212 protein-coding genes, 6 tRNA genes and 1 pseudogene (1 of these 219 cut by a window edge) are annotated in these 230,686 nt (G+C 59.5%); 132 read left to right on the top strand and 87 right to left on the bottom strand.

Annotated elements, in window-relative coordinates:
- Positions 1–121: 121 nt before the first annotated feature.
- The gene (rlmJ, locus tag HB633_RS13735) at positions 122–967 is read right to left on the bottom strand and encodes a 23S rRNA (adenine(2030)-N(6))-methyltransferase RlmJ (protein WP_213778618.1); all 846 of its coding nucleotides are present in this window, start codon (positions 965–967) and stop codon (positions 122–124) included.
- 140 nt (positions 968–1,107) lie between these two features.
- Positions 1,108–2,079: an aldo/keto reductase gene (locus HB633_RS13730; RefSeq protein ID WP_213778617.1), complete on the bottom strand. Its 972-nt coding sequence runs from the start codon at positions 2,077–2,079 to the stop codon at positions 1,108–1,110.
- 324 nt (positions 2,080–2,403) lie between these two features.
- On the opposite strand from HB633_RS13730, the gene HB633_RS13725 reads away from it, so the two are divergent.
- On the top strand, positions 2,404–3,600 hold the full coding sequence (locus HB633_RS13725) for a patatin-like phospholipase family protein (RefSeq protein ID WP_213778652.1): 1,197 nt from the start codon (positions 2,404–2,406) through the stop codon (positions 3,598–3,600).
- Positions 3,601–3,669: 69 nt separating this feature from the next.
- Here the strand turns inward: HB633_RS13725 and HB633_RS13720 are convergent, their stop codons facing one another.
- Positions 3,670–4,869 carry an amino acid aminotransferase gene (locus HB633_RS13720; RefSeq protein ID WP_213778616.1) on the bottom strand — a complete coding sequence of 400 codons (1,200 nt, stop codon included), beginning with the start codon at positions 4,867–4,869 and terminating at the stop codon, positions 3,670–3,672.
- 456 nt (positions 4,870–5,325) lie between these two features.
- On the opposite strand from HB633_RS13720, the gene uvrB reads away from it, so the two are divergent.
- The 6 genes from uvrB to HB633_RS13690 all read left to right on the top strand — a co-directional run bounded on the left by uvrB (position 5,326) and on the right by HB633_RS13690 (position 11,402).
- Positions 5,326–7,407, top strand: a complete 2,082-nt coding sequence (gene uvrB / locus HB633_RS13715) for an excinuclease ABC subunit UvrB (RefSeq protein WP_213778615.1) — start codon at positions 5,326–5,328, stop codon at positions 7,405–7,407.
- Between the two features lie 285 nt (positions 7,408–7,692).
- On the top strand, positions 7,693–8,241 hold the full coding sequence (locus HB633_RS13710) for an iron transporter (protein WP_213778614.1): 549 nt from the start codon (positions 7,693–7,695) through the stop codon (positions 8,239–8,241).
- A gap of 75 nt (positions 8,242–8,316) precedes the next feature.
- The gene (locus tag HB633_RS13705; RefSeq protein ID WP_213778613.1) at positions 8,317–8,664 is read left to right on the top strand and encodes a cupredoxin domain-containing protein; all 348 of its coding nucleotides are present in this window, start codon (positions 8,317–8,319) and stop codon (positions 8,662–8,664) included.
- Positions 8,665–8,699: 35 nt separating this feature from the next.
- The gene (locus tag HB633_RS13700; protein WP_213778612.1) at positions 8,700–9,545 is read left to right on the top strand and encodes an FTR1 family protein; all 846 of its coding nucleotides are present in this window, start codon (positions 8,700–8,702) and stop codon (positions 9,543–9,545) included.
- Complete coding sequence (locus tag HB633_RS13695; protein WP_213778611.1) at positions 9,542–10,951, top strand: 4Fe-4S binding protein; 1,410 nt, start codon at positions 9,542–9,544, stop codon at positions 10,949–10,951. The genes HB633_RS13700 and HB633_RS13695 overlap by 4 nt, the downstream gene beginning before the upstream one ends.
- A 37-nt stretch (positions 10,952–10,988) precedes the next feature.
- Complete coding sequence (locus HB633_RS13690; protein ID WP_213778610.1) at positions 10,989–11,402, top strand: heme-binding protein; 414 nt, start codon at positions 10,989–10,991, stop codon at positions 11,400–11,402.
- Positions 11,403–11,654: 252 nt separating this feature from the next.
- Here the strand turns inward: HB633_RS13690 and HB633_RS13685 are convergent, their stop codons facing one another.
- The 4 genes from HB633_RS13685 to HB633_RS13670 form a co-directional block, all read right to left on the bottom strand.
- A complete protein-coding gene (locus tag HB633_RS13685; protein ID WP_213778609.1) occupies positions 11,655–11,912 on the bottom strand; it encodes a hemin uptake protein HemP in 258 nt (85 codons plus the stop codon).
- A gap of 130 nt (positions 11,913–12,042) precedes the next feature.
- Positions 12,043–12,537, bottom strand: coding sequence for an SRPBCC family protein (locus tag HB633_RS13680; RefSeq protein ID WP_213778608.1), 495 nt, complete (start codon positions 12,535–12,537; stop codon positions 12,043–12,045).
- A gap of 48 nt (positions 12,538–12,585) precedes the next feature.
- Positions 12,586–12,999 (bottom strand): OsmC family protein, encoded by a 414-nt coding sequence (locus tag HB633_RS13675; RefSeq protein ID WP_056364324.1) that lies wholly within the window; start codon positions 12,997–12,999, stop codon positions 12,586–12,588.
- Between the two features lie 141 nt (positions 13,000–13,140).
- On the bottom strand, positions 13,141–14,013 hold the full coding sequence (locus HB633_RS13670; protein ID WP_213778607.1) for a pirin family protein: 873 nt from the start codon (positions 14,011–14,013) through the stop codon (positions 13,141–13,143).
- Positions 14,014–14,177: 164 nt separating this feature from the next.
- On the opposite strand from HB633_RS13670, the gene HB633_RS13665 reads away from it, so the two are divergent.
- Positions 14,178–15,140 carry a LysR family transcriptional regulator gene (locus HB633_RS13665; protein WP_213778606.1) on the top strand — a complete coding sequence of 321 codons (963 nt, stop codon included), beginning with the start codon at positions 14,178–14,180 and terminating at the stop codon, positions 15,138–15,140.
- A 333-nt stretch (positions 15,141–15,473) separates the two neighbouring features.
- Here the strand turns inward: HB633_RS13665 and HB633_RS13660 are convergent, their stop codons facing one another.
- The 9 genes from HB633_RS13660 to HB633_RS13620 form a co-directional block, all read right to left on the bottom strand.
- Positions 15,474–15,899 carry a biopolymer transporter ExbD gene (locus HB633_RS13660; RefSeq protein WP_060819173.1) on the bottom strand — a complete coding sequence of 142 codons (426 nt, stop codon included), beginning with the start codon at positions 15,897–15,899 and terminating at the stop codon, positions 15,474–15,476.
- A gap of 12 nt (positions 15,900–15,911) precedes the next feature.
- Positions 15,912–16,685 (bottom strand): MotA/TolQ/ExbB proton channel family protein, encoded by a 774-nt coding sequence (locus HB633_RS13655; protein WP_213778605.1) that lies wholly within the window; start codon positions 16,683–16,685, stop codon positions 15,912–15,914.
- A 62-nt stretch (positions 16,686–16,747) separates the two neighbouring features.
- A complete protein-coding gene (locus HB633_RS13650) occupies positions 16,748–17,506 on the bottom strand; it encodes an energy transducer TonB (protein WP_213778604.1) in 759 nt (252 codons plus the stop codon).
- Between the two features lie 314 nt (positions 17,507–17,820).
- Complete coding sequence (locus HB633_RS13645) at positions 17,821–18,057, bottom strand: (2Fe-2S)-binding protein (RefSeq protein ID WP_213778603.1); 237 nt, start codon at positions 18,055–18,057, stop codon at positions 17,821–17,823.
- Positions 18,058–18,312: 255 nt separating this feature from the next.
- Positions 18,313–19,185: a glutamate racemase gene (gene murI / locus HB633_RS13640; RefSeq protein ID WP_213778602.1), complete on the bottom strand. Its 873-nt coding sequence runs from the start codon at positions 19,183–19,185 to the stop codon at positions 18,313–18,315.
- Positions 19,186–19,198: 13 nt separating this feature from the next.
- On the bottom strand, positions 19,199–19,675 hold the full coding sequence (bfr, locus tag HB633_RS13635; RefSeq protein ID WP_213778601.1) for a bacterioferritin: 477 nt from the start codon (positions 19,673–19,675) through the stop codon (positions 19,199–19,201).
- Positions 19,676–19,899: 224 nt separating this feature from the next.
- Positions 19,900–21,423 (bottom strand): fumarate hydratase, encoded by a 1,524-nt coding sequence (locus HB633_RS13630; protein WP_213778600.1) that lies wholly within the window; start codon positions 21,421–21,423, stop codon positions 19,900–19,902.
- A 100-nt stretch (positions 21,424–21,523) separates the two neighbouring features.
- A complete protein-coding gene (locus tag HB633_RS13625; protein WP_213778599.1) occupies positions 21,524–22,111 on the bottom strand; it encodes a TIGR00645 family protein in 588 nt (195 codons plus the stop codon).
- A gap of 150 nt (positions 22,112–22,261) precedes the next feature.
- Positions 22,262–23,173 (bottom strand): DMT family transporter, encoded by a 912-nt coding sequence (locus HB633_RS13620; RefSeq protein ID WP_213778598.1) that lies wholly within the window; start codon positions 23,171–23,173, stop codon positions 22,262–22,264.
- A 420-nt stretch (positions 23,174–23,593) separates the two neighbouring features.
- Between HB633_RS13620 and acs the strand changes: the two genes are divergently transcribed.
- The 3 genes from acs (at position 23,594) to HB633_RS13605 (ending at position 28,041) form a co-directional block, all read left to right on the top strand.
- The gene (gene acs, locus HB633_RS13615) at positions 23,594–25,576 is read left to right on the top strand and encodes an acetate--CoA ligase (RefSeq protein WP_213778597.1); all 1,983 of its coding nucleotides are present in this window, start codon (positions 23,594–23,596) and stop codon (positions 25,574–25,576) included.
- A 126-nt stretch (positions 25,577–25,702) separates the two neighbouring features.
- Positions 25,703–26,026, top strand: a complete 324-nt coding sequence (locus HB633_RS13610) for a DUF4212 domain-containing protein (RefSeq protein WP_213778596.1) — start codon at positions 25,703–25,705, stop codon at positions 26,024–26,026.
- On the top strand, positions 26,023–28,041 hold the full coding sequence (locus HB633_RS13605; RefSeq protein ID WP_213778595.1) for a sodium:solute symporter family protein: 2,019 nt from the start codon (positions 26,023–26,025) through the stop codon (positions 28,039–28,041). The genes HB633_RS13610 and HB633_RS13605 overlap by 4 nt, the downstream gene beginning before the upstream one ends.
- An 83-nt stretch (positions 28,042–28,124) precedes the next feature.
- Here HB633_RS13605 and HB633_RS13600 read toward each other — a convergent pair.
- Positions 28,125–28,214: transfer RNA gene (locus HB633_RS13600), tRNA-Ser, on the bottom strand.
- A 211-nt stretch (positions 28,215–28,425) separates the two neighbouring features.
- Between HB633_RS13600 and HB633_RS13595 the strand changes: the two genes are divergently transcribed.
- Together HB633_RS13595 and HB633_RS13590 are read left to right on the top strand one after the other, a co-directional pair.
- Positions 28,426–28,704, top strand: a complete 279-nt coding sequence (locus tag HB633_RS13595) for a type II toxin-antitoxin system RelE/ParE family toxin (RefSeq protein WP_213778594.1) — start codon at positions 28,426–28,428, stop codon at positions 28,702–28,704.
- 11 nt (positions 28,705–28,715) lie between these two features.
- Entirely contained in the window at positions 28,716–29,018 is a 303-nt protein-coding gene (locus tag HB633_RS13590; RefSeq protein ID WP_213778593.1) for a HigA family addiction module antitoxin, read from the top strand.
- 165 nt (positions 29,019–29,183) lie between these two features.
- Here HB633_RS13590 and HB633_RS13585 read toward each other — a convergent pair whose 3' ends face one another.
- Positions 29,184–31,358: a malate synthase G gene (locus HB633_RS13585; protein WP_213778592.1), complete on the bottom strand. Its 2,175-nt coding sequence runs from the start codon at positions 31,356–31,358 to the stop codon at positions 29,184–29,186.
- Between the two features lie 261 nt (positions 31,359–31,619).
- Between HB633_RS13585 and HB633_RS13580 the strand changes: the two genes are divergently transcribed.
- The 16 genes from HB633_RS13580 (at position 31,620) to HB633_RS13505 (ending at position 44,469) form a co-directional block, all read left to right on the top strand.
- Complete coding sequence (locus HB633_RS13580; protein WP_213778591.1) at positions 31,620–32,324, top strand: glutathione binding-like protein; 705 nt, start codon at positions 31,620–31,622, stop codon at positions 32,322–32,324.
- Positions 32,325–32,584: 260 nt separating this feature from the next.
- The gene (gene napE, locus HB633_RS13575) at positions 32,585–32,743 is read left to right on the top strand and encodes a periplasmic nitrate reductase, NapE protein (protein WP_213778590.1); all 159 of its coding nucleotides are present in this window, start codon (positions 32,585–32,587) and stop codon (positions 32,741–32,743) included.
- Between the two features lie 50 nt (positions 32,744–32,793).
- Complete coding sequence (locus tag HB633_RS13570) at positions 32,794–33,129, top strand: chaperone NapD (RefSeq protein WP_213778589.1); 336 nt, start codon at positions 32,794–32,796, stop codon at positions 33,127–33,129.
- Positions 33,101–35,602 (top strand): periplasmic nitrate reductase subunit alpha, encoded by a 2,502-nt coding sequence (gene napA, locus HB633_RS13565; RefSeq protein WP_213778588.1) that lies wholly within the window; start codon positions 33,101–33,103, stop codon positions 35,600–35,602. Before HB633_RS13570 ends, napA begins: the two co-directional genes overlap by 29 nt.
- A gap of 10 nt (positions 35,603–35,612) precedes the next feature.
- Positions 35,613–36,110 carry a nitrate reductase cytochrome c-type subunit gene (locus HB633_RS13560; protein WP_213778587.1) on the top strand — a complete coding sequence of 166 codons (498 nt, stop codon included), beginning with the start codon at positions 35,613–35,615 and terminating at the stop codon, positions 36,108–36,110.
- A gap of 9 nt (positions 36,111–36,119) precedes the next feature.
- The gene (locus HB633_RS13555; protein ID WP_213778586.1) at positions 36,120–36,734 is read left to right on the top strand and encodes a NapC/NirT family cytochrome c; all 615 of its coding nucleotides are present in this window, start codon (positions 36,120–36,122) and stop codon (positions 36,732–36,734) included.
- A gap of 22 nt (positions 36,735–36,756) precedes the next feature.
- Complete coding sequence (ccmA, locus tag HB633_RS13550; RefSeq protein WP_213778585.1) at positions 36,757–37,440, top strand: cytochrome c biogenesis heme-transporting ATPase CcmA; 684 nt, start codon at positions 36,757–36,759, stop codon at positions 37,438–37,440.
- Positions 37,428–38,096 carry a heme exporter protein CcmB gene (ccmB, locus tag HB633_RS13545; RefSeq protein WP_213778584.1) on the top strand — a complete coding sequence of 223 codons (669 nt, stop codon included), beginning with the start codon at positions 37,428–37,430 and terminating at the stop codon, positions 38,094–38,096. Before ccmA ends, ccmB begins: the two co-directional genes overlap by 13 nt.
- 16 nt (positions 38,097–38,112) lie before the next feature.
- Positions 38,113–38,829, top strand: coding sequence for a heme ABC transporter permease CcmC (gene ccmC, locus HB633_RS13540; RefSeq protein WP_213778583.1), 717 nt, complete (start codon positions 38,113–38,115; stop codon positions 38,827–38,829).
- A gap of 23 nt (positions 38,830–38,852) precedes the next feature.
- Positions 38,853–39,032 (top strand): heme exporter protein CcmD, encoded by a 180-nt coding sequence (gene ccmD, locus HB633_RS30865; protein ID WP_213778582.1) that lies wholly within the window; start codon positions 38,853–38,855, stop codon positions 39,030–39,032.
- Positions 39,029–39,490, top strand: coding sequence for a cytochrome c maturation protein CcmE (gene ccmE / locus HB633_RS13530; protein ID WP_213778581.1), 462 nt, complete (start codon positions 39,029–39,031; stop codon positions 39,488–39,490). Before ccmD ends, ccmE begins: the two co-directional genes overlap by 4 nt.
- Positions 39,487–41,523, top strand: coding sequence for a heme lyase CcmF/NrfE family subunit (locus HB633_RS13525; RefSeq protein ID WP_213778580.1), 2,037 nt, complete (start codon positions 39,487–39,489; stop codon positions 41,521–41,523). The genes ccmE and HB633_RS13525 overlap by 4 nt, the downstream gene beginning before the upstream one ends.
- Positions 41,524–42,063, top strand: a complete 540-nt coding sequence (locus tag HB633_RS13520; RefSeq protein ID WP_213778579.1) for a DsbE family thiol:disulfide interchange protein — start codon at positions 41,524–41,526, stop codon at positions 42,061–42,063.
- Complete coding sequence (locus HB633_RS13515; RefSeq protein ID WP_213778578.1) at positions 42,056–42,520, top strand: cytochrome c-type biogenesis protein; 465 nt, start codon at positions 42,056–42,058, stop codon at positions 42,518–42,520. The genes HB633_RS13520 and HB633_RS13515 overlap by 8 nt, the downstream gene beginning before the upstream one ends.
- Positions 42,517–43,695 (top strand): c-type cytochrome biogenesis protein CcmI, encoded by a 1,179-nt coding sequence (ccmI, locus tag HB633_RS13510; RefSeq protein WP_213778577.1) that lies wholly within the window; start codon positions 42,517–42,519, stop codon positions 43,693–43,695. The genes HB633_RS13515 and ccmI overlap by 4 nt, the downstream gene beginning before the upstream one ends.
- Before the next feature lie 51 nt (positions 43,696–43,746).
- Positions 43,747–44,469, top strand: a complete 723-nt coding sequence (locus HB633_RS13505) for a ribonuclease HI family protein (protein WP_213778576.1) — start codon at positions 43,747–43,749, stop codon at positions 44,467–44,469.
- On the opposite strand, the gene HB633_RS13500 is transcribed toward HB633_RS13505, so the two are convergent.
- Positions 44,409–45,140 carry an SDR family oxidoreductase gene (locus tag HB633_RS13500; RefSeq protein WP_213778575.1) on the bottom strand — a complete coding sequence of 244 codons (732 nt, stop codon included), beginning with the start codon at positions 45,138–45,140 and terminating at the stop codon, positions 44,409–44,411. The two genes, HB633_RS13505 and HB633_RS13500, sit on opposite strands and share 61 nt — an antisense overlap.
- 325 nt (positions 45,141–45,465) lie before the next feature.
- Here HB633_RS13500 and HB633_RS13495 point away from each other — a divergent pair, with 325 nt between their 5' ends.
- A complete protein-coding gene (locus HB633_RS13495) occupies positions 45,466–46,998 on the top strand; it encodes an oligopeptide:H+ symporter (RefSeq protein WP_213778574.1) in 1,533 nt (510 codons plus the stop codon).
- Between the two features lie 78 nt (positions 46,999–47,076).
- Positions 47,077–47,153: transfer RNA gene (locus HB633_RS13490), tRNA-Met, on the top strand.
- A gap of 301 nt (positions 47,154–47,454) precedes the next feature.
- On the opposite strand, the gene rpsU is transcribed toward HB633_RS13490, so the two are convergent.
- From rpsU to HB633_RS13470, 4 genes are all read right to left on the bottom strand, one after another.
- A complete protein-coding gene (gene rpsU, locus HB633_RS13485; RefSeq protein WP_006999077.1) occupies positions 47,455–47,667 on the bottom strand; it encodes a 30S ribosomal protein S21 in 213 nt (70 codons plus the stop codon).
- A 188-nt stretch (positions 47,668–47,855) separates the two neighbouring features.
- Complete coding sequence (locus HB633_RS13480) at positions 47,856–48,188, bottom strand: 2Fe-2S iron-sulfur cluster-binding protein (RefSeq protein ID WP_213778573.1); 333 nt, start codon at positions 48,186–48,188, stop codon at positions 47,856–47,858.
- A gap of 8 nt (positions 48,189–48,196) precedes the next feature.
- The gene (locus tag HB633_RS13475; RefSeq protein WP_213778572.1) at positions 48,197–48,790 is read right to left on the bottom strand and encodes a YigZ family protein; all 594 of its coding nucleotides are present in this window, start codon (positions 48,788–48,790) and stop codon (positions 48,197–48,199) included.
- Positions 48,791–48,853: 63 nt separating this feature from the next.
- Positions 48,854–49,405 (bottom strand): GNAT family N-acetyltransferase, encoded by a 552-nt coding sequence (locus tag HB633_RS13470; protein ID WP_213778571.1) that lies wholly within the window; start codon positions 49,403–49,405, stop codon positions 48,854–48,856.
- A gap of 385 nt (positions 49,406–49,790) precedes the next feature.
- Between HB633_RS13470 and HB633_RS13465 the strand changes: the two genes are divergently transcribed.
- The 10 genes from HB633_RS13465 to astE all read left to right on the top strand — a co-directional run bounded on the left by HB633_RS13465 (position 49,791) and on the right by astE (position 60,390).
- Entirely contained in the window at positions 49,791–50,681 is an 891-nt protein-coding gene (locus tag HB633_RS13465; protein ID WP_346730307.1) for an EAL domain-containing protein, read from the top strand.
- Between the two features lie 36 nt (positions 50,682–50,717).
- A complete protein-coding gene (locus tag HB633_RS13460; protein ID WP_255580909.1) occupies positions 50,718–51,143 on the top strand; it encodes a hypothetical protein in 426 nt (141 codons plus the stop codon).
- A gap of 210 nt (positions 51,144–51,353) precedes the next feature.
- Positions 51,354–52,097, top strand: coding sequence for an ATP-binding cassette domain-containing protein (locus tag HB633_RS13455; protein ID WP_162244447.1), 744 nt, complete (start codon positions 51,354–51,356; stop codon positions 52,095–52,097).
- Positions 52,098–52,161: 64 nt separating this feature from the next.
- A complete protein-coding gene (locus tag HB633_RS13450) occupies positions 52,162–53,079 on the top strand; it encodes a GlxA family transcriptional regulator (protein ID WP_213778650.1) in 918 nt (305 codons plus the stop codon).
- Positions 53,080–53,193: 114 nt separating this feature from the next.
- Positions 53,194–54,405: an aspartate aminotransferase family protein gene (locus tag HB633_RS13445; RefSeq protein WP_213778570.1), complete on the top strand. Its 1,212-nt coding sequence runs from the start codon at positions 53,194–53,196 to the stop codon at positions 54,403–54,405.
- A 44-nt stretch (positions 54,406–54,449) separates the two neighbouring features.
- Positions 54,450–55,505 carry an arginine/ornithine succinyltransferase subunit alpha gene (gene aruF / locus HB633_RS13440; RefSeq protein ID WP_213778569.1) on the top strand — a complete coding sequence of 352 codons (1,056 nt, stop codon included), beginning with the start codon at positions 54,450–54,452 and terminating at the stop codon, positions 55,503–55,505.
- Complete coding sequence (astA, locus tag HB633_RS13435) at positions 55,502–56,539, top strand: arginine N-succinyltransferase (RefSeq protein ID WP_213778568.1); 1,038 nt, start codon at positions 55,502–55,504, stop codon at positions 56,537–56,539. Before aruF ends, astA begins: the two co-directional genes overlap by 4 nt.
- Positions 56,540–56,549: 10 nt before the next feature.
- Positions 56,550–58,025 carry a succinylglutamate-semialdehyde dehydrogenase gene (gene astD / locus HB633_RS13430; RefSeq protein ID WP_213778567.1) on the top strand — a complete coding sequence of 492 codons (1,476 nt, stop codon included), beginning with the start codon at positions 56,550–56,552 and terminating at the stop codon, positions 58,023–58,025.
- A 9-nt stretch (positions 58,026–58,034) separates the two neighbouring features.
- Complete coding sequence (astB, locus tag HB633_RS13425; RefSeq protein WP_213778566.1) at positions 58,035–59,378, top strand: N-succinylarginine dihydrolase; 1,344 nt, start codon at positions 58,035–58,037, stop codon at positions 59,376–59,378.
- On the top strand, positions 59,362–60,390 hold the full coding sequence (gene astE, locus HB633_RS13420; protein WP_213778565.1) for a succinylglutamate desuccinylase: 1,029 nt from the start codon (positions 59,362–59,364) through the stop codon (positions 60,388–60,390). The genes astB and astE overlap by 17 nt, the downstream gene beginning before the upstream one ends.
- A 6-nt stretch (positions 60,391–60,396) precedes the next feature.
- Here the strand turns inward: astE and HB633_RS13415 are convergent, their stop codons facing one another.
- The 4 genes from HB633_RS13415 to HB633_RS13400 are packed head-to-tail and all read right to left on the bottom strand — an operon-like array spanning position 60,397 to position 65,106.
- Entirely contained in the window at positions 60,397–61,260 is an 864-nt protein-coding gene (locus HB633_RS13415; RefSeq protein WP_213778564.1) for an HlyD family secretion protein, read from the bottom strand.
- A gap of 21 nt (positions 61,261–61,281) precedes the next feature.
- Positions 61,282–61,482: a DUF1656 domain-containing protein gene (locus HB633_RS13410; protein ID WP_213778563.1), complete on the bottom strand. Its 201-nt coding sequence runs from the start codon at positions 61,480–61,482 to the stop codon at positions 61,282–61,284.
- Positions 61,472–63,607: an FUSC family protein gene (locus tag HB633_RS13405; RefSeq protein ID WP_213778562.1), complete on the bottom strand. Its 2,136-nt coding sequence runs from the start codon at positions 63,605–63,607 to the stop codon at positions 61,472–61,474. The genes HB633_RS13410 and HB633_RS13405 overlap by 11 nt, the downstream gene beginning before the upstream one ends.
- Before the next feature lie 2 nt (positions 63,608–63,609).
- Positions 63,610–65,106, bottom strand: a complete 1,497-nt coding sequence (locus tag HB633_RS13400) for an efflux transporter outer membrane subunit (protein ID WP_213778561.1) — start codon at positions 65,104–65,106, stop codon at positions 63,610–63,612.
- Between the two features lie 173 nt (positions 65,107–65,279).
- Here HB633_RS13400 and HB633_RS13395 point away from each other — a divergent pair, with 173 nt between their 5' ends.
- Positions 65,280–66,218, top strand: a complete 939-nt coding sequence (locus HB633_RS13395; RefSeq protein ID WP_213778560.1) for a LysR family transcriptional regulator — start codon at positions 65,280–65,282, stop codon at positions 66,216–66,218.
- 164 nt (positions 66,219–66,382) lie between these two features.
- Positions 66,383–66,544 (top strand): hypothetical protein, encoded by a 162-nt coding sequence (locus HB633_RS13390; protein WP_162916060.1) that lies wholly within the window; start codon positions 66,383–66,385, stop codon positions 66,542–66,544.
- Between the two features lie 184 nt (positions 66,545–66,728).
- Here HB633_RS13390 and HB633_RS13385 read toward each other — a convergent pair whose 3' ends face one another.
- The 4 genes from HB633_RS13385 to wrbA all read right to left on the bottom strand — a co-directional run bounded on the left by HB633_RS13385 (position 66,729) and on the right by wrbA (position 70,135).
- The gene (locus HB633_RS13385) at positions 66,729–67,532 is read right to left on the bottom strand and encodes a metallophosphoesterase (RefSeq protein WP_213778559.1); all 804 of its coding nucleotides are present in this window, start codon (positions 67,530–67,532) and stop codon (positions 66,729–66,731) included.
- A 22-nt stretch (positions 67,533–67,554) separates the two neighbouring features.
- On the bottom strand, positions 67,555–69,003 hold the full coding sequence (locus tag HB633_RS13380; protein WP_213778558.1) for an FAD-binding oxidoreductase: 1,449 nt from the start codon (positions 69,001–69,003) through the stop codon (positions 67,555–67,557).
- A 122-nt stretch (positions 69,004–69,125) separates the two neighbouring features.
- Positions 69,126–69,533, bottom strand: a complete 408-nt coding sequence (locus tag HB633_RS13375) for a DUF2069 domain-containing protein (protein ID WP_213778557.1) — start codon at positions 69,531–69,533, stop codon at positions 69,126–69,128.
- Positions 69,533–70,135 (bottom strand): NAD(P)H:quinone oxidoreductase, encoded by a 603-nt coding sequence (gene wrbA / locus HB633_RS13370; RefSeq protein ID WP_213778556.1) that lies wholly within the window; start codon positions 70,133–70,135, stop codon positions 69,533–69,535. Before wrbA ends, HB633_RS13375 begins: the two co-directional genes overlap by 1 nt.
- Before the next feature lie 117 nt (positions 70,136–70,252).
- Between wrbA and HB633_RS13365 the strand changes: the two genes are divergently transcribed.
- A complete protein-coding gene (locus HB633_RS13365) occupies positions 70,253–71,560 on the top strand; it encodes a YihY family inner membrane protein (RefSeq protein WP_213778555.1) in 1,308 nt (435 codons plus the stop codon).
- Between the two features lie 7 nt (positions 71,561–71,567).
- Here the strand turns inward: HB633_RS13365 and HB633_RS13360 are convergent, their stop codons facing one another.
- The 3 genes from HB633_RS13360 to HB633_RS13350 all read right to left on the bottom strand — a co-directional run bounded on the left by HB633_RS13360 (position 71,568) and on the right by HB633_RS13350 (position 74,190).
- Positions 71,568–71,888, bottom strand: coding sequence for an Mpo1-like protein (locus HB633_RS13360; protein ID WP_213778554.1), 321 nt, complete (start codon positions 71,886–71,888; stop codon positions 71,568–71,570).
- 182 nt (positions 71,889–72,070) lie between these two features.
- On the bottom strand, positions 72,071–72,892 hold the full coding sequence (locus tag HB633_RS13355; protein ID WP_213778553.1) for an alpha/beta hydrolase: 822 nt from the start codon (positions 72,890–72,892) through the stop codon (positions 72,071–72,073).
- The gene (locus tag HB633_RS13350; RefSeq protein ID WP_213778552.1) at positions 72,889–74,190 is read right to left on the bottom strand and encodes an O-acetylhomoserine aminocarboxypropyltransferase; all 1,302 of its coding nucleotides are present in this window, start codon (positions 74,188–74,190) and stop codon (positions 72,889–72,891) included. The genes HB633_RS13355 and HB633_RS13350 overlap by 4 nt, the downstream gene beginning before the upstream one ends.
- Before the next feature lie 253 nt (positions 74,191–74,443).
- Here HB633_RS13350 and HB633_RS13345 point away from each other — a divergent pair, with 253 nt between their 5' ends.
- From HB633_RS13345 to aroC, 3 genes are all read left to right on the top strand, one after another.
- Positions 74,444–74,896, top strand: coding sequence for a CBS domain-containing protein (locus HB633_RS13345; RefSeq protein ID WP_056364222.1), 453 nt, complete (start codon positions 74,444–74,446; stop codon positions 74,894–74,896).
- 158 nt (positions 74,897–75,054) lie between these two features.
- Entirely contained in the window at positions 75,055–76,989 is a 1,935-nt protein-coding gene (locus tag HB633_RS13340) for an MFS transporter (protein WP_213778551.1), read from the top strand.
- A gap of 82 nt (positions 76,990–77,071) precedes the next feature.
- Positions 77,072–78,175: a chorismate synthase gene (gene aroC / locus HB633_RS13335; RefSeq protein WP_213778550.1), complete on the top strand. Its 1,104-nt coding sequence runs from the start codon at positions 77,072–77,074 to the stop codon at positions 78,173–78,175.
- Between the two features lie 60 nt (positions 78,176–78,235).
- Here aroC and HB633_RS13330 read toward each other — a convergent pair whose 3' ends face one another.
- Positions 78,236–79,909, bottom strand: coding sequence for an electron transfer flavoprotein-ubiquinone oxidoreductase (locus HB633_RS13330; protein WP_213778549.1), 1,674 nt, complete (start codon positions 79,907–79,909; stop codon positions 78,236–78,238).
- A gap of 236 nt (positions 79,910–80,145) precedes the next feature.
- Between HB633_RS13330 and HB633_RS13325 the strand changes: the two genes are divergently transcribed.
- Positions 80,146–80,919, top strand: a complete 774-nt coding sequence (locus HB633_RS13325; protein WP_056364217.1) for an SDR family oxidoreductase — start codon at positions 80,146–80,148, stop codon at positions 80,917–80,919.
- Positions 80,916–81,377, top strand: coding sequence for a thioesterase family protein (locus HB633_RS13320; RefSeq protein ID WP_213778548.1), 462 nt, complete (start codon positions 80,916–80,918; stop codon positions 81,375–81,377). Before HB633_RS13325 ends, HB633_RS13320 begins: the two co-directional genes overlap by 4 nt.
- On the opposite strand, the gene HB633_RS13315 is transcribed toward HB633_RS13320, so the two are convergent.
- Positions 81,378–81,923, bottom strand: coding sequence for a LuxR C-terminal-related transcriptional regulator (locus HB633_RS13315; RefSeq protein WP_213778547.1), 546 nt, complete (start codon positions 81,921–81,923; stop codon positions 81,378–81,380).
- Between the two features lie 191 nt (positions 81,924–82,114).
- Between HB633_RS13315 and HB633_RS13310 the strand changes: the two genes are divergently transcribed.
- The 14 genes from HB633_RS13310 to HB633_RS13245 all read left to right on the top strand — a co-directional run bounded on the left by HB633_RS13310 (position 82,115) and on the right by HB633_RS13245 (position 95,730).
- Positions 82,115–82,819: a CoA transferase subunit A gene (locus HB633_RS13310; protein WP_056364211.1), complete on the top strand. Its 705-nt coding sequence runs from the start codon at positions 82,115–82,117 to the stop codon at positions 82,817–82,819.
- Positions 82,820–82,821: 2 nt separating this feature from the next.
- The gene (locus HB633_RS13305; protein WP_213778546.1) at positions 82,822–83,463 is read left to right on the top strand and encodes a CoA transferase subunit B; all 642 of its coding nucleotides are present in this window, start codon (positions 82,822–82,824) and stop codon (positions 83,461–83,463) included.
- A 252-nt stretch (positions 83,464–83,715) separates the two neighbouring features.
- The gene (locus HB633_RS13300; RefSeq protein WP_213778545.1) at positions 83,716–84,633 is read left to right on the top strand and encodes an alpha/beta hydrolase; all 918 of its coding nucleotides are present in this window, start codon (positions 83,716–83,718) and stop codon (positions 84,631–84,633) included.
- A gap of 49 nt (positions 84,634–84,682) precedes the next feature.
- Positions 84,683–85,048 carry a RidA family protein gene (locus HB633_RS13295; RefSeq protein ID WP_213778544.1) on the top strand — a complete coding sequence of 122 codons (366 nt, stop codon included), beginning with the start codon at positions 84,683–84,685 and terminating at the stop codon, positions 85,046–85,048.
- A gap of 32 nt (positions 85,049–85,080) precedes the next feature.
- Positions 85,081–87,315: a bifunctional (p)ppGpp synthetase/guanosine-3',5'-bis(diphosphate) 3'-pyrophosphohydrolase gene (locus HB633_RS13290; RefSeq protein WP_213778543.1), complete on the top strand. Its 2,235-nt coding sequence runs from the start codon at positions 85,081–85,083 to the stop codon at positions 87,313–87,315.
- Positions 87,316–87,464: 149 nt separating this feature from the next.
- Positions 87,465–87,541 (top strand) — tRNA-Val (locus HB633_RS13285).
- 275 nt (positions 87,542–87,816) lie between these two features.
- Positions 87,817–89,724, top strand: coding sequence for a threonine--tRNA ligase (gene thrS, locus HB633_RS13280; RefSeq protein ID WP_213778649.1), 1,908 nt, complete (start codon positions 87,817–87,819; stop codon positions 89,722–89,724).
- 50 nt (positions 89,725–89,774) lie between these two features.
- The gene (gene infC, locus HB633_RS13275; protein WP_075359824.1) at positions 89,775–90,299 is read left to right on the top strand and encodes a translation initiation factor IF-3; all 525 of its coding nucleotides are present in this window, start codon (positions 89,775–89,777) and stop codon (positions 90,297–90,299) included.
- 209 nt (positions 90,300–90,508) lie between these two features.
- Complete coding sequence (gene rpmI / locus HB633_RS13270) at positions 90,509–90,706, top strand: 50S ribosomal protein L35 (RefSeq protein ID WP_158934330.1); 198 nt, start codon at positions 90,509–90,511, stop codon at positions 90,704–90,706.
- Positions 90,707–90,735: 29 nt separating this feature from the next.
- Positions 90,736–91,095 (top strand): 50S ribosomal protein L20, encoded by a 360-nt coding sequence (gene rplT, locus HB633_RS13265; protein ID WP_007585475.1) that lies wholly within the window; start codon positions 90,736–90,738, stop codon positions 91,093–91,095.
- A 179-nt stretch (positions 91,096–91,274) separates the two neighbouring features.
- Positions 91,275–92,288 carry a phenylalanine--tRNA ligase subunit alpha gene (pheS, locus tag HB633_RS13260; protein WP_213778542.1) on the top strand — a complete coding sequence of 338 codons (1,014 nt, stop codon included), beginning with the start codon at positions 91,275–91,277 and terminating at the stop codon, positions 92,286–92,288.
- Positions 92,289–92,362: 74 nt separating this feature from the next.
- A complete protein-coding gene (gene pheT / locus HB633_RS13255; protein WP_213778541.1) occupies positions 92,363–94,795 on the top strand; it encodes a phenylalanine--tRNA ligase subunit beta in 2,433 nt (810 codons plus the stop codon).
- 47 nt (positions 94,796–94,842) lie between these two features.
- Complete coding sequence (locus HB633_RS13250; RefSeq protein ID WP_056364192.1) at positions 94,843–95,253, top strand: integration host factor subunit alpha; 411 nt, start codon at positions 94,843–94,845, stop codon at positions 95,251–95,253.
- A gap of 87 nt (positions 95,254–95,340) precedes the next feature.
- On the top strand, positions 95,341–95,730 hold the full coding sequence (locus tag HB633_RS13245) for a MerR family transcriptional regulator (RefSeq protein ID WP_213778540.1): 390 nt from the start codon (positions 95,341–95,343) through the stop codon (positions 95,728–95,730).
- A 123-nt stretch (positions 95,731–95,853) separates the two neighbouring features.
- On the opposite strand, the gene HB633_RS30860 is transcribed toward HB633_RS13245, so the two are convergent.
- On the bottom strand, positions 95,854–96,318 hold the full coding sequence (locus HB633_RS30860; protein WP_255580908.1) for a hypothetical protein: 465 nt from the start codon (positions 96,316–96,318) through the stop codon (positions 95,854–95,856).
- 295 nt (positions 96,319–96,613) lie between these two features.
- Here HB633_RS30860 and HB633_RS13235 point away from each other — a divergent pair, with 295 nt between their 5' ends.
- The 3 genes from HB633_RS13235 (at position 96,614) to HB633_RS13225 (ending at position 99,241) form a co-directional block, all read left to right on the top strand.
- A complete protein-coding gene (locus HB633_RS13235) occupies positions 96,614–97,084 on the top strand; it encodes a VOC family protein (protein ID WP_213778539.1) in 471 nt (156 codons plus the stop codon).
- Positions 97,085–97,318: 234 nt separating this feature from the next.
- Entirely contained in the window at positions 97,319–98,797 is a 1,479-nt protein-coding gene (locus tag HB633_RS13230; RefSeq protein WP_213778538.1) for an MFS transporter, read from the top strand.
- 117 nt (positions 98,798–98,914) lie between these two features.
- Entirely contained in the window at positions 98,915–99,241 is a 327-nt protein-coding gene (locus HB633_RS13225) for an NIPSNAP family protein (protein WP_213778537.1), read from the top strand.
- Between the two features lie 62 nt (positions 99,242–99,303).
- On the opposite strand, the gene HB633_RS13220 is transcribed toward HB633_RS13225, so the two are convergent.
- Complete coding sequence (locus HB633_RS13220; protein WP_213778536.1) at positions 99,304–99,678, bottom strand: hypothetical protein; 375 nt, start codon at positions 99,676–99,678, stop codon at positions 99,304–99,306.
- 414 nt (positions 99,679–100,092) lie between these two features.
- Here HB633_RS13220 and HB633_RS13215 point away from each other — a divergent pair, with 414 nt between their 5' ends.
- From HB633_RS13215 to HB633_RS13205, 3 genes are all read left to right on the top strand, one after another.
- Entirely contained in the window at positions 100,093–101,448 is a 1,356-nt protein-coding gene (locus HB633_RS13215; protein WP_213778535.1) for a site-specific integrase, read from the top strand.
- Positions 101,449–101,460: 12 nt separating this feature from the next.
- Positions 101,461–101,772 carry a hypothetical protein gene (locus HB633_RS13210; protein WP_213778534.1) on the top strand — a complete coding sequence of 104 codons (312 nt, stop codon included), beginning with the start codon at positions 101,461–101,463 and terminating at the stop codon, positions 101,770–101,772.
- A gap of 62 nt (positions 101,773–101,834) precedes the next feature.
- Complete coding sequence (locus tag HB633_RS13205; protein ID WP_213778533.1) at positions 101,835–102,602, top strand: hypothetical protein; 768 nt, start codon at positions 101,835–101,837, stop codon at positions 102,600–102,602.
- A 38-nt stretch (positions 102,603–102,640) separates the two neighbouring features.
- Here HB633_RS13205 and HB633_RS13200 read toward each other — a convergent pair whose 3' ends face one another.
- The gene (locus tag HB633_RS13200; RefSeq protein ID WP_213778532.1) at positions 102,641–103,201 is read right to left on the bottom strand and encodes a hypothetical protein; all 561 of its coding nucleotides are present in this window, start codon (positions 103,199–103,201) and stop codon (positions 102,641–102,643) included.
- Between the two features lie 150 nt (positions 103,202–103,351).
- On the opposite strand from HB633_RS13200, the gene HB633_RS13195 reads away from it, so the two are divergent.
- Positions 103,352–103,666: a hypothetical protein gene (locus HB633_RS13195; RefSeq protein ID WP_213778531.1), complete on the top strand. Its 315-nt coding sequence runs from the start codon at positions 103,352–103,354 to the stop codon at positions 103,664–103,666.
- A gap of 53 nt (positions 103,667–103,719) precedes the next feature.
- Here the strand turns inward: HB633_RS13195 and HB633_RS13190 are convergent, their stop codons facing one another.
- Positions 103,720–104,655, bottom strand: a complete 936-nt coding sequence (locus HB633_RS13190) for a GIY-YIG nuclease family protein (protein ID WP_213778530.1) — start codon at positions 104,653–104,655, stop codon at positions 103,720–103,722.
- 91 nt (positions 104,656–104,746) lie between these two features.
- The gene (locus HB633_RS13185) at positions 104,747–105,331 is read right to left on the bottom strand and encodes a recombinase family protein (protein WP_213778529.1); all 585 of its coding nucleotides are present in this window, start codon (positions 105,329–105,331) and stop codon (positions 104,747–104,749) included.
- Positions 105,332–105,546: 215 nt separating this feature from the next.
- Here HB633_RS13185 and HB633_RS13180 point away from each other — a divergent pair, with 215 nt between their 5' ends.
- From HB633_RS13180 to HB633_RS13150, 7 genes are all read left to right on the top strand, one after another.
- Complete coding sequence (locus HB633_RS13180; RefSeq protein ID WP_213778528.1) at positions 105,547–105,786, top strand: hypothetical protein; 240 nt, start codon at positions 105,547–105,549, stop codon at positions 105,784–105,786.
- Positions 105,783–106,148, top strand: coding sequence for a hypothetical protein (locus HB633_RS13175; RefSeq protein WP_213778527.1), 366 nt, complete (start codon positions 105,783–105,785; stop codon positions 106,146–106,148). The genes HB633_RS13180 and HB633_RS13175 overlap by 4 nt, the downstream gene beginning before the upstream one ends.
- Complete coding sequence (locus HB633_RS13170; protein ID WP_213778526.1) at positions 106,145–106,471, top strand: hypothetical protein; 327 nt, start codon at positions 106,145–106,147, stop codon at positions 106,469–106,471. The genes HB633_RS13175 and HB633_RS13170 overlap by 4 nt, the downstream gene beginning before the upstream one ends.
- Positions 106,468–107,025 carry a hypothetical protein gene (locus HB633_RS13165; protein WP_213778525.1) on the top strand — a complete coding sequence of 186 codons (558 nt, stop codon included), beginning with the start codon at positions 106,468–106,470 and terminating at the stop codon, positions 107,023–107,025. The genes HB633_RS13170 and HB633_RS13165 overlap by 4 nt, the downstream gene beginning before the upstream one ends.
- Positions 107,026–107,079: 54 nt before the next feature.
- The gene (locus tag HB633_RS13160; RefSeq protein ID WP_213778524.1) at positions 107,080–107,256 is read left to right on the top strand and encodes a hypothetical protein; all 177 of its coding nucleotides are present in this window, start codon (positions 107,080–107,082) and stop codon (positions 107,254–107,256) included.
- Positions 107,249–107,557 (top strand): hypothetical protein, encoded by a 309-nt coding sequence (locus HB633_RS13155; RefSeq protein WP_213778523.1) that lies wholly within the window; start codon positions 107,249–107,251, stop codon positions 107,555–107,557. Before HB633_RS13160 ends, HB633_RS13155 begins: the two co-directional genes overlap by 8 nt.
- A 494-nt stretch (positions 107,558–108,051) precedes the next feature.
- Positions 108,052–108,294: a hypothetical protein gene (locus HB633_RS13150; protein ID WP_213778522.1), complete on the top strand. Its 243-nt coding sequence runs from the start codon at positions 108,052–108,054 to the stop codon at positions 108,292–108,294.
- A 193-nt stretch (positions 108,295–108,487) separates the two neighbouring features.
- On the opposite strand, the gene HB633_RS13145 is transcribed toward HB633_RS13150, so the two are convergent.
- Positions 108,488–108,835: a hypothetical protein gene (locus HB633_RS13145; protein WP_213778521.1), complete on the bottom strand. Its 348-nt coding sequence runs from the start codon at positions 108,833–108,835 to the stop codon at positions 108,488–108,490.
- Positions 108,836–110,593: 1,758 nt separating this feature from the next.
- Here HB633_RS13145 and HB633_RS13140 point away from each other — a divergent pair.
- Positions 110,594–112,756 carry an AAA family ATPase gene (locus HB633_RS13140; RefSeq protein ID WP_213778520.1) on the top strand — a complete coding sequence of 721 codons (2,163 nt, stop codon included), beginning with the start codon at positions 110,594–110,596 and terminating at the stop codon, positions 112,754–112,756.
- Between the two features lie 352 nt (positions 112,757–113,108).
- On the opposite strand, the gene HB633_RS13135 is transcribed toward HB633_RS13140, so the two are convergent.
- The 8 genes from HB633_RS13135 to HB633_RS13100 form a co-directional block, all read right to left on the bottom strand.
- On the bottom strand, positions 113,109–113,726 hold the full coding sequence (locus HB633_RS13135) for a hypothetical protein (protein WP_213778519.1): 618 nt from the start codon (positions 113,724–113,726) through the stop codon (positions 113,109–113,111).
- A gap of 73 nt (positions 113,727–113,799) precedes the next feature.
- Positions 113,800–114,129, bottom strand: a complete 330-nt coding sequence (locus HB633_RS13130) for a hypothetical protein (RefSeq protein WP_213778518.1) — start codon at positions 114,127–114,129, stop codon at positions 113,800–113,802.
- Entirely contained in the window at positions 114,126–114,755 is a 630-nt protein-coding gene (locus HB633_RS13125; protein WP_213778517.1) for a DUF6680 family protein, read from the bottom strand. Before HB633_RS13125 ends, HB633_RS13130 begins: the two co-directional genes overlap by 4 nt.
- Before the next feature lie 163 nt (positions 114,756–114,918).
- A tRNA-Pro gene (locus HB633_RS13120) sits at positions 114,919–114,995 on the bottom strand.
- Positions 114,996–115,136: 141 nt separating this feature from the next.
- Positions 115,137–115,514 carry a hypothetical protein gene (locus HB633_RS13115; RefSeq protein WP_213778516.1) on the bottom strand — a complete coding sequence of 126 codons (378 nt, stop codon included), beginning with the start codon at positions 115,512–115,514 and terminating at the stop codon, positions 115,137–115,139.
- Positions 115,515–115,621: 107 nt separating this feature from the next.
- Positions 115,622–116,557 (bottom strand): LysR family transcriptional regulator, encoded by a 936-nt coding sequence (locus tag HB633_RS13110; RefSeq protein WP_213778515.1) that lies wholly within the window; start codon positions 116,555–116,557, stop codon positions 115,622–115,624.
- A gap of 33 nt (positions 116,558–116,590) precedes the next feature.
- Positions 116,591–117,580 carry a LysR family transcriptional regulator gene (locus HB633_RS13105; RefSeq protein WP_213778514.1) on the bottom strand — a complete coding sequence of 330 codons (990 nt, stop codon included), beginning with the start codon at positions 117,578–117,580 and terminating at the stop codon, positions 116,591–116,593.
- A 3-nt stretch (positions 117,581–117,583) separates the two neighbouring features.
- The gene (locus tag HB633_RS13100) at positions 117,584–118,399 is read right to left on the bottom strand and encodes an IclR family transcriptional regulator C-terminal domain-containing protein (protein ID WP_213778513.1); all 816 of its coding nucleotides are present in this window, start codon (positions 118,397–118,399) and stop codon (positions 117,584–117,586) included.
- A gap of 167 nt (positions 118,400–118,566) precedes the next feature.
- On the opposite strand from HB633_RS13100, the gene HB633_RS13095 reads away from it, so the two are divergent.
- The 9 genes from HB633_RS13095 to HB633_RS13055 all read left to right on the top strand — a co-directional run bounded on the left by HB633_RS13095 (position 118,567) and on the right by HB633_RS13055 (position 129,807).
- Positions 118,567–119,259: a 3-oxoacid CoA-transferase subunit A gene (locus HB633_RS13095; protein WP_213778512.1), complete on the top strand. Its 693-nt coding sequence runs from the start codon at positions 118,567–118,569 to the stop codon at positions 119,257–119,259.
- A gap of 15 nt (positions 119,260–119,274) precedes the next feature.
- Positions 119,275–119,946, top strand: a complete 672-nt coding sequence (locus tag HB633_RS13090) for a 3-oxoacid CoA-transferase subunit B (RefSeq protein WP_213778511.1) — start codon at positions 119,275–119,277, stop codon at positions 119,944–119,946.
- A gap of 21 nt (positions 119,947–119,967) precedes the next feature.
- Positions 119,968–121,170, top strand: a complete 1,203-nt coding sequence (gene pcaF / locus HB633_RS13085; protein ID WP_213778510.1) for a 3-oxoadipyl-CoA thiolase — start codon at positions 119,968–119,970, stop codon at positions 121,168–121,170.
- Positions 121,170–122,561, top strand: coding sequence for a 3-carboxy-cis,cis-muconate cycloisomerase (locus HB633_RS13080; protein ID WP_213778509.1), 1,392 nt, complete (start codon positions 121,170–121,172; stop codon positions 122,559–122,561). The genes pcaF and HB633_RS13080 overlap by 1 nt, the downstream gene beginning before the upstream one ends.
- On the top strand, positions 122,561–123,349 hold the full coding sequence (pcaD, locus tag HB633_RS13075) for a 3-oxoadipate enol-lactonase (protein ID WP_213778508.1): 789 nt from the start codon (positions 122,561–122,563) through the stop codon (positions 123,347–123,349). Before HB633_RS13080 ends, pcaD begins: the two co-directional genes overlap by 1 nt.
- Before the next feature lies 1 nt (position 123,350).
- On the top strand, positions 123,351–123,737 hold the full coding sequence (gene pcaC, locus HB633_RS13070) for a 4-carboxymuconolactone decarboxylase (RefSeq protein ID WP_213778507.1): 387 nt from the start codon (positions 123,351–123,353) through the stop codon (positions 123,735–123,737).
- A gap of 54 nt (positions 123,738–123,791) precedes the next feature.
- On the top strand, positions 123,792–125,144 hold the full coding sequence (locus HB633_RS13065) for an aromatic acid/H+ symport family MFS transporter (RefSeq protein WP_213778506.1): 1,353 nt from the start codon (positions 123,792–123,794) through the stop codon (positions 125,142–125,144).
- A 654-nt stretch (positions 125,145–125,798) separates the two neighbouring features.
- Positions 125,799–128,606 (top strand): YadA-like family protein, encoded by a 2,808-nt coding sequence (locus HB633_RS13060; RefSeq protein ID WP_213778505.1) that lies wholly within the window; start codon positions 125,799–125,801, stop codon positions 128,604–128,606.
- 112 nt (positions 128,607–128,718) lie between these two features.
- Positions 128,719–129,807, top strand: a complete 1,089-nt coding sequence (locus HB633_RS13055) for an OmpA family protein (protein WP_213778504.1) — start codon at positions 128,719–128,721, stop codon at positions 129,805–129,807.
- 49 nt (positions 129,808–129,856) lie between these two features.
- Here HB633_RS13055 and HB633_RS13050 read toward each other — a convergent pair whose 3' ends face one another.
- On the bottom strand, positions 129,857–131,194 hold the full coding sequence (locus HB633_RS13050; protein WP_213778503.1) for a DUF3443 domain-containing protein: 1,338 nt from the start codon (positions 131,192–131,194) through the stop codon (positions 129,857–129,859).
- Positions 131,195–131,203: 9 nt separating this feature from the next.
- Positions 131,204–131,686: a DUF2844 domain-containing protein gene (locus HB633_RS13045; RefSeq protein WP_213778502.1), complete on the bottom strand. Its 483-nt coding sequence runs from the start codon at positions 131,684–131,686 to the stop codon at positions 131,204–131,206.
- Positions 131,687–132,194: 508 nt separating this feature from the next.
- On the opposite strand from HB633_RS13045, the gene bamC reads away from it, so the two are divergent.
- Positions 132,195–133,403 carry an outer membrane protein assembly factor BamC gene (gene bamC, locus HB633_RS13040; protein ID WP_213778501.1) on the top strand — a complete coding sequence of 403 codons (1,209 nt, stop codon included), beginning with the start codon at positions 132,195–132,197 and terminating at the stop codon, positions 133,401–133,403.
- A 549-nt stretch (positions 133,404–133,952) separates the two neighbouring features.
- On the top strand, positions 133,953–134,240 hold the full coding sequence (locus HB633_RS13035; RefSeq protein ID WP_213778500.1) for a putative quinol monooxygenase: 288 nt from the start codon (positions 133,953–133,955) through the stop codon (positions 134,238–134,240).
- A gap of 60 nt (positions 134,241–134,300) precedes the next feature.
- Here the strand turns inward: HB633_RS13035 and HB633_RS13030 are convergent, their stop codons facing one another.
- From HB633_RS13030 to HB633_RS13020, 3 genes are all read right to left on the bottom strand, one after another.
- On the bottom strand, positions 134,301–134,564 hold the full coding sequence (locus HB633_RS13030; RefSeq protein ID WP_031358965.1) for a hypothetical protein: 264 nt from the start codon (positions 134,562–134,564) through the stop codon (positions 134,301–134,303).
- A gap of 206 nt (positions 134,565–134,770) precedes the next feature.
- Positions 134,771–135,028, bottom strand: a complete 258-nt coding sequence (locus HB633_RS13025) for a hypothetical protein (protein WP_213778499.1) — start codon at positions 135,026–135,028, stop codon at positions 134,771–134,773.
- Positions 135,029–135,279: 251 nt separating this feature from the next.
- A complete protein-coding gene (locus HB633_RS13020; RefSeq protein WP_255580907.1) occupies positions 135,280–136,068 on the bottom strand; it encodes a YdcF family protein in 789 nt (262 codons plus the stop codon).
- Between the two features lie 243 nt (positions 136,069–136,311).
- Here HB633_RS13020 and HB633_RS30855 point away from each other — a divergent pair, with 243 nt between their 5' ends.
- The gene (locus HB633_RS30855; protein ID WP_255580906.1) at positions 136,312–136,626 is read left to right on the top strand and encodes a hypothetical protein; all 315 of its coding nucleotides are present in this window, start codon (positions 136,312–136,314) and stop codon (positions 136,624–136,626) included.
- 312 nt (positions 136,627–136,938) lie between these two features.
- On the opposite strand, the gene HB633_RS13015 is transcribed toward HB633_RS30855, so the two are convergent.
- Entirely contained in the window at positions 136,939–137,199 is a 261-nt protein-coding gene (locus HB633_RS13015; protein WP_213778498.1) for a hypothetical protein, read from the bottom strand.
- A gap of 417 nt (positions 137,200–137,616) precedes the next feature.
- Positions 137,617–138,003 (bottom strand): annotated as a pseudogene (locus HB633_RS13010) (transposase); the annotation flags it as partial.
- 411 nt (positions 138,004–138,414) lie between these two features.
- Between HB633_RS13010 and HB633_RS13005 the strand changes: the two are divergent.
- The 9 genes from HB633_RS13005 to truB all read left to right on the top strand — a co-directional run bounded on the left by HB633_RS13005 (position 138,415) and on the right by truB (position 151,091).
- A complete protein-coding gene (locus tag HB633_RS13005) occupies positions 138,415–139,329 on the top strand; it encodes a LysR family transcriptional regulator (RefSeq protein ID WP_213778497.1) in 915 nt (304 codons plus the stop codon).
- 110 nt (positions 139,330–139,439) lie between these two features.
- Positions 139,440–140,693, top strand: a complete 1,254-nt coding sequence (locus tag HB633_RS13000; protein WP_213778496.1) for a pyridoxal phosphate-dependent aminotransferase — start codon at positions 139,440–139,442, stop codon at positions 140,691–140,693.
- A 453-nt stretch (positions 140,694–141,146) separates the two neighbouring features.
- On the top strand, positions 141,147–142,163 hold the full coding sequence (scpB, locus tag HB633_RS30850) for an SMC-Scp complex subunit ScpB (protein ID WP_255580905.1): 1,017 nt from the start codon (positions 141,147–141,149) through the stop codon (positions 142,161–142,163).
- Between the two features lie 114 nt (positions 142,164–142,277).
- Positions 142,278–144,224: a 23S rRNA pseudouridine(2605) synthase RluB gene (gene rluB, locus HB633_RS12990; RefSeq protein ID WP_213778495.1), complete on the top strand. Its 1,947-nt coding sequence runs from the start codon at positions 142,278–142,280 to the stop codon at positions 144,222–144,224.
- A gap of 426 nt (positions 144,225–144,650) precedes the next feature.
- Entirely contained in the window at positions 144,651–145,112 is a 462-nt protein-coding gene (gene rimP, locus HB633_RS12985) for a ribosome maturation factor RimP (RefSeq protein ID WP_056364635.1), read from the top strand.
- Positions 145,109–146,584: a transcription termination factor NusA gene (gene nusA, locus HB633_RS12980; protein WP_213778494.1), complete on the top strand. Its 1,476-nt coding sequence runs from the start codon at positions 145,109–145,111 to the stop codon at positions 146,582–146,584. The genes rimP and nusA overlap by 4 nt, the downstream gene beginning before the upstream one ends.
- A 93-nt stretch (positions 146,585–146,677) precedes the next feature.
- Positions 146,678–149,665, top strand: a complete 2,988-nt coding sequence (gene infB, locus HB633_RS12975) for a translation initiation factor IF-2 (protein WP_213778493.1) — start codon at positions 146,678–146,680, stop codon at positions 149,663–149,665.
- Positions 149,666–149,762: 97 nt separating this feature from the next.
- Positions 149,763–150,158 (top strand): 30S ribosome-binding factor RbfA, encoded by a 396-nt coding sequence (gene rbfA / locus HB633_RS12970; RefSeq protein WP_062000891.1) that lies wholly within the window; start codon positions 149,763–149,765, stop codon positions 150,156–150,158.
- Between the two features lie 3 nt (positions 150,159–150,161).
- Complete coding sequence (gene truB, locus HB633_RS12965; protein WP_213778492.1) at positions 150,162–151,091, top strand: tRNA pseudouridine(55) synthase TruB; 930 nt, start codon at positions 150,162–150,164, stop codon at positions 151,089–151,091.
- A gap of 47 nt (positions 151,092–151,138) precedes the next feature.
- Here truB and HB633_RS12960 read toward each other — a convergent pair whose 3' ends face one another.
- The 4 genes from HB633_RS12960 to HB633_RS12945 all read right to left on the bottom strand — a co-directional run bounded on the left by HB633_RS12960 (position 151,139) and on the right by HB633_RS12945 (position 156,227).
- Positions 151,139–152,698, bottom strand: coding sequence for a DHA2 family efflux MFS transporter permease subunit (locus tag HB633_RS12960; RefSeq protein ID WP_213778491.1), 1,560 nt, complete (start codon positions 152,696–152,698; stop codon positions 151,139–151,141).
- A 31-nt stretch (positions 152,699–152,729) separates the two neighbouring features.
- A complete protein-coding gene (locus HB633_RS12955; RefSeq protein WP_213778490.1) occupies positions 152,730–153,989 on the bottom strand; it encodes an efflux RND transporter periplasmic adaptor subunit in 1,260 nt (419 codons plus the stop codon).
- A 56-nt stretch (positions 153,990–154,045) separates the two neighbouring features.
- Positions 154,046–155,572 (bottom strand): efflux transporter outer membrane subunit, encoded by a 1,527-nt coding sequence (locus HB633_RS12950; protein ID WP_213778489.1) that lies wholly within the window; start codon positions 155,570–155,572, stop codon positions 154,046–154,048.
- A gap of 133 nt (positions 155,573–155,705) precedes the next feature.
- On the bottom strand, positions 155,706–156,227 hold the full coding sequence (locus HB633_RS12945) for a MarR family transcriptional regulator (protein WP_213778488.1): 522 nt from the start codon (positions 156,225–156,227) through the stop codon (positions 155,706–155,708).
- Between the two features lie 397 nt (positions 156,228–156,624).
- Here HB633_RS12945 and typA point away from each other — a divergent pair, with 397 nt between their 5' ends.
- The 6 genes from typA to HB633_RS12915 all read left to right on the top strand — a co-directional run bounded on the left by typA (position 156,625) and on the right by HB633_RS12915 (position 166,493).
- Complete coding sequence (gene typA / locus HB633_RS12940) at positions 156,625–158,451, top strand: translational GTPase TypA (protein ID WP_213778487.1); 1,827 nt, start codon at positions 156,625–156,627, stop codon at positions 158,449–158,451.
- 301 nt (positions 158,452–158,752) lie between these two features.
- The gene (locus tag HB633_RS12935; RefSeq protein ID WP_213778486.1) at positions 158,753–161,611 is read left to right on the top strand and encodes a 2-oxoglutarate dehydrogenase E1 component; all 2,859 of its coding nucleotides are present in this window, start codon (positions 158,753–158,755) and stop codon (positions 161,609–161,611) included.
- 207 nt (positions 161,612–161,818) lie between these two features.
- A complete protein-coding gene (gene odhB / locus HB633_RS12930; protein WP_213778485.1) occupies positions 161,819–163,117 on the top strand; it encodes a 2-oxoglutarate dehydrogenase complex dihydrolipoyllysine-residue succinyltransferase in 1,299 nt (432 codons plus the stop codon).
- A 105-nt stretch (positions 163,118–163,222) separates the two neighbouring features.
- The gene (gene lpdA, locus HB633_RS12925) at positions 163,223–164,653 is read left to right on the top strand and encodes a dihydrolipoyl dehydrogenase (protein WP_213778484.1); all 1,431 of its coding nucleotides are present in this window, start codon (positions 163,223–163,225) and stop codon (positions 164,651–164,653) included.
- A 102-nt stretch (positions 164,654–164,755) separates the two neighbouring features.
- On the top strand, positions 164,756–165,853 hold the full coding sequence (gene zapE / locus HB633_RS12920) for a cell division protein ZapE (RefSeq protein ID WP_213778483.1): 1,098 nt from the start codon (positions 164,756–164,758) through the stop codon (positions 165,851–165,853).
- Positions 165,854–166,016: 163 nt separating this feature from the next.
- Positions 166,017–166,493 (top strand): transposase, encoded by a 477-nt coding sequence (locus HB633_RS12915; RefSeq protein ID WP_213778482.1) that lies wholly within the window; start codon positions 166,017–166,019, stop codon positions 166,491–166,493.
- A gap of 58 nt (positions 166,494–166,551) precedes the next feature.
- Here the strand turns inward: HB633_RS12915 and HB633_RS12910 are convergent, their stop codons facing one another.
- From HB633_RS12910 to HB633_RS12900, 3 genes are all read right to left on the bottom strand, one after another.
- Complete coding sequence (locus HB633_RS12910; protein ID WP_213778481.1) at positions 166,552–167,025, bottom strand: DUF2147 domain-containing protein; 474 nt, start codon at positions 167,023–167,025, stop codon at positions 166,552–166,554.
- A gap of 151 nt (positions 167,026–167,176) precedes the next feature.
- A complete protein-coding gene (locus tag HB633_RS12905) occupies positions 167,177–168,880 on the bottom strand; it encodes a POTRA domain-containing protein (RefSeq protein WP_213778480.1) in 1,704 nt (567 codons plus the stop codon).
- Positions 168,881–169,320: 440 nt separating this feature from the next.
- Positions 169,321–171,174: a collagen-like triple helix repeat-containing protein gene (locus HB633_RS12900; RefSeq protein ID WP_255580903.1), complete on the bottom strand. Its 1,854-nt coding sequence runs from the start codon at positions 171,172–171,174 to the stop codon at positions 169,321–169,323.
- Between the two features lie 788 nt (positions 171,175–171,962).
- On the opposite strand from HB633_RS12900, the gene HB633_RS12895 reads away from it, so the two are divergent.
- From HB633_RS12895 to HB633_RS12835, 13 genes are all read left to right on the top strand, one after another.
- The gene (locus HB633_RS12895) at positions 171,963–172,130 is read left to right on the top strand and encodes a Flp family type IVb pilin (RefSeq protein WP_213778479.1); all 168 of its coding nucleotides are present in this window, start codon (positions 171,963–171,965) and stop codon (positions 172,128–172,130) included.
- A gap of 227 nt (positions 172,131–172,357) precedes the next feature.
- Entirely contained in the window at positions 172,358–172,882 is a 525-nt protein-coding gene (locus HB633_RS12890; RefSeq protein WP_346730306.1) for an A24 family peptidase, read from the top strand.
- Positions 172,879–173,358 carry a TadE family protein gene (locus HB633_RS12885; protein WP_213778478.1) on the top strand — a complete coding sequence of 160 codons (480 nt, stop codon included), beginning with the start codon at positions 172,879–172,881 and terminating at the stop codon, positions 173,356–173,358. Before HB633_RS12890 ends, HB633_RS12885 begins: the two co-directional genes overlap by 4 nt.
- 30 nt (positions 173,359–173,388) lie before the next feature.
- Positions 173,389–174,348, top strand: a complete 960-nt coding sequence (gene cpaB, locus HB633_RS12880) for a Flp pilus assembly protein CpaB (RefSeq protein ID WP_213778477.1) — start codon at positions 173,389–173,391, stop codon at positions 174,346–174,348.
- Positions 174,349–174,557: 209 nt separating this feature from the next.
- Positions 174,558–175,976: a type II and III secretion system protein family protein gene (locus HB633_RS12875; protein WP_213778644.1), complete on the top strand. Its 1,419-nt coding sequence runs from the start codon at positions 174,558–174,560 to the stop codon at positions 175,974–175,976.
- Positions 175,977–176,021: 45 nt separating this feature from the next.
- Positions 176,022–177,338, top strand: a complete 1,317-nt coding sequence (locus HB633_RS12870; RefSeq protein ID WP_255580902.1) for a fimbrial protein — start codon at positions 176,022–176,024, stop codon at positions 177,336–177,338.
- A gap of 3 nt (positions 177,339–177,341) precedes the next feature.
- Complete coding sequence (locus HB633_RS12865) at positions 177,342–178,709, top strand: CpaF family protein (RefSeq protein WP_213778476.1); 1,368 nt, start codon at positions 177,342–177,344, stop codon at positions 178,707–178,709.
- Positions 178,702–179,703 carry a type II secretion system F family protein gene (locus HB633_RS12860; RefSeq protein WP_213778475.1) on the top strand — a complete coding sequence of 334 codons (1,002 nt, stop codon included), beginning with the start codon at positions 178,702–178,704 and terminating at the stop codon, positions 179,701–179,703. The genes HB633_RS12865 and HB633_RS12860 overlap by 8 nt, the downstream gene beginning before the upstream one ends.
- Position 179,704: 1 nt before the next feature.
- Positions 179,705–180,709, top strand: a complete 1,005-nt coding sequence (locus HB633_RS12855; protein WP_213778474.1) for a type II secretion system F family protein — start codon at positions 179,705–179,707, stop codon at positions 180,707–180,709.
- A 29-nt stretch (positions 180,710–180,738) separates the two neighbouring features.
- On the top strand, positions 180,739–181,647 hold the full coding sequence (locus HB633_RS12850; RefSeq protein ID WP_213778473.1) for a pilus assembly protein: 909 nt from the start codon (positions 180,739–180,741) through the stop codon (positions 181,645–181,647).
- A gap of 10 nt (positions 181,648–181,657) precedes the next feature.
- Positions 181,658–182,071 carry a DUF3613 domain-containing protein gene (locus tag HB633_RS12845; protein WP_213778472.1) on the top strand — a complete coding sequence of 138 codons (414 nt, stop codon included), beginning with the start codon at positions 181,658–181,660 and terminating at the stop codon, positions 182,069–182,071.
- A 1-nt stretch (position 182,072) separates the two neighbouring features.
- On the top strand, positions 182,073–183,842 hold the full coding sequence (locus HB633_RS12840; RefSeq protein ID WP_213778471.1) for a TadG family pilus assembly protein: 1,770 nt from the start codon (positions 182,073–182,075) through the stop codon (positions 183,840–183,842).
- A 77-nt stretch (positions 183,843–183,919) separates the two neighbouring features.
- Positions 183,920–185,311, top strand: a complete 1,392-nt coding sequence (locus HB633_RS12835) for a sigma-54 dependent transcriptional regulator (protein ID WP_213778470.1) — start codon at positions 183,920–183,922, stop codon at positions 185,309–185,311.
- Positions 185,312–185,320: 9 nt separating this feature from the next.
- Here HB633_RS12835 and surE read toward each other — a convergent pair whose 3' ends face one another.
- The 10 genes from surE to HB633_RS12785 form a co-directional block, all read right to left on the bottom strand.
- Positions 185,321–186,124 carry a 5'/3'-nucleotidase SurE gene (gene surE, locus HB633_RS12830; protein ID WP_213778469.1) on the bottom strand — a complete coding sequence of 268 codons (804 nt, stop codon included), beginning with the start codon at positions 186,122–186,124 and terminating at the stop codon, positions 185,321–185,323.
- A gap of 82 nt (positions 186,125–186,206) precedes the next feature.
- Entirely contained in the window at positions 186,207–186,446 is a 240-nt protein-coding gene (locus tag HB633_RS12825; RefSeq protein WP_213778468.1) for a hypothetical protein, read from the bottom strand.
- Positions 186,447–186,609: 163 nt separating this feature from the next.
- Entirely contained in the window at positions 186,610–187,653 is a 1,044-nt protein-coding gene (locus HB633_RS12820; protein ID WP_255580901.1) for a DUF1571 domain-containing protein, read from the bottom strand.
- A gap of 176 nt (positions 187,654–187,829) precedes the next feature.
- Positions 187,830–189,137, bottom strand: coding sequence for an acetyl-CoA C-acetyltransferase (locus HB633_RS12815; protein ID WP_213778467.1), 1,308 nt, complete (start codon positions 189,135–189,137; stop codon positions 187,830–187,832).
- Positions 189,134–190,042 (bottom strand): MaoC/PaaZ C-terminal domain-containing protein, encoded by a 909-nt coding sequence (locus HB633_RS12810; protein ID WP_255580900.1) that lies wholly within the window; start codon positions 190,040–190,042, stop codon positions 189,134–189,136. The genes HB633_RS12815 and HB633_RS12810 overlap by 4 nt, the downstream gene beginning before the upstream one ends.
- A 2-nt stretch (positions 190,043–190,044) precedes the next feature.
- Positions 190,045–191,475, bottom strand: coding sequence for a 3-oxoacyl-ACP reductase (locus HB633_RS12805; RefSeq protein ID WP_213778465.1), 1,431 nt, complete (start codon positions 191,473–191,475; stop codon positions 190,045–190,047).
- 37 nt (positions 191,476–191,512) lie between these two features.
- Entirely contained in the window at positions 191,513–194,017 is a 2,505-nt protein-coding gene (locus tag HB633_RS12800) for an acyl-CoA dehydrogenase (protein ID WP_213778464.1), read from the bottom strand.
- A 102-nt stretch (positions 194,018–194,119) separates the two neighbouring features.
- Entirely contained in the window at positions 194,120–194,863 is a 744-nt protein-coding gene (locus tag HB633_RS12795) for a TetR/AcrR family transcriptional regulator (protein WP_346730305.1), read from the bottom strand.
- 176 nt (positions 194,864–195,039) lie between these two features.
- Positions 195,040–196,266, bottom strand: coding sequence for an MFS transporter (locus HB633_RS12790; protein ID WP_213778463.1), 1,227 nt, complete (start codon positions 196,264–196,266; stop codon positions 195,040–195,042).
- Between the two features lie 269 nt (positions 196,267–196,535).
- A complete protein-coding gene (locus tag HB633_RS12785) occupies positions 196,536–198,317 on the bottom strand; it encodes a chloride channel protein (protein WP_213778462.1) in 1,782 nt (593 codons plus the stop codon).
- Positions 198,318–198,901: 584 nt separating this feature from the next.
- Here HB633_RS12785 and HB633_RS12780 point away from each other — a divergent pair.
- A complete protein-coding gene (locus HB633_RS12780; protein WP_213778461.1) occupies positions 198,902–200,083 on the top strand; it encodes an HPP family protein in 1,182 nt (393 codons plus the stop codon).
- Positions 200,084–200,141: 58 nt separating this feature from the next.
- Entirely contained in the window at positions 200,142–200,555 is a 414-nt protein-coding gene (locus tag HB633_RS12775; RefSeq protein ID WP_213778460.1) for a helix-turn-helix domain-containing protein, read from the top strand.
- Positions 200,556–200,560: 5 nt separating this feature from the next.
- Here HB633_RS12775 and HB633_RS12770 read toward each other — a convergent pair whose 3' ends face one another.
- On the bottom strand, positions 200,561–201,091 hold the full coding sequence (locus HB633_RS12770) for an Lrp/AsnC family transcriptional regulator (protein ID WP_213778459.1): 531 nt from the start codon (positions 201,089–201,091) through the stop codon (positions 200,561–200,563).
- Between the two features lie 152 nt (positions 201,092–201,243).
- Between HB633_RS12770 and mdeB the strand changes: the two genes are divergently transcribed.
- Positions 201,244–203,964 carry an alpha-ketoglutarate dehydrogenase gene (gene mdeB, locus HB633_RS12765; RefSeq protein WP_213778458.1) on the top strand — a complete coding sequence of 907 codons (2,721 nt, stop codon included), beginning with the start codon at positions 201,244–201,246 and terminating at the stop codon, positions 203,962–203,964.
- Positions 203,965–203,982: 18 nt separating this feature from the next.
- Here mdeB and HB633_RS12760 read toward each other — a convergent pair whose 3' ends face one another.
- Complete coding sequence (locus HB633_RS12760; protein WP_346730310.1) at positions 203,983–204,441, bottom strand: septal ring lytic transglycosylase RlpA family protein; 459 nt, start codon at positions 204,439–204,441, stop codon at positions 203,983–203,985.
- Between the two features lie 322 nt (positions 204,442–204,763).
- Positions 204,764–205,513 (bottom strand): sulfite exporter TauE/SafE family protein, encoded by a 750-nt coding sequence (locus tag HB633_RS12755; protein WP_213778456.1) that lies wholly within the window; start codon positions 205,511–205,513, stop codon positions 204,764–204,766.
- Between the two features lie 121 nt (positions 205,514–205,634).
- On the opposite strand from HB633_RS12755, the gene HB633_RS12750 reads away from it, so the two are divergent.
- Positions 205,635–206,537 carry a LysR substrate-binding domain-containing protein gene (locus HB633_RS12750; RefSeq protein ID WP_213778455.1) on the top strand — a complete coding sequence of 301 codons (903 nt, stop codon included), beginning with the start codon at positions 205,635–205,637 and terminating at the stop codon, positions 206,535–206,537.
- Here the strand turns inward: HB633_RS12750 and HB633_RS12745 are convergent.
- The gene (locus HB633_RS12745; RefSeq protein ID WP_213778454.1) at positions 206,516–207,613 is read right to left on the bottom strand and encodes a DNA alkylation repair protein; all 1,098 of its coding nucleotides are present in this window, start codon (positions 207,611–207,613) and stop codon (positions 206,516–206,518) included. The genes HB633_RS12750 and HB633_RS12745 overlap by 22 nt on opposite strands.
- A gap of 328 nt (positions 207,614–207,941) precedes the next feature.
- Here HB633_RS12745 and HB633_RS12740 point away from each other — a divergent pair, with 328 nt between their 5' ends.
- Positions 207,942–209,483, top strand: a complete 1,542-nt coding sequence (locus HB633_RS12740) for a methyl-accepting chemotaxis protein (protein WP_213778453.1) — start codon at positions 207,942–207,944, stop codon at positions 209,481–209,483.
- A gap of 20 nt (positions 209,484–209,503) precedes the next feature.
- Here the strand turns inward: HB633_RS12740 and HB633_RS12735 are convergent, their stop codons facing one another.
- The 4 genes from HB633_RS12735 to HB633_RS12720 form a co-directional block, all read right to left on the bottom strand.
- A complete protein-coding gene (locus HB633_RS12735) occupies positions 209,504–210,190 on the bottom strand; it encodes a cation diffusion facilitator family transporter (RefSeq protein ID WP_255580898.1) in 687 nt (228 codons plus the stop codon).
- Positions 210,191–210,360: 170 nt separating this feature from the next.
- A tRNA-Leu gene (locus tag HB633_RS12730) sits at positions 210,361–210,445 on the bottom strand.
- Positions 210,446–210,537: 92 nt separating this feature from the next.
- Positions 210,538–211,605 (bottom strand): alanine racemase, encoded by a 1,068-nt coding sequence (alr, locus tag HB633_RS12725; protein ID WP_213778451.1) that lies wholly within the window; start codon positions 211,603–211,605, stop codon positions 210,538–210,540.
- Between the two features lie 335 nt (positions 211,606–211,940).
- Positions 211,941–212,025, bottom strand: a tRNA-Leu gene (locus tag HB633_RS12720).
- A gap of 319 nt (positions 212,026–212,344) precedes the next feature.
- Here HB633_RS12720 and rnr point away from each other — a divergent pair.
- From rnr to HB633_RS12680, 8 genes are all read left to right on the top strand, one after another.
- The gene (gene rnr, locus HB633_RS12715) at positions 212,345–214,852 is read left to right on the top strand and encodes a ribonuclease R (protein ID WP_213778450.1); all 2,508 of its coding nucleotides are present in this window, start codon (positions 212,345–212,347) and stop codon (positions 214,850–214,852) included.
- A 124-nt stretch (positions 214,853–214,976) separates the two neighbouring features.
- Positions 214,977–215,720, top strand: a complete 744-nt coding sequence (rlmB, locus tag HB633_RS12710) for a 23S rRNA (guanosine(2251)-2'-O)-methyltransferase RlmB (protein WP_056364043.1) — start codon at positions 214,977–214,979, stop codon at positions 215,718–215,720.
- Between the two features lie 118 nt (positions 215,721–215,838).
- Positions 215,839–217,233: an ATP-binding protein gene (locus tag HB633_RS12705; RefSeq protein WP_213778449.1), complete on the top strand. Its 1,395-nt coding sequence runs from the start codon at positions 215,839–215,841 to the stop codon at positions 217,231–217,233.
- Positions 217,226–217,804 (top strand): HNH endonuclease, encoded by a 579-nt coding sequence (locus HB633_RS12700; protein ID WP_213778448.1) that lies wholly within the window; start codon positions 217,226–217,228, stop codon positions 217,802–217,804. Before HB633_RS12705 ends, HB633_RS12700 begins: the two co-directional genes overlap by 8 nt.
- A gap of 138 nt (positions 217,805–217,942) precedes the next feature.
- Positions 217,943–218,764 carry an N-acetylmuramoyl-L-alanine amidase gene (locus tag HB633_RS12695; protein ID WP_213778447.1) on the top strand — a complete coding sequence of 274 codons (822 nt, stop codon included), beginning with the start codon at positions 217,943–217,945 and terminating at the stop codon, positions 218,762–218,764.
- A gap of 15 nt (positions 218,765–218,779) precedes the next feature.
- Complete coding sequence (locus HB633_RS12690; RefSeq protein WP_213778446.1) at positions 218,780–219,172, top strand: SirB2 family protein; 393 nt, start codon at positions 218,780–218,782, stop codon at positions 219,170–219,172.
- Between the two features lie 45 nt (positions 219,173–219,217).
- Positions 219,218–219,913, top strand: a complete 696-nt coding sequence (gene rpiA / locus HB633_RS12685) for a ribose-5-phosphate isomerase RpiA (protein ID WP_213778445.1) — start codon at positions 219,218–219,220, stop codon at positions 219,911–219,913.
- A 304-nt stretch (positions 219,914–220,217) separates the two neighbouring features.
- Positions 220,218–220,454, top strand: coding sequence for a hypothetical protein (locus HB633_RS12680; protein WP_213778444.1), 237 nt, complete (start codon positions 220,218–220,220; stop codon positions 220,452–220,454).
- 78 nt (positions 220,455–220,532) lie between these two features.
- Here the strand turns inward: HB633_RS12680 and HB633_RS12675 are convergent, their stop codons facing one another.
- Entirely contained in the window at positions 220,533–221,912 is a 1,380-nt protein-coding gene (locus HB633_RS12675; protein ID WP_213778443.1) for a glycosyltransferase family 4 protein, read from the bottom strand.
- A 207-nt stretch (positions 221,913–222,119) separates the two neighbouring features.
- Here HB633_RS12675 and HB633_RS12670 point away from each other — a divergent pair, with 207 nt between their 5' ends.
- Positions 222,120–223,292 (top strand): glycosyltransferase family 4 protein, encoded by a 1,173-nt coding sequence (locus tag HB633_RS12670; protein WP_213778442.1) that lies wholly within the window; start codon positions 222,120–222,122, stop codon positions 223,290–223,292.
- 913 nt (positions 223,293–224,205) lie between these two features.
- Here HB633_RS12670 and HB633_RS12665 read toward each other — a convergent pair.
- The 4 genes from HB633_RS12665 to HB633_RS12650 form a co-directional block, all read right to left on the bottom strand.
- Complete coding sequence (locus HB633_RS12665) at positions 224,206–226,602, bottom strand: polysaccharide biosynthesis tyrosine autokinase (protein ID WP_213778441.1); 2,397 nt, start codon at positions 226,600–226,602, stop codon at positions 224,206–224,208.
- A gap of 32 nt (positions 226,603–226,634) precedes the next feature.
- Complete coding sequence (locus HB633_RS12660) at positions 226,635–227,921, bottom strand: polysaccharide biosynthesis/export family protein (protein WP_213778440.1); 1,287 nt, start codon at positions 227,919–227,921, stop codon at positions 226,635–226,637.
- Between the two features lie 757 nt (positions 227,922–228,678).
- Positions 228,679–229,416: a Crp/Fnr family transcriptional regulator gene (locus tag HB633_RS12655; RefSeq protein WP_056364021.1), complete on the bottom strand. Its 738-nt coding sequence runs from the start codon at positions 229,414–229,416 to the stop codon at positions 228,679–228,681.
- A gap of 545 nt (positions 229,417–229,961) precedes the next feature.
- Positions 229,962–230,686, bottom strand: partial view of a glycoside hydrolase family 2 protein gene (locus HB633_RS12650; RefSeq protein ID WP_255580897.1) — the 3' portion only. 1,873 nt of this gene lie beyond the right edge of the window; only the last 725 of its 2,598 coding nucleotides appear in the window; the start codon falls outside the window, past its right edge; its stop codon occupies positions 229,962–229,964.

Below are 230,686 nucleotides of genomic sequence, written 5' to 3'. Positions count from 1 at the left end.
ACCGACCCCTCGACCGTCTCAAGAACCGTCGGAGTCAAGCCGAAGACGTCGGCTCGTTCGTCCGATCCGCATACGGCGACGGGTTCCGTCACATCCGCGCAGTAGGGGCCTTGGGCGTTGCTCAGTCGCCGCGATGCTCCAGTTTGAAGGAGGCTTTACTGTCCTGGCCGAGTGCATCGACTAGATAAGGGAGTGCCTCTTTCAACTCCCCGACAAGCGTGTACGGCGGATTCACGACAAACATACCGCTACCGAACAAGCCGAAGCCATCAACCGGCGGCTTGCTCACGGTCAATGAAACGTGAAGCCAGTTCTTCGGCTGAACGCGCTTTAGCTGATCGGCAAAACGCTGCGACTCCAGGCGTGTCACCTGCGGATACCAGACTGCGTAAGTTCCCGTCGCGAAGCGTTTCAAGCTTTCCTCAAGGCAATTCAGCGTACGCGCGTAGTCGCGCTTATCCTCGTAAGACGGATCGATCAGCACCAGCGCCCGGCGGGGTGGAGGCGGCAAAAGCTTGAGAATGCCGTCGAAGCCATCGCCTTCGAAAAGCATCGCGCGGCGGCCGGCATCACGAAAATTGTGACGTAACACATCGATTTCCGTTGAATGGAGCTCGAACAAGCGCATCCGGTCTTGTTCGCGCATGGTCCGCCACGCAAGGTAGGGCGAGCCGGGGTAAAACTGCAGCGTGCCGTCTGCATTGAGCGCTTTGACTTCCTTGACGTAATCCTTGAGCAAACCAGGCAGGTCCCGCTTGCCCCATAGCTTGGCTACGCCCGTTTCATACTCGCCCGTTTTGGTCGCGTAACCATCGGCAAGCGAATACACACCGGCGCCGGCGTGGGTATCGATATACCAGAACGCCTTGTCCTTCTGGCCAAGGTATTGCAGCAACTGCACGACGACCGCGTGTTTCAGCACGTCTGCGTGATTGCCTGCGTGGAAGGCGTGTCGGTAACTAAGCATGGCGATGAATGAGCGGAGACGAGAAACAAGAAGGAGCGGCGCAAAGCCAGCCAGATGAAAAACAGTCGCCGACATGAGTGCGTTTACACGTCGGCAGGGCAGTTATTGTATCCGACCCGCATCCTGTCTCCCGTCGTGCCTCAGACGAACGCGTCGCCAACGATCTCCTCGATGCGCGCTTTGATCTCGGGTGTGATTTTTTTCACGACGTCGATCGCTTTCATGTTTTCGTGAATTTGTTCGACGCGCGACGCGCCTGTAATGACCGTGCTGACATGCGGATTCAACAAGATCCAGGCGAGGGACAGTTGCGCAAGCGAGCAGCCGAGCTGGTCAGAAACCTCGGCGAGTCTTCCAACAATATTGTTCGTGCTCTTGTCCGTGAGCTTCTTCGATAACCACTCGTAACCCTGGAGTCGCGCGCGGCTGTCGGCGGGAACGCCATCTCGATATTTCCCGCTCAGTAATCCTGATGCAAGCGGGCTCCACGTTGTGAGACCCAATCCGATGTCCTCATAGAGCCGCGCGTACTCTTTTTCAACGCGCGTTCGATGCAGCAGGTTGTACTCTGGCTGTTCCATCACGGGCTTGTGCAAATGATGCCGATCGGCAATGTCATAGGCGCTGCGAATCTCATCGGCGCTCCACTCGGACGTGCCCCAGTACAAGGCCTTGCCGCGCGCGATGATGTCGCTCATTGCCCATACCGTCTCTTCTATTGGCGTATAGGGATCCGGCCGATGGCAGAAAACGAGATCGACGTAATCGAGTTGCAGACGTGCCAGCGATCCGTCGATGGCGTTATGCAGGTATTTGCGATTGAGCGTTTGATGCTGGTTCGTACCTTCATTAAGGCCGAAGAAAAATTTCGTGGACACCACATAACTGACGCGCGGCCAGGCAAGTTCCTTCAATGCACGGCCCATGATTTCTTCCGACGCACCTTTGGAATAGACCTCGGCGTTATCGAAGAAATTGACACCGTGGTCGCGCGCTGCAGCGAGCGATTCGCGCGCAGCGCGGTGATCGACTTGGGTGCCGTAGGTGACCCACGAGCCAATCGACAATTCGCTGACCTGCAATCCAGAACGTCCAAGCCGACGATAGTTCATATGCGATATCTCCAGTTTCGGGTTTTTAATACAGCAAGTTGCGTCTCAAAGCTTAATCGGTTTTTGAGATTAACGCGGCAACGGGCATCTTCCCGGTTCAAAGCGTACGGCGGCGCAGCGGCGTCGAAAAGCTGGCCGAATGGGATATGAGGTGTGGAGAAGGTTGATCGACGCGGCTTTGCGTGGTCTCATTGCTCTCGAGTGATCGGGCATCAGCGCTTCGGCGTGTTACGCGTCAAAGGAGTTTCAATGGCAGACCGGACGGAAAGTGTTGGCGGGCGTGCGAAGTCGAAACGCGCGAAGGTAACGAGCGAGCCTCGCAAGATGACATTGCTCGGTGTCGGGGACTTGCCTGAAGCCACGGCATCAAGCGGAGCGATCAAGTTGCCGCCATACGAAACGATTGCGTTGATGTTGCAAGGAGGCGGGGCGCTCGGCGCTTATCAAGGCGGCGTTTATCAAGGCTTGAACGAAGCGGGTATTCATCCGAACTGGATCGCGGGGATCTCGATTGGCGCGCTGAATACGGCGATCATCGCGGGTAATGCGCCGCAGGACCGCGTGCCACGGTTGCTCGAGTTTTGGGAAACAATCTGCCAGCCGGCTTTCATGCCGCCACTACCGGCGTTCGTCGAGCACGCATTTTTCAATTCGACCGATGAAATCCGCAAAGCCTTCACTGCCATGCAGGCGGCGAGCGCGCTGGTGGAGGGGCAGAAGGGATTTTTCATCCCGCGATTTCCGCCGCCGTCTCCGTTGGCCGCGGGCGATCCCGGCACCGCCAGTTACTACGACACGCGGCCATTGAAGGCGACGCTCGAAGGCCTTTGCGATTTCGACCGGATCAATTCGCGGGAAACGCGAGTGTCGGTGGGAGCGGTGAACGTGGCAACGGGAAACTTCGCGTATTTTGACAACACGCGCATGAAGCTGCGTGCAGAGCATTTCATGGCGTCGGGCGCTTTACCGCCGGGCTTCGCCGCGGTCGAGATCGACGGCGAATACTTCTGGGATGGCGGACTCATGTCGAATACGCCGTTATACGAGATTGCCCAAGCAACGCCGCGTCGTGACACGCTCGCGTTCCAGGTCGACTTATGGAGCGCGAAAGGTCCGGTACCGGACAGCATTGTGGATGTGATGGGGCGAGTGAAGGACGTCCAGTTTTCGAGCCGTACAAGACTGGTTACGGACACCATGCAGCGTTCACAACGATTCCGGAACGTCTTGAGGGAAGTGCTGGAGAAAGTGCCGGTAGACGTTCGTAACAGCGACCCATGGTGCAAGGCGGCCGAGGAGCTGGCGTGCTCGAAGCGCTACAACGTGATCCACCTCATCTACCGGCACAAGGAATTCGAAGGGCATTACAAGGACTATCAATTCGGGTTGTCAACCATGCGGGAGCATTGGGAAAGCGGATTAACCGACATTCGCGGCACACTCGATCATCACGATTGGCTGGATATGCCTAAGAACGATTCCGGTTTTGTCACGCACGATATTCATCGCGACGGGCGCTGACACAACCGGTGGGCCCCAAAAAAACAGCGCCCTCAAGGAGCGCTGTTTCCGGGAACCGCAAAAACAAACTTACTTCAGTACGGTCGCAATGGCATTCGCTACAACTTCGAGGTTGCGCGTATTGAGCGCGGCAACGCAGATCCGGCCCGTGCCGACGGCGTAGATGCCGAACTCTTCACGCAAGCGGTCAACTTGCGGCGCGGTCAGGCCCGAGTACGAGAACATGCCGCGCTGCTTGTTGACGAAGCTGAAGTCGCGTTCGACGCCTGCTGCCTTTATTTGCTCGACCAGGCCATTGCGCATGGCGCGGATGCGGTCGCGCATTTCGCCGAGTTCCTGTTCCCAAGTCGCGCGCAGTTCCGGCGATGCCAGCACGGCTGCGACTACCGAACCACCATGCGTGGGCGGGTTCGAATAGTTGGTACGGATCACGCGCTTGAGTTGCGACAGCACGCGGCCAGCTTCTTCCTTGCCGCTCGTGATGATCGACAGCGCGCCGACGCGCTCGCCGTAGAGCGAGAACGACTTTGAAAACGAAGACGACACGAAGATGTTGATGTCGGCCTTGGCAAACAGGCGCACAGCGGCCGCGTCGGCGTCGATGTTTTCGCCGAAGCCTTGATACGCGATATCGAGGAACGGCACGAGCGAGCGCGCCTTGACCGTCGCCACGACTTGTTCCCACTGCGCCGGGGTCAGGTCGACGCCGGTCGGGTTGTGGCAGCACGCGTGCAGCACGACAACCGTACCAGCCGGGTAGCTGTTGAACGCTTCGAGCATGGCATCGAACTTCACGCCGTGCGTGCCAGCATCGTAGTACGGGTAGTTCAGGACTTCGAAACCGGCATATTCGAACAGCGCGCGATGGTTTTCCCAGCTCGGGTCGCTGATAGCGACCTTGCCCGCCGGATTCAGGCGCTTCAGGAAGTCAGCGCCGAGCTTCAGCGCACCCGTTCCGCCGAGCGCCTGAGCCGTGATCACGCGGCCATCGGCGATCAGCGAGGAGTCGTTGCCGAGCAGCAGTTTTTGCACGGCGGCGTCATACGCGGCGATGCCTTCCATGGGGAGGTAACCGCGCGGTGCGGCCAGTTCGACGCGTGCTTTTTCGGCCTCGCGGACGGCGCGCAGAAGCGGAATCTTGCCTTCTTCGTTGAAATACACGCCGACGCCGAGATTCACCTTGGTGCTGCGCGGATCGGCATTGAAGGCTTCGTTCAGACCCAGGATCGGATCACGGGGGGCAAGCTCGACGGCTGAGAAAAGGGACATGATTTATCGACGGTAGTGGAAAGGCATGCACGGGCGTTCGGGATGGAATTCGCGGCAAGCTGTGCTTCGACCGCGCCGTTAGGAGCCAACAAAAAACTCCTTCCCATCGATGAAAACCCCAGTTCGGCATTGTAACGAATTGAGCGGCGCTTTTCGGCCCGGCGAAGCTGAAGAACTGGGAGAATTTGCGTTTTTACATGACGGATTTTGCGGTTTTCTCAAGAAACGAAGCCGCAGCAGCGCGAGTTACCGATTTCACAAGCGGATGCTTTCATCCATCAAAACAAACACTTGCGTTTTGACGCGGACGCCTCAACTGCAAAATATTGGGCGAATGCGAGGAAACCGGCGCGCGTCGCCCGGATCGATCCGACAAACCCTGATCGGCCGTCAAGCTTGCTCCATCGTGAACCGCTAGAATGGATGTTTGCTCTCGGCCAAAGGCACCGCTTCCTCATGTCCGATACCCCGCTAATTGAAGCCGCAGAAACGCTCGACGAATCGAAGTTTGTCACCTTCGAAGGCTCGCCGTTCCAGCTTTATCAACCGTATCCGCCCGCGGGCGATCAGCCGACGGCGATTGCCACGCTTGTTGAGGGGATCGAGGACGGCCTGTCGTTTCAGACGCTGCTTGGCGTGACAGGCTCGGGCAAGACCTTCACCATGGCGAATGTCATCGCGCGCATGGGCCGTCCGGCGATCGTGTTTGCGCCCAATAAAACGCTCGCCGCGCAGTTGTACGCGGAGTTTCGCGAGTTTTTCCCGCGCAACGCCGTCGAGTATTTCGTTTCCTACTACGATTATTACCAGCCGGAAGCCTACGTACCGCAACGCGATTTGTTCATCGAAAAGGACTCGTCGATCAACGAGCATATCGAGCAAATGCGGCTCTCCGCCACGAAAAGCCTGCTTGAGCGGCGCGACGTGGTGATCGTGGCGACGGTGTCGGCCATCTACGGTATCGGTAATCCGTCGGAATACCACAAGATGATTCTGACGCTACGCACGGGCGACAAGCTGGGCCAGCGCGACATCATTGCCCGGCTGATTGCGATGCAATACAACCGGAACGAAGCGGATTTTTCACGCGGCAGCTTTCGCGTGCGCGGCGATACCATCGATATTTTCCCGGCCGAACACGCCGAAATGGCGGTGCGGGTGGAGCTTTTCGACGACGAAATCGAGTCGATGCAGCTGTTCGATCCGCTCACCGGCCGGGTGCGCAACAAGATTCCGCGTTTTACCGTTTATCCGTCGTCCCATTACGTGACGCCGCGCGACACGGTCATGCGGGCAATCGAGACGATCAAGGCGGAATTGCGCGAGCGTCTCGAGTTTTTCCACAAGGACGGCAAGCTGGTCGAAGCTCAACGGCTCGAGCAGCGCACGCGTTTCGACCTTGAGATGCTGCAGGAACTCGGTTTCTGCAAAGGCATCGAGAACTATTCGCGGCATTTCTCGGGCGCGGCGCCAGGCGAACCGCCGCCGACGCTCGTCGATTATTTGCCACCCGACGCGCTCATGCTGCTCGACGAGTCGCACGTGCTGATCGGCCAGTTGAACGGCATGTACAACGGCGACCGCGCGCGCAAGGAGAATCTGGTCGACTACGGCTTCCGGATGCCATCGGCGCTGGACAACCGGCCGCTCAAGTTCAACGAGTTCGAGCGCAAGATGCGCCAGGCGGTTTTCGTCTCGGCGACACCGGCTGATTACGAAAACAGGACGTCAGGACAGGTCGCCGAACAACTCGTCCGCCCGACGGGTCTGGTCGATCCTGAAATTGAAGTACGTCCGGCGCGCTCGCAAGTGGACGACGTTCTTGGCGAGATCAATGCGCGCGTGAAAGTGCACGAACGCGTGCTGGTCACGGTGCTGACCAAGCGCATGGCCGAGCAGCTTACTGAATTCCTGGCGGATCACGGCGTAAAGGTGCGTTATCTGCACAGCGACATCGATACAGTCGAGCGCGTTGAAATCATCCGCGACCTGCGTCTGGGATCTTTCGACGTGCTTGTCGGGATCAATCTGTTGCGAGAAGGGCTGGATATCCCTGAGGTATCGCTGGTCGCAATTCTCGACGCCGACAAGGAAGGTTTCCTTCGCGCCGAGCGTTCTCTGATCCAGACGATCGGCCGGGCTGCCCGGAACGTGAACGGCAAGGCGATCCTATACGGCGACAACATCACGGATTCGATGAAGCGCGCTATCGGCGAAACCGAGCGGCGGCGTACGAAGCAGATCGCGCATAACCTCGCGATGGGCATTACGCCGCGGGGCGTGACGAAGCGGATCAAGGACATCATCGATGGCGTGTATAACGTCGACGACGCCCGCGCCGAGCTGAAGGAAGCGCAGACGCGCGCGAAGTTCGAAGACATGTCTGAAAAGCAGATATCGAAGGAAATCAAGCGGCTCGAAAAACAGATGATGGATCACGCGAAAAATCTCGAATTCGAGAAAGCGGCGCAGACGCGCGACCAACTGTCGCTGTTGCGGCAGCGTGTTTTCGGCGCGAATGTAGGCGACCATCTTTGAGCCCTTCGTAGCGGCGACGACCAGGACGGCGGGCTTTGGAGCCCGCTGTTTTTATGTGCGGGAGCCGGTCATAGGACGGGCCAAAACCCTTGTCCGTACAAGGCTTTGTTCGCTGCGTCGAATTGTTCGTCCTTTGGATCGGTGCTAAACTTCCTAATCATTGAGAATGGTTCGTATTAACTTTCGGATCGCATTCTCATTCTGGATTTTTAGGGCCAACGTTGGGTGTTGGCGAAACAACGGTGTCGAATCAACGCATTGATCAATAACAAGAAGGAGTTACGGATGAAGGTTGCAACTTTGGTACGCGGCTCGGTGGCTGCGGTCGCTCTTGCGGCAATGGTCTCGGCATCGGCTGCGGAATATCCGATCGGCAAGCAGAACATCCAGAACGGCATCGAAGTCGGCGCCGTTTATTTGCAGCCGATCACGATGGAACCAGAAGGCATGATGCGCAAGGCATCGGATTCGGATATTCACCTCGAAGCCGACATCCACGCCGTCAAGAACAATCCGACGGGCTTTGCGGAAGGCGACTGGATGCCTTATCTCCAGGTCACGTATGAGTTGACCAAGGTCGGCACGACACAAAGCATCAAGGGCGACCTGATGGCCATGGTTGCGAGCGACGGTCCTCATTACGGCGACAACGTGAAGCTTTTCGGCCCGGGCAAATATCATCTGAAACTCAACATCGCGCCGCCGATGCAAACCGGCCACATGGCGTTCGGCCGCCACGTCGACAAGGAAACGGGCGTGGGTCCGTGGTTCAAGCCGTACACGATCGAGTATGACTTCCCGTTCGCCGGCATCGGCAAGAAGGGTGGTTACTAAAGCGGTCGCTTAGTTGGACTCAGGCGTCCGGCCAGACTTGTGCAGTTTGCCGGACACCGCAGCCAGGAAGGATGCATGGAACGTAAATACAGATTGATCGCGGCGTCGCTGGCGATCACTGCAGGTTGGTTTGCCAGCGCTGCATCGGCGCAAGCTGCCGACCTCCCGACATTCAAGCTCGAACTGAATGACGGCAAGCTGAATCCCGCGCGTATCGAAGTGCCGGCGGGCGTGCGCTTCAAGATCGAAGTGCACAACGTGGGCAAGGGCGCGGCCGAGTTCGAGAGTATTCAGTTGCGCAAGGAAAAAGTGCTCGCCCCGGGCGCCGATTCTTTCGTGGTGATTGCGCCGCTGGACAAGGGCGAATACAAGTTCTTCGACGATTTCCACCAGTCGGCGCAAGGCGTCATTGTTGCGAAGTAGTGGTTGTATCGGCTAGTTAAGCGGGAGAGAAGGTAATGGGTCAGGTTCTTTTCATCGTGTGGCGGGAAAGTGTCGAGGCGCTGCTGGTCGTCGGCATCCTGTACGCATGGCTGAAAAATGGCGACGCCGATGCGCGTCGCGGCATCCCGTATTTGTGGGCCGGCGTGGCGATCGGCTTGCTGGCCGCCGTGGCGCTGGGTGCGGCGCTCGTGGGCTTCACCGAAGTACTGTCCGGCGATGCGCAGGATTATTTCCAGACCGGTATGGTGCTCGTGGCATGTGTGCTGATCGTGCAAATGGTGCTGTGGATGAAGCACCACGGGCGGTCGATGAAGCGCGACATGGAAGCATCGCTGCAAAAGAGCAAGCAGGACGCAAACTGGTGGGGCGTGACGCTGCTCGTCGCGCTCGCCATTGCACGTGAAGGCAGCGAGACGGTGATTTTCCTTTACGGCCTGGGTTTCGGCCAGTCGGGACACGTCGATTCAGCGCAGTATCTCGCTGTCGTGATCGGCCTTGGACTTGCGTTTCTCACGTTCTACCTGCTGCAACTCGGCGGCAAGATTTTCTCGTGGCGCCTGTTTTTCCGCGTCACCGAGATCATGTTGCTGTTCCTTGCAGCCGGCTTGTTCGAGACCGGCGTGGACAAGCTGATCGACAAGGAAATCCTGCCTGTCGTCGTGAATCAGGTCTGGAATTCGTCGTGGCTTCTCGATGACTCCAGCACGTTCGGCTCCCTCGTCGCGACGCTTACGGGATACCGCGCGCATCCGGCCGGCATGAACCTGATTGCGTACGCCGTGTACTGGGCCGTCATCTTCCTTCTGCTGCGCCGCTCGAAGAACCGCATGGCGCAAAAATCGGTGAGACGTCCAGCATGAGCGATGTATTGAATCGGCCCGGCCGGCTGCAACAAGCCGGGCAATGGATGCAACAGCACGGCAGCATAATCCGCGGAATCCAGTGGGTTGTGGTGCTGTTCTATGCCTTCCTGATTCTGGTTCCTGCAGTGATGCCATTGCCCGACAACACGGCGCATATCTGGAACAACCTGACGGTTGCCGCCCAGTTTGTGTTCTGGGGCATCTGGTGGCCGTTCGTCTTGTTGTCCATGGTGATGCTCGGCCGCGTCTGGTGCGGCGTGTTGTGTCCCGAAGGCGCGCTGACTGAGTTTGCAAGCAAGTTCGGGCGCGGCTGGGCGATCCCGCGCTGGTTGCGCTGGGGCGGCTGGCCGTTCGTGGCGTTTGGCATTACGACCATCTACGGCCAGATGGTCAGCGTTTATCAATATCCGAAAGCCGTCCTGCTGGTGCTGGGCGGATCGACGGTCGGCGCAATGATCATCGGCGTGTTGTACGGGCGCGAGAAGCGCGTCTGGTGCAAATACCTGTGTCCGGTGAACGGCGTGTTCTCGTTGCTGGCGCGGCTCGCGCCGTTCCATTACAAGGTCAACGAGGACGCATGGCGCAAGTCGTATAAAGAAGGCGAGCATGGGCACAGGGTGATTCCGGTCAACTGTGCGCCGCTCGTGCCGCTGCGGGCCATGAAGGGCGCATCGGACTGTCATATGTGCGGACGTTGCAGCGGGCATCGCGATGCGATTTCGCTGACGTGGCGCTCACCTTCGTCCGAGATCGTCAAGCTCGGCGATAAACAAGCCAACCCGTGGGACACGGCACTGGTTTTATATGGTTTGCTGGGGATCGCGATCGGCGCATTCCACTGGACCGTGAGTCCGTGGTTTGTCCAGCTGAAGCAGATCTTCGCGAGCTGGCTGATCGATCACAACATTCTCTGGCCGCTCGATACCAACGCGCCATGGTTCCTCTTCACGCATTACCCCGAGCAGAACGACGTTTTTTCGTGGCTCGACGGCAGCATGGTGATTGGTTATATCGTCGTGACCGGACTGGTTTATGGCACCGTGCTGCTCGGCTTGCTTGCAGCTGGTACGCGGACCCTTGGCCGCTTCGAGTTCAAGAGATTGCATCATCTGACCCAGGCGCTGATTCCTGTAGCGGGCGTGGGCGTGTTTCTGGGTTTGTCGGCGACTACGGTTTCGCTGTTGCGCGCCGAGCACGTGCCGCTCTGGTGGGTCACTGACATGCGCCTGGGTTTGCTCGGTGTCGCGAACCTCTGGAGTGCGTGGCTGGCGTGGCGAGTCATTGGACGGTACGTGCCCGGTCGCGTGATGTCGCGTGGCGTGGCCGCGATGCTGTGGTTTATTGTTGCATTGGCTGTTGTCGATAGCGCCTGGTACCTGATGTTCTGGGGCTTCTCGCGGTAACCTTGTGGGTATTCGCAAATCCAACCTGGAGGTGACCATGAGAACAAAACCCGCATTGACCGACGAAGACGTAAAGATCATCGCAGCCGCCGCCGAGGCGCATGCGCTCGCGAACAAATGGAATGTGACAATTGCCATTGTCGATGATGGCGGGCATTTGCTGCATCTACATCGGCTTGATGGTGCCGGCGCGAGCACGGCTGAGATGGCAACCGGCAAGGCGCGCACGGCGGCAGTCGGACGCCGTGAAACGAAGCTCTACGAAGACATGATCAAGCAGGGCCGCGTTGCATTCCTGAGCGCGCCAATGACCGCAATGCTCGAAGGCGGCGTGCCGATCATGGTGGGCGCGGACATCGTCGGGGCAGTCGGCGTTTCCGGCGTGAAGTCGGATCAGGATGCGGCCGTGGCGAAGGCGGGTATCGCGTCGCTGGGTATCGAAAACGTCTGATCTGCAGCCTCGTTCAGATAACAAAAAAGCACGTTTTCATCGAGAAAACGTGCTTTTTGCTTTGTTGGTGGTGCTTATACAAGCACTCGCTGGGGACCAAAAAAAAGCGGCTTCGCTGGCTATCGACGACTGGCTGGTGTTTGCACGAAGGGGTCTAAATTCTCGCGTGCAAGCCGTCATGGCTGGCTATTGCCAAACACCTCTCGAAGAGGTGGTCCCCACAATACCTGGTACTGAAATTCGGTTTGCGTATTACTTCGTGAGAATCAGCTTGCCCAGGCGCGTGGCGCGCAACTGATACGTCTCACCGTTATGCATGATGCTGATGTGACTCTGACCTTGCAGCAGCGTGTCGCTACGCAGTGTGCGTTCGGCGCTCTCCGTGGAAACAGCCGAAGCCGGACGCGCCGTAGTCACGACTGCAGTACGCGGCCGCGCGATGGTCGCCGCAGCGGAACGCTCAACCGGGCGGCGCAGCCGAAGCGTGTTGGAGCGCAGGATGTCGGTCATGTCGAGAAGTCCGTTCGTTGAGTCGATGGAGTAATCTTAATGATAACCATTCTTATTTGCAACAACGATGTCTTCATCGATTTTACATTTCGATAGTCAACGGCTTTCTGTCGAAACGCAGTTCCGGATCTTAATGCAGCGGGCCCTGTAACTTGTTGCCATGCGCGAACTGGCGAATCAGCCTGACGGTGTCGATATCCGCTTCCCTGTACGCTGACTTCACGATTTCCTGCGTCTGCAGTGCGTCGGGGCTGGCGTTCGGATCATCGGCGACGGGCAGGGTGGTCGCGTAGGTGAAGCGCAGGAATAGCTGAAGCTCGTCCGGCTGTTCGATCGCCATGGTCAGCGACCCGCCCACATGTTCGGCGGTTGGCAGAATGTCGTAGCGCACGCTGCTTTCGGGGATCAAGGTCACGCGGTCGCGCACGCGCGCCTGGCCGTAGTGCAATTCGCGCTCGATCACGTCGCCGTCGCGCGACAGGATCGCGCAGCGATCCAGGCCGATCACGAACAGTTGCGGCTGTTCTACGCGCAGCACAAGCCCTTGCCAGACCTGTTCGCGCGTCATGGCTTCCACAAACGGGTTGAGCGGGTCGTTGATCTGGATGAGGTGTTCGAAATTCAAAACGACGTTTTCCTTGAGGTGATCGTTAAGGGTGTTGATCGCGCGCGTTCAAGCGGGCGTGAGCCCGGAGTTGATCGCGATCGAACCAGACAGGATCTTGTGCACAGGGCAGGCATTCGCGATTTGCAAAAGACGTTCCCGTTGCGTGTCATCCAGTTCGCCCGTCAGCTTGATCTGACGGTCTATCACCGTGGCTTCCGGCGGCGTGGATTGATAGGTGAGCGTGACGTGAACGGCTTCCAGCGGCCAGCCCTTGTGTTTCGCGTACATCTTGAGCGTGATCGACGTGCACGCACCCAGGCTCGACAGCAACAGGCCATGCGGAGTCGGGCCGGTATCGGCGCCGCCATGTGACGCGGGTTCATCGCCGAGCCATTCATGCTTGCCGTCGCTCAAGGCGACCTGAAAATCCTCGGCGCCGATGCTGGCGCTGACAACCGGCGACACAAACTTTTCGGACATGCGGTACTCCGTGTGAGTGGGACGGGCGGTACGTAAAAGTGCAGACGGCGCAGACGATAAAGCGGCGCGGCACGAAGGACTATTGTGACGCAAATAGTGTCCTTCGTGCCGCGCCGGTGAAACAGACGCCTGGTGGGCCGGTCAGTGATTGATCGCGCCCATCCGGCCTGCCTGATAGTCCACAACGGCCTGGCGGATCTCGTCTTCCGTGTTCATCACGAAAGGACCGTAGCGCACGACCGGCTCCTTCAGCGGCACGCCGCCGAGCAGCAGCAATTCGAGGGGTTCGTCGCCGGCGGTGAAGGTGACGGTTTCGCCGTCGTCCGCGAAAACGATCATCTGCCGCGCCTTGACCGGCTGTTTATCGGCGCCGTAAAAGCCGTCGCCCGACAACGCATAACCGAACACGCGAAAATCCTTCGGCACCGGCTGCACGACAGATGCCCCAGGTTGCAGCGAGAAATGCTGATACAGAATCGGCGTGCGGGTTTCAATAGCCGCCTTCACGCCCAGCGCTTCGCCCGCGATGACCTTCACGCGCACGCGCCCGTCGTCGCTCACACCAACCGGAATGCTCGCCGATGAAATCTCCTGATAATGCGGCGGAATCATCTTGTCGCGCTTTGGCAGATTCACCCAAAGCTGCAGCCCATGTACACGGCCGCCGGTGCGAGTGAATTCCGGATCGGGCATTTCGCTATGAACCACGCCGGAACCGGCGGTCATCCATTGCACATCGCCTTCGCGCAACGTGCCCGAATGTCCGGCCGAGTCCTTGTGGCCGAACTGGCCTTCGAGCACATACGTGACGGTCTCGAACCCGCGATGCGGATGGTCAGGCGCGCCTTTGGCCTCGCCGGGTGCGTAATCGACAGGTCCCAATTCGTCGAGAAGCAGAAACGGATCGAAGTCCATCAACAGCCGCGTGGGAAACGGCCGATGCACGACAAAACCGCCGCCCTCCACCGTGCGGAGCGCCGGAATGGTGCGTTCGATACTGCGTGTGGTGTCCATTTTCGTCCTCGCCTCAGTCGATCCGGATAGGGCGCCAAGTCAGCGATTAGCGCCAAATTTAAAACATGGAGCTATTATATGGACCGTATTCCGGAGAAAAAGCCGTCCATCCGCAATGGATTGTCCCACCACTGAAACAACCGCTACATCAATCCCGCGCCCGAATGAAACCTGACTCGCACGACCTCAACGATCTGATGTATTTCTCGTACGTAGTCGAACACGGCGGGTTTTCTGCGGCTGAGCGCGTGCTGGGCATTTCGAAATCACGTTTGTCGCGGCGGGTCTCGGAGCTGGAAACGTCGCTCGGCGTACGGCTGATGCAGCGGTCCACTCGCAAGCTTGCACTGACCGAAGCCGGGCAACTTTTCTACCAGCATTGCAAGGGCATGCTCGCCGAGGCCCAAGCGGCCGTCGATGTCGTCCATAGCCTTCGGGATTCGCCGCGCGGCAGTGTGCGGGTGAGCGTGCCCGTCACGATCGCGCAGACGTTTTTATCGGAGGTAATTCCGGTTTTCCTGCATCGATACCCCGAGGTCCGCGTGGTCATGAGCGTGACGAATCGCGTGATCGATCTGTTCGAAGATCCCGTCGATGTCGCCCTGCGCGTGCGTTCCGAGCCGCCGGTCAATTCCACGATCGTCGCGCGGCCGTTGTGGCGCACGGAGCAAATGCTGGTCGCGGCGCCGTCGCTGCTCAAACCCAATGCGCCGCCGCTTGCGCCCTCGGAACTGGCTCAATTCGATACCATCGACGTCCCCTCGAGCGACGGTCGCCACGTATTCCGGATGATTGCCCCCGATGGCACACGCCACGAGTTCGAACACGAACCGCGCCTGGTCACAGCAGACTTGGGCATGATCCGCGAGGCTGTGCTGCGCGGCGTGGGCATCGCGGCGTTGCCGGAGATGTTGTACGGTGCGGCGCTGCGCACTGGCCAGATGTCGCCCGTCATGCCTGGCTGGACTTTCCCTACGCCGCAGTTGTATGCGGTGTTTTTATCGCGGCAGGGCATGGTCCCTGCGATTCGCGCTTTTGTAGATTTTCTGGTCGAGTCAATCAATGACGGCGATCGCTTCCCGGGAGAATGTCCTCTCCCGGTTGAGCGCACTCACGAAACAGTGTGACTAAACTAGGTGTGGCTGCAAGTTTCTGACATTGAAGCGTGCGCTTGCGATGCAGAGATTCAATCGGTATGCGCTTGAACGAGTTGTACCTCGGCGCTATATTGAAATCTCTTCGCTAAGGAGCTGCTTATGCGAAAACTCACGGCCACTTTTATAGTAGGCCTGATAGGGCTAATCGCGCTGTCCGTGTCGAGCACGGCTGTCGCATGTGGCGATGCCGCGGGATCGGGATACTCGGCCCCAAAGTAACCGCTAGCCCGAATGTGCCGAGCGCACACAAAAAAAGGCCTTCATCATTGTGATGAAGGCCTTTTACTTTGGTGCGTCCGAAGCTTACTTCGCGCCGGCCTTTGGCTCGGTCACAAAGCCAATCTTCGATAACCCGCCGCCTTGCGCGGCTGACATCACGTCGGCGACGCGTTCATACGGCACCTTGCGATCCGCGCGCAAACGCAACTCCGGCTGCGGCGTCTGCTTCGACGCATCGGCTATGCGAGCCTGCAGGGCGTTATCGTCGACTTTCTGGTCGTTCCAGAGCACCGTGCCGTCCGCTTCCACGGCCACGTCCACGTGTGCCGGCTTGGTGTCCTGCGGCTGGCTGCTTGCCTTCGGCAAATCGATTTTCACCGCGTGATTGATGGCGGGAATCGTGACGAGAAAGATGATCAGCAGAACCAACATGACGTCGACGAGCGGCGTCATGTTGATCTCGCTCATCATGCCGTCATCTTCGTCGCTGGAAAAAGGGCTCATGGCCATGACGACGTCCCCTTAGCTCACGCGCGATGCAGGCTTGACACCCGACGCCGTGCTTGCAGCCTGATGCGTGGCGAGGCGCAAACCGTCGCCTCGCTTGCTCGATGCCAGCTTCGTACCCGTCACGAAGAACGCGTGCAGGCCGTGCGCAAAGCGGTTCAGCTTCGTCACGATAGCCTTGTTCCAGCGCGTCAGCGCGTTATAGCCGAGCACTGCCGGAATCGCGACGAACAGGCCGAACGCCGTCATGATCAGCGATTCGCCGACCGGTCCCGCGACCTGATCGATAGACGTCTGTCCCGTCGCGCCGATGGTCAGCAGCGCGTGATAAATCCCCCACACCGTACCGAACAAGCCGACGAACGGCGCGGTACTGCCAATCGATGCCAGCACGGCAAGACCCGCTTGCATGCGGCCGACGCCTTCGTCCATGGTGTCTTTCAGGCAGCGCGTGATCCAGTCCGACACATCCATGCGGTCGTGCAGATGCGGTTGCGTCTGATGATGGTGATCGGCAGCGTCCTGGCCCGAAAGGGCGAGCGCGAGGAACGGGTTGTCCTGGGTTTTGGCCGAATGATTGCTGAGCTTCTTGATGCCATCGGCGAAATCGTCGGAATGCCAGAACGCCTGCTCGGCGTTCTTGGTCAAGCGCTTCAGGCGCAGCACATTCAGGCCCTTCACCACGATCACGGTCCACGACAGCACCGACATGATCGCCAGCGCGAGCGCGATGCCTCGCGTTACGAAATCCCCTTGCGCCCAGACGTGGGCCAAACCATAGCTTTGCATTGCAGTTCCTGTAGATATCTAAAAATTAGGTCGGATTCTGTGTTCTTGGCGGCGTGCGTGCTCTAGTCGTTCAGCCCGAAGACGAACGGCTGGGAATAGGCGGCGCGGATCGCCTCGCCATTTTCCTTGTACGGCTTGCAGGCGCTTGAGCGCATGGCGTCAAGTGCGGCGTCATCGAGCCTCGACGAACCGCTGCTCTTCTTCAGTTCGATGTTCTCGATCTTTCCCGTCAGCCCGACGACGAACTTCACCACCGCCGTACCTGATTCGCCCCGACGCCGCGAGAGCGCGGGATATTCCGGCATTGCGATGTTGCATTCGAGATGGGCGACGTCCTTTGGCGCGTTGAGCGACATCGTTGGACGGCCGATCGCCGGCGCGGCAGCCGGCGGGGCTGCAGGGGCCGGCGGCGCGGGCGGAGCAGGCGCTGCTTCAGGCGCGGCGGCCGCAATCGTCGATGGCGCCGTGGTTTCCGGCAGCGGCGTCGGCGCGGCCTTCACGTGCGGCTGCACGGTGGGCTTGAGCTTGGGCGTCGGCTTCGGTGGAACCGGTTTCGGCGGCGGAGGAACGGGCGTCGATTGAATGGCTGCGGGCGCGGCAACGGGTTGCGGCGGCGCGGCGCTGATCAGTTCGGCGGTGATCGTCTTCGATTCGATGGGCCGCGGCGGCGGCTCGTTGCGCATCGTGAGCGCGACTGCTAGCAAACCGATGTGGATTCCCACCACGGCAACGCCTGCCGCAATGACGCGCGGGTTGATGGACGAATTGTCCGGCGCGCCGGAGCCGAACGCGTTGCCCGGCGAGAGAGAGGGAGACGGCATATCAGCGTGGTTGCACGGTTGCGAAGCCGTACGAACAGCGAAAGCCCATGCAGCATGTGAGACTGGAGGACTTCATTTTCGGAAGATGAGCAGAGAAATAAACAGCGTGGCCACAAAACCGATCAGCAGTTCCATCGTTCCCTCCTTGATTGGGGGTTGGCGTGCTGGCTTGATGTGACCTGGCTTGCGAGCGGAAAACGTAAAACTTCGGTGTTGCACATGATCCACTCGTACGGCGTGAGGCCGGGCGTCGTGGCGCTTGTTGAAGATCGTAGGGCTCAGGAGTTGCGCATCGCGCAGGACCTGAAGCGCTCTTAAGCAGCTTTGCGTTCGTAAAACGTCAATGGCACGGCCTGATGCTGGTCGCCGCGCACACCGCAATGCGACGCGCATCCGCTTTGCAGCATGACGTCGCGTACGCTTTCTTCACATTTGCCGCAGCACATTGCGACACCCAGTTCGAATTGCAGTTCATCAAAAGTAGAAGCGCCGTCGGCAATGGAAGCGCGAATCTTTCTGTCCGATACTGACTTGCAAACACAGACGATCATGTGGCAACCACGATAGCTAACGTTAATGCGAATTATTATCATTCCTTATGCGGAGGTTGGCAATAGGGGACGTTGGTTTTTTTGGACGTTGCTTGCGGGGAAATAAGGGCCGGGTCGGAGAGGCCCGTTGGACAATGCCACGTCGTTCGGACAATGCGATGAAACCGCATCCCCGGGAGGGTTTTATTTGGCCAGATACGGTGAATCTCAGCCATTTTTCACGGCTGTGCGTCCATAGGACGCATTGGGGAGCAATCAGGCCGCGCCGGATTCGAGCGCTCGCGTACGGCGCGACGGAATGTCGACACGCTCAACGTCGATATCGAGCCCCAGCAGCGATGCCACCAGTTTTTGCTGCATCCGGCCATCGTTGGTCGAGCAAAAGCGCGGTGAATGTGCGTCGTGCGAAGGCGCAGCCCGCATGCCATGCAGATCCAGTTGCCGTTCGAGTTGCCGCGCGATCGCAACGCTCGTGTCGATCAACGCAAGGCGGTCGCCCGCGATGGAGCGGATGGCTTTATCGAGAAAAGGGTAGTGGGTGCAGCCGAGCACGAGCGTGTCGGCGTTGGCGTCGAGCATCGGTTGCACGTAGCTTCTCAGCAACTCGATCAGCTCAGGAGAATCAATGTCGCACCGTTCCACCGCCTGGACGAGCCCGTGTCCCGGCTGAAGGATGAAACGGCAATCGGTTGAATAGCGTTCGGCCAGCGCCTGAAAGCGTGCACTGCGCAAGGTGACAGCGGTGGCCAGCACCCCGGCCACGCGCGTTTGCGACATCAGCGCGGCGGGCTTGATGCCCGGTTCGACGCCGATCATGGGAATGGGCAAGCGCTCGCGCGCCTGGGCGATGGACTGCGCCGTCGCCGTATTGCAGGCGACAACGAGCGCCTTCGCGCCTTGCGCAATCAACCATTCGCCGATCGCGAGCGTCCGGTCGGCGATAAAGTCGTCATCGCGTTCACCGTACGGGGCGTACAGCGAATCCGCGACGTAGATCAGTCGTTCGTCCGGCAAGGCCGCGCGCACGGCGCGCAGCACGGACAAACCGCCGAGGCCCGAATCGAAAATGCCAACGGGCGAGTTCACGCCGGTCGCCTGCGAAGAAGAACGAATTGCGTCGAGAGGCATTGCGGCTGTTGAATTACTCGTTTTCGCCCATCATGGTTTGCTGATAGTTCTGGATGCCAACCTTCGCAACCAGATCGATCTGCGTTTCCAGCCAGTCGATATGTTCTTCCGTGTCATCGAGAATCTTCGTGAAGATCTCGCGCGAGATGAAATCGCGAACCGATTCGCAATAAGCGATGGCTTCCTTGCACGTGCTTTGCGAAATCTGTTCCAGCTTCAAATCGCACTGGAGGATCTCGAGGGTTTCTTCACCGATCAACAGCTTGTGCAGGTCTTGCAGGTTCGGCAGGCCGTCGAGCATGAAAATACGCTGGATCAGCCAGTCGGCGTGCTTCATCTCGCCGATCGACTCGTCGTATTCGTGCTTGCCGAGCTTCTCCAGGCCCCAGTGCTTGTACATGCGGGCGTGCAGGAAGTACTGGTTGATCGCCGTCAGTTCGTTCTTCAACTGCAGGTTCAGATATTCGATCGCTTTTACGTCGCCTTTCATCGTGGTTCCTTGTGGGGCGTTATAGCTTTTTAAACATAACTGCTTGAGTTTAAAAAGCCAATATGAAAATGGTGTTTTTCCCGCTATTCGCGGGGTATCACGGTTATTCGCGAAGTGAAATGAGAATGACAACAGTTCTCTTCAGAACGTGCTCAAAATGCAAGAGCCGGGCACAAGGCCCGGCTCTTATCGCTTCGGATTACTGGGGTAGGAGTTTAAACCCTCTACGCCGTCGCAACTGGAATTTTACCGATTTTTGCCTGCCATTCTTTCGGCCCCGTCTGATGCACAGACGTCCCGGTTGAGTCGACAGCGACCGTGACCGGCATATCCTGCACATCGAACTCATAGATGGCTTCCATGCCGAGGTCTTCGAACGCGACGACCTTCGCGCCGCGAATCGCCTTCGATACCAGATAGGCCGCGCCGCCCACCGCCATCATGTACGCAGCCTTGTGCTTCTTGATCGCCTCGATGGCCGTCGGGCCGCGCTCGGCCTTTCCGATCATCGAGATCAGGCCGGTCTGCGACAACATCATGTCGGTGAACTTGTCCATGCGCGTCGCGGTTGTCGGACCCGCCGGACCGACGACTTCTTCACGCACCGGATCGACCGGGCCGACGTAGTAGATCACGCGGTTCGTGAAGTCGACAGGGAGCTTTTCGCCCTTGGCGAGCATATCGGCGATACGTTTATGTGCGGCGTCGCGGCCCGTCAGCATCTTGCCCGAGAGCAGCAGCGTCTGGCCCGGCTTCCACGCGGCGACCTGTTCTTTCGTCAGCGTGTTCAGGTCCACGCGCTGGCTCGTTTCCGTGTTCGCGACCCATTCGACTTTCGGCCATGCATCGAGTGACGGCGCTTCGAGTTTCGCGACGCCCGAGCCATCGAGCGTGAAATGCGCATGACGTGTTGCCGCGCAGTTCGGAATGATCGCGATGGGTTTCGATGCAGCGTGCGTCGGCGCGGCCATGATCTTCACGTCGAGCACGGTCGCGAGGCCGCCAAGACCTTGCGCGCCGATACCCAGCGCGTTCACCTTCTCGTGCAGCTCGACACGCAACTCTTCGATCCAATCCTGCGGTCCGCGCGCGATGACATCCTGAATGTCGATGGCGTCCATCAGCGATTCCTTCGCCATGACCATCGCTTTCTCGGCGGTGCCGCCAATGCCGATTCCCAGCATGCCGGGCGGGCACCAGCCGGCGCCCATCAATGGCACGGTTTTCAGCACCCAGTCCACGATGGAATCCGACGGGTTCAGCATCGCGAACTTCGTCTTGTTTTCCGAGCCGCCGCCTTTGGCCGCGATCTGGACATCGACCTTGTCGCCGGGGACGATCTCGTAGTGGATCACGGCCGGCGTGTTGTCCTTCGTGTTCTTGCGCGCGCCTTCTGGCGGGCTCACGATGGACGCGCGCAGCACGTTGTCCGGATTCAGGTAACCGCGACGCACGCCTTCGTTGATCATGTCGGTGACGCCCATGGTCGCGCCGTCCCAGCGCACGTCCATGCCGACCTTCACGAACACCGTGACGATGCCCGTGTCCTGGCAGATCGGCCGATGGCCTTCCGCGCACATGCGGCTGTTCGTCAGGATCTGCGCGATCGCGTCCTTCGCGGCCGGACTCTCTTCGAGTTCGTACGCGCGGCCGAGCGCCTGGATGTAGTCGAGCGGATGGTAAAAGCTGATGTGCTGCAGCGAATCCGCGATGCTCTGAATCAGATCTTCCTGCTTGATGATGGTCATGGCTTGAACGTGTGGGGACGGGCTTATAAGAAACTTTATCGTGACGTTGAGGTACTTTCAGCGGCGCCTTTAATGGCGCTCGATCGTGTTGCTACAAAATTTATTCGTGCGCCGGCGCGGGTGCTGCCGGCTTTTCGTGGAAGTGTTCCGGATGCGTGTGGGTGGTCAGCCGGTCGACCCACGCCATGATCAGCGCGGACGCCAGGAACGCGACGTGAATCAGCACTTGCCACATCACCGCGTGTTCCGAGTACTGGTCCGGGTTGATGAACGTCTTCAGCAAGTGGATAGACGAAATGCTGATCAGCGCCATGGAAAGCTTCACCTTCAGCACGCCGGCATTCACGTGATCGAGCCACTCGGGCTGGTCCGGATGACCTTCCACGCCGAGCCGTGACACAAACGTCTCGTAGCCGCCCACGATCACCATGATCAACAGGTTCGAGATCATCACCACATCGATCAGGCCGAGCACGACCAGCATGATGTTGGTTTCGTCGAGCGTCGTCATGTGCGTGACGAGGTGCCAGACTTCTTTCAGGAACAGCACCACGTAGACCGCTTGCGCGACGATCAGGCCCAGATACAACGGAACCTGGAGCCATCGGCTCATGAAAATGACGACGGGAAGCGGTTTCATCGGACGCCGGGGAGAGCGGGTGCCGGGGATGTTCGGGGATGCGGACATGAGCGGTGCCGGGTCGGTGGATGAAATGATCTGATCAGTGAAGACGACGGGCTGGAGCGCAAAACGACCGAGCCCGCCAAATTCTGAGAAAGTCCGACATTGTAGCGCGATGAAGTGACCGGTCTGCGGGACAACCCTAGTTGCTGCGTATCAGGAAGTCATCGGCGGCGTGGTTTTTGTTTTCACGCTTGCGAGCACGATTCCCGCGACCACGCAGGCCAGCGCAATCCCGTGTGCGACAGTCGGACGTTCGCCCAAAAAAACGATGCCGTAAAGCGCCGCCGCTATCGGCAGCAGCCCGGAAAATACGCCGGCGAGACTGCCATCGACGTGACGGATGCCTTTCATCCACAGCCAGAACGAAAAAATGCTCGCCGATAACCCGTACCACAGCACAAGGCTCCAGACACTGAGACTGACGCTCGCGTAATCAAAGCTGACGAGCGCTGAAAAGCCGAGCGGCAGCATCAGCAGAAAACCGAAGAAATGGGTGTACGCGCAGATATCGATGGCCGGAAGCGTCTGCGTCAGCCGCCGCGACAGGATCACGTAGAACGATTCGCAGCACACGGCGCCGAGCACCATCAGGTTGCCGATAAACGAGCTGTCCGAGTGCGCGCGTCCCGCTTCGTGCGCGCCGCCCGTGCTTTGTGCGACGTTGATCACGACCACGCCGACGATCGCAAGCGCGATGGAAATCAGCGCCCGGCCGTTCGGACGTTCCTTGAGGAACAACCACGAGAACAACGCGACGACCGCCGGGATCGTGCTGGTGATGACGCCTGCCGCCACGGCGCTCGTGCGCTGCACGCCGTTGAGCATGAGCAGCGTGAACATGAAGGTCCCGAAGAGCGCTTGCAGGAACAGGTTCGCCCATTCGCCGCGCTGAACCTTTCGCATCTTCGATGGACGCAGCAGCGGCCAGAGCACGGCCATCGCGATCACGAAGCGCAGCAGCGCGAACAGCGAGACGGGGATGAAAGCGACAATCGACTTGCCGACGCCGACATTGCTGCCGACCAGCAGCATGGCCGCGATGAGGTAGAGCGCGTAACGATTCAAGCTGGAATCCGGACGACGAGTTCAGTTAACATGCTTATTGCCATGAGACGGCGAGCCGTGCCGCGCATGGGTCTGGCAGCGGCTGCTCGCAAAGGGCATCATTGTATTGGCGCGCGGTGAGGCACGCATTGTAAAAGTGCGGGCGAATACGTGTATACCCCGTGGGTTCCATGTGCGCAGCGTAAGTAGCGGGTAAGGCGCGCAGCTTATCTTCGCGAGTGAAGTGTACGAGGCGGCGCGAACGCGCATGCTGCGCCGCATCGAAAGCATCGGGCAGGCAGCGATCAGGTTGCCGGGATGTAAGACACGGCATCACGCTTCTCACCGCGTATGTTGTCTGCGCCTGAACAAACATAGCGGCTTTGGAGCCATGCTCGGAAGCCGCGGATTCCAGATTCACCATCAAAGAAGGGGTTGTCGATGTCCGCGATTGAATCCGTACTCCAGGAACGCCGTATTTTCCCGCCATCGGCCAAAGCGTCCGAAGGCGCCTCGATCTCCGGCATGGACGCGTACAAGGCCTTGACGTCCGAAGCCGAACGCGATTACGAAGGTTTCTGGGCGCGGCTCGCGCGCGAAACACTTAGCTGGCACAAGCCGTTCACAACGGTCCTGGATGAATCGAATCCGCCGTTCTACAAGTGGTTCGAGGACGGCGAGATCAATGCGTCGTACAACTGTATCGACCGGCATGTTGAGGCGGGCAACGGCGAGAAGCGCGCGATCATCTTCGAAGCAGATGACGGCACCGTCACCAACGTCACGTATCAAGACCTGCTCCAGCGCGTAAGCCGCTTTGCGAACGCACTGAAAAAACGCGGCGTGAAGAAGGGCGACCGCGTGGTGATCTACATGCCGATGTCGATCGAGGGCGTGGTCGCCATGCAGGCTTGCGCGCGCATCGGCGCCACGCATTCGGTGGTGTTCGGCGGGTTTTCATCGAAGTCGCTCAATGAACGGCTCGTAGACGTGGGCGCGGTCGCGCTCATTACCGCCGACGAACAAATGCGCGGCGGCAAGGCGCTCCCGCTGAAAAATATCGCCGATGAAGCAATCGCCGCCGGCGGCTGCGAAGCGGTGAAGAGCGTGATCGTGTACAAGCGCACGGGCGGCAAGACGCAATGGCACGAAGGCCGCGACCTTTGGATGCACGAACTCGTCGAGCATGAGTCCGACACGTGCGAGCCGGAATGGGTCAGCGCCGAACATCCGTTGTTCATCCTGTACACGTCGGGTTCAACGGGCAAACCGAAGGGCGTGCAGCACAGCACCGGCGGTTTCCTGCTGTGGGCCGCGCAAACCATGAAGTGGACCTTCGACGCGAAGCCCGACGACATTTTCTGGTGCACGGCGGACATCGGCTGGATCACGGGGCATAGTTACATTGCGTACGGCCCGACCGCGATCGGCGCGACCCAGATCGTCTTCGAAGGCGTGCCCACGTACCCGAATGCCGGGCGCTTCTGGGACATGATCGCGAGACACAAGGTCACCATCTTCTATACCGCGCCGACCGCGATCCGTTCGCTCATCAAGGCCGCGGAAGCTGATTCGAAAATCCATCCGAAGAGCTTCGATCTGTCCACGCTGCGCATTCTCGGCACCGTCGGCGAGCCGATCAATCCGGAAGCGTGGATGTGGTATCACGAGAACGTGGGCGGCGGCAAATGTCCTATCGTCGATACCTGGTGGCAGACCGAAACCGGCGGTCACATGATCACGCCGCTGCCGGGCGCGACGCCGCTCGTGCCGGGTTCATGCACGTTGCCGTTGCCGGGCATCATGGCGGCCGTCGTCGATGAAACCGGTCAGGACGTGCCGAACGGGCAGGGCGGCATTCTGGTGATCAAGCGGCCGTGGCCATCGGCGTTGCGCACGGTGTGGGGCGATCCGGATCGCTTCAAGAAGAGCTACTTCCCGGAGGAACTTGGCGGCAAGCTGTACCTCGCCGGCGACGGCGCCGTGCGCGACAAGGAGACCGGCTACTTCACCATCATGGGCCGTATCGATGACGTGCTGAACGTGTCGGGACATCGGCTGGGGACCATGGAGATCGAGTCCGCGCTGGTGTCGAATCCGATCGTGGCGGAAGCGGCCGTGGTGGGCCGTCCCGACGATACAACCGGCGAAGCGGTCTGCGCGTTTGTCGTCTTGAAGCGCTCGCGTCCGGAAGGCGACGAAGCCAAGAAGATCGCGAACGAACTGCGCGCATGGGTCGCGAAGGAGATCGGTCCGATTGCGAAACCGAAGGACATCCGGTTTGGCGAAAACCTCCCGAAAACGCGTTCGGGCAAGATCATGCGGCGCTTGTTGCGGTCATTGGCAAAGGACGAGGAAATCACGCAGGACGTCTCCACCCTGGAAAACCCCGCCATCCTCGATCAACTCGGCGAAGCGCATTAAATTCTTCGAGTAGTATCTGGCCGGCGCACAACGGCTCCCTTTTTCAGGGAGCCGTTTTTATATCGAGTGCGCACGAACAATGTCGATCCCGATTGCCGCTTTGCAAAGCATTTGGTAGATAAGCACATGTCCTCTACGCCGCCGTCCTTGAATTCGCCAGAGCCGCCGCCCGTGACGGCGGAGATGGCGCGCGCGCATCAGGTGTATTGGCGGACGAACCTCGCGTTGATATCGGTGCTGATGTTGATTGGCTTTGCGGTCTCGTTCGGCGTCCCGCTTTTCGCTTCGCGCCTGGCAAACATTCGGTTTGCCGGCTTCCCGCTGCCGTTCTACTTCGGCGCGCAAGGGGCGATCCTCGTCTATGTAGCGCTGATCGTCGTGTATATCGTGCTGATGCAACTCGCCGATGCGCGCCTTCAGCGTACGCTCGCGGCCATGACCGTTCGATGAAGCTCAACCATCGCCTGATCCGCGCCTACGCGCTTTACACGCTCGGCTTCTTCGCGTTCATCTATGTGATGACGAGGATCGAACGCGTGACCGGGCCAGGCATGTGGATTGGCTACGTGTTTCTGTTCGTGCCGATCGCCGTGTATGCGGTGATCGGGTTGTTGTCGCGGACATCCGATCTGGTCGAATATTACGTCGCGGGACGGCGCGTGCCGTCCGCGTTCAACGGCATGGCCACCGCTGCGGACTGGTTGTCGGCGGCGTCGTTCATTGGCTTGGCCGGGTCCATCTATGCAACCGGTTACGACGGCCTTGCCTACATGATGGGCTGGACCGGTGGCTATTGTCTCGTCGCGTTCCTACTCGCGCCTTACGTGCGCAAGCTCGCGCGCTACACCATCCCCGACTTTCTCGGCACGCGCTTTTCCAGCAACCTCGTGCGCGGCATCGCGGCCTTTGCGGCCATCCTGTGTTCGTTCGTTTATCTCGTCGCGCAGATCCAGGGGATCGGGCTGATTGCGTCGCGGTTTATCGGTATCGATTTCGCGATCGGGATCTTTTGCGGGCTCGCCGGCATTCTCGTGTGCTCGTTTCTTGGAGGCATGCGCGCCGTCACGTGGACGCAAGTCGCGCAGTACATCATCCTGATCAGCGCGATGCTGATTCCCGTTTCGATGATCGCGCATCGCGAAGGGCTTGGGTGGCTGCCGCAACTTTCATATGGGCACTTGCTTGAGCGCGTGGAAGCACTCGAACGTGATGTGGCGGGTTCGCCCGAAGAGGCGCAGGTTCGCGATGGATACAGGCGCCAGGCGCAGCAGATCCAGGCGCAAATCGATCAGTTGCCGGCATCGTTCCACACGGAGCAGGCGCGCCTTACCGATGAGATAGCCGACCTGCGCCGGCACAACGGTCCTCTGCGCCATATCAGTGAACGCGAGCATGAGCTGGCGTCATTTCCAAAAGACGCTGCCGAGGCCGGCATTCGATGGGCACGCGATCGCGACGCCATGCTGGAACGGGCCGCGCCCCCGGTTCCAATGGCCCGGGCGTTCCCCCCATCCGACGATGAAAACGCCCAGTTGCACAGGCGGAATTTCTTGTCCTTGTTGCTGTGTTTGTCGCTTGGAACGGCGAGCTTGCCGCATATCCTGACGCGCTATAACACGACGACTTCGGTGGCATCGGCGCGACGTTCGGTCGGCTGGACGCTGTTTTTTGTCGCGCTGTTCTATGTAACCGTTCCAGTGCTCGCGGTGCTGATCAAGTACGAAATGCTGACGGGCATTGTCGGGCACAAGTTCGCGGATCTGCCGACGTGGGTCATGCAATGGCGCAAGGTCGAGCCGTATCTGATTCGTATCAGCGATGTGAACGGCGATGGCATCGTGCGCTGGGCCGGCATTCAGATGCAGCCGGATATGGTGGTGCTCGCGGCGCCCGAGATCGCGGGCTTGCCTTACGTGATGTCGGGGTTGATTGCGGCGGGGGCGCTGGCCGCGGCGCTATCAACCGCCGATGGTCTGCTGCTGACGATTGCGAACGCGCTTTCGCACGACGTGTATTACTGCATGGTCGATAAAAACGCGAGCAGCCAGAGGAGGGTGACGATATCGAAGATATTGTTGTTGGGCGTTGCGCTGTTTGCCTCTTATGTGGCGTCGCTCAATACCGGAAATATCTTGTTTCTGGTGGGCGCGGCGTTTTCGCTGGCGGCGTCGAGCTTGTTTCCGGTGCTGGTGCTGGGCGTGTTCTGGAAGAGGACGACGAAGCTCGGCGCGGTTTGCGGGATGCTGGCGGGTCTGGGGGTTTGTGTTTATTACATCGTTTCGACTTATCCGTATTTCACGCAGATCACGGGGTTTTCCGGCGCAAGGTGGTTCGGGATCGAGTCGATCAGTTCAGGGGTGTTTGGCGTGCCGGCGGGGTTCTTGGTAGCTGTGGTGGTAAGTTTGTTCGACCGGAAACCGGACGCCTATACGCGGGCGCTGGTGGACTACATTCGGCATCCGTGAAGGCCGGTGGAACGTAAAAAAACCCGCGTCGGCGCGAGGCTCGATGCGGGTTTTGGTGCTGCTCAACTATGTGAAACGTATTCTGGCGGAGAGACGGGGATTCGAACCCCGGTTAGGTTTGACCCTAAACACGCTTTCCAGGCGTGCGACTTAAACCGCTCATCCATCTCTCCAGCAAGTCGCGGATTATAGCAAACTCGGGAGATCGTGCCAGCCCCTTGTGGTGCTGTTGGGAGACATGGTGCATGAAGCCGTTAAAACTGTTGTTGCTGTTGCGGCGCGGTGACAGCTAACCCGGCCGCGCCGGGTTCCCACAGTACCGAGCTATACAGCGCGCTACGATTTCAAATTGCGCGCTGTAACCCGATGGGTTACAATCAAGCGATGATCAAATCGTTCAAACACAAAGGGCTCGAGCGCTTTTTTAAGACGGGTAATCAGGCGGGAATACAGGCGATCCATGGAAAACGTCTTCGTCTGGTGTTGGCCCTGTTGAACAACGCCGTTGAAATTGACGATATTGATGCCCCTGCGCTCAGGCTACATCCCTTGAAAAGCGATCTTGCCGGATTCTGGGCTGTGACCGTCCAGGCAAACTGGCGAGTCATTTTTCAGTTCGAGAACGGCGACGCGTACATAGTCGATTACGTCGACTATCACTAACCGAGAACATCATGCGCATGTATAACCCGCCGCATCCCGGCGAAATTCTTTCCGAGCTTTGGCTTGAGTCGCTAGAACTGTCTATCACGTACGCAGCCGAAGGCCTCGATGTGTCGCGCAAGACATTGTCCGAGATCGTGAACGGACGAGCCGCAATAAGTCCTGAGATGGCGATGCGACTTGAGATTGCGTTTGGCAAGAGCGCGGAATCGTGGTTAGCTCATCAGGCCGCGTTCGACCTTTGGCAGGTTGACCAGAATAAGGCCTCGCTGCATGTTCAGAAATTGAAGCGCGATCGCGCTGACATGCAGTAAATCGGCTGACCTAACGCGCTTTACGTTTGGGTCGCGTTGATAAAGGCAGGGGAAAGGCTTCTCCTCGACCCATGTCTTTTTTTTGCCATCTCAATACGTGGCACGGAGCCCGCTGAATTTGCGCGTTTTACAAGCGCCCATCCAGCGAGCATCGCCCAACGCCGCTTATCCCTGCGCCTTAACCTCCAGCCGGAACTTATGCAACAACGGTTCCGTATACCCACTCGGCTGCGCGCGCCCCTCGAACACCAGTGCCTTGGCCGCCTTGAACGCCAGCGATGTCTCGAAGTGCCCGGCCATCGGCTGGTAGTGCGGATCATTGGCGTTCTGCGCATCCACGACCTTCGCCATGCGCTCGAACGTCTCGTTCACCAACGCCTCCGACACAACCCCGTGATACAGCCAGTTGGCAATATGCTGACTCGAAATGCGCAGCGTCGCGCGATCTTCCATCAGGCCGATATCGTGAATATCCGGCACCTTTGAACATCCCACGCCCTGATCGACCCAACGCACCACGTAACCCAGGATCCCCTGGGCGTTGTTCTCGATCTCCTGGCGAATCTCGGCATCGGACCACTCGGCCTTTTCAACGACAGGAATCGTCAGCAGCCCATCCAGCAACGCGTCACGCGCACTGTCGTAACCGGTCTTTTCGAGCTCTTGCTGCACGGCCTGGACATCGACCTGATGGTAATGCAGCGCGTGCAGCGTAGCAGCCGTCGGCGATGGCACCCACGCGGTGTTCGCGCCGGCCTTCGGATGCGCGATTTTTTGTTCGAGCATCGCGTGCATCAGGTCGGGCATCGCCCACATGCCCTTGCCAATTTGCGCGCGCCCGCGCAGTCCCGAACTCAAGCCCGCGAGCACGTTATTGCGCTCATAAGCCGTGATCCACGCTGACGATTTCATGTCGCCTTTTCGCATCATGGGACCGGCTTCCATGGCGCTGTGCATTTCGTCGCCGGTGCGATCGAGGAAACCCGTGTTGATGAACGCGACCCGAGCCGATGCCGCCGCAATGCACGCCTGCAGGTTGACGCTCGTGCGCCGTTCCTCGTCCATGATGCCCATCTTGATGGTGTGACGCGGCAAGCCGAGCAGATCTTCGACGCGGCCAAACAGCTCATCGGAGAAAGCGACTTCAGCCGGTCCGTGCATCTTCGGCTTGACGATGTAGATCGATCCGGTGCGCGAATTGAGCTTGTTTTTCAGGTCGTGCACTGCGCCGAGCGACGTCATCACGGCATCGAGAATGCCTTCGGGAATCTCGTGACCATCGCGATCGATCACGGAGGGATTCGTCATCAGATGCCCGACGTTGCGAATGAACAGCAGCGAGCGGCCATGCAGCTTCACGGCCGAGCCATCGGGCGCGGTGTATTCACGATCGGCATTCAGGCGGCGCGTGAAGGTCTTGCCGTTCTTCGTGACGTCCTCGGCCAGATCGCCTTTCATCAGGCCGGTCCAGTTGCGATAGAGCTGGACTTTATCGGCGGCATCGACGGCGGCGACCGAGTCTTCGCAATCGATGATCGTCGATACAGCCGCTTCCATCAGCACGTCCTTCACATGCGCGGAATCGGTCTTGCCGATGGAATCCGTCGCGTCGATCTGGATCTCGAAGTGCAGGCCGTGATGCTTGAGCAGGATGGCGGAAGGGGCGTTTGCATCGCCCTGGAAGCCGACGAATTGCTCCGGCGATTTCAACGCCGACGATCCGTTTTTCAGCGCGACGGCAAGCTTGCCGCTTTCAACGCGGTACGCGGTGGCATCGGCATGTGAGCCGTTCGCGAGCGGCGCGGCTTCATCGAGGAACGCGCGAGCGCGCGCGATAACCGCCGCGCCTCGAACCGGATTGAATTGCGCGGTGCGCTCGGCGCCATTGGTGTCGGGGATTGCGTCGGTGCCATAGAGCGCGTCGTACAGGCTGCCCCAGCGCGCGTTCGCAGCGTTGAGCGCGTAACGCTGGTTCGACAGCGGCACGACCAGTTGCGGTCCTGCCTGGGTCGCGATTTCCGTATCGACGTTTTGGGTCGTCGCCTTCACGGCTGCGCTCGATGGCGCGATATACCCAATGCTCTCAAGGAACCCGCGATAAGCCTTCAGGTCGCGCACGGGCCCGGGATTCGCCTTGTGCCATCGATCCAGTTCCGCCTGCAGCCGGTCGCGCTCGGCAAGTAGCGCACGGTTCTTCGGCGCGAGGTCGTGGACAAGGGCATCGAAACCTTTCCAGAACGCCTCGCTTTCGATGCCGACGCCCGAAAGCGCTTCGTCATCGACGTACTTGGCGAGCACGTTGGCAACCTGTAAACCGTTTCGCTTAATCATTTGACTCATGAGTATCTCCAGCTCTGTTTATATTCGTCGCGATGCAGCATTGTAATAGCCATGTTAACGCTTCTTGATCCAATCGACCCGTTGGTGACGCTGCCCGGGGCGTGGAGGATCACCTCTACGATCCCGCTGGCGCCTGCAGCGAAAAGACAAGACCGGCTGGAATGACTATATTTGGTGTCCTGTTCGCTGAAATAAACCGATCAATCATGCAGGCTGCGCATTATTTCGCGACGCCTGGCGCTTATCGTCTAAAGGATTCACATGACCGACTTGTCCGCTTTCCCCATCACGGCAAAATGGCCTGCGCAGCATCCCGAGCGGTTTCAGCTTTACTCGCTGCCAACGCCCAATGGCGTCAAGGTCTCGATCATGCTGGAGGAGACCGGCCTTCCATACGAGCCGCACCTGGTGAGTTTTGAAACCAATGACCAGATGTCGCCGGCGTTTTTATCGTTGAATCCGAACAACAAGATTCCGGCGATCATCGATCCCGATGGCCCGGGCGGCAAACCGCTGGGACTGTTCGAGTCGGGTGCCATCCTGATCTATCTCGCCGACAAAACCGGCCAGTTCATCCCGCAAGACGCCGCCGGCCGCTATGAGACGATCCAGTGGGTGATGTTCCAGATGGGCGGAATCGGTCCGATGTTTGGCCAGCTCGGTTTCTTCAACAAATTTGCCGGCAAGGATTACGAGGACAAGCGTCCACGTGATCGCTACGTGGCGGAATCGAAGCGTTTGCTGGGCGTGGTGGAGCAGCGGCTCGCCGGACGGACGTGGATCATGGGCGACGAATACACGATTGCGGACATCGCGAGTTTTCCGTGGATCCGCAACCTGATCGGGTTCTACGAAGCCGGCGATCTCGTGGGCATCGATAATTTTCCGAACGTGAAACGTGCACTGGATGCGTTTGTGGCGCGGCCGGCGGTTGAAAAAGGTTTGAATATTCCGAAACGCGGTTGATGTTTCAAGTCTGAACGAGGCGGTCGCCATGCCGCCTCGCTCTTGAAGTATTCTTATAGTTAATCAAAACGAATTAATAAAACTTTCGCTTTCTCCGCATTGTTATTAAAACAAAAACGCCGAAATAATCGGCTTGAACGTCCTGGGATGTCAAAATAATAAACCCCTTGACGCTTTTCTCTCCTGCGCCAACAATCGATCCCACAGCAGTATCTCGAAAACACCGCTTTAGCTTCGTGTGTTTTAACGTCGGCATAATCATGACTAAAACCGAAACGTCCCTTCGAAAAACAGAAGAATTGCGCAGCTTCCTGTTCCTGACCATCGTCATGGTTCCGGTTCTTACCATCATGTTCGTTGCTGCATATGGTTTCGTGGTCTGGTTTTATCAAATGCTGATTGGTGGTCCGCCTCACTGACCTATTCGTCAATCAATCTTTTTCTTTCCACTACGACAGGAGTCGGGGTTATGTCTGCACGCCTGAAAAACGCATTCATTGAAATGGCTTTAATTCCTGAATCACACATTGCGGGGATGGTCGTTCACGCAAGTAAATCGGATATGGAAAGAATCAAGCAGGCCATTTCAATGTTCCCGGGCTCGGAGATTCATGCGATCAGTCCGGAAGGGAAAATGGTCGTGACGCTTGAAGCAGACCGGTCGGGTGTTATCGCCGATCAGATAGACGCCATTCATTCCATGCCGGGCGTTTATTCGGCATCGCTGGTTTATCAGCATCACGAAGACGTGGCCGCGCTTGACGAGGAGATCCGCGATGAGCCTCACGCGTCGAAGCTTTATTAAACAGACGGCGGCGGCTACGGCGGCATCGGCGGCGGGAATGGCGCTGCCTGCGCTTGCCACGGGCGTGGACCGGATGGCCGCCGCGGCCGACACCGAGGTCAAGTGGTCGAAGGCGCCGTGCCGCTTTTGCGGAACGGGCTGCGGCGTGAGCGTAGGCGTGAAGGGCGGCAAGGTCGTCGCGACGCAAGGCGATCCGCAAGCCGAAGTGAACCGTGGGCTGAATTGCGTGAAGGGATATTTCCTCTCGAAGATCATGTACGGCGAGGATCGCCTGACCACGCCGCTGTTGCGCATGAAGGATGGCCAGTACGCGAAGGACGGCGAATTCACGCCGGTCTCGTGGGACCGCGCGTTCGCGACGATGGCGGAGCAATTCAAGCGCGTGCTGAAAGAGAAGGGCCCGACGGCCGTCGGCATGTTCGGCTCGGGGCAATGGACCGTGTTCGAAGGCTACGCGGCGGTGAAACTCATGAAGGCGGGGTTCCGCACCAACAACCTTGATCCGAACGCGCGGCATTGCATGGCGTCGGCGGTGACGGGGTTCATGCGCACGTTCGGCATGGACGAGCCGATGGGCTGTTACGACGACATCGAACAAGCCGATGCATTCGTGCTGTGGGGATCGAACATGTCGGAGATGCATCCGATTCTCTGGACGCGCGTGACGGACCGCAGGATGAGCGCGCCGAATACGAAGGTGGCGGTGCTGTCCACGTTCGAGCATCGCAGTTTCGATCTCGCGGATTACCGCGTGATCTTTACGCCGCAATCGGATCTGGCCATTTTGAATTACATCGCGAACGTGATCATCAAGACGAATCGGGTGAACAAGGATTTCGTCGCGAAGCACGTGAACTTCAAGGAAGGCAACGCGGATATTGGCTACGGGCTTCGTCCCGAGCATCCGTTGCAGAAGGCCGCCAAAAATGCGGGCGATCCAAACGGCTCGAAGCCAATCGATTTCGATACCTTCGCGCGATTCGTGTCGAAGTACGACGCGGATTACGTGACGAAGTTATCCGGGGTATCGAAGGTGAAGCTCGATCAGCTGGCCGAGCTCTATGCGGACCCGAAAATCAAGGTGATGTCGTTCTGGACCATGGGTTTCAACCAGCACACGCGCGGCACGTGGGCGAACAACATGATCTACAACCTGCATCTACTTACGGGCAAGATCGCGACGCCGGGCAACAGTCCGTTTTCGCTGACGGGGCAGCCATCCGCGTGTGGCACGGCGCGTGAAGTCGGGACCTTTTCGCATCGGCTGCCGGCGGATATGGTGGTCACGAATCCCGAACACCGCGAGCATGCGGAACATATCTGGAAGCTGCCTGCGGGCACGATCGAGCCCAAGCCCGGTTACCACGCGGTGCTGCAAAACCGCATGTTGAAGGATGGCAAGCTGAACGCGTACTGGGTCATGTGCAACAACAACGTCCAGGCAGGCGCGAACCTGAACGAAGAGACGCTGCCGGGGTATCGGAACCCGGAGAATTTCATCGTGGTATCCGATGTTTATCCGACGGCGACGGCGGTCTCCGCCGACCTGATCCTGCCGGCCGCAATGTGGGTCGAGAAGGAGGGCGCCTACGGCAACGCCGAGCGCCGCACGCAGTTCTGGCATCAACTTGTCGATGCCCCCACCGGCGCGCGTTCGGATCTCTGGCAACTCGTGGAGTTCTCGAAGCATTTCAAGGTCGAGGAAGTCTGGCCGGCTGAATTGGTCGCCAGGAAACCTGAACTGAAGGGCAAGACGCTTTACGACGTGCTCTACCGCAACGGCCAGGTCGATAAATATTCCTTGAAGGAAACGAGCGCGCATTACGAGAACGCCGAGGCGAAGGCGTTCGGGTTCTATCTGCAGAAAGGTCTCTTCGAGGAATACGCGAGTTTCGGCCGGGGTCATGGCCACGACCTCGCGCCCTTCGACGCCTATCACGAAGCACGCGGGATTCGCTGGCCGGTGGTCGACGGCAAGGAAACGCGCTGGCGTTACAAGGAGGGAACGGACCCGTACGTCAAGGCGGGAACCGGCTATCAGTTCTACGGCAACAAGGACGGGCGCGCGGTGATCTACGCGCTGCCGTATGAACCACCGCCCGAACCACCGGACAAGGAGTTTCCATTCTGGCTTGCGACAGGACGTGTGCTCGAACACTGGCACTCGGGGTCCATGACGCGGCGCGTGCCGGAGTTGTATCGGGCGTTCCCTAACGCCGTGTGTTTCATGCATCCCGACGATGCAAAAGCGCTCGGCTTGCGGCGCGGCGTGGAAGTGAAGGTGATGTCGCGGCGCGGTTACGTCCGCACGCGCATCGAGACGCGCGGACGCGACAAGCCGCCGCGCGGACTCGTGTTCATCCCGTGGTTCGATGCGAGCCAACTGGTCAACAAGGTGACGCTGGACGCGACCGACCCGATCTCGCTTCAAACCGACTACAAGAAGTGCGCAGTCAAGATCGTCAAGGTCTGAGGAGGCAGCCATGCGATCGCTGACTATGTTCATTGCCGTGAGTCTTTTTGTGTTTTCGCAGGCGGCGCCGGCCCAGCCGGTAATTCCCGCTGAACCGTTTCATGACGCCATGCGCGGCACGACGCCTGTCGATGAAGAGGCGAAACCGCCGTTGATTGCCCCAACAGAAAATAAGGATGTCATCCGTGGCCGCGCCTATGCACAGCAGCCGCCGACGATCCCGCACAAGATCGACGGCTATCAACTCGACAAGGACGCCAACCGCTGCCTTGCGTGCCATGCGAGGAGCCGCGCGGCGGACAGCGGAGCGGTGCCTGTCGGCGTATCGCATTACCTCACCCGAGACAACCTCACGCTCGGAAGTCTCTCGCCGAGGCGCTATTTCTGCACGCAGTGCCATGTCCCGCAAGCCGATGCGAAGCCGCTTGTCGGCAACACGTTCACGGATGTGGAGGATGTGCGCATTGCGCCCGGGCCTTCCGCGCCGCAATCGCCCGGCAAGAAGTAGGAGCGCGCGATGTTCGGCCTGATAAAGCGGTACTGGCAGACGATCAACCGCCCGAGCACTTATTACAGCCTGGGTTTCCTCACGCTTGGCGGGTTCATCGCCGGTGTGGTGTTCTGGGGCGCGTTCAACACGGCGCTTGAGATGACCAGCACCGAGGCGTTCTGCACGGGTTGTCACGAGATGCACGACAACACGTTTGCCGAACTCAAGACCACGATTCACTACAGCAATCGCAGCGGGGTGCGGGCGATCTGTTCGGACTGCCATGTACCGCACAACTGGACGGACAAGATAGCAAGAAAGATGCAGGCATCGAAGGAGGTATGGGCAAAAGTGTTCGGCACGGTCAACACCCGCGAGAAGTTCCAGGACAAGCGGATCGAACTTGCCGAACACGAGTGGAGAAGGTTCAAGGCCAACAATTCGCTGGAATGCAGGAACTGCCATTCCTTCGAGTCAATGGACTTCACGCGCCAGAGTCCGCGCGCACAGAACGCGCACCAGCGCTTCCTGGCCACGGGCGAAAAGACGTGTATCGATTGTCACAAGGGCATTGCGCATGAACTACCGAACATGACGCAGGCAATGCGGGATCAACAGTTGCGCGAAGCGCGTCCAAAGTGAGGGCTTATCGATGAATCAGGATATGTTTGTTCAGTCCGAAAACGAGTCGCGAAATCGCGGGGACGCGTTGTTGTCCGTCGATAAACTCGGCTTCGACCGCGCCGGAGAAATGCTTTTCAGCAACGTGGGTTTCGACGTGGACGCGGGCCAAGTCCTGCAGATCCACGGTCCAAACGGCAGCGGGAAGACCACGCTGCTGCGCGTCCTCGCCGGCCTGTTGCGGCCGAGCGCCGGCACCATCCGCTGGCGCGGCAAGGATGCACACGCGCATCCCGAATCATGGCGGCAGTCGCTTGCGTATCTCGGACACCTGAACGGCATCAGCGACGAACTTACCGCCGCCGAAAACCTCGCCTTCAGCTCGGTGCTCGGCGATGTCGCGGAAGAACGCGTCGAAATCGAAGAGGCCGCGCTCAAAAGCGTCGGGCTCGACCGGTACAGGCATGCGATCGTGCGCGGGCTGTCGCAGGGGCAAAAGCGCCGGCTTGCCATTTCGCGTCTGCTGCTCGAACACAAACCGTTGTGGCTGCTCGACGAACCCGCCGCCGCGCTCGACGAAGAGTCCTCCGGCGTGCTCGAGGAGTGCATCAAGGGACATCTCGAGCGCGGCGGGATCGTGCTGATGACCACGCACAAGCTGATCACCACGTCACCTTCGGCCACGCGCAATCTCTACTTCGAACCGAGCGGCCGATGCTCAGACTGACCGCACGCATCGTGCAACGCGAGCTGGCGCTGACGTGGCGCAGGCGTACGTCGGCGCTTGGCTGCCTGCTGTTTTTCGTGATCGCGGCGAGCCTGTTTCCTTTGGCGGTGGGCGCCGATACCGCATTGCTGCAGGCAATCGCGCCGGGCGTCTTATGGGTCACGGCGCTGTTCGCCGCGATGCTCTCGCTCGCGCGTTTGTTCGGCCCGGATTTCGCCGATGGCGCGCTCGACCAGATGCTGCTCTCGCCGCAATCGTTGCTCGCTATGGTCATGGCGAAGATCGGCGCGCACTGGCTGACAAGCGGCTTTGCGCTGGTGCTGCTCGCCCCGTTCATGGCGTTGCAATACGGCCTTTCCTTCGATGCCGTCTGCCGTCTCACGCTGGCGTTGCTGATCGGTACGCCTGTTCTGAGTCTCATCGGTTCGGTGGGCGCGGCGTTGACGCTCGGCGTGCGCGGCGGCGGCATGTTGCTCGCGGTCCTGGTGTTGCCGCTGGAAACCCCCGTGCTGATTTTTGGCGCGAACGCCGCCGATGCATCGCGCACCGATGGCTGGTCCGCCGCGAACTTTTCCCTGCTCGGCGCGGGCCTGCTCGCAGCGCTTGCGTTGTGTCCTGTCGCCACTGCCGCGGCGCTGCGGATCTCTGCTGAATGAGCCTGAAACATCGACTATGAATTCCACAGTTGCTCACACTGGGTGGTTGCGCTACGCGTCACCCAAACCGTTTCATCGGCTGGCGGGGAGGATGATTCCCGGCTTTGCGATCGCGGCGATTTTGTTCGTGATGCCCGGCATACAAATCGCGCTGTTCGTCGCGCCGACGGACGCCGTGCAAGGCGATGTCTATCGCATCATGTTCGTACACGTGCCGGCAGCGTGGATGTCGATGCTGCTGTACGTGGTGATGGCCGCCTACGCCGGGCTGGGTCTCGTCCTCAACGCACGTCTTTCCGCGATGATGGCGCGCGCCATCGCGCCGACCGGTGCGCTTTTCACCGCGCTCGCACTGATCACCGGCGCACTCTGGGGACGTCCGACGTGGGGCGCGTGGTGGGTTTGGGACGCAAGGCTCACGTCCGAACTGATCCTGCTGTTTTTATATCTTGGCTTCATCTCGCTGCATGGCGCTATCGACGATACCCGCCGTGCCGATCGGGCCTGCGCCGTTCTCGCGCTCGCGGGCGTCGTCAACATTCCGGTCATCTATTTCTCGGTGCAGTGGTGGTACACGATGCACCAGGGCGCGTCGCTTTCGTTTGGCAGCGGCGTGTCCATGGACGCATCCATGCTCGCCGGCATTCTCGTCATGACGCTCGCCTTCTGGTGCTACGCCATCGCGATCGTGCTTGTACGGGTGCGGCGGATTATCGATGAACGTGAGTTTTGACCAACGGGCGAAGGGGCAGGGCCATGAACCTCTTGAATAGCGCAAACGGTGACCTCTGGTACTTGTGGGTCGCCTTCGACATCACGTTTTTCGTGCTGGCGGTCGAGATCGCGATCACCGTCAACGCGGGCAGGAGGCATCGGCGGCGCGAACGGTCGATTCAGCCACGCACACGCACGAGCACGCTCACGGAGAGACCGTGAAGGGGCGCACGCGACGGGCGTGCGGCGTCGCCGCCGGGCTGGCGACGCTCGGCGGCGCGGCGGCGCTGGTGCTGAACGCGTTCAATTCCAACGTGATGTTCTTTGTCACGCCGAGCCAGCTTGCAGCAGACAGCATGACGCAGACGACGCGGCTGCGAGTTGGCGGACTCGTCGAGCACGGTTCGGTCCAGCGCGATGCAAGCGGGCTGACCGTGCGTTTCATGATCACCGATACCGCCCGCGAAATCCCGGTTGTTTATCGCGGGGTGTTGCCTGATCTGTTCCGCGAGGGCAAGGGCGTGGTCGCGCAAGGGCGCTTGTCGCCGGAGGGCGTCTTCGTGGCGGATCAGGTTCTCGCCAAGCACGATGAAAACTACATGCCGCCCGAAGCCGCCGATGCAGTCAAACGTGCCCGGGCCACGATGAAAATATCGGACAAGACAGGAGCGATTCGATGATCCCCGAACTCGGCCAGTTCGCGCTGATCGTTGCGTTGCTGCTTGCAGTGACGTGTGGCGTGCTGCCGCTGATTGGCGCGGCGCGCGGCATCTCAGGCTGGACGCGCAGCGCGTGGCCGCTTGCGCGCGGACAAAACGCGTTCGTCGCGATGGCGTTCGCTTGCCTGGCGGTATCGTTTGTCAACGATGATTTTTCGATCGCGTACGTGGCGTCGAATTCCAATTCGATGCTGCCGCTCGCGTACCGTTTCGCCGCCGTCTGGGGCGGACATGAAGGCTCGCTGCTGCTCTGGACCTTGTTGCTGACGTTCTGGATGACAGCGGTCTCCATCTTCAGCAAGCAGCTTCCCATATCGATGGTCGCGCGCGTGCTCGGCGTCATGAGCTGGATCAACACGGGCTTCCTCGCCTTCATGCTGTGGACGTCGAACCCGTTCATACGTCTTTTGCCGCCCGCGATGGACGGCCGCGATCTCAACCCCTTGTTGCAAGACCCCGGCATGGTTTCGCATCCGCCGATCCTCTACATGGGTTACGTGGGCTTCGCGGTGGTGTTTTCGTTTGCGGTATCGGCGTTGTTATCGGGTCAGCTCGACGCCACCTGGGCGCGCTGGTCTCGCCCGTGGACCACGGCCGCGTGGACCTTCCTCACGCTTGGCATCATGCTCGGCAGCGGCTGGGCATATTACGAACTCGGCTGGGGCGGCTGGTGGTTCTGGGACCCGGTGGAGAACGCGTCGTTCATGCCGTGGCTCGTCGGCACGGCGCTGATGCATTCGCTCGCCGTCACCGACAAACGCGGCAGCTTTCGCGCGTGGACCGTGCTGCTCGCCATTTGCGCGTTTTCGCTGAGTTTGCTCGGCACGTTCCTCGTGCGCTCGGGCGTGATTACATCGGTTCATGCGTTTGCCACCGATCCCACGCGCGGACTATTCATTCTCGTGTTCCTTTCGATCGTGACCGGCGGCGCGTTAATGCTGTTCGCGTGGCGCGCGCCGAAGATCGGGCTGGGCGCGGGTTTCGCGCTGGTATCGCGCGAGTCGCTGCTGTTATCGAATAACGTGGTGTTGATGGTGGCCGCGGCTTCCGTGTTGCTTGGCACGTTGTACCCGCTTGCGCTCGACGTGTTGGACCTCGGAAAAATCTCCGTCGGCGCGCCTTATTTCGATGCCGTATTCGTGCCGCTCATGACGCCCGCGATTTTCCTGATGGGCATCGGCCCGATCGCGCGATGGAAGTCCGCGCGCCTGCCGCATATCGCCGTGCGGCTTTGCTGGGCGGCGCTGGTGAGCGTGGCGTCGGCGGTTGCGGTGCCGTTGCTTACGGGCGGTTGGCGGCCGCTGGTTGCATTGGGTATCGGGCTTGCCGTGTGGTGCGGCACGGCAACGCTGACCGCGCTTGCCGTGCGTATCTCGGAACAGCGAGGCGCGTTTTTCATGCGCTTTTTCCGCGTGCCGCGCGGCTTTTACGGCATGCTCGCCGCGCATTTGGGCGTGGGCGTTTTCATCGCGGGCGTGACGCTCGTCAAAGGCTACGAAAGCGCCGGCGACGGGCGGCTGGACGTCGGCCAGTCGGTCAGCGCCGGCGGCTACACATTTCGTTTCGATGGCACCAAGGAAGTCAATGGCCCGAACTATCGGGCGTTGCGCGCGACGGTCGTGGCGATTCGCGACGGCGCTGTGGTCGCCGTCATGCATCCGGAGAAACGCTTCTTTGTCGTGAAGAAGACGACCATGACCGAAGCCGCCGTCGACCGCGCGCCGTTGCGCGATCTGTACGTCGCTCTCGGCGATGCCGCCGCCGACAGCCCGACCGCGTGGACCTTGCGCGTACAGGTGAAACCGTTTGTGGACTGGATCTGGGGAGGTTGCCTTTTGATGGCATTCGGCGGCCTGTTGGCGGCGAGTGACCGGCGGTATCGGCTCGCTGTGAAGGCCCGTCGTGAGGCGTCCGCCGCGTCCGCGGTGACCGCTCGAAGCCGCCTTCAGGCCCAATCCGTCATTGCAACAGCGCACGCAAAGGAGACGCGCTAAGTGAAACGCTTTTTGCTGCCGCTTATTTTTTTCGCGGGTCTGAGCGCGGTGCTGGCGGCATCGTTGTCGAACGATCCGCGACGCTTGCCGTCGGCGTTTATCGGCAAGAACGCACCGCGGTTCGATCTTCCACGTCTCGACAATCCCGGCAGGAACCTCTCGCCGGACGCGCTGCGCGGACAAGTGTGGATCATGAACGTCTGGGCGTCGTGGTGCGAATCCTGCCGCGATGAACATTCGCTGCTGGTCTCGCTCGCGGGCAAGAATGTCGTGCCTATCTATGGACTCAACTACAAGGACGAGCCCGAAGCGGCGCAGCAATGGCTGCGGCAGGCGGGCAATCCGTATATTGCATCGATGGTCGATCGCTCGGGGCAGACGGGCATCGACTATGGCGTGTACGGCGTGCCGGAAACCTTCGTGATCGACCGGCAGGGCGTGATCCGTTTCAAGCGCTCGGGGCCGCTTACGCAAACCGCGCTCGATACACAAATCCTCCCGCTGGTCCGAAAGCTGCAAGACGAGGGCAGCGATGATTAGGCTCGCCTGCTTGTTGTTCCTCCTCGTTTGCTTCGTGCAGACCCGTGCGCTTGCTGCCGAAGTCGCGCCTAACACGAGTGCGAACCCGGAAGTCAAGGCGCGGATAAACCAGCTGGAATCGAATTTCCGATGTCTCGTCTGCCAGAACGAAACCATCGCGGATTCGACCGCCGATCTCGCGGCGGACCTTCGCGCGATCATCCACGAACAGGTTGAACAGGGCGCAACCGATGCGCAGATCCGCGATTACATGGTGACGCGCTATGGCGACTTCGTGCTCTACGATCCGCCGTTCAAGACGCTGACCTGGGCGCTCTGGATCGGACCTTTCGTCTTGCTCGTGTTTGCATTTGCTGCGCTTGTTCTCGTGGTGTTGCGTCGCCGAAGAACGCCTCCGCCCGCGCTGACCGACCTGGAACGCAGGCGCGCGCGGCGTCTTTTGGGTAGCCGTCCATGATCACTTTCTGGATTATCGCGGCCGCCATGCTCATCGCGGCAATATTGTGCGCGGTCGTGCCGCTGATGCAGCGCGAACCCGCTGCCGATACACCCAAACCCCGCGCGCTGAACGTATCGCTGTATCGCCGGGAACTCGCCGATGCCGACCATGACCGGCTCGCGGGCGTGCTGTCGGATGGTCAGCACGCCGCGTTGCGCAGTGAAATCGAACAGCGCGTTCTCGCCGATACCCGCACGCCCGCCGCGCTGTCGCTCATGCGTGCGTCGCCGCAAGGGACGGCTACGCGCGCGGCCACCAGCGCGCTTCTGATCGCGCTGTTTCCGGCCGCCGCATGCGCGTTGTACCTCAAGCTCGGGCAGCCGGCCGCGCTCGACCTGGACGACTCGTTCGGCGCATCGCACGACATGAGTTCGGCGTCGGTGGAAATGATGGTGTCGCGCCTGGCGTTTCGTTTGAAAAGCCGCGTCCCAGATCCCCGCGATGCCGCCAACTGGGCCACCCTGGCGCGCTCGTACGCGGTGCTCGAGCGCCCGTCGGACGCCGCGGCGGCCTACGCACGCGCAGTCACGCTCGACCCGGGCGACGCCCAGATGCGCGCCGATTTCGCCGATACCCTCGCGAGTGCAAACGAAGGCCGTCTTGATGGCCGGCCGTCCGAGGAGATTGCGGCGGCGCTCGCCATCGAACCAGCGAATCCGAAAGCGTTGGCTCTGGCGGCATCGGCTGCGTTCGAGGCGCGGCGCTTTGCATCCGCGATCAGTTATTGGCGACGGCTGATCGCCACACTCGACGCCGCGTCGCCCATCGCGGTCCAGGCGCGCAAAAATATCGATGAAGCGCTGAGCATGAGCGCGGTCACCGTGACGTTGCAGTTCGCCGGCGGCGAACACACCACGCCCGACGCAACCGTGATCCTGAGCGCGCACGCGCAGGGCGCAGCGAACACGTTGCTCGCCGAGCGGCATTTATCGGCGAGTGAATTGCCGGCGACGGTCGTGCTCGATGACTCGTTCGCCCTCAATCCCGCCGATACGCTCTCCGCCTACCCGCAAGTCAGCGTGGAAGCGCGGGTTGTGACAGCGACGCCGGGCGAGAATCTGAGTGCTCGAACGAATGTCACGGGGGCCGAAAATCGACGTGCTGCCCTCGTGATCGCGGCGCCACCGGGGTAGGGCAATCGAAAAAATTGTTAAGCTCGGCGTTCGGTCACTTTTCTCCCCGACATGTTCGAGTTCGACGAGCTATTCCAGATTGCCTATAAACGCGAGCGCGCGATCAGCCGGCGGTTGACGAAGCTCACGGCGCTTTCCGCGCACGCCGCGTTGACGCAGACGCTGGAAAAGGCGGCTGGCGCAGCGTCGCTCGCGGATCTTGTCAACGCGCGGCGTCTGGAAAAGGCGGCGGCGCTTCGAGCCGCGCAGCGCCGGCGTGAAGATCGCGAAGCCGCGCGCGCCGCACGAAACCTGAAACCGTCGAATCGCGATGCCATCGCGTGGCACGCATGGTTCGATGGCTCCGCGCATCCGAATCCGGGAAAGATAGGCATTGGCGGATTGCTCGAAAGTCCGGACGGCGAGGTCGTGAAAATCAGCGCGATTGCCGGCCACGGTGATAGTTGCAAAGCCGAATATCTGGCGCTGATCGCGGTGCTGGAGGCGGCGTTATCGCAGCGGCCGGCGCCTGAAAAGCTTGTGATCCACGGTGACAGTCAGGTCGTCATAGAAGACGTTTTACGCGATGCCGCGAACAGCGCGCCCGCGCTCATTTCGTACGCAACGCAAGCGCGTGAGTTGATCTCGCAACTCGCCGATGTACATTTCCAGTGGATCCCACGCCACCGCAACACAGCCGCCGATGCGTTGTCGCAAAGCGCCATCCGCGAGGATCACGCCAATTCACGCACGTCCGTCACGGGTGTTTCGCCGAACGCGTCGCTCAACGCATAGTCGAGCACTTTGCGCGCCGCTTCGGCGGGGGTGGCAAGCTGGCCGCTGCGCTTGAGTTCATCGAATTTTTCTCGCAGCGGAAACGCATCGAGACCCGTGCCGCGAATCTCGGCTTGCATGTCTGTATCGATAACCCCCGGCGCCACGCTGCCAATGCGCAACGCACGGTTGTTATCCAGCGTGACGGCCCGCGCGTGGTGATCCAGCGCTGCTTTCGTTGCGCAATAGATGCTCCAGCCGGGGTACGCATTGCGCGCGGCGCCGCTTGAAATATGCACGATCCGGCGGTCCGGCACGTTCGCGCCCGATGCAGCCACCGCAGCCGATAACATCAACGGCGCGGCCACATTCACGCTCACTGAACGGCCGATCGCGCCCACATCCTGCCCTTCCAAAGGACCGACCGGCTGCAACATGCCCGCGTTGTTGATCAACACCACGGTATGCGCGCCATCGACGAAGCGCTTCAATGCGCCCGTTGCAATCCACGTTTCGAGCTTGGATGTATCGGCGAGATCGAGTTCCACTTCCTGCAATAAATCCGACGCTTGCACCGCGCTGCGATTGCGCGAAATCCCGAGCACGGCAATGCCGCGCGCGATCAGATTATCGGCGAGCGCGGCGCCAAGACCGCGTGTATGCCCGGTGAGAATCGCCTTGATGGTGTTCATGTGATTGCAGTCCAGTGAATGAAGTCGAACAAGAAAGTTATCACGAGTTTTAAACCTCAACAGCGCTCACGCCATTTGGCAAAACAGTGCAACGACGCCTTCCGACTGCACGACATATTGACGATGGTCAATCGAATTGCATTTCAGTCGTCGTCTCAAAAAGTTGAACGCTGTATGTGCAAGGCTTTGCGACACATTTACCGATCGCACTGGGATAATCGCCGCTCGTCATATGTCGGACTCCTGCATTAACGAGTCCGGTTGAAACATGCCCTTTAGTTTTCAGTCCACACGTAGCGGTATTAAACCTTAATCGAGATTTACCATGACTTCACACTCGTCCGGCACGTCGCAGACGCGCTCGTTTACGACCGTTTTCCTGATCGAGATGTGGGAGCGTTTCGGCTATTACGGCATGGCCGCGTTGCTCGTTCTGTTCATGATCGACAAGCTTGGTTTCACCGATGAACATGCCAACCTCACATGGGGCGCATTTACCGCGCTGGTGTTCTCGGCGCCGGCCATCGGTGGCTGGATTGGCGACAAGATCCTCGGTGCACGGCGCACGATGATCTTCGGCGCATGCGTGCTGGCATCGGGTTACCTGATGCTCGCGATCCCGTTCGAATCGCTTGGTTATATGTATGCGGCGCTCGGCGTGATCGTGGTCGGCAACGGCCTGTTCAAGGCGAACGCGGCGAACCTCGTGCGGCGCATTTACGAAGGCGACGACGCGCGCCTCGACAGCGCGTTCACCATCTACTACATGTCGGTCAATATCGGTTCGACCATGTCGATGCTCGCCACACCCTGGATCAAGGATCATTGGGGCTGGCACGTCGCGTTCGCCGTATGTTTCGCGGGCATGGTGCTGGGCCTGATCAACTTCGCGATCATGCGCAACACGGTGGCGCGCATTGGCTCCGCCCCCGACGACAAACCCATGCAATGGCGCCACTTCGCCGCAGTCGTGGCGGGTGCCGTGGCGCTTGGCGTGGCTACCGTGTTCGTGCTGCAAAACGAACATGTTGCGGCCATCTGCGTGTATGCGGCGGGCGCCGCCGTTCTCGTGATCTTCGGCTGGATGCTGCTGAAATGCGACCGCAGCGAACGCGCGGGTTTGCTTGCCGCGTTGATCCTGACGTTGCAGGTTATCTTGTTCTTCATCTTCTATCAGCAGATGTCGACGTCACTCACTTTGTTCGCGCTTCGCAACGTAGATCCATCGTTCACGCTGTTCAACGTGACGTTGTTCTCGTGGAGCGCGGCGCAATTCCAGGCGCTCAATCCAATCTGGATCATGCTGCTGAGCCCGTTCCTCGCAATTGGCTACACGCGCCTTGCAAACAAGGGCATCGATCTGCCGATCGCCGCAAAGTACGCGCTGGGTTTCATGGTCGTGGCATTGGGCTTTTTCGTGTTCGCATTCAGCGGCCGATATGCAGTCGATGGCCGCGTGTCATCGTGGTTCATGGTCGGCGGTTACGGGCTATATTCGCTCGGGGAATTGCTGGTGTCGGGCCTGGGCCTCGCGATGATCGCGCACTACGTACCTGTGCGCATGAGCGGTTTCATGATGGGCGCTTACTATGTCGCAACCGGCGTGTCGCAATATCTTGGCAGCGTGGTTGCCAACCTGGCGCGCATGCCATCGGGCGATCTCGGTCCGCTGCAATCGCTGCCGCTTTATACATCGCTCTTCTTTGGGCTCGGCTGGGTTGCAGCAGGCGGGGCGGCTGTCGCGGTTGTGTTGCTGCCGTTGCTTAAGCGCTTGTCGAGAGAGCATCGCCGATGCGTCGAAGCCACGCGTAATGGTGTCGATGCATATCCGGCGCCGAAGCCTGCATCGACACGGTAGATTCAACGCCGCTTCATTGAGTTGCAATATTCGTCGAATACGTTTGACCGCACATGCCCATCCCGCTATAATCTTTTTCGCGGGGTGGAGCAGTCTGGCAGCTCGTCGGGCTCATAACCCGAAGGTCGTAGGTTCAAATCCTACCCCCGCAACCAAAGATTCAAACGCATAAAGCCCGGTCTATCCGGGCTTTATGCGTTTACGGCATTCTCCAAGAGATCGGTGTTGCTTTCGTATCATGCATCTGCTGAACCAACGCCAAATGCCCGCACGATGAACACATTGTGCAGGCTGTCAACTTCTGGATTTGCGCGGCCGTCGGTGCAGGCGATAACCACAACCCACCAATGCGCGACTTTTAGGGCGACTCGCTTCGCTTCGTCACCAGGCGGATGCCCGAGCGGATTGCATCAGGGCAACGCGTAGTTCGCATGGCCCGTGAGCCATACAACTACTTCAATAGAATTTCTTCGGCAACTGGGCGCGGCGGATTTGCTTGCGCAGACGAGCAACGGCAGCAGCTTTCTTGCGCTTGCGCTCGGTGGTCGGCTTTTCATAAGCCATACGCGACTTCAGTTCCTGAATCAGGCCGGTACGTTCGACGGTGCGACGAAAACGGCGCATGGCGACGTCGAAAGGCTCGTTCTCTTTCAACAATACTTTAGTCATTGAGTTCTCAGTTGTTCTGGCCCTGCCAGAAAATTAAACGAAATGCAATTGTACACTTTTCGAGGCCTCCATTGCAGGCGCCTCAACAATCCGACGCTTCGCGGCGGCCGGGAACGACATCGTAGGTTATTGATAAGAGACAACAATCCCGGATTACCCGGGTAATCGCAAGCTGCTCGTCAGCCGTCTCAGAAACCGCGTCCGCGGCCGGGTCTTGCCTCGGCGGCAGGAAGAATTGCCTCGAAATCCGCTTCAATTTTTACATTTGAGAGCGGCAGCGCCACGCAAGGGAGAATCCAGCCTTCGGCTTTTTCTTCGGCTGTCAAACCTGGCCATTCGATCTTGTAGCGCACCGTGCCGTCTTTCATTTGGCACAAGCACGCCCGGCACGTCCCATTGCGACAGGAACTCGATAAGCGCAAGCCGGCGAGGGCCGCAGCTTCCAGAATGGTCGTCTCGCCGCTCGACGGGAAAGTGCGGCTCGACGGCAAAAGGGTGATCGTGAACGTTCGCGGGATCATGGCGGCTTTCACGATTTTTTCGCGATGACCGCGCGCCCGTGCGTCAGGTCGCGGATGGCGTCGGCGGCGGCATCGAGCACGGCAAGAGGCATCTGTATGGACAGGCTTACCGTCATGCCGTACGCAGGTTCGGCGAGCGCGTGGCCTTCCTGTTCGACCCATCGGCGAACGCGGGCTTCATCGGCGTAATCGACTTCTACATCAAGCAGCCCGAGCGCCACGCGTTCGATGCGCTCGGCGAGCTGCATCGCCGTCGCGATGGCGTCCGTGTATGCGCGCACGAGTCCGCCCGCGCCGAGCTTGACGCCGCCGTAGTAGCGCACGACGGCCGCCAGCACGCCGTCCACCTCATGGTGGCGCAGGACTTCGAGGATCGGTCGGCCGGCGGTGCCGGAGGGCTCGCCGTCGTCGGACATGCCCGATTCGCCGCCCGCCAGCAACGCCCAGCAAACGTGCGTGGCAGCGGGATGCCGGGCGCGCAGCGCATCGAGTTCGACCATTGCGGCCGCGCGATCGGCGACCGGCAGCGCCAGCGCAATGAAACGGCTCTTGCGGATATCGATTTCAGCGGTAACGGCGGCGGCGAGGGTGTACGTGGGCAAATAAAACTCTGACGGGGAAAATGCGATTGCGGACGACGCCGTGTGGAACGGCGAATCCCGGGTTTATCTTGGGGGAAGCAAGGGTTTGTCTTCGCCCAACGGACGCTGCATGAGCACGGTATCGACCCATTGGCCGTGTTTGTAGCCGGCCTTGCGCAGTACGCCGACATGTTCAAAGCCTAGCCGCTCGTGCAGCGCGATCGAGCCCGGGTTGCCGCTGCCGGCCATGGCCACCACCGCAACCATCTGCCGCCACGGGCCGGCTTCGCATCGCTCGATCAGGGCAGTCATGAGCGCGAGACCAAGTCCGCGGCCACTGTGACCATCGGCGATGTAAACCGAATCCTCGATGGTATGCCGGTAGCCCGAGCGCGGCCGGTACGCCGTCGCATACGCATAACCGACCACTTCACCCTGTTGTTGCGCCACCAGATAGGGCAAGCCCGCACTCGTGATCGATGCATGCCGCGCACGCATCTCATCTGCATTGGGCGGCGTTTCCTCGAACGTGGCAAGCGCATGCAGCACGTAATGCGCGTAGATGCGCGCGATCGCGTCGAAGTCGGCCGCAGCTGCGTCGCGGATGGTGAATGCGCGGGCATCGTCCAGTGCCATTGAGTGCCTCCTTGAGTCGAGCGTGACGAAGTGGGAAAGATTCAAAGCGTGCCTGATTTTCTCACGACTCCCGGCCTTATCCGCCATTTGCCAGACGCCTGCACACATGTGCCGCAAAAGTATCGAACCGGCGTGCGCCAGCCCACCAATGGGGGCATTTCGTCAGCGCGGAAGCATTGAAGCGATGCATGCGCGACCGCTACACTGGGTCGCTTGGGTGCGCGCGGACGTGCCACAGGAGCGCCAGATGAGACCAGCATGTCGCGCCCGTGCACAGTGAACAAAACTGTTTCATCCGGCAATGCCAATAAGAATCACGCGGCGTAACTTGCGTCGAAAACCATAAGAGGCACACAAGAGGCATGACGGACATGAAGACTCACGCATGATGAACACCTTCAATTTCGCCGGCACCGCCCGTTCGCGCGCTCGTCCCTGGAACTGGCTGTTCGCGGGACTCGCGGGCGGCCTCGCTGTTTCCGCATGGCTCGGCCTCTTGATGGTCCGGCGCCTCTCGCCGCTCGGGCAGCTCAGCGACGCCGTGCGCCGCCATCAGTTCATCGTCGCGTATCAGCCGATCGTCGATCTCGACACGCGGCAATGCATCGGTGCCGAAGCGCTCGTCAGGTGGAAGCAGAACAACCGCATCGTGCGTCCCGATCACTTCATTCCGCTGGCTGAAAATCGCGGGCTGATCCAGGCGATCACCGACCAGGTGTTCGATACCATCTTGTTCGAACTTGGCGAGTTCTTGCAGCGGTACAGCGAGATGTATGTATCGATCAACCTGAGCGCGCCCGACCTCGTCACGCGGCGCTTTCTCGATCGTCTGACCCCGGCGCTGGCCGAGGCGGGCATTTCGCCGCAACAGATCCGGATCGAGGCCACCGAGCGTTGTTTCCTCGACGCCGATGCCGCGAAGGAAGTCATCCAGGCGTTTCGCGATGCCGGACATCCGGTTTATATCGATGACTTCGGAACGGGGTATTCGAGTCTTTCGCACTTGCAGAATTTCCAGGTCGATGCGCTGAAGATCGACAAGTCTTTCGTCGATACCGTCGGTCAGGACGCGGCGTCCAGCAGCGTGGCGTCGCATATCGTGGATATGGCGCAAACGCTCGGCGTGCAGGTCGTGGCCGAGGGCATCGAGCGTGAGGAACAGGCGTGTTACCTGCACGCGCGCGGTGCGCAATTCGGGCAGGGCTGGCTTTTCTCGGAACCGCTTTCCGCGCCGGATTTTATTCGCTATGCAGGGCGGACACTGGCGACGGTGTAGGCTTCGGGCATCGAACTTATATTTCGGAACCCGCCCATGACCGCCAGAATGACCGACGCCGTTGCGACTGCTTTCCTAAAGGATGTGCGCCATCCGCTACTGGCGCTGCACCGCAGTCTTCTCGATGAATTGCGCGCCCGGCACGAAGCCGAGTTCGGCGCGGTATCGCCCGCCGAGTTCCTGCAGATCGTGATCAACGGCAGCGCGTTCAAATGGCTCGGGCCGCTCTCGACGCTGATCGCGGCGCTCGACGACGTGATTGACGACCCGGACGCCACGCCCGATGGACGCATTGACATGGCGCACGCGGTGGCATCGATGTTCGGGGCCAAAGATCGCAACGCCGCCTTCGACGTTCACTATCTGCCGATGCTCCAAGCGAGCCCGGAGATCGCGCTCGCCAACGGCCGTGTGGCGCAGCAAGTGCGCGCCGTACTTCCCGCCGAGCCTGATAAAGACTGACGAATTCTCGCTGCATTTCGGCTGCGTGGACAGCGAGGGCGTTTGCCCCAATGCCGGTGCGGCGGCCGGTTTCGGTAGAATCCGCAGCCATGATCGAATCGATCGGACCCTTCAGACTCATCCTCCGGGGAGAATGCGTTGGACACTTCCGCACAAACCGCAGCATCGGCCGCCGCGAAGAACGCCGCGGTCAAACTCGTCGCCCGCGACATCCACAAGCGTTTCGGCGATAACGAAGTGCTCAAGGGTGTTTCCCTCGCCGCCAACGCCGGCGACGTGATCAGCATCATCGGGTCGAGCGGCTCGGGCAAAAGTACCTTCCTGCGATGCATCAATTTCCTCGAGCGGCCGAACGCCGGCGACATCATCGTCGATGGCGAACCGGTGCGCACGAAAACCGATAATCGCGGCAACCTCGAAGTCGCGGACCACAAGCAGCTCCAGCGCGTGCGCACCAAACTCGCGATGGTGTTCCAGCATTTCAACTTGTGGGCGCACATGACATCGATTGAAAACGTCATGGAAGCGCCCATGCATGTGCTGGGTTTATCGAAGAAAGAAGCGAGCGAACGGGCGCGCGAATGTCTCGAGAAGGTCGGCCTCGCGCCGAAGGTCGAGAAGCAATATCCGTCGCACTTGTCGGGCGGCCAGCAGCAGCGCGTGGCAATTGCGCGCGCGCTTGCCATGCACCCGGACGTGATGCTCTTCGATGAACCCACGTCCGCACTCGATCCGGAACTCGTCGGCGAGGTGCTGAAAGTGATGCAAAAGCTGGCGGAAGAAGGCCGCACGATGATCGTCGTCACGCACGAGATGGGCTTTGCTCGCAATGTATCGAATCATGTGATGTTTCTGCATCAGGGACGCACGGAAGAAGAGGGCGCGCCCGCCGAGGTCCTGAGCCGGCCGAACAGCGAACGGCTGCGCCAATTCCTGTCCGGCAGCCTCAAGTAACGTGCCGGCTGGAGTCGGGCCGCAACCGTTGCGTGTGGTCATCGCGGTGATCGCCCCATGTTCGATGAGCGGCGTGGGGCCGGTCATCGATACGTTGCGGCTCGCAAATGAAATCGATGGCAATGCGCTGTACGCGTGGCAGGTCGTGTCGCACGATGGGCGCGATATCACGCTCGGCGGTGGCGCAACGTTGAAAATTCAGGCTGGGTTCAGTGCCGAAATTGAATGTGACTGGCTGATCGTGCTGAGCGAAGGTTTTCAGCCACTCGGCGGACAACGCGCGTTTCTTCAAGCGCTGACTCGGGTTGCGTCGAATACTCGGCTAGTCAGCGGAATTCACCATGGCGTATGGTGGCTGGCATTGGCGGGATTGCTCGATGGTTATCGTGCAGCGGTGAACTGGGACATTGCGCAGCAATTCACCGAACAATTCGAAAGTTGCATTGTTTCGCAGCAGATTTTCGAAACCGATCGCGACCGTGCTACGTGTTGTGGAGGCCAGCCCACCGCCGATTTCATGCTTGCAATGATCGCGCGGCAAACCAACCGCAATCTCGCCGAGCGGATTGCGGACGCGCTTGGCATGAGTGCATTGCGTTCCGGCGATGAACGCCAGCGCATTCCTTACGTGACTGCCCCGGGCGAGCGTCATCCACGTTTGAATGACGCGCTGCAATTGATGGAAGCAAATATAGAAGAACCGCTTGCCAGCGACGAAATCGCGGCGCTCACCGGCATTTCGCGGCGACAACTGGAGCGGTTGTTCAAACAATATCTCGGCGCAATGCCGGCGAAGTATTACCTCAATCTCCGGCTCGTCAAGGCGCGCACGCAATTGCAGAGAAGCAGCCAGTCGGTGGTGCAGATCAGCCTGGCTTGCGGATTTGCATCGGCGGCGCATTTTTCGAATGCATATCGCGAAAGGTTTGGCGTCACGCCCCGGGAGGAGCGACGCAACTGGATCGAGCGAAACTCCCGCTGACCGGGCGCTGATTTGTCCATGAAAAACGTGTCGCGTTCACGCAAGACGCGCACGCCGCTCCGGGCTACGATTCGCTGACCTGTCCCCAAGCAAATCCCGCCCAAGGAGCGATTCATGACCGATCTAAACGTGACACGCGGTACCTTCGATGAAGTAATGGTGCCTCTGTTCTCCCCGGCGAATTTTGTGCCCGATCGCGGACTCGGTTCGCGCGTCTGGGACACGGAAGGGCGTGACTACATTGATTTCGCGGGCGGTATTGCGGTGACGGCGCTGGGTCATGCGCACCCCGAACTGCTCAAGGTCCTCCACGATCAAGGCGAGAAACTCTGGCATATCGGCAACGGATATACCAACGAGCCGGTCCTCCGGCTCGCCACCCGTCTCACGGATCTAACCTTCGCCGATCGCGCTTTCTTCGCGAACTCCGGCGCGGAAGCGAACGAAGCCGCGCTGAAACTCGCGCGCCGTTACGCTATCGACAACAGTGGTCCGCAGAAAGTCGAAATCATCTCGTTCACGCAATCGTTCCACGGCCGTACGCTGTTCACGGTCAGCGTCGGCGGTCAGCCGAAGTACGCCGAAGGTTTTGGCCCGACGCCGCAAGGCATCACGCATCTTCCGTATAACGATCTCGCGGCGGCACGCGCCGCAATTGGGCCGCAAACGTGCGCGGTGATCGTCGAACCTGTCCAGGGCGAAGGCGGCGTGTTGCCTGCGGACCCCGTGTTCCTGCAGGGTCTTCGCGACGCCTGCGATCAACACGGCGCACTGCTGATTTTTGATGAGGTACAAACGGGCGTGGGCCGTACCGGAACGTTCTACGCCTACATGGGCTACGGCGTGACGCCGGACATCCTGACGACCGCAAAGGCGCTCGGCAACGGCTTCCCGATCGGCGCAATGCTCACGACCAATAAGATCGCCGCGCATTTCAAGGTCGGCGTGCACGGCACAACGTACGGCGGCAATCCGCTGGGCGCGGCTATCGCGGACAAGGTGGTCGAGCTGATCAGCAATCCGTCCTTGCTCGAAGGCGTGCAGCAACGCAGCGATGCGATCAAGGCGCATCTGAAGCGTATCGATGAACGTTTTTCAGTGTTCAAGGAAATCCGCGGCAAAGGTCTTCTGATCGGTGCGGAACTCGCCGATGCCTACAAGGATCGCGCAAAAGACGTGCTGACCGCAGCCGCGAAACATGGCGTGATCATGCTGATTGCGGGGCCGAACGTGCTGCGTTTTGCGCCGTCGCTGATCATGCCGATGGCCGATCTCGACGAAGGTTTTGCCCGCATCGAAAAAGCTATCGCCGACGTGGCGCAGTGAACGTGCGCACTTCTTCGGCCTCTTTCAACTCAACGGAATCGCCGATGCTCATCGTCCGCCCCGCAACACTCGCCGATCTCGACGCCCTCGAACGCATGGCGCACGCAGCGCATCCAGTGCTGCATTCGCTGCCGCGCGACCGCCGCGTTCTCGAAACGCGCGTCGCGCTTTCAGAAGATTCGTTTCGCGCCGATGTCGAATTCCCCGGCGAAGAGTTTTACCTGTTCGTGCTCGAAGATACGGCGACGGGTGCGTTGCTTGGCACGTCGAGCATCGTGGCATCGGCGGGATATTCGGAACCGTTCTACGCATTTCGCAACGACGCGCTGATTCACGCATCTCGCGAACTCAAGGTGAACCGCAAGATTCACGCGCTCACCATGTCGCACGAACTCACCGGTAAGAGCCGCCTGACGGGTTTCTACATCGACCCGGCGATACGCGAATCCACGCACGATGCCGCCGCGCATCTGCTCTCGCGCGCCCGCATGATGTACGTGGCCGCGAACCGCAAGCGTTTCTCCGATGACGTCTTCTCGCTGATGCTCGGCGTGACCGACGACGCGGGTGTATCGCCGTTCTGGGAAGCGGTGGGGCGCAAGTTTTTTGGCCGCGACTTCGAGCAAGTCGAACTCGAATCGGGCGGTCGGAGCCGCACGTTCATCGCGGAGGTGATGCCGAGTTATCCGCTGTATGTGCCGCTGTTGCCGCCCGAAGCGCAACGCGTGTTGGGCGAACCCGACGACGGCGCGTTGCTCGCGTATGACATCCATCTTGAAGAAGGTTTCGAGCCGGATCGTTTCGTCGATATTTTCGATGCCGGTCCCGTGCTGACCGTCGCGGTCGAGCGCAGCGCCTCGGTGCTGGCGAATGAAGTGCGCACGGTCAGCGGCTTTCCAGATAACGCCGTCGCTTCAGGCACGCCGTACCTGCTCGCTGCCGGCGGCGCGCATGCGTTTCGATGCGCATTGGTCAAGCTGCCGTCATCGCGTGCGAGCGGTGCGCCGCTATCCGCCGAACTGCGCGAGACGCTCAGCGTAAAAGAATCCGATACGGTGCGCTGTGTGCCGCTTCACCAAGCTTCGGGAGAGTTGCAATGATCGTTGTCCGCTGCGTGCAACCTGGAGATGTCGAAGCGCTGGTCGCGCTCGCGCACGAAACCGGACCGGGACTCACCACCTTCAAGCCGGATCGCGACGCGCTGACCGCGCGCGTCGAACGTGCACGGCGTACGCTCGCCAATGAAGCCGCGCCCCACGAAGCCGGTTATCTGTTCGCGATGGAAGATACGGCGACCGGCGATATCGCCGGCGTATGCGGCATCGAAACTGAAGTGGGACTGGAGCAGCCGTTCTACAACTACCGGGTATCGACGGTCGTTCATGCGAGCCGCGACCTGGGCGTCTGGACCAAGATGTCGCTGCTCAACATCTCGCACGATCTGACCGGTTACGCCGAAGTCTGTTCGCTGTTCCTGAGCCCGCGATATAGAACAGCGGGCGTCGGTGGTTTGTTGTCGCGTTCACGCTTCATGTTTATCGCGCAATTCCGCGAGCGTTTTCCGGAGCGTTTGTGCGCTGAGCTACGCGGTCATTTCGATGAAAACGGCGTCTCGCCATTCTGGCAAGCGGTCGGCTCGCATTTCTACCAGATCGACTTCAACGCAGCGGACTATCTGAGTTCGCACGGCAAGAAATCGTTCCTGGCCGAGTTGATGCCGCGTTATCCGGTCTATCTCGCGATGCTGCCCGAAGACGCGCAAGCGGCGGTTGGCCTGACGCATCGCGACACCATGCCCGCGCGCAAAATGCTCGAAACTGAAGGGCTGCGCTACGAAAATCACGTCGACATCTTCGATGCGGGGCCCGTTCTCGAGTGCCATACAGCGGACTTGCGCACCGTGCGCGAAAGCGTGTTGGTGACGGTGCGTGTTGGCGAGCGTAACGAGAACGGCGAGGCTCGAAGCCTTGTTTCAAATACATCGCTCGATGATTTCCGTTGCGGCGCGACGTTCGGCATTCCGGAAGACGGATCGTTCTTGTTGACCGAAGATGAAGCTACTGCGTTGCGCGTGAAAGCAGGCGATACGGTGCGTGTTTTAGCGTCGCAACCGCGCCCGAAGAACGCAAGTTAAGGACACGAACATGACTACGATTTCGACTCAATTGTTTATCGATGGCGCTTGGAGCGATGGCAGCGGCGCGCCGTTTGCATCGTGTAATCCGGGCAATGGCGAAGTGGTTTGGGAAGGGGCGAGCGCATCGGCGCAAGACGTCGATCGCGCGGTACTTTCTGCACGACATGCGTTTGCTTCGTGGTCCGCGTTGACGCTCGACGAACGTATTTCGATCACGCGCCGCTTTGCCGTGCTGCTGAACGAAAACAAGGAAACGCTGGCGCATACCATTGGTCATGAAACGGGCAAGCCCTTGTGGGAAGCACGCACGGAAGTCGCGACCATGGCCGCCAAAGTCGATATCTCGATCAAGTCGTATCACGAGCGTACCGGCGAGAAACGCCAGGATATGGCCGATGGCGTTGCGGTCTTGCGGCATCGGCCGCATGGCGTCGTGGCGGTGTTCGGACCGTACAATTTCCCGGGGCATTTGCCGAATGGGCATATCGTGCCGGCGTTGATCGCGGGCAACACTGTCGTGTTCAAGCCGTCGGAATTCGCGCCCGCCGTGGCCGCGCTTACCGTCGATCTCTGGGCGCAGGCCGGCTTGCCTTCGGGCGTGCTGAATCTGGTTCAGGGCGAGAAGGACACGGGTATTGCGCTCGCCAATCATCGGCAGATCGATGGCCTGTTCTTCACCGGTAGTTCGGATACCGGAACATTGTTGCATCGGCAATTCGGGGGACGTCCCGAGATCGTGCTGGCGCTTGAGATGGGCGGCAACAATCCGCTGGTCGTCGCCCATGTCGAGGACATCGACGCTGCCGTGCATCACACGATCCAGTCGGCGTATCTCTCCGCCGGACAGCGTTGCACGTGCGCGCGACGTCTCTTCGTTCCCGATAACGCGTTCGGCGAACGCTTCACGCAACGTCTGATCGACGTGACATCGAAGATCAAGACCGGCGCTTTCGACGCCGATCCGCAGCCGTTCATGGGTGCGGTGATTTCGGCGCGCGCGGCGTCGAAGCTCGTGCTGGCGCAGAAGCAATTGATCGAAGCTGGCGGCAAGCCGTTGCTTGAAATGACGCAGCAATCGAATGAACTCGGCTTCGTCACGCCGTCGATCATCGACGTGACGAATGCGCAGAACGTGCCCGACGAAGAACACTTCGGCCCGATGCTGCAACTCACGCGTTACGCCACGTTCGATCAGGCGATAGAACGCGCGAACGATACGGCTTACGGTTTATCCGCAGGCCTTCTCGCCGACGACGCAGCCACGTGGACGCATTTTCAGCACACCATTCGCGCGGGCATCGTGAACTGGAACCGACCGACGAACGGCGCGTCATCGGCGGCGCCGTTTGGTGGTATCGGCCGGTCCGGCAATCAGCGCCCGAGCGCGTTCTACGCGGCGGATTATTGCTCGTACCCGATGGCGTCCGTCGAAAGCACCCAGTTGCTCATGCCCGCGAGCGTCTCGCCCGGCCTTCAGTTCTGAGGATCCACGATGCAAGCATTCGAAGCGAACTTCGACGGGCTGGTCGGCCCGACGCACAATTACGCGGGGTTGTCGTTTGGCAATGTCGCGTCGCGCAACAACGAGAAATCGGCGGCGGATCCGAAAGCGGCTGCGAAGCAAGGCCTGCGCAAGATGAAACGCCTTGCCGACCTTGGTTTTTATCAGGGCGTGTTGCCGCCGCTTGAACGGCCGTCGCTGAAGTTGTTGCGCAGTGTCGGCTTCACGGGCACGGATGCTGAAGTCATCGAACGTGCGTCGCGTGAAGCGCCGGAGTTGCTCGCGGCGGCGAGTTCGGCGTCTGCAATGTGGACCGCGAACGCTGCGACTGTCAGCCCATCGGCGGATACGAACGATGGCCGCGTGCATTTCACGCCGGCGAATCTCAGCACGAAGTTGCATCGCGCGATCGAGCATGAAGAGACGCGCCGTTCGCTGGCATCGATCTTCTCCGATGAACAACGCTTCAAGATTCATCACGCGCTGCCCGGCACGCCCGCTTTAGGCGACGAAGGCGCGGCGAATCACACGCGGTTTTGCCGCGAATATGGCGAGAAGGGCGTCGAATTTTTTGTCTATGGCCGCAGCGAATATGGTCAGGGCACGGCTGAACCCAAGCGTTTTCCGGCGCGTCAAACGCTCGAAGCCAGCCGCGCGGTCGCGCGCCTGCACGGTCTTTCCGATGACGCCACCGTGTTCGCTCAACAGCTTCCCGACGTGATCGATGCCGGCGTGTTCCACAACGACGTGATTGCGGTCGGCAACCGCAATACGCTGTTCTGCCATCAACGTGCGTTCCTCGATCAGGCAAATGTCTACGATCAGCTTCGCGCAAAACTCGATGCGCACGGCAGCGCGTTCACCGCAATCGAAGTCCCGGAAGACGAAGTCAGCGTGGCCGATGCGGTATCGTCATATCTGTTCAACAGCCAGTTGCTGACGCGTCCCGATGGCCGGCAAGTTCTCGTCGTGCCGCAGGAATGCCGCGAGAATGCGCGCGTCGCCAAGTACCTTGATTCCTTGGGCGCGCGGCATACGTCGATTGACGACGTACTCGTTTTCGATCTGCGCGAAAGCATGAAGAATGGCGGCGGCCCGGCATGCCTGCGCTTGCGGGTCGTGTTGAACGACGCGGAACGCGCGGCGGTGAACCCCGGCGTATGGATGAACGACGCGCTCTTCGCGCAACTCGATGCGTGGATCGACACGCATTATCGTGATCGTGTTGCGCCGGCGGATCTCGCTGATCCAAAGCTGCTCGATGAATCCCGCGCGGCCCTCGATGCGCTGACTGGTATCCTCAAGCTGGGTACACTCTATGACTTCCAGCGCTGAGACCACCATGTTCGCGAACTTTCTCGACTTTGTCATCGATGGAAAAAAGCCTGCGCTGACCGAAGGCACCTTGCCCAACGGCGTGAAGTGGACGTGGCTCGGCGATGGCATCGTGCGCTTCGAGCCTGACCATGAAGTACAGCAGAGCGTGGTGGCATCCGCGGGAATTCATGGCGACGAAACTGCGCCCATCGAAATCCTTTCGGCGCTCGTGGCGGACATCGCAAGCGCAAAGGCGCCGTTGAAAAGCCGCTTGCTGGTGATCTTCGGCAATATCGATGCAATGCGTGCGTCGTGCCGTTATCGCGATGACGATCTGAACCGCTTGTTCAATGGACGCCACCTGACGCTCGCGGCGAGTCATGAGTCGCCACGCGCGGCCGAGCTTGAAAACGTGACGCGCGTTTTCTTTGCAGAGGCCGATTCCACGCATGCGAAGTGGCACATCGACATGCACACGGCAATCCGTCCGTCGGTGTTCGAGCAATTCGCGTTGCTGCCTTACACGGGCGCGCCGTTGTCGCGATCGATGTTCGACTGGCTGCAGGACGCGGGCTTATCGGCGGTGCTATTGCACAAGGAAAAGTCGAACACGTTCACGCATTTCACGGCGGAACAATCGGGCGCGCTGGCCTGCACGCTTGAGCTCGGAAAGGTGCGTCCGTTTGGGCATAACGACCTGACGCGCTTCGCCGCATCCGATGCAGCGTTGCGTCGCCTGATCGCCGCCGAACCGCCGCTGGCGAAAGCGGGCGACACGTTGAAGGTCTTCACTGTAATCAGTCAGATCACCAAGCAGAGCGAGGCGCTCAAACTGCACATCGCCGGCGACGTCGCAAACTTTACGCCGTTCGAACGCGGCACGATGCTGGCCGAAGACGGCGACTATCGCTACGAAGTCACGCACGACGAAGAACGGATCGTGTTCCCGAACCCGACCGTGAAGCCGGGATTGCGCGCGGGGCTGATGGTAATCGATACAACCGAAGATACGTTCAAGGCGTTGACTTGAACGTGCTCAGCTCGACGGCGTGACCGTCACCGTACACGTGGTCCCGGCGGCGAGCATCAGTCCGTCCGGCACTTCATCAATACGTATGCGCACGGGCACGCGTTGGGCGAGCCGGACCCAGTTGAAGGTCGGGTTCACGTCGGCGAGCAGTTCGCGGCTTTCGGGATTGTCGCGGTCGTAGATCCCGCGCGAAATGCTTTGCACGTGGCCCTTCAATACGCCGCCACTCATCAGCCGCATCTCGGCTTTATCGCCGACACGCACATGCGGCAGCTTCGTTTCCTCGAAGTATCCATAGACCCAGAACGAATGGCTATCGACGATGGCGAGCTTCGCTGCGCCCGCTGTTGCGTAGTCGCCGCGATGTGTGTTCAGGTTCGTCACGTAACCGTCCACCGGCGCGATGACTTTGGTGCGTTCGAGATTGAGTTCGGCGGCATCGAGCGCGGCCTGAGCCTGCTGCAGATTCGCGGCGGCGCCTGAAGCGGCTTGCGTGGCGTTGTCGCGCGATTCCTTCGATACCACTTCGTTATCCATGTCGGCGCGGCGCGCGGCGTCGTCGCGACGCATGCGCAGTTCCGCGTTGCGGGCGGCGACGTTCGCTTTAGCCTGTTCGACGGCGATCTTGTAGTGCGCGGGATCGATTTGCATCAGCAGGTCGCCCTTGTGGACGAACTGGTTATCTACGATGGGCATCTCTACGACCGCGCCCGAGACGTCGGGCGCCACGTTGATCACGTCGGCACGCACGCGCCCATCGCGGGTCCAGGGTTGATCCATGTAGTGCACCCAGAGCACGCGTCCTATGAATATCGCCGCGCCAAAAATAAGCGCCGTCATGACGATGCCAAAGATTTTCCTGATGATCATGATGCGGTTTTAGTCCTTCAATTATTGGTACACCGAAAGCCCGAGCAGTCCGCACACGCACACGAGCAGGCACGCGCGAAACAGCGACGGATGCCACACGACGCGATACAAACCCGTCAACGCAAGCACCCGGTCGATGATCCAGGTCGCCATTCCGCCGGCGATGAACAACAGCAGGATGGCCGGAACGTAGGCATCGAGGATCGCAATATCACGCGGCATGCAGAGCTCCTTGGGTGTCGTGAAGCGATGCCATCGGCGATTGTGGATCGAGCAATGCAGTACGAACGAAATGAAGCTGGCTCAGCATTCGCTGCAGGCGATGGCGTTCGTCGCGTGATTCGATTTCGGTATCGAGCAGCGCGCGGAGGTCGTCTATGGCAATCGAGGTCGCCGACAAAGCCTTTTCAAAACGTGACGACGTTGGGTGATCGAAGAGACGCGCCACGTGATGTATCGCTTCCTTGATCTTCATGTACCCGTTGCCCGCATGCCTGATTTCAGTTCGCAGATCGATCACGGCATGGCCCACTTCAAGCACCACGAAAAGCCAGCGCAACGCCTCGCGCTGAGATGCTTCGTTGCCGGCGGCGAGGGCATCGAGTTGCGAAAGCAGATCGCGCGCACCGCTTTCAAAGCGCATCGCGAGGCCAGTCAAACGAGCCTTGCTAGCGGTCACGACCTGCAATCGCAATTCGCGCAACAACAATCGGCGCAGCCATGGCGCGTTGGTCGGCAACAGCACGGCGAACGCGACGGCGCAGACAAGCATGGAAATGACGAGCGCGATGGCGTCGTTGATGAATCCGGACGGGTCGTACTGGATGACGTTATCGGGACCGGCGAGGAAGCAGAAGAAGATGCAATAGCCAAGGCCATAACCCATCATGCCGCGCCGCGTCGTGAGGAATGCGCCGAGCATCAGGAACGGCACGAGCGCTGCGGACATCAGCATGAAGCCATCCATGAGCGGGTACAGCGCAAAGACCACGATCATTCCCGCTATGGCCGCAAGCGTGGTGCCGCCAGCCATCTGAAAGGCCATCTGCGTGGGCCTCGGCGATGCCGACGCAAGTGCAACCACCGCGGCTGCATCGAGTACGGCCGTTCCGCCGCTTGGCCACGCGGACAAAATCCAGAAGCCGCTGAGAATCATGATCACGATAAACGCCCGCACGCCGGACACGCTCGCCGCCAGCATGCTGGTCTTCGGCACATAACGGGTGACGCGCTGTTCGCGCTCATGTGACGGCACGGCAAGCGACGCGTAGGTTTGCGCGTACGCGTGCAGGTCATCGACAAATCGATATAGCAACTCGGCGGCGGTATCGAATTCAAGGCGGTTGGCCGCTTGATCGAGCTTCAGCCGCTCGGCCCGGATGCGCCTGGGCAACGCTGCCTTGAAGGCATCGAGTTGCGCGGCGGCGTGCACGGCATCGGCGGCATTGTTCACTGGCGCGCCCTTGGCGGTCAGCAATGGCGAGACCTCGCGAAAATACGGCCCCAGCGCTTCGACCGTCGGCGTCGCGCCTTCCATGCGCAGACGATTCATCAGCTGGTGCAGCGCATGAAGCCGCGTGGAGACGCTCATGAACTCCGCGTTCAGCCGCGCGACGCGGCCGCTGCGCATGCGGGTATCGGGATCTTCGAACACGGCGACGCTGCGCTGCGCCTCCAGCCCGACGATATCCGCCACGAACGCCGCGTTGATGCGCTCGATTTGCGCTCGGTCGATATCGCCGCCGAGCGCCTTCGAGATGTAATCCACAAACCCGCTGAAACGGCGCCGAACGGTCGCACGGACCTGTTCGCCCGCATGACGCGGAAACACGAGCGCGCTCACGGCGCCCGCGCAGACAATGCCGAGCGACACTTCGGCAACGCGCGTCATCGCCGTGAGGAACGCCGCGTCCGCGTGCTGCGCGGCCGGCACGCCGATAAGCGCCGCCGTGTAACCCGACAACACGAACCCATACGACCGGAAGTTGCGGTTGCGCGCGGCACCCGCTGTGCAGATTCCGACCCAAAGCGCCGTCGCAGATAAAAACATCACCGGTTGCTGGGAGAACAGGCTGATCAATATGAGCATTACGATCAGGCCGACAAGCGTTCCGCAGAATCGATAAAAGCTCTTGGCGAGCACCATGCCGCTTTGCGGCTGCATCACGACAAAGACGGTGGTCATCGCGGTGCGCGGTTGCGGCAGGTCGAGCCGCATCGCAATCCAAAGTGTGAGCAGTGCGGCGAACACGGCCTTGAAGACGAAGAGCCACGCGACGCCTTCCGTACGCGCCCAATCGGCGAGCAAGGGATGCAGTGGCTTGAATGTGGAAGCGGTCGTCGACATGTTCATTCGCTTTTCGCAAACGGCCCGATGTGTTTCGCCGGGAGCATCCGGGAATCGGCGGGACTGTCGCTGGAACTATCGATACCGCCGCCTAGCGCTGCCGAAAAAGTCGCATACACCGCGAGCCTGTCCGCGCGCACGCGCGCCTCGCCGTCCTGAGCGCGCAGCAATTGCGTTTGCGCGACGAGCACGTTGAGGTAATCGGTCAGGCCGCGCTTGTAGCCCTCGTCGGCCAGGTGATAGCTTTTTTGGGCGGCGGCGACCGAGCGGCCGGCCGCATCGAGTTGCCGGTCGAGCGACTGGAGGCGCACGACCTGATCGGCGACGTCCCGCAAAGCGCCGACGAGCGTCGCGTTGTACTGGTCGACGGCCTGATCGTATTGCGCCGATGCCGCCCCGAGCTGGGAGCGTAGCCGTCCGCCTTCGAATATCGGCAGCGTCATGGCCGGACCCGCGCTCCAGCCGCTGCCGTTGCCGGTCAGGAAAGTGAAGAGGGCGCCGCCCGCCGACATTTGAGAAAGCGACGCCATCAGATTGACGTTGGGATAGAACTGCGCCCGGGCGACATCGATACCACGCGCCTGCGCCGAAACGGTCCAGCGCGCGGCGACCACGTCCGGGCGGCGTCCGATCAGTTCGGCCGGAAGCGCCGATGGCAATCCCAATGGCGTTGCAAGCGACAAAACCGGGCGCGTGATCGTATCCCCAGCGCCCGGACCCGCGCCCGCAAGCGCCGCAAGCTGGTTGCGGTAAAGCGCGATGGCTTCGTCATAGGTCTCGAGCTGACGCTCGTAATCGGGCAGCGACGCTTCAGCCTGCGCCACTTCGAGCTGCGTCCCAATCCCACCCTGCAGCCGCCGGCGAGCGCGCGCGGCGATTCGCTGCTGCTGCTCGAGCGTCGATTGAGCGATATCGCGCAATGCAAATCCCTGCGATAACCCGATATACGCGCGCACCACGTTCGCTTCGAGTTCGAGTTGCGCGGCGCGTGCATCGGCGGCTCGGGCATGGGCGGCGTCAAGCGCGCGGTCTGCCGCGTTCCGGTCGCGGCCCCACAGATCCAGGTTATACGAGAGCTGCAGCGCGCCTGTGTCGTTCCAGGTGGTGACGTCGTTGAACTTGCCCGGACCGTAGTAGGCGTTTTCTGGCCAGCGCTTGCGATTGATCGATAGCGACCCGTCGACCTGCGGCGAAAGCGCCGATTCGGCGATGCCAGCCAGCGACCGCGCCTCGCGCACGCGGGCCGCGGCCAGCGCGAGCGAGGGACTTCCGGCCTGGGCGCGCTCGATCCAGGCATCGAGCTGTGGATCGTTGTAGGAGCGCCACCATGCCGATGCGGGCCAGCCTGCATCGGCATCGGCTGCACGCAACGAAGCGCCGGCATCGAGCGATGACGGGGCCTTCAGGGAATCTTCGGGACCGACGTTTTTAGTGCTCGCGCAGCCTGCTATTGTTAAAATAAATGTAAGAACCATCGGTACGATGGTCTTTTTCAGCATCCAATCTAGCAAAATTAGTTCTCAAATCTCATTGAGACGGGTGATGAAGATTGTATTTTTGCCCTCATTATGAAAAAACCGGTAAAAATGCAAAGCATCTTTACGCATTTCGATGTAATCGAAGCTGCTCACCGCGCAACAATGGCGCATAACTTGGAAGAGACTCAGGGCTAATGGATACCCTCCAGAACATGCGGGTGTTTTCACGGGTCGTGGAGGCCGGCAGCTTTACTGCAGCGGCGCACCAGTTGAATACGACGACGGCATACGCATCGCGGGCCGTTTCCGACCTCGAAGCACATCTACGCACCCGTTTGCTCAACCGCACGACGCGCCGGATCGCGCTCACGGAGGCGGGCGAACGGTATTTGCAGCGATGCGAGCAGATCCTTGCGTATGTGGACCAGGCCGAGGCTGAAGCCGGAGACGCTCACGCCAGGCCGTCCGGCAAACTGAAGATGCATGCCATGGCGGGTATCGGCCAGCACTACATCGTGCCGATGATTTCGCGATATCAAAAGCTGCATCCATCGGTGCAAATCGATCTGACACTGGCCTCGCGCGTGCCTGACTTGCTGGATGAAGGTTTCGACGTATCGATCGTGCTTGGCAGCGAACTGCCGGATTCGGGACTGGTATCGCAACGGCTCGGCAGCGTGTTCACGATTGCCTGCGCATCGCCGGGATATATCGAGGCGCACGGTGTGCCTCAATCCGTGGCCGATCTCAACGAGCACACGTGTCTGCAGTTGGTCACGCCCGCATTTCCGCCAACACGATGGACCTTCGATGGCCCGAACGGGCCGGAAAGCGTCACGCTCGGTCCGACGCCGTTTACGGTGAACGTGGCTGAAGCCATGGCTGTGGCGATCAGCGAGGGCATGGGCGTTGGCGTATTGCCTACGTCGTCCGCATTGCCCGCGTTGCGGGCGGGAACAATTGTGCGGGTGTTGCCTGAATACACCATGCAATTGTTCAATGTATTCGCGCTTTATTCGTCGCGGCAGTATCTGGATGCAAAAATCCGCACGTGGGTGGATTTTCTGCGCAGTGAGTTGCCTGGCGCACTTGCCGCCGATGAAAAATTGCTGCAAGAATTTGTGGCGGCGTAAGCTTATGAGCAGGAGAATAGGAGTCAGCGAACGCGGATCGTTTGATTCTGCCGCGGTGCAACACTTGCTTACTTCTATTTCAGCCTCATGTTGTTAGCTTAAGGGCTGGTTTCAGTTTCATCGACTCACTTTTACCGATTTTCTGACATTGTCCGAGGAAGGTTATGAATACGCCGTTGATGTTCGCTATCTACGCACTGCTTGGATTGATCGCCGTGCCCGCTACTCGTGAACTGCTGCGTACCGCACGTGAAAACGCGAAACGTGCGCGCCTCATTCCGATTCGCATCGACGAGCGCAAGAACCGCCAGTCACGCGACCGCTAAGAGCGAAGAAGACCGGTTTGCCGGTCTTTGTTTTCGCTCAGCCGCTTAGCTAGACGCCGTTCTGAACCGAACAGCAGGTCTGTAACAGGCCGGGCGAGCCGCGCCCTGGAAATTGTCCGGGCGGTATTCGTTACCGTTCCGTCCCCGCGCATGGGCTCCGCGGAAGATAGACAGTGCCTGGTGATCAGATTTCGACCACCTTATCCCACTGAAATGCCGGGTTCTCCGGCAAACCCGTGCGCCGGTCCCGGTAACCGCGCGGATTGCAAACGACCCTCGTTCCCTCCACGACATAATCGAACGCCGTATGCGTGTGTCCGTGTACCCATAACGCAACGGGCTCGCGCACGAGCAACGGCAAGTCGCTGACAAATGACGCCGATACCCTGTCTGTCGCATATTTCTCGGCAAGACTGTCCCGAAGTGGTGCATGGTGTGTGACGACGATCGTCTTGCCTTCGAAAGGCTTGGCCAGTTCCTCTTTTAACCATGCAAGCGCTTGCTGGTGCAGCGCCAGTGAATCGCTCGCGGTGAACGAACGCGGCTCGTCCTCGGGCTCAGGCCACGCAACCTGAATCACGCCTCTGAAGTCGACCATCACGCGCTCGGCTTCCTGCATGGAAATGCGCAACGCTTCGTCGCTCGATCCATACAACGCAAAGTCCGTCCATAACGTCGTGCCCAGCACGCGCCATTTACCGTACCGATCGATCAGCGCACTGTTGTTCAGGAAATGCACGTTCGACAAGCTGTTTGCGGCGTCTTTCATTGCGGTCTCAAGCGCACCAAACTCCCCGTCGTAATACTCGTGATTGCCGGGCACGTAAATCACTGGAACATCCGGACCGAAGTTCTCCGCCGCCCAGCGCAGGCCTTCGGCGTGATTGTGAATATCGCCGGCAAGCACGACGAGATCAGACTCGGCATATGGAATGGCGAGCGGCTCGTCGTGTTCGAGATGCAGATCTGACAGGACACGAATCTTCATAGTGGTTTTCTCCTCGATACCTTCACGATGCACGTACGTCCGGCAATACCTTGGCCGGGTTCATCAAGTTTTCCGGGTCGAGTGCGGTCTTGATCGCACGCATCAAGCGAATTTCGACTGGGGACTTGAAGTGCATTGCCTCTGCTACCTTCAATTGTCCCAATCCATGTTCGGCGCTGATGCTGCCGTGATACGCATTCACGCGTTCATAAACAAGTGAGTTCACGCTCGCCTGATGTTCAGCGAGGAAGACTTTCGGATCGATGCCTTCCGGCGCCTGCACGTTGTAATGCAGGTTGCCGTCGCCGAGATGCCCGAACGTCACCATGCGCACTCCTGGAATGGCCCGGGCGATAAGCGCATCCGTTTCCGCGATGAAATCCCCGATGCTCGATATCGGCACTGAAATATCGTGCTTGATGTTGAGTCCTTCCTGGGCTTGCGCAAGCGGAATGTGTTCGCGCAGATTCCAGAAAGCCCTTGATTGAGAAAGGTTCTCCGCGACCACCGCGTCTTTGACGAGGCCTTGTTCCATCGCGTGTTCCATCAGCCGTTCGAAGAGGGCGCGCCCGTGTGCTTCGCTTTCGTTATCGGACAGTTCGAGCAGCACGGTCTGCCCGTGCGGTTCAGAGAAGGGATAACGCATCTGCGGGAAATGCGTGGATACGAGATGTAGCGCAAAGTCCGACATCAATTCGAAGCCAGTCAGCAACGGCCCGGCATAACGCTGGGCAGTGGCAAGGAAATCGAGCGCGGCGTGAGGGGATTTAAGCGCGGCCAGCGCCGTGACGCGAGCGACCGGCGCCGGGTGCAGCTTCATCACTGCGGCAGTAATGATCCCAAGTGTTCCCTCCGCGCCAATGTAGAGATCGCGTAGGTCGTAACCTGTATTGTCCTTGCGCAGCCCGCGCAAACCGTTCCAGATATCGCCTTGTGGCGTGACGACTTCCAGGCCGAGGCACAACTCCCGCGTGTTTCCGTAGCGCAGCACGGCAGTGCCGCCGGCGTTCGTCGAAAGATTGCCGCCGATCGTGCAACTGCCTTCAGCCGCGAGACTGAGTGCGAAAAGGCGTTGTTCCTGTTCGGCGCGCGTCTGCATGTCGGCTAGAATCACGCCTGCTTCCACGGTGATGGTGTTGTTGATCGGGTCCACGCCGCGGATACGGTTCATGCGGCGCAAGCTGATCACCGCCTGCGTGCCGCTGGCGTCGGGCGTGGCTCCGCCCGAATGCCCCGTGTTGCCGCCTTGCGGCACGATCGGAACGCGATGTTCGCGCGCAAGCCGCACGACCCGTGCAACCTGTTCCGTGTCACCCGGCAGAAGCACAGCGCATGTTTCACCTCGATAGCGCTTGCGCCAGTCCGTCAGAAACGGCGCTGTGTCGTGCGTATCGGTCAGGACATTGGCGACGCCAATTGCTTCGATGCAGGCTTCTACGAAGTACTTCGAACGGTCGTTGGTTGCGGTCATGAATGTGGGTTGCTTCGTTGGCTATGGCGTGAACAGCAGGCATTGACACAGTATTGCTCGTTCGCGGCCTTCGGGAAACCTGGCCGAATGGCATAGGGCTCCGTCATGCCGGCGATTCCGTGCTACAAACCATTCTGGTCCGCAGCGGCCTTGATTCCCTGGCGCTTCGCCGCGCGTGCGGCACGCTTGAACGGAGCGACAAAAGCCAGCGCGCAGACGAAGTACACAAGCGCAAGCAGCGCTTCAATCCAGCCGAGCCGCGCCGACAATCCACCGTCCGTCATGCCGCGGACAATGCCTTCGGCGAGGTAAAGCAGGACAAGCATGGAGGCCCATTGCAATGTGTACACGTTGCGTCTGAATGTGCCTCGAAGCGCAAACGCGAGCGGGATCGCTTTGAGTGCGAGCGCAGAACCGCCGGGACGCAAAGGCGCGAGCCACAGCTCCCATAAAAGCGATAACACGATCAGCGCGATCAGGCTGATTAGCGCGATGCGTGCGGGGCCTGCATTGTCCGCCGTGGTACTCATCAAGCGCCGCGCTGAAGTTTGAGCGCAGTCTGGGCGAGGCGCGTGCCAAGGGCGATGGCGAGCGTCCTCTCGTCAGCGGAAATTCCGCTGTCGGCCGTTTCAGCGCGCGCGAAGTGCGACGCGCCGTAGGGCGTGCCGCCCGTTTGCGTGGTGGTCAGCTTCGGCTCGGTGTACGGAATTCCCACGATCAGCATGCCGTGGTGAAGCAAGGGCAGCATCATGGAAAGGAGGGTGCTTTCCTGGCCGCCGTGCAGGCTGCCCGTGGAGGTAAAGACGCTGGCGGGTTTGCCGGCCAGCGCGCCGGAAAGCCACTGCGGCGAGGTGCCATCGAGGAAGTATTTCAGCGGCGCCGCCATGTTGCCGAACCGCGTCGGCGAGCCGAGTGCCAGTCCGGCGCATTCCTCGAGGTCGCGTACTTCGGCGTAGGGCGGGCCATCGGCAGGAATATCCGGCTGGGTGGCTTCGCAAACGGTCGAGACAGGGGGCACAGTACGCACGCGCGCCTGCATGCCGGGCACGCTGTCGACGCCTTGCGCGATCGCCTGGGCGAGTTCGCGGGTGGCGCCGTTGCGGCTGTAATAGAGCACGAGAATGTCGTTCATGAGCCTTTTCGGTGAACGGGTATTATAAGGACCGGGTGTGCGAACGTGCTTTTGGCCTGGTTTGCCTTTAGTAAAGCCGTATCGCAAATCTGTTGTAATGATTGAGGAGAGAGTTTCTTGTTGAAGTTTCCCATCGATCTCGACACGACGAAGCGGCTCGCCGGATTCGTCGCGCGTCGAACGGGTGAGGATCGTGTCGCGCAGGTGGCCGGCAGCCTGACATTCACCACCGTCCTGTCGCTCGTGCCGCTCGCGACGGTTGCGTTCGCATTGTTCACCGCGTTTCCCATCTTCGCTTCGTTTCAGATGTCGTTGCAGGATTTTCTTGCCTCGCATCTGATGCCGTCGCAGATCAACAGCCAGATCTTCAAGTACCTGAACCAGTTTGCATCGAAGGCGAAAGGGCTGACTACGGTCGGCATGATCATCTTGTTTGTAACGTCGGTGATGACCATGATGACGGTCGAGTCGGCGTTCAACGTGATCTGGCGCGTGCGTAAATCGCGGCCGCTGGCGCAACGCATTCTGGTTTATTGGGCAATCATCACGCTCGGGCCGATCCTGTTCGGCGTGAGTTTGTCGATGTCTTCATATCTGTTTGCGCAGTCCATCGCGTTTGCCGGCTCGCATAATCTTCTGCCGCCCGGTGTGGAATGGGCGCTGACGAGCGCCACGTTGCCGTTCACGGTTTTGGCCTTCGCCATGCTGTATGTTTTCCTGCCGAATTGCAAAGTAGCATGGCGCGATGCGCTGGTTGGCGGCCTGATCGCGGCGATCGCGTTCGAACTGACCAAGCGTGGTTTCGGCTACTACGTGCGCCGGATTCCTACCTACACGGCTGTTTATGGCGCGTTCGCGGCATTGCCTGTGTTTTTGTTGTGGGTCTATATCTGCTGGATGATCACGCTGATTGGCGCAATGGTCGCGTCGGCGCTGCCGGCCATTCGCATCGGCCAGTTTCATCGGGCGGATTTCCCGGGCAGCGACTTGCTCGACGCCCTCGAACTGCTGGCGCGGCTCGCCGAGGCGCGCGACGCCGGAAAGCCCGGTTATACCGGACTGGAACTCGCTCGCATGCTGCGTTGTGACATGGATACGACCATGCGGCTGGTCCGCAAGCTCGATGACCTGGAATGGGTTGCGCGGCTTGAGAATCTGCGCGTGCCGCGTTACGTGCTGATCGCGAGTCCGCAGCAAATTACGGTGTCGAGCCTCTTCGATCTATTTGTGATCGATCGCGAAGAACTGGATTATCAGTTGGGTCTTGATTCATCTCACATTGACGATGCAACCCTGATGAACGCGCTCAGCAACGACAAGATGGAGGTCACGCTCGCTGCGCTGCTGGCTGCGCGCACGGCTTCCCGGGAAGCTCGCAAGCGCGAGTCTGAAAGCCAGGCGTCGATGCCGCGTCAGACCGCATGAGTAAAAACTAAAGCGAAATACTGCCAATGCAGATGTCCTTGAACATCACCCAGTCGCCCATCAGGCTGTAGAGCGGATGGCGAAATGTGGCGGGCCGGTTTTTCTCGAAGAAGAAATGGCCGACCCAGGCAAAGCCGTAGCCACAAACTATCGCTGCCGGAAGCCAGAGCCAGTCGCCCGTTGCTATGGCCATTGCTACACAGCCGATCACCCCCAGCGAACCGATGAAATGAAGCCGCCGCGACACCACGTTGCGGTGCTCTTCAAGATAGTAGGGATAAAACTCCGCAAAGCTCGCGAAGTGATCCGAATGAGCGGTTTGAGCCATGACAATCTCCTTGTCGGGCAGTGCCTGTAAAGCATGTCCAGCAACTCATGAAGCGTTGTGCAAGATTCATTCTCCAGCCAACAAGGCTGCGGCGCAACCAGGAAAACGCGCCGTCTGGAGAATATTCAACACACCACCCATTTGGCTAATAGCGCATCCCGGCAAGGCTCTATAAGCTTGGTTCATGCCCGTCTGTTTGCGAAGCCGAACAGTGCAGCGAGGGTTCCATCCGGTTGTTCACTCATGAGCGCGTGGCCTGCGTCGAGCATGACAGTTTCCACCGGGACACCCGCATATTTCATTGCATCGACAAGTGCGCGGCTCGCGCGCGGAGGTGTCATGGCATCTCGCTTGCCTGTCACGATTTGCACCGGACACTGCAATGCGGCGGCGCGTTCAAGGCCATCCGCGTAAGCATTGCAGGCGCTGAAATCGGTGTGAAAGAGTTGCGGCTCGCCGCGAACGGCCATGCGTTCCATCAGACGCTGGTTCGATCCATGGAGCCAGAAACCTGGACCCGGGCTCGAGGGTTTGGCGGCAATCGAGGAATGCGACCATTGGTTCACCATGTCGATGGCGTCGGGCTCGCGGTCGCGGGCTGCATCGAGGAGGGCGTCCGAAACGGTCATCGGAAATGCGGTGGCCAGTAGCGAGATGCGGGTCACGCGCAGTGGATAGCGCGCGGCGGCATCGAGGGCAATCAAGGAGCCCATGCTGTGGCCAATCAGCATCGCGCTTCGGACGTTCGCGGCGTCCAGCAGCGCAATGACCCAGTCGGCCAGTTCAACGATGCTCCGTTTTGCAGGCCTCATGCTGCGGCCGTGGCCTGGAAGGTCGACGGCGAGAACGCTCAGGCCGTGATGAGCGAAGTAGCGTGTCTGCAGCGCCCAGACGCTGTGATCGTGCTGTGCGCCGTGAAGAAATACTGCCACTGGGCGGTTCGGGTCGAACGCGCGGCCGCCGGTGTATGCATAGGCGGCAGCGCCGCCGGCTTCCAGCATCATGCGCGGCTCCCTTCGCTTTTTTGCGATGCCTTTAGCCCGCGCTTGAGGTCGTCGATGAGATCGTCGGGATCTTCCAGGCCAATCGACAGCCGGATGCGCCCCGGCGCAATTCCCGCGGCGGCGAGGGCGGCGGCGTCCATGCGGAAATGCGTGGTCGACGCCGGGTGGATGACGAGCGAACGTGCATCGCCCACGTTGGCCAGGTGCGAGAACAGCGTGAGCGACTCAATGAAGCGCCGCGCCGCGGCCACATCGCCGCGTAGATCGAAACTGAAAACAGCGCCGGCGCCGCGGGGCAGAAGCCGCTTGGCGAGCGCGTGATCGCGATGGTTTTCCAGTTCCGGATAAGCCACGCCTTCGACCGCCGGGTGCGCAAGCAGAAACTCGACGACCTTGCGGGTGTTGGCGACATGGCGGTCCATGCGCAACGGCAGGGTTTCTATGCCTTGTAGCAGTTGCCACGCGGCCTGCGGATGCAGACACGCGCCGAAATCACGCAGGCCTTCGCGGCGGGCGCGCAACAGGAAAGGCGCGACCGTGCTCTCTTCGGCGAAGACCATGCCGTGAAAGCCGTCGTAGGGTTCGGTGAATTCAGGAAAGAGCGTGCTCGCGGTGAAGTCGAATGTTCCGCCGTCGACCAGTACGCCCCCTATGGTCGTGCCGTGGCCGCCCAGGAATTTGGTGGCGGAGTGGTAGACGAAGTCGGCGCCGTGCTCGAAAGGACGCAGCAAATAGGGCGTGGTGAAGGTGGAATCCACCAGCAGCGGTACACGGTTCGCGTGCGCAATTTCAGCGATGGTCGCTATGTCGAGAACATCGAGACCAGGGTTTCCCAGCGTTTCGCCAAACAGGAGGCGCGTGTTCGGCCGGACTGCGGCTCGCCAGGCATCGGGATCGTGGGGCGGCACGAACGTGGTGTCGATGCCGAAGCGCCGCAGCGTGTAGTGCAGCAGGTTGTGCGAGCCGCCATAAAGCGCGCTCGATGCAACCACGTGTGACCCGGCACCCATCAGCGTGGCGATCGCGAGATGTAGCGCAGCCTGACCGCTGGCCGTGCCGATCGCGCCCACGCCGCCTTCGAGCGCCGCCACGCGCTCTTCGAAAACGGCTACCGTCGGATTCGATATGCGCGAATAAACATGGCCCGAGCGCTCCATGTTGAAGAGCGACGCGGCGTGATCGGTGTCTCGAAACGAGAACGACGTGGTCTGGTAGATCGGCGTGGCGCGTGCGCCGGTTGTGGGGTCGGGCGCGGCGCCCGCGTGCAGCACGAGCGTATCGAAGCGATTGGCGGACATCGTGGGCGGCTACCATGGAAAAGAGTCATTTATCGTAACATCGGGTATGGCCGGACAAACTTGGGGTAGACGTGAGCGTCGGCGCGCTTCGTTGGTGTGAGCTTCCCAGTGCGGCAAGGCTAAGGGTTGACCCGGCGCAAAAGCCCGTCCCATATGCTTGTGCAGACGAAATACGTGTGTGCTGCACGCTTTCTTTTTAACCGTCTTTCCGCTAGGATCGACAGATAGTCAGGCTTTTCGCGAGGAGACAATCATGCGAGTCAGCGACATTTTGAACGTCAAGGGCAACGCGCTCTTCACGGTAACGCCCGATACGCCATTGAGCGAAGCCATTGACGCAATGGCGTCACACGACATTGGTTCACTGGTGGTCATCGAATACGGCGATCTGGCCGGCATGCTGACGTTCCGCGAGATCATCCTGATCCTCAGCAAGAACGGCGGCAGCGTGGGCACGTTCACCATCCGCAAGGTCATGGACGATCACCCCATCACGTGTACGCCGGAAACCGACGTGAACGAAGTGCGCCGCATGATGCTCGAGCATCACGTGCGCTACTTGCCGGTCATGGAAAAAGGCGTGCTCATGGGCGTGATTTCTTTCTATGACGTCGCAAAAGCCGTGGTGGAGGAACAAGGTTTCGAGAACAAGATGCTCAAGGCCTATATCCGCGACTGGCCGGAGCAGCAAGAAGAAGCGCGCTGATTCTGACAAACGCGCAATCGCGATTGGCCGGACAACGCGTATCAAACGCTCGCAAAAATGCGCGCCTTCCATGGCGCGCATTTTTTTCGTCTCAAAAATCAGGTGCCGTCGTGCAAGGCCTGACGCCACCGTCTCTCAGCTACCAACTCCAATAATCCATGAGTGAATCGCCTGCATCATCCCCCGGGAAATCTGCAAAGCCCGCGCACGGAGAGGGTCAGTTTCGCCTGTTAGGCGAGCGCCGCTTTGCGCCTTTTTTCTGGACGCAATTCCTCGGCGCACTCAACGACAACGTCTTCAAGGTCGGCTTCACGTCGCTCGTCACGTTTCAGGCCGCGCGTTTTTCCGGCGTCGATCCGAAAACCGCTGCCTTCCTGATATCGGCTATTTTCATCTTGCCGTTCGTGTTGTTTTCCGCGACGTCGGGTCAGATCGCCGACAAATACGACAAAGCCACGCTAACGCGTTTTGTTAAGACCTTCGAGATCGCCGTGATGCTGGTCGGCGGCGCGGGATTTGTCCTTCATAGCGCGCCACTGCTCTACCTTTGCACGTTCCTGATGGGCGTCCATTCGACTGTTTTCGGCCCGGTGAAATACGCGTATTTGCCGCAGCACTTGCAGCCGTCCGAACTCGTGGGCGGTAACGGGCTCGTCGAAATGGGGACGTTCGTGGCAATCCTGATTGGCACGATCATCGGCGGGGCGTCGGCGGGTTGGATGGAGCATGGCGCGGTTCTGCTCGCCGGAGCTTGCCTTGTAGTCGCGTTGATCGGGCGCGTGGCGTCGAGCTTTGTGCCAAGCACTGCTGCGCTTCAACCCGAGTTGAAGATCAACTGGAATCCTTTCACTGAAACGTGGCGCAACCTCGCGCTCGCACGCCGCGACCGGACTGTCTTCCTGAGTCTGCTGGGGATTTCGTGGCTATGGTTTGTCGGCGCGACCTTTCTCACGTCGTTTTTCAACTTCGCCAAGGACGTGCTTTCGGCGAATCCCGATGTGGTCACCGTGTTGCTCGGTACGTTTTCGATTGGTATTGGCACGGGTTCGCTTTTGTGCGAAAAACTCTCGAAGCGGCGGGTCGAGATCGGGCTGGTTCCTCTGGGATCGATTGGTATCAGCGTGTTTGCGATCGACCTGTTTTTCGCCAGCCACACTATCTTGCCGGCTGGTCATCTGCTGGGCGTGGGCGAGTTTCTCCAAATCGGCGCGCACTGGCGCATTCTTGCCGATCTGTTCCTCCTCGCCATGTTCGGAGGGTTCTATAGCGTGCCGCTCTACGCGCTCATCCAGGCGCGCAGTCAGCCGACGCATCGCGCGCGGATCATCGCTGCTAACAACATTCTCAATTCGTTTTTCATGATCGTGTCGGCGCTGATGGCCATGGGCTTGACGTCTGCGGGCGTGGGCATCCCAGGGCTGTTTCTCACCACTGCGCTGCTGAATATCGTAGTCGCCGCGTACATCTATTCGCTGGTACCCGAATTCCTGCTGCGCTTTCTCGCGTGGGTTCTCGTGCACACGTTCTACCGGATCAGGCTTGTCAACGCCGAGCGAATTCCTGAGCGCGGCGCGGCGGTGCTGGTGTGCAACCACGTGAGTTTTGTCGATGCCATCGTGATCATGTCGGAAAGTCCGCGCCCGATCCGCTTCGTGATGGATCATCGGATTTTCCGTTCGCCGCTGCTTGGCTGGCTGTTTCGCCATGTAAAGGCCATTCCGATCGCGCCCGCGCACGAAGACGCGATCATGCTCGAAAAAGCCTACGACGCCTGCGGCCGCGCGCTCGCCGACGGCGATCTCGTCTGCATCTTCCCTGAAGGCAAGCTGACGCGAACGGGGGAACTGAACCCGTTTCGCCACGGCATCAGCGAGATTCTGAAGCGACATTCAGCGCCCGTCATACCGATGGCCCTGCGCGGTCTGTGGGGCAGCGTGTTTTCGCGCCATGAGGACCAGCGCTGGCCGCGTCCAATCCAGCGCGGCGTGATGAGCCGGCTGACATTGGCAGTGGGTGAGCCGATCGATCCCGTCGATGCCACCCCCGAACACCTTCAGCAGCTCGTCGCGACCCTCCGCGGCGCCCGCAAATAGGCGCAGAACAGCCGCGGAACAAGGCTGTAAGGGCGCCGGCTGGCATAATATCGGCTCTTTCGATCTTTTCAGGACGACGCTCATGTCCGGCAACACACTCGGCACGCTTTTCACCGTCACGAATTTCGGCGAGTCGCATGGTCCTGCGATCGGCTGCGTGATCGACGGCTGCCCGCCGGGCATGGCGCTGACCGAAGCCGATATCCAGATCGAGCTCGACCGGCGCAAACCCGGTACGTCGCGACATGTGACGCAGCGGCAGGAAGCCGACCAGGTCGAGATTCTTTCGGGCGTGTTCGAAGGCAAGACGACCGGCACGCCCATCGCCTTGCTGATCCGCAATACCGATCAGCGCAGCAAGGATTACGGCAATATCGCAGAGACGTTTCGCCCCGGGCACGCTGACTACACATACTGGCAGAAGTACGGGATTCGCGATTATCGAGGCGGCGGCCGGTCGTCGGCGCGCCTGACAGCGCCGACCGTTGCGGCAGGCGCGGTTGCGAAGAAGTGGCTGCGTGAAAAATTCGGCATTGAAACGCATGGCTTCATGAGCGCGCTCGGCGAGATCCCGATTCCGTTCGTTGCATGGGAGCACGTGCGCGAAAACCCGTTCTTCGCGCCGAATGCCGAGATCGTGCCGCGTCTCGAGGAATACATGGACGCGCTGCGAAAAGACGGGGACTCCATTGGCGCGCGCATCGGTGTGATTGCGACGGGCGTGACGGCAGGTCTCGGCGAGCCCCTGTACGACCGGCTCGACGCCGATATCGCCAAAGCGATGATGGGCATCAATGCCGTTAAAGGCGTGGAAATCGGCGCGGGTTTCGCGAGTGTCGCGCAACGCGGCAGCGTTCACGGCGACGAAATGACGCCCGAAGGTTTCGCCGCGAACAACGCGGGCGGTGTGCTGGGCGGCATCTCCAGCGGGCAGGACATCACGGTCTCGATCGCCATTAAGCCGACGTCGAGCATCCGCACGCCGCGCGAATCGATCGATAAAGCCGGTCACGCAGCCACCGTCGAAACGTTCGGACGCCATGATCCGTGCGTGGGCATTCGCGCGACGCCTATTGCCGAAGCGCTGCTCGCGCTGGTCCTGATCGATCACGCGCTAAGACATCGCGCACAAAACGGCGACGTTGAAACCACGACGCCTCACATCGCCGCACACATCCCCAAATAAAAAATCGCCGGTTCTCACAAGGAACCGGCGTTTTTTTACGCCTGCAACCCAGCCGAACAATCACATGTTCGGATAATTCGGACCGCCGCCGCCTTCAGGCGGAACCCACACGATGTTCTGCGTCGGGTCCTTGATATCGCACGTCTTGCAATGAACGCAGTTTTGCGCGTTGATCTGCAGGCGTTCGCTGCCGTCGTCGTTTTTCACGAACTCGTACACCTGCGCCGGACAATATCGACCTTCCGGTCCGGCATAGGTGCGCAGATTCACATCGACAGGAACCGATGCGTCCTTCAGCGTCAAATGCGGCGGCTGACCTTCATCGTGATTCGTGTTCGATATAAACACCGACGTCAGCCGGTCGAACGTCAGCTTGCCGTCCGGCTTCGGATAAACGATCGGCTTGCATTGCGATGCGGGCTTGAGCGTTTCGTTATCGGCGTGTTGATGATGCAGCGTCCACGGCACATTGCCGCCGAGCAGCTTCTGTTCGAGTCCGACCATGAACGTGCCCAGATACAGGCCCTTGCTCATCCACTGCTTGAAGTTGCGCGCGCGATAAAGCTCGGTCTTGAGCCACGAATTATCGAAGGATTCGGGATACGCGGTGAGTTCGTCGGCTTGACGGCCGGCTTGCACCGCGTCGAAGGCCGCCTCGGCGGCCATCTTGCCGGACTTGATCGCGGCGTGGCTGCCCTTGATCCGCGATGCGTTCAGGAATCCGGCATCGTCGCCGACCAGCGCGCCGCCCTTGAACACCAGCTTTGGCAGGGACATGAGACCGCCGGCAGCGATTGCGCGCGCGCCGTACGACACGCGCTTGCCGCCTTCCAGGAACGTGCGGATCGCCGGATGGGTCTTGTAGCGCTGGAATTCTTCGAACGGCGAGAGATACGGATTCGAATAGCCGAGGCCGACGACAAACCCGACCATCACCTGGTTATTGTCCATGTGGTAGAGGAACGAGCCGCCGTACGTATCGGTTTCGAGCGGCCAGCCGGCGGTGTGGATTACAAGACCCGGCTTGTGCTTGGCAGGATCGATTGTCCAGAGTTCCTTGATACCGAGGCCGTAGACCTGCGGATCGGCGTCGCGGCCGAGTTTGAATTTGTCCATCAACTGGCGGCCGAGATTGCCGCGCGCGCCTTCGCAAAAGAGCGTGTACTTGGCGTGCAATTCCATGCCGAGCTGGAAGTTTCCCGTCGGCTCGCCGTCCTTGCCCACGCCCATGTTGCCGGTCGCCACGCCGCGAACCGCGCCGTCTTCGGTGTAGAGCACTTCGGCGGCTGGAAAGCCCGGGAAGATCTCGACGCCGAGCGATTCCGCTTGCTGGCCGAGCCAGCGCGTAACATTGGCAAGCGAAATGACGTAATTACCGTGGTTCTTGAAGTTGTCCGGCAAAAGCCAGTTGGGCACCTGCTTCGCGCTGTCCTTCGATAAAAACAAAAACCGGTCTTCGGTCACTTCCACGTCGAGCGGCGCGCCTTGCGTCTTCCAGTCGGGCAGCAGTTCATTCAGCGCGCGAGGGTCCATGACGGCGCCTGAAAGGATGTGCGCACCGATCTCGGAGCCTTTCTCCAGCACGCATACGCCCAGTTCGACGCCTTTCTCCTGCGCGAGCTGTTTCAGCCGGATGGCCGCAGAAAGTCCCGCAGGGCCGCCGCCTACGATCACGACGTCGTACTCCATGGACTCACGGGGACCGTACTGCTCGATGAGACTCGCCGGGGTCATCCAATGCTCCTGTCTAACGTTAGAATGCTTTTTTGGGGATCGCGTATTGTCAGGGAACGATAGGTATGGTGCAACTAACGTTCCGGAGATTAGTACGACCGTATTATTTCACGATAGCATATCGGCTGGCTGAATCCTGGCGCAGATTCGACGCAGACCCCGGGCGGGTAAGCGCTGCCGTCAGCGCAAGACAGGCTGACCCGGGCAACTCAATCGCTTTCAACCAAGGAAAAACAATGGGCCGTTCGATCAATCTGGAAGGCAAATGCGCGCTCGTCACAGGCGCTTCCAGCGGACTGGGCAAGCGCTTCGCGCAAGTGTTGTCGCAGGCGGGCGCACGGGTCGTGCTGGCTAGCCGGCGCACTGAGCGCCTCAAGGAACTGCGTGCCGAAATCGAGGCGTCGGGCGGCGCGGCGCACGTCGTATCGCTCGACGTCACCGACTACCAAAGCATCAAGTCGGCCGTGGCACACGCGGAGACAGAAGCGGGCACCATCGATATCTTGGTGAACAACTCCGGCGTATCGACGCAGCAGAAATTGACGGACGTGACGCCGTCGGATTTCGATTTCGTCTTCGATACCAACACGCGCGGCGCATTTTTCGTCGCCCAGGAAGTGGCCAAGCGGATGATCATGCGGGGCAACGGCACCGCGAAGCCGGGTTACCGGATCATCAATATTGCGTCCATGGCGGGGCTGAAGACATTGCCTCAGATCGGCGTCTATTCCATGAGCAAGGCGGCCGTCGTACATATGACGAAAGCAATGGCGCAGGAATGGGGCCGTCATGGCATCAATGTGAACGCAATCTGCCCCGGCTACATCGATACCGAATTGAACCATCATCACTGGAAGAGCGAAGCGGGGCAAAAACTGTTGTCCATCCTGCCGCGCCGCCGAGTGGGAACGCCCGAAGATCTGGATGGCTTGTTGCTGCTGCTGGCCGCCGACGAATCGCAGTTCATCAACGGCTCGGTGATTGCCGCCGACGACGGGTTTGGCTTATGAGCCAGGTCTTCGAACAGGCGTCGGATGCGGCGCAGGGCGGTTTTCATCGTGTGATCGACTTGTCCATGCCTATCCGATGGGGCGACATGGACGCGTTCGGTCACGTCAACAACACGGTCTATTTCCGCTTCATGGAAGAAGTGCGGATCACGTGGTTTCGCCAGTTGGACATTGCCGGAGCCAACGCCAAAGGGCAGGGGCCGGTGGTAGTCAATGCATCGATGGAGTTTCTGCGGCAACTCCACTATCCCGGCGATGTAATCGGCAGCATGTTTGTCGGCGCGCCGGGGCGCAGCAGTTTCGATACGCGTTTCGAGCTGTATCGCGCCGATGACCCCGCCACCCTTTACGCGCGCGGCACGGCGAAATGCGTGTGGGTCGACTACGCTGCGGCGAAGTCGGTGCCCATTCCTGAGCTGCTGCGCAATGCCATCGAAACGGCGGCGCCACACAAGTGATCAGTCGCCCAAGAGCCGCTGGAGCAGTTCGGTCGCGTTGCCTGTATCGTATTTACGCATGAGTTTCGAGCGATAGACGTCCACGGTCCGCGGGCTGATGTCCAGCGCGCGTCCGATCTGCTTGCTGGTCTTGCCGGTCACGAGTTGCGCCGCGATCTCGCGCTCGCGCGGCGTCAGTTCTATCGCGACCCGGCGCGTCGCGCTCAGGTCTTCGAATGTCCAGACGCCCGCGGCATGCGGCGCACTCAGATCCAGCGACCGTCCGGTCACGTGGCACCAGAACAATTCCCCGTTCGCGCGTTTCATGATGCGGTCGTCGGCGTAGCTGCCCTGACGTTGCATCAACGCGGAAATGCGCGCGCCGATCCGTTCAAACTCGACCGGCGATGGATACAGCACCTGGAACGATCGCCCGATCAACGCTTCCGGCTTCACGCCGAAAATTGCACAAAGCTGCGCGTTGCAGTCTTCAATGATCCGTTCCCGTGACAACACCAGCCCGACTGGCGCAAGATGAAACGCAGTTTGGTAATCCAGTTGAGGCATTTTGGCTCGGACGACGGGCGTTTGACGTTTGCATCACCGCGCACTACGGCGATTACTTATGTATTTTTGCGTATTGTGCCGGATCGATGCATCGTCGTACTCTTTCGGCAGGTCAGAAAGTCGTTATCGCCGCATAAATAAACGGCGCGCGACTCGAATAATCAGATTTCATCCAGATCAGGAAGGGACAAATGAACAAGGTCTATCCCGGCGCGAAAGAGGCGCTCGAAGACATCGTAAAGGACGGACAGACGTTTGCCGTCGGCGGTTTCGGTCTGTGCGGCATTCCCGAAGCGCTGATCGCGGCATTGCGCGACACGGGCGTTCAGGGAATCACCTGCATCAGCAATAACGCGGGCGTCGACGGCTTTGGCCTCGGCCTGCTGCTCGAAACCCGTCAAGTCAAAAAAATGATTTCGTCGTACGTGGGCGAAAACAAGGAATTCGAGCGCCAATATCTGGCGGGCGAACTCGAACTCGAATTCACGCCGCAAGGCACGCTGGCCGAAAAGCTGCGCGCAGGCGGTTCGGGCATCCCGGCGTTTTTCACGAATACGGGTTATGGCACGGTCATCGCGGAAGGCAAGGAAACACGCAAATTCGGCGACAACTTCTACGTGCTCGAACCGTCGCTGACGGCAGACGTCGCGCTGGTCAAGGCATGGAAAGCCGATAAATCCGGCAACCTGATCTATCGCCGCACGGCTCGCAACTTCAACCCGATGTGCGCAATGGCCGGCAAGATCACGGTCGCCGAAGTGGAAGAAATCGTGGAAGTCGGCGAGCTCGATCCCGACGCAATCCATACGCCGGGCATTTTCGTACAGCGTATCGTGCTGAACGCGCATCCGGAAAAACGCATCGAACAACGCGTCGTGCGCGCAAAAGGAGACTGATCATGGCATGGGACCGGAACCAGATGGCCGCGCGGGCGGGCAAAGAATTGCAGGACGGGTTTTATGTGAATCTTGGGATTGGGCTGCCTACACTGGTCGCGAACCACGTGCCCTCGGGCATGGAAGTGTGGCTGCAATCGGAAAATGGTTTGCTGGGCATCGGGCCGTCGCCGACTGAAGAAGAAGTCGATGCCGATCTGATCAATGCCGGCAAGCAAACGGTGACTACGTTGCCGGGATCGTCGATATTTTCGTCGGCGGATTCGTTCGCGATGATCCGCGGCGGCCACGTGAACCTGGCCATCCTCGGCGCCATGCAGATCGGCAAGAACGGCGACCTCGCCAACTGGATGATCCCCGGCAAGATGATCAAGGGCATGGGTGGCGCCATGGACCTGGTAGCGGGCGTGAAGCGCGTGATTGTGCTGATGGAACACGTTGCGAAGGGCGACCAGCACAAGATTCTTGAAGAGTGCACGCTGCCATTAACGGGCAAGGGCGTGGTCGACCGGATCATTACGGATCTCGGCGTGATCGACGTAACAGATGCAGGCCTCAAGCTGGTCGAGCTTGCTCCGGGCGTCAGCGTGGAAGAGATTCAGCAGAAAACCGGCGCGCCGCTTGATGTGAGTGGCGTCAAGTAAGATCTTCGGCACTGGCGTGGTTCGCCGTTCGAGAAGGGCTGTTCCAACCTTGCGTTGGTGCAGCCCTTTTTGTTTGGATCGCGCGCTTGTAGTGATGTTATTTGTGACTTTCTGTTGATTTGATGCGGCCGCGCATAGACCAGATGGCTAACGTTGCGATTGACGAAGAAGTGCGCCGCGCAAAGCGTTTACAATCGTTTTCGATTGATTTATTCGTCATGCAGCAGCGCCATTGCGCGCGAAGGAAATTTTATGTCCGCGACTATCGTCGAAGCTGCGCCTTCTCCCGTTCCCGCTCCGCGGCAACGCCATGTGCAATGCATCAGCCCGGCGGGCCTGCACCGCATGGCTTATACGGAATGGGGCGATCCCGCCAACCCTCGTGTACTGGTATGCGTGCACGGGCTGACGCGATCCGGCCGTGATTTCGACGAGGTGGCGAAAGCATTCTCGCGAGAATACCGGGTGGTGTGTCCGGACGTGGTCGGGCGGGGGCTTTCCGACTGGCTCGCCGATCCGAAACACTACGGCGTGCCGCAATACGTTTCGGACATGGTCGCGCTGATTGCGCGCCTGAACGTGGAAACGGTGGACTGGTTCGGTACGTCAATGGGCGGCTTGATCGGGCTCGGACTCGCCGGTCTGCCGAATACGCCCATTCGCAAGATGTTGCTCAACGATGTCGGGCCCCATATCGAACCGGTGGCGCTTGAGCGCATCGGCAGCTATCTTGGGCGCGACGAAACCTTCGCTACGCTTCAGGACGGCATTGACAACGCCGCGCAACTCGCGTCTTCTTTCGGGCCGCTGAGCGCTGAAGAATGGCGCGCAATCAATACGCCGCTGATGCATGAGCGCGATGGGCGGTGGGGGTACAGATACGATCCGAAGATCGCCGTGCCCTTCGCTGCAGCAGATGCAAATGCGGCCTCGCTTGGCGAGGCGATCCTGTGGCATTCGCTCGCAGCGATCAAACATCCGGTTCTGGTCGTGCGCGGTGAGAACTCGGATCTGTTGTCGCGAAAAACGGTCGAAAAGATGGTCGCGACTGGGCAGGCCGTGACAAGTGCGGAGATCACGGGCGTAGGCCACGCACCTGCGTTTCTCGCGCCGGATCAGATAAATCTTGCCTACCGCTTCTTCCTGCATACGGAAACACCCGAGGCATAATATTGGGCTTCGCACGGTTTTTTTGACAATTTACTTATCAGAGGCATTCATGGCAGTCATCCGTCTCCATGTCGGCGCGCGTCTTTCCGAAACCGCGATTCACAACGGCACCGTTTATCTCGCGGGCCAGATTGCCGAAGACACCGATCAGGACATCACGGGCCAGACCCGCGAAGTGCTCGGCCATATCGACCGCTTGCTGGCTGAAGCGGGCAGCGACAAGACGCAGCTGCTTTCGGTGCAAATCTACATCTCCGACATGGCGAATTTTGCAGCCATGAACGCGGCATGGGACATGTGGGTGCCCGAGGGAAATACGCCCCCGCGCGCTACAGTGGAAGCGAAACTTGCCAACCCGGCGTGCCTGGTAGAAGTTGTCGTGATCGCGGCCATGCTTGATAAGCCGCGCGACTGATAGCCGAACATTCCATCGCACCTGATACCCGCATGCCTGATACCGCAGTTGCCGCAGCAGTGAATCCCGAGCCGTCGTTCGATGAAGCGCTCGCATTCGTGCGCGAGCACGCCGGCGACGCGCGACTCACCAGCGGAGAATTGCTGGCCGAGCACTCAGCCGGCACCGCGCGAATCATGCAGACTTTGAACGTGGATCCTGCGGCAGTCGCGGCGGCGGCGCTGTTTGCTATTGCTCCGCATATCGACGATCCGGAGCGCGTGATCACCGAGCGTTTCGGTGAAGAAGTGCAAAGCCTTGTCGCCGATGTCCGCAAGTTGTGGCGTCTCGGCTCGGTTAGCTCGCGCGCCAGTCAGGCAACGCTGCCCGAAACGGGTCGCGATGCGCAGGCTGCGCGTCGCGCCCAGGTTGAAGCTTTGCGCAAGATGTTGCTTGCGTTCGCACAAGACATTCGCGTGGTGTTGATCCGCCTCGCGTCCCGGCTTCAGACGTTGCGCTATTACGCGGCGAATAAGCTCGATCCGTCGCCCGACGTCCCGCGCGAGACCCTCGAGATCTACGCGCCGCTCGCAAACCGGCTCGGCATCTGGCAATTGAAATGGGAGCTGGAAGACCTCGCATTCCGTTTCGAGGAACCGCCTACCTATAAGCGCATCGCCAAGCTGCTCGACGAAAAGCGTGTCGAGCGCGAAGCGTATGTGACCGACGCCATCGCACGCTTGCAGACTGAACTGGCCACGGCGCATATCCGTGCTGAAGTCAGCGGTCGCCCGAAGCACATCTACAGCATCTGGAAGAAGATGCGCGGCAAGGAGCTGGACTTTTCCGAGTTGAACGACGTGCGCGCGTTTCGCGTGATTGTCGACGACATCAAGGATTGCTACACGGTGCTCGGGATCGTTCATAACCTGTGGCAGCCGGTGCCGCGGGAATTCGACGACTACATATCGCGGCCAAAGCCCAACGGTTACAGGTCGCTGCACACGGTCGTGGTCGGTGACGACGGCCGCGCATTTGAAGTCCAGATACGCACAATGGAGATGCACAGTTTCGCGGAGTATGGCGTGGCTGCGCACTGGCGTTATAAGGAAGCAGGCACCCGGGCCTATGGCGGCCAAGTGACCGCTGCCGAAAAATACGACGAGAAAATCGCGTGGTTGCGGCAACTGCTTGCCTGGAAAGAAGACGTGTCCGAAGGCGAGCAACCGGGCGCACAGCCTTGGCAACATCTGCGGGAAGCAACGCTCGACGACGACCACATCTACGTGCTTACGCCGCAGGCGCGCGTGATCGCGATGCCACACGGGTCCACCCCGGTGGACTTTGCGTACCACTTGCATAGCGAGCTGGGACACCGTTGCCGTGGCGCGCGTGTTGATGGCGCGATGGTGCCGCTCAACACGCCGTTGCAGAACGGCCAGACGGTGGAGATCGTGGCGGTGAAAGAGGGTGGTCCGTCGCGGGACTGGCTCAACCCTTTGCTTGGTTACCTGAACAGCCCGCGCGCTCGGCAGAAGGTGCGCGCATGGTTCAACTCGGTCGATTCCGAAGAGAACATCACGAACGGCCGCGCGCTCGTTGAAAAGACCTTGCAGCGTGAGGGAAAGACCTCCGTCAACCTGGATCAACTGGCATCGAAACTTGGCTTCAAGACACCGGAAGACCTGTATGCGGTCGTAGGCAAGGACGAGTTCAGCCTGCGCAACATCGAGCAGGCGCTGCACGACACACCGCCGCCGGAACCTGAACCCGAAGCGCCCGCGCAATTCGAAAAGCGCAGCAGCGGGCAAAGCGTTGCGCAGGGTGCGTCTACTGGAGTGCTCGTTGTTGGGGTCGACGCGTTGCTTACGCAACTCGCGCGTTGCTGCAGGCCGGCGCCGCCGGACCGTATCTCCGGCTTCGTGACGCGCGGCAAGGGCATGTCGATTCATCGCAGTGATTGCGCAACGTTCCAGCGGATGGCCGAACATTCGCCCGAGCGTGTGCTCGAAACGGCATGGTCCGCCGATGTCATGAACGGGCGTGGTTCGTCGGTTTATCCGGTGGACCTCGCTGTCGAATCGAACGATCGACAAGGACTGTTGCGCGACATCTCGGAAGTCTTCGCACGCGAAAAGATGAATGTCACCGGCGTGAAGACGCAGAGCCGGCGCAACGTTGCCTACATGCAGTTCACAGTAGAGGTGTCGAGCGCTGCGCAGATCCAGCGGGCGTGCTCGTTGTTGAGCGAAGTACAGGGCGTGGTCCGGGCATCACGGCGCGGATAACAAAGTTTTGTGTGTGTTCGGCTGGACTTAACACTTTGAATTTGAAGCGCATTGCTCGAGCTTGTTAATCGTATCGACGAATATCTTCAGTGTCATCGCATCAAAGCACTTGCCAGGATTCAAAACGCACCATATAATTTCGCTTCTTCAGGCTCGTAGCTCAGCTGGTTAGAGCACCACCTTGACATGGTGGGGGTCGTTGGTTCGAGTCCAATCGAGCCTACCAACGAAAGTGAAAGTCCGGTTCGCCGGATTTTCAAAACTGCAGCAAGCGTCTTGGCGCGAAAGGCAAATGAACAAGATGGCACCGCGAACGTTGACCGATACAACTTCGGAACGACGCTAGTCGAGGACCACTTTCGCCTTTGCAGTTGTAGGAAAAGTGAATGCGGCCCCTCGAATGTGGGGCCGCATTTTTTTTGTCTTCGCGCGTTTGTTTCGCGTCTTGCAAGGCATTGTTGAATGAACTTGGATGCTGGTTTCGGCATCTTGGAGAACGAAATGGTTTCGATACGTTTGCCCGACGGGTCAGTTCGCCAGTACGACCACCCGGTGACGGTTGCGGAAGTTGCCGCATCGATTGGCGCAGGGCTTGCCAAGGCCGCTCTGGGCGGCAAGCTCGACGGCGAACTCGTCGACACGTCTACGCTGATCGAACGCGATGCATCGCTCGCGATCGTCACGGACAAGGACGCGGACGGTCTCGACATCATTCGTCACTCCACTGCGCACTTGCTGGCTTACGCGGTCAAGGATCTGTACCCGGAAGCGCAAGTCACAATCGGTCCTGTGATCGATAACGGCTTCTATTACGACTTCGCGTACAGCCGCCCCTTCACGCCGGAAGATCTCGAGAAGATCGAAAAGCGCATGGCCGAGATCGCGAAGAAAGATGAGCCGGTTTCGCGCCGTGTCGTCACGCGCGGCGAAGCGGTGGACTACTTCAAGAGCATTGGTGAGAAGTACAAGGCGGAAATCATCGAATCGATTCCGTCCACCGACGAGATCAAGCTTTATTCGCACGGCGGTTTCACCGATCTGTGCCGTGGCCCGCACGTGCCGTCCACCGGCAAACTGAAAGTCTTCAAGCTGATGAAGGTCGCGGGCGCGTACTGGCGCGGCGACTCGAAAAACGAACAGTTGCAACGCATCTATGGCACGGCCTGGACCAAGAAGGAAGACCAGGAAGCGTACCTGCACATGCTGGAAGAGGCGGAAAAGCGCGATCACCGCAAGCTCGCGAAGCAGCTCGACCTGTTCCACCTTCAGGAAGAAGCGCCGGGCATGGTGTTCTGGCATCCGAAAGGCTGGGCGATCTGGCAACAAGTGGAGCAATACATTCGCCGCCGCCTGGGGGAAGTTGGTTACCTCGAAATCAAGACGCCGATGATCATGGATCGTTCGCTCTGGGAGGCTTCAGGTCACTGGCAGAATTATCGTGAAAACATGTTCACGACAGAGTCGGAAAAACGCGATTACGCCATCAAGCCAATGAATTGTCCCGGCCACGTGCAGGTGTTCAATCATGGTTTGCGGTCGTATCGCGACCTGCCGCTGCGTTATGCGGAATTTGGCTCGTGTCATCGGAATGAAGCGTCCGGCGCGTTGCACGGCTTGATGCGCGTGCGTGGATTCGTTCAGGACGACGCGCACATTTTCTGCACGGAAGACCAGTTCATCGAAGAATCGATCGCGTTCAACACGCTCGCGATGAGCATCTACAAGGATTTCGGGTTCGATCACATCGACATCAAGCTGTCGTTGCGACCCGACGCCCGTGCCGGTACCGACGCGACCTGGGATCGCGCCGAGCAGGGCTTGCGCGACGCGCTGACGGCGTGTGGTTTGACCTGGGAAGAGTTGCCGGGCGAGGGCGCGTTCTATGGGCCGAAGATCGAGTACCACATCAAGGACGCGCTTGGCCGTTCATGGCAATGCGGGACGCTGCAGCTCGACATGGTTCTGCCGGAACGCCTGGGCGCCGAGTACGTCGCCGAAGACAATAGCCGCAAACGTCCGGTGATGTTGCATCGTGCGATCGTCGGGTCCATGGAGCGATTCCTGGGTATTTTGATCGAGCACCACGCTGGTGCAATGCCCTCGTGGCTCGCGCCGGTACAGGCTGTCATCCTGAATATCGCAGAAAGCCAGGCCGACTATGCACATGAACTGACCCAATCGTTGCAAAAACAAGGGCTTAGAGTTGAGAGCGATTTGCGCAACGAGAAGATTAGTTATAAAATACGAGAGCACACGTTGCAAAAGGTCCCTTATTTGCTGGTTGTCGGGGACAAGGAACGTGATGCACAAACCGTAGCCGTGCGTGCTCGTGGCGGTATCGATGCTGGCGTGATGCCGGTCGATGCATTCCTTGAGCGTCTGCAGCAGGACGTGCAGGCGTACAAGTAAGCCCACCCGCAGCGCGGCTAGTTTTTTTGAATTTTTAGAGGAAACGTAACATCGCTACTGATAAGTCTGCACATCGCATCAACGGGGAAATCACGGCACCTGAGTTGCGCCTGGTCGGAGTGGACAACGAGCCGCTGGGAATCGTGAAGCTCGCCGATGCTTTCCGCATGTCGGAACAACAAGACGTGGATCTCGTCGAAATCGCGCCTCAGGCCGTTCCGCCTGTTGCCCGGTTGATGGACTACGGCAAGTTCAAGTATTCGGAAGCCAAGAAGCAGCACGAGGCGAAACTCAAGCAGAAGATCGTTCAGGTCAAGGAAGTCAAATTCCGTCCTGGCACCGACGACGGTGACTACAACGTGAAACTGCGCAACCTTACGCGCTTCCTCGAAGACGGCGACAAGACGAAAATCACGTTGCGTTTCCGCGGCCGGGAAATGGCCCACCAGGAAATTGGCATGCGCGTGCTCGAGCGGCTGAAGGCCGATCTCGAAGAGCACGGTCAAGTCGAGCAAATGCCGAAGATGGAAGGGCGCCAGATGATCATGGTCATGGCCCCGAAGAAAAAGAAGTAATTTCGATGGATCGCGCGGCCTGAACGTCATGGTGTGCGCGGCATCGAATGAGCAGGTTTCAGGGCGTTGCCTGATAATGGCGGCGCTCATGAAAAAGCGGTGATCGTTAAAGATCGCTGCTCATAAGTGGTATGTGGGTTTCGAAGGGCGGGTCAGGATCGTTTGGATCGACCGCACACCCATATCCATCTAATAAACTGGAGTAGTTCATGCCGAAGATGAAGACCAAGAAGAGTGCTGCAAAGCGCTTCGTGGTGCGTCCGGGCGGTACCATCAAGCGTGGTCAAGCCTTCAAGCGTCACATTCTTACCAAGAAGACCACCAAGGTAAAACGCCATCTGCGCGGTTCCACGGAAGTTCATGCAGCTGACATGAATTCCGTGCGCGCAATGTTGCCGTTCGCTTAACCCTTAACTGACACTCACAGGAGCGCACTATGCCTAGAGTCAAACGTGGGGTTACCGCACGGGCCCGTCACAAGAAGATCATCAAGCTGGCCAAGGGTTACCGCGGCCGTCGCAATAACGTCTATCGCATCGCCAAGCAAGCGGTCATGCGCGCAGGGCAATATGCCTATCGCGATCGCCGCAACAAGAAGCGTGTGTTCCGTGCTTTGTGGATCACGCGTATCAACGCTGCGGTGCGTCAGCACGACATGACGTACAGCGTGTTCATCAACGGCCTGAAGAAGGCTTCGATCGAACTCGACCGCAAGGTGCTGGCCGACATGGCTGTGTTCGACAAGGCTGCTTTTGCTGCGATCGTCAAGCAGGTAAAAGCCGCCGTTGCAGCCTGATCGAGCTCGTTAGCGAGATTGGTACTGCGTGGTTCGTTGTAGCGTTGCCCGTTGTAGTTCAAGGGCAGCGCAACGACTGAAAACGGGGCTCGACAAGAGCCCCGTTTTTGTTGGTGAAGCCGGGTTGAAACTACCCCGGGAACGATCAGAAGAACTTTGACGCTGAAATGATGGGATCAATGGATCTGGACCAGATTGTCGCCGACGCGCGAAATGCCTTCGAACACGCCGCAGACGCGGTAACGCTCGAAAATGAAAAGGCCCGCTTTCTCGGTAAATCCGGGGTGCTTACGGATCTGCTGAAGGGCTTGGGCAAGCTTGATCCCGATACCCGCAAGACCGAAGGTGCGCGCATCAACGCGGTCAAGCAGCAAGTGGAAGCAGCACTGAACGCGCGCCGTCAGGCGCTGGCGGACGTGTTGCTGAACCAGCGGCTGGCATCGGAGTCGATCGATGTCACGTTGCCCGGCCGCGGTCCCGGCGCAGGCAGCCTGCATCCGGTCATGCGCACGTGGGAGCGCGTGGAACAAATTTTCAGCACGATTGGTTTCGATGTGGCCGACGGCCCCGAAATCGAGACGGACTGGTACAACTTCACTGCGCTTAACAGCCCGGAAAATCATCCGGCGCGTTCGATGCAGGACACGTTTTATATCGACGGGAAGGATGCGGATGGGCGGCAGCTGCTGCTACGCACGCATACCAGCCCAATGCAGGTGCGCTACGCGCGCATGAACAAGCCGCCGATCAAGGTGATCGTGCCGGGGCGGACGTATCGCGTGGACAGTGACGCCACGCATTCGCCAATGTTCAATCAGGTCGAAGGCCTGTGGATTGAAGAGAACATCAGCTTCGCCGACCTGAAGGGCGTGTACTCGGATTTTCTGAAGAAATTCTTCGAGCGCGATGACATTCTCGTACGCTTCCGGCCGTCGTATTTCCCGTTCACCGAGCCGTCCGCCGAGATCGACATGATGTTCGAGCACGGCAAGAACGCCGGTAAATGGCTCGAAATCTCGGGCTCGGGACAAGTACATCCGAGCGTGATCCGAAACATGGGACTCGATCCGGAACGGTATATCGGCTTTGCGTTTGGCAGCGGTCTCGAACGCCTGACCATGCTGCGCTATGGCGTGCAGGATCTGCGCCTTTTCTTCGAAAACGATCTGCGTTTCCTCGAGCAATTTGCCTGAGAAAGCTGTCTCGGAGCACGCTGCCAAAGGCCGTCGTCCAGACGCAGACACACCTTATTTCGAACTAGACACACATGCAATTCCCGGAATCCTGGCTTAGAACTTTCGTCGATCCGAAGCTTTCGACCGATGAACTCTCACACGCGCTCACCATGGCGGGTCTCGAAGTGGAAGGGCTCGCGCCGGTCGCGCCGCCGACCACGAAGATCGTTGTCGGGCAAGTGCTGGAAGTGGCGAAGCATCCCAACGCCGACAAACTCAACGTCTGTCAGGTTGATGCGGGCACGGGCGAGCCGCTGACCATCGTGTGCGGCGCGCCGAATGTGGCGCCGGGCATCAAGGTGCCGGTCGCGCTGGTCGGTGCCGAATTACCGCCGGCCGAAGCCGGTGGTGCGCCGTTCGCGATCAATCTCTCAAAGCTGCGCGGCGTGGAAAGCCAGGGCATGTTGTGCTCGGCGCGTGAATTGAAGCTGTCGGAAGACCACAGCGGCCTGATGATCCTGCCCGCGGAAACGGCGATTGGCGAGGACATCCGCAAGACGCTGAATCTCGATGACACCGTGTTCGAAATCAAGCTGACGCCTAACAAGGCCGATTGTTTGTCAGTGTTTGGCGTCGCGCGCGAAACCGCTGCGATCACGGGCGCGCCGTTGCACGCGCTGGACATCGAGCCGGTGACGGCGACAATCGATGAAATCCTGCCCGTCAAGGTGTCGGCGCCGGATCTGTGCGGACGTTTCTCCGGCCGTGTGATCCGTGGCGTGAACGCGCACGCCAAGACGCCGGCCTGGATCGTCGAGCGCCTCGAACGTTCGGGACAGCGCAGCATTTCTGCGCTCGTCGATATCTCGAATTACGTGATGCTCGAGCTCGGCCGTCCTTCGCATGTGTTCGACCTGGACAAGATTCGTGGCGGCATTGAAGTACGTTGGGGCAGACAAGGCGAGACGCTCAAGCTGCTCAACGGCAACACGGTCGAACTCGATGAAACCGTTGGTGTCATCTCGGACGACCAGCACGTCGAAAGCCTCGCCGGGATCATGGGCGGAGACAGCACGGCCGTTTCTCTGGACACGACCAACATTTATCTGGAAGCCGCGTTCTGGTGGCCGGACAGCATCCGCGGCCGCGCGCGCAAGTACAACTTTTCGACTGATGCGGCGCATCGGTTCGAACGCGGCGTTGATTACTCGACGACCGTTGAACATATTGAGCGCATTACGCGCCTGATCCTCGATATTTGCGGCGGCAACGCCGGTCCGGTCGATGACCAGACGCTCAACGTACCAAAGCGCGAACCGGTGAACATGCGTGTTTCGCGCGCGAACCGGATTATCGGCGTGACGATTGGCGCTGAAGAGATTGCACAGATTTTCACGCGGCTGGGCCTGAAATTCATGCATGACGGCGACGTTTTTGCCGTAACGCCGCCACCATATCGATTTGATATCGAAATTGAAGAAGACCTGATTGAAGAGGTTGCGCGCATTTACGGTTTCGAGAAGATTCCAGCGCGTCCGCCTGTCGCAATCAGCGAAATGCGACCGACCAATGAAACCAGGCGTTCCGTTCACGTGCTGCGGCACGCAGTCGCCGCGCGGGATTATGCGGAGACGGTGAACTTCAGTTTCGTCGATGCCGAATGGGAAGCGGATTTCGCCGGCAATTCGAATCCGGTGAAATTGCTCAATCCGATCGCAAGCCAGCTTTCGGTGATGCGTACGACGCTCTTCGGCAGCCTGATCAACGTGTTGCGCTACAACCTGAACCGTCGCGCAGACCGGATTCGCGTGTTCGAAGCCGGCCGCGTGTTCCTGCACGATCCGTCGATCAAAGCGGGCGAACTGGCGGTTGAAGGTTTTGCTCAGCCCAAGATGATCGGCGGCCTGGCTTATGGCCCGGCGCTCGAGGAGCAGTGGGGCGCGCCGTCGCGGGCGGTTGATTTCTTCGACGTAAAAGGCGATGTGGAAGCGCTCTTTGCACCCGTGGTGCCGCGGTTTGTAAAGGCGGAACATCCGGCGTTGCACCCTGGACGCAGTGCCCGGATCGAGATCGACGGCCGCGCGGTGGGCTGGATCGGAGACCTGCATCCGCGCTGGATGCAGAAGTACGATCTGCCGCATGCGCCGGTTTTGTTCGAAATCGAAGCTGAAGCCTTGATGCAACGCGCGTTGCCGGTACCCGCCGACGTGACGAAATTCCCGCCTGTCAGGCGCGATATTGCGGTTGTCGTGGACCAGAAAGTGGAGGTCCAGACGCTCCTCGACGAGCTCGAAAGCGCCCGTTCGGAGCCGGCCTGCAGGTACATCACGAAGCTTGCTTTATTCGACGAATTCCGTCCAAAATCAAGCACTTCCGGTGGGTTGAGCGAGCATGAGAAAAGCCTTGCCTTCCGTGTAACGTTGCAAGATACTGGCGGGACGCTTCAGGACGAAACGGTCGATACGGCCATCAAAACACTGGTGGAACGCTTGACTCGAGTACATGGCGCGCGATTGCGCGGATAGCCAGCAGCTGGCGCCCTCCGTCTTCATCGTCACGCCATTTTTTCGATATGAACCAAATGAACTCGAGTGATTTCGAAGCCCTTCTTTCGGCGCAACGTAGCGCCATGATCCGAGATGTCTCCACTTCGAACAGTGCGGCAACGGCAGAAACGCCTACGCTCACCAAAGCCGAATTGGCGGAGATGCTATTCGACCATGTTGGGTTGAATAAGCGCGAAGCCAAAGACATGGTGGAAGCATTTTTTGAGGTCATTCGCGACGCCCTTGAAAGCGGCGACAGTGTCAAGCTATCTGGTTTTGGCAACTTCCAATTGCGCGATAAACCGCAGCGTCCCGGCCGTAATCCAAAAACGGGAGAAGCCATTCCCATTGCTGCGCGCCGTGTCGTCACGTTTCATGCGAGTCAGAAGTTGAAAGCACTGGTGGAAGCTGGTGCTGAAAACAGTTTCGGCCGCTGAAGTGACGGGCATACGCTCTGTATCGCCCAAGCGCTTATTAGCGATATCCATCAGATTCGCGACATTCACCACGACGGTTGATTGACGATGGAAAAAGTCGTCCTGCCTCCAATCCCTGCAAAACGCTACTTCACCATTGGCGAAGTGAGCGAGCTTTGCGGCGTCAAGCCGCATGTGTTGCGCTACTGGGAACAGGAATTCACGCAGCTGAGGCCCGTGAAGCGGCGCGGCAATCGCCGTTATTATCAGCATCATGAAGTGCTGCTGATCCGCCGCATTCGCGAATTGCTTTACGAGCAGGGATTTACCATCAATGGCGCGCGCAACCGTCTTGATTCACACGGTCGTTCGAATGGCAGTGCAGCCGATATGGATGACTCGGGGGAAACAGGTGGCATGCCCGAGGCAAATGTCTCAGTCGACGTCGATCAATTGCGCAAGGAACTTTTGAAGGTGATCGATTTACTAGGTGGATAGGCGCAAAAGCCTATATCAATTCGCCGCTCTGTCTCGAAAGGCGTCGCTGGTTAATCAGCGACGCCTTTTTGTTTTCAACAGACTGAAGATTTGGCAATGACGCTTATTGCAGTCTTACGCCAGTTATTTTCTGGCGTTATCTCGCCGGATTTCGAGTAGCGGCAAATCCGGTTCTGAAAGCATTGCCTTCAATACATCGTTGGCGAAATCCTCGACTACAGCATGCCACTCCACGGTGCCTACCGGGAAATCAGCGGGAGACGCCTTTCCTTGCGCCTTGCGAATTGCGCCGACACTGATACTCAATGCCCGTGCCCGTAGAAAGGTCGGATCATTGGAGTCGTCGGCAGGTTTCATTTCGTGGTCCATAGATGGGCTTTCGGCCACCGTGAGCAAAACTTTAGCTTTATTTAAGGGGACGGATTCACGCCCATCGCGCAAGCCACCATCATGCGTTGTCCCGCTCCATTCAACGAAAGAAGCTGAACACGCAAATAACGATAATTCAATCAGACGAAAGTTAATGATCAGAGAATTGAAACGCGCTTTAGTCAGCGGATTGCGTAACGATTTCAGGCTTTGCATCATTAAGCGCGAGGCGTTGATACCTTTTAGCGATCGGAATTATGCATCGAGAAAAGTGTTGATGCTCGGATCAACGGTAAAAGCGATCCATGTATGCACTTCGGACGTAAATAAAGATTGCAAAAAGTACTGCAGTTTGCTTGGAGCATCGATATTGAAATAGTCGCGGAGATCTATTTCGCTGAGTTTATTTGTTTGTATCTGTCGATTGACGATGTTCTTGCGCGTCGTGTGGACAGAAGGCGCTGAGTATGCGCCGTCTCAGGTGGTCAATTACATTCAACTCAGGAGCACTGCAATGTCCACGTCTACCGTCAAGCCGATCCCCGACGGGATGCATACGATCACGCCTCATCTGATTTGCAAAGGCGCCGCCGACGCCATTGCGTTCTATGGCAAAGCGTTTAATGCAGTCGAACACATGCGCTTGCCTGGACCGGGCGGCACGGTGATGCACGCAATGCTCGGTATCGGCGATTCCACGCTGATGCTTGCAGAGGAGTTCGAGAATTGCGGCCACAGCAGTCCGCTCACGCTGAAAGGGTCGCCCGTGACACTGCATTTATATGTGAACGACGTTGATAGCGCCTTTGCGCAGGCCGTCGAAGCCGGGGCGAAGGTCATCATGCCCGTCACCGACATGTTCTGGGGCGACCGGTATGGCCAGGTGGAAGACCCGTTTGGTCATCGCTGGTCGCTCGCGACGCATACGCGCGATTTAAGCCCAGAACAAATTCGGGAAGCGGCAGCCGCCGCTATGCCGCAATAAGCTCCCGGGCGTTGCGCGTGAGAAATCTTTGCGCGCAACGTTCGCTGATCGTCAGAGCGCCCATACGAAAAATTTCTGCGTGCCCGCTTATCGAGCTTGATTCGAAGCAAATAGCGGCCTGGTTTCGCCGTCATTCGGCAAATAACAAAAATGAATTTGGGATGAAGCACGCGCGCCGGTACGATCGCGCCTTTTATCGCTTCTTTTGCAGCTTCTTTCTGCGCAGCCCATCCCATGTCCACTTCTTTCGCGGCCGAGCCTGCAATCGCGTCTTCGACGCCTGACGCCGCGCCTCCCGTCATCCGAAGCGCCGCCGATGTTTCAAACCTGGTCAATCGCGGCGCCGCGGTGGGAAGCGACGCGCGCATTGTCATCGCGATTGCGCTGGGTGGCGTTTTCCTCGATGCCTACGATCTCGGCGCACTCGCATTCGGCGTAAAAGATATCGCGCGGGAGTTTTCGCTGACGCCGGCGGCGACCGGTTTCGTCGCGTCGGCCATCACGTTCGGGGCGATCATCGGCGCATTTCTGGGCGGTTATCTCACCGATAAAATTGGCCGATACCGCGTCTTCATGGCCGATATGTTCTTCTTCGTCGTCGCGGCGATCGCGTGCGGCCTTGCGCCAAATGCCTGGGTGCTCGGTGGCGCGCGTTTCGTGATGGGCTTGGGTGTCGGTATCGATTTGCCTGTAGCGATGGCGTTTCTCGCGGAGTTCTCCCGGTTGAACGGTCGCGGCAACAAGGCGGCGCGCATCGCGATGTGGTGTCCAACCTGGTACGCCGCCATCAGCGTCTCTTACTTGCTGGTGCTTGCCTTGTACGCGGTGTTGCCCGCCAGTCACTCGGGCTGGTTGTGGCGCCTCACACTAGGGTTCGGCGCGTTGCCGGCGTTGGTGATCATCGCGATCCGCAGCCGTTACATCAGTGAGTCGCCGGTCTGGGCTGCAAACCAAGGCGACCTGCGCGGCGCTGCGCAAATTCTGAAGCGCTCGTACGGCATTGATGTAGAGGTCGATGCCACCGCGCTCGAGGGCACGAAAGCGCCGGTGCACAAGGCGACCTGGAGCAACTACGGCGCGTTGCTGCGCGGCGTTTATCTTCGCCGTACGGTGCTCGCGACTGTCATTGCCGTGGCTTCATCGTTTGCGTATAACGCCGTGGCCTTTGGTTTGCCCGTGATCATCTCGAGCTTTCTCGCGCAGTCGATGCTGACGACCATCCTTGCCTCGCTCGCGTTGAACTTGTGCTTTGCGTTCGTGGGCGGACTGATCGCCGTGCGCACCGTGCCGAAGGTCGGCGCGTGGAAGCTGACCGTGCTCGGCTATGCGTTTCAGCTGGCGGCGTTGATCGGCCTGGCCGTGGTCGGACGGCCGGCCGGCGGCGCGCAAGTGGCGCTGGCGATTGGCTTTCTCGCCGTCTTCCTGCTCGGGCAAGGCTTCGGCCCCGGTTCGCACAGCATGACCTTCGCGTCGCTCAGTTACCCGACTTCCCTGCGTGGTGTGGGCGTCGGTTTCAATCAGACACTGATGCGCGCGAGTTCGACCGTGTCGTTGTTTTTGTTTCCCGTGCTGTCTGCGGCGCTTGGCACGAAGGTCTTCTGGATCATCGCGGTTGCTCCGCTGGCCGGGCTTGTTGCGTTGCTCTCGATCCGATGGGAGCCGTCCGGTTATGACGTCGATGCCGAGGATTTTGCTTCGGCCGAGCAAGCGTAGTGATGGCTTCTCGCAGCCACCGAGTGCGATCGCGGTGAAACGCCGGTACGATTGCTCGTGGTGAGTCCAACGGCGGCCTGGTTTACAGCCGCATTACTTTATGTCCACGAGGAAAAGATGATCGTTGAAATGCGTATCTATCATTGCGCGCCTGGCCGTTTGCCGGCGTTGAACGACCGGTTCACCAATATCACGCTTGATTTCTTCAAGAAATATGGCATTGAACAGATCGGGTTTTTTACGACGATCGCGGGGCCGAGCAATCACGCCCTGACTTATTTGCTCAAGTGGGAAAGTCTCGCTGAGCGCGAAACGAAGTGGAACGCATTTCAAGCCGATGCCGAGTGGATCGCGAAGCGTGCTGAGACGGAGGCGAAATCGCCGATCGTTGAACGCATCGAGAATCATTTTCTGACGCCGACGGCTTACTCCGCCTTGCGCTAATGGCAGGACCGTATGAAATGCGCCCGGTTATTCTTCGATAGCCGGGCGTTTTTGCGAGTGTTTTATGGCGCGCGTAACGAAGGAGCGTTGGCGTCCTTCGAGCCACCGCGCGATACACGACGGCCTGTCTGCGGCTGCGGCGCGGTTTCGGGCAATCGGCCGTGTTCCTGGAAGTACCCGACCAATTCGATGGCAGCGCCATACTCTCGCTGAGCGAACCAGCTTTTCATAGCGATGAGGAAGCCTTCGATGGCGTCGTCGCCGAAATCTTTTGCGACTTCCGCAAGCGCTTCGGCGAGTGCATTGATGCGCTGTTGGGCCGACAACGTGCTTGCGATATGCGACGCACTTCTCGACACGATCATCGCGTGAACGGGCCAGAGCTTGCTGTCAAAGGAGGTACTGTGTGCCTTTTTGCGGCCTTTGCTGACTGACATTTGTGTTTCCCCGGAATGCGGCAGTAGAGGTCGCGGCAGAACTATGCCGGCCCATCTGGCCTTGGTTTTATAGTTGATGAGGGTCTATACGCGGCGAGAGCGCGACCGGATGCGCGCACTGCAGCAAAAATGCGGAGTAAACGAAAAAAGGACCTAGGCGGTTAAGCCTAAGTCCTTCATCAAAACTGGTCGGGGCGAGAGGATTTGAACCTCCGACCACCTGCACCCCATGCAGGCTCAGTGAGCGAATCAGCATAGCTCAGCTTGTATCAAAAACCTTGTCTAAGCCTTTCCGGCATTGGCTTTGCTCGATTTTGGTTGTTTCTGCCTGTATCATGGCGATTCATACAAAAACACGATTTTGTCAGGGTATCTGTCAGGGTATGAAAGCTGGCAGCGCCACTAGGGAGAGCCATGCCAGAAGCCGTTTTACTCACGGTGCCCGCCCTCAAAGCTAAGAAGGCGGGTGAGATTGTTAAGGATCGGGGAGGGTTGACCGGGACCATGCGCGAGACGCGTAGCGGCCTTTCTGTGACCTTCAACTATCAATACCGATTCAAGCAGCGACGCCGGGAGATGGCGTGCGGCACGTGGCCCGCGAAGAGTCTTGCCGAAATCAGGCGGGTTCGTGACGATGCACGCAAATTGGTTTCCGCCGGGGTAGACCCATTAGAGCAACGCGAGAAAGAGCGGCTTGACGCGGAAAAGCAAAGATTAGATGAAATCGAAGCCGCCAAGGCCGCGATAGCCGAGGCAGAGGCCCGTGCCGCCGCCGGGGTGACTGTTAAAACCGTGTATGAGAAATGGCTGGGCTTGTTGAAACGGGAAGCCAGCAGCCGGGCAGAGTTGGTGCGCGTGTGGGAAGGCGAGGTGTTGCCAACCCTTGGTTCGATTCCGGTTCGTGCCGTGACACGCAAGAACGTACTCGACGTAACGGACGCCATGCAGGAACGCGGAGTGCAACGCCTAGCCCTTCGCACGTTCAATGAAATCCGACAGTTTTTCCGGTTTGCTTATCAGCGTGAGTATGTGGATATCGATCCGACCGCGCGTATCGACAAAAACGATTTGTTCAAGAAAGACGTGGTGCGGGACCGGGTTCTAGATAAGAAGCAAATCCGGACGCTCGCGAGTGCCTTGCCTAATGCCGGGCTGAAAGATACGACTCGCCTTTCTATCCCGATCATGCTTGCAACGTTGTGCCGAGTGGGCGAATTAAGCCGGGCACTGTGGAGCAATGTTGACCTAGATACCGGTGTGTGGAAAATCCCGGCAGAAGACTCGAAAAACCGCCATGCACATTTGATTTTCCTTTCTGATTTCGCCATTGCACGATTTGAGGAGTTAAAGGCAATTACGGGCAACCGCAAGTTTTGCTATCCATCCGACGATGAAGAGAACCATATCGATACCAAGGCGATTGCCAAGCAAGTGAAAGACAGGCAGCGCTCTGAGGAAGAAATCAAGGATCGAATCAAGCGCGGGGTGTTTACCAAGCGCACGAACAAATACGATGCCTTGCTTTTTGGTGAGCCGTGGACGCCCCACGATTTGCGACGGTCGGGCGCAACGAGAATGGGTGAGCTTGGTGTGACCAGTGACGTGATTGAGCGATGCCTAAATCACGTCGAAACCAACGGTGCGGAAGGCAATTACCAGCACCAAAAGCAATACGCTCAGCAAAGGGAAGCATGGCAACAGCTTGGCGAAGAGCTTCACAAGTTGTTTGCATCAAACGTGATTCCGTTGAAAACAAAGCAGCACGCGTGACCGGGGGCAGCTATGGCGTGGGAATGGGTCAGAGATGCGATTGAAGCCGGGAAGGTAGCTGAGGTTAAGGCACGCAAGAGGGGCAAGGCCAAGCCGCTTGTCGATGCCGGGCCAGCCAAGCCCGCGAAAGCCCCGCCAAAAGTCTATCTAGACCGACCGGGGCGGGTGCGTGTAAATCAAGTTGTCGCCATGCTGAATATCTCACGCGTCACGTTATACCGACGCCAGCGGGCCGGGCTGTACCCGCCTTTCGACGGACGCGACCAACGCATGCCTTACTATCTGACAGAAACCGTTTCGGCGATGCTCAAGAAGAATGACTAGCCATAGGCACCACACGGACGGATCAAATATAGTGAGGCTTCACTTTTTTGTGGCTTGGGACCATGTTCAAAAAGATAAAAGAAGCGCTGAACGCCAAGAGGGAAATCGACAACGGGCTAGCAAACATAAATGGCCCGGCCTTCATAGCTGGCTCAATCGCCGTGCGGGACTTATGGACCAATAACACCGCAATGACGAAAGATTTCACCCCGGATTTTGTTGAGCAAAAGGGCAGGGGGTTTGCTGAGAGTGTGCTCGCGGTATTAAAAGCGGACAACCCGATACAAGCAAATCGAGATGCCCTCGTAAATGCGGTGATAACTTGCGCCGCTTTTCAGGTGTTAGTGCTTGATAGCCCGCCTACGCCCGACCCCACAGGGCTGCGGGGCTGGGTAGGAATCACTGGAGAATTGAAGAGTAATTTAGAGTTAGTTTCGAGCAAGAGCGAGCTTATCGCGGCTTACCTTCACGGGATCAGTGCGAACCTGGACCCCATAGGCAAATGGGATGCCATTCTCCTTCGCTACCGCCTAGAATGGGCGAACATGAACATTCATTGCGCTTTGAGAAGGCCGTTGGGTGACGCGCACCCAGACCCGGCCAGCGATTGGTTTTGGCCTTTTCTTGCCATTGAATGCGGTCTCAGCGAGGCGTTTTACCGGTTAGATGCTGGCTTGCCACAAACACTAAGTGCCGATGCGGGAGCGATGCAAGGTATCGTGGAAGCCTTGATGACCTTCCGGCAATTCGTTTCGAGCGGCAAGCAATATCCAGATTTCGAATGGGAGCAAATGCACGGCGCGAGGGTGCCGCGCAACATTCCCGCGTAGCAATCCGAATTGGTAGCTAAGCTTATTAACAACGCTGATTAAACGGGAGGAAATAGCTTCACTAATTTTTCCGCAGTTTGCAAATCTAACTTGGGTGCAATAGAAATAAGGTCCGACGCCGTTGGGCCGGTGAGGCTACCGAACGTTTCCCGCACCTTCTTACCGAACGGAATTGCTCCGTTTGGGAGGTTATTCGCCAGTCGAAAAGCTTTTTCGAAATTCACGTGCTCTGAATAGTGAACCTTCAATTTGCACGCAATCATTGATCGCGCCGAAAAGGCTATGGCAACGCCTTCCTCAAGCCAGCTTGCCGCACCTCTGCGGGCGTCGAGCAAATGTGTGACCTCATGCCCTAGCTCTTCTACAAGCGCTCGCCAGTCGCCAGCCGCAACCGAGCTAAGTAAGGCCCAAACGGCATCTTCAGCGTGGTTAAATTGTATGATCGGCCCCGGACCGGGCTCTTGAAATCGTGGCGGTTCAATGCGAATCAAAGTTTTGAGCTTACCGAGGGCCTTTTCAGCGTCGGCAAGCAACTCTTGTTGAAGCCCTGCGACGTATTCCGGCGAGTCAGCCGGGGTCGTTTTTGGAAATTTTTTCATGTTTGTGCTTGCTCATGCTTAGGCTAATGCCACGTCGCTTGTGGCGGGGAAGCGCAATTTTACGCGTTGTCAAACACGGCCAATAGTGGCAATCGATTGCATTTTTGCGATCGGTGCGAGGCTGAACCCAAACAAGAACAAGGGGGAGATATGAACGTCTATGAAGCGCCGGGCGGTGGCGGCTTGATCGTATTTGCGATAGCGGGATTTGGTATCGGCTACGTATTGACGAAGCTAAAAATAATCAATGACGGCAACGTCACGAAATTTGCAACGTGGTCATCATGCGCATTTGCCGCTGTGGTGGCGTTTTTTTCGGGCGGAGACAATGCCGGGCCGATGGCTTCGCTAGTGGGCAAACTCGCCGTCTTTGGAATCGTGTGGTTTGTGTGCGGGCTTATCTTTACGGTGGGATTAGCCTTTGGTGTAGAGAAAGCGAATAAGTCCGGGAAAACGGGAAGCTAGGCGCGTAGACACTCGCCGTTCGCACGCGCGTATCAGCGTGGGTGTTTGAGTTGCTATCTCCACAAGCCGCGAAGCGATTTGAAGATGGTAGCGCCAACGAGCAATCCAACCATGCTTATTGGAAATTGCACGACGAGCACAACAAAAGCCATTGTGAGTTTGTGTCCAAACTTACCTTCAGAGCACAGGAAGGTGACTAGCGGAAGCACCCACATTGCCAGCGGCCAAAGATGGTCTTGTAGCCGTTTTTTTGTTGGCGAGGGTGTGGGCACCGAGTCTACATGCGGATCAACGCGGGCCGTGTGGCTTGTGGTGTTGGCACGAGGCATGGGCCGGGGCTGGGGGGCATGGCTTGCCTTGGGTGCGGGCCGCGCCGCTGGCTTCTCTGTATGTGGAGGATCCTTATCAGCCCGTGATTTGTTGCGAGCATCGGCTACCTGACCCGCAAGGGCAGCTTTTACGATGGCGATTGCATCGGCAAGGCCACAGGCAAATAACTCTTGGCAATTCACTTGCACGCTTCCCCGTCTGTAGATTCCGGGTGTGGCGTACTGGCTCAGCATGCGGTGTGCGTTGAATTCGATGTTGCCCGCACGTTCGCACTTCTCCGAAAATTGCAGCCGCCAATCTCGATACCCGCCGTACTCAAATGCATTCAGTGTATCCATGCGTTGGGTAGGATTCTGAGAAGAGCCTACCTTGACGATAGCGCCATTTGCTGGGGCCGCAATGTAGACGTAGCCAGGAGCATCGTTGCGCCGCATGAAGGCAAGCGTAGCGGGATTGCACTGTGCGCAGTGGCCCGCGCGTGTGCGCATACGATGCCCCGCCGCCTTGCATGCCGAGGTGCCAACGGCAATGAGCATATCAAGCTCACGCATAGCTTCCTGATACTCAGCCTTTTTCAAGTTGGCAGCATCGAAGACCCATGAAAGCGGGATTTTGTGGTGCTCTAGGAAGGCGCGTTGTTCATTGGTCAATACCGTCATGGTATGCCTCTCAGTGCCTTTTATTGTGATTCAAACTAGCGCAATTCTAGGCGTTGTCAAAGGCAAACACGCATGGCAATCAATAGCACAATCACGCCGTGGCTGTTGCCCTTGCCCGCTGGATGGATTGGCGACTCACGCCAAGCTCACGGGCCAAGCTTGAGATAGACGCACCATCGGCAATGCGCTTGGCTATGTCTTCACGTTGCTTCGTGCTGAGTACAGAGGGACGGCCTAGCGTCTTGCCTTGTGCGCGTGCTCGATCTAGCCCGGCATGCGTGCGCTCCCGGAGCAAATCCAATTCAAATTCCGCAATCGTATTCAAAACGCCCATAACCATGCGTCCCGCTGGGCTTGTTAGATCAGCGCCGCCGAGTTGCAAACAATGTACGCGTATGCCCTTTGTCGCCAGTGAATCAATGGTAACGCGCACGTCATGCGCTGAGCGCCCAAGACGATCCAGTTTCGTCACGATCAAAACATCACCGCTTTCTAGCTTGTGCTCCACGAGCGATGCAAAGCCGGGCCGCAACATAGCCGCAATAGAACCGCTCACAGTCTCAGTAATCGCTCGCTTTTTATCGACGGCAAACCCAGCGTTTTGAATCTCAAGAATTTGGTTAGCTACGGTTTGGTCATTGGTACTCACGCGGCAATAGCAAAACAGGCGGGACATATCTACTCCGTTGGATAGGGTGTATCAAAAACCTCCCTCAATTATCGGACATGCCCAAAAAGCCGCATAGCTAAGTTTTGGGCACTGTGTGCGACCCCGTACAAAATCGCTCGTTTGTGGGCATGCCGCCTTCATCAAAAATAGTTGGTGCATGTATTCCAAGTTAGATGCCCGTCTTGCTCTAATGGTTAGAACGACACACGAGGGGCAAGCCCATGAACGTGATTGGCAATCGCAGTGCAGGACGCCGTTTCTTTCCCGCAATCGTTTTTGAAATGATTGTTGCAAGGTCAATGCAGACCGGCAAAACCGTTGAAGAGATTTGCGACGCGGATATTTCGCTACCGAGCGCCGCAACGGTCTATAACGCAATCAAGGCCGATGCCGAGCTAGCCCAGCGCTATGCAGAGGCCATGCAAGCCCGCCGCGCCGGTCAATCAATGGAGGCGGTATGAGTGACGAAGTGAAGGAAAGCAAGGCCACGGGGCTTGAATCCTTGGGTGAGAAAATGCGCAAAGCGGGCCACAAGCCGCTTAGATGGTATGCGGGAAAGCCAGACTACGCACAGGCAACGAAGCAACGCCGGGAAGCCGTAGCGCTCGCACTCGAAATGCTTCACACGCGTGAGGCGCTTGAGGAAATGATAACGGGGCGTTTGACCCAGAACGAAAAGGAATATTGCGAGCTTATGGGCTTGCTTCGTTATGTCGAAACCCCGCTAAACGACCTTGCAAAGCTCGTGACGGTTATGGCACTTCGTAGCCCCAAAGACGACGATATAGAAGCCCTTAGGCTCCAGACGCAGGGGGCAGTATGAGCGGATGGTTAAACGACCAAGAGCAAAAGGCCCATGACGCCGCCGAGTTGCGCAAAGCCCTCGAAATCATTGAACGGCGGAAGGCACGGGAAAGCACCACGCACGCCAGTAGCGACGGCCTGACCATGAGTGTGAAATTCGACAATTCCGGGCGTGAGATTCGCACTTTCAAGGGTTCAAAAGCGTGGATGAACCCGTGGCGCAATGAAGGCGTGCAAATTCATAGATTCGTCACGCATCACGCGGGTTCCGATATTTCGGGCGTTGAATATGTCCGGCAAGGCAGCGCCCGATATGACGCGCTAATGCGAGGTACAAAATGAGCGAATACATGGGGCCGGGCGGCAATAAGCTTCACCCGCGTGAAGTCGGGCGGTATGGCGCGGGCAATGGTGCAGACACCCCCGCTGAACGGGACGAAATCTATCGGATTCAAGAGGCCGCGCGTGACGTGCTCGAAAAGAATCGAAAGCTCATGCCCGTGCCTTTTAATGAGACGCCACGCGAGTACCGGCAGCGCATTTGCGATAAGTTGAAAGCAAACACGAGCCTTGCCCGGCTGGATTTTTCACGCGAGCCGCCGGGGATTTTTGACGATTCCGAAAAGCGGGTATACCAAGAGGCCGCCGCAAATTATTTGCGCCCCCGTGACGTTGAAGCGGGCAAGCTCGTTGAAGTGAAGCGCGTAGACCAATCCGGGCGGGAAATTCTTGAGTTTGCAACCGGCCAGAAGGGCAACCCAAACCCGTACACACGCCCGGTTAGCTCGTTCAAGGAAACCTACAAGCAATTTCGGGGCGTAGGCATCCAGAGCGCTATCTATCTTGACGGCGTGCCTCAGAAATTGGGGCTTTCGCCGCCGGTGTTGAAAGAGTGAAGAGCTATGACCGCATGCCCTGAGCTAGACCGTGTATGCAGGGCCGCAGAGCGCTTGCAGCATGCCGAGGTGGCTTTGCTGTGCGCTCTTGAAGCCAACGGCACCCAGCCCGTTTTAGATGCCCTGTGCAACGTGCGCCGGGAGCTTGCCAGCCGCAAGAGCGAGATAGCCATGCTCATTGAGTGCATCGGCATTTCCGAGTTTGAACGCAGTGGGGTGTTTAATGGATAAGCCAGTGCCGAGCGAAACCACGCGCCGGGCGTTTGAGGTTGTGGCCCAAGAATTAAAGGCGGTAAAGGCGCTTGCTTTGTGCCCCGTGGTGGGCGAGCAGACCCGCAAGCGTCAAGTAGCCGCAGAGCTTTTCCGAGTGCATGAGTACATGCAAAAAATCATGCCGTCTATCGTTGCCGAGCATCGCGCGGATTTTGAAGCTATGTGCGCTGGCGTGCTGCAAGCGGGGCAAGAGCTTGAGAACGAACTGCGGTTAGACCGAGCTATGAGCCGGGAGCCAGCGAACAAAACCAGACACTAACGCAATTGTCTGTGTCGTCAAACTTAGTGAGCCGTGGCAATTGATTGCAGAATGGTTACCTAACCACAGCCTAACCAAACCAAAAAAATGCATACGGCCTAGGTAGATCATGTTATTTCGATAGCTAACTCGCTCATGGCGCACGAAGTTTCTACGGCAAATTGACTCTAAACCCCCGGCATTTTCGGGAAGTGCATAGAAAGGAAGCCGCGACCCCTCACGAACACCACGAGATAGCGGGGTAAAGCGAGTATGCCGGGCGGGGCCGGGGCGTTTGAAGAGCTAGGCACAACAGAGAAGGGTATTTAGGGAAAAAAATCAGCCCTGTTTTCGAATGGAGGGCGGCACGCGTAGGACACCTTAAAAACCCGCACTGGCGTGAATCTGACGTAACCAGAGGCGGGGCCAGCTAATTAAGACACAACATACTTGAGGTAATCAACGTGAGCCGACACACAATCGAGAGTATCCAAGAGCTAGCCCGCACAAATCGCATGATGGCCGCGAATAAGAAATTTAGCGTGCCGGGCGTGGCAGTCGAAATCATGCGGGCACAGGTGATATGCCAGTACGTTTCATACGGTGGCAACGGTGAGCACGATGAATACTTTTGGACGGTGAATGGAGAGCCGCGCGATCAGGCTTTTGTACGTCACCTTCTCGATATGGAAGAAAACCCAGCCATGCAAGAGCATGCAAGAGGGCTTAGCGAAGATCAGCTAGCAAAGCGTTACTAGCGGCATGCCGGGCAGCTAATTAAAACCAAACGTATCGGGGGGGCAATTAGGCCATAGGTATCAGGTGCCACGGGGCTAATAAGTGTTAGATGACCGAACGCACGACGAAACCCCGGCTTTATAGCCTGTGGTGTGAATCCGGGACAAGCCCAGATAGCACCATGCAACTAGGCAAAAGATATCCGGGGTATTTTCACAAATGAATTGGAGCAACGAAAATGCCGAGCATCACGATTAGTGCAGGTAGCCCGCCGCAAAGCCAAGTCCTTGCAACCGCGCCGGGCACTTTGACGAGGGTACGTGCAGACTCCCCAAACATTAGCCCTGTCGGTGCAGCGGCCAGCCAAGTCTTGTTTGATGCGAGCTTGCCGAGGCGTAACGGGGATATGAATTGCTCTTTCTTCGATGGATTGACCCTTGCCACGGCAACGCCCTTGGTTTCATACGGCGGCACTGCCGATAGCGGGCCGGTATCGATCCCGTTTGCCGTGGGTTTGATTGTGGTGAGCCGTGCGCCTAGTTCGTTCGTGGCTTCATTCACGCTGAATTAACCCAGCGGGGAGCAAATGGGCGTAGTAATCAATCGACCCGTGGCCCCGCTTGCCGTACCGGCGGAGTGCGCTACGTGCATAAGCTGTGGCAAGTCCAAGCCGCTGAGTGACTTCTATATGAATGGCGGGGAGCGCGGGAGCTTGCGTAGGCAATGCAAGTTTTGTATCTGTGCGGCCAAGCGTGAAAAGCGCGCATTAGCGAAACTCCCCGCAACTCAGCAGCATTGCCCCTCGTGCAACACAACCAAGCCTATCGCGGCGTTTGCCACGGGGCGCGGATATGGCGAGACATGCCAAGCTTGCAGGGCCGCTGAGCGTCGCGCGATTAGGCTCACCGCTCTTGAGCTTTCCCAGCGCAAGCGTTGCAAGGGCTGTGACAGCCTCAAACCATTTACAGATTTCGTGCAGGTAGGTGAGGGGCGATACCGCGCGTGGTGCGTGCTCTGTGAAGAGGTGCAGAACAGACTGAGCATGCGAAGCCTCGTAGATATCGACAAGCCCCAGCCTCGTGCCGCTCCCGCTTATGTCGGTGAGATGCCGATAAGCCGATATGAGGCCGCTACGTTTTTGCGTGAGCACGAAGGGCAAAACCCGAATCGGTATGCCGGGGCGGGCGTAGTCATTAGGCCGGGCATGAGTGAAGCCGCCCAAGCGTATTTAGCCCGCTTCACTCGATAGACCTGGACAAGTGAGTGACGATGAGAACGCGTAGACCACGCCCCACGCCCGCCCTTGTGGAAAGCCCGGCATATGCGGTGCCGGTGCAAGTCTTCCCGTTTGTGCCGCCCCTCGATGCCGGATGGTTTAGACGCTCACGCACGAGCAAGACGGCAGACACGCCCCCACGCGTTTTTTTGTGTGATTCGCCAATCTAGCCCGCCCACAAACGGACGATTTCGGGCATGCCGTGGCGGTATGTCCAAAACCTAGCCATTATCGACTTTAGGCCGGGAGTTTTGGACACAGGGGGTTTTCGTACAGGCATGACCGACGGAACCGCGCCGCGCGTGCTTTTTTTCGCATGATGAGAAATCCGTGCAATCCATTGCCACAGCCAGACCCTTTGACAACCAGCGACTTGCGCTAAGCCCGGCCCGCTGAGCGTCACAGCCACCTCAAAACCTGATGACTCGCCAGCACGGGCTTATCATTGATTTTCACGTAGATTTGAATAAAAGTGGGTTTTGGCAATGATTTTTTCCGGATGACTCGATTAATTTCTCTCGAAGAAATCGTATTAACTATCACAACGTTCTACTCCCTTAGAAAATAATCTTTACTTGTCGAAATCACAGGGTAATAATAATCCCAATCTTCAACCCAGCGGGGTAACGAATGGCTATCACCTTTGCACAACCGGACGAAAAGCAACCGGATAAACGAGGCCGGGGAAGACCGGTTGCAGGTAATCAGGAGCAGAAGCTTGCCGTGTGGGTTTCATTAGAGCTAGCGAACGCCGTGCGGGCTTGCTCTAGGGATTCCGGCCAGCCTATCACAGTCATAGCCCGCAAGGCTTTGCAGGAATACGTAGACGCCGCAAAAAAATAGCCCGGACGGGTGTATGGGGGCGTCCGGGCCTTAAGCGAGTGTGAATCTAACCGTGAAACAGACCTAACTCAAAAGAATAAGCCGCGAAGCAATTTACAGCGCGTAAACCCACAACGAAGCCATACCCTTTCAAGAAATGATTATAGGTCATTATTGAGTGGGCATTACTTCGCTTATCAACTTTTTAAGCGAGTTGCATTATGTCTGAGCATTTTAATGGTGTGCAGAAATTCATTTCTAATGTCACGCTTGGAAAGCTGACTCCGACGAAATATGAATATAACGATGCAAGCGCAGCTTTAAAGCAGTGTGACCCGGAGAGCACCCGCCCCGATTGGTTTGAAATGGTGGTAGGTGCCGTCAAAGGCGGTGTGCCAGACAAAGAAATTGAGGCGTGGAGCAAACAGGCCGGAAGCCTTCACGAACACAAGCCATTCTGGGATGCCGTGGATTGGGCTAAGAAGCCCTACACGGGCACGGGCAAGCGATACACCGTGGGCACTCTGTATTTCCACGCGAAGAAAGCCGGGTGGACGCCCAGCAAATGGGTATCGATTACGGGGGCGGCCCTTGTCGATATCGGCGGGGTATCGATCCTGCCCAAAGGCACCTATACGGGCCACAGCGGGGTTATCAAGGGCGTGGATAGCCCAGGGCCTATCCCCGAGCCTGAGAAGCCCTCAGACCTCCAAATAGCGAAGAATGAAGACCTGTGGAAATCGTACCTTTCCGGGGTGCTCGTGCAGTCTCACCCCTACGCGAAAAAGAAGAACTTAGCCAAGACCGCTGATATCCGTTTCGTGCCCAGCGGTGCGGGCAAGCATCAAAACTGTCTGGCCGCGCCCTTCCGTAATTTCGATGGCCGGATTATCACGTACCAATACATTGATAGCGAAGGTGAGAAAAAGAACGTCTACCAAGACCATTTTGGCACCTCGTTCTATTGCGCCGGGGGCATCATTCCCCAGCCGGGCAACAAGCGAATCATCATTGTTGAAGGCGTGGCGATAGCTGAGGCATTGCACACGTACTTTCCCAATGATTTCGTGATCGCAGTGGGGGGCATCGGCAGGTTTCCGACCGTGGCAAAAGCGGTGCGCGAGCACTGTAGGCGTAACCCGATTTTTATTGCTCAAGATGCCGGGGCCGGTGCCTTGAAATCTGCCCAAGACGCAGCCAAGGTGGGCGCATCGCACTTGCTGTGGCCCGACAAATACGACAAAAACATGGGGCTTGATGACCTGGGTATAGAACACGCCTTAGCCTTGATGGATAAGGCTGTGCGGGTAAAACGAAGGTATGAGGGCAAAACCTCAGCATCGATCAGGCATGAGCCGCCCCTTGAATGGCTCGTGTCCAAGGTGTTGCCCCGTACCGGCCAGCACTCGGTTATTGGCAGGTGGAGCACGGGTAAGACGCTTTGGGCCATGTACCTCGCCCACTGTGTGAGCGAAGGTGAGTGGTTTTTCGGGTTCCGCACCAAGACGTGTCACGTGTCGCACATTTTCTTGGAAGGCCAAAGCGGGCTTCCTCAGCGCATCCAAGCCTTCGAATCCCACTACGGTAAGCCGTTCTCAGAGAACGTGTGTTTCTACCGGGACCGGTTCGACTTACGTAACGCTGATGACATTGAAACGCTATGCGATGAGATCGAAGCGGACGGTGGAAAAGACGGGCTTGTCATTGTCGATACGCTAGCCGCAGCATCGCGCGGGGCCGCTGAAAACACCTCTGAAGGCATGGGCGAGCTATTGGCAGGTCTAGTGAGGATCGAAGAGCGTCTAGGCGGGTGCGTGTTGGCCTTGCATCACCCGCCAGAGGGTAACGGACCTATCCGGGGACGCGGGCACAGCAGCGCCCCTAGCGGGGGGGATTTGATCATCACCATTGAAAGTGAGACGCCAGACGAAAAAGGGGAAATCAGCGCGTGGAAGGTGCCCAAGCTGCGTGATAACAAAAAACGAAATGAGGGTTTCCGGTATCGGATTGTTGGCGTGCCGCTGGGGATAGATAAAGATGGCGAGGAAATCTCAGGTGCCGTGCTCGTGCCGCTTGATGACGAAGAGAAACCAGCAAAAGGGAAACCAGCAAAACAGCCTAAAGCCGTGCCCGAAGGCAAAGAAACCATTGCTTATGACGCGTTGAAACCACTGTTTGCCGAATCACACAGCACGGTGAGCAATGCGCCAAATGGTGAACTTACATTGATGTTCGATGAGTGTGTAAAACACGTCTCCCCTCTCATGGTGCATAAAGGGAGTAAGCATCAAAAACAAGAAGCCCAACGGGCAATAGAACAGCTTGTGAAGACAAAGATTTACAGCCGAGCCGGTAACTATATTTGGGTTACCCAAGATGACTAAACCGGGCACCCCACACATTGCAGGGTTCCCTAAAGGGAACACCCTGCCTTGTGGTTTGTGGTATTGCCTTCACCACAACACCACAAATAGCTTGTGGTAATTTTTGTGGTATCTGGGGGGGGCTTGCTGGGTAAGGGTTTGAGGGAATTAGAGCTTGTGGTGTCGCTCTGTTTTTCCCTCAAAAAGAAGGGTGAAAAGCTTGTGGTATTTGGTCCGTTTTCCGGTTTGAGCTTGTGGTATCTGGGGGAGCCTTATCCAGTAAGGCTTTGCGGGATTTTTGGGGTATATCTTTCAATATCGTAAGCTTTCTGGCAATCAATTTCACTTTTCAACCTACCAGTTCGATAGGGTGCTACTCAAGACGCTTTTCCATCGCAGAATGCTCACTTGCTTGCCGCCGTTGATTGACTATGAATCCTTCACAGACCATGCGGTAGAAGTCTTCGCGCCCGACGTTATCGATTTTGATCTCACGTGCGCTTTCGATAAGCCGCTGATACTGATTGTCGTTGCGGGTAATCAGTGAGGGGTTATGAAGAAAGAACCAAGCCATGTAGGCGCGGCTTTCCATCGGTAGTACGCCTGAGAGCGCTTGCAACGCGGCTACCGCATCCATAAGGACGAAATCGGTAGCACGAGGATTGAAGGTGTGAAACGCCATAGGGTCACGATCCGCGTGCTTGATGAAATTTTCGGTTTCATTCAGCACTTCGATAAACGACTTTTGATGCTCAGGCTGGACACGCTCTATCACCCGGTCACGCATGGTTTGATAGCCGGTGCCGTGTTTTTGGTGGAGCTTCCACAATATTTTGAGTGCTGCGCAAGCGAGCGCGTGAATAGGTACGGGATCGAAATTATGAAACCATAACCATATTGCCGTCTTAAGTTGTCTCTCAGCGGCATCGGCCTTCGATATCACCAAGCCGCCGGGGATCGGTTCGCGGGCAAACGTCTTTTTTTCAGTCATGGCAAATCCCTTACGGTGCGTAAGTTTTCTGGCAATCAATTTCACAAATGCGGACCGTTGCCCATTCTTGGGTCTAACGGTACATCTCAGGATGCCTTAGACAGGTTTGCAATATGGTTTCTTCGAATACTAGCGGGGGTTGGGTAGGCGCTATTTCGAAGGCGGTAACGATGATTTCCTTGTGCCGCTGGATTTCATGCGCGCCCTTATTGGATAAAGTGTTTTCCCACGAGGAGAGCGCATATTTTTCGTCTTGGTTGGCGACTTTGTCGTCTCTATCCTCAGCGACTAACCGGGCGAAATGGGCGCGCTCGTAGCAAAAATCGTTTAAATCCGCCCATGCGGGGAAGGTGACAGTTAGCAACGCGATGACGGCAAGCCACTTGCACGTAAGCACGCTCATTGGTCCCCCGCCGGTTTGGCTGAGGTGCCATCCGGGGCCTGCACGTTTACTTTTAGCACTACATCACCCGTCAATACCTTGAGCAAGAGGGCTTGTATGGCTTTGTGGCTCTCAGCGATTGTGGGATCACCCGGAAAGCCCGTCACTTGCATCGGGATCGATTTCTCGCCCTTCATTAGATCAACGAGACCCTTTCGCAATATTTCTTGGTCCGTCTGCAAGTTAAGTTGCCAAGTCGGAAAATAGGCGTGGTCGGTCAACTCCGCTTCCCGGAAATCGTAACGAAGTGCTTTGCCCATCACTTGAAGCAAGGTGATGAAGCGGTTTTGGCGCGTCTGCGCCCAAGTGTTATTTGGTGAGTCGTCACGGGTGTTCAAGTGACCGATGAAATCGCTATAGGCGGTCATGACCGGCTCGACCTTGTGAAATTCAAGGGGGACTGAGTTCAACGCATCCACATACTGTGGTGAGTTTATGTTGACCCGAGTCGCCATCAATGCCCTGTAGACTTGGACGCGGCGGTGCTCGCGTTCCCCACGCCTATCTAAAAATTTCTGTACTTGTACCGCTGCGATGGGACCGGCGAACGTTGCAAAGACAATGGCAGCATCGGAAAACCCTGTCACGGCGACTCCTTGATTGTTGTTTGCGTCGTATTGTCTTCGCATTCAGAGGGAAGCACCCAGCCCCCGACGTTGTCAGGGTATATGTCAGGGTATGAAGCCTGAAAACACCTAATCGAACGAAATAAGGCCCCCCGACAAAAAGCCGGAGAGCCTTATAAATACTTGGTCGGGGCGAGAGGATTTGAACCTCCGACCACCTGCACCCCATGCAGGTACGCTACCAGGCTGCGCTACGCCCCGAAAGAGGAAAAGTATATCAGAGACTTTCCAAATTTTGAACCGGCGAACTCATTTTCGAGCGGAGTTCCGAGCAATTCACTCCTCCGCGAAGCAAATTGCGTTCATTCCGTCAAAGCGCCCGCTGTCTGACAACAACGTCGTTCAATACCGCAATTCGGACTGCGTGTACTCGGACGTTTGGATCATCACCGAAGGCTCTTCATGGCTCCGGTCGCGCATCCGGAATCTGAGCGCCATGACGGCCGCAACGGCGCATGGAATTACGTAGGCAATCGCGCGCTCACCACAAGCGGATAAGGACGACAAATCGATGTAGCGCTCCTTGTCCGTGGTAGTTGCCGACGCGAAGACGAAGGTCAGCGCGAAATCCAGGACCATCGCGAGAATGCAGAAGCCGACAAAAAGTAGCGCACCATTCCAGACAGGCTCGCGTCGCGCATTGTTCAGCGCGTTGCAGATCAGGATGGCGGCGGCCAGCAATACGAAATTGAGGATCAACGGAAACCAGGGGAAATTCATCACCAGCCCGACGGAGTTGTCTTGAAAGTAGAAGGTCGCTTCAACGAAACTTTAAATAGCGAATCGGCGCGATCTTCACACGGGCAGTGACACGTTTTGAATACGATTTATCCTAGTTTTCGGGCCGCGTTTGACGGGCCGTGTGTGTCGAACCCGTCATCATTCGAGAGTGCCTCGGAGACAAAATCGATGAACGTCCGCACCTTGGTCGTCATGTATTTGCGGCTCGTGTAGACCGCGTAGACGCGCGGCGCGAAGGTCGTGTAAGCGGGGAACAGATGCGTCAACGCCCCCGACGCGAGATCCTGTTCCACGATCCATTCCGGCATGTAAGCAAGGCCGAGCCCGGCGCGCACGAGCTGGAGCGACATGGAGCTATCGTTGGTCTTCAGTACGGCGTTGTTCTTGACGGTGAACACGCCATCCGGGCCGTTGAATTCGACACTGTCCACGCTGGTGTATGTCGGCAATATGATTTCATGGCGTTCTCCTATCTCGCGCGGATGCTGCGGCCGGCCACGACGCTTCAAGTAGCCGGGCGAACCCACCAGCACGAAAGGGACCTTGCACAGTGGCCGGACGATCATGGTAGGCGAAGGTTCGGACGTCGCGCGCAACGCCATGTCGTAGCCTTCCTCCACCAGATCGACGAAGCGGTTTTCCAGCCGCAGATCGATCAGCACTTCTGGATATCGCGCTCGATAGGCCACCAGGATATCGGCGAATTTTGCATTAGCGAACCAGCCTGGCGCCGTGATCTTCAGCACGCCGCGAGGTTTGTCGGTTTGCGAGCCCACTGCGGATTCGGCGGCCTGCAGTATGTCGAGCGCCTCACGGCATTGTTCGTAATAGACGCTGCCGGCTTCGGTGAGGCTCAAATGCCGCGTGGTCCGGTTCAGGAGGCGCACGCCGAGTTGCCGCTCCAGGTTCGCGACATGTTTGCTGGTCATCGCGGTCGATATATCGAGGCGTTCGGCCGCCTTCACAAAACTGCCGGCTTCGACGACATCGCGGAAGACGCGCAAGCTGGTCAATCCATCCATGACACTTTCCCGGCAGGAAACAAAGCGCTCAGTTTAGCGGCGTTTATCGATGGAGCGAGTTACGTTCGGGCGTTTCGGCCATTCATCGAGTTCATCGTTGAAGAGCGACGCCACCAAGCCGCGCAGCCAAGTCGTTCGGGGATCGTTGTGAAACTTCCGGTGCCAGTGCTGCTTCAGGTCGAAGTTAGGCAAGGGCAGCGGCGGCTCGGCAAGCGTGATGGAAGCGTGTTCCGCCACGTACGCGTAGCCGATCGCGTGCGGCACGGTCGCTATCAGGTCGGTACGCGAGAGGATGAACGGCAGGCTCATGAAGTGCGGCGTTTCAAGCACGGCACGGCGGCGGATGCGTTTTTTATCGAGGAAATTTTCTAGGATTTCCTGGCTTCGGCCTTCCGCGCGCACGACCGCGTGGCCGCATTCGATGTACTGCGCGAGCGTCAGCGGCCCGTGCGCGCACGGATGATCGCGCCGCATCAGGCAGATGAACCGATGCGAAAAGAGCCGCTGCTGGAAGAAGTTGGCGCCATCGAGGTCTGGGAAATAACCGACGGCCAGATCAATGTCGCCGCTTTCCAGCGCCCGCTCGACCTGATCGTGTCTCAACGATACCGATCGCAAATTCGCCCGGGGCGCCACGTTCGCGAGCGTCTGCAAGAGGCGCGGCAAGAAGACGATTTCGCCCACGTCGGATAGCGCGATGGCGAATGTATCGGTCGTCACGGCGGGATCGAAATGCCGGGTGTCGAGCAGACCGCGTTCGATGCGGTTCAGCGCTTCGCGTGCCACGGGTACGAGTGCCAAAGCGCGCGGTGTGGGGTCCATGCCACGCGAAGTCCGCACGAACAGCGGATCGTTGAAGTACGTACGCAGCCGTCCCAGCGCGGTGCTGACACGCGGCTGGCTCACGCCAAGCCGTTCGGCCGCGCGACTGACGTTGCGCGTCTCTTCGATTGCGACGAGATACGGGATCAGGTTCAGATCGAGATCTTGAAGCGCGAGGTCGCCGGGTTTCGAGGCAGCCATGATCTAGCCGCGCCTTGCGACCATTTCAGACACGCGCTGCGCTGCATCGAGCAGCGGATCGAGGAACGCCTTCACCATCTGCCTGGCGTTCTTGCGCTGCGCGTTGCCGCTGATGTTCAGCGCCGCAATCACGCGGCCCTGGCGGTCGCGAATGGGCGCGGACATCGAAATGAGGCCTTCTTCCAGTTCCTGGTCGACGATGGCCCAGCCTTGTTTGCGCACCACGGTGAGTGCGGCCTTGAGCGCGGTCTTATCGGTGACGGTGCGGGGCGTGCGGGCTTCGAGCGGACTGGCGTCTAGCAGGGCGTCGAGTGTGTCGTCATCGAGTGCGGCGAGCAGCACGCGTCCTAGCGACGTACAGAACGCCGGCAAACGGCTGCCGATGGACAAGTTGATGGTGATGATCTTGTGCGTAGGCACACGCAGAACATAGACGATTTCTGGGCCGTTCAGCACCGCCGCCGAACAGCTTTCGTGCACCTGGCCGACCAGTTCTTCCATGACCGGTTCGGCGAGGTTCCAGAATGGCATGGACGTGAGATACGCGAAACCGAGATCGAGGATCTTCGCCGTAAGCGTAAATTGGCGACCATCTGCTTCTACATAACCCAGCGCTTGTAACGTCAGCAGGATCCGTCGTGCGCCGGCGCGCGTCAGGCCCGATGCCGCCGCGACTTCGGACAAGGTTTGCGCGGGACGCGACGCGTTGAACGACCGAATCACCGACAAACCGCGCGCGAACGACTGCACATAGGCGTCGCCGGGACGGGAGGCCGAGTCCGTGTCGGGCAGGTCGCTTTCCTGAGGGAGGGTGGTCATCGTGATCTTGTCCTTTGCACCGGCTCATCGGGACAAACCCGAGGTTCATTGACAGCGCAACGAATGCGGGAATACCATGACATTTGTTCGCTAAACGAATCGATGTTCGCACAGCGAACTTTAAAATGCAAGCAGTGCACTTCGATTCAGTCAAAGGAAGGAACAGCATGATCAACAAGATTTTCGACTCGCTGAGTCAGGCGGTGAAGGACGTTCAGGACGGCGCGACCGTGATGATCGGCGGATTTGGCACGGCGGGCATGCCGTCCGAATTGATCGATGCACTGATCGAGCAGGGCGCGCGTGAACTCACGATCGTGAACAACAATGCGGGCAACGGCGAGACCGGACTTGCTGCGCTGCTCAAAGCGAAACGCGTGCGCAAGATCATTTGTTCGTTTCCGCGGCAAAGCGATTCCCAAGTGTTCGACGGCTTGTATCGGGCGGGAGACATCGAGCTCGAACTCGTGCCGCAAGGCAATCTCGCTGAGCGCATTCGTGCGGCGGGCGCCGGCATTGGCGGGTTTTTCACGCCGACGGCTTACGGTACGAAGCTGGCTGAAGGCAAGGAAACGCGTCTTATCAATGGCCGGCATTACGTGCTCGAAGCGCCGCTGCATGCTGATTTCGCGTTGATCAAGGCGTTCAAGGGCGATCGTTGGGGCAACCTGGTGTATCGGAAAACGGCGCGCAATTTCGGGCCGATCATGGCGACGGCGGCAAAGACGGCAATCGTGCAGGTCTCGCAAGTCGTGCCGCTGGGCGCGCTGGATCCGGAAGACATCGTGACACCGGGGATTTTCGTGCAGCGCGTGATCGAAGTGCGCCAAGCCGTACATGCCGCTGAGTTGGCGGCATAAACAAAGGACATCGATATGAAAAAACTCACCCGTGATGAAATGGCGCAGCGCGTGGCGCGCGACATTCAGGAAGGGGCGTACGTTAATCTGGGTATCGGCGTGCCGACGCTCGTCGCCAATCACCTCGCGGCTGATCGCGAGATTTTTCTGCATAGCGAAAACGGTCTGCTCGGGATGGGACCCGCGCCGGAAAAAGGCGCGGAAGACGACGAACTGATCAACGCCGGCAAGCAGCACGTCACGCTGCTCACTGGTGGCGCGTTCTTCCACCACGCCGATTCGTTCGCGATGATGCGCGGCGGTCATCTGGATATCTGCGTGCTCGGCGCATTTCAGGTATCCGCGAAAGGGGATCTCGCCAACTGGCACACGGGCGCGCCCGATGCAATTCCGGCCGTCGGCGGCGCGATGGATCTCGCGATCGGCGCCAAACATGTCTACGTGATGATGGAACTGCTGACCAAGCAAGGCGAGAGCAAACTGGTGGCCGAGTGTTCCTATCCGGTGACGGGCGTGGATTGCGTTGATCGCGTGTACACCGATCACGGCGTGTTCGATGTGACGCCGAGTGGATTCGTGGTGCGGGAAATTATCGAGGGCTTGTCATTCGACGAGCTTCAGAAACTGGCGCAAGTGCCCCTGACGTACGAACCGCTCGACGTGGCTTCGACGGTCACGGTGCAATAAAGGACAACACAGGAGATGGGCATGAAAGAAGCATTCATTTGCGACGCAATCCGCACGCCGGTCGGCCGTTATGGCGGCGCGTTGTCCTCGGTTCGCGCCGATGATCTCGGCGCCGTGCCACTGCGCGCACTAATGGAACGCAACAAGGACGTGGACTGGAACGCTGTGGACGACCTCATCTTCGGTTGCGCGAACCAGGCCGGCGAAGACAATCGGAACGTCGCGCGGATGTCGGCTTTGCTGGCCGGCTTGCCTGATTCAGTGCCGGGGACAACGATCAACCGTTTGTGCGGATCGGGCATGGATGCAATCGGTGTAGCGGCACGCGCTATCAAATCGGGTGAAGCGGCGTTGATGCTGGCGGGCGGCGTGGAAAGCATGAGCCGCGCGCCGTTCGTCCAGGGCAAGGCGACCAGCGCTTTCTCTCGTCAGGCGGAGATCTACGATACGACCATCGGCTGGCGTTTCGTCAATCCGCTGATGAAGAAAATGTATGGCGTCGATTCCATGCCCGAAACGGGCGAAAACGTCGCGACCGACTATAAGGTGAGCCGCGAAGACCAGGATGCCTTTGCTTTGCGCAGCCAGCAAAAAGCGGCGCGTGCGCAGAAGGACGGAACGCTCGCGCAGGAAATTGTGCCGGTTTCCATCGCGCAAAAGAAGGGCGACCCGGTGCTGGTGTCGCAAGACGAGCATCCGCGCGAGACGAGTCTGGAGGCACTCGCCAAGTTGAAGGGCGTGGTGCGACCGGACGGCACTGTGACGGCAGGGAATGCGTCGGGCGTGAACGATGGCGCCGCAGCGCTGCTCCTCGCCGATGAAGACAGCGCCAAACGCTTCGGCCTCGTGCCGCGCGCTCGCGTGCTGGGCATTGCGACGGCTGGCGTGGCGCCGCGCGTGATGGGCATCGGCCCGGCGCCGGCATCGCAGAAATTGATGAAGCGGCTGGGCATGAGCATCGATCAGTTCGATGTGATCGAGCTGAATGAGGCGTTTGCATCGCAGGGATTGGCCGTCTTGCGCTTGCTCGGTATCGCCGATGACGATCCTCGCGTCAACCCGAACGGCGGTGCGATCGCGCTCGGCCATCCGCTAGGCATGAGCGGCGCACGTCTTGTCACCACCGCGACCTACCAGTTGCACCGGACGGGCGGACGCTTTGCGCTTTGCACGATGTGTATAGGCGTGGGGCAGGGCATTGCGATCGCCATCGAGCGCGTGTGATGTCCGTGTCCGAGGCGGCATTTTCTGCGACCGGGCGCCTGACCGATCTGATCTGCGGCACGCACGAGATGAACGCCGTGTGGTCGGCACGCCAGACCGTGCAGTCGATGCTGGACGTCGAGGCGGCACTCGCCCGCGCTTCGGCTGTGCATGGTGTGATTCCGGCAAACGCGGTCGAGGCGATCGTGGCCGCGTGCAACGCCGATTCGATCGATGCGGGCACGCTGATGTCGGGCGCGGCCTCTGGCGGCAATCTCGCGATTCCGTTGGTCAAGCAATTGACGGCCGCCGTCAAAACCAAGGACGCCGATGCCGCCAAGTTCGTTCATTGGGGCGCGACGAGCCAGGACATCATCGATACCGGCACGGTCCTGCAATTGCGTTCTACGTTCGATTTGCTTGAGACCGGGCTCGACGAATTGTCTGAGGCCCTCGCGCTCCAGGCCGAGAAATATCGCACGACGCCGATGATCGGCCGCACGTGGCTTCAACAAGCCTTGCCTATTACGCTTGGTCTCAAATTCGCTCAATGGCTCGACGCGCTGACGCGGCATCGCGAACGTCTGGCGCAATGCCGCGCGCGCGTGCTCGTGCTGCAATTCGGCGGTGCTGCCGGGACGCTGGCGAGTCTGCGCGACAAGGCACCGCAAGTGGCGCAGGCATTGGCGGATGATCTGACGCTCCAGCTTCCCGCGCTGCCGTGGCATACCCAGCGCGACCGGATTGCCGAAGCGGCGGCGTGTTTCGGGATGCTGATCGGTACGCTGGGGAAGATCGCCCGCGATATCTCGCTGCATATGCAGACGGAAGTCGGCGAACTCGCCGAACCGGCCGCAGCGGGCAAAGGCGGTTCGTCCACCATGCCGCATAAACGCAATCCCGTCGGCTGCGCCGCTGTCTTGACCGCCGCCATGCGCGCGCCGAACCTGGTGGCGACCGTTTTCAGCGGCATGGTCCAGGAGCATGAAAGGGCGCTCGGCGGCTGGCAGGCCGAGTGGGAAGCGTTGCCGGATCTTGCCCGTTTGTCCGGCGGAGCGCTCGCGCAGATCACAGCGATCGTCTCCAATATTGAAGTGAACACGCAGCGGCTTGCGGGCAATCTCAATTTGACGCATGGCTTGATCCTCGGCGAGGCGGTGATGCTGGCGCTTGGCGATCGCATCGGCCGGCTCGATGCACATGCGCTCGTCGAACATGCATCGAAGGAAGCGGTTGCGAAAGGAACGACGCTCCACGCTGTGCTTTCAAACGATGAACGCGTCACCCAACATCTGTCTTCTACCCAATTGCTAACTCTGCTCGATCCCGCCAACTACGCGGGTCAGGCATCCGCTTTCGTCGATGCCGCGTTGAACCTGCATCGTTCAAAAACATCCAGGAGCACTTCTTAATGCCTTATGCCGCTGTCAACGGTATCCAGTTGTTTTATCGCGTCGATGCTTCAGCCGGCCACGATGCGCCCTGGATCGTGCTGTCGAATTCACTTGGCAGTGATGTATCCATGTGGACGCCGCAAGTCGAAGCGCTCGCGGCGAAGTATCGCGTGCTGCGCTACGACACGCGCGGCCATGGCCGTTCGGACGCGCCAGGGGGGCCGTACACGCTCGATCAGCTTGCCGGGGACGTGATCGGGCTACTCGACTCGCTCGGTATCGAGCGCACGCATTACTGCGGCCTGTCGATGGGCGGCATCACCGGCATCGCGCTTGCTGCGCGCCATCCGGAGCGCTTCGAGCGCGTGGTGCTTTCGAACACGGCGGCGTTGATCGGCTCGGCTGCGACGTGGGACCCGCGGGCCGCAAAGGCGCGCGAGGAAGGCGGCATGTCCGCACTTGTCGATCCCGTGCTGCAGCGCTGGTTCACGGCCGGTTTCATCGCAGACCATCCGCTGTTGTTGTCGGGGATTCGCGACGTGTTCCGCCATACATCCGGCGAAGGTTACGCGGCGAATTGCGAAGCGTTGCGCGATGCCGATGCTCGCGAAGAAGCGAAGACCATCAAGGCGCCGGTGCTCGTGGTCGCCGGCACGCACGACCAGTCCACGACCGCTGAGCAAGGCCGCGAACTGGCCGGGTACATAAAAGGCTCGCGATATGTCGAGCTCGATGCCGCGCATTTGTCGAACATCGAAAAAGCGAGCGTCTTCACCAAAACGCTGCTCGAATTCCTGGGAGACTGACATGACCGAAGACGAACGTTACGAAGCGGGATTGACAGTGCGTCGCGCGGTGCTCGGCGATGCGCACGTCACGCGCTCGCTCGAAAATCGCACCGACCTCACCACCGAATTCCAGAATCTGATCACGCGATATGCATGGGGCGATATCTGGACGCGGCCCGGCTTGCCGCGCCATACCCGCAGCCTCCTGACCATCTCGATGATGGTCGCGCTCAATCGCAGCGAAGAACTCGCGCTTCATCTGCGGGCTGCGAGGAACAACGGCGTCACGCGCGAAGAAATCAAGGAGGTGCTGTTGCAGACGGCGATTTATTGCGGCGTGCCGGCGGCGAATTCGGCATTTCATCTGGCGCAGAAGATCTTCGATGAAGAAGACCGCCCGGCCTGATCTGGCGCGTTGCACGTTGTAGTCGTCATTAAAAAAACATTGCAGGAGACAGACATGGCCCAGCTTGACGGCACGCTCGATGTACAGCGGTTCATCGACGAACGGCGATTTTCGCCGTATCAGTGGATGATCCTTATCTTGTGTTTTCTGATCGTTGCCGCCGATGGCTTCGATACGGCGTCCATCGGCTTTGTCGCGCCGGCGCTCGTGCAGGAATGGCATCCGACCAAGGCAGCGCTCTGGCCTGTGATGAGCGCCGCGCTCTTCGGGCTGGCCATAGGGGCGCTGTTTGCAGGGCCGCTGGCTGACCGGATTGGCAGAAAGCGTGTGTTGATCGGCTCGGTGCTGTCGTTCGGCGTCTTCAGCGTGCTGTGCTCTTTTTCCACTTCGCTTTCCATGCTCGCCGTCATGCGGTTGCTGACGGGCATCGGCCTTGGCGCCGCGATGCCCAACGCCACCACGCTCATGTCCGAGTATTCGCCGGCCCGCATGCGTGCGTTGATCGTCAACACGATGTTTTGCGGTTTCACCGTTGGTGCTTCGGCGGGCGGCCTGGTCGCCGCGATGATCATCCCGCATTTCGGCTGGCGCAGCGTCTTTGTGGTCGGCGGGGTATTGCCGTTGGCGCTTTCGGTCGTGTTGATCGTGTTGCCGGAATCGGTCCGCTTCATGGTGCTGCGCGGCTGGCCGGTCGAGAAGATCTCCGCGGTGCTTCGCAGGATCGCCCCAGAGGTTCCCTTGCAGAACCTGCGGTTCGTGCTGCCCGAGAATGCCGATTCGCAAAAACGGAGTGGATTGGCCGTTGTGCTGTCCAGCCAGTTCCGGACAGGGACGATGCTCCTGTGGATCACGTATTTCGCGGGGCTCCTTGTCTATTACCTGTTGACGAGCTGGCTGCCGACGCTCATCCGCGATACCGGTTTTACGATCCGCGAAGCGTCCATTGTGACGGCGCTGTTTCCGCTTGGCGGCGGCATCGGCGCCATTGGGGTCGGCTGGCTGATGGATCGCTTCGAGCCGCATCGGGTCATTGCCGTCACCTATGTGCTGACCGGTTTTTTTGTGTGGCTGGTCGGGCAGCAATCGGCGAGCATCATGTGGCTCGGTGCGCTGACGTTCGTGGCCGGTGTCTGCATGAACGGCGCGCAATCCTCCTTGCCGGTCTTGGCTGCTGCGTTCTATCCAACCAGCGGACGAGCGACAGGCGTTGCCTGGATGCTGGGCGTGGGCCGCTTCGGGGGAATCCTCGGTGCGTCGACGGGCGGTTTCCTGCTACAAGCCGGCGTAAGTTTTAGCGCCATCTTCGGATTGCTCGCGATACCTTCGCTGATTGCGGCAGCTGCGTTGATCATTAAACGCGGTGTTTCGCGAAGCGCGCAGGTCGGCATGGAGGGGCGGCCGTTATAGGAAGGTCCCTTCTTGGTTCATTGGTTCGTGGTCGGGCGGCGGCGTTGGAAACAACGTCGCCGTTTTTGCGTTTGGGTTTGAGACCGAATACGGGTTCGTATTCCAAGGAGTCGCGCGGGTTCACAGTGCTCCATATAGCCCGAACGGGATAAGACAAGGACTTAAGTTCGTCGTTATTTCGATGGCCGGCCGCGTATAAATATATGTACTACCTTCTGTCTTCAGGCTATCGATAGCATTGATTGCCTCGATTTAAGAGTTTACTGATAGGGGATATTTATCTTGACCTGTCACAGTAGCGTACGGGCGTGCAACCTTTGTTTCAGTTGCACAAGTGCGGCGTCCACGAGGGTCCTTCAGGAACCAAACTAATTTGGTATCCGAAGGAATTCGTGCACATGCTCGAGTCGAGAATCTGGATTGTTCGAACCGTCCGGAGGCCACGTCAATAATTCTGAGCATGCATACGCGTGCTCAAGACCTGAGCGAGTCATCCAAATGAAATTCACGCAGCGCGTTCTATTAAACAAACACATTGATATGTCGGACATTGAATCTCGTACGCCGCGCGTACGGTCTTCTTTCAAAGCCGGCACTCTCCGTCGTCGGACACCGATCGGCACGGCGGTATTACTCGCGCTGGCGCCTGTTTCCTTGCTGACTGTATCTTCCGCGGCGAACGCAACGCTTGTCGATAACCTCGTTTATTCATCGCAGTTACCCCAGAATCTCGGGCCGCTGGTGCCGTCTGTCGCGTCGGGCCTTACCCCCGGGCAACTGATTGTCTCGGGACCCGTCGACGGCATGACACCAACTGATGCGCTCGGCACGAATTCGGTTGCGATAGGCGTGAATGCGCACGCAATGGGCGACTACGCGGTCGCCGCCGGTTCTTACGTGAACGCGGCGGCAGGCAGCGTAGCAGTCGGAACAGGTGTTTACTCGAACGGCAACGAATCCACCTCGCTCGGAGTTCGTACGGATGCTGAATCTGATCGTAGCCTAGCGGTCGGCTGGCGAACCAGTGTTGGTGCAAATGGGGCCGATTCGCTTGCCATTGGCTCGTATACACGAGTCAGCAGCGCCGCTGCTGGTGGTATCGGCAAGAACAACGTCGTGGGCGGAGCAGGGACTTATGTATTGGGAAATGCCAACAAGGCGTCCGGCTCAGACTCGTTCGTGCTTGGTAGCAACGTTACGGCGAGCGGGAACAGCAGCGTCGTGCTGGGCGCAAACAGCGACGGCTCATTGAGCAACGTGATCTCCGTCGGAGATACCGGAATGGAACGGCGCATCGTGCACGTTGGCGCGGGACGTGAGGGTACGGATGCGGTCAATTTGAACCAGCTCAAGGCCCTGGGCGCGACCACGGATACGGCTGGTGCCCTCAGCAATGGGTTCGTCGCATACGACAATCTGGACAAGACGACGATCGCACTAGGTGGAACATCGGGGCAGGCGGTGCGGGTCAGCAATGTTGCCGCCGGCGCATTGAACTCGCAAAGCACCGAAGCAGTGAACGGCGCCCAACTTCACGCGACTAATTCGAACCTGCAGGATGTCACCACATTGCTGACTCGGTTGAACAGTGCCGAACCCTCGAAACTCGCCTACGCGGACGACTCGAAAGCTGCGGTTGTACTTGGCGGATCGAATGGCACGATCATCTCCAATGTCAAATCGGGGGTGATGGATCAGGACGCGGTCAATGTGGCTCAATTGAAGAGCGCCGGATTAATCGACGTATCAGGTAATGCGGCGGCAGCCATTACGTACGATATGAACGCGGACGGCACCGTCAACCGGAGAAGCGCGACGCTGGGGGGGCAAAGCACTGCCGCAGCGGTAGCGCTGCGTAACGTTGCGGCGGGTGAGGTGAAGGCGGGCAGCACTGACGCAGTGAACGGCGACCAGCTGTTCCAGACGGAGGCACTCGTCGACAGCCTGCAGAACGGCGGCGCGCTCAAGTACTTCATCTCCAACACTACGCTTGGCGCCGCAACGGCAACCGGTGCCGACGCGACGGCTATCGGCGGCAATGCACAAGCGAGCGCCGGGAATACCGTTGCACTGGGTGCGAACTCCGTGGCTGACCGTGCTAATACCGTGTCGGTGGGCGCCGCGGGCAGCGAGCGGCAGATTACCAACGTGCAGGCCGGTACAGCCGACTCCGACGTCGTCAACGTGGCTCAATTGAAGAACGCAGGGCTAGTGGATTCGGCAGGCAATTCAACCGCGGCGCTTACTTACGACATGCGCTCAGATGGTACGGTCAATCGAACCAGCGTCACGCTTGGCGGTTCGGGCGCAACTGCTCCGGTCGCGCTGCGCAATGTCGCGGCAGGTACGGTTAAGGCGGGCAGTACGGACGCGGTGAACGGCGACCAGTTATTCCAGACGGCGCAACTCGTCGACAGCTTGCAGAACGGCGGCGCGCTCAAGTACTTCATCTCCAACACCACGCTTGGAGCGGCAACGGCGACTGGCGCCGACGCGACGGCTATCGGCGGCAATGCGCAAGCAAGCGCGGGAAACTCGGTGGCTCTCGGTGCGAACTCTGTAGCCGATCGGGCGAACAGCGTGTCGGTGGGCGCGGCTGGTAACGAACGGCAGATCACCAACGTGAAGGCCGGCACATCGGACACGGACGCGGTCAACGTTGCTCAACTGAAAAGCTCGGGACTCGTCGACGAAACCGGCAAGGCGGTAACTGCCCTGACCTACGACAAGGATGCAAGTGGTGCCACCGATTTCGGCAACGCCACGCTCGGACAAGGCATTGCCGGAGGCACAATTCTTCACAACGTCGCGAGCGGCGTCATTGCTACGGACGGAGTAAATCTCGGGCAACTGAACGATGCCGTGTCCCGCGTCAACAACTTCACAGCGTCGAGTACGGCCTTCTACGCCGCCTCCGGAGATACTTCGAAGGAAGCCGCTGTTGCTAGCGGCGATCACGCGGTTGCGCTCGGAGCGAACGCTACTGCCACTGCCGCCAGTTCGGTGGCGCTTGGGTCGGGTTCGGTTGCAGACCGGACGTCGTCGGTATCAGTTGGATCGCGTGGCAGCGAGCGTCAGATCACTAATGTGGCAGCCGGTACATCCTCTACAGACGCCGTCAACCTGGACCAGTTAAACAGGTCTGCCAGCTCAACACTCAGTCAGGCCAACAGCTACACGGATCAGCGCTTCAGCAACACGGACCAGCAAATCCGCGATCTCGACCGCAACACCCGCAAAGGTATTGCATCAGCATCGGCACTCAATGTTGTTACGCCGTATTTGCCTGGACGTACCACGCTGAATGCGGGTGTCGCCGCGTACAGAGGGCAGGCAGCGATGGGCATTGGCGTTTCGCGCTGGAATGACAAGGGCAACATCAACTTCAACGGAGGCGTGTCATCGTCGGGGGGCAACAGCACCATCGTCCGGGCAGGCGTGGGCTACGTGTTTGGCATTTGAGCGTCCGGCTCGAAGAAGCCTGTTTCAGCCGTCACTCATCGCCGCGATGCGTCGCGGCGCATATAGCCAATCCGTGGCGGTGATCCGCCGCGGATGCCCATCTTGCTGAAAAATGAAAAACATTATCTTCGGCGTTGCCTGTCTTCTTGTGCTGACCGGCTGCGCCAACAATGCAGTGCGCAACAGCCTTGGCATTCAGGATCCGACCGTTTTGCAAACTGGTCCAGGCGCTGAGCAAAGTGCACAGGCGGGAGCGACGGTCGATCCATGGATCGAGCTTTATGGTCGTATAGGTAATCCGCAAAACGCGCTCGGGCTCCTGCAGGCACGACTCGACCAGATGGATGAACGCAAGAGCAGCTATTTTGGTTTCAAGGATCAATGTTGGATCGATGCAGCGAAAAGCGAGCTCGAGGCAGGAGATCGCTGGGGTTTCGTTGAAGAGGCCATCGGCGAGGCCGCACGACTCACGGCTGGCTTGGAAGGCGCGCAGCCGCTGACACTTGATAACCCGCCGCTACGCACGGTTGCGCCTTTAAGGGGCGACTTGACGGAGCGCCTGCGCGCGGCGCTCGCTGATCCTCGGGTCCTCAACTGTCCGCAGGCTCAAAAGCAAATTGCGTGTTCCGAGGTCGGATTGATGCACGCGGGCCACGACGCCTGGACGCGGCAGTTCGATGCAGCCAAGGCAAAGGTAGACAAAATCGAGTCGATACTCGCTGATGTCCAACGCAGCCTGGAAAGCTGCGGCGTTCCCGCGAAGCAAGCCGACGTGCCAAGTGCTGAACCAACAGTGGTCGCCTTGCCAACCGATATGCTTTTCGTTTTCAACGGCAGCAAGATCGAATCGATCACGGCGAACGGTCGCGAAAAGCTCGACGACCTTATCGCGGGCGCGAACGACGTGAAGCGCAACGACGCCGTGAAGTCGATCATGGTTTACGGATTCACCGATCGCCTTGGCAACGACGCCTACAATCTCCAGTTATCACGACGGCGCGCAGATGCCGTCCGGCGCTATCTACTAGCCGGCGGCGTAAGGGCGGAAGTTACCGCACAGGGTTACGGACGGGCATCGCCGGGAACTGAGTGTCGAATGCGCGACTGGCGCGCGCTAGTCGCATGCCTCGCGAATGATCGCCGTGTCGAGTTGCGCTTCTTGCATGCCGGAACAGCGAGCAGCGCACCGACCAACGACTGAACGCTGCGGCTCTCTTATAGGGAGCCGCAGATTGGTTCGCGCTCCAGGCCTAAAACGCGTAGTAAGGACCGTTGCCCGCCGGCGTCACCTGCGCTTCAATAGCAGTGAAGACGCGTCTGCCGAAAAAGAAAGGCAAACCCCAGTCGACGTAACCGTTGGCTGGACCGGCGAGATTGCCGAACGCATTGTTGTTGCTGGCGAACAGCGTCAACGCGTTGCCAATGGTGAACGTCACGTTCTTCGTTGCACCGTTGGTGCCGGTAACGCTCGCCGAAAGGCTCTGCGCGGCTGTTGGGCAAAACCACAGGCCGCATCCCGGTATTGAACTGATTGGGAGGAACAAACCGTTCGAACCGCTATCGATAAAACTCGTAGCATAGGTGCTCCCCTGAAAGGCGGTCTTTACGAATCCCGTGACGCCGTTGCCCGGTAGTACCTGTGCGCTGCCCAGTTGATTGTTTGACTGTGAGCCTATGCCGAACGTCATCGTCCCGGAAACACTCGGTGCGCCCGTGTCAGCAACTGCGGGCAACTCGATCAAAACGCCGTTGTTGTCGGTGGCAAAATTGCTGACCGGGTTGGTCACTTGCTGGGCAACGGGAAGCTTTATGGGGACGCACGCGCCAGATGTGCAACTGTAGTACCAGCGCGGTAAGGCGGTGGTCGCGCAACCGCTGCCACAATCGGCCGAGAATGGACCAACACCCAGGATGCCGTTACTTCGCAGCGCCGTTGCTGTGAGCATAGGCAGCCCTGAATTGCTGCAGTTGGCGGGGACAGTCGGAACGGATGGATCGGCGATGATCTGGATCGATGTCGATGCAGCGACTTCGCCGGCAAGGCGCACATCGGCGGTACGCACGGAGCCCCAGGTATAGCCCGAACCGAAAACAGTGCAGGAGGCGGTGGATGCGCCGCTCACGCCAACTACCGCCGGGAGAGCCAAAGCAGGTGTGAGCGCCGAAGCAAGGATGCGAAGTCCCTGCGAACCGGTATCGACCTGGATGTTGTCGATGGTCTGGCAAGTCGCCGTTCCGGGCACGCAGACCGTCACACTCGTTTGCAACATGTTGCGCGTTCCCGTCGCAATCTTCGCGACCGTGATTGGCAAAACATTCGGTGTAGTTGATTGAGCAACGGTGGCGGCAGGCGGACTCGAGACCGTTTCCGGAGCGGAAGCGGGCGTGGCCGTGGAAGCAGGTGTAGCGGCTGAAGCCGGCGCGGCAGCTGCAGGTGAGCTGGCGGCCGGTGCTGAACTGGCTGTCGCAGGCGCGGCGGCACCGGTGGAGGTGGAATCGCTACCTCCGCCGCCACCGCCGCAGGCCGTGAGGATGGAGCACGCGACAAACAGCATCGGGAACAAAAGGCAAGCTGGACGAATTCGCATGATTGCCCCTTATTCGATGTCGGCGGCAGTAACGCCGGCGGGCAATGCATTCGGGAGCCATGCGCGGCCGCTGAACTCGCGAAGTCGCACGCTCGTCTCGGCGACAAAATCGCTGCCGTCAACATGCGAAGAATGCAGACCGTTCGCGTTCTCCAACGCAGCGCTCGCGCCTTGTCGATACCGGTCGAACCGTGTGCCGAGCAAGGCCGATACATCGGGCATGGCGGGACCTTCCCAGCTTACGGCGTAGACCAGTCCATTCGCCGACACGTATTGACGTACGCGAATCTGGTTGGCATCGGTTGTTTCTTGCCAGCGCAGCGCGCTGTTGTCGGCTTGATGGATTACCGCCGCGAGCTGATCCGACACACCCGACGCAATCGATGTCGCGCCGATGGTAGATCCCAGCTGTGCATAGGCTGATCCGCAAGCCGTGGCCGACAAAATGGCGGTGGCTGCCTGAAGTGATGTGAGCGTGTGAAGATAAGACATGATGTACTCCGTTCTCGTGGCCGTTCTTGTTATTGAGGCTTAATTTTAAGATGGCGGGGTAATCTGAAATTAGGTTAGGAATTATCTTGTAGGGTCTTTTAAGAAGTCTAAAAAATTAATTAAAACTGCTTATTAAACAAAGTGTTGAGACGAAAAAAACTGCTAAGACGAGATGCGATCACTTGTCATAAATTGTCGCTCCCCACGTCGTGACGCCTATATTTGAGATTCGCGATGAAAGTGGGCGGATCAAATCGGTATCGAAACCAAGATCGGAAGCGACACGCAAAATGCAACCCGAAACACCGCGTTCAAGGCCGCCCTTGGACGCAACTATCCGATGCGCTTCGGCGCATGAATTTCGTCCATGGGAGCTGGTATTGATACTCGTCACCGAACCATTACAGGCGCCGGGGCCTACTGTTTTTGCACGGCGACGCGCGGGACCGGTAAAATGCTTGGTTGATCCACGGAAAACGCCGTGGCGTAGCGGAAGGATTTCCCAAACATGACAGATTTTCGTGTGAACAAGCCGGCTTTGAAGGTGGCAGCCCTCCTGATGGTGGGTGGCCTGGTTGCCGGATGTGGTACGTCGTCGCCTAACGCAATCAATTACAAGAGCGATTCCCGATCAAAACAGGCGTCGCTCGCCGTGCCGCCCAACCTTATCGAGGAATCGGGCGACCAGCGCTCGTTGCCGCCGCAGGGTGGTCAGGCTTCGCTGTCGGATCTCCAGCAAGTGCAGAAGGTCGCGCCAAGCGCGCCTACGGTGATTCCGCCGGTCTCCGGTATGCACGTCCAGCGCGACGGTACGGAGCGCTGGCTGGTTATCGACAACAAGTCGCCCGAACAGGTGTGGCCGCAGATTCGCCGCTTCTGGCAAGAACAGGGTTTTCTGCTCGTCGTGGACGCACGTGACAAGGGCGTCATGGAAACGGACTGGAACGAAACCCATCCGCAAATTTCAGACGGCCTGATTCGCAACACGCTCTCCATGGCGACGGGCAATTCGTATGTGGCTGCTGAGCGCAACAAGTACCGCACGCGTCTGGAAGCGGCTCCGAACGGCGGCACTTATGTGTTTGTGAGCCAGAAGGGCATGCGCGAAGCGCTGACGGGCACAAATAACGACAACAGCCAATGGCAGGCCAAGCCGAACGATCCGGCGCTGGAAGGCGAGTACCTCAAGCGCCTCATGTCGTCGCTCGCTCTGGCGGACGCACGGCAGGCAAGCGGCCAGACGGGCATGAGCGATGCAGCCATGGCTGCATCGGCGGCGAGCGGGCCATCGGCGGCAACATCGTCGTCGCGTGCGGCGCAGAATGTGGCGCTCGCAGCACAGACGCCTATCAAGGAAGATGTCATTCCTGAAGCCGCTTCGGATCAGATCACGTTGTCGGAGCCGTATGATCGCGCGTGGTTGCGTGTGGGCCTTGCGCTCGACCGGACGAACTTCACGGTCGACGATCGTGATCGCGGCCGCGGCATCTATTTTGTTCGATACGTCGATCCGAAAGACATGACGGCGGCCGAGCAGGGCTTCTGGAACCAGGTCTTCCACGGCAAGAAAGAAAAGCTTCCAAAAAATTACGAAGTCAACGTCCGCGCGCTCACGGAAACGCAGACCCGCGTGTCGATTATCGACAACAAGGGGAATGTGGACTCGTCGCCGCAGGCAAGGCAGATCATGGCCTTGCTCGACGACCAGTTGCGTTAGGCCTGCCTTGATAACGTCCGGTCTGTCGTGAACAAACCCGCCTGCTTCCAGGCGGGTTTTTTTATTCCCTCAACAAACCGATGCGAATTAGAACGAATCCTCGTATTGCAATGCGGGGTAACGCGCGCGGAAATCGAGTGCGGCCCGTTAAGCTTCGTCCAAGATATCGGACAAGGCTCATGTAATCGATGTCACGTTACGCGAGAGCGTTACATGCTTCGAAGCAAGGTCCTTTCTACGTTTTTATGTGCGGGAAAGCTTATAGGAATCAACTGCATAGGGGTTACATTGCATCCATGGCATGTAATCTGCATGACGCCCCGGATGTAGTGTTCCGTCCTCCGCGTTGTTCGTGCCGACCTGTTTATTTTTCACGAATTGCGATCCGCTGGCCAAGCGGATCTCGATGGCCCCGTCGCCTATCCTCGTAGGGCGACGGCTTTTGCCCGCGCTCCCAAAAGGGAACGCGGGCTTTTTTCTTGTGGCTCGGGATTTCTGCGGAAGTGTCGCGCGAACGTTATGCTTGGCGTTTTAACCTGGAGTCAAAACATGACGGAAATCGCCGTGGTCGCAACGTTCGTAGCCAAGCCTGGCAACGAGGAGAAGCTGAAAGAACTGTTGCAAGGCATTGTGGCGCCGACGCTCGCTGAACCGGGCGCAATCCAATACGACCTGCATCGCGACATCAAGGAACCGCGGCGCTTTGTGTTCTTCGAACGATGGAAAAGTGAAGCATCGCTCGCGGAACATAACAAGACGCCCCATATCCAGACGCTCGGCAAGACCTTGCCGGACCTGATCGAGCACGGCGAGATCAATGTGGTGGCGAAGCTCTGAGCGTCTGATGCCGGGGCTGTCGGGCGGCAATCAGCACCGGCGCGCCGTACCAGTGGTTCGTCAGTGCGTTTCGTGCGGGACGTCGAGGATCAGGATGATGGTCCAGTCGGCGTCGCCGTCATGGTGATATTGGCGCTCGGCAACAATAAAAGGCTGCTGCTTGCCATCCGGGCCCAGGAACAGCACGTCGCCTTCCATAGGCAGGCATTCCACGGGCGGTAGAGCAAGATACGCGTCCTTGTCCTTCGCGTTACGCGGCATCAGCTTTTCGATTTTGCGCGATGCCGCTTCGGTCCATTCAATATCCAGCTGGATGTTGCTCATACGATCCTCCGCACATGGGTGCGATTCAATTTATCGACGCGGAATGTAGCATACCGCCGCATCGGTCACTGCATCATGTGTTTCCGGGGACGCGCGAGCACCAAAAGCAGGTAAAAAAAGAGCCGGATAAATGCCTCGTGCATTTATCCGGCTTTGTGTCAGACGGCTAACGTTTGCGTGCCGTCGCGACCTTTGCATCCGAAAGCTTAATGGCTCGCGCCGGCAGCGTGGGCTGCTTTTTTCGAATGCTTCGCGCCTGACTTCTTGTGATGCGTGCCGCTTTTGTGCGCCGGCATTTCGTGCGGCGCGCTGACCTGATTCGATTGCAGGGCTTGCGCGCGCTGCTCGATATCGGAGATTTTGGCCGGATCGGTGCTCATGGTGACGCCTTGGCCCGATTGAGCAAACGCCGCACCGGCGACTGCGCTAAGGGAAACCAGGACTGCCAGGGACATCTTCTTCATTGTTACCTCCATAGATTCGTTGAACCCGGGTTGGCCTGTCACGTTATACGTGACGTTGAACGCTGCTCGGCAAGCGCCGATCCAGCGTTTTTCTCAACGGCTGCAATCATGCGCTTCGTTTCAAATGGGCGCCATCCCGGACAGTCGATTGACCGCGCCGGCGATAATACCGGCGAAGCGCAATGCTTTCTAGTGCTGAATTTCGAGATAGGCAACGGCCGTCTCGGCCGTGTGCTTAACTCCTCGTCGTCTCAATAAAGTCCGACAGCTCGATACACGTAAAAGCGCGCGAGACCGACCATCTCGTGAAGTGCAGTTTCCGCATCAATAAAGCCGCGCGGGCGTGGGAAGAACGACGCCCGCGGATGTCGAACGTTGCTGACAAACGGTTGCGCGTTCATGCCGAACGCGCTGAATGCCGCCAGCGAGCGGCGCATGTGATACGCCGACGTTACCAGCACAAACGATTCGTCGCGTCCGGGCCCGAGCAGTCGAGCCACGTTGCGAGCGTTCTCATAGGTGTTGACGCTCTCGTTCTCGCGTAGCAAGTCACTGGCGTTCACGCCTCGGGCGAGCAGGAAGGGCGCATAGTTATCCGCTTCAGCTTGTTCGTGATGCTCAGGATTGCCTCCGCTCACAACTACGCTGCAGACGCCTCCGGCTCGCCGGCATTCCCGGTACAAGTCGGCGGTTGCTATTACGCGTGTAAAAGCGTCGCGCCGGGGAACAAGGCGATCGTTGTCGTCGTGACGTGTTCCTCCGCCTAACAGCACGAAGATCGTTCGCGATGCGAAGCGCATATTTTGCGGTGCTGACGGCTGTTCGAAACCGCTTTGGGCCAGGTGCAGCAGCGGCGTTCCTAACCAGCCGGCGCCGAGCGCCCAGAAAAGCATCGCGCATACCGCAGCGACCGCGAGTCTGCGTTGACGCCAAACGGCAAACAGTGCAAAGAAAAGCAGCAATAAAGTTATAAGAACCAATTTGGTTTGAGGTAACGTATAGGTTTTCGAGATAATCCGCTTCGTGGTCATCGCATTCATGAGAATGCATCGCCGGAACTGCGGGACGCGTTGCGTAATGCGCGTTTAACGGGAGCTCGGAATTATAAGTAGCTGTAAGAATCAAGCAGCACCTAGCGCAAGCGGCGGCTGCGAGTTCCGGTCAGGGGTCGCATTGTCGGCATTTTGACTGGTTTCGGGGCGTGCCGCGTTTAGTCGGCGCCGCTGGCAGGCGATTCAACTGTCAAGTGGCGCTGTCACGGCTGCACTGGAAGACATAACGAGATGACCACGTATTCAAACGAAGCCGTACTCGAAGCGCTCCGGCGAGCTCAGTATCGTCAAGTTCCGTGGGCAAGGCGCCCCAACGTTTTTAGCCATCTACGCGACTTGGGCCTCCTGGAACTCGTCAGGCAACGTACTGTTGCCCCCGCCCCGGGTTTTCATGCCCCGGTGGACATTGCAGTCGTCACCGAGCGCGGCAAACTTGAATTTACCCGCCTTTCACGCGACGAACGCTCGATGGATTGGGATTTGCACCGCGCTGCACCGTATTCTCTGGCCGTAGCCCCGGAACCTCTCGCCGAAGCGCGCGCGTAGAATTCCGGTCAGTTTTCCTTATTTATCGATTTCGTAAGCCGTCGAGTGTGAACCGTTGCGAGGTTTTAATCCGCGCAAACGGTTGCGGGGCCAAAACTATTGCCCTGGATTATGCACGCTTGTGACCCGACGCCACTTCCGAAAAAAAGCCCGTACCACGAGGATACGGGCTTACCGGATTTACTTCTGCCACGCTGTGCTCATGGCATAAAGTCCGACTGGTCATCTCCGGATCGGTTCCCCCGAATATCGATCCAGGAGGGTCTTTCGCCGAATTGCCTCATGTTGAATTGCCTCATGCCGATCCCGCAATCAGTGCCGGCGGGGACGCGCTGCGCGCTCCGGCTCGGGGCGTGCGTGTACATTGCTCGCAATATCTCCGCGCAAATCTCCACGCGGCGCCGGTTCCGCCGGCTGACTATTGCGCACGGGCTCCTTCTTCCAAGCCTGCATTCCTGCTTCCGCATCTGCACGTAACGCAAAATTCCCGCCTTGTGATTCGGCATGCACCGGAACGGCCACGCCAAGCGATGAAATCACAATGCCGCACGCAAGCAGTGACATTGGTTTCATGATGAGCTCCCTTCAGACCTCGCGGTCTGTTAGCTAGCTTCATAACTTATGCCAGTACGCGAAAGGGCACTGTAAATAATGGTAAAGAGTTGTTTCCTTGCGTGCCAAGACATGCGCGTAAGCGCTAATTGCAGATGAGGTGGTATTGAAGGCGCCATACGCCCGGCCTTTCATGAGCAAAGGTCGGGCGAGCCTGGCTGATTGTGACGTTGAGCGGTCCGCAAGAGGGCAGACCGGCTATCCGGCATCCGATACAAATATCGAATGAGACCTGATTCAAGCGCAGAAAGTCTGCGCGCGGGTGCTTCGCGATACTGCCGGGCCGTACTGGCGGTGATCCAGGCCGGTGCGGCTGGGCATTCACGTGCCTGATGGTGAGTCAGGCCGGTAGAGCCGAACCTGAAATCAAGCCATCTTGACCGGAGCGCGCCACGATTCCGGATTTGTCCAGAACGCACCACGCAGGCGGTCGCGGCTGGGCGGTGCAGGCGGTTTTGCAGCCGTCGAGCCGATCCGACCGCGCAACGACACTTCACGGCCATTGTTCCCAAGGCGTTTCACGATCTCGGCCAGCGTGCCGTCGGCTTGCCATTCGTCGAAACGACGGCGGCAGGTCGGCGGCGATGGGTAGCGGCCCGGCAACTTCGACCAGCCTTCGCCCGTCGACAACACCCACAAGACGGCGTTGACGACAGCGCGTGCTTCCACGCGCGGACGACCGCGGCGTTCGCTGCGTGCAGGTTCTGCACAGAACAAGGCCTCGACCAGCGCCCACTCGTTATCTCTTAAATCGTCGAACATCATGTTTCACCTCAGCGAAGCTAACCCCGGTGCGCTGCCCCGCGCCGCGCACTCTGGTCGGAATTCGAAGATCGAACCCAGGTAAGGTCGGAGCAGACATTGCGACGGACGATTTGCGTTTAAAACTGCAATGGCGCCGACCTCTGCGCAAGTAAATGCGAGAACCGTGCCATGCGAGTACTGATCGGCCGGAAAGCCTCGTGGCAGTAGGCTGGCGTACTGCCAGCATGGGCCGTATGAGACGCTATAAGTGCAGTTAATGAAATCGGGACAATCACCAATCATGTGCAGCAAGCCCATCGTGCGTGCGCGGATGCCTTTCTGCTGCACCGCAGCGCGACGACGCACCGAACCGGTTTTACGCGCATCTGATCTACAATCTGCATTTATATGATCGATTAATGAGGGTGTTGTATGAATCGCGGCCTCAATGTGACTTTGCGACAGCTGCGCGTGTTTATCGAAGTGGCGAAGCTGCAGAGTTTCAGCCGTGCGGGCGACGAAATCGGCCTGACGCAGTCGGCGGTCAGCCGCTGCGTGCGTGAGCTGGAGGCCGAAATCGGCCTGAAACTTGTCGATAGAACCACGCGCGAGGTCCAGCTCACCGACGTCGGGACGAATCTGGTCGGCAGTGTGTCGCGCCTGCTGACTGATCTTGACGAAGCCTTGCGCGAGATCCGCGATCTCGGTCAGCAAAAGCGCGGACGGGTGATCGTGGCAGCGAGTCCTACTGTCGCATGCCGACTGATGCCGCTTGTGATTGCCGCCTGCCTCAACGAATTTCCCCTGATATCGCTGGGTTTGCGCGATGACCTCCAGGCCGACGTCATCCGGAAGGTCAAGTCGGGCGAAGTGGATTTCGGCGTCGCGATCGGCCCCTTCGCGCACGACGATCTGCACGCCGAGGTCGTGACCACCGATTCTTTCTGCGCAGTATTGAGGCGCGACCATGCGCTCGCGGGCGCTCGAGAGCTGCAGTGGGAAGCGTTATCGGGGGAGCGGCTGGTCATGCTCGACCACGCGTCGGGAAGCCGTCCGATCATCGATGCAGTCCTGCGGGAGCACGGCGTCGTTGCGGACGTCGTGCAGGAACTCGGTCACTCGGCAACTGTTTTCGGTCTGGTGGAAGCCGGCGTCGGTATCAGTGTGTTGCCGTGGCTTGCCTTGCCGCTGCCGGCGAATTCATCGCTGGTGGCTTTGCCGCTCGTGCCGCGCATCGAACGTACGGTGGAACTGGTGCGGCGGCGCGATCGTTCGCTTTCGCCGGCGGCCGAGTCGGTGTGGGCGCTGGTTGCGCGCTTGCCGAAGCGCGTGGAGGAGCTGGAATAGCGGTTGTTCGGATCCTTGAAAGAACTGGCCTGATGGCTAACGTGCGAGCCGTATCGCGCGTTTCGGGAATCGTCGCGTTAGACTTTTGTTTTCGATCTGCGGAGACGGTAATGAGCGAATCAGAAGGGGCGGTTATCTCGGAGCTTGGCACACTGGCCGGCCGGGCCAGTACAGAAGGCGCGTCGGGCGCGCGTTCGCCCAGTGCACGAGACGCCGTGCGTGCGCTGCGCCCATCGCAGATACGTGAAGTGGCGAACGCTGGTTTTGGCGTACCGGATGTCCTGCCTTTCTGGTTTGGCGAATCGGATCAGGTGACGCCGCAGTTCATCCGCGACGCCGCAAGCCAGGCGCTCGCCGATGGCGCGACCTTTTACACGCACAACCTGGGCATCGCGCCACTGCGCGAAGCGCTTGCGGGTTACGTCAGCAGGCTGCATGGAGATACCCGGCCGGCGGAAATAGCCGTGACAAGCGCAGGGGTCAATGCCCTGATGCTCGCGGCCCAGCTGGTGGTGGGCGCCGGCGATCGCGTGGTGGCCGTAACCCCGCTCTGGCCCAACCTCGTGGAGATCCCCAAGATTCTCGGTGCGACTGTCGAAACGGTCTCGCTGACGTATGGGGAAGACGGCTGGGTGCTGGATCTGGACCGCTTGCTCGCCGCTCTCACGCCGGGTACGCGCATGCTGATGATCAATTCGCCGAACAACCCGACGGGCTGGGTGATGACGCGAGAACAGCAGCAAGCCGTCCTGGATCGATGCCGCCAGAACGGTATCTGGCTCATCGCCGACGAAGTGTACGAGCGTCTCTATTACGGGGATGACGCAACCGTCGCGCCATCGTTTCTCGACCTCGCAACCCGTAACGAACGTGTCATCGCAGTGAATTCATTTTCGAAGGCGTGGCTGATGACCGGCTGGCGGCTTGGCTGGATCGTCGCGCCTGAGGGCGTGATGGAGGATCTGGGCAAGCTCGTTGAATACAATACTTCGTGTGCGCCGTCGTTCGTGCAACTCGCCGGAATTGCCGCGGTCAGGGACGGCGAGCAATTCACGCAATCCGTGGTTGCCGGCCTGCGCGCGAGCCGCGACTATCTGGTGACGGCGCTGCAGGGCATTCCAGGCGTGGACGTACGGGCGCCGCTGGGCTCCATGTATCTGTTCTTCAAGCTTCAAGGGGCGGATCGCAGTCTTGAGCTATGCAAGACTCTGGTTCGCGAGAGCGGCTTGGGGCTCGCGCCAGGTAGCGCGTTTGGACCGGAGGGTGAAGGCTATGTGCGCTGGTGCTACGCCTGTGATACCGGCCGTCTGGATGCTGGCGTCGCGCGTTTGCGCCAATTTCTGGAAACGAGAGCCGGGCTGTAAGTATCCCCTGGACGCGGATTGGAGGCGCCGAACGCAATAAAGGGCACGTATGTGCGAACGGCCGTCTCGGCTGGCGCGCCGCCGATCCCGGACGCGGGTCACAGACCAGGCCCGCGAACGCTCTGCAGACGTGAGGCCGGGCGCGGTTCGATGTTTCACCTTTACGCACCGTTTTTTTTTGCGTAATATGCGTCCAGTCACGCGCTTCCGCCTTGGAAAGTGCTACTTCGTCCGGCTGGGAAACTCGGCGATCAGGATCTGATCCCGTGTTGTGCCTCCCCCCGGTGCGTGCTCCCAATCAATATGACCGATCATAAATCGGGCGAGCGCGTCGTCAGTATCCTCGTCCACGGTTGTCCAGTCTGAGCGATGCGAATGGTTCGAGTAATCGGCGTCCTTCGTTTCGGCCTGACTTGACCGGTTCATAGACCATACAGGGTCCTATCTAGCTGCATGAATACCCAAGAGGCGAAGATCGTCCTCGAGACAGCCTTGATCTGCGCGCAGGAGCCGCTGAAACTCGCCGAGTTGCGCAAGCTTTTCGCCGACGATATCTCGGCGGATACGGTTCGCACCTTGCTCGACACCCTCAAGCAGGACTGGTCGGGACGCGGTGTGGAACTCGTGGCTCTCGCGTCCGGATGGCGGTTTCAGAGCAAGCCCGCGATGCGGTCATATCTCGATCGGCTCCACCCCGAGAAGCCGCCCAAATATTCGCGCGCCGTTCTCGAGACGCTGGCGATCATCGGTTACCGGCAGCCCGTCACGCGCGGCGATATCGAAGAGATTCGCGGTGTGACCGTGAACACGCAGGTAGTGAAGCAACTCGAGGACCGGGGCTGGATCGAGGTGATCGGGCATCGCGATGTACCGGGCCGGCCCGCGCTGTATGCGACCACCAAGCAGTTTCTGGATGATCTCGGTCTGAGCGCGCTCGACGAGCTTCCCGCACTCGATAACCCGTCGGCGCAGCTGGAAGCATCGCTGCTCGCGCAGCACGCAATCGATTTCCCTGGCGACGACCCGGCCGCGGTTCTTGGCGCTGCGCTTGCGCAAGGTCCGGGAGGGAGTTCGGCGGGTACGGTTGAACCGGCTGTCGGCGGCGAGCCGGGAACATCGGATGCTGCGGCTTTCGCATTCTTCGAACCGGTTTTGCATCGCCACGACGAGTCGGGCGGACCATCGAATACCGGTTACGCAGACGCGCAAACGAACGTATTAGTGAAAGTGGAAGCACAACCGGAAGAGTCGCCGGTGGCGGCTGAACTTGTGCGCCAGGCATCGACTGAAGAAGCGTTCGGCGATGAAGCTGAGCAGGCCCGGCCAGACCGCGATGAAGCGCCGGCTGTCGCAGGCGAAACCGGCAATACGGCCGGCCATGACGCATCAAATGACGACGGCGCCACAAAAGCGCCAGACGAAGCAAACGAAACCGACGCACCGGACGACCGGACTGCGCGCAGGGCTTGAGCCGTGACGGCGAGCCCGTTTTGCACGAAATCTTCATTCGGCTAGTTATCACCATCGGCCGGATTTTTTGACGCGCTCGCGACGGGCGCGCGACCCGACACAATTGAGGTTGTTTTGACACATTCCCACGACAGCGATTCGCCCGAATCCGAGCGCCCCGTTCGTGCCGATGACGCACATGGCCAGGCCGACGCAGGCGAACGCACACGCACCGACGAACCCGCCGACGGCGAGGAGCGTCCGCGGCGCGGCTTGCGGCGTGGTCCTCGTAGCCTGATTGCGCGTCGTCGCGCCGTCGCGAAGACGAAGGGTGCTGACGGCGCCCTGCCGGCGCAAGACGGCGTGGAAGCGTCGGCGGAGGGTGAAACCGCGGCTCCTGCGCGTGCACCCCGCAAGGACGCTGGCCCGCGCGCCCCCAGAGCGCCGCGCGCACCGCGCGATCAGGCAGCGTCGAACGGCGAAAACACCCGCGAAGCATCGGGTGGCAGGCCGCCTCGCGGACCACGCCCGCCGCAAGGCGAAGGCCAGCGCGAAGGACAAGCTCCGCGCGAAGGAGGCCGCCGTCAGCCGCGTCAGGCGCAGGCCGGTCAGGGGCAAAAGCGTGGCCGTCGCGACGACGCCGCGATCAACCCGACGCCCGCAGCCGCCGCGGTCGATGATGTTTTCGAATATGTGACATCGCCGGCATTCGACGCCGACAATACGTCGGGCGGCGTACGCGCCCCGATGCTGCGCCGGGGCAAGCCCGCGCCGCAAAAGCGAGTCCTCGAAGCCGACGACGACACGCCGAAGCTCCACAAGGTGCTGGCAGAAGCCGGCATGGGCTCGCGCCGCGACATGGAAGAATTGATCGTGGCGGGGCGGGTATCGGTGAATGGCGAGCCGGCTCACATCGGTCAACGCATCATGCCGACCGACCAGGTTCGCATCAATGGCAAGCCCGTCAAGCGCAAGCTTTCGAGCAAGCCGCCGCGCATCCTGCTGTATCACAAGCCGACCGGCGAGATCGTGAGTCATGCCGATCCGGAAGGCCGTCCTTCTGTATTCGACAGCCTTCCGCCCATGAAGACGGCCAAGTGGCTTGCGGTCGGCCGGCTCGATTTCAACACGGAAGGATTGCTGTTGCTGACAACTTCCGGCGATCTGGCCAACCGCTTCATGCATCCGCGTTACAGCGTGGAGCGTGAATACGCGGTTCGGGTAGTCGGCGAATTGTCGGAAGGGATGCGTCAGAAGCTGCTGAGCGGCGTTGAACTGGAAGACGGTCCGGCCAACTTCCTGCGTATCCGCGATGGCGGTGGCGAAGGCACGAACCATTGGTATCACGTGGCGCTGGCCGAAGGCCGCAATCGCGAAGTGCGCCGCATGTTCGAAGCAGCCGGCCTGATGGTCAGCCGCCTGATCCGGACGCGTCACGGCCCGATCGCCTTGCCGAAAGGCTTGAAACGCGGCCGTTGGGAAGAGCTGGAAGATAACGAAGTTCGGGGTCTGCTGGCATCGGTTGGACTCAAGGCGCCGGCGGAAGAGCGTGGCTCCCGCAGCGCCGCACCTCGCGTGCAGCCAGATCCGCTGCAAACCTCGATGGGCATCATCACCCGCGAACCGGTGCTGAGTTCCCATAACCGCTTTGCGCAAACGCCGACGCGCGGCGGCCCGGGCGGCGCCGGCGGCCGACGTGGCGCGCCGGGCGGCTTTGGCGGCGGTGGTTTCGCCGGTAACGGCAATGGCGCCGGTGGCGGTTATGGCGCACGCGGCAGCAATGGCGGCCGCGAACCAAACGGCAACCGTGCCGGTGGCGAAGCGAATGGAAACCGTGCGTTGCCGCGGCCGGGTGGATCGGCTGGCGGTCCGCGCGGCAGCCGTCCTCCGGGCGGTCCGGGCATGGGCGGCAACGGCGCACCGGGCGGACGCCCGGCAAATGCCGGCGGCAAACGCTCCGGCCAGGGCGGCCGTCAAGGCGGCGCGGGCGCGGGTCCGCAAGGCAACGGCGGCAATGCTCGTGGCGGACCGGGCCGCGACGGAGCGCGTCCGGCGCCGCGCAATCGCACGCGCGGCCGCTGATCAATAGTTGCGTCGTCGAACAGAATGATGTTCGTTCGACGACGCAACAAAGAACGTCGGCCGGGAATGACTCGCCTGCTTCGCGTGTCAGTGATTTCGCGCAAGCGGTTTTGCCATTACGAAAGCGCGCGAAAGTGCGGCGAAACCGCGATAAACAGCTTCGATTTGCCTTGTAAATGGCCGTCAAACGCCTGTACACGGGGCGTATTGGTTGCGTTTATCCCGAAAAATGGCTAAAATCACGAAGTCGATGGGCATGGTGACTGTTTCGCCGCCCGGATGTGATCGCAGTACAGAAGGATGGGCGTTGCGCCCATTTTTTTTTGGGCTTTCGATTCAGCATCTCGGGGTAACGAATGCGCCGGCTCAAGGCGCGGTCCGCAGGTGTTCGGCGTGGAGCGCGCGAACATCTTGGAGTCTTTCACTGTGCAACTGACGGAAATCATCGAAACCACGGTCTCTGGCCTGGGCTACGAACTTGTTGAAATCGAGCGCGCGGGAGGCGGTTTGCTGCGTATCTCGATCGACCAGCCCGCTGGAATCGCGATTGAAGACTGTGAGAAAGTCACACGTCAGCTTCAGTATCTGTTCGAAGTGGAGAATATCGATTACTCGCGTCTTGAAGTCGGGTCGCCGGGTCTCGATCGTCCGCTCAAGAAATTGGCGGATTTCGAACGCTTCGCAGGCAGCGAAGCCACCATTACATTGAAGAAGCCGCTGGACGGGCGCAAGTCGTACCGGGGCATCCTGCATGCACCGGACGGCGAGTCGATCGGTTTGGAATTCGAAGGGAAGGACGGCGGCGCTGCGATGCTCGATTTCACGCTCGCAGACCTCGATAAAGCACGTCTCGTCCCCAAAGTTGACTTTAGGAGCCGCAAACAATGAGTCGCGAAGTTTTGATGCTGGCGGATGCGCTGGCGCGCGAGAAGAACGTCAACAAGGACGTGGTGTACGCAGCGCTCGAAGCAGCGCTTGCTTCGGCAACGAAGAAGCTGTTCGAGGAAGACGTGGACATCCGCGTGGCGATCGACCGCGAAAGCGGCGAGCACGAGACGTTCCGCCGCTGGAAAGTGGTGCCGGACGAAGCCGGCCTGCAAGAGCCGGATCAGGAAATCCTGTTGTTCGAAGCGAAGGAAGAAAAGCCCGACGCGCAGATTGACGAATACATCGAGCAACCCATTCCGTCCATCGAGTTTGGCCGGATTGGTGCACAGGCCGCGAAGCAGGTGATTCTTCAGAAGGTTCGCGACGCCGAGCGCGAGCAGATCCTGAACGACTTCCTGGAACGCGGCGAAAAGATCATGACCGGCGCGGTCAAGCGTCTGGACAAGGGTAATTTCATCGTTGAATCGGGCCGTGTCGAAGCGCTCCTGCGCCGCGACCAGTTGATTCCGAAGGAAAACCTGCGTGTTGGCGACCGGGTTCGCGCTTATATCGCGAAGGTCGACCGTACCGCGCGCGGCCCGCAGATCGAACTCTCGCGCACGGCGCCCGAGTTCCTGATGAAACTGTTCGAAATGGAAGTGCCGGAAATCGAGCAGGGCCTGCTCGAAATCAAGGCGGCTGCGCGCGATCCTGGCGTGCGTGCGAAAATCGGGGTGATCGCTTATGACAAGCGCATCGACCCGATCGGTACGTGCGTCGGAATTCGTGGTTCGCGGGTGCAGGCGGTGCGAAATGAGCTCGGTGGCGAGAACGTCGACATCGTGCTATGGTCGGAAGATCCCGCCCAGTTCGTGATCGGCGCTCTCGCGCCGGCTGCCGTACAGTCGATCGTCGTCGATGAAGAAAAACATTCGATGGACGTCGTCGTGGACGAGAATGAACTGGCGGTCGCCATCGGCCGTAGCGGCCAGAACGTGCGTCTTGCCAGCGAGCTGACCGGCTGGCAGATCAACATCATGACGCCCGACGAGTCCGCGCTGAAGCAGAACGAAGAGCGTGGCACCTTGCGCGGCCTGTTCATGGCGCGTCTCGACGTTGATGAAGAAGTGGCTGACATTCTCATCGACGAAGGCTTTACCAGCCTTGAAGAGATTGCGTATGTGCCGCTCAACGAAATGCTCGAAATCGAAGCCTTCGACGAAGACACTGTTCACGAATTGCGTAATCGCGCTCGTGACGCACTTCTGACAATGGCGATTGCGAATGAAGAGAAGGTCGAAGGCATTGCGCTCGACCTGAAGAGCCTCGAAGGCATGACCGACGAGTTGTACGCGAAGCTCGAAGAACATCAGATCCGGACACGCGACGACCTCGCGGAGCTGGCTGTAGATGAGCTGGTCGAAATGACCAGTATTGAAGAGGATGCCGCTAAGGCGTTGATCATGAAAGCACGTGAACACTGGTTCCAGTGAGAAATGACCATGGCGCACTGATATATCGCGGCCGGCTGGCCGCATGACCCCGATCAAACAGCAGGGAATCTGTCCTTGCATCAAGAGGAATGAATGGCGAGTAACAACGTAGCCCAATTTGCCGCGGAACTCAAAATGCCTGCGGGCGTCCTGCTCGAGCAGTTGCAGGCGGCTGGCGTCACGAAAGCGAGCGAGGATGACGATTTGTCCGAGACGGACAAGTCGCGCCTGCTCGAACACTTGCGCAAGTCGCACGGTTCCGCCGACGCCGACAAACGCAAGATCACTTTGACCCGCCGGCATACGTCGGAAATCAAACAGTCCGACTCTACGGGTAAAGCTCGCACCATTCAGGTCGAGGTCCGCAAGAAGCGCGTGTTCGTGCAGCGCGATCAGAGCGGTGTCGAACAGGTAGCCGAAGGTGCGAACCACGTCGAAGACGAAGTGGATGAAGCCGAACTGCAGCGTCGCGATGAAGAAGCGCGCCATGCTGCCGAGCTGCTTGAGAAAGAAGCGCTTGAACTGAAGGAACGCCAGGAGCGCTTCGAGCGCGAAGAGGCGGAGCGTGTTGCGCGCGAAGCGGCTGCTGAAGCCGAGCGCCGCCGCGCTGAGGAAGAAGAAGCGAAGCGTGCTGCCGCTCAGGCGGAAGCCGCGGAGATCTCGCGTGCTGCGGCGACTGCTCGTCAGGATACGCGTACCGAATCGAAGACGGAAAACGTGGCTGACGAACCTGTGAAAGCTGAAGTGGCTGCACCGCAAGTCGATGAGAAGGCCGCCGCCGAGCGCGCCGCTCAACGCGAAGCTGCGAAGAAGGCGGAAGACGCCGCTCGCGCCGCGACCGAAAAGGCTCGCGCGGAGCACGACCAGATTGCAAAGCGCCGTGCCGCGGCTGAAGCCGAAGCGCGCGCCATTCGCGAAATGATGAATACGCCGCGCAAGGCTCAACAGGCGAAGCCTGCCGAGCCGACTCCGGCCGCCGTGGCTGCAGCGGCTGCTGCCGCCAAGGTGGCGGAAGGCGTGAAGGCCGCGGAAGCAAAGGGCACGCTGCACAAGCCGGCGCGTCCGGAAGGCTCGGCCCCGGCGCGCCCGGCAGCGGCGAAAAAGCCGGCTGCAGGCGCACCGGCAACGGCGGCTCCGTCGCTTGGGCCGGACAAGAAGAAGGCCGGCGGCAAGAGCAGCTGGCAGGACGATGCAGCCAAGCGTCGTGGTATCAAAACGCGTGGCGACACCAGCGGCGGCGTTGATCGCGGCTGGCGCGGCGGCCCGAAGGGTCGTGGCAAGCATCAGGACCAGACCAACTTCCAGGCGCCGACGGAACCGGTTGTGCGCGAAGTGCACGTGCCGGAAACGGTATCGGTGGCGGATCTCGCGCACAAGATGTCGGTGAAGGCTTCGGAAGTCATCAAGGTGATGATGAAGCTCGGCCAGATGGTCACGATCAATCAGGTGCTGGACCAGGAAACCGCGATGATCGTCGTGGAAGAACTGGGTCACAGCGCGGTTGCGGCCAAGCTGGACGATCCGGAAGCGCTGCTGGTCGAAGGCGAAACGCAGGAAGAAGTGGGCGAACGCCTGCCGCGTCCTCCGGTCGTCACCGTCATGGGTCACGTCGACCACGGCAAGACCTCGCTGCTCGACTACATTCGCCGTGCGAAGGTTGCATCGGGTGAAGCGGGCGGGATTACGCAGCACATTGGCGCATACCACGTGGAAACGCCGCGCGGCGTGATTACGTTCCTGGACACGCCGGGTCACGAGGCCTTCACGGCCATGCGTGCCCGCGGCGCGAAGGCAACGGACATCGTGATTCTCGTGGTCGCAGCGGATGACGGCGTGATGCCGCAAACGAAGGAAGCCATCGCTCACGCGAAGGCGGGTGGCGTGCCTATCGTCGTGGCGATCAACAAGATCGACAAGCCGGGTGCGGCGTCCGAGCGCGTGAAGCAGGAACTGGTCGCTGAAGGCGTCGTGCCGGAAGAGTACGGCGGTGATTCGCCGTTCATCGAAGTGTCGGCGAAGACGGGCGTTGGTATCGACAGCTTGCTGGAAAACCTGTCGCTGCAAGCCGAAGTCATGGAACTCAAGGCGCCGGTCGATGCACCTGCCAAGGGTCTCGTGATCGAAGCGAAGCTCGACAAGGGCAAGGGTCCGGTTGCGACCATCCTGGTGACGTCGGGTACGTTGAATCGTGGCGACATCGTGCTGGCGGGTACGGCTTTTGGTCGCGTTCGGGCAATGCTCGACGAAACCGGCAAGCCGATCAAGTCGGCAGGTCCGTCGATTCCGGTCGAGATTCAAGGTTTGTCGGAAGTGCCGGGCGCTGGTGAAGAAGTCATGGTCCTGCCGGACGAACGCAAGGCGCGCGAAATCGCGTTGTTCCGTCAAGGCAAGTTCCGCGACGTCAAGCTGGCGAAGCAGCAAGCCGCCAAGCTGGAAAACATGCTGGAGTCCATGACGGAAGGCAACGTGCAGAATCTGCCGTTGATCGTCAAGGCCGACGTGCAAGGTTCGCAGGAAGCGCTGGTGCAATCGTTGCAGAAGCTGTCGACCAACGAAGTGCGTGTGCAGATCGTGCACAGCGCGGTTGGCGCGATCAGCGAGTCGGACGTCAACTTGGCGACGGCATCGAAGGCGGTCATCATTGGCTTCAACACGCGTGCGGATGCTCAGGCTCGCAAGGTGGCGGAGTCGAACGGTATCGACATTCGTTACTACAACATCATCTATGACGCTGTGGATGAAGTTAAAGCGGCAATGTCGGGCATGCTCTCGCCGGAGAAGCGCGAAGTCATCACGGGTATGGTCGAAGTTCGCCAGATCATCCGTGTACCGAAGATCGGTGCGATCGCGGGTTGTATGGTTACCGACGGCGTGGTCAAGCGGAACTCGATGGTTCGCGTGTTGCGCAACAACGTGGTTGTCCACACGGGCGAAATCGATTCGCTCAAGCGCTTCAAGGACGACGCGAAGGAAGTGCGCCAGGGCTTCGAGTGCGGTATCTCGCTGAAGAACTACAACGACATGGTCGAAGGCGACCAGTTCGAGATCTTCGAAGTGACCGAAGTCGCACGTACGCTGTAAAAGATTCATCGCTGGACTCGAGGGCGGAGTGGGCTTCACGCCCGCTCCGCCCTTTTTATTTGCGGCGTCCGGCGATACACAAATTATCGGAAATATCATGGCCAAGAAACGTACTTCCCCCAACCGCAACGTGCAGATTGCGGATCAGATCCAGCGCGATCTCGCCGAACTGGTGCGTGACGTGAAAGACCCGCGCATTGGCATGGTGACGTTTCAGAGCGTCGAACTGACGCCTGACTACGCGCACGCGAAGGTGTACTTCACAACGCTCACCGGCGATCCGAAGGAAACCGAAGCCGGGCTGAATCACGCGGCAGGCCATTTGCACAACCTGCTGTTCAAGCGCTTGCATATTCACACGGTGCCGACGCTGCATTTCCACTACGATCAGACCGTCGTGCGTGCAGTCGAAATGTCGAAGCTGATCGATGAAGCCAACTCCACGCGCGCAAAGGACGACGAAGAGCCCGAGCAAGACGAGAAGGGCGCTTGATCAATGAACGGTTCTGTTCGTCCGAAGATCCCGCGTCGTTTGCTCGACGGCGTGTTGCTGCTCGATAAACCGCTTGGCCTTTCCAGCAACGACGCGCTAATTCGCGCCAAGCGAATTTATCTCGCGAAGAAAGCGGGGCATACCGGCACACTGGATCCGCTTGCGACCGGCTTGCTGCCGTTGTGCTTTGGCGAGGCGACGAAGTTTTCGCAGGACTTGCTCGAAGCCGATAAAACCTACGAAGCCACGATGCGCCTCGGCGTTCGCACGACTACGGGCGATGCGGAAGGCGAAGCGTTAGAAACGCGCGAAGTCGTTTGCGACGAGGCCGCGATCCACGCCGCGATGGCTGCTTTTCGAGGCGAAATCACGCAAATCCCGCCGATGTATTCAGCGCTCAAGCGCGACGGCAAACCGTTGTACGAATATGCGCGCGCCGGGCAGACGGTCGAGCGCGAGGCGCGCCACGTGAGCATTCTTGCGCTGGAAATGATCGCGTGCGCGTTGCCGGACGTAACGTTTCGCGTGACGTGCAGCAAGGGCACGTATGTACGTACGCTTGCTGAGGATATTGGTGAGAAGCTGGGGTGCGGAGCGCATCTGGTGGCGCTGCGGCGTACAGGTGTGGGCACGTTGACGCTTGAACATGCGGTGACGCTGGACACGCTTTCCGAGGCCACGCCTGAAGCACGTGATAGCTGGCTGCAGCCCGTCGACGCGTTGTTGTCCACGTTCCCGGCCGTTCATCTCGACGCAGATTCCAGCCGTCGTTTCACTCAAGGTCAGCGGCTCAAGCTTGCGGATATCGCAAATGCGCCCGCAAATGCGGCTCGCGTACGCGTCTATTCCCGTGATGAACAACGCCTGCTTGGCGTCGCCCGAGCCGGCGAGGGCGTGCTGGCTCCGGAACGGCTGGTGGTATCGGGAGGATAAAAAACGCCACGGCATGCCGTGGCGTTTTCACAAAAGCGACCGCTGTTTCAATGCGCCGCCGAAGCTGCGGCCGCCGAATCCCCGCCACCTGAGCGTTCAGGTTTGGTAATCCAGATCAGCGCAATCAACGCGACAAAAATCGCCGCCGAGATATAGAACAGATCGTTCACGCCCAACTGCGCTGCCTGCTGCGTCGCCATGCTGTTGAACAAGCCATAGCCCTGATCCTTGCTGAATCCGGCCGCGCCGAATTGCTGCATCGATGCGTTGAAGTTCGGGTTATACAGATTGGCCTGCTCGACAAGCTGCGCGTGATGCACGCCCGATCGATGATCCCAGGCCGTTGAAAATATCGATGTCCCGATCCCGCCGCACATGATCCGCACGAAGTTCGACAATCCCGATGCCGCCGGAATCCGGTGGCCCGGAAGTCCCGACAACGTGATCGACACCAGCGGAATAAAAAATCCGGCCATGCCGATGCCTTGAATCAACGTCGGCAACATCAACGAGAAGGTATCTACGCCCGTTGTATAGCGTGAGCGCATCCAGAACACGAGCGCGAACACGAGGAATGCTCCGGTCGCGATCTTGCGTGGATCGATACGCGGCAAGAACTTGCCGACCACTGGCGAGAGCAGCACCGCGAACAAACCGACTGGCGCGAGCACGAGGCCGGCATCGGTTGCGGTGTAGCCAATATCGGTTTGCAACCACAGCGGCAACAGCACAAGGTTGCCGAAATACAGCCCGTAGCCGATCGCGAGCGCAATGGTTCCGCCGGTGAAATTGCGCAGCTTGAAAAGCGAAAGATCGACGACTGGATGCTCCTCGGTCAGCTCCCACACAATGAAGAACGCCAGTGCGATCACCGCGATCAACGTCAGCACCACGATGGTCGTCGAGCTGAACCAGTCGAGGTCCTTGCCTTTATCGAGCATGACCTGCAGCGATCCGACCCAGATCACGAGCAGGCTCAAACCCACGGTATCGATAGGCGCCTTCCGGATCACCGAATCGCGTTCGCGGAAGATCGCAAACGTGGCAATCGCGGCCACGATACCCACCGGAATGTTGACGTAGAAAATCCACGGCCACGAGATGTTGTCGGAGATCCAGCCGCCGAGAATAGGCCCGGCAACCGGTGCGATCAGCGTGGTCATCGACCACATGGAAAGCGCCATTGGCGCTTTCGCTCGCGGGTAACTCGCGAGCAGCAGGGTTTGCGAGAGCGGGATCATCGGGCCGGCGACCGCGCCCTGCAACACGCGTGCGGCGAGCAGGAAGGGGAGGGTCGGCGCCAGTCCGCACAGCCACGACGCGATCACGAACAGCACGATCGACGTCATGAACAAACGCACCTGTCCAAATCGCTGCGTGAGCCAGCCGGTGAGCGGTACGGAGATCGCGTTGGCGACCGCGAACGACGTGATCACCCACGTGCCCTGATCCGACGATACCCCGAGGTCACCGGATATCGAAGGAATCGAGACGTTTGCAATCGATGTATCAAGCACGTTCATGAACACCGCGAGCGATACCGCGATCGTGCCGATCACGAGTTTCGCGCCCTCTAGCGGCGGATGAACCGCGTTGGGTTGAGACATGAGAACGGTTCCGGAAAACTTTGAAGAGCGCTTACATCAGCTTGGCGAGGTCTTGCCTGGTCGCCGGCTGAACGTTTTCCTTCGAGGTCTTCTGCGAGCCGCCGCCCGTTCCCGGACCCGACGTGCCTTCGTTTGCTGCGATGATGCGCGCGATTTCGGCATCGGCCTGATCGCCGTACTTGGCGAACACATCGGTCTGATACACGGTGTTCGGCGCGGCGCCGAGCTGGCCGCCGTTCTCGTCCTTGATAGACACATCCACGTTCATCGACAAACCAATTCGCAGCGGATGCTTCTCCAGTTCCTGCGGATCAAGCGCGATACGAACCGGCAGGCGTTGCACCACCTTGATCCAGTTACCCGTTGCGTTTTGCGCCGGCAACAGCGAGAACGCCGAACCCGTACCGGCCGAGAAGCCGATCACCTTGCCGTGGAACACGACGCCCGAACCATAAACGTCCGCCGTCAATTCAACTGGCTGGCCGATGCGCATGTGAGTGAGCTGCACTTCCTTGAAGTTGGCATCGATCCATACGCCGTTCAGCGGCACGATCGCCATCAGCGGATTGCCCGGCGAGACACGCTGGCCGACCTGCACCGAACGCTTTGCAACATAACCCGTCACTGGCGCCGGCATGGTGTTGCGTGCGTAGTTGATGTACGAATCGCGGACCTTGGCAGCGGCCGAAAGCACATTCGGATGACTCGCAATCGTCGTATTCGATGTCAGCGAGCGGTTCGACTGCAACTCTTGCTGCGCTGCGTTGAGCGACGCCTGCGCGCCACGGACGGCATCGCGTGCGTGGGAGATTTCTTCGCCCGAGATCGCGCCGGTCTGCGCGATCGTCAAGCGGCGGCGCAGGTCGTCCTGGGCCCGTGACAGATCCGATTGACGCAGCGCGACTTGCGCCTGGTATTGATTGTCATTGACGAATAGCGTGCGGACCTGTCGCACCGTCTGCGCGAGATTCGCTTCGGCCTGATCAAGCGCGACTTTCGAGTCCGCCGGATCGAGCACGACGAGCGGATCGCCCATCTTCACGGTTTGGGTATCGTCCGCATTCACCGAGATCACCGTGCCCACCACTTGCGGCGTGATCTGCACGATGTTGCCGTTCACATAGGCGTCGTCGGTGCTTTCGTGAAAACGCGCGACCAGGAAGTAGTACAGCCCGTATGCAACCGCCGCGATGATCACGACCAGCACGATCAGGGACATCAGCACGCGGCGCTTGGTATTGCTGGTTTTAGGCGCCGGTGCTGCTGCGGCATTTTGTTGAGAGTCGCTCATGAATAGCTCCGTATTCTCTGTCTTGAGTTGCTGCTAATCGATTCGATTCGTTTGGTTCAGTCGGCGCTCTTTGGCGCGACCGATGCGGTCTTCGACGCCTGCCCGTCGATGGCGAGGTTCGCGTCGGCGGCATCAAAACCGCCGCCCAGCGCCTTGATCAGGCCGATCTGCAGATCGCGGCGTTTCATCCGCAGGTTCGTCACGGTTTGCTCGTTCGACAACCGGTTCTGGTCGGCGGTGAGCACCTGCAATTGCGGCGACAACCCGGCCTTGTAACGGATCACGGCAAGTTGGTAGGCGTGGGTGGAGGCGTCGAGTGCACGCGTGGCATCACTTGTTTGCTGATCGACCGAGCGAATCGATGCGATTTGCGTCGCCACGTCGTTCAGCGCGTTGACCAGCGTCTGATTGTAGTTCGCGACGTCGAGATCGAAGTCCGCATAACGGCCTTTCAACTGGGCGCGCAACGCGCCGGCATCGAAGATCGGCAAATGGATTGCAGGGCCCGCGTTGAACTGGCGGCTGCTGGAGGTGAAGAACCGGCCCCAGCCGAAGGCATCGAAGCCCGCCGCCGCCGACAAATTGATGTCGGGGAAAAACTCGGCCTTCGCTTCCTTGACGTTCGATGTCGCCGCTTCGACCTGCCAGCGCGCCGCGACAATGTCCGGCCGGCGCGCGATCAGGTCGGCTGGGACGTTGTCCGGCAGCGTGACTTCGATCCTGGAAGTGAGCACCGGGTTCGCGATTTTCAGGCCGCGGTCCGGACCCTGGCCAAGCAGCGCGCCAAGCTGGTAGCGCGTGGTCGTGAGCTGGCCGTCGAGCTCGGACAGGTTCGTCTGGCTCGTCGCGATATTGCCCTCGGCGGTGCGGATTTCGACGTTGGTATCGAGCCCTGCGGTCACGCGGCCGTTTGTGATGCGGCCGACGTCGCTCCGGTTCGCAATCTCGCGCTGGGCGACATCGCGCAAAGCGTAGAGCAGCGCGAGCTGGTTGTACGTCTGCGCAACCGATGCCGCCAGCGTCACGCGTGCCTGCTGCATGTCGGCCTCGGCGGCCTTCTGCTGCGAGACTGCCTGATTCAGGCGCGAGCGGTTCTTGCCCCACAGGTCCAGATCCCACGATGCACTCACCAGCGCGTTGTTCTCGCTATACCAGGTTCCGCCGTACGGAGGCGGGTAGAGCGCATTCGCGGAAAAAAGCTCGCGACTCCACGAATACGAGCCGTTCACTTTCGGATAAAGCCCGGCCCGCGAGCTCTCTATATAAGACGACGCCTTCGCAATCCGCGCCTGCGCCTGGGCAATCGACGGATTGCCCGCAAGTGCTTCGTCGATCAGTTGCGGCAATTGTGGATCGCCGAATTGCTTGGCCCAGTCGAGCGACGGCCATTGACCGCCTTGCGACGGCACGCTTTGCGTGGCCTGCAGCGCGTCGTTCTGCGGCGCAGTGATCTGCTTGTCGCTGCTGATGCCCGCATAGTTGGCGCAGCCTGCAAGCACCAGCACGGCAGCGGCCAAAGCGCTGCGCTTCGAGGTTGTCTTAGACGCCGCAAATACGGACGCGGACGAATCAGGGAATTTCATCGCTAGGCTCTCAGAGATGATATGTAAAGATGGACGCAGCAACCAATTTCTTTCAGTTTTATTACCCGATAAGGGGGTCACTGAAGTGCGTCTTCAGAATATGAGCTTGGATTGAGGGAACGCGCCGCCTTGGTCAGGAAGTCGCTTTTGGCGTGGAGCTTTCGTAGCCGCTGATCAGCGCGATGGCTGCCGGGTCGCCCGAATTGAGCAGGATCCGGCGCAACATACTCTTCAGAAATCCGACCTCCTCAGGCGTAAAACCGCCGAGAAGCTTGTCCAGCACTTTCGTAAAAATAGCCGGAATCTGTCCGGCGAGCTCGCGCCCTTCCAATGTCAGTGCAAGCCGCACAACACGCCTGTCTTCCTCACTGCGCACCCGGGTGATGAGTCCGCGTTTTTCCAGCCGGTCGATCAGGCGGGTAACGGCGCTTGCATCGATACCATATTCGCGCGCTAGATCGGCCGCTGCCAGACTGCGGCCGCTTGCGAGCATGAACATGATGCTCGCTTGCGTGCTCGTGATGCCGAGGTCGGCCATGGTGAGTTGCGTCACATTGTTCCAGAGCGTGGAACGAACGCGGCTAAGTAAGTAGCCGACGCTCTCGCAAAGAACATAGTTGGCAATTTCAGGAACAGGCTGTTCAACGTCGCTCATGGATACTCGTGCGCTTGCAATAATTGACTATGCAAGATTATAGGAGGCAGTTCATTGACGCGGCAAGTACTTTCAGATTCCTCCTAATGTGCTGGCGAAACGGTGACTGTTGTTATTTTGAGATCCGATGCACTCGCGGAGAGGCCTGACAACAGGCCTTGACGGGTATTTTCGGCTGTCCCGAAATAGGGATTCGAGAGGAAAACGCTTCCGGGTTTCGTCCTATTGCACAACAGGCCGGAAGAGGACACGTCGCCGTGCTACAATCTTGGGTTCCCATCGCGCCGAGTGCGGGGAAGTGGATTGCCTTCAGGTTTGCTTCACAGCTCATTCCATTGCTAACAACTAGCTTGCACCCACGGCGCTCAACTATCTGTACAAAGCTCCTCAAGCTCCTATGACCCGCGCCCTTCGCAACATTGCCATCATTGCCCACGTCGACCACGGCAAGACTACGCTCGTCGACCAATTGCTCCGCCAGACTGCCACGTTCCGAGAGAACCAGGCTGTGGTCGAGCGCGTGATGGACTCGAACGACATCGAAAAGGAACGTGGCATCACGATCCTCTCGAAGAACTGCGCGGTCGAGTACGAAGGCACGCACATCAATATTGTCGACACCCCGGGACACGCCGACTTCGGCGGTGAAGTGGAACGTGTGCTGTCGATGGTCGACTCGGTGCTGCTGCTGGTGGACGCTGTCGAAGGCCCGATGCCGCAGACGCGTTTCGTGACCAAGAAGGCGCTCGCACTTGGCCTCAAGCCCATCGTGGTGATCAACAAGGTTGATCGTCCGGGTGCGCGGATCGACTGGGTGATCAACCAGACGTTCGACCTGTTCGACAAACTTGGCGCAAGCGACGAACAACTCGACTTCCCGATCGTCTACGCGTCGGGCCTGAACGGTTATGCAGGCCTCACACAGGACGTCCGCGAAGGCGACATGCGTCCGCTGTTCGACGCTGTCCTGGAACACGTTCCGGTCCGCCCGGCCGATCCGGAAGCGCCGCTGCAACTGCAAATCACGTCGCTGGATTACTCGTCGTACGTTGGCCGTATCGGCGTTGGCCGTATCACGCGTGGCCGTATCAAGCCGGGTATGTCGGTGGCGGTGCGTTCGGGCCCTGATGGCGCGATCATCAACCGCAAGATCAACCAGGTTCTGTCGTTCAAGGGCCTGGAGCGCGTGCAGGTCGAATCGGCTGAAGCCGGCGACATCGTGCTGATCAACGGTATCGAAGAAATCGGCATTGGCGTGACCATCTGCGCGCCGGACGTTCCGGAAGCGCTGCCCATGATCACCGTGGACGAACCCACGCTGACCATGAACTTCCTCGTGAATTCCTCGCCGCTGGCAGGACGCGAAGGCAAGTTCGTCACGAGCCGCCAGATCCGCGACCGCCTGATGAAGGAACTGAACCACAACGTGGCGTTGCGCGTGAAGGAAACCGGCGACGAAACCACGTTCGAAGTGTCAGGCCGCGGCGAACTGCACCTGACCATTCTTGTGGAAAACATGCGTCGTGAAGGTTACGAACTCGCCGTTTCGCGTCCGCGCGTGGTGATGACGGAAGTCGACGGCGTGAAGCACGAGCCGTACGAAAACCTGACCGTCGACATGGAAGATGCAAACCAGGGTGGCGTGATGGAAGAGCTGGGCCGCCGCAAGGGCGAAATGCTCGATATGGCGTCGGACGGCCGTGGCCGTACCCGTCTCGAGTACCGGATTTCGGCGCGTGGTCTGATCGGCTTCCAGTCAGAATTCCTGACGCTCACGCGCGGCACGGGCCTGATGAGCCACACGTTCGATTCGTACCAGCCGGTGAAGGAAGGCGGCGTAGGCGAGCGTCGCAACGGCGTGCTGATTTCGCAGGACGACGGCGCTGCTGTTGCCTACGCACTGTGGAAGCTGCAGGACCGCGGCCGCATGTTCGTTTCGCCGGGCGAGCCGCTGTACGAAGGCATGATCATCGGCATTCACAGCCGCGACAACGACCTGGTCGTGAACCCGATCAAGGGCAAGCAATTGACCAACGTGCGTTCGTCGGGTACGGACGAAGCGGTGCGTCTCGTGCCGCCGATCCAGATGTCGCTGGAATACGCGGTTGAGTTTATCGACGACGACGAACTGGTCGAAGTCACGCCGCAATCCATCCGTCTGCGCAAGCGCTACCTGAAGGAACACGAGCGTCGTAGCGCCAGCCGTAAGGGCGCGGTGGACTAAATCCACGTATGTTTTGGTCTCGCAAAAAGCCACCTCCGGGTGGCTTTTTTGTTGCGCCGCACCCTTGCCGTGCATGTGTCCCTTATTCGCGAAAGGTACTCGAAAGCCCGCCAGACAAGCCTTCCGGGCGCGACCATCGGCGCGTCGACTTAATGATATGTGCTATGCTAGCGGATGCATTGCCAGTTTTAGGTCCTTCCAAGCAGACTTGATTCGCGCAATCCGCTAAACGGTCAGGCCGTGTTGCGGAAGGTTGAGTAACCCGCTATTTCTCGAGAAACTCGAAGAAAGGTGAGCGTAAATGATGAAGAATTCCCAGCTGAACTCCTATTTGTTCGGCGGTAATGCCCCGTACGTCGAAGAACAGTACGAGGCATATCTCGATAATCCCGCGTCAGTGCCCGAGACCTGGCGTACCTATTTCGATGCGTTGCAGAACGTGCCTGCATCGGATGGGACGAATCACAACGACGTGGCTCACGGCCCGATCGTGGAGTCGTTCGCTCAGCGTGCAAAATCGAACGGCTTCGTGCCGCGCGAAAGCAGTGCTGATCTGGCGACCGCGCGCAAACAGGTCTTCGTTCAGTCGCTGATCGGCGCGTACCGCTTCCTCGGTTCCCAGTGGGCCAACCTCGATCCGCTCAAGCGCCGCGAGCGCCCGGCCATCCCTGAGCTCGAACCCGCGTTCTACGACTTCACCGAAGCCGACATGGACCAGACGTTCCATGCGCAGAACCTGTATTTCGGGCTCGAGCAGGCGTCGCTGCGTGAGATCGTGAAAGCATTGCGTGATACGTACTGCGGCACGATCGGCGCCGAGTTCATGTACATCAGCGATCCGGAACAGAAGCGCTGGTGGAAAGAACGGCTCGAATCGATCCGCTCCACGCCGAATTTCTCCGCCGACAAGAAAAAGCACATTCTTCAGCGCCTGACGGCGTCGGAAGGGCTCGAGCGTTTCCTGCACACCAAATACGTCGGTCAGAAGCGTTTCTCGCTGGAAGGCGGCGAAAGCTTCATTGCGTCGATGGACGAAGTCGTGCGTCACGCGGGCGCCGCAGGCGTTCAGGAAATCATCATCGGCATGGCTCACCGTGGACGCTTGAACGTCCTGGTGAACACGCTTGGCAAGATGCCGGCTGATCTCTTCGCCGAATTCGAAGGCAAGCACGTCGATGACCTGCCGGCCGGCGACGTGAAGTACCACAAGGGTTTTTCATCGGACGTTTCGACCGATGGCGGCCCGGTCCACTTGTCGCTCGCGTTCAACCCGTCGCACCTTGAAATCGTGAACCCGGTGGTTGAAGGCTCGGCGAAGGCGCGGATGGATCGTCGCGGCGACGTCGACGGCCTGCAAGTGCTGCCGGTCCAGATTCACGGCGACGCGGCGTTTGCCGGTCAGGGCGTGGTCATGGAAACGCTGAACCTCGCGCAAACGCGTGGTTACGGCACGCACGGCACGCTGCATATCGTCATCAACAACCAGATCGGCTTCACGACGTCGGACCCGCGCGATGCGCGCTCGACGCTGTATTGCTCGGACGTGGCGAAGATGATCGAAGCGCCGGTGCTGCACGTGAACGGCGACGATCCGGAAGCGGTCGTGCTGTGCACGCAGCTCGCTATCGACTACCGCATGCAGTTCCACAAGGACGTCGTTGTCGACATCATCTGTTTCCGCAAGCTGGGTCACAACGAGCAGGACACGCCGGCGGTCACGCAGCCGCTGATGTACAAGACGATTGCAAAGCATCCGGGTACGCGCGCGCTGTACGCTGAAAAGCTCGTGCAGCAAGGCGTGATCACGGCGGAAGACGCCGACGGTTATGTGAAAGCGTATCGCCAGGCAATGGACGACGGTCATCACACGGTCGATCCGGTGCTCTCGAACTACAAGAGCAAGTACGCGGTGGACTGGGTTCCGTTCCTGAACCGCAAGTGGACCGATGCAGCCGACACAGCCGTGCCGCTCGCCGAACTGAAGCGTCTGGCCGAGCGCATCACCACGATCCCGGAAAACTTCAAGGTGCATCCGCTGGTCGAGCGCGTGATCAACGACCGCCGTGCTATGGGCCGTGGCGAAGCGAAGCTGGACTGGGGCATGGGCGAGCATCTCGCGTATGCGTCGCTGGTGGCATCGGGCTATGCCGTGCGTCTCACCGGCCAGGATTCGGGCCGTGGCACGTTCACGCATCGTCACGCTGTTCTGCACGATCAAAACCGCGAACGCTGGAACGACGGCACGTACATCCCGCTGCAGAACATCGCCGATGGTCAGGCGAAGTTCACGGTGATCGACTCGGTGTTGTCGGAAGAAGCGGTGCTCGGTTTCGAGTATGGCTATTCGACCGCAGAGCCGAACACGCTGGTCGCGTGGGAAGCGCAATTCGGTGACTTCGTGAACGGCGCGCAAGTGGTGATCGACCAGTTCATCTCGTCGGGCGAAGTGAAGTGGGGCCGCGTTTCAGGTCTCACCATGCTCTTGCCGCACGGCTATGAAGGACAAGGTCCGGAGCACTCTTCAGCGCGTATCGAACGATTCCTGCAGCTTTGCGCGGATCACAACATGCAAGTGGTCCAGCCGACCACGCCTGCACAGATCTTCCATCTGCTGCGCCGTCAGATGATCCGCTTGTTCAGGAAGCCGCTGATCGTCGCCACGCCGAAGTCGCTGCTGCGCCACAAGGAAGCCGTGTCGGACCTGTCGGAACTGGCAAAGGGTTCGTTCCAGCCGATCATCGGCGAAACGGATGCTGCGATCGAGCCGAAGAAGGTCAAGCGTGTGATCGTGTGTTCGGGCCGTGTTTATTACGACCTGATCGCGCATCGCCGCGAAGCGAAGGCGAACGACGTTGCTATCGTTCGTATCGAGCAGTTGTACCCGTTTGCCCACAAGCAGTTCGACGCGGAAATCAAGAAATACGAACACGCGACGGAAGTGGTCTGGGCACAGGACGAGCCGCAGAACCAGGGCGCCTGGTTCTACGTCGAGCATCACCTGCGTGAAGGCATGCGTGAAGGACAGAAGCTGGCTTACAGCGGCCGTCCGGCATCGGCATCCCCGGCAGTCGGCTATTACGCAAAGCACTACGAGCAGCTGAAGGCGCTGATCGAAGGCGCGTTTGGCCGGTTGAAGGGCGCGCAGACGATCTCGAAGTAAGCGGTTCCGACCGGGGAGCGCCCTTAACATGGCTCCCCGGTTGTTCATGCGCTGTCCTGTGATTCGATTTGGAACGTGGAATGCACAAGCAGCGCTCGCCGTAAGTTAGATGCGCGCTGCATTCACACGCTCTGGAAATCCCAAGAATTAACGGCGTCGACGCATTGGTCATGTCGCCGTACCCAGATACATTCAGGAAAAAACATAATGTCTATCGTAGAAGTCAAGGTTCCCCAGTTGTCCGAGTCCGTGTCGGAAGGCACCATGTTGTCGTGGAAGAAGAAGCCGGGCGAGGCAATCGCCATCGACGAAATCCTCATCGAAATCGAAACGGACAAGGTCGTGCTGGAAGTGCCGGCACCGGCTGCGGGCGTGCTCACGCAAGTCATCAAGCATGACGGCGACGTGGTCGGCGCGGAAGAAGTGATCGCGATGATCGATACAGAAGCGAAGGCCGGCGAAGCACCGGTGGCCGCAGCCGCTGGCGACGCCGAAGTGGCGCCGGCTCCGCAACCGCAACAGGAAGCCGCTCCGGCGGTGGCGAGCGCTTCAGCCTCGAACACGTCGGCTTCGCCTTCGGCTGCGAAGATCCTTGCCGAAAAGAATGTTTCGAGCGATCAGGTTTCGGGATCGGGCCGCGACGGCCGTGTCACGAAGGGCGACGCACTGGCCGCCACGCAAGGTGCGCCGGCCGTTGCAGCCAGCTCCGCGCCTGCTGCCAAGGCGCCGGCCGCCAAGGCTCCGGCTGCCGCCAAGCCGTCCCTGCCTGACGTGAAGGCACCGGGCGCCGATCAGTGGTTGAAGGACCGTCCGGAACAACGCGTGCCGATGTCGCGTCTGCGCGCACGTATCGCCGAGCGTCTGCTCGAGTCGCAGCAAACCAATGCCATTCTGACGACGTTCAACGAAGTGAACATGGCGCCGGTGATGGACCTGCGCAACAAGTACAAGGACCGCTTCGAGAAGGAACATGGCGTGAAGCTCGGCTTCATGTCGTTCTTCGTGAAGGCCGCCGTTCACGCGCTGAAGAAATTCCCGCTGGTGAACGCGTCTATCGACGGTAACGACATCGTCTATCACGGTTATTTCGATATCGGTATTGCCGTCGGTTCGCCGCGTGGTCTGGTGGTGCCGATCCTGCGTAACGCCGATCAGCTGAGCCTGGCCGAGATCGAAAAGAAGATTGCCGAATTCGGTGCGAAGGCACGTGACGGCAAGCTGTCGATCGAAGAAATGACGGGCGGCACGTTCTCGATCTCGAATGGCGGCGTGTTCGGCTCCATGTTGTCGACGCCGATTATCAACCCGCCGCAATCGGCCATTCTCGGCGTGCACGCAACGAAGGAACGCGCTGTGGTCGAGAACGGCCAGATCGTGATCCGCCCGATGAACTACCTGGCGCTCTCCTACGATCACCGGATCATCGACGGTCGCGAAGCGGTGTTGTCGCTGGTTGCAATGAAGGACGCGCTGGAAGATCCGGCTCGCTTGCTGCTGGACCTGTAAGTCCTGCGGTTTGCCCTTTAAATTCAGCGTTAGAACCTTATTTGGGACTCATGGCGCGTTCGGTAGGCCCGGGCGCGTCGTGTATCCAACAAGAGAAGGATAGTCATGTCCAAAGAATTTGATGTCGTCGTGATTGGTGCAGGCCCTGGCGGTTACATCGCGGCGATTCGCGCAGCGCAGCTCGGCAAGTCGGTTGCGTGTATTGAAAGCTGGAAGAACCCGGCCGGTAATCTGAAGCTCGGCGGCACGTGCCTGAATGTCGGCTGCATTCCGTCGAAGGCGCTCCTGGCGTCGTCGGAAGAATTTGAAAACGTCTCGCATCACCTCGGCGATCACGGCATCAACGTGGGCGACGTGAAGCTGGATATCTCGAAGATGCTCGCCCGCAAGGACGGCATTGTCGAGAAGATGACGAAGGGTATCGAATTCCTGTTTCGCAAGAACAAGATCACGTGGCTGAAGGGCCATGGCAAGTTCACGGGCAAGACGGACGCCGGTGTGCAGATCGAAGTGAGCGGCGAAGCGGAAACCGAAACCGTGACGGCGAAGAACGTGATCATCGCGACGGGTTCGAAAGCACGTCATCTGCCGACCATTCCTGTCGACAACAAGATTGTCTCGGACAACGAAGGCGCGCTGACGTTTGATTCGGTGCCGAAGAAGCTGGCCGTGATTGGCGCCGGCGTGATCGGCCTGGAGCTGGGTTCGGTGTGGCGTCGTCTGGGCGCGAGCGTGACCGTGCTCGAAGCGTTGCCCGCGTTCCTCGGCGCATGCGACGAATCGCTCGCGAAGGAAGCCGCGAAGCAGTTCAAGAAGCAAGGTCTCGACATTCATCTTGGCGTGAAGATCGGCGAAGTGAAGACGACGAATTCGAGCGTCTCGGTGGCGTATACGGACAAGGACGGCAACGCGCAAACGCTCGACGCCGATCGTCTGATCGTGTCGATCGGCCGCGTGCCTAATACGGACAACCTCGGTCTGGAAGCAATAGGCCTGAAGACGGACGAACGCGGTTTTGTTCCCGTCGATGACCATTGCGCGACGAGCGTGCCGAACGTGTACGCAATCGGCGATGTGGTGCGTGGTCCGATGCTCGCGCACAAGGCGGAAGACGAAGGCGTGCTGGTGGCCGAGATCATCGATGGTCAGAAGCCGCATATCGACTACAACTGCATTCCGTGGGTGATCTACACCGAACCGGAAATCGCGTGGGTCGGCAAGACGGAGCAGCAACTGAAGGCCGAAGGCCGCGAGATCAAGACCGGTCAGTTCCCGATGATGGCCAACGGCCGCGCGCTCGGCATTGGCAAGGCGGATGGTTTCGTGAAGATGATCGCCGATGCGAAGACCGACGAGCTGCTCGGTTGCCACATCATCGCGGCGAATGCGTCGGACCTGATCGCTGAAGCGGTCGTGGCGATGGAGTTCAAGGCGGCATCGGAAGACATCGGCCGGATCTGCCATCCGCATCCCTCGTTGTCGGAAGTGATGCGCGAAGCCGCGCTCGCCGTCGACAAGCGCGCGCTCAACATGTAATTGCAGCAGGTTTGAGCAGCATGACGAAGGCGGGCGGGAATTATCCCGCTCGCCTTTGTTTTATTCATCGCATTCAGTCTCCATGGCCTTAAACCTCGCACCATGAACGTCACCGAATACTACGAACACGAACTAGAGACGCGTGGATATCAGTCGGACGCGGCGCAACTCTCGGCGGTCGAACGTCTGCAGCGCTGCTACGACGAGTGGGTCGCGTACAAGGCGCGCCGCTCGAACGCGTTCAAGAAGCTGATCTCGCGCCCGGAGTTGCCGCGCGGCGTGTACATGTGGGGTGGGGTGGGGCGCGGCAAGAGCTTCCTGATGGACAGTTTCTTCGCGGTCGTGCCGGTGCAGCGCAAGACGCGTTTGCACTTTCACGAGTTCATGCGCGAGGTGCATCGCGAGCTGGAAGAGCTGAAGGGCATGGCCGATCCCCTCGATGAACTCGCGCGGCGCGTGGCGAAGCGTTATCGGCTGATTTGCTTTGACGAGTTTCATGTATCTGATATCGCCGACGCCATGATCCTGTACCGGCTGCTCGACCGCTTGTTTGGCGCGGGCGTGCAGTTCGTGATGACGTCGAATTACGATCCGGATCTGCTTTATCCCGATGGTTTGCATCGTGACCGCTTGCTGCCTGCCATCGAGCTGATCAAGTCGAAGCTGGACGTGATCAATGTCGATGCCGGCACGGATTATCGCAAGCGCACGTTGTCGCAAGTGAAGGCGTATCACACGCCGCTCGGCGCCGCCGCCGACAAGGCCTTGCGCGCCGACTTTGCAAAGCTCGCGGCCGTACCCGACGAAAGCCCGATCCTGCGCATTGAAAAGCGTGAACTGAAGGCGCTGCGCAAAGCCGATGGCGTGGTCTGGTTCGACTTCGCCACGCTGTGCGGCGGACCGCGATCGCAGAACGATTACCTTGAACTGGCAAGCCGTTTTCACGCGGTCATTCTCTCGGAAGTCCCGAAGATGTCGCCGCGCAATGCATCCGAGGCGCGTCGTTTCACGTGGCTGATCGACGTGTTCTACGACCACAAGGTGAAGCTCCTGATGTCGGCGGAAGTACCGGCCGAAGAGCTGTATGTGGAAGGTCCGATGGCCAACGAATTCACGCGCACGGTTTCGCGGATCACCGAGATGCAGTCGAAGGAATATCTGGAGTCCGAACGTCGGCTGGTGGACACATCGCTGACCTGAGAACATAGGCCGAAAGGACGATTGACAATGCGAGACTCATAATTTCGCCGCGAGGTTACTGTCATAAGGCTTTGGGCGTTATTTCAAGATTCGGACATGTCTGATACCGGCATTTCGGGCGGATGCGTATCTTCTAATCACTTACTTGTGATTGGAGGAAACCATGAAGCCTTACCGCGATATGTCCGACGAAGAATGGCAATTGGTGGCGCCGCTTCTGCCCGAATTGCGTCCCCGTTCAGAGTTGCGCGGCCGGCCGCTTGCCAATACTCGCGCAGTGCTCAACGGCGTGCTCTGGGTGATGTATAGCGGCGCTTCATGGTCCACGCTGCCGCGCAAATATCCGTCGTATCAGACGTGCCACCGCCGCTTCAAGGCGTGGCATGACTCGGGCGTGCTGGCCCGCGTGATGCAGCAGTTGTTTGGCGGCGCGAGTGAAGGTTTGTATTCGCTGATGACATCGCGTATGCGTGTGCCGGTCGAGCTACCCGCGGGTCTCGGCAACCACTCGGCAGATCTGGTACGCAGCACGTCAGTGAACGGCGATGCCCGTCCTGTTTTCGTGCCTGTCGTGCAATCGCCGAGTACCGCGCCAACGGCGCCGGGCGATTACGCTGACGGCGCGCGCCGCGCTGCTTGATGTCTTCATTAATCCGGCTTGCGCCGGATTATTCTTGGCTTTCGAACGTTGGCGAGATTTATTGCTGCCTGACCCACGTTTGCGAACGCCCAAGCAGCGACACACCAATGTAGCCGCGTACTACGAGCTTCTGGCCGTCGTCGTCGAGATGCATCTTGCACTTGTATAGCTTCCCGTTCTCAGGATCGAGAATTTGGCCACCGTCCCACGCATCGCCATCCGGCTTCATGCCGTTGATGATCGTCATGCCCTTGAGCAATTGATCCTTACGTGAATCGGTGCAGGCTGTGCATCGACGGGTCGGGTCGTTGTTGTTGCCTATCCCCTCGAGAATTCTGCCGGACAGCGTGCCGTCGCTGTCCTGCACGATCTGAACGACGGCTTTGGGCTGGCCGGTTTTATCGTCGATGGTCTGCCAGAGTCCCGCTGGCGATGCAGCCTGTGCAAGCGTACTCGCAGCCGATGCGAGCAACGCGCCGGCCAGCAAGATGCGTTTGAATTGCCGATGCGCGCGCTCAGTCGTACTCGTCATGCTTCCTCCTGGAGGTGAAACGTCTCTTGATTGTATTTGCCGCTAATTGGCGGACAGAATACGTTAAAGCATCAAGGACGTTTGATAGGACTTCCTCTAGTTGGTTCGTGGCGGGCAGGCACGACTATCGCGCGCACCATGCGGGCTTCCGTTAGTTGAACTGGTAGGAGAACGTCGCGTTCACGCGCGGGCTGCGCGAACCGTTGCCTTCCACGGGAGCATCGCCAACAGGTTTTGCCAGCGATAAATCCAGGCTGTAGTACTTCGCGTCCGATACGCGAAAGCCGACGCCGACCGATGCCAGCCTGCTCGGTTTCGCCGTGCCGCCATGCAGGTAGACATGCGCGGTATCCACTGATACATACGGCGTGAAGGTCTTCAGGAACGCGAGCCCGATTGCGAACGGCCGGTTGACTTCTGCAGACGCCGCCCAGCCCGAATCGCCCGATACCTCACCCGGCTGATATCCAAGTGCGAAGCGTTGCCCGCCGAACGCGATCTGTTCCGACGTCGGCAGCGAATCCGGGCTGTATTGTCCGGTCGCGGCGACCGTGGTGCCGATCTTGTACGGCCATTCATTGGTTTGCGAAATCGTGGCGCCCGTGCGCACGAAGGTGAGCGAGATCGGATTGGTCGTGACAACGCCGGGAATGTTGGTCTCCGCCGCCTTCGATGCCCCCAGTACATTCAACGCCTTCGCCACGTTGATGCTGGCGCGCCGCACGGTCCCCGTATCAACGCCGGTGTAGTCGAGCTGGAGCGTTGTCACGCGCACTTGCGACCGCTGTCCGAGCTGCGCGCCCGTAATCGTGTTCTTGAAGCGGTCTTCGTCGTGGGAAGCGTACGCGCCGGCCGTTCCTATCAGGCTGCGCGTGTTGCTCAAGATGAACGGGTACGAAGCCGACAAACCTACCTTGTCGTTGACCACAGTACGTTCGACGAAGGAGGGGAGGCCGGGGTTATCGACGGGATGACCGTAGTAATGCGAAGCATCGACCTTGGCGGTGAATCCGTCCGTGCCTATCGGTAATGCGCCGTTGACCGCGAAGTAGGTTTGATCGTTGCGGCCCTTCGGCAGCAAGGCCGATGCGCCGATCGTCTCGCCCTGACCGAGCAAGCCGTTTTCGGTTGCGCTCACAATGCCCTGCAAGCCCGGGTGATTCATGTCGATGCCAGTGGCGAAGTTGAACGGCTTGCGTTCGACATCGAGTTCGAGCGAAGTGGCGCCATCGGTGGTTTGCGGCGGCGCGACGGTTGCCGCGATCTTCACGCCGGGCGTGAGGCCAAGCACGTTGACGTAGCGTTCGAACGTGTCCTGTTTCAACGGACGATCGGCGCGAATCCGGTCGGCGACCGCGCGAATGCGCTTTTCAGCGGATCCGGGTTCGCCCTTTATTTTTACATCGGCCACAAAACCTTCCACCACCGTGATGCGGACCACGCCGTCTTCGAAGGTTTGCGCCGGCACGAAGGCGAAGGACAGCGCGTAGCCACGTTCCTTGTAGAGCGCGGTCACACCGTTCGCGGTTTCCATGAGATCACCGATCGTCACGTCTTTGCCGACGAGCGGCGTGAAGCGTTGGGCGATTTCATCGAAGGAGATGGTTTTTACGCCTTCGATCTGGATCTTCTGCGGCGTCAGATGACGCGCAAGCAACTCCTGGATATGTGGCGTTTGCGTCTGGACATCGACGGTGACCGACGGCGGCTTTTGCGGCGCGTTCACTTGCGGCAATGCGTCGAGCGGATTGCCCGCCACGGACGGGCGCGCGACTTGCCCGCTGGTCTGCGCTTGGGCGGCGTGCGCAGCCACCGCCGCGGCCAGCAGCGTCCATTTCCATTCCTTGATCTTCACGGTACGGCCCTCGTTGGCTTTTATCGTGCGAACTGCGGCTCTCGCTCGCGTTCGTCATCGTGTGCTGCTGATCCAATGACATGCCTCTGTATTACGGCTCTTTGCGGCCTTAACTTTCGCTTTTTATTTGCTTTCCCGACGATCTTTTTTTTAGGTAGCGGGTGGTCATCCTCGCGTCGATCTTGTGTCCGTCGTGCGCCGTCTGGCCGGACGGGCTGCATCGATGGATCGTGTTTGTGTTCATGCAAAACCGGCGCCGCGAAGGGCGCCGGCGAAACCAGGGTACTGCGGGACATTAAAACGTTCGCTGAAAGGGATCGTGAAGGGGGCGTATGGACCCGTACCTCCTCGTCGCAGGGACGTATTGAAGGAAGTTTTCACCATGAACCGTCGCCTGGGGATGGCGACGGTTCATGGTCCCGGCTGCAGTATCTGCAGTATTACTTGTTATGCGCGCCGAGCAAGCCGCCGACGAGCGTGGTCACCCCACCCAGCGGATTGGCCGGCGAGCTGCTCGCGGCGCCGCCCGTGGTGCTCGAGAGACCTACGCCAACGCCTACTCCGGCGGTCGTTGTCGTTGCGCCGGTCGACGGCGATTTGGTCGTCGTCGCGCCCGCACCGACACCCACGCCCGCGCTCAACGCACCTGTCAAGCCGCCTACAAGACCCGTCACTGGCGCAAGCAAGTTGCCCGCGGCGCCCGAGCCGTTGCCCGAGGTCGCGCTGGTCAGAGCGCTTGTCGCGCCGCCCACCGCACCGGCAACGGGCGTAGCAATACCCGTGGCAACCGTGCCGATGCTATTCGTCAAACCACCAACCAGCCCCGACACCGGAGCAAGGGGTCCTGCACCGCCGGGTGTTGAGCCCACGCCGGCAAGTGCGCCCGTCAGGCCGCTGACGAGACCCGTAACCGGAGCCAGTGCGCCGGTTGCGCCGCCGGCGCCGCCAACATTACCCAGGCTGCCAGTCACGCCGCTCACGAGCGATGCAATCGGTGCAAGCGGACCTGCTGCTCCCGGCGCGGCGCCCAGGCCGGCAACCGTATTCGTCAAACCGCTGACAAGACCCGTAACCGGAGAAAGGGGACTTCCCGAGCCACCCGCGCCACCGGTCCCGCCGCTCAGACCCGACAGAATGCCGGTGATCGGCGACAGCGGGTTCGCGCCCGGCGTGCCATTGACGAGACCACCCGCCGATGCCAGCGTCGTACCGGTGCTGGACACCACGCTGCCCAGGCCGCTCGCAAGCGGATTGTTCCCCGTCGATGCCACCGTCTGACCTGCCGAGTTCAGCGTGCCGCCGAGCGTGGTGAGCAGATTGTTGACCGGTGCGCCAAGGCCCGTCGCCGACCCGACTGATTGCGTAAGCGAACTGGCCATCGTGGTGATCGGGGTGATCAGCGTGCTGACCCCTTGCGTGACTTGACTGACAGCGCCCGTCGACAACGTGGTGCCAAGCGCGTCGCCGACCTGCGTAACGGCGCCGCCTACGCCGCTCACGAGATTGCCGACCGGCGTTGTGACCGGTGCGAGCGGGGACAGTGCGCCGCTGCCGACGCTGGTGACCAGGTCGCCAGTGCTGGAAACCGCATCACCGGCTTTTTGAACGACGTTGCCGGTGCTGGCGAGTGTCGTGCCGACGGGATTCGCGCTCGATCCAATCTGCCCGAGGCCTTGCGACACGCCGTTGCCGAGCGCGCCCACGGCGCCGCCGAGATTCGATACAACGTCGCCCGCCGCGTGAGTCGTTGCCGGACTCACGCCCGGAACGTTGGCGTTGCCGATAACCGAGCCGAGACCCGAAACCGTATTGGCCGCCGCCGATACCAGATTGCCGGCATTCGTGGCGATGCCTGCAACCGGAGTCACGGTCGGCGTACCGCCACCGGTCCCACCGCCTGTGCCTCCGCCACCACCGCCGGTTCCGCCGCCCGTTCCACCCGTACCACCGCCCGTTCCACCTGTACCGCCGCCCGTTCCACCGGTCCCACCACCTGTGCCTGTTCCACCGCCACCGCCCACGACCGTGCCGCCGCCCGATCCCGAACCGCCGCCCGCGCCCGTTCCGCTGCCGCCGCCGCCGCCGCCCGTGCCGGTGCCAGATCCGCCGCCATTGCCGGCCGACGTGCTTCCGTCGCCACCGGTGGTGGGAATCGCGCCGCTCGAGCCGGAGCTGCCGAGTTGCTTGCTGGTTGAACCTGAACCGCCGCATGCGCCGAGCGTCAGCATGGTCGCGATGGCAGCGGTGAGAATGGTGACGCGCAATGCGCCCGTGTGATTGTGTGCGGTCTTCATAACGCCCTCGGATGGTATTTAGTTTTGTGCTTTTTGAACTGCCATCGTCTTATTGCAGGACGCGTGCCATTTTGAACGGACGCATATGAACGACTTTGAGAGGTGACCGGGTTAACCAGACAGTACAAGGCGTGGTATGGCTTTGCGGGACGACAGCGGGATCAGGGCACACGTGCTTTAGTGCGGTGTACCGTGGAACGTAACGTAACGCGTGTTCGATGCCGTTACGGACCAGGACGTAACACGGTTTCTCGAGAGTGAAAAGAGCGCTCGCGACGATTCGTTTCTAGAGTTACCGCACTAGCAAATCGCCATAAAGCGAGCGTCAAACCAGCCGTTAACTAAATAGTGAACCGTCCAGAGTTTACGAATTGGAATGCGCAATTAGATATGTCTAATTCAGAGAACGCTAACAACGCGTCATAAGAATAGACACAGAATTTGACGATTGACGCCAAGTCATTGGGCGGAAAGTGTTGTTGTTGCACAATGCTTACCGATCAAGGGTATCAACGGATCAAATTATTGCTGTCTACCCGTTGATTTCGAGATAGCGTTCAGCTATAAATCGTTACATGGATGCATCATTTAACATCCCGGCTGATGGAGGCTACATCGATCACATATCTAGAACCTGAGAGAAGCGGCAAGTGAACCAGCGCGCCAAGACGCGCAACAAGGTATACGGACACAAGACCGCGGGGAAGAGAGAACCCGCTGGCTACGATCCACAAAAATGCCGGACCACTTGCCCGAATGACCATTAAAAAATATCCGAGGGCAACATCATGTCGAACTTCATCAAACGTTTTTTACGCGACGAACGCGGCGTCACAGCGATCGAATATAGTCTCATTGCCGGCATCATTGTGGTAGCGCTGGCTACCGCTTTAACGCCGATTGCAACTAACCTCAAGGCGGTGTTTCAAAGCATCGCCTCATCGATCCATATCTAAGGCTTTGCGCCGTCAGGCGTGACGCGCCACATATTTGCTGCGTATCAGCGCCTGCATATATCGGCATTTCAGCCGGTATATACAGGACGCTCCCTGCAATCGCGGTTTATACGCATTATCAGCAGGCTGAGCGTGGCTATGCGTGGCTGTGTCGCTGTGCTTTTTATTCGAATGCGATAAAACGCATTCGATTGGAAAGTCGCGCCTGGCATTAGCGGATCAATATCGTGATTAACGCCGCGTTATTCGTTAGCTGGGCACTCGCGGTCGTTTTATTCGATTGCTTTTGGCGCCGGATTCCGAACTGGCTTGTTATTGTCGGGGTGGTGCTTGCGTGCACATTTGCGGCGAGTGGATATTCACCATTTCATATCGCCTTGAAGGATGCCGCGCTCGGGCTTCCAGTCGGCCTTATCGCGCTCATGCCTTTCTATTTGATGGGCGTGATGGGCGCTGCCGACGTCAAAATATTTGCCGCCTTGGGCGCGTGGTGCGGTGTGCATGCGTTGCTCGGCCTGTGGATGGCCGCGAGCATTTTCGCCGGCATTCACGCGGTATGCCTGATCGTGCCGGCGATGATCAAGGCGAGGCGAAGCAGCGCAGCACATGTCGTTGTCGGCAACGGCAGCGCTAATCGTGTACGTCATGCGACCTTCATGGTCGGTGGCCGCCGCGCGACGCCTTATGCCGCATTGCTCGCGGTATCGGCGTTGGGGAGTTTCACGCTCCATACCCTCGGAGCCACCCAATGAAATATCCCGTGAACGGGGCATCCTCACAACGGCGGCAACGGTTGCAACGCGGCAGCACGGCGGTGGAGTTCGCGCTGATTTTCCCGATTTTTTTCCTGATCTTCTACGCGATCGTCACCTACAGCGTCATCTTCGCCGCGAAGCAATCGCTTGCGCTTGCGGCATCGGAAGGGGCGCGTGCCGCGCTGAAGTTTCAACCGACGGCGAACAGCACAGCGAGCGCGCTCGCGCTGCGTGCAAACGCGGCATGCACGACGGCGAACGGACTGGTGAACTGGCTCGCGACGACCACGCCGTGCACGGCGACCTACGCGCCCTGTACCTTCGATGCCTCCATGCAATGCGTGAATGTTTCGCTGAACTACGACTACGCGAGCAATCCACTTGTGCCCGTATTGCCGCTCATCGGCTTGCCGACGCCGGCCGCGCTCACCGCGAACGCCATGGTGCAACTGAACCCGGAGAACCTGTTCTGAGCGTCACACGCGCCCAGGACAAACACGAACATGGCCAATATCACTCGTATCCTCGCTGGGTGTCTGATCGCGTTGGCGGTGCTGCTCGGTATTTTCGCGTGGTCGCTTTCGCGCCGCGCGCCGGCGCCCGTCGCGCCTGTCGTGCAAGGGCAGGCAAGTTTCCCCGTGGTCGTGGCCTCACGCGATCTCCCTGCAGGCAAGCCGATAGAAGCCGATGCGCTGACCTTGCGCATGGCGCCATCGCGGGGAGCAAGCGAGTTCGGCGATGCCGCGCCTGTGATCGGCCGCGTGCCGCTTACCGCGATCACCGCAAACACCACGCTCACCGAAGCCAGCCTTTCCACGGGGCTTGCCGACGCCATCGCGCCCGGAGAACGTGCGGTCGCAGTGCGCATCGATGAAGGCAACGCCGTGGGCAATCGCGTGCGGCCGGGCAATTTTGTCGATGTGTTCTTCATGCTCAAGCGCGATATGAGCGCGGGTCCCGGCCTTGAGGCCGAGGTGCCGGCGACACAGGCGCGGCTCTTGTTGTCGAGGGTACGGGTGCTGAGTTTCGGCGACGCCACGTTGCCCGGCACATCGGATAGCGGCGGCGACGGTGCGTCGAATGCCACGCACGCCCCAAGCAGCGGCGGCGGATCGCGTACAGCGGTGCTGGCGGTGCGTACGGCTGACATCGATGCATTGACGCTCGCCGAAGGGGCCGGCCGTCTTGTGATTGCGCTGCGCAATCCCGCCGATCGCGATGTGACGGAACCCGTCGCGATGGCGCCGCTTTTGGCATCGCTCAGGATTACGAACGAAAACAAAGGGCGGGCGGCAGCAGGATTGTCGCTGCAGACACTCGCTGGAGGAGTCGGGGCGCAACCGGTAAAACAGTTGCCGCCCCCGTTGCCTGCCATGCCGGCCTTCAAAGCGCCGCGCGTTCAGGCTGCATCGAACGATCTTGAGGTGATTCGCGGTTCACATAGGGAAAAACTTACCTACTGAAAACATGCTGCGTGACGTTAATGTGGTTAGAAGTGCGGAATATTAAAAGCGAAGTTCGGGGCCATGCCGCCGTGTGGCGACAACGCAATACGCAGTCGAAATACAAAATGATTAAAGTCGAAGGTTCTGTTCGAGAACGGTTTGATTGCGGCGCGCGGCGGGTATCGATCGCGTTGCTGGCGTGTCTGTGCGCGTCCGCGCCGGGAGGCATGCTTAGCGCCAAAACCGCACACGCCGCGAGCGCTGCATCGGTCGCGGACAGCGCAGCGGACCCGGCTTCGCGCGTGCTGGAAATCGCCGTTGGCGCACAACGGCAAATCGCACCCGGGCGCGCATTGCAGCGTGTCGCGGTAGGTGACCCCAGCGTCGCCGATGTCCTTTGGCTCAAGAGCAGCAGCGGCGCTGCGAGCGGCTTGCTGCTGGTTGGAAAAAGCGCGGGCCGTACGGAAATGATGCTGTGGGAGAAGGGTAGTACGCAGCCGCGTACTTACACGATCAACGTCACCACCCAAGCCGCGCGTGAGCTGCTCGGCAGCGATACACCGGCGGTCAATGTGCTTGGCGGCACGGCCGTGATCACAGGATCTGCTGCCACCGTGGAGTCGCATCAGCGCGCCCTGGCTGTGGCGAAAGACGCATTAGGCAAAACTGCGGATGGTGCGGCGGGTTCCGATTCGAAAGACTCGGGAAAGCAGGACGGCGGCTCACCCGATGCATCGGCGGGCGGCGCGAAAGGCGGAAGCGTTTTCGATGCATCCACCGTAGCCGTGCGTCCCGTGGTCCAGGTCGATGTGAAGGTCGTGGAGTTCAGCAAGTCCGTGCTGAAGCAAGCGGGCTTCAACCTCTTCAAGCAGAACAACGCGTTTGCATTCGGGACGTTCTCGCCTTCATCGCTGACGTCTTATACGGGCGGCGCGACCACCAACCTGCAGGTGCAGGGCACGACACCGATCAGCAGCGCTTTCAATCTCATCGTGAATCTGGGCACGCGTGGCATCTTCGCCAATCTGAGCCTGCTGGAGTCGAACAACCTCGCGCGTGTGCTGGCTGAACCCACGCTCGTCGCCTTGTCCGGGCAGAGCGCGAGTTTTCTCGCCGGCGGCGAGATTCCTGTGCCGGTGCCGCAGTCGCTTGGCACGATCAGCATCGTCTACAAGCCGTACGGGATTGGTCTGACGGTCACGCCGACCGTGCTCGGACCGCAGCGCATTGCGTTGAAGGTCGCGCCTGAGGCGAGTCAGCTCGACTTCCAGCATGCATTGACCATCAATGGCATTTCCGTTCCTGCGATCACCACGCGCCGCGCCGATACGACCGTCGAACTCGGCGATGGCGAGAGCTACGTGATCGGCGGCCTGATCGATCGCGAGACGATGTCGAACGTCGACAAGGTGCCGATGCTCGGCGACCTGCCGATCATCGGTTCTTTCTTCAAGACCTTGCAGTACACGCAAAACGATCGCGAACTGGTGATCGTGGTGACGCCGCATCTCGTCTCGCCGATAGCGAAAGGTGCACCGCTGCCCGGCACGCCGGGCGAGCAGTCCGAGCAGCGCGACGGACCCGTGTGGCGCTCGTTCATGGGCGGCGTGGCATCGAGCGATATGGCGCCGGGGTTTTCAAAATGATGCGCAATAGCAGAGGTGCGCGCGATGAACGCAAGAGTTCTTTCCTTGACTGATGTAGAAACGCGTGCGCAAAACACGCGATTCTTGTGCGTCTGCGCGGATGCAGGACGACGCGCATGGCTCACGCGCGCGCTCGGCACATTGGGTCAGATTGAACATGTGCCGTTCGATCCGGTTGCGCTCGTACCGAAGATCGCGGCGCTTGGCGCCTCTCTTGTTTACATCGACTTTGGACGCGCACCGCTCGAGGCGCCGCAAGCGAGTGTTGAAAGTGCGACGGCGATCGCGGCTGCCGTGCGGGATGCGTTTCCGGGCCTTGCCATTGTCGCGCTTGGATCGCTGCAGCATTCCGGCAGTGCGATCGCGGCATTGCGTGCGGGCGTGCGTGATTTTATCGATGTGGAGGGCCAGCCCGAGGAAGCACTGCGAATCACGAAGCAGTTGCTGGAACAGGCGAGCTTGTCCGCGCAAGCGCAGCGCGTGGCGAACCGCCACGGCAAGATCACCGTGTTGCTCGGCGCACGTATTGGAGTAGGCGTCAGCACGCTGGCTGCCAATCTCGCCGTCAAACTACAAAAGCGCGACGTGGCTGCGCTGAGAACAGCAGCGCTGCTCGACCTCGGCATTCCGGCCGCGGACAGTTCGGTCCTGCTGGACACGCAAAGCGAGTTCCATTTCGTCGATGCCGTGCGCAACCTTCGCCGCTTCGACCAGACCTTCGTGCATACGGCTTTCGGTCGTCATGCCAGCGGTCTTGCCGTCACCACGTTGCCGACCGATCTCGCGTCCATGCGGGAGGTGTCGTATGCATCCGCGGTGAGTTTGCTCAACCGCTTGCGCACGTTTTTCGATCATCAACTGGTGGATCTGGGCGGCTTCACGAACCTTGAATTCATCGGCCAGGTCGTGCAGGCCGCCGACAACGTGTGGCTCGTCTGCGATCCGAATGTGGCGTCGGCGGTCTCGGCGGTGGAGTTGCTCGAAGGCTTGCGGGAGCATGACGCGCAATCGCAGGCAGACGCGCCGCAGAAAATGCATCTCATTGTGAACAAATTCGATGCGACGCTGCACTTCGGGGCGGAGCAGATCGCCGAGCGGCTGGGCTTGCCGTTGCTCGCGGTGTTGCCGTCGCGCACACAGGCGCTCGGGCGCGCCGTGAACCAGGGCCAGTTGCTCGCGGAGATCGCCGAGCGTGACCCGTACGTGCGCGCGCTCGATGGTTTGCTTGCACGGCTTGGCGGCGGCAAAGCGCCGGAGGCCGGCACGCCAGGTCCGGCATCGGAAGGCGCAACACCCATTGCTTTCACCGATGCAGCGAGCGGCGTCAAGCGGTTCCTTTCCACTTTTAAAAAGCGGTCATAGACGATGGCAAAAGACATCGAATTCGCCGACGACGCCACTTCGTTCGCGCACACGCAGCAGTTCCAGGACATCAAGAACGCGGCGCACGAACATCTGCTCACGCGGATCGAGGAACTGGGCGCGGAATTCGGGCGATGGTCGCGTCAGGCGATAAATCAGTTTGTCGATCTGGAAATCGATGGCTTCGTTCGCTTGCGGCGCATTCCGCTCAACGAAAGCGAGGTGCGTCTGGTCGCCGAGGCGTTGACAAAGGAACTGGCGGGTTTCGGGCCTATCGAGGATCTGCTGGCTGATCCGGCCGTTGAAGACATCCTCATCAACGGCTTCGACGATGTCTACGTCTCCCGTCACGGCATGCTTGCGAAGATCCCCGTGCGTTTCGCCGATAACGCGCATCTGCTGCGCATCGTGCGGCGGATTCTGGCGCCTATCGGCCGGCGGCTGGATGAATCCAATCCCATGGTCGATGCACGTCTGCCGGACGGCGGCCGCGTGAATGTCGTGATCGAGCCGTTGTCGCTCGACGGACCGGTTGTATCGATACGGAAGTTTCGCCGTGATCCCTTGCGTCCGGACGATCTGCTCGCCAACGGCACGTTCAATCAGGAGATCAGCGCGCTGCTCGACGCAGCGGTCGCCTCGCGCTGCAACGTGCTTGTTTCGGGCGGAACGAGTTCCGGCAAGACGTCCTTGCTCAATGCGCTCGCGTTCTTCATTCCGAAACACGAACGCGTGGTGACGATCGAGGACACCGCCGAACTCTCGCTCAATCATCCGCATGTGGTGCGGCTCGAAAGCCGGCCCGGCGGTTTCGACGGCGCGGGCGTCGTGTCGATCCGCGACCTGTTGCGCAATACGCTGCGCATGCGGCCGGACAGGATCATCGTGGGGGAAGTGCGCGGCGGCGAAGTGCTCGAAATGCTCCAGGCGATGAACACGGGCCACGACGGTTCCATGGGCACCGTCCACGCGAGTTCTGCGCGTGAATGTCTTTACAGGCTGGAGATGCTGGCAGGGTTTGCCGGTTTTCAGGGCACGGAGTCGAGCTTGCGCCGGCAGATCGCGAACGCGATCGATTTCATCGTGCAGATCGGGCGGCTCTCCAACGGGCGAAGAAGGATATTGTCGATCACGGAAGTGACGGGACTTTCCGACAACATTGTCGCGACGCAGGAGTTGTATCGATACGAACCCGTCTTGCTGGAAGGCGGCGAGGAACAGGACAACTGGGTCTCGCTCGGCATCCATCCGAGTTCGCCAAAGCTCGCGAAGTACCGGCAAACGCTCGGTAACGACATGCGCGAACGCGATAATTTCAACGATGGTTTCGGCCGCGGCTTCGGACGCTCGGGCGGGGGCTTCAATGTCTAGCGGGATCGGCTTCGTGCTGATGGTGGCGTTGCTGTGCGCAGCGGGCGGGTTGCTATTGTGGCAGCGCTCGCAGGACACGCGTGATCGCGCGATGACGGAACGGTTTGTCGAACGGCGCGTTGCATCCGTCCAAGGCGCCGCGCAAGCTTCCAATCCGGCGCAAGCCCAACGGCCGCGCATCAACGCGCCGTCCGCAATGCCCTCCCAGAGCGCGCCGCGCAGCGTTCGCGAGCATGTGAAGCGCCAGTGCGAGCGCATGCTGTATGCGTTCGGCAACCTGATGAGCCGCGCGGGCATCACGAATCCGCGTGCGCTGTTGCTCACTACCGGCACGCTGGTCGCGGCCGGCGCGATCGCGATCGGCGTAAGGACGCATTGGCTGTTGGGGATGGGATTCATCGTCTTCGGCGGCGTGTGTCTATATGCAGTGCTGTCGTGGCGCGCGCAAAAACGCTATCAGCGCATCAAGCGCCAGTTGCCGGTTTTCCTCGATGGCATCGTGCGTCTGATCATTATCGGCAATAGCGTGCCGGCCTCGTTCCAGGCGGCGCTCACCACGAGCGACGCACCTTTGCGCGAATGCCTCGACCGCGTGTCGCGCATGCTGCGCTCGGGTGTGGATATCGATGTTGCGCTAAAGCACGTGGCGCTTGTGTACCGCGTCCGTGAATTGGAGCTGGTCGGATCGGTGTTGCGCGTCTCGGTACGTTACGGCGGACGCTCGGACGTCATGCTCGACCGCATGTCTGCGCTGATGCGCGACCTGGAGCAAGCCGAACGAGAACTGATCGCGCTCACCACGGAGACGCGTCTGTCCTCCTGGGTGCTTGGCGCGCTGCCGGTCGTCGTTGGTGGCTTCGTGATCGTCTCCAATCCTTCGTACTTCGCCGCGATGTGGTCCGATCCGATCGGCCAGCGCCTCATTTTCGTGGCAGTCGGCCTGCAAGTGCTCGGCGTTTTCCTGCTCTATTCACTTGCGCGGTTGAAGGACTGATATGGACGCAGACACGTTCCTGACGGTTGCGCTGATATGCGCCTCGGCGGCTTGCGCGCTGATCGGTCTGCTCGTGTTCGCGAGTCTCGGGCGCAATCGCCGCAGCGCGCGCACGCTCGATCACGCGCTCGACCAACGTGCCGCAAGCGCGGCGGCGGCTGCACGCGTGGCCGTGCCGGCATCGAACGAAGGTAAGGATTCGAAGTTATCCGGCGAGGCGGCGAAATCGCGCCTGACGAGCCTTGACCGAATTGTCCAGTCGATCAGTAGAACCGCTTTGCGATGGCTCGATACGCCGCTCGGAAAAATCGTGGTCGCCGATGAGGACCGCCGCCTGCTCGAGCGCTGCGGTTTCTTCGATACGACTGCACGTGCCCGATTTTTCGCGGCGCGGCTCGGCTCTTCGGTGCTGTTGCCGCTTATCGTGTTCTTCTGGCGCAGCGGCGAGGCGCGCGTTGCGCTGTGGATGTTTGGCGCGCTCGCCATTGGCTTCATGTTGCCGAAGTGGCTCGTGCGGCGTCGTGCGACCGCGCGTCAGCGCGCGATCGTCGCCGAGCTGCCCATGTTCGTCGACCTGTTGCGTCTGCTTCAGGGCGTGGGCTTGTCGCTGGATCAAACCCTGCAAGTCATGATCAACGATTTTGCGACCGTGCTGCCGGTGTTGTCGCAGGAACTCGCGCTCGCGCAGCGGCAATTCAACACGGGCCGAACGCGCGAACAATCGTTGAATCGCCTTTCCACCAGTTATGAAAACGACGACCTGACCGCGGTGATGCGCCTGGTGATCCAGGTCGATAAACACGGCGGCGCCGTGCAGGAACCGCTGCGCCAGTTCGGCGACCGCTTGCGTGAGTCACGCCGTGCAACGTTGCGGGAGCGCATCGGCGCGCTGACCGTGAAGATGACCGGCGTGATGGTCGTGACCTTGCTGCCCGCGTTGTTGATCATGACGGCTGGTCCAGGCTTCATGGCCGTGTTTCATTCGCTGTCCACGCTGCACAAATGACGTCGATGAGACGTTCAAGAGAGTGAGTCATGAGAAAGACTGCAATCGTTACGATGATCCTTGCAAGCGCCGTTTTTGCCGCGCTGGGCGGATGCGCATCGAAGATGGAAAGCGGTTATGGCGTCGGTATCCAGGCCGAGCGCGAGGCAGCGGTGCGTCAGTCGCAGCAGAAGCAGGACGCGCCCGATACACCCGGCATGTATCTCGCGCTGATCGACAAGATGCAGTCGCAAGGCTTGTTCTATGCCTCGCTGGCGCATATCGATGCGTATGAAAAGCAATACGGATCCACGCCCGATACCGTCCTGCTGCGCGCCGATGCGTTGCGCCAGACCGGTCAGTCGCAGGCCAGCGCCGAAGCTTATACGAAGCTCCTGAACACGCCGCTTGCTGCGCGCGGGTATCGCGGGCTTGGACTGCTCGCGGGAAGCGCGGGAGATTTCGGCCGCGCGTCCGAGTCTCTGGACACTGCGTCTCGCCTTGAACCCACCGATGCACTGACGCTCTCCGATCTCGCCTACGCACGCTTGCGTCTGGGCGACATCGCCGGTGCGCGCGTGCCATTGATGAAAGCCGCCGAGCTGGCGCAAAGCAATCCGAAAATTCTGAGCAACGTTGCGTTGTTTTTGTCCGTCGATGGACAGCCCGCCGCGGCGCAAGGGCTGATCGCACAGCAAAAGTTTTCAGCGGAAGTACAGCAGGCAATTCGCGCCGATGCCCAACGGATCACAGCGGCTGCGACGCAAGCGTCTCACGCCCGCGTCGCGGCGGTGGCTGCAGCGACGAGCGAGCGGGCGCGTGTGCCGGTAGCAAGCGCGCCGCAGACTGTCGACTCGCTGCTGCACGCGCAGTTGCCGTTGACGCAGACACTTGGCAGCCACGCATTCGGTCAATCTGGCACGACGGCTGCAATAGAGCCGCAACTCGTCGCGCGCTAAGGGGAAGCTTATGAGCAGGATTCAATCGATGTGCGTTGCAATTGCGATGACAGTCGCGATGCTGCCGTTCGCGTCGCGTGTTCAGGCGCAGACGCAAGTACAAACACCGTTGACCACGCAGGCGCCTTTGCTTCAGCCCGAGGTTCACGCACAATCGCAACCGCAGTACGAGACCGTTGCGCGGCCGCCTGTCATGCCGCAACCGGCCGCAGTACCTGAAACGCGCGTAGGCGATTCAACCACCACTTGGCTCGCAACCCAGCGCGACGGCCGCATTGCTGCACCCGCACAGCCGATGCTCGGCGTTGAAGCCGACGCCGCGTATCGCCGATATTTGAAGTCGTTCGACCATCCGATTCCGGCGCAACTGAATTCGTCGGTGGGCGAGGTGAGTGGTGGATCGGGTACCGGAGCGCAGAACTGACATGCGCCGCTCATCGATATCAACCCGACCCGCATCCCGCCGCCGCGAGCGCGGGGTTGCGAGCGTGATCGCGGCGATCTGGCTGATTGCGGTGGTCGCGACGTTGGCTGTTATCGATATTGGCAACATCTTTTATCAGCGCCGCATGTTGCAGGGCGTGGCGGATCTGGCGGCGAGCGCGGGCGTGCAGGTTATCGACGACGCCTGTTCACGCGCACCCGCAACCGCTGCGGGGAGCGCCGGTGCGAACGGCTTCACAGCTTCAGGGTCGAACAGCACGATCACGACAGTGTGCGGCCGCTGGGACTCCAAGCTTTACGCCGGGCCGACCTATTTCGCTGCATCGGCAACGCCAGTCAATGCGGTGCAGGTCACGCTTGGCAAGCAAGTGCTTTCTTTCTTCGCCGGACCCGGACGCATGGTCACCGCGACAGCGACCGCGCAGGCGATTAACGTGGGTGCGTTCAGTATTGGGACGACGACGGCTAGCGTCGATCCGACCGTCATCACGAGTCTGCTGAACTCCATGCTGGGGACGAATATCAACGCGCTGCAGATATCGGCGGCGGGGTATGCGGGGCTTGCGCAATCGCGGATTGAAATTGGGGACTTGGTTACGGCTGCAGGCGTCGGTACCGTCGATCAGTTGCTCGCACTGAATCTGACAGCGGCTCAGATCGCTAAATTGATGCTCACTGCGTTGCAAACCACACGCGTGGCAAACGCGAATCTGTCGGCGGCGGTAGGCGCGCTGCAGGCTATCGTGAATGCGAATATTCCGGGACCGGCGACAGTGGCGCTCGGCGCGGTAAATGGCGCGGCGGGTCTGCTGCAAGTCGGCTTAGCCAATACGCAATCCGCACTGCACGCCACCATCAGTCCGTTCGATGCGTTGATGGTCACCGCCGAAGTCGCGCAAGCGGGGAAGTCGGCGTTGAACGTGGGAACTACGCTCAATCTGGGCGTGGCCACGGCGTCGCTGAAAGTGCAGGTGATCCAGCCGCCGGTTTTGGCGGTCGGTGAGGCGGGGCAGACGCCAGCGGGCGCGTGGCGAACAGTGGCTCGGTCGGCACAGGTTCGAGCGTATCTTGCCATTAACCTCGGCGTCGTACCCGGCAGCAATTCCGGGCTTCTTGGAGGCACACCGATGGTGTCGCTACCTTTATCCATTGAGGCAACACCGGGGACCGCGTGGTTGCAGTCAACTCAATGCGCTGCAACGGTTGACGCAACCAACAGTGTAGTTGGCGTGCAGCCTGGCATCGCGAACGTGTGCGTAGGCGATGCGCCTGTGAATATGTCTGCCGCTGCAGCATTCGTCTGCACGCCCGCAACGCTCGTCAACCTTCAGCCTTTGTTGTCAGTAGTGACAGCCGCCGCAATACCAGCAGTGGTGCCTCCCGGAAATTCGTCCACGTTGACCTTCGACGGAAAAGTTGGAAATACAGATGATTACCAGACGGCAAATTCGAATAATGCCGGACATGTGCTCAGCTATGCGTTGTCGAGCCTCTCCGCGACGATCTCGAAGCCAGGTGGGCTGGTCATCAAGTCTAGCGTTCAGATTGTGAACGTCCTAATCCTGCCGTTGCTCGCGCCTTTGATAACCGGGACAGTGAACGTCGTAGTCGGGGCACTCACACTAACACCGCTGCTCAGTAATCTCGACCTGGTTCTTGTTCCCGTGTTGCAGCTACTGGGAGTACAAATCGGCGCAAGCACCATCCACGGCTTGCCGCCCGTTTGCGGTCAATCGCAACTGCAGTACTGAAGCTTCGTGCCGTCAACGCCGTTAATCATGTCAAGCACCGTAAGCACCACAAGCATCAAAGCCATGAGATTCGATCAATGAGACCAGCGACAAAAATCGACGACCTCGATATCTATGTGTGGGAAGGCAAGGCGGATATCGTCGAGCAGGTAGTGCGCTGCATGTCGAGTTTCGAAGTCGACGTGATCCGCGCCGACGGCATGTCGATCGCCTCGAGCCAGGCTTCGGAGCGGCAGGCGATCGCCATCGTGAGCGTGAGCGTGATCGACACGGGCGCGTTCGCGTTGCGCGACTGGGAGGCGCATCGCGGCATGCCGGTTATTTGGGTTGGTGCCGCGCCCCGCGAACGCGATGCAGCCGTTTTCCCCACCGACTACTCGCACATCCTCCCGCTCGATTTCACCGGCGCCGAGTTGCGTCGCATGGTCGCCAAGCTTGCGCAACAGCTTCGCGCGCACGGCGAGGACGTGCAGGAATCGAATGCGCTGATCGCGAATGCCGAGTGCATGCAAACCTTGCTGCGCGAAGTGGAAACATTCGCCGATTGCGATACCAGCGTTCTCGTGCACGGCGAAACCGGGGTGGGCAAGGAGCGCATTGCGCAGATGCTGCACGAGCGACACTCGCGATATGCGGAAGGGCCGTTCGTGCCCGTGAACTGCGGCGCGATCCCCGATGGTCTCTTCGAATCGCTTTTTTTCGGTCACGCCAAGGGATCGTTCACCGGCGCCGTGATCGCGCACAAAGGCTATTTCGAACAAGCCGATGGCGGCACGCTCTTCCTCGATGAAATCGGCGACATGCCGCTTTACCAGCAAGTCAAATTGCTGCGCGTGCTGGAGGACAGCGCGGTCACGCGCATCGGCTCGGCCACGCCCGTGAAGGTGGATTTCCGGCTGGTCGCGGCGAGCCACAAAAGCTTGCCGCAGCTCGTGAAAGACGGGGAATTTCGCGCTGACCTTTATTATCGGCTGGCGGTGATCGAGTTGAAGATTCCGTCGCTGGAAGAACGCGGCGCGGTCGACAAGATCGCGTTGTTCAAGTCGTTCATCGCGCAGGTGGTGGGGCAGGAAAAGCTTGCGACATTACCGGAGCTTCCATACTGGCTCGCCGATGCAGTCGCCGACAGCTATTTCCCCGGCAATGTCCGCGAGTTGCGCAATCTCGCCGAGCGCATTGGTGTGACGGTGCGTCAAGTGGGATCGTGGGATACGGCGCGTCTGCAGCGGCTGCTCGCGCTCGCCCGGTCCTCGCAGCCGCTGCCGCCAGAGTTGAACTCGGACGTGTTCGTGGACCGCAGCAAGTGGGACATGAACGAGCGCAATCGCGTAATTGCTGCGCTCGATGCCAACGGCTGGCGCCGTCAGGATACGGCGAGTCATCTAGGCATCAGCCGCAAGGTGCTGTGGGAGAAGATGCGCAAGTTCCAGATCTTCGACGAAGAGCCTGAAACACGCGCCGTCGACTGATCCAGATCTTCAACGCAATGCCGCCGTCAACGCGGCGAACGTGCGTTCGTCGGTGCGTTCGAAGTGCAGCGGCGTGACCGATACGCGTCCCGAGGCGACCACCGCCGTCTCGCTGTCGGGCGTATTTTCCCGCGCGCCGCGCTGGAAGCGCAGCCAGTGATATTGCAAGCCGCGCGGGTCCGTCTGCGGTAAGACGTCTATGCCTTCCACCAGTCCCACACCTTGCCGCGTGGGCGTAAGAGGGCCTGCCGAAGCCGCGGCCACATCGGGAAAATTCACATTCAGGCAGGTAGGTGCATCGTGCGCGATAGCGGCAAGCTGGCTGATCACACTCGGCGCGAGTTCACGCGACGTATCCCAGCGCACGTTGTCGCGATCGCTGAAGGTCTGGCTCAGCGCGATCGACGGCAAACCAAGCAGCAGGCCTGTCATGGCTGCGCCGACCGTGCCGGAGAACATGGTTTCCACACCCAGATTGCCGCCGCGGTTGATGCCGGAAAGCACGAGCGTGGGCCGTGCGTCCTGCATCAGATGGCGCACCGCCATCACGACGCAATCGCCCGGCGTGCCGAGCACGCCGAAACGGCGCGCGCCATGCTGACTCACGCGCAAAGGCGAATGCAGGCTGATGGAATGCGACGTGCCGCTTTGATCGTGCTCGGGTGCAACGACCCAGACTTCATCGGCGATTTCCGCTGCGACGGCTTCGAGCACGGCGAGGCCGGGTGCATCGATGCCATCGTCGTTGGTGAGCAGGACGCGCTCAATGCGGGAACGTGATGTAGACGCTGGTGTGGGCGATGAAGACGACATTGCAGATCTCCTGTTCGATTGAGGGACAAGCCATTCAATCGATTATTCCAGAGATCGTGTTGTGTCGAGCAGCGAGGGCCGGTTACTTGATGCCGAGTCCGCGGAGCACGGCGTTGCCATCGGCGGTCAGGCGAAACTTGGCTTCGCCCGGCTCCGGCGTGACCATCTCCACGTAGCCGTACTCGCTGAGCGACGCGACATCGAGCGTGGCTGCGCGCACGTCGATGGGCGCGTGCAGCAGCAACAGCAGCGTGGCGATTTCGTGATGGCTCAGTAATCTCTTGATGGCTCTCACTGGAGCCGATGCGTCCCGGAGGTTCATGACGAACTCCTTTCGTTGATGCTTTACGCGTGGTGCTGTGCGGGCGATTTGACTGCAGCAGTCATGATGCAAGTGGGGCGAGGGTATCGACGAAGTCTTAGGCGAAACTTAAAACCGAAATAATGTCGTGTGACGAATCCTTACGGCCTAACGCGGCGCGTGACTAGAAGTGATAGTCCGGATTCTTTGGATTGAACGTGTTTTCATCGAAAACCTTGGGCGCGATGTTCTGGAAAACGATGCTTTCGAAGATATTGCCGTCGTTATCGAAGGATTCGGCGGTGCGGAAATATGGCCGCCGCAAGTCGAGCCCGAGCACTTCTTTCTTCGCGTAAAACTGCGGTTGACCCTGTGGTGCTTCATACGTGAACGCTACGACACGCGCGCCATCGATCGTTTTCACCTCGATGTTATTCGCGCGTGTCACGCCGGCTTCGGCGAACTTCTTGCCTTCCGCCAAAAACTGTTGCGTGATGAATTCAGTGCCGAGATCACGGATGGAATGACGCGATTGCGAGCGCGCGAGCGATCCATCGAGTGCGGTCCAGAGCGTCATTACGTTGAGAATGCCACCGAGATGGCCGAGCATTTCGTCGGGGCGGGTGGTTTCGTCGTAGAGGATTTCCTGGCCTGAATGGTCGCCGTCTGGCAGCCACTTGGCGTAGACGCGCATGGGGTCGCGCGTGACGCGCACGAGCATGTGATCGGGCTGATCAGGCCATTTGCCTTCGATGCGCTCGCGCCGGAGCATGGTGAACTCATACGAGGGATACCCGTTTGGACCCTCCTTCAGATAGCGCGGCAACGCGAGCGGGTCGAGGGATTGAAACAACGCCACCAGCGCCGTGTCGCTCATTTTTGCGAGCGTGCCGGAGAGTGCGGCGCGGCTGAGCCAGCGCACCTGACGATCGAGCGAAAGCTTGCCGACTTGCGACGCGGGCGTTTTCGGCGGCTCGGCCGTTGCGTTGGCAGAAAGCGCCGGGCCGGCAGCGGATGTGGCGGCGGAAGTGGGCAGGGCCGGTGTTGCAGTCGCGGCGCTGGCCGCGCTTCCCGTACTCGTGGTGCTGGCCACGGAGGCCTCGCTGACAGGCTGCTGGGCGTTGGCCGACCCTAGCATGGCCGCGGCCAGCGCAAAGCCGTTCAGCACGCTCCAGGCGCGTACGTAAGTCGATGTAAGGCGCGGGCGACGCTGTCGTGCTCGATGCATGAGATTCTCCGTGGTTCCTTCGATCGGTTTCGCGTTTGGCTGCTTCGGCGTCGTGCGGTTCACCGCGAACTTATTTCACGGTGCATTTACCTGTGACACAACGCTTCGGAGCGCCCCGGAATTCCACGGAGCAGCACTTTATGTGCTTGGGCGCGGGAGTGCCCGTCTAAAAGCGGTCATCGTTCGAGGATTGCGACCACGCCTTGGCCGCCGGCCGCGCAAATCGATATGAGGCCGCGGGTTGTCGCACCGGGCGAACCCGGCTCGCCCGAGAGCATCTTCGCCAGCGCGCCCACGATTCGTCCACCGGTTGCGGCAAACGGATGACCCGCCGCAAGCGATCCGCCGTTCACGTTCATGCGCGACCGGTCGATCGATCCAAACGGGCCATCGAGGCCGAGTTGCGTGCGGCAGTATTCATCGTCTTCCCAGGCTTTGAGCGTGCACAGCACTTGCGCGGCGAACGCCTCGTGGATTTCATAGAACCTGAAATCCGCCAGGCCGAGACCCGCGCGTTCGAGCATACGCGGAACTGCGTAGGCGGGCGCCATCAAAAGCCCCTCTTTTTTATCGATGAAATCGACGGCCGCCGTTTCCGAATACGTCAGGTATGCAAGCACGGGCAAGTTGCGCGCGGCAGCCCATTCATCGGATGCCAGCAGAACTGCCGACGCGCCATCGGTGAGCGGCGTGGAATTGCCGGCGGTGAGCGTGCCGGCATCGCGATCGAAAACGGGCTTGAGCGCGGCAAGGCGTTCATCGGTCAGATCGGGCCGCAGGATGTTGTCGCGCGACAGACCCTTGTAGGGCGTCATGAGGTCGTTGAAGAACCCGCGCTCGTAAGCAACGGCGAGTTTGCGATGACTTTCGAGCGCGAGTTCGTCCTGCGCCTCGCGCGATATCTTCCAGCGCTTGGCCATCAGTTCGCAGTGCTCGCCCATCGACAAACCCGTGCGCGGTTCGCTGTTACGCGGCAACGCGGGTTTCACCAGCATGCCGGGCCGCAGCTTTGCAAGCGCACTCATGCGCTGCGCCGCCGACCTGCTGCGGTTCGCTTCAAGCAGGATCTTGCGCATCCTTTCGTTCACGCCGATGGGCGCGTCGGACGTCGTATCAACGCCGCCTGCAATGCCCGCATCGATTTGTCCGAGTGCGATCTTGTTCGCGACCAGGATCACGGTTTCAAGGCCCGTGCCGCACGCCTGGCTGACATCGTAGGCGGGCGTTTCTTTCGCGAGAGACGTGGACAGCACGGCTTCGCGGGTCAGGTTGAAGTCGCGCGAATGCTTGACGACCGCGCCCGCCGCGACTTCGCCGAGACGCAGGCCGTGCAGGTTGTATCGATCGACAAGCCCTTGCAGCGCAAACGTCAGCATGTCCTGATTCGATGCCGCCGCATACGCCGTATTCGAACGTGCAAACGGAATCCGGTTGCTGCCGACGATCGCCACGCGACGCACAATGGGAAGGGCGCTCGTAGTCATGACAATTCCCAATCGAAGCGCCCGCGCAAGTGCAGTCTTTCGCCGGCAAGATCGCGGACTTCGAAGTCGCGCGCCGTGGTTAATGAAGCGTGGGTCCACAGTGTGGTTTCGGCGGGCAGGAAGATGGGCGACTCGAATTCGCCGTTGATGTTCGCCGAAGCCAGTTGCTTGCATGGCTGAATCGCGGCGACGGTGCGCCCGAGTGTCCACATGCCATGGGCAATGGCGCGTGGAAAGCCAAACGCCTTTGCGGTGAGCGCATGCAGATGGATGGGATTGAAGTCGCCGGATGCCTTTGCGTAGTCGCGCCCGAGTTGCGCGGGCAATTGCCAACGCGCTTCACGCGTCAACACAGGCGCTTCAATGATGTCCGGTGGATCAGAGGCGAGCACACTGCCGCCATGGCCTGCAACGCCACGCTTCAGATAAACGCTTTCAGCATCCCATACGGCTTCGCCGCCACGATAAATTCGCGTATGCAACGTGAACGCCTGGCCTTTGTCGTGCGGTACGAGCGTGCCGCTTTCCACCTCGATGCGCAGCGCCTGTCCCGAATGCAAGGTATTGCGCATATGCACCGTGTTCGATATATGCACGAGGCCGATAGCGGGCCATGGAAACTTGGGGTCTGTGAGCAGCATCAAATGCAGCGGAAATGCCATGACGTGCGGGAACGTGGACGGCACGCCATGCTCGGGAATGAAGCCGCACACGCGCGCGTATCGTCCGATCTGCTCAGGATCGAGCCGCACGTTGGGACGCACGAGCCGAATGGACGGCAATTCCGCCGCAGCGCCGCCACGCTTGAAAATGCCTTGCAGCGCCCGGCCATAAAGCTTCGCCGGCGGCGGCAAAGTCGCAACGATCACCGTGCGCGCGCGTTGCGCACCTGTCGCAAGCATCATGTTCATGCTCCGATCAGGCTTTGACCACATACGCGCACCACGTTGCCGGTGATGCCGCTCGACGCCGGACTTGCAAGCCACGCGACAGTCTCGGCGACATCGACTGGCAGGCCGCCCTGGCTCATCGAATTCATGCGTCGTCCCGCTTCGCGAAGTCCAAGTGGAATGCGCACGGTCATATGCGTTTCGATAAATCCCGGCGCCACCGCGTTGATCGTGATGCCCCGTGCGGCCAGAATTTTCGCCATGCTTTGCACGCGGCCGATCACGCCGGCTTTCGACGTCGCGTAGTTTGTCTGCCCGAGGTTGCCGGCTATGCCGCTGATCGACGAAACGCCGATGATCCTGCCGCCCATATGCAACACGTTACGGTCGAGCAGCGCTTCATCGATGCGTTCCTGCGCCGACAGGTTCACATCGATCACGCTGTCCCACGCGGCCTCGGTCATCTTCGCGATGGTCTTGTCGCGCGTGATGCCGGCGTTGTGCACGACAATATCGATACCGCCGAGCGCCTCGAGCGCCGCCGAAATGTTGTCAGGCGCTTCAGGCGCCGCGATGTCCGCGACGAGCGCCGTATGCGCGCCTTGCGACGGCCACGCGTCTTCCAGCGCGAGCATGGTCTGGTCGAGCGCGTCCTGCGCCTCGGCTACGTCGAGCCCGATTACATGTGCGCCGCGTTCGGCCAGCACCTGCGCAATCGCCGCACCAATGCCGCGCGCCGCGCCCGTCACCAGCGCACGCTTGCCTGCCAAAGGTCGATTCCAGTCTGAGGGCGGCGATGCAGGCGTTGCATCGATGCGAATGACTTGTCCCGAGACATACGCCGAGCGCGGCGACAGCAGGAAGCGCAACGTGCCCTCCATGTCGCCGCCGGGTTGGACTTGCACCAGGTTCGACGAGATACCGCCGCGTGCTTCCTTGCCAAGCGAACGCGTCATGCCTTCCAGCGCGCGCTGCGCCGTCCACGTTCTCGGCGACGCGCAAGATTCCGGCGGCAACCCCAGCACGATGATGCGGCCGCTCTTCGCCATAGAGCGGATTGCGTCGTGGAAGAAGCCGTAGAGCCCATGCAATTGCGGGCTGTCGGTGATGCCGGTGGCATCGAAGATAAGTGCTTGTACGCGATCGTTCGGCGGCGCATCGGGTGAGCGCGGTTCAAAACGGCCACTCATCGCGCCGTGCCGCGCGGCTACTTGAAGCCAGTTCAAAGCGCTTTCGTGTGCCACGCTCGTCATCCCGACAGAGCCCAGCAGCGTCATCAACGGCTCGAACAAGGCCGGTGACGGACCTGCACCAATCGCCGCGATTCCGCCAAACTCCGCGCGGCCTTGCGCGTGCCGCCGCAGCACTTCCGGCCGGGGCAACCCGATGGATCGCGCGACGCTCGCGCCGAACGGGTTGTTGACGAAGTCGAGATAGCGATCTCTCATGACTGCCCGATGCGTGCCTGAATGCACGTGTGAAGGATCATGCCGGGATTTCCTCTGGCTCGTTTGCGAGCGCCTGATGGCGCTTTTGCAACGCGTCGAGCATATCGAAATCCGCCCCGAAGTCGTCCACCTTCACGACCTCCACGCCATATCGCGCGTAGTCAGAGAGTACCTGAGCTTCGTCTGCATCGATAAAACCATTTGCTTTGCAGGCCGCCGCCCACGCAATCAGCTCAGGCAGGCTTTGGGGCATGGGCGAGATTTGTTTTGATTTGACGGCGTCGCGCAGCTTGAGCTCGATTGCGGCGTAACGCGGATTCAGCGCGAACATCAACTCGCCGTAACCGATCGGATCGACCTTTGCGTCAGGCGCGTATGAATCCGCGATCAGGCGTTCGCGCGCCTCGCCGGGCGTGGTCATCAATTCGGCGATCTGCGATCCAAGCCGGTCGCCCGGAACGCGATGCGGCATGCCGAACGGAAACGCGAGCGCACGCACAATGCCCGCGGCAAGACGATTTGGGTAGTTGGACAGCACGGCATCGAAGGCGCTCTGCGCCTGATGCAGCGCGTCCTCAACACCCCATCGGACAAGTGGAAGATCGGCTTCGCGGCGTCCGTCGTCTTCGAAACGCTTGAGCGTCGCCGAGATCAGAAAAAGCTGCGAGAGGATATCGCCGAGCCTCGCCGACAAACGTTCGCGCCGCTTCAGTTCGCCGCCGAGCACGAACATCGATACATCCGCGAGCAATGCAAACGCCGTCGCCATGCGGGTCGATGCGCGATAGTAGGGTACGAGGCGTGCATCGGCTCGCGCGGGCTTCGCGATGAACACGTTGCCGCCCAGCGCAAACACCAGACTCCTCACCATGTTCGATGCCGTGAAACTCGCGTGGCCGAAGAAGGCGTCATCGAAGTCTCGCAGGCCTTTGGCGCGGTCCGAATCCCGCGTTGCAGCCATCTCCCTGAGCACATATGGATGACACCGTATGGCGCCCTGACCAAAGATGATCAGGCTGCGCGTGAGAATGTTCGCGCCTTCCACGGTGATGGAGATCGGCACCTGTTGATAAGCACGCGCGAGAAAATTCGACGGCCCCACGCAGATGCCTTTGCCCGCGACCACGTCCATGCCGTCGTTGATCACTTTGCGCGCGCGTTCGGTGATGTGATATTTCGCAATCGCCGATATCACCGACGGTTTTTCGCCCAGATCCACCGCTTGCGCCGACAAACGCCGTGCCGCGTCCATCACGTAGAGGTTGCCGCCCATGCGTCCGAGCGCTTCCTGCACGCCTTCGAATCTGCCGATCGGGGTACGGAACTGACGACGCACGGCTGAATAAGCACCGGTCCCGCGCACGGCGAGTTTGGCCATCCCTACGTTCGACGATGGCAGCGAAATCGCGCGTCCTGCTGCAAGGCATTCCATCAGCATGCGCCAGCCGTTGCCGACTTGATCTCGTCCGCCGATCACCCAGTCCATCGGAATGAAGACCTCGTGGCCCCAATTCGGGCCATTCTGGAACACCGCATTCAGGGGCCAGTGACGACGGCCGATGTTCACGCCCGGATGCTTCGTGGGAATCAGCGCGCAGGTGATGCCGGGTTCGCCGGCGGGGCCGAGAAGATGGTCGGGATCGAGCGCACGAAATGCAAGACCCAGCACCGTCGCGATGGGCCCAAGCGTGATGTAACGCTTCTCCCACGTCACGCGAAAGCCGAGCGTCTCGCGCCCTTCGAACACCCCTTTGCATACGACGCCGATATCCGGGATCGCCGCTGCGTCGGACCCTGCATACGGGCTCGTCAGCGCGAAGCAGGGGATTTCATCGCCACGCGCGAGACGCGGCAAATAAAGGTTCTTCTGAGCGTCCGTGCCGTAATGCATCAACAATTCGGCTGGCCCAAGCGAATTCGGCACCATCACGGAAACCGCTGCAGCCGAGCATCGCGTGGCGAGCTTCATGATCACTTGCGAATGCGCATACGCGGAGAATTGCTTGCCGCCGTATTGCTTCGGAATGATCATGCCGAGAAAACCCTTCGACTTGATGAACGCCCACGCTTCTGGCGAGAGATCCTGCCAGACGGCCGTGGTTTCCCAGTCGTTGGCGATATCGCAGAGTTGCGTGCATTCCCCTTCGATGAAATCGCGTTCCTCCGCCGTCAAGACCGGTGCGCCGGTTTCGAGCAGCGTGTCCCAGTTCGGGCGTCCGGAGAAGAGCGCCGCGTCCCACCAGACCGTACCGGCTTCGATGGCATCGCGTTCGGTCGGTGACATTTGCGGCAGGATCTTGCGAAAGAGATCGAAGATGGATTGGGTCAGGAGCGCGCGGCGCAACGGCTTGATGGCGAGTATCAGCGCGGGCAACACGAAAACGATGGCGAGGAGGGCTGTTACGACAGGCCCGGTGATGCTGGCGAACCATCCAGCCGCAACCCAGATCACGGCCCACGCGAGCCATGCGATCGCAGGCGCCTGCATGCAGATCAACGCACCGCTCACCACGAACAATGCAATCACGAAGCTGGCTGTCATGACGACCTCTCCTGATGATGTCCGATCTTCGGATCATGCAGCAATGACGGAAAACCAGTGTCCAATCTTCAGCACATTGTGTACCCGCCGTCTGCCGGCGTTTCAAGCCAACGCGTGCTGCGTTTCTCGCGCTCCCTGCGTTTCGATCGGCGCCGCATTGCATTCGGCGAACATCGATTGGAAGGGGCAGGTCTCGCTCGTCGCTGCTTGCGGCGCCTTGAGCGCTGCCACCATGATGAGCGCAAGGCGTCCTATCAATTGCGGATCTTCGAGGCGCTGACCTTGCGTGAAGTCATCGATAAGACTGTTCGTGTCAGCGCCCGCGAGAATTCCCGAAAGCGATCCGATGCAAAAGTGCAGCCGCCAGCCGAGTTCTTCTCGCGGCAAGTGTGGCAGTACCGTCTGGAAAGCAAGGAAGAATCGTTCGGCGACGTCGGTGTACATCGTGCGCAAAAAGCCGCGAATGAATGGCGACGGGTCCGTGTATGCGCGCCCGAGCAGGCGCAACAGCGCCGGGCCGCTTTTTTCGGGGCAACGTGATTGCTGTAGCGCAGGAATGAACATCGCGCCGAGAACATGCTCGCAGGTGAGTTGCGCGCCGTGCATCGACTGGAAGCGTTTCAGCAGCACGAGACGATTGCGGTTTAAGCCGTCCAGGCGCCGCGTCAGCATGGCGTGGATCAGCGCGTCCTTGCCGCCGAAGTGATAGTTAACCGCCGCAAGGTTGGCGTTGGCGCGCGCGGTGATATGGCGCAACGACATGGCTTCGTAGCCCGAGTCGATGTATTGCGCCTCGGCGGCATCGAGCAGGCGGGTCTTGGTATCGGCGAGGGAACGGCTTGGCACTGGCGTCTCCGGAATGGTTTGGCCTCTGATTGAAACGGGCGTTTAACCGAAGATAAAAACGTTTGGCCGGATCGACAAGCCATTTAATGGAGCGCGCTCTCTAGAAAGTGCACGACCGTGCGCGACGAAAAGAGGGAGAGCGGGGTGCCGGGCGGCACCCCGAAAGGACCTGAAACTTATGCGGAGGCTCGGGCCGCGACCTGTTCGGCCGACTCGGTCATATCAATACCGCGCCGCTCCCGGCTAAAGAAGATCAGCGCGGCAATGACTACCGCCACCGTGCCGCCGACGAGCGCCATGGCGAGCCCATAGTTATCGCCGTTCTTGACCGCGATCGACGCCTGCATGGTCGCGTTCACCGACGCCAGCAAATTCCCTAATTGATAAATCAGGCCGGGGAACGTGGCGCGGATTTCATCGGGCGAGATCTCGTTCAAATGAACCGGGATGACGCCCCATGCGCCTTGCACCGAGATCTGCATGAGAAACGCACCGGCCGCCAGTGCAACCGGACCACTCGAGAACGCCCACAGCGGCAATACCGGCAACGCGATTAACGAGGCAATGAAAATTGCCCATCGACGACCGATTTTTTCGGACATCGACCCGAAGAAAAGGCCGCCGCAGATCGCACCGATATTCAGCACAATCGTGATGAGTGAAACCGTGTGGGGATCGAAATGATGCTGTTCGCGAAGGAAGGTCGGGTAAAGATCCTGGGTGCCGTGCGAGAAGAAATTGAATGCCGTCATCAAGATGATGGAGTAAACCGATAACTGCCAATTTTGCTTGAGCGTCTTGAGCAAACCGGGCCGTGGCTTTTTCTCCATCGCTTTCCAGGCTGGCGATTCAGGGACATGGGCACGCACATACAAAACCAGTAACGCAGGCGCCACGCCGATAAAAAACATGCCGCGCCAGCCGACATATTGATATGCGACGCCAAATACGATGGAAGCAAGCAGATACCCGCTTGGGTATCCGGCTTGCAAAAGGCCGGAAACGAAACCGCGCGCTTTGGTAGGCACGGTTTCCATCGTGAGCGCTGAACCTACGCCCCATTCGCCGCCCATCGCAATACCGAACAACGAGCGCAGAACCAATAGGGTGAACAGATTTGGCGAAAAACCGGACAGCAATTCGAGCAAGGAATAGATCGCAATGTTGATCATCAGCGTTGGGCGCCGGCCGAATTTATCGGCGAGACGTCCAAAGATCAACGCTCCTATAGGTCGCATTGCGAGCGTCAAGGTAATCGCAAACGCGACCTCCGGGATTTTTGTGTGAAACTCAGCCGCGATATCTTTCAATATGAAAACCATCAGAAAGAAATCGAATGCGTCGAGCGTCCAGCCCAGATAGGCCGCTATCGTCACGTTCCTTTGTTCTCGCGTCCAGCTCATTGCTGTATTCCCCTATTCGCGTAATCTGATTAATAGAACGACGAGGCCGTGGTCTCTTGTGCGCCGCGCCGCATAAGGCGCCCGGCTTGCGTCGGCACGAGGAAGTGTACGCCGCTGTTTAAGCGGATGCTTGAAACGATCAGCTCGATTGGTATTAACCCCGTGAATTCATGCAGCGGATACGCGATTCACCGATCGTATGGCTTTCGGTGTATTTAGCAGATTAAATACAATGAAAGTAAATTGAATTAATTTTGTATTAATTCAATTTACATAGCGGTCTCGTTTGCCGATTCCATGGATTTATGCCGTCTGAAGCCGATCCGGCGAAAACGCTCGTGCCGGCGTTCATCGTTGAAAACCGACAACGATGGTTTTACCAGATCGTGGCGCGACACAACGCCGATGAGCCGCAAGGTCTTTGCATCGGCGACAACCGGGACCCGGTCAAGCGAGTGCGCTGCGAGCCGCGCGGCGACGGAGCGGCAGGTTTCATGAGGCAAAGCGAAGTGGGGCGCCGACTTTCCGAACAGGTCGCTGATGAGCGCATGCGGCGTCGCTTCATGCGCCGAGATCAGCGTGTTCCGGTCCAGCACACCAAGCAACAGACCATCACGAACGGCCGGATACGCGCGATGCTTTTGCTGCGGCCCGAATTGTTGCGCGAGGGCATCGGCCAGGCTTTGGTTTGCATCGAGTGTCTGCACGTCAATCGTCATGACTTCATCGACATGATGGCGTTCGAGCGGATCGACGCCGTACTCGGAATAGGTGTGGCGCCCGCGACGCGAAATTTTCTCCGTCAGAATGGAACGACGCATGAACAGCACGGTGAAGCCGTACGACACGGCTGAAGCCATCAGCACGGGCAATAACGCGTTGGCATCGTGCGTAAGTTCGAACGCGAACACCACGGCGGTAATCGGCGCTCGCATCATGCCTCCCAACATGGCTGCCATGAAGATGAGCGGCCACACGCCCGGCGCACCGCCCGGCATGACTGGCCCGAGCAACGCGCCCCCGCCCGCGCCCATCATCAGGAGCGGCGCGAGCACACCGCCTGATGTCCCGGAGCCGAGCGCAATAACCCAGATAACGGCTTTGACCAGCACGATGGTAAGCACGACACCGGCGGCGAGGTGCCCAAGCAGGATATCGCCCATGACGTCATAGCCGACGCCCAATGCACGTGGCTGGAAGTACCCGCCAATCCCGACCGCGAGACCACCAATCGCGGGCCACCACATCCAGTGAACAGGCAAGCGATGGAACCAGTCTTCAACCTTATAAAGCGAACTCGACAGCAGCCACGCAAGCGCGCCCGTCACGACTCCGGCAACGGCGCAGGACAACAGCCCGATTGTTCCGAGCGGCAACGTCTGCAAGGGGAATAACGCACCGCTCGCGATCAGCATCGGCCGGGCGAATCCGGCAACGGCGCACGCCACGGCAACGGGGAGCAGGCTGCGCGGCCGCAACTCGAACAACAGCAATTCGACGGCGAGCAGAACGGCCGCCACCGGCGAACCAAAAACCGCCGTCATGCCGGCAACGGCGCCTGCAACCAGCAGCGTCTTGCGCTCTCCGCTCGACAGATGAAAGAACTGCGCGATAAACGACCCGATTGCGCCGCCCGTCATGATGATGGGCCCTTCGGCGCCGAACGGGCCGCCGCTGCCGATTGCGATCCCCGACGCCAGTGGCTTGAGCACGGCGACTTTGGGCGACATTTTGCTTTTGTTGAACAGGATCGCTTCGATGGCCTCAGGAATGCCGTGGCCGCGTACCTGCTCGGACCCCAGCCGCGCGATCAGCCCGACAATCAACCCGCCGATGACAGGCACCGCTATCACCCAAAGCCCGAGCGTATTGGCCGAAGGAGAATGGTCGACGCTCGAAAGCGATTGATAGAAAAAGAGGTTGGTGAAGAAGCGGATTACATGCAGCAGGAAGTCTGCCGCCAGCGTGCTCAAGATGCCGACGACCGCCGCGATGGCCGTGATGCGAAGCAGCCGGACATCGGTGGCGAAGTCTCCTTTTGTCGTTTTCATATGAACGTCGATCCTGACGATGATGTGACGAGACGCAATAGGCGATGCATGCCCGGTTGAGACCGGAACGAAGATCGTCATAATTTGTGCGGGGAGCAAAAACTATATCACGATGTGATCTATTGTCGCTGGCGTGCTTTTGCACGATCAGGGAAGTAACCCAGCGAAGATGGTCCGCTTCGCGACTGAATCCCATTGCGTTGGGCGTCGGCCTGACCTCAATCTCACGGAGCAATTTTCGGATCGAGGAACGATCGAAAAATTGGGATCGATTCCCGAAAAACGGCATACAGGTGATACGAAAAGCTGCGCCGAAAGATTTTTCTTTCGGCACCGGAGCTTTGATCTTCGTCAATACATTTGCCTGTATGTGATATATTACGCACTGAGATAGTGCTTGCTGCCAGCGAAGTAGCGCCCTCCAGGCTCACGAGGGATTGCTGGAAAATGCTCCGCACCGCAGCAAAAGGAGACGAATTTGTATATCACAATCGAACATAATGGCCGTGAAGAACACTACGTCGATCAGGCCGTATCCGGCTTGCATACGGCGCGTTTTTCATAACCCACGGCCTGCCCCGATCTTGTCCAAATCTGCTATCGGCTTTTGGCTACGCGGGTTTTTACCCGCTCCCGTTGCGATCAAATGGCCCGAACGTTTTCGTTCTTGCCTCGGCGCATTGATCGGCATCGCGTTCACGGGTTCTGCAATACATCTCCTGCCCGGATCGGCATCGGCAATTCCATTTCTTGTCGCGCCCATGGGCGCTTCCGCTGTACTCCTCTTCGCCGTACCCGCCAGCCCGCTGGCGCAACCGTGGTCGATCATCGGTGGAAATCTTGTATCGGCGACCGTGGGAGTTGCGTGCGCTGCATTGATCGCCAATCCTGTGTTTGCGGCGGCGTTGGCGGTGGCGCTCGCCATCGGCTTTATGTTTGTGCTGCGGTGTGTGCATCCGCCGTCGGGCGCAGTCGCGCTGACCGCGGTGCTCGGCGGTCCCGCTGTGCATGCCATGGGTTTCGGATTCGTGATCGCGCCTATTGCGTTCCAATCGGGAGCACTGCTGGCCGCGGCCATCGTGTATCACGCGGTCACCGGGCATCGTTATCCGCATGCAGCGCATCACGCGCCGGCGCAAGATGACAGCGCAGCGACGCAAAAGTCGAATCCGGGCATCACCCGCGCCGATATCCAGGCCGTGCTGGATCGACGCGACGAAATCCTGGACATCGTTCCGGATGATCTTGAATCGCTGATACGCGACACGCAAATGCTCGCCTACGCACGCTCGTTTCGCGATCTGGCGTGCGCGGACATCATGTCGAGACCGGTTGTCACGGTCGCAGCGTCCGCGCTCGCGACGTCTGCCCGGGACTTGCTCAAGGACCACGACGTCAAGGCGCTCCCTGTGACGGACGATGCTCAACGGGTTATCGGTATCGTCACACGCTCGGATTTGATGGACAAGTACAGCGCCGCCACCGGCTTCGATGTATCGAGCATCACGCCACGCTGGCTTGCGCGCAGCACGGCTCCCGTGCCCCTGGTGCGGTCATTGATGAGCCACCATGTTCGTACGGTCGAAGCAAGTGCGTCCATCGCCGATCTGGTGCCGATCTTCGCGACCTGGGGTCATCACCACATTCCCGTGCTCAACGCCGACAAAAAACTTGCGGGGATGATCACCCAGTCGGACCTGCTCGCAGGTTTGTACCGGCAGACCCATGTGGTGCAGATGCGAACGAGCGAGACGGCCGCGGGTTAACTCTGACGTGGCAGCGAGTCCTGCTATATTTTCGTTTTTACTGCGCGACGGATCTTCGATGACAGAACGGACTCGCGGCCTGGCCAAAGGCGACTTCGAGCAGCTATCGGAGTTTCGCTACCAGATGCGCCGCTTCGAGCGATTCTCGGAGCAGGCGGCACAAAGCGAAGGCATCACGCCGTTGCAGTACTTGCTGCTGCTTCACATCAAAGGTTATCCGGAACGCGAATGGGCGACCATCGGCGAGCTTGCGGAGCGGCTTCAGGCCCAGCATCACGGCGTGGTTGCATTGGTCTCGCGGTGCGAAGCGCTGAAGCTCGTGAAGCGCAAAGTCAGCGAGGCGGATCGTCGCCAGGTTGAAGTGCACTTGCTCAAGAGCGGCGAGAAGTTGCTTGAGCGTCTGGCCGAGTTGCATCGCGCGGAGCTTCGGTCACTGACGAGTTCGTTCCGCGTTCCGCAGATCGATTTGTAACGCCGCTAACTCCATTCGGTATCGGCGCCTTCGTCGGGATCCTGTAACGTCATTCCCGCCGATGGCAACGGCAGCGCCGTCTTGTACCGCACCTGCTTGAGCGCAAAGCTCGACCGGATGTTCGATACACCCGGAATCTTCGTCAGCCGTTCCACGATAAACCGCTGCAACGCCTGAATATCCGGCACCATCACGCGCAACAGATAATCGGCGTCGCCCGTCATCAGGTAGCACTCCATGACCTCGGGCCGTTCGCTGATCGCTTCCTCGAAACGCCGCAGCGCGTCTTCGTCCTGCTTGGCAAGGCTCACTTGAATGAACACGTTGATGCGCAAGCCGAGCAATTCCGGATTGAGCAACGTGACCTGCTGCTTGAAAAGCCCCAGTTTTTCGAGCGCGCGCACCCGGTTGAAGCACGGCGTTTGCGACAAGTTCACCGCCTGCGCCAACTCCGCGTTCGTGATGCGCGCGTTCTGCTGCAGCTGATTCAATATTCCGATGTCGATCCGGTCCAGGCGTTTAGGCGATGTCGTCATAACTCGAATATTCTGGAAAAGTGGGGCGGCGCAGAATAAATACACTATCCGTAGACCGGATGAAAAGCAAATCAGAGGCACATTCTGCGCGTCGATAGCTAAGCTGTAGTGATAAGCAGCGGACTTGTCCCTATCGAACGCGGAGCCTCGCCATGACCGATTTATCCAGCGGAACCGAACATATCCTCTCAATCTCGAAAGGCCGGGAAGATAGCGATCCCGCCGAAACCGCCGAATGGCTGGAGGCGCTTGACGCGGTCACGGAACATGTCGGCCGCGACCGCGCGCAGTATTTGTATGATCGGCTCGCGGAGCACGCGTTGTCGCTGGGGATCGAGTCGTCGCGCGCACGGGTCACGCCTTATGCGAACAGCATCCCGCTCGCCGAGCAGCCGCGTTATCCGGGCAATCTGGAGATCGAAGAGAAGCTCGCCGCCGCGCTGCGCTGGAACGCGCTCGCCATGGTCGTGCGCGCGAACAAGGCATACGGCGAACTCGGCGGCCACATCGCGAGTTATGCATCAGCGGCGGATCTGTTCGAAGTCGGCTTCAACCATTTCTTTCGCGCGGCCGCGCCCGATGCCGGCGAAGGAACGGGCGGCGATCTCGTGTACTTCCAGCCGCATTCATCGCCCGGCGTTTATGCGCGTGCCTACCTCGAAGGTTTCTTGAGCGAAGAGCATCTCGAGCATTATCGGCAGGAAATTGCGGGGCCCGGATTGTGTTCGTACCCGCATCCATGGCTCATGCCGGACTTCTGGCAGTTTCCGACCGGTTCCATGGGCATCGGCCCGATCAACTCGATTTACCAAGCGCGTTTCATGCGCTATCTGCACAACCGTGGTCTCGCCAAAACGCAGGACAGGAAGGTGTGGGGCTTCTTCGGCGATGGAGAAATGGACGAGCCCGAATCGATCGGCGCATTGTCACTCGCCGCGCGCGAGCAGCTCGATAACCTCGTGTTCGTGATCAACTGCAACCTGCAGCGGCTCGATGGTCCCGTGCGCAGCAACGGGCGCATTATCGATGAACTCGAAGCGCAGTTTATTGGCGCGGGCTGGAACGTGATCAAGGTGCTGTGGGGATCGGACTGGGACGCGCTGTTTGCTCGTGACCAGACGAATGCGTTGTTGCGCGCGTTCGCGCATACCGTCGACGGTCAGTTCCAGACCTTTTCCGCAAACGATGGCGCTTACAACCGCGAACGTTTCTTCGGGCAGAACCCGGAGCTTGCCGCGCTGGCGTCGCATTTAAGCGATGAAGACATCGACCGCCTGCGCCGCGGCGGCCACGACGTGCGCAAGCTTCACGCGGCGTATGCGAAGGCGCTTGGGCACAAGGGCCAGCCGACGGTGATCCTCGCCAAGACCATGAAGGGCTTCGGCATGGGCACATCGGGCCAGGGCCGCATGACGACGCATCAGCAAAAAAAGCTCGGCTTCGATGACCTCAAGGCGTTCCGCGATCGTTTCCGTTTGCCGCTCTCTGACGCGGACGTCGAGGCCGTGAAGTTCTACAAGCCCGCCGATAACACCCCCGAAATGCAATATCTCCATGCACGGCGTGCATCGCTTGGCGGCTATTTGCCGAGGCGGCGCAGGGTTGCGTCGAAGGGACTGGTGGTGCCTTCCATATCCAGCTGGGGCCAGTTTGCGCTCGATGCCGGGGGCAAGGAAATGTCGACCACCATGGCGATCGTGCGAATGTTCGGCAGCCTGATGAAAGACGCGTCGATCGGTTCGCGCGTGGTGCCGGTCGTCGCCGATGAAGCCCGTACCTTCGGCATGGCGAACATGTTCCGGCAGGTCGGCATTTATTCGCCGCTGGGTCAGTTGTACGAGCCGGAAGACCTCGGTTCCATGCTCTATTACCGCGAGGACACGAAGGGGCAGATTCTGGAGGAGGGCATTTCGGAAGCGGGCGCAATGTCGTCGTGGATTGCCGCCGCGACTTCCTACAGCGTGCACGACCTGCCGATGCTGCCGTTTTATATCTACTACTCCATGTTCGGCTTTCAGCGCATCGGCGACATCATCTGGGCAGCTGCCGATCAGCGCGCGCGTGGCTTCCTGATCGGCGCGACGGCGGGCAAGACGACGCTTGGCGGCGAGGGGCTGCAGCATCAGGATGGCAGCAGCCATCTGGTGGCATCGACGATTCCGAATTGCCGTGCCTACGATCCCGCGTTTGCGTACGAACTCGCGGCGATCGTCGATGAAGGCATGCGCGAAATGGTCGAGCGCCAGCACGACGTGTTCTATTACATCACGGCGATGAACGAGAACTACGCGCAGCCATCGGTGCCCGGAGGCGATCTCGCACTCGTGCGCGACGGCATTCTCAAAGGCATGTATCCGCTCGAGACGAAACCGGATGAATCGGCGCAAGTGCAGTTGCTCGGCGCGGGCGCGATACTGGGTGAAGTGATCGCGGCGCAGCGCATGTTGAGCGAGGATTGGGGTATCGGTGCAGCGGTGTGGAGCGTGACGAGCTTCACTGAGTTGCAACGCGATGGAATGGCCGCCGAGCGGCTGGCGCGGCTTGGAGAAGATGCTCCGGCGCCATACGTGAGCACCGCGCTGGGCGCGTCACGCGGTCCGGTGATTGCCGCGACCGATTACGTGCGTGCCGTGCCCGAACTGATCCGTGCATATGTGCCGCGGCGTTACGTGGCGCTTGGCACGGATGGTTTCGGCCGTAGCGATACGCGGCAGGCGCTGCGCGAATTCTTCGAGGTCGATCGTGCGTCGATTGTGATTGCGGCGCTCAAGGCGCTTGCCGATGAGGGCGAGATCGAGATGTCCGTTGTGCGCGCGGCTTCGCAAAAATATGGGAAAGCGGGGAAGGATTCTGCGGCGCCCTGGCAACGATAACCGGAAGATCCCGCAAGCTTACTGGCTTCCAGTGGCGCCCGTGCCCGGCTTCACGCTGCCGTCGGCTTGGGGGACTTCCACCGGCTTGACTTCGACGGGCGCGGTGCCGTTTTCTTTCAGGCCGAGTTTATCCGCGGTCTTGGGCGACACGTCGACGATTCGATTCTTGACGTACGGACCGCGATCCTTGATTTCGACCTCCTCGGTCTTGCCGTTTTCAAGGTTCGTGACCCGCGCCTTGGTGCCGAGCGGCAAGGTTTTGCTTGCGGCGACATTGGACTGCGGATCCATGGGCGTCCCGTCGGCCATCTTCTTCGAGTAAAACTTTGGGCCGTAGTACGAGGCCGCGCCCTTGCGCGTCTTGCCCGTTCGGTCGAGATTTTTATGATAGGCGCCCTTTGCGCTTGCCCCGCTGGCAGCGGCCGGCGCCGCTTTCTGCGCGTAAAGCGCGGTACTCAGGCAGGACGACAGGATCACGATCGGCAATAGTCGAAGCCTGTGTTTTCGCTGGGGCTTCGAACGGGTGGCACGAAAATCATTATCCATTTGCCGCTCGTCCTTTGCGTGTGCAGGGTGTTGAAAAGACTGCCACGCCAGGCCGGGATGTATGTGCGGTATCGAACAGAGGTGTGTTGATCGGAAGGGCGCTTCGTATGCGGCCGCCGCAGCTACCGGCGCCGGTCGAACAGCGCACGAAGATTGACAGCGAGGCTCGCCAGAATCGCCAGGGCGCCGAGTGTTTCGAGTAGTGGAGACAACATCGCGTCGGATCTCCTCGTGATTCAATGGTCCCTCAGCGCTAGAAAAATCGCCGTAGAAGCAACTGAAGACCGAGCGCGAGCAGGCAGATAAAAAACCATCTGCGAAAGCTTGCAGGACTGATGCGCTCGCGAACACTCTGCCCGATCCACATGCCAAGCAACGCAGGAATGACAGCAAGCAGCGAACGGTTGATGTCGCCAATTGCGAACGCATTTTCGCGCGCGAGACCTATGGCAAGCGCCACCGTCGATACCGTAAATGATAGGCCGAGCGCCTGGACCAGTTCCTCTTTTTTGAGGCCGAGTGCCTGCAGGTAGGGCACCGCGGGTACGACGAATACGCCCGTCCCGCCGGTAATGAAGCCGGTGACGATACCAATCAAGGGCGAGAGCCGGCGCTCATATTGCGGCGGCACTGAAAACCGCCACGCCAGCAATCCGGACACGGCATAGAGTGTCAGCGCAGCGCCTAACCCGGTCACTGCCCAGGCTCCGCCGCTTCCTGCAATGAACGACGCGGCGAAGACGGTACCAACAACAATCCCGGCCATCATCCACCAGAAACGCTTGACCAGCGCGACCACGCCCGGTCCTGCAAGGAGCTGCCATACGTTCGTGATCAAGGACGGCAAGATCAACAACGACGCCGCCTGGGCCGGCAACATCAGCGTGCCGAGCACGCCCATCGCGACGGTCGGCAGGCCCATGCCCGTGACGCCCTTGACGGTGCCAGCGATCAAAAACGTAAACGAAACTATTGCGATGTGCGCTGCAGCAAGAGAGTTCATCGGCTGGCCGGAAGGGATCAATCGACGTCATTCTGCCGCGATCGCCACGGATCACAATGCGGATGATATGTACTCTGCCTTAGGGTATAACTAAGGCTGATCCATCCGACCTATCTAGCCGATGCGCTTCGATCTCATCGATTTACGCCTCTTTCTCTACGTCCTGGAAACGGGCAGCATCACGCACGGTGCGGCGCAGGCGAACATGTCGTTGCCATCCGCAAGCGCGCGCCTGCGAGGCATGGAAGAGGCGCTTGGCATGCCGCTGCTCGAGCGCGGACGGCGCGGCGTGGAAACCACTCCGGCAGGAGATACGCTCGCGCACCACGCGCGTTTGGTTCTCGGGCAAATCGAGCGCATGCAGGGCGAACTCGGCGAACATTCGCAGGCGCGCAAGACGCGCATCCGCTTATGGGCGAATACCGCCGCGGTCGCTGAATTCCTGCCTCGCCCGCTCGCTGAATTCCTTCGCGATCATCCGAATGTTCACATCGACATGAAGGAGCGGCAGAGCGCTGAAACCGTCAAGGCGGTGCTCAACGGGTCGGCGGAAATCGGCATCGTGGCGGACGCCGTGGAGCATGGCGCGTTGCAGGCGTTCCCGTTCGCGACCGACAAGCTCGTGCTGATCGTCGCTCGCAATCACGCGCTGAGCGCCCGGCGAAAGGTCGCGCTGAGGGACGTGGTCGGCGAGGATTTTATCGGCCTGAGTGCGGGCAGCGCGCTCTCGGAATATCTCGGTGAGCAGGCGTTGTTCGCGGGGCAGAATTTCTATTTTCGTGCGCGCATGAGGACCTTCGAAAACATCTGCTGCATGGTGGAACACGGCGCCGGAATCGCGATCGTTCCGGTGACTGCTGCGCGGCGTTATCGCGGCACGCTGGGCGTTCGCGTGGTGGAATTGACCGATCGATGGGCGCCGCGCCAGCTTTTGATCGTCGTGCGCGATCTGGACGCGCTGCAACGGCCCGAAAGGGCGCTGGTCGATGGCCTGATCCAGGTTCAACAAGTCAAATCGAAATAACCCTTCGCCAGGCATACGCCATTCACGAGAATCTCCACGTCATGCCGCCCGGCGTAATGCACGCGCGTGGTGAAGTCGCGAATGTTCTGCGCGCGTTCGATTAAAACGCGCTGGCCGCCATCGAGCGTCAGTTCCTTCAGCTTGAAAACTTTCGCTGCGGTCACGCCGGACTTTTTTACGTAATGCATCCGGTAGTCGATTACGAGGCGCTGGCTTTCAGCACTTTTCGATGCAAGATCGAATGACAACTTGATGCGTTCTCCCAGCGCGACCCGGGACGGCGAAACGGTAAATTTGCTGAGCCTGACATCGGGCGCCCCCCCCGCACCGATCAACGCCAACGCGCTGCCGTTTCCCTCCTTGATCAGCGAACGCAACGCGCGTTTCGCGATCCACGCGGTGTGCGCATTATCGATGGGCCACGTCTTCAGCCGATCCAGCACCCACTCGGGATGAACCTTGGTCACATCGTTGAGATGGTTGGCGACCGACTTGCGCACATAAAGGCTCGGGTCCGCGCGCAGGTTTTCGAGTATCGGCGCGGCGAGCGCGGGATCGGCCATGATTGCGTCGAGCCGGAACGACCACGGCAGGCGGGGACGGGAACCCTCGCTTGCAAGCCGGCGTACGTGATCGCTTTCGTCGCGCGACCAGACCTTCATGATGGCAAGTGCTCGCTTCAGATCGCGGCACAGGAACTCGCGAACGGCAAACTCGGATGAGCCAAATCCCGTGAAGTACTTGAGCGCGTCCATCGAAAGTTCAAAATCGTCCTGACCGTACTGCCCAACGTAATCGGGAAGAACCAGCGTCGAAAATCCCTGCTGCATACGTGGCGCGAGCGCGCGAAGAACATCGAGCGCCTGGCTGAAATCTTCGGGAAGCGTTGCGTGGAGCGCGTGCGTCATGCGGCGGAGCCGCTGCATCAGGCTCAGGCTTTCCAGGTCCGCGAGCGCGAGTTTCAGGAAGCGGCGTGTATCGAATGACGGATAGACCGCCTTGACGTCTCGTGCGGCGAGGCGAAAGCGGGCTTCGTTGAAGATTTCCTTGAGCGCGGGGTTTTCGGTGACCGTCATCGTTTTCGATTTTTCAGGGAAGTGGGACCGCAAAGCATAGCTGCAACGCCTGTCAGATTGTGTCGGGAGACGCGAGCCGTGCCTCAAGTATGGCGGTGGATCGCCGTTAACACTGGCGTCACCCTACGCACGCTCCTATCCCGCCCCCGATCACTCGACAATTTTTCCCGCGAACTGGTTTCGCATTTCACGCTTCATAAAAATGCATCGCGTTGCGCTCGCAGCAACGAATCGCGTTCATCGGCTGCGTTTCAGGGGTCCATTGATCGGAAGGCCGGGATGCACGCGGACAACATCGAATATCTCGTCTTGATGAGTCGTCAAAAAAATGCTTAAGAAGATAAGTGTCTCAACCGGCCTGCTGGTCGTGCTCGCCGTGTTCTGCCTGTTTCAGGTCGTGACCGAAGGCATCGGCTTCTGGTCCCTCACATCCACTCATGCCGATGTCAGCAATCTTTCCGATATCGCGCTCAAACAGGTCAACTCCGTCAACGAAACCACCCAACGCCTGATGGATGCCCGTATCAACCTGTCGCGCGCGGGCACGCGCATGGTTCGCGGCGGCACGGAGCCGGTCGAAATCGTCCAGCACGCACGCGAACAACTCTCACTCGCCGACAAATCGTTCAGCGCGTTCCTCAACGCACCGAAAACCGGCGACGAAAACCAGGCGCGCGCCGCCGCGTTGCAGGAGAAATTCAAGGCATATCATGGTGCGCTGACCGAGCTTGCCCAGTTTCTCGATAGCAACAACATCCAGGCTTTCCTCGATCAACCCACGCAGGGTTTCCAGGATCGCTACCTCGCCGAACAACGGACTTTCGCCAATTTCAGCGATGCCGCAAGCCAGTCGTATCTCGATTCCATCGATGCACGCCTGAACCTGTTCCGCGGTGTCGGACTGGCGATTTTCGTGGCGTTGGTCGCAGGCGTCGTACTGGTTCACATCGCATTGCGCCGGGGCGTGATCGCGCCGCTCGAGGAAGCGGGTCACCACTTCGAGCAGATCGCCGAGGGCAAGCTCGATGAGCGCATCGCGGACCGCGGCAGCAACGAGATCGGCCGTTTGTTCGCGAGCCTCGCCGCGATGCAGGCAAGCGTCGCGCATACCGTGAGGACCGTGCGCGAGTCGTCCGATTCCATCAACCTCGGCGCCGATGAGATTGCAACAGGCAACGCGGATCTTTCGGCGCGCACCGAGAACCAGGCCGCGTCGCTGGAAGAAACGGCATCGAGCATGGAGGAACTGACCGCGACCGTGCGTCAGAACGCCGATCACGCCCGCGATGCCAATAACCTCGCCGGCGATGCATTGACGGCGACATCGCGCGGCACCGGCGTGGTCGATCAGGTCGTGGAAAAGATGAGCAGCATCGCGAAGAGTTCGGACAAGATCGCGGAGATCATTTCGGTGATCGACGGCATCGCGTTCCAGACGAACATCCTCGCGTTGAACGCAGCGGTCGAGGCTGCGCGGGCGGGCGAGCAGGGCCGTGGCTTTGCGGTTGTCGCGAGCGAAGTGCGCGGCCTCGCGCAACGCAGCGCGCAATCGGCGAAAGAGATCAAGGCGCTGATCGGCGAATCGGTTTCGCAGGTCAACGATGGTTCCGCGCTCGCCGAACGCGCCGGCCAGGCCATGCGCGAAGTATCCACATCCATATCCCGCTTGACGCAAATGATGGCGGAGATCAGCGCGTCATCGCTTGAACAGAGTACGGGCATTGAGCAAGTGAATCAGGCGGTCGTCCAGATGGATGAAATGACTCAGCAGAACGCTGCGCTGGTGGAGCAGGCCGCCGCCGCAGCGACGTCGCTGCACGAGCAAACGCGTCACCTGAAAGCGGCGGTCGCCGTGTTCAGGATCGCCTGAGGCGCGCGTGAACCCGACGCCTATCTTCCGGTCGTCCCGGCGGCGGTTCGCGCGAAAGAATCCTTGAAGGTTTTCCAGCCGAGCGTCCAGCCCATGCGCGCGATCATCAAGCCGATGAGCGCCGCGGCGACGCGATCCGACATCGGCACGCCGGCCATGCTGCCGGCGATCCCGAGCACGGCAACACACGCCGATATCGCGTCGGAGCGCGCATGCCAGGCGCTCGCAACGAGAACGCTCGAGCGCGTGCGTTTGGCCACGCTCATGATGTATCGGAACAAGCCTTCCTTGGCGACGATCACGAACACCGCGACCACGAGCGCGGCTGCATGAACGGAGGGGCCGTTGCCCGTGTCGTTCAAGTGGCTGAGGCTCGTCCAGAGCGTTTCCATTCCGGTTGCGATCAGCAGGATGGAGATGAAGAGGGACCCGGCGGTTTCGTACCAGTCGGAGCCCTCAAATTCGAATCCCGCCCGGCGCTGCGCTGCCGCCGTACTCAGGCGCAGCACGATCAGCACCATGCCGTCGGCGCCGAGATCGGCGAGGGTATGGACGCCATCGGCGAGCAGGCCGTCGGAAAAAGCCATCCATCCGATGGCGATCTGCACCGTCATCAGCACCGCATTCAAAAGGACACTTGCCTGCGCTGCTCTGAAAGCCGAGGCAGCGTCGTGCTTTTTGCGGCCGTGCTCGGACGTCGACGACATCGTGGGGAGGGTTTTTGTGGTGATGCAGCACCGTAACCGCGTCGCGTGGCGAAGATATGACACCGACGATTTGTGCAGAGGCAGGTGAGCAAGCGCGGACGAAAAACAAAAAACCCCGTGAGCCAAAAGCATCACGGGGTTTCTTGATATTTCTTTACTACCTGAATCTTTGGTGCCCAAGAGAGGACTCGAACCTCCACACCTTGCGGCGCATGGACCTGAACCATGTGCGTCTACCAATTCCGCCACCTGGGCCAAGCGGTACAGCGAAGAATGCTATTTTAGCGAACCATCCCACGCTGTCAATGGGCGCGTGAGAAATAGCCGTTCATCCACGCTTCGAAACCCTAAACGATACCCACGGGCACGCGGCGCGCGAGCCCGCACATCAGCTCATATCCGATGGTGCCCGCGCTGCTCGCAACGTCGTCTATGCGAATCTGGTCGCCCCACAATTCAACGCTCGATCCAACCCGCGCGGCGGGAACAGGCGTCAGGTCGACGGTCAGCATATCCATCGATATCCGGCCCACCAGGCGCGTCGTGACACCGTCCACTGCGACCGGCGTGCCGGTTGGCGCGTGCCTTGGATATCCGTCGGCATAACCGCACGCGACCACGCCGATGCGCATTGTATGAGGCGCGGTGAAGGTTCGCCCGTACCCGACGGTTTCACCCTCCTGCAGCGTCTGAATGCCGATCAATTCGCTACGCAAGGTCATGGAAGCCTGGAGCGGCACATCGGCGATATGTTTTGCCATGCCTGTTGGCGACGCGCCATACAACACGATCCCCGAGCGCACCCAGTCGCGATGCGTCTTCGGATGCCATAGCACCGCCGCTGAATTTGCAAGACAGCGTTGTCCCGGCATGCCGGCGGTGGCGGCATCGAAACGGTCCATTTGCCAGTCGACTTCGCCTTCGTCTGCATTCGCAAAGTGGTTCATCAGCGTGATCTCGCCGATATTCGTGCATTCGCGGGCGCGTTCCCAGGCCGCGCGAAACGCTTCCGGCGTGAAACCCAGGCGGTTCATGCCGGTGTTCATCTTGAGATAAATATCGATGGGCCGCGCCGGCTTGTGGCTCGACAGCAGCGCGAGTTGTTCATCGCAATGAACGGCGACGGTCAGCCGGTATCGATCGGCAATCTGGACGTCTTCCGCCGTGAAAATTCCTTCGAGCAGAAGAATCGGCTTGGCCCAGCCGAGTTCGCGTACGCGGACGGCTTCGTTCAGGTCGAGCAGGCCGATTCCGTCGGCTGTTTCCAGCCCCGGATAAATCCGTTCGATGCCATGACCATAGGCGTCCGCCTTCACCACGGCCCAGATGCGCGCGCCCGCAGCCCGGCGCTTGGCGAGTTCGAGATTGTGCCTGACGGCGTTCGGGTGAATTTCGGCGAAGATCGGGCGTGGCATGGCGGCGCAAAGTAGCGAGGGAAATTGACCGCCGGGCACAGGTCCTCGGCCGGACCAAGACAAGTCGGCCGGAATTGGATGCGCAAAGCAGCAGGAATTGACACTATCGTAACGACGTGCGAGTAGTTTTTGTTTTTGTATTAACGCGCTTCGGCAGTTGTATCGACTGATTCAGTGAGGCGACGTTATGTGCCTGGAGCGGAAGAAATCCGCGCCGGAAACGAAAAAGCCTTCCGGGTTAGGGAAGGCTTTTTGTGAACCAAGGCTGCTTTTGCGGAGCAGAAACTACGTTGCATCAACTTCTACTACGACCGCGAAGCCTTGATCCAGCTTGTTGGTGCCCAAGAGAGGACTCGAACCTCCACACCTTGCGGCGCATGGACCTGAACCATGTGCGTCTACCAATTCCGCCACCTGGGCAGTGTGCGTATGCAGCAAAGAACGCAATTATAGCCGGGCTTGTCGCGCTGTCAAGCATTTTGAGACCGAAAGCGAAACGGGGCTGCGAGCCATTGTCCATATGGCTTAAGCGCCGATATGGCCTCGTTTGCGGGTGTTAGAATGATTCGCAGACTATTCGTGAACGAACCGGAACAACGTTAAGCGCAACGTCCCGGCAGCGCGCCGGCCCATTGTTCGCCGGCCGGCATGTCTGGATGGAAGCCGCGAGCGTGTTGCCCGCGTGTTGCCCGATTAACCGCGACATTCAGTTAGACGAGAAGAGATCATCGATAAGCCCTTGAACAAATATCCGTATCCGATTCCGAGCCGCGAAGAAATTCTCGGCGTGTTGCGCACGAGCGAAGCGCCGCTTGCTGCGAATGACATCGCTGAAGCTCTGTCGATCAAGCGCCAGGAGCGCGAAGGATTTTTCAAGCGATTGGGAGCCATGGAGCGCGACGGCCAGGTCCGTCTCGACAAACGCGGCTACTACCAGCTCACGCATCCCTCGAATTTCGTGGCGGGCCGGGTTCAGGGCCATCGCGACGGTTTTGGCTTCCTGATTCGCGACGACGGCCAGGACGACCTGTTCCTGCCCAACGGCGAAATGCAGAAGGTCATGCACAACGACCGTGTGCTCGCGCGCATCGTCGGGTATGACCGGCGCGGGCGTCCGGAAGGCCATATTGTCGAAGTCACGGATCGCGCGAATAAACGCATCATCGGCAGGTTGATCAGCGAGAACGGTGCGCTGATTCTCGTGCCCGAAGACAAGCGTATCGGTCACGACATTCTGATCACGCAGAACCCGAAGAAAGCGAAAGTGGGGCAGGTGGTTTCGGTGGATCTCACCGATTTCCCGAGCCGTCACTCGCAGCCGCTTGGGCGCGTGGTCGAGGTGATTGGCGATATCGACGATCCGGGTATGGAGATCGAGATCGCGGTGCGCAAATACGGCGTCCCGCATGAATTCAGCGATCGCGCGCTGGAACAGGCATCGAAGCTGCCCGACGAAGTGCGCCCTGCTGACATTCGGCACCGCGTGGATTTGCGCGATGTGCCGCTCGTCACCATCGACGGTGAAGACGCGCGCGACTTCGACGACGCCGTGTACTGTGAACCAATGACCGTTGGGCGCGGCACAGGTTTTCGCCTGCTGGTTGCAATCGCCGACGTCTCGCATTACGTGCGCCCGAATGAAGCGCTTGATGTCGACGCGCTCGATCGCAGCACGTCGGTATATTTCCCGCGCCGCGTGATTCCAATGCTGCCGGAGAAGTTGTCCAACGGTTTGTGTTCGCTAAATCCGCAAGTGGACCGTTGCGTGCTCGTCTGCGACATGGTGATCACCGCGCGCGGCGAGATCAAGGCGTATCAGTTTTATCCGGCCGTGATGCATTCGGCGGCGCGGTTGACGTACACGGAAGTGGCTTCCGTCCTGACCAACACGAAGGGGCCGGAAGCTGCAAAGCGGGCTGACCTCTTGCCGCAATTGCAAAACCTTTATGGCGTGTACAAGTCGCTGCATGCGGCGCGTCAGAAGCGCGGCGCAATCGACTTCGATACAACCGAGACGTACATCGTATGTAATGCGCAAGGCAAGATCGAACAGATCGTGCCGCGTCATCGCAATGATGCGCATCGGTTGATCGAGGAGTGCATGCTGGCCGCGAATGTATGCGCCGCCGACTTCCTGAAGCGCAATAAGCACCCGGGTTTGTATCGCGTGCATGCCGGGCCTACGCCTGAGAAGCTTGAAAACTTGCGCGCGTTCTTGCGTGGCGTGGGGTTGTCGCTGGGCGGTGGCGAGAAGCCGCACGCAAGCGATTACGCGGCCCTCATGGCAATGGTTCGCGACAGGCCGGATGCGCAAATGCTGCAAAGCATGGTGCTGCGTTCCATGCAGCAAGCCGTGTACAGCCCGGACAATATCGGTCACTTTGGACTTGCATACGAAGCGTATGCGCACTTCACGAGCCCGATTCGCCGATACCCCGACTTGCTCACGCATCGCGCGATCTACGCCATCTTGCAGGGCAAGAAGTATCAGCCTGAAGTCGGTCACGACGTCACGCTCAGCACCGGTTTGACGAAAGCCGCGCGCGCCATGCAGAAGTCCGACGATGAATCGCGCAGCCGTCAGCGCAACAACGTCGCGATCTGGGAAGAACTCGGGCTGCATTGTTCATCGAATGAACGACGTGCCGACGAAGCCTCGCGTGATGTGGAAGCCTGGCTCAAGTGCTATTTCATGCGCGACAAGCTCGGCGAAGAGTACGGCGGCATGGTGAACGGCGTGACTACGTTCGGGATTTTCGTACAGCTGGATTCGTTGTTTATCGAAGGGCTGGTGCATATCACGGAGCTCGGCGCAGATTACTTCCAGTACGACGAGATCAAGAACGAATTGCGCGGCGAACGCACGGGCATTCGCTACCGCATGTCGGATCGCGTGCGTGTGCAGGTCAGCCGCGTTGATCTGGATTCGCGCAAGATCGACTTCCGTCTGGTGCGCGATACCCCCGTCAAGCCGCCCGGCCGTTCAACGGCGCCGGCTGCTGCCGTTGAGCATGCGGGCATCAATGGCGCCGGTCCGCGTGTGCGCTCATTGCCCGCCGACGAAGGCAGTAGCGTGAACAGCCGTCGGCGCGATCGCGGCGGCAAGAAGGCTGCCGCGCAAGCTGCGGGCAAGGCGGCGGCTGCTGCGTTGCCGCCGACCATCGCCAAGGATATGGCGGTGGCGAAGAAGCGCGGCGCTGTCACGAAGCCGGCGGCAAAAAGCCATCCGCCGCGCAAGAAGCGCTAAAAGAAGTGCTGAGGCGGCGCGGGTTTCATCCAGTGACGCCTCAGTTTGAAACGCGCGGCCCGATGCACGATGCATCCGGGCCGCGTTTCCATTTTGTTTTGTTTGAATACGGTCTGGTCCAGTCATGTCACGTCTTAAAGTTTTGTATGGTTTTCACGCGGTGACCGCACGGGTTCGCGCGGATGCATCGACGATCGAAGAGATCCTCTACGATCCGACCCGCAAGGACCGGCGCATGACGGATTTCCTGCGCACCGCGAAGGAAGCGGGCATTCGCCTGATCGCCGCCGATGAAGCGCGCCTTTGGGGCCTGTCCGGCAACGTGGGACATCAGGGCGTGGTTGCGCGCGCGTCCGACATGCCGTTGGCGCAGAACCTGGCGGAACTGCTCGACGGCGTGAGTGGCACGCCGTTGCTGCTCGTGCTCGATGGCGTGACCGACCCGCATAATCTCGGCGCCTGTCTGCGTGTCGCCGATGCCGCCGGCGCCCATGCCGTGATCGCGCCGCGCGATCGTTCGGCTGGGTTGAACGCAACGGCCGCGAAGGTTGCAAGCGGCGCGGCCGAAACCGTGCCGTACATCACGGTGACGAATCTGGCGCGTGCGTTGCGCGAGTTGAAAGATGCGGGCGTGTGGGTGATCGGCACGTCGGGCGACGCCACGGCGAGCGTCTACGAGACGAAGCTCGACGGTCCCGTGGCAATCGTGGTCGGCGCGGAAGGCGAGGGCATGCGCCGCCTGACCGGCGAAACCTGCGACGAGATCATGAAGATCCCGATGGCCGGCAGCGTCGAAAGTTTGAATGTATCGGTGGCGAGCGGGATCTGTCTGTTCGAAGCCGTGCGTCAGCGGTCGGTGAAGAAGTAAGTGTCTGTGGCGCAGTGGCTTGGTAACGGAGCGTCACAGTTTGTTCTAGAGAACACGTCCGATCCCGCGTCGCTACTATGCAGGCACGCGAATTCGATTGCAAAGATACGAGATCAAAATGCAAGAATTTCGACTCACGGCCGTCGCGCTAAAAGAAGTTGGCGTCTTCGATGATGTTCGAATTGATTTTCCTGTTAGCGCTTCGACGGAGTCGAAAACCCGGGCCGAAGTACATCTTTTTACTGGCCCCAATGGATGCGGAAAGAGCACCTTGTTGTATGCATTGGCTGAAATATTCGATAAGCCTTACAACGGTGAATCGCTCATCAAGCAGCGATATCGGTCGTCCATTAGCTCCGTCGCATTCTCGATCGAAGGCTGCTACGGACAATTTGGTGCTTCGTTTAGTCAAGTAGGACCACTTATTGAGACTGAGTTTGGTACGGCACATGCTTGGATAAAAGACCCAGGTAGCGGCACTTACTTCGCGCTTCCTCTGTGGGCACAGCCAACACAATTTGGTAGTCCCGATCAGCCGATGTCGCTAGGGTCGTTTAAAAATTTCCAAACAACGTATCTCCCGCTAGCATCACTTCAAGTGGAGAAAGTAAACTTCGCTGCATTTGCCTATTCTGGCCAAAGGACGCTGAGAGGGATGAGTGTGGGAGCGATTCAGCAAATCTCGAATTCACCTTTTGAAGATGCACTATCGTTTAGCGCCACAGTTCGCCCCCAAGTCTTGGTTCAGTGGATAGCAAATAACCGCACTCAGGCGGCTTTAGCCCGATCAGACGGTGAAGAAACCATTGCGGCGTCTTACGATCGAACGCTCGGCAAATTGACTGGCTTGATCAAGGACGTATGTGATCTAGATATTGATTTCCGTTTGCAACGGTCACCCTTGGCAGTCATTGCGTCGGTAAATGGATTTACAGTACCCTTTGATACGTTACCTGACGGACTTAAGTCGATTATTTCCTGGGTTGCAGATCTAACCATCCGACTCGAATCAGTGCCTTGGGCCATCGAGCGGGATATGTTTGAGCAAAACATTTCTCTCTTCTTGGATGAGATTGATGTTCACCTGCATCCCGCATGGCAGAGGCGGATCCTTCCAGCGATTCAAAAGATGTTGCCGAATGCACAGATTTTCGTGTCCACTCACTCTCCGTTCGTCGTCGCTTCCGTCGATGATGCGTGGGTGTACCGCTTGCCTGAAAAAGGCAGACAGGTGGGGCGATTGATTAAACCGATTCCATCTGGGGCAGGGAAAAGCTATCGTTTGATTTTGGATGAGGTGTTTGGTATTGACCAAGAATTTGATGTGGAAACTGAAGCGTTGTTTGACCGGTTTTACGCCGAACGCGACGCGTTCTTAAATAGCAAAAATGCAATTCCACTTCTTGGAAGCGCACAGGAGTTAGCTGAAAAGGGCGAAGAAGTTCGAGCAATTGTGGAAGCAGAACTTCGCCAGGCGGCCAAACGTGCGGGAGTCGAGGTGCGGCTTGCGTAAGCTTGTTAGGCCAGATTCGCCACGTTGTTTATCAATCAACGCTGCACAGTGGACCGAGGTTTATCTGGCACGTCGTCGTGAAATGCCTGCGGCTCGCTTCACATGGCGCGGCAGCAAATGCTACGCTTCGATGCGCGACGACCTTTTCAGAATGACCAGAGACCACTGCGCGTTTTGTGATGGTCCCGTTAATCTGGAAAGCCGCGCAACGGTCGAACATTTTCGTCCCAAGAGCACGTTTCCCGAACTTGCTTATACTTGGACGAACCTATTTCCGTGCTGTGATAAGTGCCAGCAGAATAAGGGCGAGCACTTCGATGATCGGCTGCTTAAACCGGATGAGGACCTTTATACGTTTGCGAAGTACTTCATCTGCAATTATCGGAACGGGGAGCTTGAGCCCGCCCCCGAAGGTGGGCAGCTTGACCGCGAGAGGGTTGTCGAGACAATTCGGATATACGACTTGAATTCGCCATTGAGGAAAGCTGCCCGCAGACGGGAGTGGGAGTTTTTTCAACGGCACGATGCTCCCGATATCGACGATTTTCACTATCGCTTCTTCCTGGAGTAACGGGTTGCGGAAAGCATGCTGCGCTAGTTGTTGCTTAGGGAGCTTAAGGCGCTTTTTGAGGGCAGTCGTATGATGCTGCATATCTGCCGTGATGAGCTCCTTGCTTTGACGCAGGTGAATTGGTACGCAACGCTTAGAATGCGCGCAGTTGCGGGCGGTGTGTTATTCGCGCTGCTGGCCGCCTGTTCCACCACTCAGATTGATCGCGGCGCATACATTGCCGATACGCGATATCACGCGCCCAGCGTCGATTCGCGCGTGCGGTTTCTCGTGATGCACTACACGCAAAGTGGCGAAGCGCGTTCGCTCGCGGTGCTGACCGGTGACGACGTTAGTGTTCATTACGTCGTGCCGGATGCGCCGCGCATCGAAAATGGCGAGCCCGTGGTGTATCAGCTCGTGCCCGAAACCGAGCGCGCTTGGCATGCGGGCAAAAGCGAGTGGCAAGGCACGACAGAGCTGAACGCGGCGTCCATTGGTATTGAGAACGTGAACGTCGGTCCCATCGATACTCCCCAGGGCCGCACTTGGGCGCCCTATCCGCCGGCTCAGGTCGATGCAATCGTGAAGCTCGCGAAGGACATCGTGACGCGCTACAAGATTCCGCCCACGCGCGTCGTAGGTCACAGCGATATCGCGCCGCAACGCAAGATCGATCCGGGACCGGCTTTCCCTTGGCGCACGCTTTACGCCAACGGCATAGGCGCATGGCCCGACGACGCAACTGTCGCTCAACATCTCGCTGGACGCGATCCGAAGTCCATGGCCGACGTCGCCGCGTTGCAGGACAAGCTTCATCGATACGGCTACGAAGTCGCAACCGACGGCGTGCTCGACGAAAAGACACGCAAGGTGATCGCTGCGTTCCAGATGCACTTCCGTCCCGCCAATTACGCCGGCGATCCCGATGCGGAAACGGACGCCATCGCCGCCGCCTTGCTCGACAAATACCTTCCTTAAAGGCTCATTACGCCCATGTCAGAACTTTTCCTGCCGCTACGCTCGGTGCACATGACGTGCGCGGCGCTCAGCATTCTCGGCTTCTTCATACGATGGATCTGGATGCTGCGCGACTCGCCGATGCTGCAAAAGCGCGCGGTGAAAGTGGTGCCGCATATCGTGGATACGCTGTTGCTGCTCAGCGCCATCACGCTCGTCGGGATCATTGGGTTTGGGCCGAACGCCGCGTGGCTTTCGGCGAAGATCGCGGGATTGGTCGTGTATATCGTGCTCGGGACGTTTGCACTGAAACGCGGCCGCACGAAAGGCGCGCGCGCGGTATTCGGCGTGCTGGCGATCATCGTGTTCGCGTTTATTGCGTCGGTGGCGCGCACGCATAATCCGCTCGGCTTCTTGATGCACGTCTGAGCGTCTAGAATTCAGGTTTATCCCTTATCGAGCTGTCACCCTGCCATGACCCAAGATGAATTGAAGCAACTGGTTGCCGCCGAAGCGGCCGCCTACGTCCACGCCAACGTGCCCGAAGGCGCGGTGATCGGAGTCGGCACGGGCACGACGGCAAACTGTTTTATCGATGCCATCGCGAGCACGAAGTCGCGGTATCGCGGGGCGGTATCGAGCTCGCTTGCAACCACCGCGCGGCTCGAAGCGCACGGCTTCCAGGTGCTCGAATTGAACGAAATCGAATCGTTGCCCGTGTATGTAGACGGCGCCGATGAAATCGATGCCCACGGCGCCATGATCAAGGGCGGCGGCGGGGCGCTGACGCGCGAGAAGATCGTGGCGTCGGTGGCGGACGTGTTTGTGTGTATTGCCGACGCCAGCAAACGCGTCGACGTGCTCGGCAATTTTCCGCTGCCCATCGAAGTCGTGCCGATGGCGCGTACTGCGATCGGGCGTCGCGTGATTGCACTGGGCGGCGTGCCGGTGCTGCGTGTGGATAAGGACGGCTCGCCGTTCATTACGGATAACGGCAATGAAATCATCGACGTGAAGGCGCTGAAGATCACCGACCCGATTGCGCTCGAAGCGATGGTCAATGGCTGGGCGGGCGTGGTCACGGTGGGTCTTTTCGCGGCGCGCGGTGCAAACGTCTGCTTGTTGGGAACGCCGAATGGTGTTGAACGGATCGATTACATCGCGCGTTGATGCGCGGTTGAATGCAAGGAAAGCTGCCTGAAGACGCGCGGAAAGCCTCAAAAGCTTGCCGCGCGTTTTTTTGTCCCCGCAACGTTCAATAATCTGTTTCGCTAAACTACATCCATAGTCAGATCAATCCGATGCGTGACGCATGGGCATTCATTCAAACTAGGTACGTCGCTGGAGCCGCTGCTCCAAGCCCGTCAATTTGAGTGAGCGCGAACGTCGTGTATGCGTTGGCATCCTTTGCAGTTGGATTTCACTTCTCGCGTGGGCGCGGCAATAAGGTCTTAACAATTACGGGAATGAAGCGATGCACAACAATCTTCGCAAGACACTCGACGCGTCCTATATCCGCCTTAGAAGCATGGAGCCGTCGCCTACCGCGTTCGCGGGCAACTATGCGTTGTGCCTGGGCGTGATCATGGGCGGACAAACCTGCAGGGGAATGACGCAGAAGGAAGCGGAAAGCGAACGCGCCTATCTGGCGATGCTCGCCGCAATGTACGAAATCAAGCTGGGCGTGCCCGGCAACTTCAGCGCTCGATAAAGCGCTTATCGACTGATCATGAAAATGGCCCGGCATGTATTCATGCCGGGCCATTTTTCCTTGTGTCTTCCGTCTTAACTATCTGGTTAACCTGGCTTCGCTAGCCGCTGTATTTTCGATAACGCCCGTTGTTTCAGGCACGCCGCTCCTGTGCGCAAGCGCTGCGATGTCAAACAGCACGCGTGTCATCTGTTGCAAATATCGGTCGATCGAGAAGTGTTGGCCCGCATCCGCGTGACCTTGCGCGGCGATACGTTTGGCGATTTCAGGCTCGCGCTTCAACGTGTTGATGGCAACGGCCAGCTTCGACGCATCGCCAGGTTCAATGATCATGCCGTTCTCGCCATGCCTCACGATCTCCGGCACCGCACCGCCATTGGACGCGATCACGGGCTTGCCGGCGGCCATTGCTTCTATGATTACGAGGCCGAAGGGCTCGGGTTGTATCGACGCATGAACGATCACGTCCATGGCCTTCATCCACGCTGCGACGTCGTGCTGGAAACCGGCGAAGTGCACGCGATCGGCGATGCCGAGCGTCTCGGCTTGTGTTCGCAGACTTTGCGCGTAGGCGGTCTCGCCAAAAAGCGCGTCGCCGACAAGAACCAGATGCGCGTCAGGCACGCGAGCAATTGCATCGAGTGCAACGTGCTGGCCTTTCCAGTGCGTGAAGCGGCCAAACAATCCGACGAGAAATGCATTGCGGGGAAGTCCCAACGCTTCCCGCCGATGCTCGATGACCGCGCTCGCCCGATCCGCGTCGTCACCGAAGCGCGTCATGTCGACGCCGTTATGAACGACGGGCACGGCGCTGCGCGGCAAGCCCGTGAGTTCGATCAACGCATCTGCGGACGCGCGTGAGTTTGCAACGACATGATCGACGCCGACCTTCACGGCCCATTTGATCAGCGTTAAATGCAGGCGGCCAAAATGTTCACGGGAAACGATGTCATGGACATGCCAGACCGTCGGCTTGCCGTGCAGCGCGCGGCCGAACGCGCCGAGGATCAGCGCCTTCTGCGTATTGAGGAACACCATATCGAACGGTTTTGCGCGCTCGGCGATCATGCGCACCTGACGCCAGATGCCGGGCAGGGCGGCAAGCGCCCCGAACTTCATGCGGTCTTTCTTGATGCCCTGAATGCGCGCGTCGGACTCGACCGATACCTTCACCCCTTCGGCATGAAGACGGTCACGAAAAGGACCGTCGGAGAGAAGAAGTACTTCGCTTTGCTGGGAGCATCGAACGGCAAGCGGCAGCAGGCAAATTTCAGCGCCGCCGAGCTGACCACTTTGATCGATGAAAAGAATCCTGGGTTCGCCCTGAACTTGCGAAGGTGCGGGTGCGTCTGCGCGCAGTGTGCTCCCGTCACGTGCGCCGGCCGCGGGCACCACGCCCTGATCACGCAGCAGCGTGTTGGCCGGAATCGATAAGCTGGCTGCGGTTTCTGTGGGCATCGGTGACAGGTATGAGCATTGAGCAAACCCGAGGCCGATTAACCCCGCGGCCATGGGTAAATGAATAGCGTGAAGACAACATGAACACAGCACTCATTATTCGCAATGCGATGCTTGTAGTGTGTGGGCGTGCGCACGAAACCATAAAAGGACTCTCTTTAAACTCGGTTCATCGGCAGCAATGGGCTGCGGCATACGGGTTTCATCATGAAAGTGGCTATTGTTCACGACTGGCTGGTGGTGTCGGGCGGCGCGGAGAAGGTGCTTGAGCAGATGATTGCGTGCTTTCCGCAGGCGGACATCTTCAGCCTCGTGGACTTTCTCAAAGACCGCTCGATCGTTCATAACAAGCCGGTCAAGACATCGTTTATCCAGCGGCTTCCGCATGCTGAAAAAAAATATCGCGGGTATTTGCCGTTAATGCCGCTTGCTATCGAACAATTTGATTTGTCGAGTTACGATCTCATTCTTTCAAGCTCGCACGCGGTGGCCAAGGGCGTATTGGTTGGTCCTGATCAGACGCATGTGAGCTATGTGCATTCGCCGATTCGATACGCGTGGGATTTGCAGCATCAATACTTGCGTGAAGCGCGCCTTGAGCGCGGACCGCGTTCGTGGGTCGCGCGCATGTTGCTGCATTACTTGCGCAATTGGGATGCGCGCTCGGCTAACGGCGTTGACCGGATCATTGCCAACTCGCAGTTTGTCGCGCGCCGGGTCATGAAAAGTTATCGACGTGAGTCAGCGGTCATTGCGCCGCCGGTCGACGTGCAGGCTTTTGAGGTTGGTAGCGAGAAGGGCGATTTTTATTTGACGGCTTCGCGCATGGTGCCTTACAAGCGCATCGATATGATTGTTGAAGCGTTTGCGTCGATGCCGGAGCGCAAGCTCGTTGTGATAGGCGACGGTCCGCAGATGGATTTGGTGCGGGCAAAGGCGACGCCGAACGTGAGCATTCTTGGTTATCAGACGTTCGATGTTTTAAAGGATCATATGCAGCGCGCAAAGGCATTCGTCTATGCGGCTGAAGAAGACTTCGGCATTGCCATTGTGGAAGCGCAGGCTTGTGGTACGCCCGTGATTGCGTTTGGCAAGGGTGGTGCGTTGGAGTCGGTCGTGCCGCTTGGCATGCCGGGGGCGACGGGGATTCATTTTTCTGAGCAGACGGCTGGGGCCCTGTGCGATGCAGTGGATCGGTTCGAGGATTCGCCACATGCGTTTTCGGCGCAGGCATGCCGGAAGAATGCAGAGCGCTTTAGCGCTGCGGATTTTCGTCGCAAGTTCATAGTTGAAGTGTTGAACACGATGGCGAAGGCTGATCCGACTTCCGACAGGGATGTATCGGCGATGGCCGCACCGGCGTTTGTTAAAGCGGCTTAGGGGTACGGGTGCGGTTGGGCCACGCTTAGGCCGTTGTTCTTTTGATAAGGTAAGTGGCACCGTTGCCTGCGCTTCAATAGCGTGGGCTTTTTTTCGTTTGTCAGTTTTTTGGGGGAGGCGTGGGGTCCTGCTTTTTAGGTCTTCGCGCGTTCTGTCTTAGCTGTTCTCTTTAGCACTGTTAGCCACTATGCGTGGCGGCACTTCATTTCTTTGTCCAACGGCGACAAAGAAACGAAGCAAAGAAAACGCCTCTCAACCGCTAATTCTTAAGTGTCCACAGCGTGCAGTGACAACGATTTGGTACCCCAAAAGCACGCTCGGCGCATAACCTCGTCCTGTTGAAACCCTCCCCCTCCGTCAAAGGCAACCCACACGCTTCGCCACCAGTGTGGGATTCCGTTAACCAGGCTTCCCCGCTGCGCGCGCTAGCGCCCAAACCGAGAGGTCGGTCGTACCGGTGAAGAAGTCTCGGATTCAAAATGCTTTGAATCCGTATGGGCTATTCCATTGTTATGCGTAGGCCAGGTTTCCGTGTTAACGGACTCCCACACTGGTGGCGAAGCGTGTGGGTATCCGTGTTCGGAGGGGGAGGGGTTCAACTGTCCGGCGTTATTCGCTGAGCGTGCTTTTGGGGTACCAAACCGTTGTCACTGCACGCTGGGGACACTTAAGAATTAGCGGTTGAGAGGCGTTTTCTTTGCTTCGTTTCTTTGTCGCCGTTGGACAAAGAAATGAAGTCCCGCCACGGACAGTGGCTAACAGTGCTAAAGAGAACAGCTAAGACAGAACGCGCAAAAGCCTAAGCAGCAACAACCCAGCATCGCCCAAGCCCTAAGCGCCGGCATTCCAAAACCCAAAAAAAATGCCCGCTTTCGCGGGCACCTGGGCTATTGGCGGGCCTTCCGCCCAACTCTTAATGCTTCACATCAACCGCAGCCGGATCGCTCGAATACGTATAAGCGTAAGCATAGTCATAAGTCCCCTTACGCCCGCCGCTTTTCGCCGGCATCGCATTCAACACGCCACCAACAATCCGGGCCCGCGCACGCTTGAGCTTCTTCAGCGCATCGGCGATATTCTTCTCCGAATGAGCGCCCGAACGCATGACGAGCACCGTTGATCCAGCCAGGCTAGCAATCACCGCAGCATCCGGCACAGCCAGCAACGGCGGCGTATCCACAATGACGAGATCGAATTGCTTCTCAAAAGCCTGCAGCAACGAAGCAAACCGGCTCGAGGTCAGGATCTCCGACGGATTCGGCGGATGCGCGCCCGAACCAATGAAGTGCAGCCCATTCACACCGGTCTCGCGCGCCGCCATCTCGAAGTCGGTCTGCCCGGTAAGCAGTTCGGTAAGACCACCATTCGATGACTTCCCAAGATAGTGAGCAAGACGTCCGCGACGCAAATCGGCATCGATCAGCAGTACGCGCTTGCCAGACTCGGCGAGCAACGCTGCAAGGTTCGCCGCGAGGAAGCTCTTGCCATCCCCAGGCGCCGGGCTCGTGATCGCAATCACGCGATTGGGTGCATCGACCAATGCAAATTGCAGCGTGGCGCGAAGTCCGCGAAGACCTTCAATCGATGTATCGAATGGATGCGTCGTGGAAAGCAAAGGCTGTTTGCCGCTGTTGGCCGCCGGCAGCACCGTGGCGTTCTGAAGCGCCATCGCGACAGGCGTCTTGGTGGAAAGCCCGAGCGTGGGTCCCATCGAATCACCGACGGTCTGCGTGCCGAGGCGCTTCATGCCACCCTTGGCTGAAGACGACGGCAGTGCCATCGGACGGTCAAGACGCACACGATCCAACCTCGCCTGTTCCGTACTGAAGGGAATCGCGCCGAAGATAGGCAAATTGAAACGGCGTTCAACGAGTTCCGGATCATCGACACCGGCGAAGAACGAGCGACGCACGAAGGCAAACACCACACCCGCAATCACGCCAAGCAAACCACCCGCAGCAATGATCAGGGCAGCTTTAGGCTTCACGGGTTGCGAGGGCACAAGCGCCATATCGATGATATGCACATTGCCCACCGTTCCCGCACGGCTGATCGAGAGTTCTTGCGTCTTGTTCAGCAGCGCAACGTAGATCTCCGAGTTGACCTTGGCTTCGCGTTGCAGCGATACAGCCTGACGCTCTGAACCTGGCAGCGTCTTGAACTGGTTATCGAAGCGCGATTTCTCGACGTTCAGCGCCGCCAGTTGTGCATCGACTGCACGGACTTCGTCGGCGCCTTCTGTAAAGCGTTGCAGCAACTGAACGCGTTGCATGCGCAGTGCGGCGATCTGACGTTCATAGTCGAGTCCGCCCGACAGATACGTCTGCGCTTCCTGCGTCGGCTGGAACGAACCGGCGGCCGTCTGGTACTGCGCCAATGCGGTTTCGCTCGCATGCAATTCGTCGCGCACTCGCGGCAGTTCGTTGTTCAGGAAAGTGAGCATGCGGTTCGCTTCTTCCTGCGCACGTTCTGTACGCTGCTTCAGGTATGAAGCGGCGATCGCGTTCGCGACCTGCGTGATGTAAAGGGGCTGCGAACCGCTGTACGAGATCTGAATGATGCCCGTGTCCTTACCCTTCTCGCCAACCTGCATGCCGGAACCGAACGCTTGCACGGCTTCGAGTTGCGAAGCACGCGTAACGTAGAACTCGGTGCCGGGGCGCGCTACGAGCTGGCTTACGAGCAAGGTAATGCCATTACCCTTCGCCATGTTGCCGGCGAGGCCCTGGAGCAGTTCGTGATTTTCGGCATCGAGCAATGCGTATCGGCCTTCACCCAACGCACGCAGCGTTAGGCGCTGGTCTTGCATCGCTGCCGGCACGGTGATCGAGTCCACCTTGAACTCTTCGCCACCCCACGCATAGGCATCGAGTCCAAACATGGCGGGCAGTGGATGTCCCCGGCGTGCGAACAACGGCGTAATGCGTCCGATAAACGGCATGACGTTGGACGCCGTGCCGAAGTTCAGGTTGAACTGATCGACAACAGGTTCGATCACCGCGCGGCTTTTGATGATCTCGATCTCGGAGTCCGCATGCAGCGATCCGCCAGTCGGCGCCAGCGCCGCGGAGAGCGAACCCTGGTTGGTGCTCGACGAACCCGTGTTCGGCGTGTCGACTTGCACGAGGGCATCGGCGGAATAAATCGGCGTCGACATCTTCGCGTACAGCACGGCAGCCAGCAAGATGCCGAGCGCAATGCCCAGCACCCACCAGATCTGGTCCGTGATCATCCGCACGAGGTCGCGCAAGACGAACTCGTCGTCCTTGGCTTGCGCGGGCGAATGCTCCAGCATTTCATAAGTACTCATGTCGCACTCCAGGCGTAACACGTGACACGTGTTTAGCGGGTCGTTTGGATGGTATAGAACAGCGTCTGGATCGTCGGCGAGATTTGCTCGAGCACGCGGTTGAAGCGGGCTGCGCTCGCAACTTGCACGTAGATCACGTCACGCGGATGCAGTTCGAACTGCGTCATCAGCATCAGCGCATCGACTTGCGTCATGTCGAGCTTGTACACGCTGAGGTCGAGCGGACGTGCGCCGGGCATGGTGCTGCCGTTGGCCGTGGTCAGCGCCGCGGTCTTGATCATGCCGCCCTTCGATTGTTCCGGGGCGCGGATCACGTAGATCTGACGCGGGTCGGCCGATCGCGGGTCGATACTGTTGGCGTTCGCCAGGGCATCGGCGAGCGTGAGGCGGCCGCGATTCATCGGGATGGTCTGCGGCTTCGAGAGCTCACCGAGCACGAACACGCGGCTCTTTGTACGATCCGGCACATCGATGATGTCGTCGTCCTGCAGCAGCACGTTCTGCTGGATATCGCCGCGATCGAGGAGGGCTGCGACATCGACTGGATAGCGCTTGCCGTCACGCGTGATGCCGACGTTCTGCAGATCGGCGTTGGCGTTTGCACCGCCCGAGCGGTTGATCGCATCGATAACGGACAGCGGCACGTCGGTGATCGGCATGGATGAAGGCGTCTTCAGGTCGCCGGTGACTTGCACCTGCTTGCTGTAGAAGCCGGACACGCGCACGTCGAGCTGCGGATTGCGAATGGTCTTCGACAAACCCTGCGTAAGCGTCGCCTGCAGCTGCTGCGGCGTCTTGCCAAGAGCCTGCACGCGGCCGACGCGCGGGAAGAAGATGGTGCCGTCGTTGGCGACGCGAACGGTCACGCCGCCTGCTTCCGGACCGGTCGCGCCAGCCGATGCATTCACCGGTGCGCCTGTGTTGCCTGCAGTTCCAGCCGGGAGCGGCGGTACGCCGGCACCACCTGTACTTGCGGCAATGCCGCTCGAGCTGAACTCAGGATGATCCCAGACGGTGATGCTGATCTGGTCGTTCACGCCAATGTGATACGCATAGAGCTTGCGCGTGTCTTTGGTCAGGCAGGTGAGCGGGCAGACGCTTGCGATCGATTCGTCGCTGATCTGCGGATGAGTCTCGAAGTAGCTGACATCGATAGGCGTCACGCGATACTTCACGTTCGCCTGGGCGACGCTGTCGGGCGCCGGTGTCTGGTCGAGCCGATCGGTGTCGAGATACGGTCCCGGTGCAATTGCGCAACCGGTCAACGATGCTGTGAAGGTTGCGCCAGCCAGCAGTGAAACGAGTAGTTTGATATTCATATTAGTGGTCCTCGCGTTACGGATACGCTGAATGTCCCCAGCGCAAAGTCTCCTGACCGTCAACGCGCAGTGCGCGTAGGTAGTCCTTCCTGTGCATGACGCGAGCGCTTTGGTAGCGTCATCCGGTTTCGCTGCGAACGGGTTTCTCCCCGGTCCACCCATTCGCAGCAGCCACTCGAAACAACAGCTAACGCTCCCAGCCTTGAGAATCCGGCGGGTGTTCACACAGGAAGAACTGCAGGTTGAAAGACGCATGGCAGGAGACCGCTGCGCCTCTTTGAAAACTGTTATTGGCTACGTTGCTTCGCTTCATCTCCGCGGCTGCTTGCACTGACTCGCGTTGACGCGATAGTCGAGGCGCGCTTCTGGCCGTTCGATGTGACATCGTGGCGTTTCCGGCAGGGCCGGTAAGTGCGTTTCCGCACGTGGGCGTCTTAGTTCACACAAATGGCGCCGTGACCCTTGACTCGTGATGCTTTAAATCAAAACCATTTTCAATAAAACCTGCGCGGCGATTAGTGGACGAATAGCGGACGATCAGTCGACGATTAACGCAATTCGACAATCACACGCATGCAAAACCCGCTCGATCCAAAAATATCGAATGCACGATTATGTTTTTATGAAACGCAGATCGCGTCTGAATGTGTACGCGGATATCGTCACGTTGAACCGGCGGACTGCGGGAAGAGGAGGGCGCGCGACAAGTCATGATCTGACTTTCGTGACGCTCACACTGATCGCATGGTCCGTGGGTTCAATGAACTTCTTCGGCAGCCTGGCGCAGACGCGGAAGCAGCCGGTCGAATTCACGCTTGACGATGCCGTAGCATTCGCATGCGCGCGCTTCGAGGCCTTCGCGATCCAGCACCTTGATGCAACCCCGGCTGTGATGAATCAGTCCGGCGTCATGCAGCTTGCCTGCGGCTTCGGTGACGCCTTCACGGCGTACGCCAAGCATGTCGGCAATCAGTTGCTGCGTGACTTGAAGCTGGTTCGAAGAAGTGCGGTCGATTTCAATCAGGAGCCAGCGGCACAGTTGCTTGTTGAGCGAGTGGTGACGATTGCATGCAGCCGTTTGCGCCACTTGCGTGAGCAGGGCTTGCATGTAAAGCAGCATCAGGCGGCGCAGGAAATCCGAACGGCCGAACTGTTCGCGCAATGCAGATGCGCTCATGCGATAAGCAAAGCCCGGGCATTGCACCTGGACGCGCGTCGGCATGGTTTCACCGCCAGTCAGAACGGGCACGCCGGTCATGCCTTCGCGGCCGACTGCTGCGATCTCGACTGAGCCGCCGTCTTCCATCGTGTGAAGCAGGGAGATGATGGCGGTGGTGGGGAAATACACGTGATGAATGCGTTGACCCGAATCGCACAGCAATTGATCCGTGCGAAGTTGAACCAGTTCAAGATGAGGCGTAAGAGCTTGCCATTCGTGCGCGGGAAGCGCACCCAACAGATGATTGCCGTGCAGGTCGGACTGAAGGGTCAGCATGATGTTCTTCTCTCGTAACTTTGCGCATTGCGCCTTACTTGTTATTTACCGGTCAGCGAAACGATCCGTGATTGCATCTGACGGCATTCATCGAAACGTTTCGCGACCAGCCCCGTAAGCAGCGCAGCATCGTCGTTTAGTTGATTTCATTTTTCGACGTTACCGCGTTGCGCTACTCATTTAGCGAGGACCGTGCCAGCGATGGTCAATCTCAATGCCATCATGGGGTCGTGCGTAATGAGTGCTATCGGGGAATCTGCAGATGGATGTTTTTGTTTCACTCTTGAACAGGGGGCGTGTTTGACGCGGACTATCGGTGTGATTGATGCAACGCACCCTTTCGTCTGCGCAATGCCTTACTGGTGGCGTGTTCAGGTTTCTTTCATGGCATGCAATAGGCCCCATGACGCGTAAAGCGTGAATGCTTGTACAGGCATTCGTCGGTTGTTTAAAAAATGATTCAGAACTGTTCCATGATCTGCGTGTGCTAACGAACGCAAGTGCGGCGTGCCCCCGCTTGACACCGCTGCGAGGGCACGCGGGGCTTACGCAGCCTTTGCTGACAACGCACGTTGCGTGCGCTGGTACTGAACTGAAAACGTTGCGTTCAGCGCACGAACCTCGCCTTGCGGCGTATGTGAAGTGTTTCGTTCACGTGCAACGAGTCCGATACGGCGTTCGACGCCGGGCGCAAGATGAAACCATTCATCGCGTGCCCGATAGTGCGGATCGACCACATGGACCCAACGTGCCAAACGTTTGGCGTGCATCACGAGCTCCCATTCACCGTGTTCGTCACGCTCGAGTCGTACTTCCAAACCGAGGTCGTGACGTTGCGTCATTTCACGCTCGGGGAAGTGGAATGCTTCTGACAACACGGCGCCTGTCGCCTTGTCGCGCAGGGTGATGACGGTGACTTCATGAGCGCGCGGGCCGAATCGATACGCATAGGTGAAGTCGAAGAACTGGCCGAGTACATCGGAGGCCTGCAGGCGCGTCGTGCTGCGTGCCGAAAGCGTTACGTCCCGCGACGCGCTCGCGACTTTGGTGGCGCCATCGCGAAGACACACGAGTTCCAGATGCGCATCGATCGCGGTGGCCGTCTCGTTGATGAGATGGATATCGAGGCCATCTAGGCCTTCGTCCGTGATAAGCGCAGTTACCGGACGGAAAACGTGTGCGAGCGCGTGTAACGCGCTTTTAGGCGTGCCCAGGGCATCGATCAAGCCCCAGCCCGAACCTGTCCTGATGTCCTGCAACTGCCATACGA

The organism is Caballeronia sp. dw_276 (genome assembly GCF_018449635.1).
Classification (GTDB): domain Bacteria; phylum Pseudomonadota; class Gammaproteobacteria; order Burkholderiales; family Burkholderiaceae; genus Caballeronia.
This window is presented reverse-complemented; position numbering and strand designations above follow the sequence as displayed.

Excerpts from the sequence above, each read along its gene's own strand:
- pcaF (WP_213778510.1), top strand. The coding sequence starts at position 119,968 with ATGAAAGAAGCATTCATTTGCGACGCAATCCGCACGCCGGTCGGCCGT.
- ccmD (WP_213778582.1), top strand. The coding sequence starts at position 38,853 with ATGAACCTCTTGAATAGCGCAAACGGTGACCTCTGGTACTTGTGGGTC.
- HB633_RS12810 (WP_255580900.1), bottom strand. The coding sequence starts at position 190,042 with ATGATGCTTGCGACAGGTGCGCAACGCGCGCGCACGGTGATCGTTGCG.
- HB633_RS13705 (WP_213778613.1), top strand. The coding sequence starts at position 8,317 with ATGGAACGTAAATACAGATTGATCGCGGCGTCGCTGGCGATCACTGCA.
- HB633_RS12855 (WP_213778474.1), top strand. The coding sequence starts at position 179,705 with ATGGACGCAGACACGTTCCTGACGGTTGCGCTGATATGCGCCTCGGCG.
- HB633_RS12695 (WP_213778447.1), top strand. The coding sequence starts at position 217,943 with ATGCGCGCAGTTGCGGGCGGTGTGTTATTCGCGCTGCTGGCCGCCTGT.
- HB633_RS13080 (WP_213778509.1), top strand. The coding sequence starts at position 121,170 with ATGTCCGTGTCCGAGGCGGCATTTTCTGCGACCGGGCGCCTGACCGAT.
- HB633_RS13595 (WP_213778594.1), top strand. The coding sequence starts at position 28,426 with ATGATCAAATCGTTCAAACACAAAGGGCTCGAGCGCTTTTTTAAGACG.
- HB633_RS13100 (WP_213778513.1), bottom strand. The coding sequence starts at position 118,399 with ATGACCACCCTCCCTCAGGAAAGCGACCTGCCCGACACGGACTCGGCC.
- HB633_RS13155 (WP_213778523.1), top strand. The coding sequence starts at position 107,249 with ATGGATAAGCCAGTGCCGAGCGAAACCACGCGCCGGGCGTTTGAGGTT.
- HB633_RS13345 (WP_056364222.1), top strand. The coding sequence starts at position 74,444 with ATGCGAGTCAGCGACATTTTGAACGTCAAGGGCAACGCGCTCTTCACG.
- HB633_RS13625 (WP_213778599.1), bottom strand. The coding sequence starts at position 22,111 with ATGTCCGCATCCCCGAACATCCCCGGCACCCGCTCTCCCCGGCGTCCG.
- HB633_RS12910 (WP_213778481.1), bottom strand. The coding sequence starts at position 167,025 with ATGACGAGTACGACTGAGCGCGCGCATCGGCAATTCAAACGCATCTTG.
- HB633_RS12875 (WP_213778644.1), top strand. The coding sequence starts at position 174,558 with ATGCTTAGCGCCAAAACCGCACACGCCGCGAGCGCTGCATCGGTCGCG.
- alr (WP_213778451.1), bottom strand. The coding sequence starts at position 211,605 with ATGCCACGCCCGATCTTCGCCGAAATTCACCCGAACGCCGTCAGGCAC.
- HB633_RS30860 (WP_255580908.1), bottom strand. The coding sequence starts at position 96,318 with ATGATGCAAAGCCTGAAATCGTTACGCAATCCGCTGACTAAAGCGCGT.
- HB633_RS13220 (WP_213778536.1), bottom strand. The coding sequence starts at position 99,678 with ATGTCAGTCAGCAAAGGCCGCAAAAAGGCACACAGTACCTCCTTTGAC.
- HB633_RS13720 (WP_213778616.1), bottom strand. The coding sequence starts at position 4,869 with ATGTCCCTTTTCTCAGCCGTCGAGCTTGCCCCCCGTGATCCGATCCTG.
- odhB (WP_213778485.1), top strand. The coding sequence starts at position 161,819 with ATGTCTATCGTAGAAGTCAAGGTTCCCCAGTTGTCCGAGTCCGTGTCG.
- HB633_RS12775 (WP_213778460.1), top strand. The coding sequence starts at position 200,142 with ATGACAGAACGGACTCGCGGCCTGGCCAAAGGCGACTTCGAGCAGCTA.
- bfr (WP_213778601.1), bottom strand. The coding sequence starts at position 19,675 with ATGAAAGGCGACGTAAAAGCGATCGAATATCTGAACCTGCAGTTGAAG.
- HB633_RS13605 (WP_213778595.1), top strand. The coding sequence starts at position 26,023 with ATGAAGCTCAACCATCGCCTGATCCGCGCCTACGCGCTTTACACGCTC.
- HB633_RS13375 (WP_213778557.1), bottom strand. The coding sequence starts at position 69,533 with ATGAGTACCACGGCGGACAATGCAGGCCCCGCACGCATCGCGCTAATC.
- HB633_RS13355 (WP_213778553.1), bottom strand. The coding sequence starts at position 72,892 with ATGATGCTGGAAGCCGGCGGCGCTGCCGCCTATGCATACACCGGCGGC.
- rlmJ (WP_213778618.1), bottom strand. The coding sequence starts at position 967 with ATGCTTAGTTACCGACACGCCTTCCACGCAGGCAATCACGCAGACGTG.
- astA (WP_213778568.1), top strand. The coding sequence starts at position 55,502 with ATGATCGTTGTCCGCTGCGTGCAACCTGGAGATGTCGAAGCGCTGGTC.
- acs (WP_213778597.1), top strand. The coding sequence starts at position 23,594 with ATGTCCGCGATTGAATCCGTACTCCAGGAACGCCGTATTTTCCCGCCA.
- HB633_RS13030 (WP_031358965.1), bottom strand. The coding sequence starts at position 134,564 with ATGAGCAACATCCAGCTGGATATTGAATGGACCGAAGCGGCATCGCGC.
- HB633_RS12745 (WP_213778454.1), bottom strand. The coding sequence starts at position 207,613 with ATGACGGTCACCGAAAACCCCGCGCTCAAGGAAATCTTCAACGAAGCC.
- HB633_RS13305 (WP_213778546.1), top strand. The coding sequence starts at position 82,822 with ATGGCATGGGACCGGAACCAGATGGCCGCGCGGGCGGGCAAAGAATTG.
- HB633_RS13710 (WP_213778614.1), top strand. The coding sequence starts at position 7,693 with ATGAAGGTTGCAACTTTGGTACGCGGCTCGGTGGCTGCGGTCGCTCTT.
- HB633_RS12900 (WP_255580903.1), bottom strand. The coding sequence starts at position 171,174 with ATGAAGACCGCACACAATCACACGGGCGCATTGCGCGTCACCATTCTC.
- HB633_RS13380 (WP_213778558.1), bottom strand. The coding sequence starts at position 69,003 with ATGACCGCAACCAACGACCGTTCGAAGTACTTCGTAGAAGCCTGCATC.
- HB633_RS12770 (WP_213778459.1), bottom strand. The coding sequence starts at position 201,091 with ATGACGACATCGCCTAAACGCCTGGACCGGATCGACATCGGAATATTG.
- HB633_RS12935 (WP_213778486.1), top strand. The coding sequence starts at position 158,753 with ATGATGAAGAATTCCCAGCTGAACTCCTATTTGTTCGGCGGTAATGCC.
- infB (WP_213778493.1), top strand. The coding sequence starts at position 146,678 with ATGGCGAGTAACAACGTAGCCCAATTTGCCGCGGAACTCAAAATGCCT.
- HB633_RS12960 (WP_213778491.1), bottom strand. The coding sequence starts at position 152,698 with ATGTCTCAACCCAACGCGGTTCATCCGCCGCTAGAGGGCGCGAAACTC.
- truB (WP_213778492.1), top strand. The coding sequence starts at position 150,162 with ATGAACGGTTCTGTTCGTCCGAAGATCCCGCGTCGTTTGCTCGACGGC.
- HB633_RS13025 (WP_213778499.1), bottom strand. The coding sequence starts at position 135,028 with ATGAAGAAGATGTCCCTGGCAGTCCTGGTTTCCCTTAGCGCAGTCGCC.
- HB633_RS13315 (WP_213778547.1), bottom strand. The coding sequence starts at position 81,923 with ATGCCTCAACTGGATTACCAAACTGCGTTTCATCTTGCGCCAGTCGGG.
- HB633_RS12840 (WP_213778471.1), top strand. The coding sequence starts at position 182,073 with ATGCGCCGCTCATCGATATCAACCCGACCCGCATCCCGCCGCCGCGAG.
- HB633_RS13170 (WP_213778526.1), top strand. The coding sequence starts at position 106,145 with ATGAGCGGATGGTTAAACGACCAAGAGCAAAAGGCCCATGACGCCGCC.
- HB633_RS13610 (WP_213778596.1), top strand. The coding sequence starts at position 25,703 with ATGTCCTCTACGCCGCCGTCCTTGAATTCGCCAGAGCCGCCGCCCGTG.
- HB633_RS12800 (WP_213778464.1), bottom strand. The coding sequence starts at position 194,017 with ATGACAGCCAGCTTCGTGATTGCATTGTTCGTGGTGAGCGGTGCGTTG.
- HB633_RS13395 (WP_213778560.1), top strand. The coding sequence starts at position 65,280 with ATGGATACCCTCCAGAACATGCGGGTGTTTTCACGGGTCGTGGAGGCC.
- HB633_RS13005 (WP_213778497.1), top strand. The coding sequence starts at position 138,415 with ATGAATCGCGGCCTCAATGTGACTTTGCGACAGCTGCGCGTGTTTATC.
- HB633_RS12690 (WP_213778446.1), top strand. The coding sequence starts at position 218,780 with ATGTCAGAACTTTTCCTGCCGCTACGCTCGGTGCACATGACGTGCGCG.
- HB633_RS12660 (WP_213778440.1), bottom strand. The coding sequence starts at position 227,921 with ATGAATATCAAACTACTCGTTTCACTGCTGGCTGGCGCAACCTTCACA.
- HB633_RS13495 (WP_213778574.1), top strand. The coding sequence starts at position 45,466 with ATGACTTCACACTCGTCCGGCACGTCGCAGACGCGCTCGTTTACGACC.
- surE (WP_213778469.1), bottom strand. The coding sequence starts at position 186,124 with ATGTCGTCTTCATCGCCCACACCAGCGTCTACATCACGTTCCCGCATT.
- HB633_RS13330 (WP_213778549.1), bottom strand. The coding sequence starts at position 79,909 with ATGACCCCGGCGAGTCTCATCGAGCAGTACGGTCCCCGTGAGTCCATG.
- HB633_RS13570 (WP_213778589.1), top strand. The coding sequence starts at position 32,794 with ATGTCTGCACGCCTGAAAAACGCATTCATTGAAATGGCTTTAATTCCT.
- HB633_RS13180 (WP_213778528.1), top strand. The coding sequence starts at position 105,547 with ATGAACGTGATTGGCAATCGCAGTGCAGGACGCCGTTTCTTTCCCGCA.
- HB633_RS12735 (WP_255580898.1), bottom strand. The coding sequence starts at position 210,190 with ATGTCGTCGACGTCCGAGCACGGCCGCAAAAAGCACGACGCTGCCTCG.
- HB633_RS13405 (WP_213778562.1), bottom strand. The coding sequence starts at position 63,607 with ATGTCGACGACCGCTTCCACATTCAAGCCACTGCATCCCTTGCTCGCC.
- astB (WP_213778566.1), top strand. The coding sequence starts at position 58,035 with ATGCAAGCATTCGAAGCGAACTTCGACGGGCTGGTCGGCCCGACGCAC.
- HB633_RS13325 (WP_056364217.1), top strand. The coding sequence starts at position 80,146 with ATGGGCCGTTCGATCAATCTGGAAGGCAAATGCGCGCTCGTCACAGGC.
- aroC (WP_213778550.1), top strand. The coding sequence starts at position 77,072 with ATGTCCGGCAACACACTCGGCACGCTTTTCACCGTCACGAATTTCGGC.
- HB633_RS13020 (WP_255580907.1), bottom strand. The coding sequence starts at position 136,068 with ATGAATGCGATGACCACGAAGCGGATTATCTCGAAAACCTATACGTTA.
- HB633_RS13580 (WP_213778591.1), top strand. The coding sequence starts at position 31,620 with ATGACCGACTTGTCCGCTTTCCCCATCACGGCAAAATGGCCTGCGCAG.
- uvrB (WP_213778615.1), top strand. The coding sequence starts at position 5,326 with ATGTCCGATACCCCGCTAATTGAAGCCGCAGAAACGCTCGACGAATCG.
- HB633_RS13650 (WP_213778604.1), bottom strand. The coding sequence starts at position 17,506 with ATGCCGTCTCCCTCTCTCTCGCCGGGCAACGCGTTCGGCTCCGGCGCG.
- pheS (WP_213778542.1), top strand. The coding sequence starts at position 91,275 with ATGGATCTGGACCAGATTGTCGCCGACGCGCGAAATGCCTTCGAACAC.
- HB633_RS13660 (WP_060819173.1), bottom strand. The coding sequence starts at position 15,899 with ATGGCCATGAGCCCTTTTTCCAGCGACGAAGATGACGGCATGATGAGC.
- ccmA (WP_213778585.1), top strand. The coding sequence starts at position 36,757 with ATGTTTGTTCAGTCCGAAAACGAGTCGCGAAATCGCGGGGACGCGTTG.
- HB633_RS13230 (WP_213778538.1), top strand. The coding sequence starts at position 97,319 with ATGTCCACTTCTTTCGCGGCCGAGCCTGCAATCGCGTCTTCGACGCCT.
- HB633_RS13055 (WP_213778504.1), top strand. The coding sequence starts at position 128,719 with ATGAAAAACATTATCTTCGGCGTTGCCTGTCTTCTTGTGCTGACCGGC.
- HB633_RS13035 (WP_213778500.1), top strand. The coding sequence starts at position 133,953 with ATGACGGAAATCGCCGTGGTCGCAACGTTCGTAGCCAAGCCTGGCAAC.
- HB633_RS13590 (WP_213778593.1), top strand. The coding sequence starts at position 28,716 with ATGCGCATGTATAACCCGCCGCATCCCGGCGAAATTCTTTCCGAGCTT.
- HB633_RS13695 (WP_213778611.1), top strand. The coding sequence starts at position 9,542 with ATGAGCGATGTATTGAATCGGCCCGGCCGGCTGCAACAAGCCGGGCAA.
- HB633_RS30855 (WP_255580906.1), top strand. The coding sequence starts at position 136,312 with ATGACCACGTATTCAAACGAAGCCGTACTCGAAGCGCTCCGGCGAGCT.
- HB633_RS13195 (WP_213778531.1), top strand. The coding sequence starts at position 103,352 with ATGAACGTCTATGAAGCGCCGGGCGGTGGCGGCTTGATCGTATTTGCG.
- HB633_RS13670 (WP_213778607.1), bottom strand. The coding sequence starts at position 14,013 with ATGGACACCACACGCAGTATCGAACGCACCATTCCGGCGCTCCGCACG.
- mdeB (WP_213778458.1), top strand. The coding sequence starts at position 201,244 with ATGACCGATTTATCCAGCGGAACCGAACATATCCTCTCAATCTCGAAA.
- HB633_RS13320 (WP_213778548.1), top strand. The coding sequence starts at position 80,916 with ATGAGCCAGGTCTTCGAACAGGCGTCGGATGCGGCGCAGGGCGGTTTT.
- lpdA (WP_213778484.1), top strand. The coding sequence starts at position 163,223 with ATGTCCAAAGAATTTGATGTCGTCGTGATTGGTGCAGGCCCTGGCGGT.
- HB633_RS13450 (WP_213778650.1), top strand. The coding sequence starts at position 52,162 with ATGAGCGGCGTGGGGCCGGTCATCGATACGTTGCGGCTCGCAAATGAA.
- HB633_RS13190 (WP_213778530.1), bottom strand. The coding sequence starts at position 104,655 with ATGACGGTATTGACCAATGAACAACGCGCCTTCCTAGAGCACCACAAA.
- HB633_RS13200 (WP_213778532.1), bottom strand. The coding sequence starts at position 103,201 with ATGAAAAAATTTCCAAAAACGACCCCGGCTGACTCGCCGGAATACGTC.
- HB633_RS13340 (WP_213778551.1), top strand. The coding sequence starts at position 75,055 with ATGAGTGAATCGCCTGCATCATCCCCCGGGAAATCTGCAAAGCCCGCG.
- HB633_RS13665 (WP_213778606.1), top strand. The coding sequence starts at position 14,178 with ATGAAACCTGACTCGCACGACCTCAACGATCTGATGTATTTCTCGTAC.
- HB633_RS13630 (WP_213778600.1), bottom strand. The coding sequence starts at position 21,423 with ATGACCATCATCAAGCAGGAAGATCTGATTCAGAGCATCGCGGATTCG.
- HB633_RS12835 (WP_213778470.1), top strand. The coding sequence starts at position 183,920 with ATGAGACCAGCGACAAAAATCGACGACCTCGATATCTATGTGTGGGAA.
- HB633_RS13515 (WP_213778578.1), top strand. The coding sequence starts at position 42,056 with ATGATTAGGCTCGCCTGCTTGTTGTTCCTCCTCGTTTGCTTCGTGCAG.
- HB633_RS13500 (WP_213778575.1), bottom strand. The coding sequence starts at position 45,140 with ATGAACACCATCAAGGCGATTCTCACCGGGCATACACGCGGTCTTGGC.
- HB633_RS12705 (WP_213778449.1), top strand. The coding sequence starts at position 215,839 with ATGCAAGAATTTCGACTCACGGCCGTCGCGCTAAAAGAAGTTGGCGTC.
- HB633_RS13415 (WP_213778564.1), bottom strand. The coding sequence starts at position 61,260 with ATGATCATCAGGAAAATCTTTGGCATCGTCATGACGGCGCTTATTTTT.
- HB633_RS13290 (WP_213778543.1), top strand. The coding sequence starts at position 85,081 with ATGCCTGATACCGCAGTTGCCGCAGCAGTGAATCCCGAGCCGTCGTTC.
- HB633_RS12740 (WP_213778453.1), top strand. The coding sequence starts at position 207,942 with ATGCTTAAGAAGATAAGTGTCTCAACCGGCCTGCTGGTCGTGCTCGCC.
- HB633_RS13245 (WP_213778540.1), top strand. The coding sequence starts at position 95,341 with ATGGAAAAAGTCGTCCTGCCTCCAATCCCTGCAAAACGCTACTTCACC.
- HB633_RS13140 (WP_213778520.1), top strand. The coding sequence starts at position 110,594 with ATGTCTGAGCATTTTAATGGTGTGCAGAAATTCATTTCTAATGTCACG.
- ccmB (WP_213778584.1), top strand. The coding sequence starts at position 37,428 with ATGCTCAGACTGACCGCACGCATCGTGCAACGCGAGCTGGCGCTGACG.
- HB633_RS13585 (WP_213778592.1), bottom strand. The coding sequence starts at position 31,358 with ATGAGTCAAATGATTAAGCGAAACGGTTTACAGGTTGCCAACGTGCTC.
- HB633_RS12865 (WP_213778476.1), top strand. The coding sequence starts at position 177,342 with ATGGCAAAAGACATCGAATTCGCCGACGACGCCACTTCGTTCGCGCAC.
- astD (WP_213778567.1), top strand. The coding sequence starts at position 56,550 with ATGACTACGATTTCGACTCAATTGTTTATCGATGGCGCTTGGAGCGAT.
- HB633_RS12945 (WP_213778488.1), bottom strand. The coding sequence starts at position 156,227 with ATGAGCGACGTTGAACAGCCTGTTCCTGAAATTGCCAACTATGTTCTT.
- HB633_RS13410 (WP_213778563.1), bottom strand. The coding sequence starts at position 61,482 with ATGCCGCGTGATATTGCGATCCTCGATGCCTACGTTCCGGCCATCCTG.
- HB633_RS13480 (WP_213778573.1), bottom strand. The coding sequence starts at position 48,188 with ATGATCCCGCGAACGTTCACGATCACCCTTTTGCCGTCGAGCCGCACT.
- HB633_RS13555 (WP_213778586.1), top strand. The coding sequence starts at position 36,120 with ATGTTCGGCCTGATAAAGCGGTACTGGCAGACGATCAACCGCCCGAGC.
- napA (WP_213778588.1), top strand. The coding sequence starts at position 33,101 with ATGAGCCTCACGCGTCGAAGCTTTATTAAACAGACGGCGGCGGCTACG.
- rbfA (WP_062000891.1), top strand. The coding sequence starts at position 149,763 with ATGGCCAAGAAACGTACTTCCCCCAACCGCAACGTGCAGATTGCGGAT.
- cpaB (WP_213778477.1), top strand. The coding sequence starts at position 173,389 with ATGGCCAATATCACTCGTATCCTCGCTGGGTGTCTGATCGCGTTGGCG.
- HB633_RS13175 (WP_213778527.1), top strand. The coding sequence starts at position 105,783 with ATGAGTGACGAAGTGAAGGAAAGCAAGGCCACGGGGCTTGAATCCTTG.
- HB633_RS12950 (WP_213778489.1), bottom strand. The coding sequence starts at position 155,572 with ATGAAATTCCCTGATTCGTCCGCGTCCGTATTTGCGGCGTCTAAGACA.
- HB633_RS12755 (WP_213778456.1), bottom strand. The coding sequence starts at position 205,513 with ATGAACTCTCTTGCTGCAGCGCACATCGCAATAGTTTCGTTTACGTTT.
- astE (WP_213778565.1), top strand. The coding sequence starts at position 59,362 with ATGACTTCCAGCGCTGAGACCACCATGTTCGCGAACTTTCTCGACTTT.
- bamC (WP_213778501.1), top strand. The coding sequence starts at position 132,195 with ATGACAGATTTTCGTGTGAACAAGCCGGCTTTGAAGGTGGCAGCCCTC.
- HB633_RS13185 (WP_213778529.1), bottom strand. The coding sequence starts at position 105,331 with ATGTCCCGCCTGTTTTGCTATTGCCGCGTGAGTACCAATGACCAAACC.
- HB633_RS13000 (WP_213778496.1), top strand. The coding sequence starts at position 139,440 with ATGAGCGAATCAGAAGGGGCGGTTATCTCGGAGCTTGGCACACTGGCC.
- HB633_RS13470 (WP_213778571.1), bottom strand. The coding sequence starts at position 49,405 with ATGGCACTGGACGATGCCCGCGCATTCACCATCCGCGACGCAGCTGCG.
- HB633_RS13115 (WP_213778516.1), bottom strand. The coding sequence starts at position 115,514 with ATGAATTTCCCCTGGTTTCCGTTGATCCTCAATTTCGTATTGCTGGCC.
- nusA (WP_213778494.1), top strand. The coding sequence starts at position 145,109 with ATGAGTCGCGAAGTTTTGATGCTGGCGGATGCGCTGGCGCGCGAGAAG.
- aruF (WP_213778569.1), top strand. The coding sequence starts at position 54,450 with ATGCTCATCGTCCGCCCCGCAACACTCGCCGATCTCGACGCCCTCGAA.
- HB633_RS13135 (WP_213778519.1), bottom strand. The coding sequence starts at position 113,726 with ATGACTGAAAAAAAGACGTTTGCCCGCGAACCGATCCCCGGCGGCTTG.
- pheT (WP_213778541.1), top strand. The coding sequence starts at position 92,363 with ATGCAATTCCCGGAATCCTGGCTTAGAACTTTCGTCGATCCGAAGCTT.
- HB633_RS12805 (WP_213778465.1), bottom strand. The coding sequence starts at position 191,475 with ATGAGAGATCGCTATCTCGACTTCGTCAACAACCCGTTCGGCGCGAGC.
- HB633_RS13310 (WP_056364211.1), top strand. The coding sequence starts at position 82,115 with ATGAACAAGGTCTATCCCGGCGCGAAAGAGGCGCTCGAAGACATCGTA.
- scpB (WP_255580905.1), top strand. The coding sequence starts at position 141,147 with ATGAATACCCAAGAGGCGAAGATCGTCCTCGAGACAGCCTTGATCTGC.
- murI (WP_213778602.1), bottom strand. The coding sequence starts at position 19,185 with ATGCCTCTCGACGCAATTCGTTCTTCTTCGCAGGCGACCGGCGTGAAC.
- HB633_RS13165 (WP_213778525.1), top strand. The coding sequence starts at position 106,468 with ATGAGCGAATACATGGGGCCGGGCGGCAATAAGCTTCACCCGCGTGAA.
- HB633_RS13015 (WP_213778498.1), bottom strand. The coding sequence starts at position 137,199 with ATGAAACCAATGTCACTGCTTGCGTGCGGCATTGTGATTTCATCGCTT.
- thrS (WP_213778649.1), top strand. The coding sequence starts at position 87,817 with ATGGTTTCGATACGTTTGCCCGACGGGTCAGTTCGCCAGTACGACCAC.
- HB633_RS12675 (WP_213778443.1), bottom strand. The coding sequence starts at position 221,912 with ATGCCCACAGAAACCGCAGCCAGCTTATCGATTCCGGCCAACACGCTG.
- HB633_RS13445 (WP_213778570.1), top strand. The coding sequence starts at position 53,194 with ATGACCGATCTAAACGTGACACGCGGTACCTTCGATGAAGTAATGGTG.
- HB633_RS13675 (WP_056364324.1), bottom strand. The coding sequence starts at position 12,999 with ATGTCCGAAAAGTTTGTGTCGCCGGTTGTCAGCGCCAGCATCGGCGCC.
- HB633_RS13700 (WP_213778612.1), top strand. The coding sequence starts at position 8,700 with ATGGGTCAGGTTCTTTTCATCGTGTGGCGGGAAAGTGTCGAGGCGCTG.
- wrbA (WP_213778556.1), bottom strand. The coding sequence starts at position 70,135 with ATGAACGACATTCTCGTGCTCTATTACAGCCGCAACGGCGCCACCCGC.
- HB633_RS12820 (WP_255580901.1), bottom strand. The coding sequence starts at position 187,653 with ATGCATCGAGCACGACAGCGTCGCCCGCGCCTTACATCGACTTACGTA.
- HB633_RS13045 (WP_213778502.1), bottom strand. The coding sequence starts at position 131,686 with ATGTCTTATCTTCACACGCTCACATCACTTCAGGCAGCCACCGCCATT.
- HB633_RS12790 (WP_213778463.1), bottom strand. The coding sequence starts at position 196,266 with ATGAGCTGGACGCGAGAACAAAGGAACGTGACGATAGCGGCCTATCTG.
- HB633_RS12750 (WP_213778455.1), top strand. The coding sequence starts at position 205,635 with ATGCGCTTCGATCTCATCGATTTACGCCTCTTTCTCTACGTCCTGGAA.
- HB633_RS13400 (WP_213778561.1), bottom strand. The coding sequence starts at position 65,106 with ATGCTGAAAAAGACCATCGTACCGATGGTTCTTACATTTATTTTAACA.
- rpmI (WP_158934330.1), top strand. The coding sequence starts at position 90,509 with ATGCCGAAGATGAAGACCAAGAAGAGTGCTGCAAAGCGCTTCGTGGTG.
- zapE (WP_213778483.1), top strand. The coding sequence starts at position 164,756 with ATGAACGTCACCGAATACTACGAACACGAACTAGAGACGCGTGGATAT.
- rlmB (WP_056364043.1), top strand. The coding sequence starts at position 214,977 with ATGTCACGTCTTAAAGTTTTGTATGGTTTTCACGCGGTGACCGCACGG.
- HB633_RS12655 (WP_056364021.1), bottom strand. The coding sequence starts at position 229,416 with ATGCTGACCCTTCAGTCCGACCTGCACGGCAATCATCTGTTGGGTGCG.
- HB633_RS13390 (WP_162916060.1), top strand. The coding sequence starts at position 66,383 with ATGAATACGCCGTTGATGTTCGCTATCTACGCACTGCTTGGATTGATC.
- HB633_RS13300 (WP_213778545.1), top strand. The coding sequence starts at position 83,716 with ATGTCCGCGACTATCGTCGAAGCTGCGCCTTCTCCCGTTCCCGCTCCG.
- HB633_RS13225 (WP_213778537.1), top strand. The coding sequence starts at position 98,915 with ATGATCGTTGAAATGCGTATCTATCATTGCGCGCCTGGCCGTTTGCCG.
- typA (WP_213778487.1), top strand. The coding sequence starts at position 156,625 with ATGACCCGCGCCCTTCGCAACATTGCCATCATTGCCCACGTCGACCAC.
- HB633_RS12665 (WP_213778441.1), bottom strand. The coding sequence starts at position 226,602 with ATGAGTACTTATGAAATGCTGGAGCATTCGCCCGCGCAAGCCAAGGAC.
- pcaD (WP_213778508.1), top strand. The coding sequence starts at position 122,561 with ATGCCTTATGCCGCTGTCAACGGTATCCAGTTGTTTTATCGCGTCGAT.
- HB633_RS13295 (WP_213778544.1), top strand. The coding sequence starts at position 84,683 with ATGGCAGTCATCCGTCTCCATGTCGGCGCGCGTCTTTCCGAAACCGCG.
- HB633_RS13215 (WP_213778535.1), top strand. The coding sequence starts at position 100,093 with ATGCCAGAAGCCGTTTTACTCACGGTGCCCGCCCTCAAAGCTAAGAAG.
- HB633_RS13210 (WP_213778534.1), top strand. The coding sequence starts at position 101,461 with ATGGCGTGGGAATGGGTCAGAGATGCGATTGAAGCCGGGAAGGTAGCT.
- HB633_RS13130 (WP_213778518.1), bottom strand. The coding sequence starts at position 114,129 with ATGAGCGTGCTTACGTGCAAGTGGCTTGCCGTCATCGCGTTGCTAACT.
- HB633_RS13385 (WP_213778559.1), bottom strand. The coding sequence starts at position 67,532 with ATGAAGATTCGTGTCCTGTCAGATCTGCATCTCGAACACGACGAGCCG.
- HB633_RS13110 (WP_213778515.1), bottom strand. The coding sequence starts at position 116,557 with ATGGATGGATTGACCAGCTTGCGCGTCTTCCGCGATGTCGTCGAAGCC.
- HB633_RS13655 (WP_213778605.1), bottom strand. The coding sequence starts at position 16,685 with ATGCAAAGCTATGGTTTGGCCCACGTCTGGGCGCAAGGGGATTTCGTA.
- HB633_RS12825 (WP_213778468.1), bottom strand. The coding sequence starts at position 186,446 with ATGAACCTCCGGGACGCATCGGCTCCAGTGAGAGCCATCAAGAGATTA.
- rpiA (WP_213778445.1), top strand. The coding sequence starts at position 219,218 with ATGACCCAAGATGAATTGAAGCAACTGGTTGCCGCCGAAGCGGCCGCC.
- HB633_RS12680 (WP_213778444.1), top strand. The coding sequence starts at position 220,218 with ATGCACAACAATCTTCGCAAGACACTCGACGCGTCCTATATCCGCCTT.
- HB633_RS13645 (WP_213778603.1), bottom strand. The coding sequence starts at position 18,057 with ATGATCGTCTGTGTTTGCAAGTCAGTATCGGACAGAAAGATTCGCGCT.
- HB633_RS13730 (WP_213778617.1), bottom strand. The coding sequence starts at position 2,079 with ATGAACTATCGTCGGCTTGGACGTTCTGGATTGCAGGTCAGCGAATTG.
- HB633_RS12860 (WP_213778475.1), top strand. The coding sequence starts at position 178,702 with ATGTCTAGCGGGATCGGCTTCGTGCTGATGGTGGCGTTGCTGTGCGCA.
- HB633_RS13690 (WP_213778610.1), top strand. The coding sequence starts at position 10,989 with ATGAGAACAAAACCCGCATTGACCGACGAAGACGTAAAGATCATCGCA.
- HB633_RS13150 (WP_213778522.1), top strand. The coding sequence starts at position 108,052 with ATGATGGCCGCGAATAAGAAATTTAGCGTGCCGGGCGTGGCAGTCGAA.
- rplT (WP_007585475.1), top strand. The coding sequence starts at position 90,736 with ATGCCTAGAGTCAAACGTGGGGTTACCGCACGGGCCCGTCACAAGAAG.
- HB633_RS13065 (WP_213778506.1), top strand. The coding sequence starts at position 123,792 with ATGGCCCAGCTTGACGGCACGCTCGATGTACAGCGGTTCATCGACGAA.
- HB633_RS13505 (WP_213778576.1), top strand. The coding sequence starts at position 43,747 with ATGTTCGAGTTCGACGAGCTATTCCAGATTGCCTATAAACGCGAGCGC.
- HB633_RS13460 (WP_255580909.1), top strand. The coding sequence starts at position 50,718 with ATGACCGCCAGAATGACCGACGCCGTTGCGACTGCTTTCCTAAAGGAT.
- HB633_RS12885 (WP_213778478.1), top strand. The coding sequence starts at position 172,879 with ATGAAATATCCCGTGAACGGGGCATCCTCACAACGGCGGCAACGGTTG.
- ccmI (WP_213778577.1), top strand. The coding sequence starts at position 42,517 with ATGATCACTTTCTGGATTATCGCGGCCGCCATGCTCATCGCGGCAATA.
- HB633_RS13725 (WP_213778652.1), top strand. The coding sequence starts at position 2,404 with ATGACATTGCTCGGTGTCGGGGACTTGCCTGAAGCCACGGCATCAAGC.
- HB633_RS13560 (WP_213778587.1), top strand. The coding sequence starts at position 35,613 with ATGCGATCGCTGACTATGTTCATTGCCGTGAGTCTTTTTGTGTTTTCG.
- HB633_RS12955 (WP_213778490.1), bottom strand. The coding sequence starts at position 153,989 with ATGAGCGACTCTCAACAAAATGCCGCAGCAGCACCGGCGCCTAAAACC.
- HB633_RS12895 (WP_213778479.1), top strand. The coding sequence starts at position 171,963 with ATGTCGAACTTCATCAAACGTTTTTTACGCGACGAACGCGGCGTCACA.
- HB633_RS13235 (WP_213778539.1), top strand. The coding sequence starts at position 96,614 with ATGTCCACGTCTACCGTCAAGCCGATCCCCGACGGGATGCATACGATC.
- HB633_RS12815 (WP_213778467.1), bottom strand. The coding sequence starts at position 189,137 with ATGACTACGAGCGCCCTTCCCATTGTGCGTCGCGTGGCGATCGTCGGC.
- rpsU (WP_006999077.1), bottom strand. The coding sequence starts at position 47,667 with ATGACTAAAGTATTGTTGAAAGAGAACGAGCCTTTCGACGTCGCCATG.
- HB633_RS13095 (WP_213778512.1), top strand. The coding sequence starts at position 118,567 with ATGATCAACAAGATTTTCGACTCGCTGAGTCAGGCGGTGAAGGACGTT.
- HB633_RS13350 (WP_213778552.1), bottom strand. The coding sequence starts at position 74,190 with ATGTCCGCCAATCGCTTCGATACGCTCGTGCTGCACGCGGGCGCCGCG.
- HB633_RS13050 (WP_213778503.1), bottom strand. The coding sequence starts at position 131,194 with ATGCGAATTCGTCCAGCTTGCCTTTTGTTCCCGATGCTGTTTGTCGCG.
- ccmC (WP_213778583.1), top strand. The coding sequence starts at position 38,113 with ATGAATTCCACAGTTGCTCACACTGGGTGGTTGCGCTACGCGTCACCC.
- HB633_RS13205 (WP_213778533.1), top strand. The coding sequence starts at position 101,835 with ATGTTCAAAAAGATAAAAGAAGCGCTGAACGCCAAGAGGGAAATCGAC.
- HB633_RS13360 (WP_213778554.1), bottom strand. The coding sequence starts at position 71,888 with ATGGCTCAAACCGCTCATTCGGATCACTTCGCGAGCTTTGCGGAGTTT.
- HB633_RS12915 (WP_213778482.1), top strand. The coding sequence starts at position 166,017 with ATGAAGCCTTACCGCGATATGTCCGACGAAGAATGGCAATTGGTGGCG.
- HB633_RS12845 (WP_213778472.1), top strand. The coding sequence starts at position 181,658 with ATGAGCAGGATTCAATCGATGTGCGTTGCAATTGCGATGACAGTCGCG.
- HB633_RS13465 (WP_346730307.1), top strand. The coding sequence starts at position 49,791 with ATGATGAACACCTTCAATTTCGCCGGCACCGCCCGTTCGCGCGCTCGT.
- HB633_RS13685 (WP_213778609.1), bottom strand. The coding sequence starts at position 11,912 with ATGACCGACATCCTGCGCTCCAACACGCTTCGGCTGCGCCGCCCGGTT.
- HB633_RS12850 (WP_213778473.1), top strand. The coding sequence starts at position 180,739 with ATGAGAAAGACTGCAATCGTTACGATGATCCTTGCAAGCGCCGTTTTT.
- HB633_RS13090 (WP_213778511.1), top strand. The coding sequence starts at position 119,275 with ATGAAAAAACTCACCCGTGATGAAATGGCGCAGCGCGTGGCGCGCGAC.
- HB633_RS13525 (WP_213778580.1), top strand. The coding sequence starts at position 39,487 with ATGATCCCCGAACTCGGCCAGTTCGCGCTGATCGTTGCGTTGCTGCTT.
- HB633_RS12670 (WP_213778442.1), top strand. The coding sequence starts at position 222,120 with ATGAAAGTGGCTATTGTTCACGACTGGCTGGTGGTGTCGGGCGGCGCG.
- pcaC (WP_213778507.1), top strand. The coding sequence starts at position 123,351 with ATGACCGAAGACGAACGTTACGAAGCGGGATTGACAGTGCGTCGCGCG.
- HB633_RS12785 (WP_213778462.1), bottom strand. The coding sequence starts at position 198,317 with ATGAAAACGACAAAAGGAGACTTCGCCACCGATGTCCGGCTGCTTCGC.
- HB633_RS13105 (WP_213778514.1), bottom strand. The coding sequence starts at position 117,580 with ATGGCTGCCTCGAAACCCGGCGACCTCGCGCTTCAAGATCTCGATCTG.
- napE (WP_213778590.1), top strand. The coding sequence starts at position 32,585 with ATGACTAAAACCGAAACGTCCCTTCGAAAAACAGAAGAATTGCGCAGC.
- HB633_RS13250 (WP_056364192.1), top strand. The coding sequence starts at position 94,843 with ATGAACCAAATGAACTCGAGTGATTTCGAAGCCCTTCTTTCGGCGCAA.